General features: G+C 41.1%; 188 protein-coding genes, 8 tRNA genes, 1 other RNA gene and 2 pseudogenes. 81 read left to right on the forward strand and 118 right to left on the reverse strand.

Features of this window, described 5'->3' with window-relative positions:
* Nucleotides 1-631 precede the first annotated feature (631 nt).
* From VF675_RS00005 to VF675_RS00020, 4 genes are all read left to right on the forward strand, one after another.
* Complete coding sequence (locus VF675_RS00005; RefSeq protein WP_096902719.1) at nt 632-1,333, forward strand: VIT1/CCC1 transporter family protein; 702 nt, start codon at nt 632-634, stop codon at nt 1,331-1,333.
* A gap of 240 nt (nt 1,334-1,573) precedes the next feature.
* Complete coding sequence (locus tag VF675_RS00010) at nt 1,574-3,286, forward strand: phosphoethanolamine transferase (protein ID WP_440204579.1); 1,713 nt, start codon at nt 1,574-1,576, stop codon at nt 3,284-3,286.
* Nucleotide 3,287: 1 nt separating this feature from the next.
* Complete coding sequence (locus tag VF675_RS00015) at nt 3,288-3,965, forward strand: response regulator transcription factor (protein WP_104852307.1); 678 nt, start codon at nt 3,288-3,290, stop codon at nt 3,963-3,965.
* Nucleotides 3,965-5,275 (forward strand): ATP-binding protein, encoded by a 1,311-nt coding sequence (locus VF675_RS00020; RefSeq protein WP_104852308.1) that lies wholly within the window; start codon nt 3,965-3,967, stop codon nt 5,273-5,275. The genes VF675_RS00015 and VF675_RS00020 overlap by 1 nt, the downstream gene beginning before the upstream one ends.
* Before the next feature lie 9 nt (nt 5,276-5,284).
* On the opposite strand, the gene VF675_RS00025 is transcribed toward VF675_RS00020, so the two are convergent.
* From VF675_RS00025 to VF675_RS00040, 4 genes are all read right to left on the reverse strand, one after another.
* Complete coding sequence (locus VF675_RS00025) at nt 5,285-5,968, reverse strand: phosphatase PAP2 family protein (protein WP_004970540.1); 684 nt, start codon at nt 5,966-5,968, stop codon at nt 5,285-5,287.
* 56 nt (nt 5,969-6,024) lie between these two features.
* On the reverse strand, nt 6,025-6,402 hold the full coding sequence (locus VF675_RS00030) for a diacylglycerol kinase (RefSeq protein ID WP_440204580.1): 378 nt from the start codon (nt 6,400-6,402) through the stop codon (nt 6,025-6,027).
* 179 nt (nt 6,403-6,581) lie between these two features.
* On the reverse strand, nt 6,582-7,712 hold the full coding sequence (locus VF675_RS00035; protein ID WP_004970544.1) for a TIGR00341 family protein: 1,131 nt from the start codon (nt 7,710-7,712) through the stop codon (nt 6,582-6,584).
* A 42-nt stretch (nt 7,713-7,754) separates the two neighbouring features.
* Entirely contained in the window at nt 7,755-9,329 is a 1,575-nt protein-coding gene (locus VF675_RS00040; protein ID WP_180009250.1) for a sensor domain-containing diguanylate cyclase, read from the reverse strand.
* Between the two features lie 381 nt (nt 9,330-9,710).
* Between VF675_RS00040 and VF675_RS00045 the strand changes: the two genes are divergently transcribed.
* The gene (locus tag VF675_RS00045; RefSeq protein ID WP_019837853.1) at nt 9,711-10,262 is read left to right on the forward strand and encodes a ricin-type beta-trefoil lectin domain protein; all 552 of its coding nucleotides are present in this window, start codon (nt 9,711-9,713) and stop codon (nt 10,260-10,262) included.
* Nucleotides 10,263-10,367: 105 nt separating this feature from the next.
* Here VF675_RS00045 and VF675_RS00050 read toward each other — a convergent pair whose 3' ends face one another.
* The 7 genes from VF675_RS00050 to VF675_RS00080 form a co-directional block, all read right to left on the reverse strand.
* Entirely contained in the window at nt 10,368-11,267 is a 900-nt protein-coding gene (locus tag VF675_RS00050; protein WP_004970549.1) for a LysR family transcriptional regulator, read from the reverse strand.
* 48 nt (nt 11,268-11,315) lie between these two features.
* On the reverse strand, nt 11,316-13,031 hold the full coding sequence (gene dld / locus VF675_RS00055; RefSeq protein WP_035311162.1) for a D-lactate dehydrogenase: 1,716 nt from the start codon (nt 13,029-13,031) through the stop codon (nt 11,316-11,318).
* 90 nt (nt 13,032-13,121) lie between these two features.
* A complete protein-coding gene (gene lldD / locus VF675_RS00060) occupies nt 13,122-14,276 on the reverse strand; it encodes an FMN-dependent L-lactate dehydrogenase LldD (RefSeq protein ID WP_016659249.1) in 1,155 nt (384 codons plus the stop codon).
* Nucleotides 14,273-15,022, reverse strand: coding sequence for a transcriptional regulator LldR (gene lldR, locus VF675_RS00065; RefSeq protein WP_004970689.1), 750 nt, complete (start codon nt 15,020-15,022; stop codon nt 14,273-14,275). The genes lldD and lldR overlap by 4 nt, the downstream gene beginning before the upstream one ends.
* Before the next feature lie 24 nt (nt 15,023-15,046).
* Nucleotides 15,047-16,717: an L-lactate permease gene (gene lldP / locus VF675_RS00070; RefSeq protein WP_179989397.1), complete on the reverse strand. Its 1,671-nt coding sequence runs from the start codon at nt 16,715-16,717 to the stop codon at nt 15,047-15,049.
* A gap of 518 nt (nt 16,718-17,235) precedes the next feature.
* Nucleotides 17,236-17,733, reverse strand: a complete 498-nt coding sequence (locus VF675_RS00075) for a hypothetical protein (protein ID WP_004970693.1) — start codon at nt 17,731-17,733, stop codon at nt 17,236-17,238.
* 97 nt (nt 17,734-17,830) lie between these two features.
* Nucleotides 17,831-19,081, reverse strand: a complete 1,251-nt coding sequence (locus VF675_RS00080; RefSeq protein ID WP_096902747.1) for a YncE family protein — start codon at nt 19,079-19,081, stop codon at nt 17,831-17,833.
* A 351-nt stretch (nt 19,082-19,432) separates the two neighbouring features.
* Between VF675_RS00080 and VF675_RS00085 the strand changes: the two genes are divergently transcribed.
* Nucleotides 19,433-20,029: a 5-formyltetrahydrofolate cyclo-ligase gene (locus tag VF675_RS00085; protein WP_026438444.1), complete on the forward strand. Its 597-nt coding sequence runs from the start codon at nt 19,433-19,435 to the stop codon at nt 20,027-20,029.
* Between the two features lie 147 nt (nt 20,030-20,176).
* Nucleotides 20,177-22,603 carry an endopeptidase La gene (gene lon / locus VF675_RS00090; RefSeq protein WP_131260796.1) on the forward strand — a complete coding sequence of 809 codons (2,427 nt, stop codon included), beginning with the start codon at nt 20,177-20,179 and terminating at the stop codon, nt 22,601-22,603.
* A gap of 354 nt (nt 22,604-22,957) precedes the next feature.
* Here lon and VF675_RS00095 read toward each other — a convergent pair whose 3' ends face one another.
* Entirely contained in the window at nt 22,958-23,923 is a 966-nt protein-coding gene (locus VF675_RS00095; RefSeq protein WP_404798769.1) for a M28 family peptidase, read from the reverse strand.
* 157 nt (nt 23,924-24,080) lie between these two features.
* Between VF675_RS00095 and rlmH the strand changes: the two genes are divergently transcribed.
* From rlmH to VF675_RS00110, 3 genes are all read left to right on the forward strand, one after another.
* Entirely contained in the window at nt 24,081-24,563 is a 483-nt protein-coding gene (gene rlmH / locus VF675_RS00100) for a 23S rRNA (pseudouridine(1915)-N(3))-methyltransferase RlmH (RefSeq protein ID WP_096901486.1), read from the forward strand.
* Nucleotides 24,564-24,713: 150 nt separating this feature from the next.
* A complete protein-coding gene (locus VF675_RS00105; RefSeq protein WP_096901485.1) occupies nt 24,714-25,490 on the forward strand; it encodes a dioxygenase family protein in 777 nt (258 codons plus the stop codon).
* A gap of 139 nt (nt 25,491-25,629) precedes the next feature.
* Nucleotides 25,630-26,412 (forward strand): META and DUF4377 domain-containing protein, encoded by a 783-nt coding sequence (locus tag VF675_RS00110; protein ID WP_004970709.1) that lies wholly within the window; start codon nt 25,630-25,632, stop codon nt 26,410-26,412.
* A gap of 71 nt (nt 26,413-26,483) precedes the next feature.
* Here the strand turns inward: VF675_RS00110 and gdhA are convergent, their stop codons facing one another.
* A complete protein-coding gene (gene gdhA, locus VF675_RS00115; RefSeq protein WP_004970711.1) occupies nt 26,484-27,827 on the reverse strand; it encodes an NADP-specific glutamate dehydrogenase in 1,344 nt (447 codons plus the stop codon).
* A 358-nt stretch (nt 27,828-28,185) separates the two neighbouring features.
* Here gdhA and VF675_RS00120 point away from each other — a divergent pair, with 358 nt between their 5' ends.
* The gene (locus tag VF675_RS00120; protein WP_004970712.1) at nt 28,186-28,980 is read left to right on the forward strand and encodes an RnfABCDGE type electron transport complex subunit B; all 795 of its coding nucleotides are present in this window, start codon (nt 28,186-28,188) and stop codon (nt 28,978-28,980) included.
* A 92-nt stretch (nt 28,981-29,072) separates the two neighbouring features.
* Complete coding sequence (gene nth, locus VF675_RS00125) at nt 29,073-29,762, forward strand: endonuclease III (RefSeq protein WP_131260868.1); 690 nt, start codon at nt 29,073-29,075, stop codon at nt 29,760-29,762.
* A 328-nt stretch (nt 29,763-30,090) separates the two neighbouring features.
* Here nth and VF675_RS00130 read toward each other — a convergent pair whose 3' ends face one another.
* The 4 genes from VF675_RS00130 to VF675_RS00145 all read right to left on the reverse strand — a co-directional run bounded on the left by VF675_RS00130 (nt 30,091) and on the right by VF675_RS00145 (nt 33,062).
* Nucleotides 30,091-30,294: a hypothetical protein gene (locus VF675_RS00130; RefSeq protein WP_004970716.1), complete on the reverse strand. Its 204-nt coding sequence runs from the start codon at nt 30,292-30,294 to the stop codon at nt 30,091-30,093.
* Nucleotides 30,295-30,422: 128 nt separating this feature from the next.
* Entirely contained in the window at nt 30,423-31,082 is a 660-nt protein-coding gene (gene adk, locus VF675_RS00135) for an adenylate kinase (RefSeq protein ID WP_004970717.1), read from the reverse strand.
* An 81-nt stretch (nt 31,083-31,163) separates the two neighbouring features.
* On the reverse strand, nt 31,164-32,480 hold the full coding sequence (locus VF675_RS00140) for a hypothetical protein (RefSeq protein ID WP_004970719.1): 1,317 nt from the start codon (nt 32,478-32,480) through the stop codon (nt 31,164-31,166).
* Nucleotides 32,481-32,543: 63 nt separating this feature from the next.
* Nucleotides 32,544-33,062 (reverse strand): hypothetical protein, encoded by a 519-nt coding sequence (locus tag VF675_RS00145; protein ID WP_004970721.1) that lies wholly within the window; start codon nt 33,060-33,062, stop codon nt 32,544-32,546.
* 254 nt (nt 33,063-33,316) lie between these two features.
* Between VF675_RS00145 and mrdA the strand changes: the two genes are divergently transcribed.
* The 3 genes from mrdA to ykgO all read left to right on the forward strand — a co-directional run bounded on the left by mrdA (nt 33,317) and on the right by ykgO (nt 36,196).
* Nucleotides 33,317-35,407 (forward strand): penicillin-binding protein 2, encoded by a 2,091-nt coding sequence (mrdA, locus tag VF675_RS00150; RefSeq protein ID WP_096901482.1) that lies wholly within the window; start codon nt 33,317-33,319, stop codon nt 35,405-35,407.
* Nucleotides 35,408-35,410: 3 nt separating this feature from the next.
* Entirely contained in the window at nt 35,411-35,968 is a 558-nt protein-coding gene (rsmD, locus tag VF675_RS00155) for a 16S rRNA (guanine(966)-N(2))-methyltransferase RsmD (protein ID WP_004970724.1), read from the forward strand.
* Nucleotides 35,969-36,073: 105 nt separating this feature from the next.
* Nucleotides 36,074-36,196, forward strand: a complete 123-nt coding sequence (gene ykgO, locus VF675_RS00160) for a type B 50S ribosomal protein L36 (protein WP_026438469.1) — start codon at nt 36,074-36,076, stop codon at nt 36,194-36,196.
* A gap of 47 nt (nt 36,197-36,243) precedes the next feature.
* Here ykgO and VF675_RS00165 read toward each other — a convergent pair whose 3' ends face one another.
* Nucleotides 36,244-36,870, reverse strand: a complete 627-nt coding sequence (locus VF675_RS00165; protein ID WP_104852321.1) for a 1-acyl-sn-glycerol-3-phosphate acyltransferase — start codon at nt 36,868-36,870, stop codon at nt 36,244-36,246.
* 356 nt (nt 36,871-37,226) lie between these two features.
* Here VF675_RS00165 and VF675_RS00170 point away from each other — a divergent pair, with 356 nt between their 5' ends.
* The gene (locus tag VF675_RS00170; protein WP_440204581.1) at nt 37,227-38,057 is read left to right on the forward strand and encodes a copper resistance protein NlpE N-terminal domain-containing protein; all 831 of its coding nucleotides are present in this window, start codon (nt 37,227-37,229) and stop codon (nt 38,055-38,057) included.
* A gap of 129 nt (nt 38,058-38,186) precedes the next feature.
* On the opposite strand, the gene VF675_RS00175 is transcribed toward VF675_RS00170, so the two are convergent.
* Nucleotides 38,187-39,788 carry an isocitrate lyase gene (locus tag VF675_RS00175; protein WP_004977281.1) on the reverse strand — a complete coding sequence of 534 codons (1,602 nt, stop codon included), beginning with the start codon at nt 39,786-39,788 and terminating at the stop codon, nt 38,187-38,189.
* Nucleotides 39,789-40,433: 645 nt separating this feature from the next.
* Between VF675_RS00175 and VF675_RS00180 the strand changes: the two genes are divergently transcribed.
* Together VF675_RS00180 and VF675_RS00185 are read left to right on the forward strand one after the other, a co-directional pair.
* Nucleotides 40,434-41,423, forward strand: a complete 990-nt coding sequence (locus tag VF675_RS00180) for a LysR family transcriptional regulator (RefSeq protein ID WP_004977282.1) — start codon at nt 40,434-40,436, stop codon at nt 41,421-41,423.
* 137 nt (nt 41,424-41,560) lie between these two features.
* Nucleotides 41,561-42,889, forward strand: coding sequence for a hemolysin family protein (locus VF675_RS00185; protein ID WP_104852324.1), 1,329 nt, complete (start codon nt 41,561-41,563; stop codon nt 42,887-42,889).
* Between the two features lie 132 nt (nt 42,890-43,021).
* Here VF675_RS00185 and VF675_RS00190 read toward each other — a convergent pair whose 3' ends face one another.
* From VF675_RS00190 to VF675_RS00200, 3 genes are all read right to left on the reverse strand, one after another.
* Nucleotides 43,022-43,528: a hypothetical protein gene (locus VF675_RS00190; protein ID WP_004977287.1), complete on the reverse strand. Its 507-nt coding sequence runs from the start codon at nt 43,526-43,528 to the stop codon at nt 43,022-43,024.
* Nucleotides 43,529-43,841: 313 nt separating this feature from the next.
* Complete coding sequence (locus tag VF675_RS00195; protein WP_096901477.1) at nt 43,842-44,021, reverse strand: hypothetical protein; 180 nt, start codon at nt 44,019-44,021, stop codon at nt 43,842-43,844.
* A gap of 304 nt (nt 44,022-44,325) precedes the next feature.
* Entirely contained in the window at nt 44,326-45,318 is a 993-nt protein-coding gene (locus VF675_RS00200) for an NAD(P)H-quinone oxidoreductase (RefSeq protein ID WP_179994508.1), read from the reverse strand.
* 152 nt (nt 45,319-45,470) lie between these two features.
* Here VF675_RS00200 and VF675_RS00205 point away from each other — a divergent pair, with 152 nt between their 5' ends.
* Nucleotides 45,471-45,791: a thioredoxin family protein gene (locus VF675_RS00205; protein WP_004977299.1), complete on the forward strand. Its 321-nt coding sequence runs from the start codon at nt 45,471-45,473 to the stop codon at nt 45,789-45,791.
* 24 nt (nt 45,792-45,815) lie between these two features.
* Here VF675_RS00205 and VF675_RS00210 read toward each other — a convergent pair whose 3' ends face one another.
* The 4 genes from VF675_RS00210 to VF675_RS00225 all read right to left on the reverse strand — a co-directional run bounded on the left by VF675_RS00210 (nt 45,816) and on the right by VF675_RS00225 (nt 49,864).
* Complete coding sequence (locus VF675_RS00210) at nt 45,816-47,657, reverse strand: diguanylate cyclase domain-containing protein (protein ID WP_440204582.1); 1,842 nt, start codon at nt 47,655-47,657, stop codon at nt 45,816-45,818.
* Nucleotides 47,658-47,818: 161 nt separating this feature from the next.
* Entirely contained in the window at nt 47,819-48,160 is a 342-nt protein-coding gene (locus VF675_RS00215) for an FKBP-type peptidyl-prolyl cis-trans isomerase (protein WP_004977304.1), read from the reverse strand.
* A gap of 58 nt (nt 48,161-48,218) precedes the next feature.
* A complete protein-coding gene (locus tag VF675_RS00220) occupies nt 48,219-48,749 on the reverse strand; it encodes a YaeQ family protein (RefSeq protein ID WP_004977306.1) in 531 nt (176 codons plus the stop codon).
* A 92-nt stretch (nt 48,750-48,841) separates the two neighbouring features.
* Nucleotides 48,842-49,864 (reverse strand): CobW family GTP-binding protein, encoded by a 1,023-nt coding sequence (locus tag VF675_RS00225; RefSeq protein ID WP_096901474.1) that lies wholly within the window; start codon nt 49,862-49,864, stop codon nt 48,842-48,844.
* A gap of 521 nt (nt 49,865-50,385) precedes the next feature.
* On the opposite strand from VF675_RS00225, the gene VF675_RS00230 reads away from it, so the two are divergent.
* Nucleotides 50,386-50,598, forward strand: a complete 213-nt coding sequence (locus VF675_RS00230) for a hypothetical protein (RefSeq protein WP_004977309.1) — start codon at nt 50,386-50,388, stop codon at nt 50,596-50,598.
* Between the two features lie 184 nt (nt 50,599-50,782).
* Here VF675_RS00230 and VF675_RS00235 read toward each other — a convergent pair whose 3' ends face one another.
* The 3 genes from VF675_RS00235 to VF675_RS00245 form a co-directional block, all read right to left on the reverse strand.
* The gene (locus VF675_RS00235) at nt 50,783-51,304 is read right to left on the reverse strand and encodes an acyl-CoA thioesterase (RefSeq protein ID WP_004977311.1); all 522 of its coding nucleotides are present in this window, start codon (nt 51,302-51,304) and stop codon (nt 50,783-50,785) included.
* A gap of 358 nt (nt 51,305-51,662) precedes the next feature.
* Complete coding sequence (locus tag VF675_RS00240) at nt 51,663-51,833, reverse strand: hypothetical protein (RefSeq protein WP_004977313.1); 171 nt, start codon at nt 51,831-51,833, stop codon at nt 51,663-51,665.
* 355 nt (nt 51,834-52,188) lie between these two features.
* Complete coding sequence (locus VF675_RS00245) at nt 52,189-53,163, reverse strand: patatin-like phospholipase family protein (protein ID WP_162164697.1); 975 nt, start codon at nt 53,161-53,163, stop codon at nt 52,189-52,191.
* 268 nt (nt 53,164-53,431) lie between these two features.
* Here VF675_RS00245 and chrA point away from each other — a divergent pair, with 268 nt between their 5' ends.
* The gene (gene chrA / locus VF675_RS00250; RefSeq protein WP_440204583.1) at nt 53,432-54,658 is read left to right on the forward strand and encodes a chromate efflux transporter; all 1,227 of its coding nucleotides are present in this window, start codon (nt 53,432-53,434) and stop codon (nt 54,656-54,658) included.
* Between the two features lie 91 nt (nt 54,659-54,749).
* Here chrA and gltS read toward each other — a convergent pair whose 3' ends face one another.
* From gltS to VF675_RS00265, 3 genes are all read right to left on the reverse strand, one after another.
* Entirely contained in the window at nt 54,750-55,991 is a 1,242-nt protein-coding gene (gene gltS, locus VF675_RS00255; RefSeq protein ID WP_440204584.1) for a sodium/glutamate symporter, read from the reverse strand.
* Between the two features lie 614 nt (nt 55,992-56,605).
* On the reverse strand, nt 56,606-57,862 hold the full coding sequence (locus VF675_RS00260; RefSeq protein WP_440204585.1) for a DcaP family trimeric outer membrane transporter: 1,257 nt from the start codon (nt 57,860-57,862) through the stop codon (nt 56,606-56,608).
* Nucleotides 57,863-58,253: 391 nt separating this feature from the next.
* Nucleotides 58,254-59,438 (reverse strand): multidrug effflux MFS transporter, encoded by a 1,185-nt coding sequence (locus VF675_RS00265; RefSeq protein WP_440204616.1) that lies wholly within the window; start codon nt 59,436-59,438, stop codon nt 58,254-58,256.
* A gap of 251 nt (nt 59,439-59,689) precedes the next feature.
* Between VF675_RS00265 and yccS the strand changes: the two genes are divergently transcribed.
* The 4 genes from yccS (at nt 59,690) to VF675_RS00285 (ending at nt 66,333) form a co-directional block, all read left to right on the forward strand.
* Nucleotides 59,690-61,864 carry a YccS family putative transporter gene (gene yccS, locus VF675_RS00270; RefSeq protein ID WP_440204617.1) on the forward strand — a complete coding sequence of 725 codons (2,175 nt, stop codon included), beginning with the start codon at nt 59,690-59,692 and terminating at the stop codon, nt 61,862-61,864.
* Nucleotides 61,865-62,011: 147 nt separating this feature from the next.
* Entirely contained in the window at nt 62,012-62,572 is a 561-nt protein-coding gene (locus VF675_RS00275) for a YcxB family protein (protein ID WP_004977388.1), read from the forward strand.
* A gap of 156 nt (nt 62,573-62,728) precedes the next feature.
* Nucleotides 62,729-65,347, forward strand: coding sequence for a PepSY domain-containing protein (locus VF675_RS00280; protein ID WP_440204618.1), 2,619 nt, complete (start codon nt 62,729-62,731; stop codon nt 65,345-65,347).
* Between the two features lie 167 nt (nt 65,348-65,514).
* Nucleotides 65,515-66,333, forward strand: coding sequence for a YdcF family protein (locus VF675_RS00285; protein ID WP_131261500.1), 819 nt, complete (start codon nt 65,515-65,517; stop codon nt 66,331-66,333).
* 25 nt (nt 66,334-66,358) lie between these two features.
* Here the strand turns inward: VF675_RS00285 and VF675_RS00290 are convergent, their stop codons facing one another.
* The 11 genes from VF675_RS00290 to VF675_RS00340 form a co-directional block, all read right to left on the reverse strand.
* Nucleotides 66,359-66,820: a DUF2750 domain-containing protein gene (locus VF675_RS00290; RefSeq protein WP_004977378.1), complete on the reverse strand. Its 462-nt coding sequence runs from the start codon at nt 66,818-66,820 to the stop codon at nt 66,359-66,361.
* Nucleotides 66,821-66,914: 94 nt separating this feature from the next.
* A tRNA-Val gene (locus tag VF675_RS00295) sits at nt 66,915-66,990 on the reverse strand.
* A 101-nt stretch (nt 66,991-67,091) separates the two neighbouring features.
* Nucleotides 67,092-67,168: transfer RNA gene (locus VF675_RS00300), tRNA-Asp, on the reverse strand.
* 65 nt (nt 67,169-67,233) lie between these two features.
* Nucleotides 67,234-67,309: transfer RNA gene (locus VF675_RS00305), tRNA-Val, on the reverse strand.
* Between the two features lie 101 nt (nt 67,310-67,410).
* Nucleotides 67,411-67,487, reverse strand: a tRNA-Asp gene (locus VF675_RS00310).
* Nucleotides 67,488-67,501: 14 nt separating this feature from the next.
* A tRNA-Val gene (locus tag VF675_RS00315) sits at nt 67,502-67,577 on the reverse strand.
* Nucleotides 67,578-67,597: 20 nt separating this feature from the next.
* Nucleotides 67,598-67,674: transfer RNA gene (locus VF675_RS00320), tRNA-Asp, on the reverse strand.
* 51 nt (nt 67,675-67,725) lie between these two features.
* A tRNA-Asp gene (locus VF675_RS00325) sits at nt 67,726-67,802 on the reverse strand.
* A gap of 26 nt (nt 67,803-67,828) precedes the next feature.
* Nucleotides 67,829-67,904 (reverse strand) — tRNA-Val (locus tag VF675_RS00330).
* A gap of 262 nt (nt 67,905-68,166) precedes the next feature.
* Nucleotides 68,167-68,691 carry a cell wall-recycling L,D-carboxypeptidase ElsL gene (elsL, locus tag VF675_RS00335; protein WP_004968267.1) on the reverse strand — a complete coding sequence of 175 codons (525 nt, stop codon included), beginning with the start codon at nt 68,689-68,691 and terminating at the stop codon, nt 68,167-68,169.
* Between the two features lie 9 nt (nt 68,692-68,700).
* Nucleotides 68,701-69,081, reverse strand: a complete 381-nt coding sequence (locus VF675_RS00340) for a YbaN family protein (RefSeq protein ID WP_004968265.1) — start codon at nt 69,079-69,081, stop codon at nt 68,701-68,703.
* Nucleotides 69,082-69,168: 87 nt separating this feature from the next.
* Between VF675_RS00340 and VF675_RS00345 the strand changes: the two genes are divergently transcribed.
* The 3 genes from VF675_RS00345 (at nt 69,169) to dapE (ending at nt 71,595) form a co-directional block, all read left to right on the forward strand.
* Entirely contained in the window at nt 69,169-70,053 is an 885-nt protein-coding gene (locus tag VF675_RS00345) for a DUF1853 family protein (RefSeq protein ID WP_180005966.1), read from the forward strand.
* Between the two features lie 120 nt (nt 70,054-70,173).
* Entirely contained in the window at nt 70,174-70,320 is a 147-nt protein-coding gene (locus VF675_RS00350; RefSeq protein WP_096901466.1) for an entericidin A/B family lipoprotein, read from the forward strand.
* Nucleotides 70,321-70,461: 141 nt separating this feature from the next.
* Entirely contained in the window at nt 70,462-71,595 is a 1,134-nt protein-coding gene (gene dapE, locus VF675_RS00355) for a succinyl-diaminopimelate desuccinylase (protein WP_167846161.1), read from the forward strand.
* 81 nt (nt 71,596-71,676) lie between these two features.
* Here the strand turns inward: dapE and VF675_RS00360 are convergent, their stop codons facing one another.
* From VF675_RS00360 to pilG, 6 genes are all read right to left on the reverse strand, one after another.
* Nucleotides 71,677-72,135 carry a hypothetical protein gene (locus VF675_RS00360; protein ID WP_004975530.1) on the reverse strand — a complete coding sequence of 153 codons (459 nt, stop codon included), beginning with the start codon at nt 72,133-72,135 and terminating at the stop codon, nt 71,677-71,679.
* A 3-nt stretch (nt 72,136-72,138) separates the two neighbouring features.
* Nucleotides 72,139-76,710: a hybrid sensor histidine kinase/response regulator gene (locus VF675_RS00365; RefSeq protein ID WP_371970999.1), complete on the reverse strand. Its 4,572-nt coding sequence runs from the start codon at nt 76,708-76,710 to the stop codon at nt 72,139-72,141.
* Nucleotides 76,711-76,879: 169 nt separating this feature from the next.
* On the reverse strand, nt 76,880-78,955 hold the full coding sequence (locus VF675_RS00370) for a methyl-accepting chemotaxis protein (RefSeq protein WP_131261507.1): 2,076 nt from the start codon (nt 78,953-78,955) through the stop codon (nt 76,880-76,882).
* Nucleotides 78,956-79,001: 46 nt separating this feature from the next.
* Nucleotides 79,002-79,538, reverse strand: a complete 537-nt coding sequence (locus VF675_RS00375; protein ID WP_004975527.1) for a chemotaxis protein CheW — start codon at nt 79,536-79,538, stop codon at nt 79,002-79,004.
* A 3-nt stretch (nt 79,539-79,541) separates the two neighbouring features.
* Complete coding sequence (locus VF675_RS00380; protein ID WP_004975526.1) at nt 79,542-79,910, reverse strand: response regulator; 369 nt, start codon at nt 79,908-79,910, stop codon at nt 79,542-79,544.
* Nucleotides 79,911-79,942: 32 nt separating this feature from the next.
* Nucleotides 79,943-80,326 carry a twitching motility response regulator PilG gene (gene pilG, locus VF675_RS00385; protein ID WP_004975524.1) on the reverse strand — a complete coding sequence of 128 codons (384 nt, stop codon included), beginning with the start codon at nt 80,324-80,326 and terminating at the stop codon, nt 79,943-79,945.
* Between the two features lie 275 nt (nt 80,327-80,601).
* Between pilG and VF675_RS00390 the strand changes: the two genes are divergently transcribed.
* From VF675_RS00390 to VF675_RS00405, 4 genes are all read left to right on the forward strand, one after another.
* Nucleotides 80,602-81,246 (forward strand): hypothetical protein, encoded by a 645-nt coding sequence (locus VF675_RS00390; protein WP_154320463.1) that lies wholly within the window; start codon nt 80,602-80,604, stop codon nt 81,244-81,246.
* A gap of 49 nt (nt 81,247-81,295) precedes the next feature.
* Nucleotides 81,296-82,429 (forward strand): efflux RND transporter periplasmic adaptor subunit, encoded by a 1,134-nt coding sequence (locus tag VF675_RS00395; RefSeq protein WP_368782351.1) that lies wholly within the window; start codon nt 81,296-81,298, stop codon nt 82,427-82,429.
* Between the two features lie 63 nt (nt 82,430-82,492).
* A complete protein-coding gene (locus VF675_RS00400) occupies nt 82,493-85,597 on the forward strand; it encodes an efflux RND transporter permease subunit (RefSeq protein ID WP_440204586.1) in 3,105 nt (1,034 codons plus the stop codon).
* A gap of 123 nt (nt 85,598-85,720) precedes the next feature.
* Entirely contained in the window at nt 85,721-87,436 is a 1,716-nt protein-coding gene (locus VF675_RS00405) for a proline--tRNA ligase (protein ID WP_178867157.1), read from the forward strand.
* A 58-nt stretch (nt 87,437-87,494) separates the two neighbouring features.
* On the opposite strand, the gene VF675_RS00410 is transcribed toward VF675_RS00405, so the two are convergent.
* From VF675_RS00410 to apbC, 7 genes are all read right to left on the reverse strand, one after another.
* Nucleotides 87,495-88,901 (reverse strand): hypothetical protein, encoded by a 1,407-nt coding sequence (locus VF675_RS00410; RefSeq protein ID WP_440204587.1) that lies wholly within the window; start codon nt 88,899-88,901, stop codon nt 87,495-87,497.
* A 14-nt stretch (nt 88,902-88,915) separates the two neighbouring features.
* Complete coding sequence (locus tag VF675_RS00415) at nt 88,916-91,162, reverse strand: DUF6160 family protein (RefSeq protein ID WP_440204588.1); 2,247 nt, start codon at nt 91,160-91,162, stop codon at nt 88,916-88,918.
* A 33-nt stretch (nt 91,163-91,195) separates the two neighbouring features.
* A complete protein-coding gene (locus VF675_RS00420; protein WP_440204589.1) occupies nt 91,196-91,912 on the reverse strand; it encodes a hypothetical protein in 717 nt (238 codons plus the stop codon).
* A 13-nt stretch (nt 91,913-91,925) separates the two neighbouring features.
* Nucleotides 91,926-94,016, reverse strand: coding sequence for a hypothetical protein (locus VF675_RS00425; protein WP_440204590.1), 2,091 nt, complete (start codon nt 94,014-94,016; stop codon nt 91,926-91,928).
* 242 nt (nt 94,017-94,258) lie between these two features.
* Complete coding sequence (dcd, locus tag VF675_RS00430; protein WP_004975507.1) at nt 94,259-94,828, reverse strand: dCTP deaminase; 570 nt, start codon at nt 94,826-94,828, stop codon at nt 94,259-94,261.
* 134 nt (nt 94,829-94,962) lie between these two features.
* Nucleotides 94,963-95,556, reverse strand: a complete 594-nt coding sequence (locus tag VF675_RS00435) for a LysE family translocator (protein WP_368782346.1) — start codon at nt 95,554-95,556, stop codon at nt 94,963-94,965.
* Between the two features lie 374 nt (nt 95,557-95,930).
* Complete coding sequence (apbC, locus tag VF675_RS00440) at nt 95,931-97,184, reverse strand: iron-sulfur cluster carrier protein ApbC (RefSeq protein WP_004975505.1); 1,254 nt, start codon at nt 97,182-97,184, stop codon at nt 95,931-95,933.
* A 278-nt stretch (nt 97,185-97,462) separates the two neighbouring features.
* On the opposite strand from apbC, the gene metG reads away from it, so the two are divergent.
* Nucleotides 97,463-99,520: a methionine--tRNA ligase gene (gene metG, locus VF675_RS00445; protein ID WP_178318195.1), complete on the forward strand. Its 2,058-nt coding sequence runs from the start codon at nt 97,463-97,465 to the stop codon at nt 99,518-99,520.
* Nucleotides 99,521-99,699: 179 nt separating this feature from the next.
* Nucleotides 99,700-100,500, forward strand: a complete 801-nt coding sequence (locus tag VF675_RS00450) for a putative phage abortive infection protein (protein WP_440204591.1) — start codon at nt 99,700-99,702, stop codon at nt 100,498-100,500.
* A gap of 186 nt (nt 100,501-100,686) precedes the next feature.
* On the opposite strand, the gene VF675_RS00455 is transcribed toward VF675_RS00450, so the two are convergent.
* Nucleotides 100,687-101,310: a LysE family translocator gene (locus VF675_RS00455; RefSeq protein ID WP_096901823.1), complete on the reverse strand. Its 624-nt coding sequence runs from the start codon at nt 101,308-101,310 to the stop codon at nt 100,687-100,689.
* Between the two features lie 357 nt (nt 101,311-101,667).
* On the opposite strand from VF675_RS00455, the gene VF675_RS00460 reads away from it, so the two are divergent.
* The 5 genes and pseudogenes from VF675_RS00460 to VF675_RS00480 all read left to right on the forward strand — a co-directional run bounded on the left by VF675_RS00460 (nt 101,668) and on the right by VF675_RS00480 (nt 106,188).
* Complete coding sequence (locus VF675_RS00460) at nt 101,668-103,290, forward strand: oleate hydratase (RefSeq protein WP_440204592.1); 1,623 nt, start codon at nt 101,668-101,670, stop codon at nt 103,288-103,290.
* 135 nt (nt 103,291-103,425) lie between these two features.
* Nucleotides 103,426-103,812: pseudogene (locus tag VF675_RS00465) on the forward strand (IS4-like element ISAba33 family transposase); the annotation flags it as partial.
* A pseudogene (locus VF675_RS00470) lies at nt 103,807-103,998 on the forward strand (HlyD family secretion protein); the annotation flags it as partial. The pseudogenes VF675_RS00465 and VF675_RS00470, both read left to right, overlap by 6 nt.
* A 67-nt stretch (nt 103,999-104,065) precedes the next feature.
* Nucleotides 104,066-104,938 carry a 1-aminocyclopropane-1-carboxylate deaminase/D-cysteine desulfhydrase gene (locus VF675_RS00475; protein ID WP_131261522.1) on the forward strand — a complete coding sequence of 291 codons (873 nt, stop codon included), beginning with the start codon at nt 104,066-104,068 and terminating at the stop codon, nt 104,936-104,938.
* A 53-nt stretch (nt 104,939-104,991) separates the two neighbouring features.
* The gene (locus VF675_RS00480; protein ID WP_416709341.1) at nt 104,992-106,188 is read left to right on the forward strand and encodes an NAD(P)/FAD-dependent oxidoreductase; all 1,197 of its coding nucleotides are present in this window, start codon (nt 104,992-104,994) and stop codon (nt 106,186-106,188) included.
* 182 nt (nt 106,189-106,370) lie between these two features.
* On the opposite strand, the gene VF675_RS00485 is transcribed toward VF675_RS00480, so the two are convergent.
* The 4 genes from VF675_RS00485 to VF675_RS00500 form a co-directional block, all read right to left on the reverse strand.
* Nucleotides 106,371-106,538, reverse strand: coding sequence for a hypothetical protein (locus VF675_RS00485; protein WP_004975492.1), 168 nt, complete (start codon nt 106,536-106,538; stop codon nt 106,371-106,373).
* A 169-nt stretch (nt 106,539-106,707) separates the two neighbouring features.
* Nucleotides 106,708-106,878, reverse strand: a complete 171-nt coding sequence (locus tag VF675_RS00490; protein ID WP_004975491.1) for a hypothetical protein — start codon at nt 106,876-106,878, stop codon at nt 106,708-106,710.
* Nucleotides 106,879-106,973: 95 nt separating this feature from the next.
* Nucleotides 106,974-108,695, reverse strand: coding sequence for a mechanosensitive ion channel (locus VF675_RS00495; RefSeq protein ID WP_440204593.1), 1,722 nt, complete (start codon nt 108,693-108,695; stop codon nt 106,974-106,976).
* A gap of 254 nt (nt 108,696-108,949) precedes the next feature.
* Entirely contained in the window at nt 108,950-109,228 is a 279-nt protein-coding gene (locus VF675_RS00500) for a hypothetical protein (RefSeq protein ID WP_004975487.1), read from the reverse strand.
* A 201-nt stretch (nt 109,229-109,429) separates the two neighbouring features.
* On the opposite strand from VF675_RS00500, the gene VF675_RS00505 reads away from it, so the two are divergent.
* A complete protein-coding gene (locus tag VF675_RS00505; RefSeq protein WP_004975486.1) occupies nt 109,430-109,852 on the forward strand; it encodes a hypothetical protein in 423 nt (140 codons plus the stop codon).
* A gap of 238 nt (nt 109,853-110,090) precedes the next feature.
* On the opposite strand, the gene VF675_RS00510 is transcribed toward VF675_RS00505, so the two are convergent.
* Complete coding sequence (locus VF675_RS00510) at nt 110,091-110,678, reverse strand: hypothetical protein (protein ID WP_218952770.1); 588 nt, start codon at nt 110,676-110,678, stop codon at nt 110,091-110,093.
* Entirely contained in the window at nt 110,656-111,417 is a 762-nt protein-coding gene (locus tag VF675_RS00515) for a ferredoxin--NADP reductase (protein WP_346805221.1), read from the reverse strand. Before VF675_RS00515 ends, VF675_RS00510 begins: the two co-directional genes overlap by 23 nt.
* A gap of 84 nt (nt 111,418-111,501) precedes the next feature.
* Here VF675_RS00515 and gigC point away from each other — a divergent pair, with 84 nt between their 5' ends.
* Nucleotides 111,502-112,383: a LysR family transcriptional regulator GigC gene (gigC, locus tag VF675_RS00520; RefSeq protein ID WP_019837525.1), complete on the forward strand. Its 882-nt coding sequence runs from the start codon at nt 111,502-111,504 to the stop codon at nt 112,381-112,383.
* 39 nt (nt 112,384-112,422) lie between these two features.
* Here gigC and VF675_RS00525 read toward each other — a convergent pair whose 3' ends face one another.
* The 16 genes from VF675_RS00525 to ndhC all read right to left on the reverse strand — a co-directional run bounded on the left by VF675_RS00525 (nt 112,423) and on the right by ndhC (nt 129,291).
* Nucleotides 112,423-112,998, reverse strand: coding sequence for a cold shock domain-containing protein (locus VF675_RS00525; RefSeq protein ID WP_440204594.1), 576 nt, complete (start codon nt 112,996-112,998; stop codon nt 112,423-112,425).
* Nucleotides 112,999-113,083: 85 nt separating this feature from the next.
* Nucleotides 113,084-113,377, reverse strand: coding sequence for a cold-shock protein (locus VF675_RS00530; RefSeq protein WP_178318208.1), 294 nt, complete (start codon nt 113,375-113,377; stop codon nt 113,084-113,086).
* Between the two features lie 81 nt (nt 113,378-113,458).
* Nucleotides 113,459-114,094 (reverse strand): uracil phosphoribosyltransferase, encoded by a 636-nt coding sequence (upp, locus tag VF675_RS00535; protein WP_019836328.1) that lies wholly within the window; start codon nt 114,092-114,094, stop codon nt 113,459-113,461.
* A gap of 126 nt (nt 114,095-114,220) precedes the next feature.
* Nucleotides 114,221-115,714 (reverse strand): NADH-quinone oxidoreductase subunit NuoN, encoded by a 1,494-nt coding sequence (gene nuoN / locus VF675_RS00540; RefSeq protein WP_096901804.1) that lies wholly within the window; start codon nt 115,712-115,714, stop codon nt 114,221-114,223.
* Nucleotides 115,715-115,717: 3 nt separating this feature from the next.
* The gene (gene nuoM, locus VF675_RS00545) at nt 115,718-117,331 is read right to left on the reverse strand and encodes an NADH-quinone oxidoreductase subunit M (RefSeq protein ID WP_004975471.1); all 1,614 of its coding nucleotides are present in this window, start codon (nt 117,329-117,331) and stop codon (nt 115,718-115,720) included.
* 1 nt (nt 117,332) lies between these two features.
* A complete protein-coding gene (nuoL, locus tag VF675_RS00550) occupies nt 117,333-119,228 on the reverse strand; it encodes an NADH-quinone oxidoreductase subunit L (RefSeq protein WP_104852361.1) in 1,896 nt (631 codons plus the stop codon).
* On the reverse strand, nt 119,225-119,533 hold the full coding sequence (nuoK, locus tag VF675_RS00555) for an NADH-quinone oxidoreductase subunit NuoK (protein WP_004975463.1): 309 nt from the start codon (nt 119,531-119,533) through the stop codon (nt 119,225-119,227). The genes nuoL and nuoK overlap by 4 nt, the downstream gene beginning before the upstream one ends.
* Nucleotides 119,533-120,051, reverse strand: coding sequence for an NADH-quinone oxidoreductase subunit J (gene nuoJ, locus VF675_RS00560; protein ID WP_171062597.1), 519 nt, complete (start codon nt 120,049-120,051; stop codon nt 119,533-119,535). The genes nuoK and nuoJ overlap by 1 nt, the downstream gene beginning before the upstream one ends.
* Nucleotides 120,051-120,593 (reverse strand): NADH-quinone oxidoreductase subunit NuoI, encoded by a 543-nt coding sequence (gene nuoI, locus VF675_RS00565; protein ID WP_004975460.1) that lies wholly within the window; start codon nt 120,591-120,593, stop codon nt 120,051-120,053. The genes nuoJ and nuoI overlap by 1 nt, the downstream gene beginning before the upstream one ends.
* 18 nt (nt 120,594-120,611) lie before the next feature.
* Nucleotides 120,612-121,631: an NADH-quinone oxidoreductase subunit NuoH gene (gene nuoH / locus VF675_RS00570; protein ID WP_004975457.1), complete on the reverse strand. Its 1,020-nt coding sequence runs from the start codon at nt 121,629-121,631 to the stop codon at nt 120,612-120,614.
* A gap of 3 nt (nt 121,632-121,634) precedes the next feature.
* Complete coding sequence (nuoG, locus tag VF675_RS00575; RefSeq protein WP_440204595.1) at nt 121,635-124,319, reverse strand: NADH-quinone oxidoreductase subunit NuoG; 2,685 nt, start codon at nt 124,317-124,319, stop codon at nt 121,635-121,637.
* 11 nt (nt 124,320-124,330) lie between these two features.
* Nucleotides 124,331-125,668 (reverse strand): NADH-quinone oxidoreductase subunit NuoF, encoded by a 1,338-nt coding sequence (gene nuoF, locus VF675_RS00580; protein ID WP_004975453.1) that lies wholly within the window; start codon nt 125,666-125,668, stop codon nt 124,331-124,333.
* Nucleotides 125,665-126,174 carry an NADH-quinone oxidoreductase subunit NuoE gene (gene nuoE / locus VF675_RS00585; RefSeq protein WP_004975451.1) on the reverse strand — a complete coding sequence of 170 codons (510 nt, stop codon included), beginning with the start codon at nt 126,172-126,174 and terminating at the stop codon, nt 125,665-125,667. Before nuoE ends, nuoF begins: the two co-directional genes overlap by 4 nt.
* Before the next feature lie 14 nt (nt 126,175-126,188).
* Nucleotides 126,189-127,976 (reverse strand): NADH-quinone oxidoreductase subunit C/D, encoded by a 1,788-nt coding sequence (gene nuoC / locus VF675_RS00590; protein WP_070155070.1) that lies wholly within the window; start codon nt 127,974-127,976, stop codon nt 126,189-126,191.
* Nucleotides 127,977-128,061: 85 nt separating this feature from the next.
* Nucleotides 128,062-128,739, reverse strand: a complete 678-nt coding sequence (locus VF675_RS00595; RefSeq protein WP_004975447.1) for a NuoB/complex I 20 kDa subunit family protein — start codon at nt 128,737-128,739, stop codon at nt 128,062-128,064.
* A gap of 6 nt (nt 128,740-128,745) precedes the next feature.
* The gene (gene ndhC, locus VF675_RS00600) at nt 128,746-129,291 is read right to left on the reverse strand and encodes an NADH-quinone oxidoreductase subunit A (protein ID WP_004975445.1); all 546 of its coding nucleotides are present in this window, start codon (nt 129,289-129,291) and stop codon (nt 128,746-128,748) included.
* A gap of 440 nt (nt 129,292-129,731) precedes the next feature.
* Here ndhC and VF675_RS00605 point away from each other — a divergent pair, with 440 nt between their 5' ends.
* Complete coding sequence (locus VF675_RS00605; RefSeq protein ID WP_096901797.1) at nt 129,732-130,088, forward strand: hypothetical protein; 357 nt, start codon at nt 129,732-129,734, stop codon at nt 130,086-130,088.
* Between the two features lie 124 nt (nt 130,089-130,212).
* Here VF675_RS00605 and VF675_RS00610 read toward each other — a convergent pair whose 3' ends face one another.
* Complete coding sequence (locus tag VF675_RS00610; protein WP_440204596.1) at nt 130,213-131,148, reverse strand: polyprenyl synthetase family protein; 936 nt, start codon at nt 131,146-131,148, stop codon at nt 130,213-130,215.
* A 164-nt stretch (nt 131,149-131,312) separates the two neighbouring features.
* Nucleotides 131,313-132,503, reverse strand: a complete 1,191-nt coding sequence (gene prpF / locus VF675_RS00615; RefSeq protein ID WP_440204597.1) for a 2-methylaconitate cis-trans isomerase PrpF — start codon at nt 132,501-132,503, stop codon at nt 131,313-131,315.
* 321 nt (nt 132,504-132,824) lie between these two features.
* On the opposite strand from prpF, the gene VF675_RS00620 reads away from it, so the two are divergent.
* The 6 genes from VF675_RS00620 (at nt 132,825) to VF675_RS00645 (ending at nt 141,813) form a co-directional block, all read left to right on the forward strand.
* Entirely contained in the window at nt 132,825-134,180 is a 1,356-nt protein-coding gene (locus tag VF675_RS00620; RefSeq protein WP_440204619.1) for an amino acid permease, read from the forward strand.
* A 313-nt stretch (nt 134,181-134,493) separates the two neighbouring features.
* Nucleotides 134,494-135,627, forward strand: a complete 1,134-nt coding sequence (locus VF675_RS00625; protein ID WP_168418687.1) for an ABC transporter ATP-binding protein — start codon at nt 134,494-134,496, stop codon at nt 135,625-135,627.
* A 21-nt stretch (nt 135,628-135,648) separates the two neighbouring features.
* On the forward strand, nt 135,649-136,665 hold the full coding sequence (locus VF675_RS00630) for an extracellular solute-binding protein (RefSeq protein ID WP_180060375.1): 1,017 nt from the start codon (nt 135,649-135,651) through the stop codon (nt 136,663-136,665).
* An 87-nt stretch (nt 136,666-136,752) separates the two neighbouring features.
* Complete coding sequence (locus tag VF675_RS00635; protein WP_440204598.1) at nt 136,753-138,375, forward strand: ABC transporter permease; 1,623 nt, start codon at nt 136,753-136,755, stop codon at nt 138,373-138,375.
* A gap of 355 nt (nt 138,376-138,730) precedes the next feature.
* A complete protein-coding gene (locus tag VF675_RS00640) occupies nt 138,731-140,284 on the forward strand; it encodes a long-chain fatty acid transporter (RefSeq protein WP_440204599.1) in 1,554 nt (517 codons plus the stop codon).
* Between the two features lie 308 nt (nt 140,285-140,592).
* Complete coding sequence (locus VF675_RS00645; RefSeq protein ID WP_440204600.1) at nt 140,593-141,813, forward strand: OmpP1/FadL family transporter; 1,221 nt, start codon at nt 140,593-140,595, stop codon at nt 141,811-141,813.
* Between the two features lie 72 nt (nt 141,814-141,885).
* Here the strand turns inward: VF675_RS00645 and thrH are convergent, their stop codons facing one another.
* A complete protein-coding gene (thrH, locus tag VF675_RS00650) occupies nt 141,886-142,503 on the reverse strand; it encodes a bifunctional phosphoserine phosphatase/homoserine phosphotransferase ThrH (RefSeq protein ID WP_096901782.1) in 618 nt (205 codons plus the stop codon).
* A gap of 190 nt (nt 142,504-142,693) precedes the next feature.
* On the opposite strand from thrH, the gene VF675_RS00655 reads away from it, so the two are divergent.
* Both VF675_RS00655 and VF675_RS00660 read left to right on the forward strand, forming a co-directional pair.
* Complete coding sequence (locus tag VF675_RS00655; protein WP_440204601.1) at nt 142,694-143,425, forward strand: phosphoadenylyl-sulfate reductase; 732 nt, start codon at nt 142,694-142,696, stop codon at nt 143,423-143,425.
* A gap of 178 nt (nt 143,426-143,603) precedes the next feature.
* Nucleotides 143,604-144,983 carry a WS/DGAT/MGAT family O-acyltransferase gene (locus tag VF675_RS00660; RefSeq protein WP_096901778.1) on the forward strand — a complete coding sequence of 460 codons (1,380 nt, stop codon included), beginning with the start codon at nt 143,604-143,606 and terminating at the stop codon, nt 144,981-144,983.
* Between the two features lie 59 nt (nt 144,984-145,042).
* On the opposite strand, the gene VF675_RS00665 is transcribed toward VF675_RS00660, so the two are convergent.
* The 6 genes from VF675_RS00665 to VF675_RS00690 all read right to left on the reverse strand — a co-directional run bounded on the left by VF675_RS00665 (nt 145,043) and on the right by VF675_RS00690 (nt 149,804).
* On the reverse strand, nt 145,043-145,213 hold the full coding sequence (locus tag VF675_RS00665; protein WP_004975418.1) for a PA1571 family protein: 171 nt from the start codon (nt 145,211-145,213) through the stop codon (nt 145,043-145,045).
* Nucleotides 145,214-145,342: 129 nt separating this feature from the next.
* A complete protein-coding gene (rng, locus tag VF675_RS00670) occupies nt 145,343-146,797 on the reverse strand; it encodes a ribonuclease G (protein WP_104852376.1) in 1,455 nt (484 codons plus the stop codon).
* Between the two features lie 39 nt (nt 146,798-146,836).
* A complete protein-coding gene (locus VF675_RS00675) occupies nt 146,837-147,403 on the reverse strand; it encodes a Maf-like protein (RefSeq protein ID WP_440204602.1) in 567 nt (188 codons plus the stop codon).
* Nucleotides 147,391-147,897: a rod shape-determining protein MreD gene (mreD, locus tag VF675_RS00680; protein WP_178318225.1), complete on the reverse strand. Its 507-nt coding sequence runs from the start codon at nt 147,895-147,897 to the stop codon at nt 147,391-147,393. The genes VF675_RS00675 and mreD overlap by 13 nt, the downstream gene beginning before the upstream one ends.
* Nucleotides 147,884-148,741 carry a rod shape-determining protein MreC gene (gene mreC / locus VF675_RS00685; RefSeq protein ID WP_131261540.1) on the reverse strand — a complete coding sequence of 286 codons (858 nt, stop codon included), beginning with the start codon at nt 148,739-148,741 and terminating at the stop codon, nt 147,884-147,886. The genes mreD and mreC overlap by 14 nt, the downstream gene beginning before the upstream one ends.
* Before the next feature lie 16 nt (nt 148,742-148,757).
* Nucleotides 148,758-149,804, reverse strand: coding sequence for a rod shape-determining protein (locus VF675_RS00690; RefSeq protein WP_004975408.1), 1,047 nt, complete (start codon nt 149,802-149,804; stop codon nt 148,758-148,760).
* Nucleotides 149,805-149,941: 137 nt separating this feature from the next.
* Here VF675_RS00690 and gatC point away from each other — a divergent pair, with 137 nt between their 5' ends.
* The 4 genes from gatC (at nt 149,942) to VF675_RS00710 (ending at nt 153,734) form a co-directional block, all read left to right on the forward strand.
* Nucleotides 149,942-150,256, forward strand: a complete 315-nt coding sequence (gene gatC / locus VF675_RS00695; protein WP_004975405.1) for an Asp-tRNA(Asn)/Glu-tRNA(Gln) amidotransferase subunit GatC — start codon at nt 149,942-149,944, stop codon at nt 150,254-150,256.
* Nucleotides 150,257-150,308: 52 nt separating this feature from the next.
* Entirely contained in the window at nt 150,309-151,787 is a 1,479-nt protein-coding gene (gatA, locus tag VF675_RS00700; RefSeq protein WP_004975402.1) for an Asp-tRNA(Asn)/Glu-tRNA(Gln) amidotransferase subunit GatA, read from the forward strand.
* On the forward strand, nt 151,787-153,262 hold the full coding sequence (gatB, locus tag VF675_RS00705; RefSeq protein WP_440204603.1) for an Asp-tRNA(Asn)/Glu-tRNA(Gln) amidotransferase subunit GatB: 1,476 nt from the start codon (nt 151,787-151,789) through the stop codon (nt 153,260-153,262). The genes gatA and gatB overlap by 1 nt, the downstream gene beginning before the upstream one ends.
* 106 nt (nt 153,263-153,368) lie before the next feature.
* Nucleotides 153,369-153,734, forward strand: coding sequence for a hypothetical protein (locus tag VF675_RS00710; protein ID WP_154320432.1), 366 nt, complete (start codon nt 153,369-153,371; stop codon nt 153,732-153,734).
* 289 nt (nt 153,735-154,023) lie between these two features.
* On the opposite strand, the gene VF675_RS00715 is transcribed toward VF675_RS00710, so the two are convergent.
* The 4 genes from VF675_RS00715 to sbmA all read right to left on the reverse strand — a co-directional run bounded on the left by VF675_RS00715 (nt 154,024) and on the right by sbmA (nt 157,720).
* A complete protein-coding gene (locus VF675_RS00715; RefSeq protein WP_440204604.1) occupies nt 154,024-154,401 on the reverse strand; it encodes a hypothetical protein in 378 nt (125 codons plus the stop codon).
* Entirely contained in the window at nt 154,398-155,243 is an 846-nt protein-coding gene (locus VF675_RS00720; protein WP_440204605.1) for a hypothetical protein, read from the reverse strand. Before VF675_RS00720 ends, VF675_RS00715 begins: the two co-directional genes overlap by 4 nt.
* Nucleotides 155,244-155,304: 61 nt before the next feature.
* Nucleotides 155,305-156,270, reverse strand: coding sequence for a hypothetical protein (locus VF675_RS00725; protein ID WP_440204606.1), 966 nt, complete (start codon nt 156,268-156,270; stop codon nt 155,305-155,307).
* Nucleotides 156,271-156,523: 253 nt separating this feature from the next.
* Nucleotides 156,524-157,720 carry a peptide antibiotic transporter SbmA gene (gene sbmA / locus VF675_RS00730; RefSeq protein WP_440204607.1) on the reverse strand — a complete coding sequence of 399 codons (1,197 nt, stop codon included), beginning with the start codon at nt 157,718-157,720 and terminating at the stop codon, nt 156,524-156,526.
* Nucleotides 157,721-158,115: 395 nt separating this feature from the next.
* Here sbmA and VF675_RS00735 point away from each other — a divergent pair, with 395 nt between their 5' ends.
* Both VF675_RS00735 and VF675_RS00740 read left to right on the forward strand, forming a co-directional pair.
* Nucleotides 158,116-158,322: a hypothetical protein gene (locus VF675_RS00735; RefSeq protein ID WP_180168894.1), complete on the forward strand. Its 207-nt coding sequence runs from the start codon at nt 158,116-158,118 to the stop codon at nt 158,320-158,322.
* Nucleotides 158,323-158,986: 664 nt separating this feature from the next.
* Complete coding sequence (locus tag VF675_RS00740; protein WP_104852384.1) at nt 158,987-160,345, forward strand: NAD(P)-binding domain-containing protein; 1,359 nt, start codon at nt 158,987-158,989, stop codon at nt 160,343-160,345.
* A gap of 119 nt (nt 160,346-160,464) precedes the next feature.
* Here VF675_RS00740 and glpK read toward each other — a convergent pair whose 3' ends face one another.
* Nucleotides 160,465-161,949 (reverse strand): glycerol kinase GlpK, encoded by a 1,485-nt coding sequence (gene glpK, locus VF675_RS00745; RefSeq protein WP_179989628.1) that lies wholly within the window; start codon nt 161,947-161,949, stop codon nt 160,465-160,467.
* A gap of 130 nt (nt 161,950-162,079) precedes the next feature.
* Between glpK and ssrA the strand changes: the two genes are divergently transcribed.
* The 7 genes from ssrA to VF675_RS00780 all read left to right on the forward strand — a co-directional run bounded on the left by ssrA (nt 162,080) and on the right by VF675_RS00780 (nt 167,535).
* Nucleotides 162,080-162,439: a transfer-messenger RNA gene (gene ssrA / locus VF675_RS00750) on the forward strand.
* Between the two features lie 284 nt (nt 162,440-162,723).
* Nucleotides 162,724-162,966: a hypothetical protein gene (locus tag VF675_RS00755; RefSeq protein ID WP_004975383.1), complete on the forward strand. Its 243-nt coding sequence runs from the start codon at nt 162,724-162,726 to the stop codon at nt 162,964-162,966.
* A gap of 185 nt (nt 162,967-163,151) precedes the next feature.
* The gene (locus VF675_RS00760) at nt 163,152-164,303 is read left to right on the forward strand and encodes an efflux RND transporter periplasmic adaptor subunit (RefSeq protein WP_019383618.1); all 1,152 of its coding nucleotides are present in this window, start codon (nt 163,152-163,154) and stop codon (nt 164,301-164,303) included.
* Entirely contained in the window at nt 164,300-165,508 is a 1,209-nt protein-coding gene (locus VF675_RS00765) for an ABC transporter permease (RefSeq protein ID WP_179994111.1), read from the forward strand. Before VF675_RS00760 ends, VF675_RS00765 begins: the two co-directional genes overlap by 4 nt.
* Nucleotide 165,509: 1 nt before the next feature.
* Nucleotides 165,510-166,217 carry an ABC transporter ATP-binding protein gene (locus VF675_RS00770; protein ID WP_096902281.1) on the forward strand — a complete coding sequence of 236 codons (708 nt, stop codon included), beginning with the start codon at nt 165,510-165,512 and terminating at the stop codon, nt 166,215-166,217.
* A 274-nt stretch (nt 166,218-166,491) separates the two neighbouring features.
* Nucleotides 166,492-166,749: a hypothetical protein gene (locus tag VF675_RS00775; RefSeq protein ID WP_004975373.1), complete on the forward strand. Its 258-nt coding sequence runs from the start codon at nt 166,492-166,494 to the stop codon at nt 166,747-166,749.
* A 3-nt stretch (nt 166,750-166,752) separates the two neighbouring features.
* Nucleotides 166,753-167,535 (forward strand): hypothetical protein, encoded by a 783-nt coding sequence (locus VF675_RS00780; RefSeq protein WP_225543583.1) that lies wholly within the window; start codon nt 166,753-166,755, stop codon nt 167,533-167,535.
* 94 nt (nt 167,536-167,629) lie between these two features.
* Here the strand turns inward: VF675_RS00780 and VF675_RS00785 are convergent, their stop codons facing one another.
* The 3 genes from VF675_RS00785 to VF675_RS00795 form a co-directional block, all read right to left on the reverse strand.
* A complete protein-coding gene (locus VF675_RS00785; RefSeq protein ID WP_104852389.1) occupies nt 167,630-167,947 on the reverse strand; it encodes a hypothetical protein in 318 nt (105 codons plus the stop codon).
* A gap of 140 nt (nt 167,948-168,087) precedes the next feature.
* Entirely contained in the window at nt 168,088-168,870 is a 783-nt protein-coding gene (locus tag VF675_RS00790; RefSeq protein ID WP_154320426.1) for a sulfite exporter TauE/SafE family protein, read from the reverse strand.
* Between the two features lie 44 nt (nt 168,871-168,914).
* Entirely contained in the window at nt 168,915-169,598 is a 684-nt protein-coding gene (locus tag VF675_RS00795) for an MBL fold metallo-hydrolase (protein WP_004975362.1), read from the reverse strand.
* Nucleotides 169,599-169,791: 193 nt separating this feature from the next.
* On the opposite strand from VF675_RS00795, the gene VF675_RS00800 reads away from it, so the two are divergent.
* Nucleotides 169,792-171,129 (forward strand): sigma-54 interaction domain-containing protein, encoded by a 1,338-nt coding sequence (locus VF675_RS00800; protein WP_440204608.1) that lies wholly within the window; start codon nt 169,792-169,794, stop codon nt 171,127-171,129.
* On the opposite strand, the gene VF675_RS00805 is transcribed toward VF675_RS00800, so the two are convergent.
* The 5 genes from VF675_RS00805 to VF675_RS00825 form a co-directional block, all read right to left on the reverse strand.
* Complete coding sequence (locus VF675_RS00805) at nt 171,124-171,957, reverse strand: SDR family oxidoreductase (RefSeq protein WP_440204609.1); 834 nt, start codon at nt 171,955-171,957, stop codon at nt 171,124-171,126. The two genes, VF675_RS00800 and VF675_RS00805, sit on opposite strands and share 6 nt — an antisense overlap.
* A 40-nt stretch (nt 171,958-171,997) precedes the next feature.
* Nucleotides 171,998-172,852, reverse strand: a complete 855-nt coding sequence (locus tag VF675_RS00810; RefSeq protein WP_440204610.1) for a TauD/TfdA family dioxygenase — start codon at nt 172,850-172,852, stop codon at nt 171,998-172,000.
* The gene (locus VF675_RS00815) at nt 172,806-174,497 is read right to left on the reverse strand and encodes an AMP-binding protein (RefSeq protein WP_440204611.1); all 1,692 of its coding nucleotides are present in this window, start codon (nt 174,495-174,497) and stop codon (nt 172,806-172,808) included. Before VF675_RS00815 ends, VF675_RS00810 begins: the two co-directional genes overlap by 47 nt.
* Before the next feature lie 28 nt (nt 174,498-174,525).
* On the reverse strand, nt 174,526-175,320 hold the full coding sequence (locus VF675_RS00820; protein WP_167846200.1) for a thermostable hemolysin: 795 nt from the start codon (nt 175,318-175,320) through the stop codon (nt 174,526-174,528).
* A gap of 222 nt (nt 175,321-175,542) precedes the next feature.
* Nucleotides 175,543-176,040 carry a thioesterase family protein gene (locus VF675_RS00825; protein WP_180038158.1) on the reverse strand — a complete coding sequence of 166 codons (498 nt, stop codon included), beginning with the start codon at nt 176,038-176,040 and terminating at the stop codon, nt 175,543-175,545.
* A 120-nt stretch (nt 176,041-176,160) separates the two neighbouring features.
* Here VF675_RS00825 and hemB point away from each other — a divergent pair, with 120 nt between their 5' ends.
* Both hemB and thiO read left to right on the forward strand, forming a co-directional pair.
* The gene (hemB, locus tag VF675_RS00830; protein ID WP_004975342.1) at nt 176,161-177,174 is read left to right on the forward strand and encodes a porphobilinogen synthase; all 1,014 of its coding nucleotides are present in this window, start codon (nt 176,161-176,163) and stop codon (nt 177,172-177,174) included.
* A gap of 13 nt (nt 177,175-177,187) precedes the next feature.
* Nucleotides 177,188-178,306 (forward strand): glycine oxidase ThiO, encoded by a 1,119-nt coding sequence (thiO, locus tag VF675_RS00835; protein WP_440204612.1) that lies wholly within the window; start codon nt 177,188-177,190, stop codon nt 178,304-178,306.
* 20 nt (nt 178,307-178,326) lie between these two features.
* On the opposite strand, the gene VF675_RS00840 is transcribed toward thiO, so the two are convergent.
* A complete protein-coding gene (locus VF675_RS00840) occupies nt 178,327-179,244 on the reverse strand; it encodes a TIGR01777 family oxidoreductase (RefSeq protein ID WP_440204613.1) in 918 nt (305 codons plus the stop codon).
* A 136-nt stretch (nt 179,245-179,380) separates the two neighbouring features.
* A complete protein-coding gene (locus VF675_RS00845; RefSeq protein WP_004975337.1) occupies nt 179,381-179,827 on the reverse strand; it encodes an ABZJ_00895 family protein in 447 nt (148 codons plus the stop codon).
* A gap of 481 nt (nt 179,828-180,308) precedes the next feature.
* Between VF675_RS00845 and VF675_RS00850 the strand changes: the two genes are divergently transcribed.
* The 3 genes from VF675_RS00850 to VF675_RS00860 all read left to right on the forward strand — a co-directional run bounded on the left by VF675_RS00850 (nt 180,309) and on the right by VF675_RS00860 (nt 185,595).
* The gene (locus VF675_RS00850; RefSeq protein ID WP_154320420.1) at nt 180,309-181,559 is read left to right on the forward strand and encodes an exonuclease SbcCD subunit D; all 1,251 of its coding nucleotides are present in this window, start codon (nt 180,309-180,311) and stop codon (nt 181,557-181,559) included.
* A 9-nt stretch (nt 181,560-181,568) separates the two neighbouring features.
* Nucleotides 181,569-185,180 (forward strand): AAA family ATPase, encoded by a 3,612-nt coding sequence (locus VF675_RS00855; protein WP_179990289.1) that lies wholly within the window; start codon nt 181,569-181,571, stop codon nt 185,178-185,180.
* 139 nt (nt 185,181-185,319) lie between these two features.
* Entirely contained in the window at nt 185,320-185,595 is a 276-nt protein-coding gene (locus VF675_RS00860) for a hypothetical protein (RefSeq protein WP_004975329.1), read from the forward strand.
* A gap of 360 nt (nt 185,596-185,955) precedes the next feature.
* Here VF675_RS00860 and VF675_RS00865 read toward each other — a convergent pair whose 3' ends face one another.
* Nucleotides 185,956-186,645, reverse strand: a complete 690-nt coding sequence (locus VF675_RS00865; RefSeq protein WP_440204620.1) for a YggS family pyridoxal phosphate-dependent enzyme — start codon at nt 186,643-186,645, stop codon at nt 185,956-185,958.
* 124 nt (nt 186,646-186,769) lie between these two features.
* Here VF675_RS00865 and VF675_RS00870 point away from each other — a divergent pair, with 124 nt between their 5' ends.
* On the forward strand, nt 186,770-187,807 hold the full coding sequence (locus VF675_RS00870) for a type IV pilus twitching motility protein PilT (RefSeq protein WP_168418233.1): 1,038 nt from the start codon (nt 186,770-186,772) through the stop codon (nt 187,805-187,807).
* Nucleotides 187,808-187,828: 21 nt separating this feature from the next.
* The gene (locus VF675_RS00875; protein WP_168418234.1) at nt 187,829-188,947 is read left to right on the forward strand and encodes a PilT/PilU family type 4a pilus ATPase; all 1,119 of its coding nucleotides are present in this window, start codon (nt 187,829-187,831) and stop codon (nt 188,945-188,947) included.
* Between the two features lie 57 nt (nt 188,948-189,004).
* Here VF675_RS00875 and fur read toward each other — a convergent pair whose 3' ends face one another.
* Complete coding sequence (gene fur / locus VF675_RS00880; RefSeq protein ID WP_004975325.1) at nt 189,005-189,442, reverse strand: ferric iron uptake transcriptional regulator; 438 nt, start codon at nt 189,440-189,442, stop codon at nt 189,005-189,007.
* Between the two features lie 112 nt (nt 189,443-189,554).
* On the opposite strand from fur, the gene VF675_RS00885 reads away from it, so the two are divergent.
* Entirely contained in the window at nt 189,555-189,953 is a 399-nt protein-coding gene (locus tag VF675_RS00885) for an outer membrane protein assembly factor BamE (RefSeq protein WP_168418235.1), read from the forward strand.
* A 45-nt stretch (nt 189,954-189,998) separates the two neighbouring features.
* Here the strand turns inward: VF675_RS00885 and VF675_RS00890 are convergent, their stop codons facing one another.
* The 10 genes from VF675_RS00890 to VF675_RS00935 form a co-directional block, all read right to left on the reverse strand.
* Nucleotides 189,999-190,319, reverse strand: coding sequence for an RnfH family protein (locus VF675_RS00890; protein ID WP_440204614.1), 321 nt, complete (start codon nt 190,317-190,319; stop codon nt 189,999-190,001).
* On the reverse strand, nt 190,316-191,401 hold the full coding sequence (locus tag VF675_RS00895; protein WP_440204615.1) for a hypothetical protein: 1,086 nt from the start codon (nt 191,399-191,401) through the stop codon (nt 190,316-190,318). The genes VF675_RS00890 and VF675_RS00895 overlap by 4 nt, the downstream gene beginning before the upstream one ends.
* A 174-nt stretch (nt 191,402-191,575) precedes the next feature.
* A complete protein-coding gene (locus VF675_RS00900) occupies nt 191,576-192,031 on the reverse strand; it encodes a bacteriohemerythrin (RefSeq protein WP_004975314.1) in 456 nt (151 codons plus the stop codon).
* Nucleotides 192,032-192,294: 263 nt separating this feature from the next.
* Complete coding sequence (locus VF675_RS00905) at nt 192,295-193,143, reverse strand: class II glutamine amidotransferase (protein WP_004975313.1); 849 nt, start codon at nt 193,141-193,143, stop codon at nt 192,295-192,297.
* Nucleotides 193,144-193,291: 148 nt separating this feature from the next.
* Complete coding sequence (locus VF675_RS00910) at nt 193,292-194,092, reverse strand: GNAT family N-acetyltransferase (RefSeq protein WP_026438333.1); 801 nt, start codon at nt 194,090-194,092, stop codon at nt 193,292-193,294.
* Nucleotides 194,093-194,301: 209 nt separating this feature from the next.
* The gene (gene argB / locus VF675_RS00915; RefSeq protein WP_004975310.1) at nt 194,302-195,207 is read right to left on the reverse strand and encodes an acetylglutamate kinase; all 906 of its coding nucleotides are present in this window, start codon (nt 195,205-195,207) and stop codon (nt 194,302-194,304) included.
* Nucleotides 195,208-195,217: 10 nt separating this feature from the next.
* Complete coding sequence (locus tag VF675_RS00920) at nt 195,218-196,660, reverse strand: phosphomannomutase/phosphoglucomutase (protein WP_004975308.1); 1,443 nt, start codon at nt 196,658-196,660, stop codon at nt 195,218-195,220.
* A gap of 221 nt (nt 196,661-196,881) precedes the next feature.
* On the reverse strand, nt 196,882-197,334 hold the full coding sequence (gene dut, locus VF675_RS00925; protein ID WP_019838282.1) for a dUTP diphosphatase: 453 nt from the start codon (nt 197,332-197,334) through the stop codon (nt 196,882-196,884).
* A 91-nt stretch (nt 197,335-197,425) separates the two neighbouring features.
* Nucleotides 197,426-199,465 carry a UvrD-helicase domain-containing protein gene (locus tag VF675_RS00930; RefSeq protein WP_104852411.1) on the reverse strand — a complete coding sequence of 680 codons (2,040 nt, stop codon included), beginning with the start codon at nt 199,463-199,465 and terminating at the stop codon, nt 197,426-197,428.
* 169 nt (nt 199,466-199,634) lie between these two features.
* Nucleotides 199,635-200,288 carry an OmpA family protein gene (locus VF675_RS00935; RefSeq protein WP_104852412.1) on the reverse strand — a complete coding sequence of 218 codons (654 nt, stop codon included), beginning with the start codon at nt 200,286-200,288 and terminating at the stop codon, nt 199,635-199,637.
* Between the two features lie 256 nt (nt 200,289-200,544).
* On the opposite strand from VF675_RS00935, the gene VF675_RS00940 reads away from it, so the two are divergent.
* The 6 genes from VF675_RS00940 (at nt 200,545) to VF675_RS00965 (ending at nt 204,953) form a co-directional block, all read left to right on the forward strand.
* Nucleotides 200,545-201,471 carry an acyltransferase gene (locus tag VF675_RS00940; protein ID WP_154320414.1) on the forward strand — a complete coding sequence of 309 codons (927 nt, stop codon included), beginning with the start codon at nt 200,545-200,547 and terminating at the stop codon, nt 201,469-201,471.
* Nucleotides 201,472-201,486: 15 nt separating this feature from the next.
* A complete protein-coding gene (locus VF675_RS00945) occupies nt 201,487-202,545 on the forward strand; it encodes a hypothetical protein (protein ID WP_004975298.1) in 1,059 nt (352 codons plus the stop codon).
* A gap of 143 nt (nt 202,546-202,688) precedes the next feature.
* A complete protein-coding gene (gene minC / locus VF675_RS00950) occupies nt 202,689-203,414 on the forward strand; it encodes a septum site-determining protein MinC (protein ID WP_096902696.1) in 726 nt (241 codons plus the stop codon).
* A gap of 69 nt (nt 203,415-203,483) precedes the next feature.
* A complete protein-coding gene (gene minD, locus VF675_RS00955) occupies nt 203,484-204,296 on the forward strand; it encodes a septum site-determining protein MinD (protein WP_096902697.1) in 813 nt (270 codons plus the stop codon).
* A 2-nt stretch (nt 204,297-204,298) separates the two neighbouring features.
* Nucleotides 204,299-204,571: a cell division topological specificity factor MinE gene (minE, locus tag VF675_RS00960; RefSeq protein WP_096902698.1), complete on the forward strand. Its 273-nt coding sequence runs from the start codon at nt 204,299-204,301 to the stop codon at nt 204,569-204,571.
* Nucleotides 204,572-204,665: 94 nt separating this feature from the next.
* Nucleotides 204,666-204,953 (forward strand): PA4642 family protein, encoded by a 288-nt coding sequence (locus VF675_RS00965; protein WP_004975291.1) that lies wholly within the window; start codon nt 204,666-204,668, stop codon nt 204,951-204,953.
* Nucleotides 204,954-205,083: 130 nt separating this feature from the next.
* Here VF675_RS00965 and VF675_RS00970 read toward each other — a convergent pair whose 3' ends face one another.
* Nucleotides 205,084-208,272, reverse strand: a complete 3,189-nt coding sequence (locus tag VF675_RS00970; RefSeq protein WP_440204621.1) for a DNA translocase FtsK — start codon at nt 208,270-208,272, stop codon at nt 205,084-205,086.
* Nucleotides 208,273-208,613: 341 nt separating this feature from the next.
* On the opposite strand from VF675_RS00970, the gene trxB reads away from it, so the two are divergent.
* The 3 genes from trxB (at nt 208,614) to VF675_RS00985 (ending at nt 211,246) form a co-directional block, all read left to right on the forward strand.
* Nucleotides 208,614-209,567 (forward strand): thioredoxin-disulfide reductase, encoded by a 954-nt coding sequence (gene trxB, locus VF675_RS00975; protein ID WP_104852414.1) that lies wholly within the window; start codon nt 208,614-208,616, stop codon nt 209,565-209,567.
* A gap of 107 nt (nt 209,568-209,674) precedes the next feature.
* On the forward strand, nt 209,675-210,406 hold the full coding sequence (aat, locus tag VF675_RS00980; RefSeq protein WP_096902699.1) for a leucyl/phenylalanyl-tRNA--protein transferase: 732 nt from the start codon (nt 209,675-209,677) through the stop codon (nt 210,404-210,406).
* 24 nt (nt 210,407-210,430) lie between these two features.
* Nucleotides 210,431-211,246 (forward strand): arginyltransferase, encoded by an 816-nt coding sequence (locus VF675_RS00985; protein WP_178866996.1) that lies wholly within the window; start codon nt 210,431-210,433, stop codon nt 211,244-211,246.
* 39 nt (nt 211,247-211,285) lie between these two features.
* On the opposite strand, the gene rimI is transcribed toward VF675_RS00985, so the two are convergent.
* Complete coding sequence (gene rimI, locus VF675_RS00990) at nt 211,286-211,744, reverse strand: ribosomal protein S18-alanine N-acetyltransferase (RefSeq protein WP_004975283.1); 459 nt, start codon at nt 211,742-211,744, stop codon at nt 211,286-211,288.
* Nucleotides 211,745-211,850: 106 nt separating this feature from the next.
* On the reverse strand, nt 211,851-212,732 hold the full coding sequence (locus VF675_RS00995; protein WP_096902701.1) for a metal-dependent hydrolase: 882 nt from the start codon (nt 212,730-212,732) through the stop codon (nt 211,851-211,853).
* Nucleotides 212,733-213,261 lie beyond the last annotated feature (529 nt).

Below are 213,261 nucleotides of genomic sequence, written 5' to 3' on the forward strand. Positions count from 1 at the left end.
ATTCTAAACAATTTACGAGATAAATTTAACACTTTTTAAGAATCTCTCCGATAAACTGCACAACAATCAAGTTTTAGCACTATTCATTACGCATATTTTAGCGCGGTAATTCATACCCTTTTTCATTAATTAAACGAACCGCAGCATCACAGACTTCTGCATCATAAATTGTACCGTGTCCACGTATGACTTCTGCAAGTGCGACATCTACCCCTAATGCGAGGAGAAATAAATGACTTTAAGTCAAATACGTCTGGCGATACTAAGTCACGAGATAATTTAGGCATACTTTACCCTGCACCCAACCGATGAATGGTTTTTAGACTGACTTCGCTCACTACAGGTACGACAATATTCTGAAAAGACATCACGATATTTCCTATTTACTTGCAAGCCTGATTGAATCAATCTCTTTTATCATCTTACAAGCTATTGATCATTTTTTAAGGCATTTAAAGGTTGAAATTTAAGGAAATTTTATAAAAAACTCCAAGCTCAAACTCAAAAACCACATTACGACTTCATCTATTTTGTGAAATACCTCTCATTTTTAAACGATAAATTTTTTAGAATGATTTATGCTATATCACACATCAATAAACGAAAATTGAATAACAAGAGAGTTTGATCTATGCCACATTCTTACCACCTCGAAAAACACTATATTGAACGGTCTGGATGGTTACGTGCTGCAGTATTGGGTGCGAACGATGGGATCATTTCTGTGACCAGTTTGGTCGTGGGGATGGCAGCCAGTGGTGCATCTTCTCAAACATTGTTAATTACCTGTATTGCAGGCTTAATTTCGGGCGCTGCTTCTATGGCAGCAGGTGAATATATTTCGGTGAAATCTCAACAAGACATTGAACAAAATGACCTTGCGATGGAAGCACGCGAATTAAAACTCAATCCAGAGCATGAACTAAAAGAACTCACCAATATTTATATGATTCGTGGTTTAGATGCCGAGTTGGCAGAACAAGTTGCCATACAACTGACTGCTCACAATGCTCTAGATGCCCATGCCCGTGACGAAATTGGTATTTTAGAACACACCTCAGCGCAGCCATTTATGGCAGCTTTTTCATCGGCATTGGCATTTACTGTAGGTTCATTATTCCCGTTGGTGTCTATTTTACTCTTACCTGAACATCTGTTAGACAAAGGCGTGATGTTGGTCGGTGTAATCAGTCTAGGGGTTATGGGTGCGCTTGCCAGCTATGTCGGTGGCGCAAGTATGTGGAAAGGTGCATTGCGTGTCATGATCTGGGGTATTGTCGCCATGGTATTCAGTGCGTGGATTGGTTCAATGTTCCATGTCGCTGTGGCTTAAAATCTAGAAAACTCAGTATAAAAATCTGCCCTATCTTTGGATAAAAATATGTTCAGAGATAGGGCAAGCTTCAGAAATAACATGAATGAACAGCTTATCCATGCAAAGTTTATATCTCTAAAACTTCTATCTTCAAAGTTAATCAAATAAAACTACAACAGATTCAGCCCACAATTTTAAGTCAGTTTTAAGTTTCAAATTTTAAACTAAAGCATCTTAAAGTCTTTTGAATCATTGACAATGTCTAAGCAGCCCCAATCACCACTTGCTCCGTCTTTCTTAGCCCGACTGCGCGTATGGCAAAAACCGATTTCTTTATTCTATTTCAATCTAATGCTTGCCCTATGGTTAGGCTTAGTATTGAACTATGGATTTTATGAGAAAATTCAACAATTCACACCTTATCAGGGCATTAAAGCCATAGGCTTATTGATTGCAACTGTGATCGTCATCGTATCGGCGTATCATCTGTTGCTGCAATGGCTAAACTGGCGTTGGAATGCCAAAATATTAGCCAGTATTTTGATTGTAGTCGGTGGATTCAGCGCTTATTTTGTTAATAGCTTGGGCGTAGTGATTACCGCAGACCAAATTCAAAATATGCTGCAAACCGATGTACGTGAAGTACGTGATCTTTTGTCTGTACGCTTAGTGGTTTGGAGTGTGCTGTTTGTACTATTGCCATTGGTCTTGGTGTGGTCTGTTAAAATTCAGCCGACTCATTTTGCCCGTCAATTACTGCAAAAGACTTTAGGCAGTGTAGTTTCGATTGTGCTGATTTTGGGTTTATTGTTCTGTTTTTATGTGGATTATGCTGCAATCTTCCGCGAGCATCGTGATTTAAAAGGCATGCTTTCTCCACAAAATGCGATTGCCTCTAGTCTATCGTATTATAAAAAGAAAGCACCCAAACAGAATTTGCCGCTGCTGCGCTATGGTGAAGATGCACATTTAATTCAACGTGCGCAAACAGGCACAGCACCCAAAATTATGCTGTTGGTGGTTGGTGAAACTGCACGTGCTGAAAGCTTCTCGCTGAATGGCTACGCAAAAAATACCAACCCTGAACTCTCTAAGCTGCCTGTGATTAATTTCACTCAAGTCAGCTCTTGTGGTACAGCCACGGCTGTTTCTGTGCCGTGCATGTTCTCGGGGATGCCACGCCAAAATTATGATGAACAACTGGCAAGTCACCGTGAAGGATTACTGGATATTGCTCAGCGTGCAGGTTATCAAGTCACTTGGATTGATAACAATTCAGGCTGTAAAGGTGCCTGTGATCGGGTGCAGCAATATCAAATTCCTGCAGAACTAAAACAAAAATGGTGTGATGCCAGCGGTGAATGTTTAGACGAAATTTTAGTAGACAGTTTACAGGCTTATCTTGCTCAACTGGACCCGAAAGACACGCGCTCACATTTAATTGTATTGCACCAAATGGGCAGTCATGGACCTGCTTATTTCAAACGCTCAACCGCAGCTTATCAACCCTTCCAACCGACGTGTAACAGCAATGCGATTCAGGGGTGCAGTGCCGATGCCTTACGCAATACCTATGACAACTCGATTGTCTATACCGACCATGTTTTAAGTCAGTTGATTCAAACTTTAGAGCAACAAAAAAACTATCAAACAAGTTTTTGGTATTTGTCTGATCATGGAGAATCGACAGGCGAACATGGTTTATATTTACACGGCGCACCGTATTCTATGGCACCCACTCAACAAACTCATGTACCGATGCTGATGTGGTTTTCAGAAACTTGGCAACAACAAAATGCTGCGCAAGTGAATTGCTTAAAAGCACAACGCCAAACAGCATTGAGTCAGGACAATCTTTTCCCAAGTTTATTGAGCTTACTAGATGTAAAAAGCCAAGTGATTGATCCGAAAAATGATATGCTGAATCAATGTTCTGCCCCATCTACCACTCAACCGCAGCACGAGTCGTAACATGCCTAAAATATTAATCATTGAAGATGATTTTATGATTGCCGAATCGACCCAAACCTTGCTCAAGTTACAGCAATTTGATGTTACTTGGGTGAACAACGGGATTGATGGCTTAAAGCAATTAGAGCAGCAAGATATCCAGTTGGTGTTGCTGGACTTAGGCTTACCCATGATGGACGGCATGCAGGTATTAAAAAACATTCGCCAGTTACATCTACAATTGCCCGTGCTGATTATTTCTGCGCGTGATCAATTGCAACAACGGGTGGATGGTTTAAATCAGGGTGCAGATGATTATTTAATTAAACCCTATGAATTTGATGAATTACTGGCGCGAATTTATGCCCTGCTCAGACGTAGCGGCGCACAAAATCCTGTAAACGATACCGCACATATTTTAAGTTATGGCGATTTAGTCTTAGATACCGAACAACATTTGGCAAAATTCAAAGGTGAATATATCGAATTGTCGAATCGTGAATGGGCAATTTTAATGGCTTTAGTCAGCCACCCTAATAAAATTTTCTCTAAAAGTAATTTAGAAGATAAATTATATGATTTTGACAGTGAAGTCAGCAGCAACACCATTGAAGTCTATATTCACCATTTACGCGCCAAACTTGGCAAGGACTTTATTCGTACCATTCGTGGTTTGGGCTACCGTTTAGGGCAAATTTAATGCAATCCTACTCTTTGCAAAAACGTCTGATTGTTTATGTTTCTATCTTTAGTGTCATGTTGGGCTGCGTTTTGGTATTTGCAGCGTATCGAATTGCCCTAGAAGAAATGAATGAAATTTTAGATGCACAAATGCAAAGTTTGGCAGAACGCATTGCAGCGAACCATCCTGAACCTACACAGAGCCAAATCGATTTAAATCAGAGATATAGCGAAGAAGACTTATTTGTCGATATTTGGTCATATGACGATGCTACAACACAATTACACCCTCAAGATGTGTTGCTACAACCCGTAGAAAAACCAGGGTTTTATAATCATCAAACCGAAGTTGGACTGTGGCATACCTATATTTTGCCGCAAGAAACCCTACAGATTCAAATTAGCCAGCAAAACTCTGTGCGCCAATATTTAGCTTTAGAATTAGCGGCAAATATGTTTATTCCCTATGCAATATTTTTACCCTTTGCCCTTTTGGCTTTGGGTTGGCTGATTCGTCATAATTTTCAACCACTAAATAACTTTAAAAGCGAATTGGCACGTCGTAAAGCGCAGGATCTCAGCCCGATTCACATGTTGGATTATCCTGTCGAGCTTGCACCCACGATTCAGGAAATGAATCAGTTATTTACGCGAATTTCTGCCGCACAGCAGGAACAGCGCCAGTTCGTTGCCGATGCTGCACATGAATTACGTACCCCACTCACTGCACTCAATTTACAAGTACAAATTTTATTGCAGCAATTTCCACATAGTGATGCCCTCAATAATTTAAGCCAAGGGGTTTTGCGTTTACAGCATTTAGTCAATCAGTTATTAAGCTTAGCCAAGCAAGATGCCTCAGATAGTCTAATTGAAAACGATCAAACCCTATCTTTAAATCAAATGACCATTGCCTGTGTGGAACAACTTATTCAATTGGCATTGCAAAAAGATATTGATTTAGGTGTCGAACAACGCCAAGAGTTGAATATTCATGGGCAAAGTTCTGCTTTGCATTCCATTATTTATAATTTAATTGATAATGCGATTAAATATACCCCCAAACAAGGCGTGATTAATGTGACTATTTTTCAGCAAGAACAACATGCAATTTTGCAAATTGAAGACAGTGGTGCAGGCATTGACCCCGCACTATTCAATCAAATTCGACAGCGTTTTTACCGTATTCATAACCATGCGGAAATTGGTAGTGGTTTAGGTTTATCTATTGTAGATAAAGCCACCCAACGCTTAGGTGCAAGTTTAGAGTTTTCTAAAAGTGCCAGTTTAGGTGGTTTATGTGTGCAGGTTAAATTTCCGATGCGTTAAGATCGGGTTTTAAGTTAGATTTTGAGTGTGCAATTTATGCGCCAAGAATGCATAGGCAACCACATTTAAACACCAAGTAATCCAGCCTGTCCAAAGATTATGACTAAAAAAATGTGCCCCGCGCATCATTTGCGCCCAGCCCATCCCCATGCCTAAAATACATGCTGCAATTAAGAAAAAATAAGCACGTTTAGGTTGAGCAACCCGATAAACAAAATATCCTACCAATAAAGCAAAACCACTTGAGGCATGCCCACCAGGAAAACAATGCCCTGCCGTTGCACTTAAATCCCACCAAACGCCATGCGCTGTGGCAATGCTCATATCCCACGGGCAAGCATGTGCCGACTGCGATTTAAGTATTGCAATCACACTGGTTGAAATCACCGCCATCCAAAAGAAATAGCCAAACTCCCAACGACGAGCACGTAATTTTTGAAATCTGAAAGACAGCAACCAAGCCAGCAAATAGCTCAGATATACTGCAATCAGGATATATTTGACATAACGATGATTTAATTCAGCCAATGCCCAATTTTGTCGCAGTGGAAATTCTGCATGTGCATCTATAAAAGGTTGAATTAGGTGTAAATCTAGCGTGCCTGCAACGCTAAAAAAATTGAGCAATATCAGCAAACTCAGAAGGAGTAAAATTGCTTGAAGAAGTAAAAATTTTGAATGCTGATGCCGCATGAGGATTACTCAACTCACTATCTATTTTAAAGTCTGTCTTATGCTTTTTTGAAGGATTAAGCAGGAATCAGGCATGCGCCCCAAGTCAATGTGATAATTGCCAAAGCAACAAATTGCGCTGCACTGCCCATATCTTTGGCATTTTTAGACAAGGGGTGTTGCTCCATCGAAACACGATCGACCACGGCTTCAATAGCAGAGTTAATCAGTTCGACAATGATGGCAAGTAAACACACCACAATCATGAGCACTTGTTCAACACGACTGACAGGCATGAAAAAACTGAGCGGAATCAGCAGTGAATTAATCAGAATGATTTGCCGAAATGCCGCTTCATTTTGAAAGGCGGCTTTAAACCCTGCCAAAGAATAGCTTGTGGCATTCAAAATCCTTTGTAAACCAGAAGTGCCTTTGTAAGGAGAGCGTGGAAGCATAGTGAATCTGATTTGAAATAAATCCGATGTTAAGTCACTTAGCTTAAAATTGGCTTAAATATAACCTTTTGAGACTATTAAATTAAATCTGTGTAATATGTAACATTATGAATGCCTATTGAATAATAAGACTCCATCTAAAGTAAGCTGTAAATACCATCAATTTCTTATTGTTGAATCTAAGGTTGTATCAATTGCTCGGCTTCAACTTGCTTAATATCAAAATCAGGACTTTCTTTGGCTTGAATAATTTGCACAGGAATAAAGCGCACTTGAACCACACTTGGTTTTCCACGTGGGTCTTGTGCTAATTTTTGATTCAATGCAGAAATCTGTTGAGGTTTTGGCGCTATATCTCCACGCAAGACTACGCGAATTAAAGTCATCTCTTTACGCCGATCAAACTGCACCGTATCAATCAAATTATTATGTTGATTAAATTGACTTTCAATCAAGCTTTCTACCTGATGTTCATACATCTGTTTATTTAACATCATCATAAAGTTAAAGCTTAAATAGATACCCAGCGCAAAAAGTACTAAAAGACTCACGATATTTCTTTTAATAAATTCAATTACTGTGCTATTTACTTCTTCATCTGAACCGCGTCTAAAACCAGCTGCCCATAACACCAGTGAAGAACTAATTTGAATAGCAACAATATTGGTCAGTGCCAACAGCAGAGCATTTGCTGCATGTTTCCATTCCAGATGCGCAATTAATATGCCACTTGCAACCAGCGGCGGTACCAAAGCAGTCGCAACTGCAACGCCAACAACAGCCACAGACAGACGTGGTGAAACGGCTGCAAATGCCCCTGCTGCACCACCCGCAAGTGCAATCATTAAATCCATAATGGTAGGCTGAGTTCTAGACAGAATTTCATGGGTGATAGGTAAGTTAATATTGATAAGACCTAAAATGATGCCAATACTGACAATCATCGACACACCTAAAACTAAGGTTTTAAATGCTGTTTTAAAAAACAACCATCGATTATCAATAAATGCTAAAGCCATACCTGAAATAGGACCAAGCATCATCGCAACCAGCATTGCACCAATCACCACTGCAGCTGAATTAGACAATAAACCATAGCCTGCAATAATAGCTGCCAAAGCATTCATTATAAAAAAGGTTTTGCTTGGTAAGGCATCCGCTTGAATGTTCAACCGTACTTGTTTATGATCAATTTTTTTAGAATTTTCGCGCTCCGCCTGTTTGTATTTCAGCTTTTCTTTCAAAAGTTCATATTTTTCTTGTTCAGGACTGTCTTCAACCACTATCGTTGGATCTTGATCTTTTTCCAAAGCATACCTCCGTGTCAGCTAAAGAAGAATCTTTCCAAATCCTCATACGGCCGTAGACTTTGTGCAATTACGCCCATCATGTTTAGCTTCATACAATTTATTATCTGCAAGTTTCAGTACATCAGAAACATCTTCTGCATCTCGAGGCCAAAAAGCGATGCCAACAGAGATGGTGATTTGACCCATCTGATTAATCGTAGTTTCCTGCATGGTTTTTCTAAGCCGCTCTGCAGCTTTATACACCACATTTGCATCTGCAGTCGTCATTAAAACTAGAAATTCTTCACCGCCACTACGACAGCAAACATCCTGTTCCCTAAAATTAGTTAGCATTATTTGCGCGAGCGTTTTAAGTACCACATCACCTTGATCATGCCCATACTGATCATTAATTTGCTTAAAAAAATCTATATCAATGGCTAATACTGCAAATTCGGTACGAGTCTCTAGCAGTTCATTTAAAAATAATTGCATACCACGACGGTTATATAAACCTGTTAATGGGTCCGTATTGACACGATGTTTTAACTCCGCAATCCGATCACTAAAGGTTTCCGAACTCATTAATAATGAGGTTCTAAACTTTAAAACCTCGAAATACCACGGATCAACTTCTTTAATTTTATTTTCAATGTCCGCATGATTGAGCATACTTGCCATACGTGCCAAGCGGTTCAAAGGTGAAGAAATAAAGCTTGAGATATACCAAATCAATAAAAAAATAAAAAAGTAAAAAATGAAGATTCCAATCGATACTTTAAAAATCAGCGTATTAGCTTGTGCAAGTAAATCATCTGTGGGCTGCTGAGAAACTACAATCCAATTTACACTTGGAATATGTGCAAAACCCGCCAAATTATCTATACCTAAACTATTCTTTAAACGAATTGATCCCTTTGTATTCTTATTAATATAATCCAAACCTGTATTATTGATAATTTTTTCACCAATTCGCTTTTTATCTGGATGAAAAATAATACGATTATGTTGATCAATCACATACATATAACTTTTTTTATAATCATACTGAGTATTGAGCATGGTATTAATCAAGTTCTGCTCCTGTAAATAAATCGTACCACTGATTAAGCCTAAATATTGATGTGTTTTATTATAAATAGGTTGTGACATCATGACGATTAAATTATTACTTATAGACCAATAGGGAGATGAAATATAAGTTTTCTTTTTTTCAATAGATCCATCAATACCAATGGTACTATAAGCCTGATTAAAATTAAGTTTTAATGTATTAGGTGCATAAGCTAAAATATGTTTATTCTGCTCTACCAATAAAACACTATTAAAATTATTCGATTGATTTTTTAAGCGTTTTACTTCTTCTTTTCTAACTTGTGTATTATAAAATTTTTTTTCTAATAAACGTGCACTATAATCCAACTCTTGCAGCATATCTGAAAAATGTTGATTGGCACTGGTGGCAATTTTTTCTGCATATTTTTCATTGATCGAAAGTGAATTTTGAATTAATTGTTGTTTAATTACATAATTTAAAATAAAAATACTTACGACAAATAAGCCTGATACACTTAAAATTGTGGAAATTAAAATAAGTTTACGCAGATCCAATCCAAGTCGTAGTAAAAAATGTTTCAACAGTTCCTACCCCAAAAATTCAAAAACTGTGACAATTGCCAACTTTAACACATAATTTTACAACTCAATCACATAATTTTAAAGCAATATAGTTGAATTTTTGATGTTCAATTCAACAAATTGGATAATTCGCTTGTTGCTGACCACAAACTAAATCAGAAATATATCCTCTAAATACAATTTCTACCACACACTTCCTAAGAATGCACCGACTAATAACAAATAAAGACAACTTGAATTTTTTCGTTCTTATTTTTTGCTGAAAACCTTGTCTATTCGATAAATTTTTAGGGTCAATTACTCATAAAATTACAAAAAATAAATATTTATTCCATGCTTTAAATTTATCCTATCCACCTAATAAATAAATTGTTTTCTCTTATGTTTAAGACACTTTTCACTATAAGCAGTTGCTCACTTTTAACAGCATGTATTGTAGTTGACGGAACAGCATCGGGGCAGATTCCCAATATCGTCATTCAACCTCAAATTCCAGCAAGTACACCTGTAGAACGTCCTGCACAACAAACCATTTATATGCCAACACCTATGCCTTATCCTGCACAAACATGGCAACAAAAAGTCAAAATTAAAACCTATGATGGTCGCTGCGTAGATTTTAGTCGCAGTAATCAACGTTCCATTCAGACTTCACATTGTCATGATGGTACCAATCAGCATTTTATTTTCCATCCTGATCAAAGCATTACCGTGCAAGGTAAATGTCTAGATGTAGCAGGAAAACAGAAACATGATGGTGCTGAAGTAATTGCTTATACCTGTAATGGACAAAGTAACCAAAAATGGTATCTCGATGGTCAGCGTATTCGTAGTGCAGATACAGGCAAATGTTTAGATATTTATAATGGAAAAATGAAAATGTATAGCTGCAATCAAAATCGTGGGCAGAAATTTAGTTTTATTGCCTTATAAAAAAGAATCACTAATTCCCTCAGCCTAGCCTGCTCTTTTGAAGATGAGGGAATTAGCGAATGATAATTTAAAAAATTATAAAAATTTTACTTTAAATACGATTAATTAAGGATGCTGACTAAACAAATCAAAAATCACTTTTCTTAACCACTGATGACTGGTTTGGTGATGACAAGACGTATGCCAATATTGTCGTACAGGATAGGTTGGAAAATTCAAAGGCGCACTCACTACTTGTAAATTCCCGCGTGCCAATAACACCTCACTTAAATAATAAGGCACTGTCGCAATCATATCGGTTTCTTGCACAATTAAACCGACCCCTAAATAACTTGGGATACTCATTAGAATATTACGTCTTAAACCACGATTGCTTAATTCATTTTCAATATGGTAGTGACCTATACTGGTATCTACATCGACATGCGATTCACGAATATAAGCTTCAACATCTAAACTTTTTTCACAAATACGTGGATGATCTTTACGACTAATCACCACATAATATTGTAAAAATAATTGCTGCTGATAAAAACCCTGCTCTAACTCAGGTAAAAAACCAATCGCAAAATCAATTTCACCATTTGCCATTTGATAACTGGTTTCACGGGTAATAGGACGAATTTTAATCCGCACTGAAGGTGCATATTTTTTTAAAAACTTGGTCAGTTTTGGCAATAAAACCAAATGCGAAACATCGGTCATTGCCAAGGTAAATAATTGATCGGAATGTGTCGGATCAAAATCGACTTTAAAATTATTGACCGTTTCAATTTTATTAATAATTTCACTAATCGGTGAAAAAATCTGTTTCGCCAACTCTGTAGGCAACATTTCATTGCCAACCCTTAAAAATAATGGGTCATTAAAATGCTGACGAATTTTATTTAAACAGTTACTAACCGCAGGCTGACTCATGCCCAATGCATCTGCTGCTGCAGACACATTTTTTAATTTATATACATAGTAAAAAATCTGTAGCAGTTTGCTATCTAACTTAAACATATCCATCTTTCCTTAGAATCAGTTTCACTGCTCAGTTTTCATCCTTATTTAACGCCAAGCTTTTAATTTAGAGCTATGCCCAATGCCCACATTAAAACAATTGGTCGGATCCAATTTTTGATAATGCTGCTTTAAGGCAGGCTTCGCCACATATAAATGCCCAACATTATGCTCTGCAGGATACTCTGCCCCACGTGCATCAAGCAATGACCACATTTGATGTTCCATCGCCAACGGGTCTACGCCTTTTTTAATAATATAGTCCTGATGAAAGACATGACATAAAAAATGACCATAATACAACTTATGTATAATCGCCTGCTCCAACTCTTCGGGCAAGGTTTCAACCCATTGCTGATCATTACGTCTTAACGCAATATCTAAAGCAACAATGTCTTCCACTTCATTTCGATGTGTATCACGATAACGAATTGCAGCACCTGCCACTGCAAAGCGATGCAGAAAAGCCTTGCGGCCTTCATCTTCATTACATAGAAAAAAACTGCCGGAATTGCGCGTGATAAAATAATCCATTAAAAACTGCTGTACTGCCGCAACATCTTGCTGCTCAATGCGCAAAATTAAATGATGTTCATACAAATCACGAAATTGGTTCATGCGTTCTGGTAAATGATTTGGCAGTAGTTTCGTGAACATTTGCAAAACTTTATCCGACAATCCACGCATGCCCCAACGGGTTAGAAAACCATCAACTTTATCTTTCATGGCAAAAGCTGCAGGTACTTTACTGGTGCCAAACTTCTCGATAAACAAGAAGCTGTCTTTGCCATATTCTGCACCAATGTCATAGGCATCTCGATGAATATACTCGCCAGCAATCGGTACACGCGGCAAATCACGTAATAAAAAACGGCGAATCGCGGTTAAATCATCCTGCTGATTGCTGCCGATATAAAACACCTGACTCGGAATTTTCTCAAATGTATCCAAACGCACTGCAAACACACAGACTTTACCTGCCGAACCCGAAGCTTCAAACAAACGGCTCGGGTCGGCATTAAACCGTGCAGGCGTATCGGCATCGACTTGGGCAACATCATGCACGTAACGCTGATCTGAAGCACAACAATGTTCCGAATATTCAATATCTTCAGGGCGATATTGTTGTTGCTCAAGTTTGGTTAAAATTTCTTCTGGCGAGTTCCCTAAATTCACCCCCAAATGATTGATGAGTTGCAACTCGCCCAGTGCATCGACTTGTGCATATAAGGCCAACTCAGTATAGGCAGGACCACGTCTGACCAATGCACCACCTGAATTATTACATACCCCGCCCAACACTGAAGCGCCAATACAAGATGAACCAATGACTGAGTGTGGCTCACGCTGATGCGGCGCCAATTGCTGTTCCAAAGCATCCAATGTTGCACCAGGCAAGCAAATCACTTGCTTGGCATCGTTGATGAGCTGAATACCTTTTAAACGTTGGGTGTTGATCAAAATTACAGGACGATCATAGTCATCACCAAAAGGGGTAGAACCACCCGTGAGTCCAGTATTGGCGGCTTGCATAATAATAATGCAATCTGCTGCCACAGCCACTTGTAACACTTGCCACTGCTGCAATAAAGAACCTGGCGTGACCACCGCAAAAACCTGTCCTTCGCCAAAACGTCGCCCTTGACGATATAAACGAGTATCTGATTCATGGGTCAATACATGCGCTTTTCCCACAATATCGACCAAGTTTTTGAGGGTTGCTGCAGCATCAAATTGTGTTGCAGAAGAAATTGTCTGTGGCATAGTGTACAAGTCCTGAAACAAGGTGAAAAATACAATTAAGCGATTCAGCCAAATGCATCGGTTGATGGATTGATCGCTCCTGTTGGCAATTTAGCCTTTCAGTTCACGCTCAAGTTGTACCAAACAATCTGAGTTAATCGCTTGAATGTTTTTAGCACCCGTTAAGGTCATTGCGACTCGCATTTCTTTATCAATCAATTCGAGTAAATTACTCACACCCGCCCCACCTGCAGCGCCTAGTGCATAAATAAAGGCACGTCCGAGCATACAAGTATCCGCACCCATCGCCAACATGCGCACCACGTCTAGGCCATTACGAATACCTGAATCCACTAGAATTTTTAGATCTCCTTTTACTGCATCGGCTATTGGCGGTAAAGCACGTGCAGTCGAGAGCACACCATCTAACTGACGACCACCGTGATTGGACACCACAATTCCATCAGCCCCAAAACGAACAGCATCCTTAGCATCTTCTGGGTCTAAAATGCCTTTAATGACCATTGGGCCATCCCAGAATTCACGAATCCACTCCAAGTCTTTCCATGAAATAGATGGGTCAAAGTTATTGCCTAACCAGCCAATATAATCTTCAAGTCCTGTTGGTTTGCCTAAGTATTTAGAGATATTGCCCAAGTCATGCGGACGACCTAGTAAGCCAACATCCCATGCCCAGTTTGGATGCATCACTGCCTGCATATAGCGGCGCATAGCAGCATTTGGACCACTCATGCCCGAATGTGCATCCCGATAACGTGCGCCAGGCACAGGCATATCTACTGTAAAGACCAAAGTTGAACAGCCTGCTGCTTTAGCACGTTCCAAAGCATTACGCATAAAACCACGGTCACGCAATACATATAATTGAAACCACATTGGCCGTGAAATGGCAGGCACCACTTCTTCAATTGGGCATACCGACACGGTAGATAAAGTAAACGGAATGCCTTTTTTGTCAGCTGCAACTGCAGCCTGCACTTCACCACGGCGCGCATACATGCCCGTTAAACCCACAGGTGCCAAAGCCACAGGCATTGACAAGGTTTCATTAAATAAGGTGGTTTCTAAACTCAAAGCCGACATGTCATTCAAAACACGTTGGCGCAAGGCAATCTGTGAAAGGTCTTCCACATTTCTTTTCAGCGTTTGTTCCGCGTACGCACCTCCATCAATATAGTGAAATAAAAATGGCGGTAAACGGCGTTTCGCTGCTTCGCGGTAATCATTCGCAGAAGAAATAATCATGGCGCTATCCTGTTTAATCGACTCGCACGCTGACGACGCGCATCTTCCTCGTCTATCATGCGTACTTGTTGAACTACAAATTCAATATGTCCACACACTGCCGAACGGGCAGCTTCTGGATCCTGGCGTTCAATTGCATCCATCACTTGAAAGTGTTGATCGTGCAACTGATCGAAACGGTGGGCTTCGGTATAGACTTTGCGTCTGCCCAAAACTACGTTGTATTGCAACAAATCAAATAAGCCACGCATCATTTGAATGAGCACCAAATTGTGCGATGCTTCGGCAATTGCCAAATGAAACTTGGCATCGGCAATTGCTGCCTGATCGTCATCACCTAAAATTTGAAAATGGGCGATTTGCTCATAACAGGCACGGATGTTTTTCAAATCCTCAGCAGTTGCCCGCTGTGCGGCATACCATGCCGTACCACCTTCAAGCACCATTCGAGCTTCCTGCACATCAAAACGATAAGCAGGGTCTTCATCAATCAGGTTACTTAAAGGCTGCACAATTTGATATTGCGACCAATTGGTGGGTAGCTGTTGCAAAAAAGTACCCGCTCCAACTTTGCTGACCAGCATGCCCTGACTGGTCAATTGCTGAATGGCTTCACGCAAAGAGGAACGGGAAACCCCGAGTTGTTCACATAACTTTCTTTCGGCAGGCAATCGGTCTCCGACTTGCATCTGATTTTTTTCAACCAGTGTGCGCAGGTCTTGTACAACTTTGTCGGAAACTTTCATGCGGCTATCCTCTTGTGCATGTGGTTATGGAATCATCCATGGGAACACATAAGCTTGTAGAGTGATAATAATACCGATCATTACGGTGAACGTGATACTGTGTTTCACGGTAAAGCGGAATAAATCCGATTCTTTACCGACTAAACCAACAGCCGCACAGGCAATTGCAATAGATTGCGGTGAAATCATTTTGCCTGTTACTCCACCACTGGTATTGGCAGCAACCAACAAGACTTCTGGTACACCAATTTGCTGTGCAGTTGTGGCTTGCAAGGCAGCAAATAAGGCATTGGCTGATGTATCTGAACCTGTCAAGAACACTCCAATCCAACCTAAAAATGGCGAGAAGAATGTGAAAGCATTGCCTGTGTGTGACAAAGCCAATGCCAAAGTCGCAGACATGCCTGAATAATTGGCAATAAAAGCAAAAGCCAACACCATCCCAATCGAATAAATTGGTGTTTTTAACTCATTGATGGTTTCTGCAAAAGTTTTAACAGCTTCGCGCGGTTTCATTTTTAAGTAAATGATGGTGATGACAGCCGCAATCATAATTGCAGTCCCTGTTGCACTCAGCCAATCGAACTTAAAGATTGCATCGTAGTCTTTAACTTCAGCAACCACAGGCGGCATTTTTTGCACCAATTGATGTAAAAATGGCACTTTGATAGAAATTACCCAGTCATGCATTGCCCCATCTTTGGCAAATAAATCTTTAAACGGTTTAATACTCCAAATGGTGACCATCACCGTTAACACTGCAAAAGGTGACCATGCTTTGACAATCTGACCCATGCTGTATTTTTGCTGTTGTTCTGCAACTAAGTTGGCATCCACTTTGGTGTCTGCATCGCTAAAACGGAAAATGTGTTTTGGCTGCCAGAATTTAAACAACACCGTTAAACTGACCAAAGAGGCAATTGCAGCGGTAATATCGGGTAACTCAGGCCCTACAAAGTTAGAGGTCAAGTATTGTGCAATCGCAAAAGCACCACCACCCACCAACACTGCAGGCCAAGTTTCTTTCACACCGCGCCAGCCATCCATAATTGCCATAATCCAGAACAGCACAATAGGCACCATAAATGGCAACTGACGCCCAACCATCTGGCTAATTTCCATGGTTTCTACACCCGAAACCTGACCCGCCACAATAATTGGAATCCCCATTGCGCCAAACGCAACAGGTGCGGTGTTCACAATCAAACATAAACCCGCAGCGTATAAAGGTTTAAAACCCAAACCCACCAACAAAGCAGCAGTAATTGCCACTGGCGCCCCAAAGCCCGCTGCACCTTCTAAAAATGTGCCAAACGCGAAGCCCACTAGTAGCATCTGGAGACGCTGATCTTCTGTAATTGACAGAATAGATGAGCGAATAATGTTAAACTGCCCTGTTTTTACAGAGATTTTATATAAAAATAATGCGCCAATAATAATCCATGCGATTGGCCATAAACCGTAGAAAAAGCCATAGATCAATGAAGCAAAAGCCATTGGTGCAGGCATGCCATAGGCAAATAACGACACTAATAACGCCAAAATAACCGTAATTGTTCCCGCAACACTTCCTTTTAAGCGAAATACAGCCAATGCCAGAAAGAAAAAGATAATCGGGATTAATGCAATAAGACTCGAAATCCAAATATTTGCCATTGGATCGTAGATCTGTTGCCAATGTTGAAGCATTGTCATCTCCTTGAAATGCTCACTCAAACGTAAACATAGGTCTAAGCATATAGATAAAATTCTAATTTTGGTCTGACCAATATTAAGATAAAAATCAAAATACTCTTAATATTTGCAACAAATAATAGTTTTATACAAATAAATGTCAACATTGGTCTAGTTATTTATTTAAATGGTCATACCAATTTAAATAAAGATGATCTTTGTTCGCAGCATAAAAAATACGGTGAAGAAAAATTTAAACTTTGTTTTTTCTGTAGTTTTTAAAAGGAAGGAAAAACCAAATTTATTCGGCACAGCCTTATACAACTTTCGTCTAATACAGTAAAATACGTGTGCTTTCTTCTAAGATGAATTGAACGCTTGATCAAAGGAATCATGGATAAATTCAGCTCAAGTGGCCGCTATTCGGCTTAAAAACATGTGGATTAAAAGAATTTTTTAGACAAAAAAATAACGCCATTATTGACTGCAACAATGGCGTCATCGTGTATTTATAACAGCAACTCACACCTTACTGTGGCTTAACCTGTCACCACGTTCAGGCGCTTTAAACGCGAAATATGCAAATCAATTTGCCCTGCAATTTCAGGTAAAATTTGCTTTAAAAACTGGCTATAGTTCATTGCATCTTCTGCTCTTAATACGCCTGCTTGTACCAATTGTTCCTGCTGTAGCAACATACTTTGTACACGGTTTAAATCAGGCTTTTGCCCTTGGCTTAAACCTGTACTAATTTGCTTAAAGCCTAAATACAACTGATCACGTTGCTGGATTAATTGCTGCATTTCAACTGCAGATACCGCAGCACGCTCTAGCATAGCGTTTGTTTCCAGTACATTTTCAGATTCATCTGAATATAGACTTTGCGTTGTTTCTATCTCTGTGGAAGCCGTGTTCGGTTTCACCCACACTGTTTCAGAAACAGTCTTATTCGGTGGTTGAAACACATACACCACGGTAAACAACACCGCGACCGCCAAAACAAAAAAGCCAATACCGAGCCATCGAGTCCCATTCATGTGCATGCTCCATAAGCAAACCATCCTAAAATGCGCTCAATTCAAATATCGTCTTGAGCGCCTTAGCATGCTTTGCCTGTTATGATCGGCTTAAAAATTACGGCGTCGACCAATCGCTTGGTGCATAACCCAAACGCACTCGCTGTGGGTGATTCCCCACTGGCACACTGCGGACTTTTTCTCCCGTAGCAAAGTCAATCACCGTTACCACATCGGTTTCACTTTCTGAAATCACACAGCTTTTTCCATCTGGGCTACGGGTTGCCCAATATGGTTTACCTGCAGGAATCAGTTTGCCTGCTTTTAAACTCTGACGGTCTACAATGGTCGCGTAATCATCCATCGTGCCTGCCACACAGAGTTTTTCGCCATCTGCGCTGATGGATAAACCATGATGACGTGAATCATTTACCCATTTGCTGCGGTCTTTTGGAATTGTACTGCTGCCCGGTAATTGTCCAATACGCGTGACTTTATCGGTTTTTAAGTCGTATTCCACCAAACCATTAAAAAATGAAACCTGCGCATAAAGTTTGCTTTCATCTTTACTTAGCACCATAGGACGCACTGAGTTGGATAAATCTTTACGTCCAAAGGCATCTAACGCAGGTCGGAAATCAATTTTTTTCAGAACTTTATAATTGTTGGCATCGGCAATGGTAATAAAGCGCTTACCTTTGGTAAAATCTTGCCACTGTGCATCCATCGAAGTTTCTACGTTACCAATCGCAGAGTTTAAGATTTTCGTTCCACCTGCAAAGTAAATATTTTCGTGCGGCTTATCCCCTGTTGCAAAACGCCCCAATTCTTTACCTGTATGAATATCTAAAACATGCACCACATTACCTGACGATGCCGACACAGCAACACGTTGTCCATCTGGTGAAACCGCCATGTGGTCTGCGCGGAAACCTTCGACTGGAGTACGCCAATTAATTTTGCCCGTTTTAATGTTGATGGATACTACATCGGCAAAACTTGGACGTGAAGCCACAATCGACTGTCCATCTGGCGTGGAATACATATCATCCACCAACTGGTCATTGCCCTCACCTGCAGTTTGTTGAATGTAAGTGTAGGCAATCAATTTCACTGGATTTAAATGAATTTCTAATAAACGCTCTTTGCGGTCAGGAATCATATTGACCACACCCACTTTGCCAAAGTCTTGTGAAGGGTGAATCACCGTCACTGTGCCATCCCAGTTATTGCCGACAAAAAAGACTTGTTGGGTATTCGGTGGCTGCGGTAAATAGGTCGAATCTGCATAACTTTGTGCGCTGACACAACTTCCTAAAGCCAGCACGCCTTGAAGTAGATGTTTAAACACCTTGTTGGAATAATTCATGTTCTTGTTCTCCCTGAACAGCAAAATGAAAGTGTTGTTTTTGTTTTGGCTTGTGTTTTTACATATTTGTTGTTTTTAACTGAAGCCTGCCTAATCCATCTTGAAGCGATCTTGAAGATTGTTGGCGTGGCATTGATTGGGCAATAGCATAAGAGTTTTTGTAATTTTGCGTCTAGGGTTCGAGCTAGACTATCCGATAGCAGGTCAAGTTTCAGATAAACAGAAATACAGCATCACATCCTGTTAAAATGCCAAGTATGATAAAAGCTTGTTTTTGTCGATGAAATGACAGTAATCCCATACCCATTCAAGCATTTAAACTCAAGAATATAAGGATGTGCCGAGATGCAGTTGTTGGAACTTAAAACCTTGCGTAAACAGCTTCGACAACAGCGCAGAGCGGTCACGCGCACCCAACAGCAACACGCACAGCAAGCTGTTTTGCAGCGGCTAATACGACTGCCAAAATTTCAGTACGCAAAAAAAGTGGGTATGTATTTACATGCTTTTGGTGAAATTCATACACACCGCATCATTGAATATTGCTTCGCGCATAGCAAACAAGTGTATTTGCCCATGATTTGCAATATGAATCAACACTTGGTGTGGGTACAAATCACCCCACAACAATATCGTCAGCGTCGCTTTGCCCATCATCGTTTGGGGATGCAAGAACCAAGAACAAGTCGCGGAAAACACATCTCCCATTTAGATTTAGTCTTGATGCCCTTATTGGCTTGCGATACGCATGGCACCCGCATTGGAATGGGCGGTGGTTATTATGACCGCACTTTAGCCTCTGCCCCGCAGCATCCTTATCGCTTAGGGATTGCACATGATTTTCAGCTAATTCATACACGCTTGCCACGTGAAAATTGGGATCAACCTGTAGATGCCTTACTAACTCCACAACATTTTTTACAGTTTAAACGCACCTTGAAACGCTAAATTGATCATTTTGACTGAATAGATCAATTTAAAATCACATATTTAGCTACTTTTTAAACAATTTGTGTTGACCTGCCCTTGTATTTTAAAAAATACCCATCACTATTAAAAACATGGCAACACCGTTGTCACTCATTAGGAGTGCCCATGTCTGAAATTATTATGAATCAAGAAACCTTAGAGCCTCAGGTTCCAAGTGTATTACCGCTTTTAGCGCTACGTGATGTGGTGGTTTATCCACACATGCAAATCGCGCTATTTGTAGGTCGTGAAAAATCGATCAATGCAGTTGATGTGGCTCGTAACAGTGACAATCTAGTATTTGTAGTTGCGCAAAAAGATTCGCTTACAGAAGAAATTGATCACGACAATTTATATCAATACGGTACTGTCGCGAAGATTGTGCAAGTTGTGAATCACGAAAATGATGAAAACTGTATCAAAGTGCTGATTGAAGGCTTATACCGCGCCAAACTCGAAAAAATTATTGATGAAGACGCGTATTTGACTGCAGAACACAGCTTGAGCCCAATGACTGTTGCGATGGATGAAAATACCCAAGCAACACGTTTGCAAGAATTACGTGCCTTATTTGCGCAATATGCAGAAGCAAAATTACGCAATGCACGTGAACTGATTGCTGCTGCCAATAAAATTGAAGATTTATTGCAGTTGTTGTTCTTTGTTGCAACCCGTGTGCCATTGAATATTGATGTCAAACAAAAATTCCTTGAGCACGATGAGTTTGAAGCTCACTTGACCGAGTTAATGACTTATTTATTGCAACAGTCTGAAGAACAGCAGATTGAGCAAACCTTGCATGACTCTGTTAAACGCCAGATGGAAAAAAATCAGCGTGAATACTTCTTGAATGAGAAGATGAAAGTCATTCAACGCGAACTGTCCGATATGAACGGCGGTGCGGAAGATGATGTCGCTGAAATTGAAAAACGTCTGGCCGAAGCAGACTTGCCAGAACATGTCCGCAAAAAAGCAGAAGCTGAGTTCCGTAAGCTAAAAGCCATGCAACCTGCATCTAGCGAAGCGGCTGTGGTACGTAACTATCTGGAAGTAATTTTAGATACGCCATGGAACAAAGCCAGCAAAGTCAGCATTAACTTGGCGAAAGCACAAGAAATTTTAGATGCCGACCATTACGGTTTAGATGAAGTCAAAGACCGTATTGTGGAATACCTTGCTGTGCAGTCGCGCGTGAAAAAACTCAAAGGTCCAATTCTGTGCTTAGTCGGTCCTCCGGGTGTAGGTAAAACCTCACTGGGTGAATCGGTTGCAAAAGCCACTGGACGTGAGTTCGTGCGCATGGCGCTAGGCGGCGTACGTGATGAAGCGGAAATTCGCGGTCACCGCCGTACCTATATTGGTGCGATGCCGGGTAAAATTGTGCAGTCATTGACTAAAGTTGGTGTGAAGAACCCACTGTTCTTGCTCGATGAAATTGACAAAATGGCACAGGATTACCGTGGCGACCCTGCATCTGCTTTGTTAGAAGTACTTGATCCATCACAAAACAACAAGTTTAATGATCACTATTTAGATCTAGACTTAGACTTGTCTGAAGTGATGTTCATTTGTACTGCCAACAGCATGAATATTCCAGAAGCTCTGTTAGATCGTATGGAAGTAATTCGTCTACCGGGTTATACCGAAGATGAAAAAGTGAATATTGCAGAACGCTATCTTGTCCCTAAAGCCATCAAAAATAATGGCTTGCGTGCTAAAGAATTGACGGTTCATGAAGAAGCGATTCGTGACATTGTGCAGCGCTATACACGTGAAGCAGGTGTGCGTAGTCTGGAACGTGAAGTGTCAAAAATTGCCCGTAAGGTGGTGAAAGAAGCAGTCAGCAAAAAAGCCAAAAACCTACAGGTAGATGTGACTTCACAAAACTTGCCTGACTACCTTGGTCCACACAAATTTGACTATGGTATGGCAGAAGAAGAAGCCGAAGTGGGTCGTGTAAATGGCTTGGCTTGGACTTCAGTGGGTGGTGAATTACTCACCATTGAAGTGGCAACCATGAAAGGCAAAGGTAATTTCATCACCACAGGTTCATTGGGTGATGTGATGCAAGAGTCAATCAAAGCCGCGATGACCGTTGTGCGTACCCGTGCCGACAGTTTAGGCATTGAAGCCAATGTATTTGCCGAAACCGATGTACACGTACACTTGCCAGAAGGTGCAACACCTAAAGATGGTCCATCTGCAGGTTTGGCATTGACTACGGCATTGGTATCTGCATTTACAGATATTCCAATTCGTCCTGATATTGCCATGACAGGCGAAACCAGCTTACGTGGTCGTGCAATGCGCATTGGTGGCTTGAAAGAGAAACTTCTTGCGGCACATCGTGGTGGTATCAAACTGGTATTTATCCCACAGGAAAACGTGCGTGACTTGTCTGAAATTCCAGACAATGTCAAAGAAGGTTTGGAAATCAAGGCTGTGAAAAGCATTGATGAAATCTTGCCTTTGGCACTGACCAGTATGCCTAAGCCTTTAACCAAGGCACCGATTGTGAAGCCAGTAGCAGCAGGCAAAGCCGCACGTCATTAAGCAAGTTACTCTGCTTTAAGCATAGAACATCTCAAAAGAGCACTTCGGTGCTCTTTTGTTGTATTTAGATTCTGGATTTAAAATAATTGAATAATTTTTTAATTATTTTTAAAATGGATAGTCTGTTTTTAATTCAATTTCCTTGAAAAATAGGCAAACCATCCACATATATAAATTTAAGATACATCGCGCTGTATGTTTCTTGTTTGGTCTATTTAGACCGATAAATTGATCAGACGCTTTTGATTGAAGCGTGCTTCATGGTCTGGTCATCCATATCTCCAGGTGGATGACCTTTTAACCGCAGTCCTATTTCAATTCAGGGCTGCGTTTTTTATGCGCTGCGATCAATCATCAAGGTGATAAAATCTGTGCAACCAAGCCATTCACGACATGTGCCATTTTTTCAAAATTTACTGTTTTTAAAGTATCACCTGTGGTATGGCGAAGTGTGCTGCGATAACTGCCTGTATCGGTAATTAAAATGGCAGGAATATCATATTTCCAATAATTTAAATGATCTGAAAAATCCATGCCCTTGACGAAAGTCGGTGCGACCACACGCTCACATTGCAATTGATTCAAACGCTGCATCGCATTGCAATAGGTTGCACTCATTTCACGTGACTGCATATTGCTCAATGCCGCAATAAAATTGCCATGACTTGGGTAAATCCACTTTAAACCGATTGGATAATTTTGCACCAAGTTTTTGTCGTAATAACCAATCATATCCAGCACATACACCGCACGGATTTTTTCTTTTTCAGCCTGCACAGATTTGGCATGTACAAAACTGCCCATCGACTCAGTTTTAAAAAATGGTGGTTCTGCCAAGGTATAAAATACAAATTCTACATTTTGACTAAGTTTATTCTTTTCCTGCGCCAAAATTCGTGCTGTTTCGATTACACCTGCCACGCCAGAAGCGTTGTCATTTGCCCCCTGCTGCTGCCCATAAACATCGTAATGCGCACCAAAAATCGTTTTTTGCGCAGCACCGATATTCAATTTGCACACCACATTGCGGTAGCTTTGCTGATTGACCACATAATTTTGAAATTGACACGGAATTCCAAATACTCGCATTTGTTCCCGAATCCATGCCGAAACCCGATTCAGTTCAATCACATTTTTATAATGACGATACTGTTCGGAATTACCCAAACCCTGCTGCCCAATCACTTGCTGCATATAGACTTGCAAATTGTTTGGTTCTGCCCATTGAGCCTCAGGCACAGCAAATGTAGCAGTGGTCATCAATCCCATACCCGCGCCCAATATCCATGAATATAACTGCTGACTTTGAAACGCGCGCATGCTGATAATTCCAAGACAAAAAAGACCAATAAGATTGCTGAGTATTAAAGCAACAGCCTGTTGGCAAATTCAATTGCAAATTGTGTCGTTACACAGCGCTTGTGTTGAATCATGGTTATAATGCGAGATTCTGATTGATCGCTACATGAACTCGCCTATGAAAATTCGCATTCTGACCATTGGACAAAAAATGCCTGCTTGGGTGCTGACTGGTTTTGAAGATTATTTCAAACGGATTCAGCCTTTTGTGCAGACTCAAATTGTCGAACTGCCAATGGCGAAACGTGGCAAAAATGATTCTGAGGCCGATATTCTAAAATATCGCCAAATTGAAGGTGATAGCATTTTAAATGCCATGAAAAACAATGAGGTGTTAATTGCCTTGGAAGTGGGCGGCAAAGAGTTCAGTACCGAAAAACTTGCAGAAACCATGAAAGGCTGGATGCTAGAAGGCAATGATGTCGTGCTTGCGATTGGTGGACCAGATGGTCACTCTGAAGCAGTACGTAAAGCAGCAGCATGGCATTGGTCATTATCCAAACTAACTTTGCCACACCCTTTAGTTCGCGTGATGCTGATTGAGCAGCTATACCGTGCTATGAGCATCAACCACAACCATCCTTATCATCGTGCAGGTTAAATCAACTTATTCAATTTGTACGTTGAGTTATCAAAATATCTTCAACTCAAACGACGTTGCAAAGCTGCAACATAGCGTTGAACAAAAGTACATTTCGCTATACACACTTTTTTGCGATGCTGTAGAACAGCAGGCTTTAGGGATCTAGGCATGAACTTACAGACATTACCCGGTTTATTTATCTCACATGGTTCGCCCATGTTGGCACTCAATCCTGAACAGGTCGGGCCTGCACTCAGCCGTTTAAGTGAAAATTTGCCAACACCGCAAGCCATTGTGGTGATGTCGGCGCATTGGGAAAGTAATGCACTGGAGGTCAACACAGGTATTCGCCCTGAAACATGGCATGACTTCCGTGGTTTTCCTGAAGCCTTGTACGCCCTGCGCTACCCTGCACCTGGCTTACCTGAACTGGCAGAAGATATTTTGCAGCGTTTGGCTGATGCGGGCTTTGCTGCCCATGCCAACAGCACACGCCCGCATGATCATGGCGTATGGATGCCATTACTACACATGTATCCCGATGCCAATATTCCAGTGATTACCATTTCTTTGCCCATGAATATGAGCGCCGAACAGATTTATCACATTGGGCAAAGTTTAGCGCCATTACGTGAACAGCAAATTTTACTGATTGGCTCAGGCAGTATCACCCATAACTTACGTGAATTATCATGGAATACACCCAATGCGGCTGTGCCTGAATGGGCATCTAGTTTCCGTAATCGTGTGGTGCAGCATTTAAGTCATCGCAATTATGATGCAGTACTAGATTGGCAACAATTGCCACATGTAGCACGTAATCACCCAACCCTAGAACACTTTGCACCGCTGTTTTTTGCAATGGGTACGGGAGATCGATTTAACATTGTACATAGCAGCTTTAGCATGGGTTCACTCGGTATGGATATTTATCGTTTTGACTAACCGATAGCTCCGCTTATTTAAAATCTGACTTTTTAATTTGGATACATTTTGTTAGCAAAAGCTACGATTTGTATCCATATTTTTTGTTAATCTCTTGATTATAATCACGTTGAAACTTTAGCACATAGAATATAAACCAATGAAATTCAGTATTTTTGCGCTTGCCCTGCTCCCTTTGGCTTTAACTGCATGTCAATCTTCACATCTTCCTGCCACTTCAGGAGATCCGGCTATTTCTACTCTATCCACCACATTAAAAACGCCTACACAAATTTTGCCCGCTTATACCTGGGAACTTGATCGTGGGCTGCAACGCCCGATTGTTCTGAGCTTTGATCAACGAGGCAGACTAAGTGTAGCTTCTGGCTGTAATGGCCTTGGCACGAGCTGGACTGTTAAAGATAATACCCTGAGTACGGGTGACATGATGGGCACCATGATGGCATGTGATGCACCATTAATGGAACAGGAACGTTTTATCAGCCAGCTTCTGCAAAAGCGTAATATTCCGTTTAGTCTGGATCTAAATGATGCCAATCAGCCAAAACTGAGTATTACTGCAGCTGATGGTCAAAAATATGTCTTTACCGGAAAAATGACACCGGAAACCAAATACCAAGGTCAGGCAGAAACCATTTTCCTGGAAGTTTCGTCACAGACTAAAGCCTGTACGGGTGTAGCTCAGCAAACCTGCTTACAGGTGAAAGAAATCAAATATGATGAAAAAGGCTTAAAGACTCAGGTCGATAAAGACTGGACTTTATTTTACGATCAGATCGAAGGTTTTCAGCATTCATCGAATGAGCGTCAGATTATTCGGGTAAAACGTTATGAAATTAAAAATCCGGCAGCTGACCAGTCTAAATATGCCTATGTATTCGACATGACCGTAGAGCGTGAAGCAGTCAAAGGCACTCTATAACGATAAAATCGCAATATAAAAAAACCGAGGCATTCACCTCGGTTTTTTTTCAAGCTTAAACTCAGTCAGACTTAGAATACGCCTTGAGAAAGCATTGCATCAGCAACTTTTACGAAGCCAGCGATGTTTGCGCCGTCTACATAGTTCACGGTACCGTCTTCTTTCGTACCGAATTTTACGCAGTTGCGGTGAATTTCTTTCATGATTGCGTGTAAGCGCTCATCAACTTCTTCGAAAGTCCAGCCTAAACGCAATGCGTTTTGAGACATTTCCAGACCAGAAGTTGCTACACCACCGGCGTTAGATGCTTTACCTGGCGCATAAAGAATTTTCGCTTCAACGAATTTCTCAACCGCTTCAAGTGTAGAAGGCATGTTCGCACCTTCAGCAACACAGATTACGCCGTTTGCAAGAAGCGCTGCTGCATCATTCGCATCAAGTTCGTTTTGAGTCGCACATGGAAGCGCGATATCACATTTAATACCCCAAGGACGTTGACCTTCAAGGTATTCAAAACCGTGCTTAGACGCAAATTCAGAAATACGACCACGTTTTACGTTTTTAAGTTCCATCACTTCAGCAAGTAATTCTGGCGTGAAACCTTCTTTCACGTACACAGTACCATTCGAGTCAGAAAGTGAAACTACTTTCGCACCCAAGTACATTGCTTTGTCTGCAGCAAATTGTGCAACGTTGCCTGAACCAGAAATCGCAACGACTTTATCTTTAAAGCAATCGCCACGAGTCTTGAGCATTTCCTCAGCGAAATACACAGTACCGTAACCTGTAGCTTCTGGACGCGCCAAAGAACCACCGAAAGACAAGCCTTTACCTGTGAATACACATGAAGTGTCATTGCTGAGCTTCTTCATCATACCCGCCATGTAACCCACTTCACGACCGCCTACACCAATATCACCCGCAGGAATATCCGTGTTAGAGCCTAAATGACGATATAACTCGATCATTAAGGCTTGGCAGAAACGCATAATTTCGCCTTCAGACTTACCTTTAGGGTCAAAGTCTGAACCACCTTTACCACCGCCCATTGGCAATGTGGTCAAAGCATTTTTAAAGGTTTGTTCAAAACCTAAGAATTTTAAAATTGAAAGGTTCACTGATGGGTGGAAACGCATACCACCTTTAAATGGACCAATTGCTGAGTTGTACTGTACACGGAATGCACGGTTTACGTGGGTTTGACCTTGGTCATCTACCCAAGAAACGCGGAACTGAATTGCACGCTCAGGCTCAACCAAACGCTCAAGCAAACCATGTGCTGCATATTGAGGGTTCTTTTCAATGAACGGCCAAAGGCTGGTCATTACTTCTTCTACAGCTTGTAGAAACTCTGGTTGATGTGCATCACGTGTTTTAACGTAATCTAGGAATTCGTTAAGGCTGTTGTATTTCAACGCTTAATCCTCAGCAGAAAATGGATCAAAATTGGTCAAAATTTCAATCAATGATATATTTTGGCGCAAAATATTAAATATCTTTTGTTAACAATCTACAATAGTTTTTTTCAAAAAACTTTAAAACATTTGTATTTTCATAAATTTAACTTATTTTTTAGCGTGTTAAGCCCATAAGTTAATGTAACAAATTAATTCATAGTTTTGAGCATTTTTGCCCAAAAAGCTAGCAATTGTTGTTCTTAATTTGCGCACAAGCCTAAAAGCAAAAATCGTGCTAAAATCATCGACCTAGAATTTCCCCCCTAGCCTTATCTTCCGTTTTTCTGCTGCTGTTTAAAGTGGCATTGGTTTGTCCATGAATTCGCAAATTGCTCTGATTCAAAATATTGATGCGCTACTCCCTCAAACTCAATGTGGCTTATGTGGTCACCGTGATGGCTGTTTACCCTACGCCAAAGCGATTGCAGAAGGCGAAGCGGCCAATAAATGCGTACCCGGTGGACAACCTGTTGCAGATGCACTAGCAAACTTACTGCAACGCCCTGTATTGACCGCAGAAGCCAGTGTTTGGCCTGTGCAGGCAGATGGACGCCCACAGCGTATGAAAGCCCTAATTCGTGAAGATGAGTGCATTGGTTGTACCAAATGTATTAATGCCTGCCCTGTCGATGCCATTTTAGGCTCAGGCAAACTCATGCACAGCATTTTGACTGATTTATGTACTGGCTGTGAATTGTGTATCCCACCTTGCCCTGTCGATTGCATTGACTTGGTAGAAGATACACAACCCCTGCTTTCTGATAGCGCACGAGTGGCAGAACAGAATGATTTACGCCAACGCTACTACGCCCACATACAACGTGAAGAACAACGTCGTCTGCACCGTAAAGGCCCTGTGGTACGTGCAGAAATTGATACCGAACTGTTTGCTCAATTTTCTGCACAAGCCGATGCTGCTGTGCCTGTGATTGAATTGCCTGTGCAAAAAAATGAACAGATTTCCACTGCCGATGCACAAACCACCATCGAACTGGCAAAATTACGCACACAAATTAAAAAACTCGAAAAACAACTCAGTGTGCGTGACGATGAGAAAAAACGGCTATTACTAACCAATTTACAACAACAGTTACGTGAATTAGGAGCATAAACATGCCCGAAAGAAATACACGTCTGACCAATAAAGCGGTCAAAACAACGGCTGCCAAAAGCACCACGCTCAAAGAAAAGCCGTCTAAAAATATGACCAAAAAGCAAATTCAGACTTTTTTTGAGCGCTTACGTGACCAACGTCCAAATCCGACCACTGAACTGAATTTTTCCAATCCATTTGAATTGCTGATAGCGGTGACCTTATCTGCACAAGCGACCGATGTCAGCGTCAATAAAGCCACCGACAAACTGTTTCCTGTTGCCAATACTCCCGAAGCGATTTATGCCTTAGGTGTGGAAGGTTTAAAAGAATATATTAAAACCATCGGGCTGTATAATTCCAAAGCAGAAAATGTCATTAAAACCTGCAAAATTCTCATCGAAAAACACGGCAGCATCGTGCCTGATAATCGTGCCGATTTAGAAGCCTTGCCCGGCGTGGGACGCAAAACGGCCAATGTAGTGTTAAATACCGCATTTGGACAGCCTACTATGGCGGTCGATACGCATATTTTCCGCTTAGGTAACCGTACAGGTTTAGCTGTAGGTAAAAATGTTTTAGAAGTCGAACACCGTTTGATTAAAGTCATTCCTAAAGAATTTTTAATTGACTCACATCACTGGCTGATTTTACATGGCCGTTATTGTTGTATTGCGCGTAAGCCTAAATGTGGTGAATGTGTGGTGTCAGATGTGTGTAACTGGCCTGATCGCTTTGAATTTGGCGCGCATCGGCATATCACGCTGCATGAAATTCATCACGAGCCCGTATCTAAGTAAGTGCTTCGGTAGAGTTTTGCAAAGTGATCTAAACTTATTGAAGACAAGCTAGATCATCAAAGCAATGTGGATCATCCAAAATAGTGTGGATAACTGTGCAATCTATGCACAAGATTGTACAGAGATGAACTTGTTTCTTCATGGTTGGTATTTTCACCGTTACCTAATCTTTTTGTCTCTGTAACTGCTTGAGATTTTATAAAAATTACAATACCTAAAGTAATAATACCAACCACAAGAATTATTAATAGAATTTTATTCTTTTTCATAAGGTTTTATAAAAACTGCCCAAATTTAAAATTGCAATCTTTTGCAGATGTGTGATGGTTTATTTATCCTGAGAATCTTCAGACTGACGTTGTTGCTCTTGCTGTTGTTTAAGTTTCGGATGCAATTGATAGTGCTTGCCTGATTTTTTTTCAGCCGAATTCTGAGCTTGTGTGTTGCGCAACAACTTATAGCTCACAAAAACAAGAAAGCCTAAAACGGCAATACTTGCCAATAACATGATGATCACAGCAGCATGTTGCAAAGCACTCTCCCAAACTGAAACAAATAAAAAGAGCCCTAATATGAATCAGGACTCTTTTAAAGTCAAAACAAGCAGCCTGTTTAAACGATTTTATTTTCTTTTAAACAGACTTGGTCTAAGACCTAGACTTATTTTGCTTGGTCTAAAATAGCAAACAAATCTGCTTGAACTTCTTCAATTGGACGAAGACCATTCAATTTGTTATAGCTTGGTGCATTTTCACCAGAAGCAGCACGACCTTGATAGAAGCCAACCAATTGCTCAGTTTCTGAGTGATACGCTTTTAAACGCTTACGAATGGTTTCTTCTTGGTCATCTGGACGTTGAACCAAATCTTCGCCAGTTTCGTCATCTTTACCTTCCACTTTTGGTGGATTGTAAACAAGGTGATAAATACGACCAGATGCAGGGTGCTGACGACGACCAGACAAACGTTGTACGATTTCTTCGTCTGCAACATCAATTTCAATCACGTGGTCGATATTGATGCCTTCGCTTTCCAAGGCTTCAGCTTGTGGAATAGTGCGAGGGAAACCATCAAAAATACAACCATTCACGCAATCTGGCTGCGCAATACGCTCTTTCACTAAGCCAATGATCAGTTCATCAGATACCAAACCGCCACCGTCCATGACGCTTTTGGCTTGTAGACCTAATTCAGTACCTTCACGAATTGCAGCACGGAGCATATCACCGGTTGAAATTTGTGGGATATTGTAGCGCTTACAGATCAACTGAGCTTGTGTACCTTTACCTGCTCCAGGTGGTCCGAGTAAGATAATGCGCATAAAAAAACATCCTCATTTTAACAATGTATTTGACACTCGTTGCATATCAGAGCCATCGCCCTTTACGCAGCCAGCATCCTCTTATAAGAAAGCGACAAACAAATGTATTAAACCAGCAATAAAACCAGTTACACCACCCAAGACAATTAAAATCCACTCATCTTCCTGAAAGGCAGGACGCAAGAGATTCTGGAATTCTTTTGGCGTCAGTTCACGAATACGATCTCTGAACATTTGATAAATTTTCTGTGCACGGCTCGCATTAAAGGCAGGGTCGCATACAGGCACCATCGTAATTTCAATCGAACGATCAATCAAGTCAGTCTTGAGTTTGGCATACTCTTTTGGCCCCAAAGACAACTGTAAAGAGGTACGAACCAATGGTGTTTCCATAATTTCGTTGATGTGGCGTTTGACAATACGGCGGGTTTTGTCTTTTTTACTGCCATACATCATTTCAGTCATAATCGATTTTAACGTAATCAGATCTTCTGTGACTACCGTTGCAAACACATCCGAGACTTCTTCTTGGCGTTTCATGAACGCACCCTGAATATTATAAGTCCCAATGCGTGGAATCACTGGCTTAATCCATGGAAATTGACGATTTTCAGTCAATTTAAAGAACTGCGGATATTTCACGTAATGTGGTTCGACTGGGTTAAATACCATCCAAATCGCAATCCAGTTGGTCAAGAAGCCCCAAATTGCCGCCCAAAATGGAACCGTCCAGTGCCATGGTACAAGAAACCAAACAATCATTTGGAAAATACCAAAGAACATCCCAATCAATGCACTGATATGCCAAATAAAGTTAATTTCTTTTTGACCGACTTTTAGGAACATACGCACCATTAAGCGGCGATCACCTTCCATTTGGCTGACCACCATTTCACGCATATCCACCAAGGATTCAACATTCAAGGTCAGTTCAGTCACCAATTCACGCAGCACACCTGGCAATTGTTTATGCGCCTGTGCGTAAATACGGCGTTTAATCGAATACGGTAGGTTTTCCCAAAGCACAGCATTGCGGTCTAACATGACCTCATCAATTAAGTGCTCAAGTTCAAAACCCACTTGCTCACCAATAATACGCGCCATATCTTCAGGGTCCATAGCATTGAGAAACTCACGCAATGAACCTAATTTTGACAATGTGTTATCGGTAATGATGCCTGAAATACGCCCTGCTTTACGCGGTACAATCCCCTGCCATCCCACAGGAATAGGCCCAAGGTGAAAGCCCCAAAAGCTAATTGGATAGAACACCATTTTTAGTGCCATCCACACGTGCGCCCAAGTCACAAAAGCAGTCACAGGAATAATACTGAGCACGGCCCAAAAATCTGGACGATTCAAAAAGGTTTGCCACAACTGATTGACGTACTCAAGCATGCATTTTTTCCATATTTAGTTCTAATTACAAGATTCTAAAGTAGTTAAAAGTCACTATTCTGACTACAAACCCATACTGAGCGTATAGGAAAATTGTAGTCTAGGCTCAGTTTCCGCAATCACTCGCCCTTGTCGATCTTCCAATTTTTCACCTGCGCCAATGCCAACACTAAAGCTACTGATGCGTTCAGGGCTCAGTAATACATAAGCCAGATCAATGCCTGCACCTAAACGCGCTTTTTCTTCACCATCCACCCATTTAGATTCTAGGTGTCCTGCGTAAGCGCCAATATAATAACCATTTTTGTCTTTACCTGTGAGGTGGTATGGGTAACGAAAACCTGTTTGCCCACCGACTTCATGGTCACCATTTAAAAAAGCCCCCGCTTTTAGATAGGCAATGCCATAAGGATTGACCCATTCACCATTCAAATGCAGTAATTTTTGGGTAATACCCGCCCCTACATTCCAGGTTTTTGCGCTATCTGCGCTAATTTTTGCTTCAGGTAAAAAAGTAGTGTTCCCAGCAAAGCTAAAACTTGAAAAGGCAAGTAATGCCACGAAAGAATAGACTTTTGTCATTATTGTCACCAGTGTCCATTTGTTTTAATTTTAAAAACAGTCCTGTTTTCGTGTTTTGACTCTAGCAGAATTGTCAGGATTCTTATATACAGCAAATTACAATTTTGATGTCGCTAAAGTCAAAAATTAAGATTGCGCCCATCTTCTAGGTTAAATCGGGCAATTCAGTCAAACATGGTTACTCAAAATTGCCAATAGATGCGTTAGAATAGTCCAAATTCGTTCTCCCTCATTTTTGTTAAGCCAATTTTTGTATGAAACAACACTATCCGTTAAAAAATGCTCAGCAAGAGAAGCGTATTTTTCGCAATCGCATCTTTTTTTCGGTGGGTGTTGTGGTTTTTTTCTTGCTGCTGTTGGTGGCTCGTTATGCCTTTTTACAAATTAGCGGCTACGATGAATTTGCGACTGCATCAGATAAAAACCGAATTCGGCTACAACCACTCGCACCTGCACGTGGTTATATTTATGACCGCAATGGTGTGTTATTGGCAGATAACTACCCTGTGTTCTCAGCCACTTTAAGCCGTGCAGATGTTGAAGATATTGACGATACCATTGCGCGACTGACACCTGTTTTACAACTGACAGAAGAAGATATCGATCGCTTTAAAAGTCGGATTAAAACTTCACGTAAAACTGAACGTGTATCGATCAAGCTGAATTTAAATGAATCGGATATTGCCCGTTTTAGTGAAGTTAAATTTCAATTCCCTGGGGTCAATATTGAAACCCAGATGACACGTTACTATCCGCATGGTGACTTATTTGCGCACGTGATTGGTTATGTCGGGCGCATTAACGACAAAGAACTGAAAGAAATTGACAAAGATGCTTATGCAGGCACCAACTTGATTGGCAAAATTGGGGTGGAGAAATCGTATGAGCACTTGCTACATGGCGTACCCGGCAACGAATCTGTAGAAGCCGATGCACATGGTAATGTGCTGCGCAATTTAGGACGTAAAGACCCTGTACGTGGCAATGATTTGTTTTTGTCATTGGATTATGGCTTGCAAGTGGTCGCCTCTGAACAACTGGCAGAACGCCGTGGTGCAATTGTGGCACTTGACCCACGTACAGGTGAAATTTTAGCTTTAGTCTCCAGTCCGAGTTTTAACCCTAACTTATTTGTCACAGGTATTAGCCATACCGACTACTCTGCCTTACGCGATAATTTAGATCAACCACTCTATAACCGTGCAGTACAAGGTGTTTATCCACCGGGTTCTACCATTAAGCCGATGTTTGGTTTAGGCGGTATTCATTATGGCTATGTCGACTGGAAAACCGCCATTCAGGATTATGGTTATTTCACTTTACCAGGCGACAGCCACCGTTTCCGTGACCATAAAAAAACTGGGCATGGCATTGTCGATATGCACAAAGCTCAAGTCGTGTCGTGTGATACCTACTTCTATGTATTGTCGTATCGCATGGGCATTGAAAAAATGAACGACTGGATGCGTCAATTTGGCTTTAGTGAAAAAACTGGGGTCGATTTACCAAGTGAAAGCACAGGACTCTACCCAAACCCGGACTGGAAAATGCGTACGCGCAAAGCCAAATGGATGAAAGGTGAAACAATTTCCGTCAGTATTGGTCAGGGTGCATTTACCTCGACACCATTGCAATTAGCAATGGCCACCGCCATCACCGCCAACAAAGGATTTAAAGTCACACCGCACGTGTTACGTGAAAGTCGTGGCGCGAAACCATTTAAAGTTCACAATGGTACCAACGGAAAAATTGACTTTAACGGCACAGAAGAAGACTGGATTAAAATGCGTGATGCCATGGTTGATGTGATTCAATCAGGTACAGGTAAAGGGATTAAAGGCGGCTTGCAATATTCAGTTGCAGGTAAAACAGGTACAGCACAGGTTAAAAGTATTGCGCAAGGTAAACGCTATAACGAAGCCTTATTGACCGACCGTCAGCTTGACCACGGTTTATTTGTTGGCTTCGCTCCTGCCGAAAACCCTGAAATCGCAATTGCCATCATTCTAGAAAATGGTCGCGGTGGTTCTGCAGCAACGGCTTTGGCGCGTCCAATTTTAGACTATTGGTTACTGAATAAAAATAAAAAGCCAATTCGTCCATCTGCCGCACAAGTGAGTGGTGGCTTAATGACTGCAGGTTTAAAACCAAGTGAATTGCCAAGTGGTGAAGTCCCTTCATCTACTGCACCAAATACGAATAACGTGAATAATCCGAATACAGCAACCAATCACCCTGCGCTCAACCCAAATCCTTCGCAAACTACTCCGAGTTCAGCTCCAACCAATCCACCTGCAACTGCGCCAACAGCAGTTGTACCCACTAACCCAATTGAGAGCGACTAAGCCATGAAAAATCAACTACGCATTATTGGTGGAGAATGGAAACGTCGTCAGTTGGCTTTTGCTTCAATTGAGGGATTACGCCCTACGCCCGACCGAGTGCGCGAAACCTTATTCAACTGGTTAATGTGGGATGTGCAAAACGCCAAAGTGTTAGACCTCTGTTCAGGTTCGGGCGCTTTAGCTTTTGAAGCCCTGTCTCGCGGTGCGGCACACGTGGTCATGATTGAGCCAAACCGTACACAAGCACAGTTTTTACAGCAAAATTTAGAATTATTACGCGTCAATAAAAGCAAAGCACAATTAAAAGTTTCTACCGCACAACATGCTTTGGCGACACTAAAAGATCAGTTTGATTTGGTATTTTTAGACCCGCCTTATAGTTTAGATTTATGGGAAGAATTGGCAGGGTTGGCTGATCCACTCATTGCGGCACAAGGTCTGATTTATGTTGAAGCAGATCGTGATTTAAACCTGTTAAAATTACCGCAGACTTGGCAAAAAGTTAAAGAGAGCAAAGCGGGAACTGTACGTGCGGGCTTATACCAAAAGATTGTTGTTTAAATTTTCTCCTTAAAAGATACGCGGTAATTTTATGACTATCGACACTTTTCAAGAGTCATCTATTAATGTAATATTATAACATTACATATTGTAGTGTTTATCTTCATGAAAGTTCGTTCATCTTTAAAAAGTGCAAAATCGCGTGCCGATTGTCAAATTGTGAAACGTCGTGGCAAATTATTTGTGATTTGCAAATCCAACCCACGTTTTAAAGCAAGACAGGGATAATCCCCTGTCTTTTAGTTTTGATAGATTATTACACTGAAATAGTGTGCTTATTCTGAATAGTAACGTGTATCGACACTAAAACTTTCAGGAAATTTTGCTTGAACCTGCGCATAAAATGCCATGATTTCAGCCATATCTTTTTCAAAATCACCGGTTGGATGCACAATTTTTCCCACACCCGTTTTCTTTTTTGCGTAATCCATATACGCCAAAGCAATTGGCACACCTGCATTTAACGCAACATGATAAAAACCTGTTTTCCATTGTTCTTGACGCGCACGTGTGGCTTCAGGCGTCACCAACATCACCAATTTAGGATGGTTTTTAAATAAGTCCGTCATGAGCTGAACCATACTAGGTCGTGCTTCGCCTGGTGCTTTCGGACGACGGTCTATACCAATACCTCCCATTGCACGAACAAATGGCCCAAACGGCAATTTCATATAGCTGTCTTTAATGGTCAGGCGAACATTAACGCCCAAAGCTTTAAGCCCTAAACGTGCATATAACGCATCCCAATTACTGGTATGCGGTGCTGCAATCATCACATATTGGTCTAACTCCAACGGACAATGATTGTCGATTTCCCAACCCATTAAATTTAAGCTTCGCTCAGCTAACTTTTCAAACACAACCGCATACCCCAAATAAAGTGTGCGAATTTTAGCAAGCATCGACAAATACAAAAGTCTAAAACGACGAATAAATAAACAAATACTTTATAAATGTATAAAAATTTCCTGCACTCATCTTATTTTTGTTATTCCATGCAAAATCATACTGTTTTTGCGCTTATTCATTGCTAGATTCAAGCAAGTTTAAAATGGTAAATATATAAATTTACGCACAGTTTGCTGAGTTTTTTACGGTCTAATCCGATGTAATCCTTGAAGTGAAACTTAAAACTTTAAAACATCGGGCTTGTTATGATTTGCTACAAATCTTCATTAAAAATAAGGCAAATTGGCTTTTCAGATACAAGGTGAAAGTTTAAGGTGGCAGCAAGACAAGTTTGAAGTTTAGAACATTTATGCTGAATCGTTATCCGATTGCACTCAGTACACTTAGCTTATTTTTAGTAGCTTGCGGATCAACTGATCCAAGCAGGGAATATCAATCCGCTTTGCCTTCTGAGCCACAAATTACGCCTAAAACTGAAGTTCAAAATTCAGCAACTTCATGGACAGGACAAGCTACAGGTAACTTTAGAGCCTTATTGCCTTGTGACAACTGTGAACAGCATGTGATTCATTTACGCCTGAATGATGATCAAACCTTTCAACTCAGCGACATTAAACGCTCGAAACAGCGCCAGCGCGAAAACCAAGTGGCGGGAACGATTCAAGCTGCTCAGGGCAACAATCAGCAAGACAAACAGAACCAACACCCATCGCAAAACACGGCAAATGAATGGTTGCTCAATACAGAAAATGGGCAAGCATATGCACATATTCAACTCACAGCGCACGGTCTTAAATTCAGTTTATACAATCAGAAAAAGACACAAAATCAGCAGAAAAATGAAACTCAGGTTTTCTTACATCCTGTAGAAAATATGCAAGTCAGTAATGCCCTGAAGCATGTCGATATTCAGGCTGAACACGTACAAAATGTTGAGGTCAAAGAATTAAACGACCCTGTGATGGCACACGATTATTTTCTGGCAATTCACAATCAATCTGATCAAGCATTACAATTACATGCCAATGACTTGGTTTTGGTCGATCAGCAATATCAAGAATATGCAGCCGTAGTCGATCCGCATTTTTTAGAACCAATTCCTGCACAACAAAAACAATGGATTAAGGTGTCTTTCCATTACCCTGCTTCTGTAGAGGCAGATGTGATCAAAATTAAATAGGTTACAGCTGCTGCATTTCATAAATGAAGGAACATCAATTTAAGGATGTTTCAAAGTTCTTTGACTATTTTAAATAGCCATAAAAAAAAACCCTGCATCAGCAGGGTTTTCTTTTAAACCATCAAGCGATTACGCGTTGAATTGGTTCATTGTGTTTTTAGCTTCGTCCGCTGCTTTAAGCGCGTTGTCACCAGAGAAAATTTCTTTGTGATCGTCACCGATGTCAGAACCAGCCATTGCTTGGTGTTTCACACAAGCGATACCACCGCGGATTTCTTTACGTTGTACGCCAGCAACATAAGCCAACATACCTTCAGAACCGAAGTAACCTTGAGCAAGCTCGTGAGTAGAAAGAGCAGCTGTGTGGTAAGTAGGCAGAGTGATCAAGTGGTGGAACACGCCTGCTTCACGAGAAGCGTCTGCTTGGAATGTACGTACTTTTTCGTCAGCTTCAGCAGCCAATTCAGAATCGTCGTACTCAGCGCTCATTAATTTAGCGCGGTCGTATGCAGATACGTCTTTACCTTCAGCAACCCAACGGTCGTACGCTTGTTGACGGAAGTTCAGTGTCCAGTTGAATGATGGAGAGTTGTTGTAAACAAGTTTCGCATTTGGCACAACTTCACGTACACGGTTAACCATGTGAGCGATTTCTTCTACGTTTGGAGTCGCAGTTTCGATCCAAAGAAGGTCAGCACCGTTTTGTAAGCTAGTTACACAGTCAAGTACAACGCGGTCAATTTGAGTGCCTTCACGGAACTGGTACAAGCCAGAAGCTAAACGCTTAGGACGGTGTAATTTACCATCACGCTTGATTAGGATTTCGTCTTCTTTCGCTTCAGAGATGTCAATTTCTTGAGTGTCTAAGTAGCTGATGTATTGAGAAGCGATGTCGCCTGGCTCTTTAACTACTGGGATTTTTTGAGTTAAGTCAGCGCCTTCAGAGTCAGTACGTGCAACGATGATACCGTCGTCAAGACCCATTTCTAAGAACGCATAACGTAACGCGTGGATTTTAGCGATGAAGTCTTCGTGTGGAACAGTTACTTTACCAGCTTGGTGACCACATTGTTTCGCGTCAGAAACTTGGTTTTCGATTTGAAGTGCACATGCACCCGCTTCGATCATTTTCTTAGCTAATAAGTAAGTTGCTTCTTCGTTACCGAAACCAGCGTCGATGTCCGCAATGATTGGCACAACGTGAGTTTCAAAGTTGTCGATTTGAGCAGTGATTTCAGCAGCTTTAGCAGTATCACCAGCGTCTTGTGCTTTTTTAAGTGCGCGGAACAAATCGTTTAATTCTTTCGCGTCAGCTTGACGTAAGAATGTGTAGATTTCTTCGATCAATGCAGGAACAGAAGTTTTTTCGTGCATAGATTGGTCAGGAAGTGGACCGAATTCTGAACGAAGTGCAGCAACCATCCAACCAGAAAGGTAGATATAACGGCGTTCAGTAGTACCGAAGTATTTTTTGTTCGCAATCATTTTTTGTTGCGCAACAAAACCGTGCCAGCAACCTAAAGATTGAGTGTATTTGCTTGAATCAGCATCATAAGCAGCCATATCACGACGCATAATCGCAGCTGTATATTTAGCAATATCTAAACCAGTTTTGAAACGGTTTTGCATTTGCATACGCGCAGCATCTTCAGGACTGATGTCTGCCCAAGTGTTGCCGAATTTTGCTTTTAATTCGCGGATTGCATCAATCGCTGTTTGGTATGTAGTCATGATATTGTACCCTGTAATATTATTTAGGATTTATCAATCGAAGGCTAAATCGCGCTTATGCTTGATTGCTCAGATTTAGAGCACTTCGTTACGATGAATACAGAGTAGAGTGACTGAATGAATTAATCCAATATTCTCGTGTAATTCTCGGTATTTTTTAAAAAAATGTATAGATCAAAGTCTTAATTCACAAAAACAATAAAAACACAAAATATTGATTTTAAAAACCTTATTTAGAAAACCAATCAAATATCTTTGCTTACAAATTCATCTCTGTGCCGATATTTTCTGCATTAGACTTAAGTCTTGCATTTCATAAAAAATGCTTGCATTGGCGATTTCTGCCATTTTTTAGCAAAATTTTGCTGCTTTTCAGCGCAATGTAAGTACATAAGTTTCATACAAAATAGAATCTGCTATCAGTTCTGCCAATGCTTTTAAGTGTTTTTGCATTTAAGATTAAAAAGTATAGATGCAGTACTAGGCAACCTACATTTCTTTAGGAAATAATGATGGGGCTGGCTGTTTTTATTCAGATTTTTTGCTGTTTATCTCGTCGATTTTTTCATCATAATTTATACACAAGCCTTACGGCTTATGGCATAATTCCAATAATTTAGTGATTTTATTTTCGGTATTTATTTTATGAATCTGGAGCGGGTTGATCTTAATCTATTAATTTATCTTGACGTCTTACTTCGTGAAAAAAATGTAACCCGTGCTGCAGAACAATTGGGCGTTACCCAACCTGCGATGAGTAACATTTTACGTCGTTTGCGCAATTTATTTAATGATCCCCTGCTGATTCGTTCTTCTGAAGGCATGACGCCAACTGAACGTGCCTTAGAATTACAACCGCGTATCCGCGATGCCTTATCTGACCTTTCTATGATTTTGGAGCCGCGTACTGAGTTCCGCCCTTATACTTCAAATCGTGTATTTCGGATTATGACCTCCGATTACGCAGAAGCCACATTAGTCCCACGCTTGGTTAAAGCTTTACGCTCTGAAGCACCTAATGTGGTATTAGACTTTTTAACCCCGAGTGATGTGTCTTATCGCGACATGGAACAAGGTAAAGTCGATTTGGCGATTAACCGTTTTAATGAAATTCCACAAAGTTTCCATCAGGTTTTAGTTTGGCGTGATAGTTTTTCTTGCCTGCTCAATCACAAACACCCTGCTGCCAATAACCTGAATTTAAAAAGCTACTTAGATGCACAACATATTTGGGTTTCTAAAACAGGTATGGGCGTTGGTTTTGGTGTGAATCCAGAGAAACAAGCGGGACTGGGTTGGATTGATCAAGCTTTAGAGCGTATTGGACAAAAACGTAAAATTTCGGTGTTTACCCGTCATTATCAAATGCCTGCACTACTCGCGTCTAATGTAGATTTAGTCGCAACCTTACCTACACGTATTGCGCGCTTACAAGCCAAAAGCCAAAGCTTACTGATTAAAGACCCACCATTTTATATTCCAGAATTTGAATTAAAGATGGCATGGTGTCCGTTGTTACATCATCACCCTGCACACCGTTGGTTACGCCAATTGATTTTATATGTAGCGCGCCAAATGATTGAAGAAGAAAACCGTGAGTTTTTACTGAATAACTCTCAATTTTCAGCCTATTAATTAAAAATTCACTGAACTTATTGGCACAAACGCTTATACTCAGATGAGGAATATTTCGATATTCCTCATTGTTTAATCATGATTTAATAAAGATTCAAATTGTTATATTTAAAATAATATAATCCACAGGTGGATTCGTGAGCCTCTTCCAGAATATTGTTATTATCCTCATCCTCATTGTCGGAGCTGGTTTTTTATCGCTGACTGAAATTGCGTTGGCTGGTGCACGTAAAGTTAAACTGAAAATTCTAGCCGAATCAGGCGATGAACGTGCCCAAAAAGTTTTAGACCTACAAGAAAACTCAGCTGATTTTTTTGCTGCCTCACAAATTGGCTTAAACGCAGTTGCCATTTTAGGTGGTATTTTAGGTGAAGGCGCATTCCGTCCTTATTTTTACAACTTAGTTGTGCGCTTCTATCAAGGACCATGGGCTGAAACGCTTAGTTTTGCCTTGTCATTTACCTTAGTGACTTCGCTGTTTATTTTATTTGCCGACCTAATGCCTAAGCGTTTGGCAATGATCGCCCCTGAAAAAATTGCGGTATCGGTGATTAATCCGATTCAAATTTTTATTCGGATATGCAAGCCTTTGGCATGGATGATTAATGCGATTGCCAACGTGCTGTTCCGTTTATTTAAAGTAAATACCACGCGCGAAGACAATATTACATTTGATGATATTTCTGCAGTCATGGATGCAGGCGCTCAAGCAGGTGTTTTACAAAAGCAGGAACATCACTTTATTGAAAACGTGTTTGAACTTGAAGAACGTAACGTGCCTTCGAGTATGACTACACGTGAAAATGTGGTGTTTTTTACCCTAAAGGAATCTGAAGCCAGTATTCGTCAAAAACTTGCAGAATATCCTTATTCCAAATTTTTGGTCTGTAGCGAAAATATTGATGATGTTATTGGCTATGTTGATGCCAAAGATATTTTGGTCAGAATCCTCAATAATCAATCTTTACTACAACTAAATGAAAGCACCATCCGTAATGTATTAACCATTCCAGATACACTCACGCTGTCTGAAGTCTTAGACCGTTTCCGCTCGACCAAAGAAAAATTTGCCGTAGTCATTAATGAATATGCGTTGGTTGTGGGTGTAATTACCCTGTCTGATATTATGATTACTGTGATGGGCGATTGGGTAACACCTATTGAAGAAGATCAGCAAATCATTAAACGTGATAACAATTCTTGGCTGATTGATGGCAGTACACCAATTGAAGACATTAAACACGCGCTGCAAATTGATGAAATGCCAGATGATGAAAATTATGAAACCATTGCAGGTTTTATGATGTATAAGCTACGTAAAATCCCGCGTCCTGCCGACTCTGTACTTTTTGATGGTTATAAATTTGAAGTGGTCGACGTCGATCATTTTAAAATTGACCAACTTTTAGTGACACGAATTGTAGAAACGCAGGAAATACAAAACAACACTGAAGCAGATGGATAGTGAGATTCCTTGTATTCGTTCAGCCTGATTGCATCTACATTTTCTCGCATTCACAAAAAAGCACCACATCAAAATGAAGTGGTGCTTTTTTAAATCTGAACTGATACTTCTGAAATTTAGCTGAGTATTTACTTAATACTTACTGATCAACTCATCCAATACTGCTTGATAATGAATCGCAATATCTTCAGCTAAAATTTTATAGACATTGTCGAATTGCACCATCGGCCAGCCCTCTTTCCAGAAAGGAAAAATGTTGTGCAAATCATGCGTCACCACAGCATCTTCACGCACAATCGCTTGTGCAACCTGAGCCAATACTTGTGCAGTTTCTGTGCCATCAATGGCTAAATAATCAATGCCACGTGCTTTTAAAATACGTACACGGTCTTTTTTATAACGGATTTTTTTCATTTGCGCTTCGTTTAACTGCAAAGCCAAACTTACTGCTTCTACAAATTTGCTTTCGAATGACTGATTCAGTGCCACCAACGCTGCTTTATGCGCTTCCTGACGACCTGCTTTCCCACCATTACGGATAATTTCTTTTGCCTCTGTGTCTAGCTCATCACTTTTCATAGACTGCAAAATGTCGAGTATTTCGATATCACTTAATGATTCAGGAGATTGGTCAATCATGTACTGCCCTTGGACAAAAATAGCAAAACGCTATTTTCGCACAATTTAGCTAAAAGCTCGACACATTCCGAAGCAATTGTTCACACAAGGCAGTGCTGCACCTATTACAGTGCAGCAGTTTAAAATTGATCTTTCAGCTTTGATCATCCTTGTTTATTTTAAATTTCTTATTGTTCCCTTAGTTTTTCTCCTGAATTTTACCGTCTATTTAAAACCCGTTATTTCAAATGAATAATCCAATAAATAACAGGTTTAACTTTTCAACTCACTTGTACTTTTTAGTAAAAAATAATTAACAGGTTGCTCTTTACACTTAATACAAGTTTTCGCGTTTATCATGATCTAGGCGGTCAATATAGCGTTCTAAATGTAGCATCGCATGATACATTTTATTTAAGTTCCGAACATTGATTTGCTGACGAACAATATTTTTGTGTAACCGTTTTAATGCACGTAGACTGTGTTTTGGCGTATATGCAGATAAAATTTTCATAAGCCTGCTCTCTCTATCAAATTATTTTACATGAACCGTTTTGTTATCTTGAGAATGAATTCAATGAATATAAAGATAAGCTCTATTATTGACAGGGTGTGTCCTACACCTCCTTAATATTTGACTATTTGGAAAAATTTTATTGTGTTAAATTGTAGTTTAAAGGAATATTTATGTAATTATGATTAAAATAATTGCTAAAAAAGATTCAAAAAATCTTTGTTAAAATCTTCTATAAAAATATGCATAAAAAAACTGACACTCGGTCAGTTTTTTATGCGGGCTGATTTTAAATTTTGAGTCTTTAAATCACTTCCACCACTACTTTGCCCACATGCTCACCTGTATCCATTTCGGCATGTGCTTGTTGAATTTGATCAAACTGGAAAGTTTTATAAATCATTGGCAAACATTCGCCTTTTGCTAACAATGGCCAAACAATCTCTTGCAAGCCTTTGGTAATTTCAGCTTTTTCTGCAGTATTGCGGGCGCGCATAGTCGAACCAGTAATGGTAAGACGCTTCATCATAATTTGACCAAGTTTTACTTCTTTGGCTTTTGCACCACCTAAGAATGCGATATACACCAAGCGACCATCACGACGTAATAAATTTAAATTACGTTCCAAATACGGCGCACCAACAATATCTAAAATGACATCAACCCCAGCATTGTCTGTCACTTCGTTAATCACTTGTTCAAAATCTTGTGTCTTGTAATTAATTGCTGTGGTGAGGTGTGAAATTGCCTGTACTTTTTCATCTGAACCTACAGTTGCAAAGGTTTTTAAACCTAAGGCATTGCACAGCATTAAAGCAGTTGTACCAATACCACTGGTTCCACCATGAATCAGCGCCGTTTCACCTGCTTTGGCTTTACCCATTTGGAATACATTGGCCCACACAGTAAAAAATGTTTCAGGTATCGCAGCGGCTTGTACAAAACTGACACCTGTTGGAATTGTCAAAGTCTGGCTTTCTGGTACAACACAATATTCTGCATAACCACCACCATTGGTTAAGCCACACACTGCATCACCAACTTTAAATTGGCTAACATCTGCACCCACAGCAACTACTTCACCTGCTACTTCTAAACCTGGCACTGGCGTCACGCCTTTAGGCATAGGATACAGACCCTGACGCTGTAAAATATCAGGACGATTCAAACCAAAAGCATGTACTTTGACCAAAACCTCATTGGCTTGTGGCTCAGGTATTGCAACCGTTTCATAGGCTAATTTTTCTGGGCCACCTGGTTCTGTAATAATAATCTGCTGCATTGTGTTTTGTGTCATGGCAAATCCCTGATTGTTTGATGCTGATATGAATTCTGACTATTTGAACATAAAACAGCAAAGCATTAAAACCCAGATTAACTTAGGTATAATTCTCATGCCGTGGTGTTTCATGCGTGATTAAATTTTTATTTATGATTAAAGAGTATGTGATGTCAGAAATTGTGGAATACAACGAAAATAATTACCGTGAGTTTGAATATGAAACAGGCGTTGCGGTGATTCGTTTTTATGCGACGTGGTGTACGCCTTGTGTTCAAAATGCACCATTTTTTGAGCAGCTTGCCCAACTTTTTGATGCTTCGGTAAAGTTTGGCAAAGTGAATGTCGATCAATCTCCAATTTTAACTTTGCGTTATCAAGTCTTTGGTTTACCGACCACTCTGATTTTTAAAGATGGGCAAATTGTTGAACGACTGTCGGGCAATGTTTCTGTCGTACAACTTCAACAAAAAATTCAGAGCTATCTTTAAGCCATGTAGAGTAGCGTCAACATATTAAGTTTGAATTACTACCTGATCGCGTCCTGCATGTTTGGCTTGATACAAATGCGCATCTGCAGCTTTCATAAAATCATCCACGTGCGTATACGCTTGTGCGCGAGTCATCCACGCTACACCGATACTTAAAGTCACATATTGTTTATGGTCTTCTCGTGCTACATGCTCAAAAGCTGCATCACGCACAGCCTGCAAGACCTTTTGCATGAGTGGTGCAATCGCAGGTTGCGGAATATCGTGCAGTAAAATGGCAAATTCTTCACCCCCATAACGTGCCACAAACGCATTTTTAGGCAAAGTATCTTGTAAAACTTTAACTAGGTTTTGCAGAATTTGATCGCCTTTTAAGTGCCCATAATGATCATTGTATTTTTTAAAATAATCGACATCGAGCATCGCAAAGACCAAAATATGTCGCTTATTTTGCAAGGTTTCAAAATACAAACGCTGAATTTCTTCATTTAATGCACGGCGATTATATGCCCCTGTTAATGCATCGGTTTTAATCTGTATTTCCAGTTTTTCATTCAAAAGACTGAGTTGTTCAGTGCGTTCCTGCACTTTTAAATCTAACGAGCTGTTTAAATGAATCAGTTTTTGGTTCAAGCGTTCAATGCGTAAGTTATGGTAGGCATAATTTCGTGCCTGCTGAAACATGATGAGCAATGCATAAACACTGGTCGAAATAAAAGATAAATGAATGGAATTGACCAAATTCAGCATTAATAAAAAATCATGAATAAATGTGCCACACAGAATAATTACTGCCCAAAAATTAATTTTGGAATAATCCTCTCCTGAATGCAGGGTTTGATAAAATCCATAAGCAAAATTTGCCAAAATCAGCACAAAGAAAAAAGAACTATAAAATGCCAACTGCTGAAAAATAGTGGGTTCTGCCCACAGCGTCACCCCAATATTAAAGCTCAATAACAGCATTGCCGCGCTATATACCCAACGATGCAAATAGCGCGAACTGAGCAAAAACATATAACTCAGGAAAAATAAAATCGCTAAAAAACTAAATAAATATTCGAGTCTTATTCCCCAAGACCAACTTAAATTCAGGAAAGTGGTATAGGCATAGGGTGCAGAAAATAAATTGTGTAATGCCAGAAAAACAATAAAAATGCCGAAAATAAAAATACGCTTGGTCTTTCCACCATTTGCAAGACTAAATGCCGAAAACATCAAGGTAAACAAACCAATACCAAGTACTGCCCCACAAATCATGGCAATACTCATCATCAAACGCTGATACTGTTGATTGATGGTGCGACTTAAACCAATTTTCATTGGATTTTTTAAACCACCTTGCAAGCTCTGAAAGCTAGACGCTTGAATGGTCAGGGTAAAATATTCACTTTCAGGAACAAAATATGCAATTCGTGGGGCATTTTCGGTTTGGTGACTACTCGCATCTGCACCGACTGTGCCAACACGCACCAGTGGATCGCCATTTAAAAATACCCGATAGGCGCCATATTGGTTGGGAATCCAAATCGCAATACGTCTGCCTAGAAATTCTTTTGGAATTTGAAAGTGCCCAATAAAAGTGCCGTAAGTATTGGCATTGCCCATTAAATCTTCAAATGAAGCAGGCAATTCAACGGTATTCGATGCCAGTACCGCACTGGGTTCTTGAATCAATTGTTGCGGATAAAACAACCATCGCCCAGTCAAAATACTCGATTGATCTTCAGTAAATTGAACAGAATTGAGCAGTTGTTGATGTAGATAGTAAGATTCAGGTGCAGACTCATACTGCGCCAACACACGCGGTGGTGTGAGTACACTGCACAGTAAAATTAAGAAGAGTAATGCACACTTGTGCCACATCCGAGTGAAATTCAAAAATGCAAAAGTCCTATTGTGCTTGTTTTTTAATCTAATCGTTCTTGCACTAAATTTGAAGTAAAAAATTAAGTCATTTATGCTAGACCTTACTGGCATCGGATGAATGACTTAAATTCTAGCGGTTTGGCTAAGTTGAAAGGTGTTTATTGATCGCGTGTTTTCACATCATACAATTCAATTTCAAAAATCAAATTAGAATTAGCAGGAATGATATTGCCCATTTTGCGCTCACCATAAGCCAAATGCGCAGGTACGATCAGTTTGCGTTTACCACCCACTTTCATCCCCATGATGCCTTGATCCCAGCCTTTAATGACACGACCTGTACCAATCACGGTTTCAAAATAGTTACCACGGTCTAAGGATGAATCAAATTTGGTGCCATCTTCCAACCAGCCTGTGTAATGCGTAGTAATTAAAGCGCCTTTAACCGCTTCTTTCCCCTCACCCACCACCAAATCAATAATTTCTAATTCTGCACTCATGTTCATCTCCAAATATTTACACTTCGATGTTTAAGATAATTTCCAGCTCGTGCAAGCGTTATTGCAACTGTGTCCACTCAATCTGAGCCTGTGCCTGATCGCCAATCAATGTCCATTCGCCATCCATTACATTCAACTGCAATTGCATGGTACGTTCGCATAAAGCTTGAACGGCTTCGGTACTCGCTGGCGATAGTTGCCACACTTCAACATTATTTAAAGTTTTGATTTTACTGTTACGTTTGTACCATTCATCTACCGATGAACCATAAGCAATAATCGCAACTTGCTTACAACGCGAACTGGCTTTTTTGACTTTGTCTTCATCTGGGCAACCGACTTCAATCCACTTAATTAACTGCCCTGTTAAGTCTTTTTCCCACAAAGCAGGCTCATCGGTTTCAAATAAATCTTTGGTAAATTCCAAAGCTTCATCTGCATAACGTGCGAATGCCAAAATACGCACCATCAATCGCTCAATAGTTTCAGAAGGATGCAATGCCATGGTGAGCTGATAGTCACCGTATTGATGCACATCCATATTGGCAATGTTCAAATCTGCCTTATAAATTGTCGCTTTCAGCGCCATTGTCTATTCCTAAAACTATGTTTAAATTTGCCACTAAGCATAATGGATTTTCTGTGATTTTGCTGTATCGTTTGCCCGATAACGTATAGATTTCAGTCTAGAACCGCAGCAGCATCGACCCGATACGCCAATAGTTCAGCCTCAAATTTTTCCCAATCACGCTCGCTTTGATAAATAATTTCCAACCGATTGTCTATGCCTTCATCGGTAGATTGATAATTAAATTGCTGCGGATTGAAGTTGAAACTTTTCCAACCCTGATTGGTATAAAAAATTCCTTTAATACGCAGCCAATCTTGCTGTTCACAGAGTAAGTCTAATAAGGGATAAAAGTCGAATTGCCAACGTTTAGGCAATTTCCAACCTGCGACTGCATATCCTTGTGCAGTTTCGACATAGTGATATGGCAATTGTTTGATTTCTGCAGACTCTTGCAGATTTGTAGAGCTGACCTTCTGTTGCAATTTTAGCAACGGCTGAATTTTACGCTGTGTACCGACATACGGTATATCCATTTCGGTCAAAGCCAGATGACCCTGTTCTGCTTTCAACCATTTTTGCGCGTAGGCTTGATATTCCTGTTGTAGTTGTATGAGGGCTTGCTCATCTGCCGCCTGCATTTGGTCTGCATGTGACACCACAATAATTTGTGCAGCTTTGAGCTGATCGGCATACAGGTTTTGCTGCGTCCACGCCTGATCATGCAAACGCGAACCATCTACTACCGTCACCAAGGCGCGCATCGATAAATGCGTATGCCAATGTGGTTCGGTCAGTTGTTCCAAGAGTTGCGCAGGATGCCCCAAACCTGTCGGCTCGATGAATAAACGGTCAGGCTTCGCTTCGGACAATAAACGCGACAAAGCAATTTGCATAGGCAATTGGCTGCTACAACATAAGCAACCGCCCAATAATTCTTTGACTTGATAACCCTGTTGCTGAGGTAAGAGTTGTTGATCGACCCCGATTTGTCCAAATTCATTCATCAGCACCGCCCAAACTTCATGTTCTGGTTTTTGGCTGAGTAACTGTTTCAATAAGGTGGTTTTTCCTGCACCGAGAAAACCAGAAATAATATGCGTCGGGACTGCTTTTTGTGGTGCAATTAATTTCAAAATAAGCTCACTTTATTGAATTTCAAACAACTCAAGCATGCTAAGCAAGTTTAGCGATTAGTTCAATCTGAATCTAAACACACTGAAATTTATTCATTTCAGCACATCTATCACCATCATGATTTGAAAAATTCGCTTACATTTATTACGTGATGATCTGCAACTTATTTGGGGAAATACACGAGTTTTAGCCGCTTGATGTTATGTTTTATTGCCAACCACGCAATTTTATTGCGGAAAACACAGCCATTTTGATTGGATTTGACTGCATATTTAAAACAAAAATTACCAAACTACGACCTATTCATCATCATTGTGCGGTTCAAGTAACCGTCATTGTTTTGCTTTGTTGCAAGCATTGATCCCATAGCTTTGGCTCTTTAGCATGAGTTCCTGTTCAGCCCGTTCAAATCAGGTGATGACTGACTTGGACACTTTAGCCGCAATAAGTTTTTTTACTTAATGCTTGTGCTGAGCACTCCCTACTACTCATGAAAAACTTTAAATAAGGGTGCCAAACCATGAAATTGACACAAATTTTACTCGCTTCAACTTTTGCTTTTGCCACTGCAACTACTTTTGCTGCAAAGGCTGAATCGACAGCAACAGAACAGGAAAAAGTGGTTGTTTCAACGCAGGAAACTGTGGCTGAACCAGCTTCAGAACAAGCTGCTGCACAACCTGCATCTGAAGCAAGCACTGAAACCCCTGCTGCATCGACGCAACAGCCTTAAAACTTAGATACATTTAAAAATGTAAATCGAATACAAAAACTGAGTTTTCCGCCACTCTCTCGGTTTACTCAGTTTTTGTTTATCTGCATAACTAATCAATATTGCCTTGGACAAAATTAAAAAATAGGCACAAAAAAACCTGTCTACAATTGCAAACAGGTTTTCAGCTAAATTTGATGAAAACTTAGTTTTGTTCAGTTTTCTTATAAATGCTGCAAGATGGATGATGATTTTCTTGCAAACGTGCTACTTTACGCTGCTCTGCTGCTTCAAAACGGCAACGCTTCCAGTCATTGTCTAATTTCAACGCAGGGATTTGTTTTGGTTTACCATTTTCATCGACAGCAACCATAGTGAAGTAACAGCTGTTGGTATGGCGCACTGTACGCTTTTGAATATTTTGTGCTTCTACACGAATCCCAATTTCCATTGAAGTACGACCGACATGGTTCACACTAGCAAGGAAAGTCACCAATTCACCCACATGAATCGGCTCTTTAAAGTTCACTTTATCAACCGAAAGGGTCACCACATAACTACCCGAATAGCGGCTTGCACATGCATACGCCACTTGGTCTAATAGTTTTAAAATTGTTCCACCATGTACATTCCCTGAGAAATTTGCCATGTCGGGTGTCATTAACACGGTCATGGTTAATTCTGACTGGTCATCTAACACTGGGGCAATTTGATCTAATGGTGACATCGCGTTCTCTAGACTCTTTTAAAGACAGTAAGATATGAGCCTATTATTATATCGCGTTTATAAAAGTTTGAATGTTCATTTCGGCAACAACTGCATCATTATTATTTATATTGTTTATGATAACATTTATTTAAAATTATAAGACTAAAGACTAAGACTCCCAAGCTGTTATTTTTTAATCCATTTCTGATTTTTTAGAATATTTGTTCAAATTGAATATTACGTGAATCCCCCTGATTCAAGTGTTCAAAAAACAAGCTAAAATCTTTTATGCAATGGATTATTCAAGCAAATTTCGGCGAATTTACACAAAAAAAAGTTCAATTTCCCCGTAAATTTTCAAACTTCGCTGCGACATTTAAACCAAGCGCAGCATTTCCTGCGACACATTGCTATAAGTCAAAGTTTGTTCGGTACTCAGTGCAGCTTCAATCACATAAGAACCATCTGGATTAATCATCGTCACTGTAAAAATAACTTGCTCCATAGTAGCAAGTTTCACCTGCTGTCCAATTTCAAAGCCGTGCATGAAGTATCCCCTCGATTTTTTATAAAGTTTTAAAGTCCTGAAGCACAAAAGTTAGGCCGTCTTGGAAGCATGTTCAATTGGTAAACTGCTTAAAAAACTAATTCAGTAAATGCTGCATAGAATAAATGGAAACAGTGCGAAAGAACACGCTAAAAAATTGATTTTAAGTCTAAATACCTCATCTCAGTATTTAGATATCTTTAGGGTATCTTTATTTTTAAACTATAATATCAAATACTTACAAAGAATAAATCTAAGCAATCTAACATTAAAGTTATTTTTATCAAGCACCTAATTAGACTTAAGTTAAATCTGTTGATTTCATTGAATTGACCTAAATGAAGGATCTGGACAGCTATTTAAACTGTCCATAAAGCCCAAAAGTATTACTCACTTTATAGTCTACAATTCTATGCCCATGCGCATAATGATGCTGTTGATAGACCTGATCAATTTTATTTAATTGCGCTGCGGTTGCTTCTGCACCTGCCAGCATAGTCGCTTCGCGCCCTTTTACATCAAAAATATGGGCTTTTTCACGTAAATCGGGTTGAATGACCACATCTGCCAGTTTCAATTCTTCATTGGCCAAATGCTTTTGCATAATATTAATATTTTGGTTAAACAATCCCCACACATTACTGGTTTCAGTATGAATAGGCTGCGCCAAAATATTCACGGCAATCACAATATCTGCCCCTAAATCACGTGCAACTTTGACAGGTACAGGGCTCACTAAACCACCATCAACATATTCATGTTCTGCAATTTTGGTGGGTACAAACATACTTGGGATAGACACTGACGCACGCACTGCTTGCCCCGTATTACCATAATTAAATACGACTTTTTTGCCTTCTTTTAATTCAGTCGCCACCACGTACATCGGGATTTTAAATTGCTCCAAACGGAGTTGATCGACTTGTGCATTGACATAATTTTCAACTTTTTTACCATCAAAAAAGCCTTTTAAATCTAAAGTCACATCCCGCACATCATTGGCTTTCATATTCATGGCAATTTCACGTAATTGCTGTGCATTTTTACCACTGGCATAAATTGAACCGACAATGCTGCCTGCGCTGCTGCCCACAATAAAATCAGGATGAATACCGTACTGCTCAAGTACTTCAATCACCCCAATATGTGCATAACCACGTGCGCCACCACTGCCCAAAACCAAGGCGACAACTGGACGTTTTTTTTGTTGTTTTAACTGACGAAAATCAATTTGATTCAGGCGCGACTCTGCTTCAACCACGGGCTGCGACTCACGCAAAGTTTGAGTCGAAAATTGCTGCTGCGATGGCACCACCTGACATCCCACCATCAGTAATGCTGTAAGAGATACATACCCAATTTTCATAATGACCTTCTTGAATCCATAGGTTTCAGTCGATATTTCACCATCAATCGTGTCAAGGTTGATCAGCCTACTTGATACAGCAACCCTCTTAACGTCAACAGTTATGCTCTTTTTTTACCTTGCATGAGCGCCCATAGTCTATCTATTATTTTAACCGATCCTTGTAGTAATTCGTTAAACTGTCACGTCTAGCCACTACAGTGGCGCACAAGTCGAATCTGTCTAAAATTATATGCCAACACCTTCTTATTCCTTATTATTCTGGATTTTTCTGCAATTAGGCTGTCTGTCTTTTGGCGGGCCTGCAGCGCATTTGGTATTTTTCCATCAGCGTTTTGTGCATCAACTCAAATGGCTAGATGAATCCCAGTATTCACAAATTGTCGCACTTGCACAACTCTTACCTGGCCCAACTAGTAGTCAGGTGGGTTTAGCGATTGGTTATTTGCAAAAAGGCTATTGGGGTGCAGTCCTAGCGTGGTTGGGTTTTACCATGCCTTCCGCATTGTTTATGGCATTGGTTGCAGTTTTGGGACATCAATATTTAGATGTACTGTCGTCAAATAGCTTTCACAGTATTCAACTGATCGTATTGGCCGTGGTGGCTTGGGCATTTAGGCAAATGTTGCGTAGTTTTTGTAAAATGGTTTGGCAATATGCCTTAATGTTTGCTTCTGCCCTATTTATTTATCTGATGCCCTTGAGCTTCAATCAAGTTTTAGTGATTCTGATTGCCGCTTGTTTTGGCATTTGGATGGCGAAACGCGCAGCACCGACTGCTGCACCAGCATCCACCAATACAACGGCGACAGATACTCATTTTACTGCGGCACATTTACTCAAACATCGTCGTTATGCTGTATTTTGGGCAGTACTTTTTGTTGCACCCTTTATTGTGCTGTCAGGTCTAAACTGGCTACAACCTCATTTACTCTATGCAGCCAATTTAAGTTTCTATCAAGCCGCATCTTTGGTCTTTGGCGGTGGGCATGTCATTTTGCCTTTATTGCATCAAGATTTTGTTAGCACAGGCTTAGTCAGCAAAGAACAGTTCGATTTAGGTTATGCCATGGCGCAATTGGTGCCTGGCCCACTGTTCAGCTTTGCAACGTATTTGGGCAGTTTGATTCCAATGACAGAATCAACGCTGCTGAATGCGACTTTAGCCACGTTGGCGATTTTTCTGCCATCTTTCTTTTTGGTATTTTCGACTTTGCCTTATTGGTCTTGGTTAATGCAGCAAGCCTATATTCGTCATGCGGTTACAGGGATTAATGCAGCGGTAGTCGGTTTGCTGCTGTATATGGTGCTCGAAATGGCACAGCGTCATATTTTGAGTATTGCTGATCTGCTGTTTATTTTTTTGGTGATTGGATTATTAAAATCCAAACTACCTGTTTGGCTCAGTTTAATTGGTAGTTTCCTGGTCTATACAGCATTCTTGCATTTCATGGCTTAAATTAAAAATGCTACAGATCAAATAAAAATGCCAGTTCAATTGAACTGGCATTTTTTGTGGATGACTGAATCAAGCCTGAATGCTTTGGAGCTTAGCCACCAAAGAATTTTAGAATGGATTGAATCACCGCAACGTTAATTAAATCGACAAAGAATGCACCACACAACGGCACAATCAAGAACGCTTTATAAGATGGACCATACATATTGGTAATGGCCTGCATATTGGCGACTGCTGTTGGCGTCGCCCCCATCCCAAAACCACAGTGTCCTGCTGCCAGCACGGCTGCATCGTAGTTTTTCCCCATAATACGGAAGGTCACAAAAGCAGCATACAACGCCATTGTGAGCGTTTGCGCCCCTAAAATCACCATTAAAGGACCTGCTAAATCGGCCAATTGCCATAATTTGAGTGACAACAATGCCATCGCCAAATATAACGATAAAGATGCATTTCCAAACACATCAATCGCACGGTCAAAAATATTAACTTTAAAAATACTTTCTAAGACATTACGCAGAATCACACCGCCCGCCAATGCCCAAACGAAAGTTGGCAATTCAAACATAGTGCCTTTGGCAACGCCTGTCATAAATTCGGCAAATGCCAAACACGCTGCAAATAAACCCAACGTGGTAATGGCATTATCTGCTGTGATTAGACGCACCTGATGCGGATATTCAAATGGAATAAACTCATTGGAATTTTGATCTACAGGCGTATTATCGCGTTTTTCATTTTGTTCGTCGGTACGTGGTATAGCCAATTGATGACGGTTGATTAAAGTTTTAGCCAGTGGACCACCAATTAAGCCCCCAATAACCAAACCGAAGGTTGCGCTTGCCATTCCTAGCGCTAAAGCACCTTGAATACCATATTGGGTTTCTAAAATTTCACCCCATGCTCCTGCCGTACCATGACCGCCAGTTAAAGTAATTGATCCTGCAATTAAACCAATTAGTGGATCAATACCTAACAATGTTGCAAGACTAATGCCGACAAAGTTTTGCACCACAATAAATGTGGAAATTGCAATCAAGAAAATAATTAAACCGATTCCGCCCTGACGCAATTTTGTGAAGTTCGCGCTTAAACCAATAGAGGCGAAGAAAATCAGCATAAAGCTAGTTTGCAATGCGCTACTGGTGGTAATGCTATAACCCCAAAATTGATTCACCAACAATGAAACAATAGCGGCAACCAAACCACCTGCAACAGGTTCAGGAATGTTATAGCGTTTTAAAAAATCAATTTTATTGACCAAGAACCGCCCCAAGAGCAGGACGATGACCGCAGCAATCAGCGTATAAAACGCGTTAAAAGTAAATTCCATGGCAATATCCATATAGTGATTGCAGATTATTTTTAATATGATGAAGAGCTGTCAATGCAAACCAAAGCATTTGCATCATTATGACTCTAAATCAACTAAAAAATGCCGCAATACAAAGTATGTAAACAGTATCGTATTTGACCGAAGTTTAAGAGGTATGCATTTCGCTCAGCCAACCCATCCTTTGGTTTCACTCAAGCGTTATCATCTGCGTTTGCCTAGAACAGAAGAAAAGAAAGACAAAAGACAGCAATTTCACTTTCGGGGTGACTTCGAGTGCAAACAACTGAATCGGCTTAACACTGAGAGGTAATCTCATATAAGCTCCAAAATATCTGAGGTGGATAAATACCTTCCGTTAAAGATAATCAACCACTTGATAAAAAACAGCAAGATTAAAGGTCGATCATTATGCATTTTTTTTGACAAAAAGCTGCTATTTTCTGCGTTTTTTCTATAATTTTTAATGATTGTTTTTAACTATAAGTGAAAGTTACAGCATTTTATATAAATGAATAAAAACTAAATTACTGAATTAAGGAGATTAATTTTCTCCATAAAAAAACAGAGCTTAAAATTAAGCTCTGTTTTGGATTTTGCTCAAAAGGAGTGACTTAGAAGCTATAACGCGCCATAAAGCCTACGCGGTCATCACTGAATTTTTCTCCAGCAAATGTTTCGCGCTCACCATTAATATATTCAATACCTAAATCTACTGGTTTTACAGGTGAATAGATAAAGTTAATCCACACTTGTTGTACTTTCTCGTTAGCACCATCATTTAAACGCGCATAGTCTGTACCATCATCGGCAAATAAAGCACCATACGCTAAAGTTGAACGTAGTTGTGGAGAGAACTTATAGGTTGCACCCACTTGTACACCAATCGTTTCATTTTGCTCAATGCTATTACCATCCAGTTTATATGCTGGGTCAGCATTATTACCGTATAAGTAGTTGTTGTTACCCTTAACATAAGAGACATCAGCAGACACTTTTAAAGGTTCTGTAACTTGATAGTTCGTACCTAGAGCTGCTCCCCAACCTGTCTTATCATCATTTGCTGTATCTGATTTATAGTGTTCAACCAATGCCCGCGCAGAAGCTGTACCTTTACCCTCTGCATAAGTTTGTGTCACTTTAGCTGTTAAATTAGGTACACGATAAGTAAGACCATCACCTGAACTATTACCTTCTTCGGCAGAAACAAATAATTGTGTTGCAGGGGCTAATTTATAGTTGTAACGAACTTGCGGTACACGTGCTGTACCACCACCAATATTTGTATTAAAGTCGATCATTTCTGGTGCATGATTAGACAAGAAGTTCGATGTAGTTTGACCGAATAACCAATTATTTAAAGTTAAATAAGCATGGCGAATACGTAAATTCTCTGCGGCACTCGCAAAGTCAACCTCAACTTTACCACCTACTTTGTTGTCACCAACAGGTGTATTAAAGTCTAAACCTAAACGAGTTACTTTGGCAGTAGCACGTAATTTGTCACTTGCTTCTTCTTTACTCGTACTTGCCGAGTTAAAGTCATTATCAGCACCTTTAATAATATAGTTTGCATCACCACGTACAAAACCATAAATAGAAACATCTGCGCCTGATTTAGACTTTAAGCTGCTTAATGCACTTGCAGGTGCAGCAGGCTTCGCCTGTTGTACTTGGGCAATTTGAGTTTGCTGCTGTTGTTGTACTTGCTGTTGTTGCTGAATTAATGATTTTAATGCTTCAACTTCTTGACGAAGTTCTTGAATTTGTTGTTGCTCAGTTTTTGCTGCGTGTGCAGTACCTACCATTAAAGTTGTAACAGCAATAGCTAAACCTTTGATCATAAATTGACCGTTGAGTAATTGACTCATTTATCTCTCCAAAATAAAACAACGCTGCATCCGTGCATGATGATTTTGTTCGTCATCTATCGATTTCACATCGAATTATAAAAATGGCTTAAAAATCAAAACACTTTTGCCAAATAGTCCAAGACACTCAAATATTTCAAATTGTGTCATTTATTACAGACTTCAATCTATCAAGTTATGACGTTTATTAAAATCAGTTTTCCCGAATAAGAAATCACAATTAATCATAATTACAGATTTAAACAATTAAACCATATAAAATTCAATACTTTAAATAGGTTGATTATTCAAGTATTTACACCACCATTAGACTATTGTATATATTTCAGTTCTGTCTAAAAGCCCGATTTTTGCGAAAAAAATCACCATTTGAAAAAGTATTGACCTCAACTCAGTCTGGTTGCGGTTGTAAAATATGAAAAACGGCGAACATTCCAGACCCAATAAATAGCAGCATTAATACAGCCATATTCAGCAAAGCACTACCTGTTAAAAAATTGAGTAACACCCCACCAATCAAGCCACAAAAGAATTGCACACTACCCATGACCGCACTGGCTGTTCCTGCACGTGCGCCTTGTTTTGCCATTGCCAGTGCCATGGCATTCGGGCCTGTAAAACCAATCCCAGACACGGCAAGAAATAAACCGATCATCACCAATGCCAAAGGTGCATACCCCAAACTACCTGCAAGCAGTAGAATGACCGCACCACTCAGTTGAATCATGCTGCCCAATTTTAAGCGTTGTAACACACCCAATTTGCCACTGATTTTTTTATTCAGGGTCGAAAACAGCATAATACCAATCGCATTGGCACCAAACACATAAGCAAAAGCTGTTTCACTCAAGCCATATTGATCCATCATGACTGCACTTGAACCGCTGATATAGCAAAACAATGCCCCACCAGTCAGACAGCCTGCCAACATTGGAAAACGAAAATCACGATCTTTTAAAATGGCAAAATATAAGGTCAGTACTTGCTGAAAGTTCAAATTTAAACGACGTTCTTTCGCCAAAGTTTCTTTAAAAAAGAAGTGCACACATAAACAGCAAATAATTCCAACGCAGGTCAGCACTACAAAAATAGCTTGCCAATTCATCCATCTAAGTACCCATGCGCCCAGCGTAGGTGCAATAATGGGCGCAATGGTCATCACAATCATCATGCTCGAAAAAGCTTGAGCGGATGTTTGCAAATCCAAGCGATCACGAATAGCTGCTCGTGCAATTACCACACCCACACAGCCACCCAAAGCCTGCAAAATACGTGCAGCAATCAGTCCCCATTCATTTTGAGCAAACACGCACAACATACTGGCGAGTGAAAATAGTGCCAAGCCAAAATATAAAGGCGGCTTACGTCCAATCCGATCACTCAGCGGCCCGTAAATCAGTTGACCCAATGCCAAACCTAAAAAGTAGGCAGGCAAACTGTTTGCGACCATTTGGGTCGATACGCCAAACTCGCTTGCCATAACGGGCAAGGCAGGCAAATATATATCAATCGATAAAGGTCCAAGCGAAGTCAATAACGCCAACAATAAAATCCACGCAGTCGAATATTGCCGCATGTTGGGTTGTTGCCTAGATGGTGGCGTACTGCTTGAACTTGGCAGCGTTTTCGATATGCTCATATTTTATGATGAAATGACAGATGTACAGACAAGCTTACACGCTCCATAGTATGATTTGTTGTGATCAAAGATGAATTTTCACATATTAGGTACTCTAAACATCTCATCTACAGTTACAATGTACGCAAACCTTCATCTTGCAGCATAAATCTCTGTTTAGACAGAAAAGTTTACTTAAAGGAATGATGTTGAAACCTTGGCTGATAAAGCTCAAACAAGCGACCTATAACACCACATTTATGTATAACATCCGCATGCTCATTGCATTTGCGGGAACGGCATTTGTACCCTATTTTATGGGCATGCAACTGGCCACAATTCCACTCACGCTAGGTGTTGTGGCAGCAGGTTTAAGTGATATTGATGACCGCTTTTCAGTGCGGATTGTCAATCAGCTATATACCTATATCGGCTTTTTTATTACCGCCACCTCTATTCAGTTTTTATTTCCACATCCGGTTTTATTTGCCACAGGTTTAATTCTTTCCTGCATTGTTTTAATTCTGCTGGGTTCACTCGGGCGACGCTACGCCACCATTTCTTATGGCTGTTTAGTGGTGTCGGTCTATTCCATGCTTGGGGTAGATTTATTTGAAGAATGGTATATGCAACCACTGCTCTTGGTTGCTGGTGCTATTTGGTATGGTTTAATTTCAACCATTAGCTTTTTGCTGTTCCCCGTGCGTGCAGTACAAGACAAACTGTCGCATAGCTATGCATCTTTAGGCGACTTTTTATTTGCCAAATCCAATTTATTTGATGTCGATATGACAGCAGCGAGTTATCAGCAAAGCATCATCGACCTATCGCTCGAAAATGGTAAATTAATTGGAATTTTTAACGATCTAAAAACCGCATTGCTAACCCGCTTAAAGGGAGACCGCGGGCAAAAAGACACCCGTCGCAGTTTGCAATATTATTTTGTTGCACAGGATATTCACGAACGTGCCGACTCTGCGCATATTGACTATCAAAAACTGGCTAAAATCTTTCAGCACAGCGACATTCTGTTCCGTTTTCAGCGCATTTTGTCTATTCAAGGCAAAGCCTGTAAAGATTTAAGCGAAAGCATTTTGCATCGTAAACCTTATGTGCATAACAAGCGTTTTAAACATGCTTTTGAAAATCTTAAACAGTCTTTAGAAAAACTGCGCAGTGAACAGCAATATGACCAAGTCTGGATTAATGCACTGTTTGCCTTATACCAAAACCTGAAATCAATTGATGCTCAACTGCGTAACCTTGAAACCGAACGTAATATTAAACTGGATAAATCCAAACATATTGAACAGCAACTGAAAGATGATGACTTAAAAAGTTGGGATGATATTGTCATTCGGATTAAGCAGCATTTAACCCCCGAATCGGTTTTGTTCCGCCACGCCATTCGTTTGTCGATTGTGCTGTTGATTGGCTATATTTTTGTGCAAGTCACCAACATTCAATATGGCTACTGGATTTTACTGACCGCCCTGTTTGTGATGCAGCCTAACTTTAACACCACCAAACGGCGTTTACGTTTGCGTATTATTGGGACGTTAGCAGGGATTGTAGTCGGCTACACCATTTTATATTTTGTACCGTCCGTTGAAGGGCAATTACTGGTTTTAGTGATTAGTGGCATGTTGTTCTTTGAATTGCGCAGTAAACAATATGCACAAGCCACTGCCTTTATGACCATTTTGGCGCTGATGAATTTTAACCTAGAAGGTTTGGGCTATGCCGCAGCTGTGCCACGTATGGTCGATACCTTAATTGGTTGTGCGCTAGCATGGTTTGGCGTGAGTTTTATCTTCCCCGATTGGAAATTCCGTCGTTTATCACGCACGATTCGCCGCTCACTCACCGCGCAATGTGGCTATTTGGCAGAAGTGATTGAACAATATAAAAATGGACGCAACAACGGTTTGAATTATCGTGTCGTGCGCCGTGCTGCTCATAATACCGATGCAGAAGTTGCTTCACTGATTTCAACACTCGCCACCGAACCTGATTTTGACCCCAATCAAAAAGCTCAAGCCTTTGAGTTCTTGTGTCTAAATCACACCTTTATTAGCTATATTGCTGCACTTGGTGCGCATCGTGACAAAATTGACGATCAGGAAGTCTTGCAACTGCTCGATCAAGCAATGGACGATATTCAAGGTGCTTTACTGAAAGATGAAACGCCAGATTTAAGTGCACACAACATGTTGCAAACCATTCGTCAGCGTTTAAGCCAAAACAAAGAAGAAGATCAAAAATCATTAATTATTTTGCAGCAATTATCTTTGATGATGAGTATCTTGCAACAATTAAGTCGCTTAAAACAAAGTTTAAGCCACGAACATGATCAAGATGCAACTGAACTGGCGTCTTTATAATCAATCCTGCAAACGGTCAGTGCCTACTTATTCGCCCTAAGCTGCACAAGTATTCACCGACCTTAGCATGATTTTGCGACAATATACTCACTGCATGACAGCAATTAATGCTAAACTTTTTATAGTTTTAAATTTGTTAGTTTCACTATGACCGCGAAAAGTTTATACGCCTATACCCTACAGCCTGTGATCTACGAAGTTTCTGAAGAAGAACAACGTCACGCACAACTGGTAATTTGGCGCAGTACCAATAAAATTGGCATGAAAGCATGGATTATTATGGGTGTGATTGTTGCCCTTTCCATTTTAGGCATTCTGCTATTAAAAAATTATTCGACAATTTTCTGCTGGGTTGCCATTGTCTGTGTGGTGCTCTACCTGCTCGTGCGTAAATACGGCTTGGAATGGTACGTTAAGCGAAAAATGAATGAATTTCCTGTTCAAGAAATTAAAGGGATTCGTTTAGGCGTACAGCCGCACGGTATCGTGATGCGTCAGCAAATGGGCGCTCAAGAAGGCGTGGGTGCAATTGGCTGGAAAGATGTGTATGAATGGTACAATACCCCTGAGTTTATCTTGATGAACTTCAAAGTAAAAGGTCAGCAAGGTGCTTATATTCTGCCTAAGCGTATGGACAGCAAGAACTTTTCGTTCAACACCATTCGCAAGCATTTGACTGAAGCTGCAGGCGAAGCCAAGCAAATCTAAATATCCCTATTTAAAAATAAACCTCTATCCCCTGTGATGGAGGTTTTTTTTTGCTTAAAATTAAAACAATGAACGATAATGAGAATAAATAGCATTTGCATTAACTTCATCTCTGCATTATTCTGCATCACAATTCATACTCAACAACCAACGCTTATGCTGAAGAAAGCCTTTTTCCAAATTCACTGGTTCCTTGGTATTACTGCAGGACTGATCTTGTCACTCATGGGCGTGACAGGTGCGATTTATTCCTACGAACAAGAAATTCTAAAATGGATGAATCCGAACAGTTATCAGGTACAAGTTGAGCAGAAAACCAAACTGAGCCCTGCAGAAATTTATCAACATTTTCAGCGTACCCAACCTGACTATAAAATTAATAGCATCACCGTTGCAAAAGACCCTGCTGCATCTTCAACCATCAATATTGCGAAAGAAGGCGCAAAACGTGGGCAAAATATCCTGATTAATCCTTACTCGGCAGCAGTGTTGCCTGAAATTCGGGGACGTGAATTTTTCCAGTTTATTCAGCAATTACACCGTAATTTAACCGTAGGACCTATTGGTAAGCAAATTACAGCGGCATGTACCCTCATGTTGTTGTTCTTTGTGCTAAGTGGCATTTACCTGCGCTGGCCGAAGCGTCATTCTTTCAAACAATGGTTTGCACTCAAACCCCAATTAAAAGGACGTAATTTTATTTGGGATTTACATGCGGTAGTCGGCACGTGGGTGGTGATTTTCTATCTAGTTTTGGCATGCACAGGACTATATTGGTCGTATGAATGGTGGCGCAATGGCATGTTTAAAGTCATGGGTGTGGAAAGACCACAAGCGCAATTGCAAGCAGATGGACGCAACAAACCTGTAAATTCAAATGCTCAAGCACTTCATCAGGCTGCGCAAACACAAACTGCAGGACGCCGCGCAAACACTACAAAACCAGCCAAGCAGAATACGCTGGATCAGGCACAAATCAATCTGGCATTGACGAAGGCATGGCAACATTTCCCGCAGCAATTGGGGCAGGATTATTCCAGTATCACTTTTAATGTGCCTAAACACGCCAATAGTGAAATTGAAATTAACTTTGTCGATGTCATTCCACAACATGAACGTGCCCGCAATAACGCAACTTTTGATTATCAACAAGCACGTATTACTCAACTTGAATTATATGTAGACAAACGGCTTAATGAAAAAATCATGAGCAGTATGCTGCCTGTGCATCGCGGTAGTTTCTTTGGGCCTGTTTATCAATTTTTAGCCATGCTTTCTGCATTGATGATGCCGCTGTTTTTCGTCACAGGTTGGATGCTGTATTTAAAACGTCGTAAACAAAAGCGTTTGACTCTTGCTGCACGTCAAAACCACACTCAATTTCAGATCGACCCAAATGCTGCACACTGGCTCATTGTCTATGCCAGCCAAACAGGTACTGCCGAACAATTGGCATGGCGCACCGCTACTAGTCTGCAAGAAGCACATCAGCCTGTCACAGTCAAAGCCCTGCAACATCTCAGCCTTGAAGATCTTAAAAACACCACCCAACTGTTATGTATTGCCAGCACCTATGGCACAGGTGATGCACCCGATTTGACCTCAAGTTTTGTGAAAAAAATCCTACCGCAAACCTGTGACCTGAGTCATTTGCGTTATGCAGTACTGGCTTTAGGTTCACGTGAATATGCAGATCATTACTGCCGTTTTGGACATACGATTGCTGCATGGCTGCAACGTAATCAAGCACATGCCTTGTTCAATACCATTGAAGTAAATAATGCCAATCCTGCAGACATACAGCGTTGGAATCAGGCTTTGGTACAGGTCACACAACTTGACTTACCAAGTATGCATATCGAAAAAACTTTTGATACATGGACCTTACAGCAACGTGACTTGCTAAATCCCAACAGTTTAGGCGCACCCGCCTTCAATATTGAACTGTTAGCACAACATGATGTGCATTGGTCTGCAGGTGATATTGCAGAAATTCAGCCTGAAAACAGCACTGCACGGATTCACGCCTTTTTAAAACAGCATCAACTCGATGCCAATACAATTCTTGCTGATGGTCAGCAAACCTTAGTACAGGCTTTGGCAGATAAAGACCTCACCGCGCCAATTCAGACATTTAAAACTGCGGATGAATTATTGGCACAACTTTCACCCTTGCCTAGTCGTGAATATTCAATTGCCAGTATTCCTTCACAACAGGTTTTAAGACTTGTGGTGCGTCAAAAATTCGATGCTCAAGGCGAGCTTGGCTTAGGTTCAGGTTGGTTAACTGCACATGCTGCACTTGGGCAAAATATCGCATTACGCATTCGCAATAATCCATCTTTCCATTTAATTGATGATGACCGCCCAATTATTTGTATTGGCAACGGTACAGGGCTTGCAGGATTAATGAGCTTATTGCATGCACGTACCCGCCTGAATTACACCCAAAACTGGTTGTTTTTTGGTGAACGTCAGCAAGCGCACGATTACTTTTATCAGCACACCATCGAGGCTTGGCAAAGCACAGGTATGCTACAACGCCTTGATTTGGCCTTTTCCCGTGATCAAGCCGAAAAAGTCTATGTACACCATAAGTTACGCGAACAGGCTGAAGAATTAAAACGCTGGATTGAACAAAATGCCGTGATTTATGTCTGCGGTAGCATTCAAGGCATGGCCAGTGATGTCGACCAAGCCTTAAAAGATATTTTGGGTGAGACTCAACTGGAACAATTACGTCAGCAAGGACGTTATCGCCGAGATGTGTATTAGGATTTGTTGACACTTTTTAAATGGCTTGCGCTGTAGCTCTATAGCTAAAACTTGGCAATTCACCCAAGTTTTATCCATAGCCTCAGCCGAAACATAATTCAGTTGAGGCAAAATTTTTCAGCAGCTTCGGCTATACTGTTTGTACAGCATCACAGTACAATAAAATTATGCAAGGCATGCAAGCAAGTCACGTACAAACACAATTTAGTCTATTTAAAAGAATATTGAGTAGCCTAATTGGATTAATTTTAGTATTGGATGGTGCCTATCTCATCAGCTTAAAGAAAATTCATTTCGGCACCGTTTTACCTGTTTTAATAGGCATGATGCTGCTGTGTTATGCCATTTTCTATACTTGGATTCAAAGCTACTTAAAACAACATACACGCTTAGATTGGCTGTGGAAATTCGGTTGGGGCGTATTTTGGCTGTGGTGCATCAGCCTGCTGATCTTTTTTACTTATATTCATTTCAGTACACAGCAGCAAAATACTGTAACCAACAATGCTAAAGTGGTGATTGTACTCGGCAGTGGCATTGAAAATGGACAACCATCGCCCACGCTCGCCAAACGACTGGATACTGCAGCCGCGTATGCCTTGGAGCATCCTCAAAGTTATTTCATTGTTAGTGGTGGCCCTGCATTTGCGGAACAACTCACTGAAGCACAGGTGATGTCTAATTATTTGCAACAACGTTATGCAATTGCAGCATCACACATTATCTTGGAAACCCAAAGCACCAGTACGGCACTTAATTTGAAAAACAGTCAGCCCTTGCTGCATACATTAGGCACAGATAAAACCCAACCGATTATAATTGTCACCAGCGACTTTCACACACCACGTGCAGCAGCCATTGCCAAACGACAAGGATACACACAGTTCAGCATGCTCAGTGCAACGACACCACTCTATACCCGCTATAACGCATGGTTACGCGAGTATTTTGCTTATATCAGTGGTTGGCTGCTGAATGAGTATTAAAAATAAAATCTAGCAAGCAGATCGCTTAATTCAAACGTATCGAGCGTGGTAAAGGAATTTGCATATCTTTAAAAAATTCAGGTTTTTGCATATATACCTGATACAAATAATTTTTTAGATCAAGCAATAACTTTTCAGGGGCAACCAATACATTCTGCCCTTCTGGGCTTAGATTCATCGAAATATTGGTGGCTTCCTGACGTAAAAATGGAATCACTTTTTCAATAAAATCTTTCAGTGAAATTTCTTCGACTTGATAATTGGCCCAATTGTCTTTAATTAACAGTTTTGCCAGACTTTTATTTTGCCACATTGCAAAAGCACGTTGCCCTGTAGGCGTGGCACAGAGCGCCCAGCCATCTTCATACAATGCAAAAACATGCCCCTGAGACACAATGGTTTCAATAAATTGCTTGTAAATATCTTGTGCATTATAAGTTTGCGTTGCTTGCTTAGATGCAGCTTTACGTTGATAAGGATTTCGCATAAGTCACGGATATTAGTATTATTATTAAATAAAAATTCTAGGCGAATTTAGTGCAATACGCAAGAAATATAAGATAAAGGAGGATGAAAGGATATGGTGGGCGCTGACGGGATCGAACCGCCGACATTCTGCTTGTAAGGCAGACGCTCTACCAACTGAGCTAAGCGCCCTGAATATTAAAAAATAACATCGTTATTTTTTATGATGCAAGACAAGCGAAGCACGTCGTCTTGAACTTTGAAATACATTTTTCACATCAGGGAATGAAAAATGGCGCAGCGGACGGGGCTCGAACCCGCGACCCCCGGCGTGACAGGCCGGTATTCTAACCAACTGAACTACCGCTGCAACGGTAATTGCGTTAAGCAATTAAGGTCTTTTTTGTATATATGACAAGCATAGATACTAAAATATGGTGGGCGCTGACGGGATCGAACCGCCGACATTCTGCTTGTAAGGCAGACGCTCTACCAACTGAGCTAAGCGCCCTGATAAGATCAAAACAATATTTTGTTCTGATTTTGCAAAACTGTCAAACTTTGCATTATTTCAGTTTAAGTCTATCAGGCAACCTAAACTTTTCTTTTGAATGGCGCAGCGGACGGGGCTCGAACCCGCGACCCCCGGCGTGACAGGCCGGTATTCTAACCAACTGAACTACCGCTGCATCGCAAAAGAATCTGGTGGGCGCTGACGGGATCGAACCGCCGACATTCTGCTTGTAAGGCAGACGCTCTACCAACTGAGCTAAGCGCCCTCAAAAGCAATTTATGTAAATGGCGCAGCGGACGGGGCTCGAACCCGCGACCCCCGGCGTGACAGGCCGGTATTCTAACCAACTGAACTACCGCTGCACTTACACAAAGTCACTATTGTGGTACAAACAATGGTTAAAGAATCTTAAGTGGCGCAGCGGACGGGGCTCGAACCCGCGACCCCCGGCGTGACAGGCCGGTATTCTAACCAACTGAACTACCGCTGCACGTAAGAATCTATAACGTAAAGGCTTGGTGGGCGCTGACGGGATCGAACCGCCGACATTCTGCTTGTAAGGCAGACGCTCTACCAACTGAGCTAAGCGCCCTTAACGTCTTTATCGTTTGTGAGGTGCATTATAGAGAATCTTTACCGCCTGTCAAACGCTTTTCGGCTTGTTTTCAGTTTTTTGTGACTGAGTGATTAAAAAATAGGTGATCCGCTATAAAAACAAACAAATTCTGCAAGTTATTTTAGTTTTCAAGCAAAATTAATGTGCTTTTCAACTTGTTAGCGTTGCACTCTACCTGCTCAATGTATTGGTTTTTTATGTTGTGATAGATACAACTTTATTCAATTGACTCGCACCATCAACCAAGCAAACCTAAGCTATTTAAATCTAGCTTGTGTTCAGAAATATAAACCAAGGCTTTTTCTGGAATCAGTTCATACAATTCTAAAATATCGTGGTTACGCATCCGAATACAGCCATGCGATGCAGGAATTCCCATCGGCTCTGTATCTGGTGTGCCATGTATATAAATATAACGCTGAAAAGTATCGCAGCCGATGCCTTGATTAAAACCTTCTTGCAAACCACTGAGCCATAAAATGCGGCTTAAAATCCAGTCTCGTTCAGGAAATTGTTCAGCTAAATCTAAATTGTAAATTTCACCTGTCGGTTGACGCGCAATAAATACTGCATTTTCAGGTTCATTTTCACCAAATTTTAAAGCGACTTCATGCCAGCCACGTGGTGTTTTACCACTATTTTCAGTTTCACCAATGCCATTCACACCACTCGAGATGACGTAGAGTTTCTGATGCTTCGGCAAATATAAAGTTTGCTCGGCTAAATCAATCAAAATATCTGCTTGTGTGTATAAAAAAGACATTGCGCTACCCTATTCTTCTTCTTTCGTGGGCGGCTGTGGTTCAGGACGTAACCACAACCAAATACACACCACCAACATGGTGGTATTGGTAAAAATTTTGACCGCAACGGGCGCAGTTGTGAACAGCATGATCACGGCACTAATACTCATCATGATCGTTGCAAACCATTTGGCTTTACGCGGTACAGTACCATTGGCGCGCCAATCTCTGAGTGTACTGCCATATTTAGGATGATTCAGTAACCAGTTGTCCATTTGCGGCCAACCGCGTGACGATGCCCAAGCTGCTAAAATCAAAAAAACTGTAGTAGGCATACCCGGCAACAATGCACCAATAAAGCCAAGGATGACAAAGATCACCACTAAACTTCGCCATAACAAGCTTTGCATACCACTGTCCTAAACTACGAATTGCGGTAGTATAAAGCGTTTTTTAATTTTCCGTTGTAATTCTGCATTTTTCAGCATGGATTCATAATGATTGAGTTGCATCAACCCGAGCTTCTGCCCGAAGTATGGCTGACCTACAAAACCCCGCTTATCCGTCAGTTGGCTTTTAGTGTGGCAAGTCCGAATATTTTATGTGCTGTGCCTGAGCAATTGCCCATTCAACATACTTTTGAATTCCATTCAGATACTTTTTGGCAACACCATTATCACGCTTATCAATCACGTTTAGCCTATTTAGATTCACATCCCGAAGCGGTGTACGATTTTTTAAATCAACTGAAAAGTACCCGTTTAGGCTTACGCTTTGAAATGTTGATGTGGTTTTGGCTGCGTGATCGTGACTATCATCCCTTCGAATTATTGGGGCACAGTATTCAAATTATTGATGGTGCTAAAACTGTGGGTGAACTGGATTTTTTACTGCACAACCATGACACGCAGCAGGTTGAACACTGGGAAGTCGCATTAAAATACTACTTAGCCGAAGCGGATTGCTCTTTGGCACACTGGTATGGTTTAAACCGCTCCGATACTTTAGCGCGTAAACTGAATCATTTTAGTCAAAAGCAATTTCAATTTAAACAAGCCTTGGATGTGCCGATTCAACGCCGTTTTGCTGTACTCAAAGGACAATTGTATTTCGCCATACATCACTTGGCACAATCATCTACAACACTTGTGCCATACTGGGTTAATCGCGCTCGTCGTTTAGGTCTTTGGGGGAGTGATATTCCTGCACAAACAGAACAGTTTTATCGCCTGCAACGTCATGAATGGATTTGTCAAAATGCTCAAGCCAGTAGCCATCCTAATCAATGGTGGGGAGATGGCTTGTATTATCGGGCGGCACATTCACAATTTTATATGTATCGTGCTGCACCGCTGATTAGCTATCCACCATTAACACGCTGAATACCAGTTTCAACACTTTATTACGTAAGCACCATAAAAGTTGCCTATTTATTATTCTGTTTATTTCCTAAGCTAAAAAACACATCAAAATAATCTATCTAGAACATATTGGAGATGATCATGAAAAAAATTCTAGCGACTTCACTACTATTAGCCTTTGTTTTAACGGGTTGTAATACAATTAAAGGCGTGGGCGAAGACGTATCTTCTGCAGGTCATGCGGTGAGTAATACTGCTGAAAAAACCCAACAAGAAATTCGCAAATAATTCTGAGTATTTCAGGAATATCTTCACAAAAACCACAAAAAACCTTGTTCTCGGACAAGGTTTTTTCACGCTAAAATTTCACTTTTGTTGCATTATTCCCCTATTATTAGCACTTACTCTTGATAAACGTCTGAAACTCTCATGACCTCTTCTGCTACTCTGGATTTAAGCCTTCAGCTTTTACGCCAACCGTCTGTCACTCCTGTCGATCACAACTGTCAAAACCTCATGGCAGAACGCTTAGAAAAAATTGGATTTAAGATTGAATCTATGCGTTTTGACGATGTAGATAACCTCTGGGCGCGTAAAGGTACGGAAGCACCAGTCTTTTGCTTTGCAGGTCATACCGATGTTGTACCAACTGGCAATTTAAACGCATGGAATACCGATCCATTCGTACCTGAAATTCGTGATGGCAAACTTTATGGTCGTGGCAGTGCCGACATGAAAACCGCATTGGCAGCCATGGTGGTTGCCTCTGAACGCTTTGTCGCCAAACATCCTGATCACAAAGGCTCAATTGCCTTTTTGATCACTTCTGATGAAGAAGGCCCCTCTATTAACGGCACCGTCAAAGTCGTTGAAACTTTAGAAGCACGTCAGGAAAAAATGACTTGGTGTTTGGTAGGTGAACCTTCAAGTACCCATAAATTAGGCGATATTATTAAAAATGGGCGTCGCGGTTCGCTCAATGGTGTCTTGACTGTAAAAGGCAAACAAGGTCATGTGGCTTATCCACACTTGGCAATTAACCCGATTCATACCGCGTCTAAAGCGATTTCGGAACTGTGTGAAACGGTGTGGGATCATGGCAATGAATACTTCCCTGCCACCTCATTTCAAATTTCAAATATTCAAGCAGGAACAGGTGCGACCAATGTTGTCCCAGGTAACATGACGGTGACCTTTAACTTCCGTTATTCGACTGAAGTGACTGCAGATGAGCTAAAAGCACGTGTCTTGGAAATTTTAGATCGCCATCAAGTGGATTATGAAATCGAGTGGACGCTTTCAGGTTTGCCATTTTTAACCCCTGTGGGCGAATTGGTTAATGCTGCACGTCAAGCCATTCGCAATGTCACAGGTGTTGAAACAGAATTATCGACCAGTGGCGGTACATCTGATGGTCGCTTTATTGCGCCGACAGGTGCACAAGTGTTGGAGTTAGGCGTACTCAATGCCACCATTCACCAAATTAACGAGCATGTTGATGTGGCTGATTTAGAGCCATTGGCAGAAATTTATGAACAGATTTTGGAAGGATTACTAACTTAAATCCAATAAGATTAGTTGCATGAAGCAGAAAAGGAACTCTATTTGAGTTCCTTTTCTATTTTACAACGGAGAAAATTGCGTTTAGATCGTCAAATTTTCTTGAATGTATTGCAAATTAGGCACATGAAAGACCTGCTCACCCATACGGACATATTGGAATACCGCAGGATCAGTCGTGGTTTGCTGGTCATCATCTACCACTTCAGAAATACGCAAGCGCAGGGTTTTAGGCATTTCATTGCACATCAAAGCAAAACGCTGCTCCATTTCATCGCCTTCAATAACCAGTGCCACGCCCATTTTTTTCTCTGGGTCATTGACCGCATAAACAGGCAATTGCGATTCGTGCCATTCCACAGTTTTAACTTGAGTGGCGTTATCCAGCGCTGACAACACAATATTTTGAGGTATCAGCATTGGTTGTTTACCATGACATTCAACAATATAAGCATCAATAAAACCGGTAGATACGGTAATTAAATGTTGCAGCTCTTGCTGACTGATTTGCCCGAGTAAATTTGGACTATTCGTCTGACTCATCGTTTACCCCTGACTAACTGCTAATAATTGTTCAATATTGGCAAGCAATTCTGCCTCTTGGAACGGTTTACCCATGTAGTGCGTCACACCCAAGCTAAACGCTCGTTCGCGGTGTTTTTCACCTGTACGTGACGTAATCATGATGATCGGCAGATTGCTATGCATGTCGTGGTGGCGTACAAGGTTAGTCACCTCAAAACCATCCATACGTGGCATTTCAATATCCAGTAACATCAAGTCAGGTTTGACGTTTTCAAGCTGCTCCATGGCATCGACACCATCTTTGGCAGTCACGATGTCATAACCTTGACGCTCAAGCATACGTGAAGTTACTTTACGTACGGTGACTGAGTCATCCACAATCATAATTAAGCGGCGTGTATCACGACGTTGGCTATCACGTTGATCGCTGGCTTGTTTAGTACGTTGCGTTGCAAGAATTTGACGGGCAATGTTCTGACCATCCAAAATCAAACAAACTTGACCATCACCCAAAATAGTTGCGCCTGCAATTGCACCAATGCTTGAGAACTGTTGTCCAATTGGTTTCACAACAATTTGACCACGCGAACCAATCAACTGATCGACTAGTAAAGCAATGGTTTGACCTGTGCTGCCTTTAATTAACAGAACAGGTAGTGAATGACCCACATGGCTTAAACGCGGTAATGGCTGATTGCCAACGAACTCAGATAAGTAACGTAACTTGTAGTTCTGGTTGTCAATTTGGAAGAAATCTTCATTGCTGTTGAAGTAAGATTCCAAAGTGGTTGGTGCAATACGTACAATACGGTCAATTTGCGCCAACGGTACAGCAAATTGTTGATCACCAACTTTAACCATTAAGGCATCGGATACCGCAACCGTCGTTGGTACACGAATACTAAAGGTTGTGCCTTGACCTAATGTTGAATCTACAGAAACGTGACCGCCGAGCGCCTTAATCTCACTTTGCACCACGTCTAAACCAACGCCACGACCTGAAATTTGTGTAACCGATTGTGCTGTTGTAAAGCCTGGGTGGAAAATGTATTGCAGAATTTCATTTTTATCTAAATTCTGATCGGCTTTGATTAAACCTAAGCTCAATGCTTTTTCTTTAATCTTAGCATCATCAATACCCTTACCATCATCCACAAAAGTCACCATAACATCTGTGCCTTGGCGAGTAATGTTCAGTTCAATTTTACCAACTTCAGGTTTATTGGCTGCAGCACGTTGTGCAGGGTCTTCAATACCATGGTCAACCGCGTTGCGCAGCATGTGTTCAAACGGTGTCACCAAACGCTCTAGAATGGTACGGTCTAATTCACCTTCAGTGTTATAAACCACCAATTCTGTTGGACGGTTTAAGGTCGATGAAGTCTGACGCACAATACGTTGTAAACGTGGCAATAAACGTGAGAATGGTACAAGGCGTGTGCGCATCAAGCTTTCTTGAATTTCGGCCTGAATACGTGATTGTTGTAATAACAAACCTTCAGCATCACGAATTTTTTCAGCCAAGGTGCTCTTAAAGTCCACCAAGTCCGATGCAGATTCCGCCAGAGATTTAGACAACTGATTCAACGATGAATATTGATCCATCTCTAATGGGTCAAAGTCTGCATAACGTGAGTTTTCAGAACCGTGCTTGGCAATAATTTGCGATTCCAGCTCGCCTTCCATTCGACGTAACTGATCGGCAAGACGTTTAATCGCCAATTCCATCTCATTCAACGTACCGCCCAGTTGCCCAAGCTCCATTTCAATACGTGAACGGTTAATCGAGTTCTCGCCTGACAAGTCAATCATCTTCTCGACTAAATCGGCCGAGATACGAATCATCTCATTGCTATTATCCAGCTGTGTGGTTTCGCCCCACTCACCCGACATTGCAGGCGGCTCTGTACCATCACCCTGAACAAACTCATAACTACGGCTTGGCGATAACAAGTCGGTATGCGTTAAACGCTCAGGCAATTGTGCAGATACATCCACAAACTGCATTGCCGACAAGCTAGATTTTAAGCTGTCATAATTGCTGTAATCTGCTTTGAAAATTGCATCACGTAACCACGCTAACGTGGTTTGCAACAAGGCATCATAAACATTTGAGTTAAATTGATGCACCGCAAACTGTTCAAAGGCACTTTCAAGTTGATAGGCAATTTGCGCAACAGGCTCAATTTCAGCCATACGTGCACCGCCTTTTAAGCTGTGCGCCGCACGTTGTAATTGAAGCAAGATACTACGGTCACTACGCTGTTCAAACCATTGTTTCAAACGCTGATCTGCAGCATCCAAAATTTCTTCCGCTTCTTCTCGGAAAGTTTCAACCACAATTGAATGTAATTGCTCATCTTCAGATTCAGCACTTGCTTCAAGACTTGCAGTTTCTGTGATCGGTTCAAATGCCGCAGCAGCGGTGTCTTCAAGATGTGCATCATCAGCAATAACTGCGTCATTTTCAGCTAAATTTGCAGTCGTGTCTTGCAACGCTTCTGCCGCGAACTCAGGCTGTGCATCAACTTCTTCTGCTTCAACAGCCTGTTCAGGCTGCGCAGCGGTTGCTGCACCTGCGACTGACGCATCTGCATCGCCTTGTGCCAAGCTAACAATGTTGCCTAAAATCGCAATTGACTCTGGTGCTGCATAGTCTACACGCTCATCACGAATGGTCTGAATACGGTCTGCAATATCATCTTGCACCAAACGAATAATTTGAATTAACGCAGGTGAAACAACAATTTGGTTGTTAATGATACGCTCGTAAATCGACTCGAGGTTGTGTGCAATTAAACCAATATGCGTCGCAGAAATCATATTTGCGCCACCTTTCAAAGTGTGCAAATAACGCATTAAGTTATTTAATGCCGAAGTATCGCTGGCGTCTTTTGACCAAGTATTAACATCTTCATCCATACCCACCAAAAGCTCTTCTGCTTCTTCCAAGAAGATATCCAGCAAGTCAGGATCGAAGTCTTTATTGGCATCATAGGCATGCATGTTTTGTTGATCTGATGCAATACGTTGTGACAATTGTGCCAAATTCACAGTGCCCGAACTTTCGCCAGTAACTGCAACTGGTGCCGCTTCAGGTTCTGCAACAACTGTTGTTTCCACAGCATTGTTGCTCTCTGATGTTTCAACATCTTCCAATACATTTGCATCAATGTCTTGCTGCACAAATGCAGTTAAGTCATTTAAGGTTTTCTGAATGTCTTCTGTAACCGTAACACGCTGTCCCGCAGCCAAAGTATCGAATAAATGAATAAACTCTTGGTGCGCCTGTGCAAACAACTCATAACCATATTCAGAGTTAAGCAAGATTGGCTTGGCTAAAACACTGTCGTAAGCGGCTTTAAGTTCTTCAGTAAATTGATGGATACCCACAGACGCACGGTTATCGGTATGCTCTACCAATAATTGTGCTTGTGCGCTGAGTTCTTCTAAATAGCTTGGGAATTGCGCTTGCGCCAATTTATCAAACTCAAATTCGGCATCAAGTAAACGATCAATATTCAGTTCAATAAGTTTCGACACCAAACCTTGAGGGTTGGAGTCTTCCGTATCGCTGGTGCTAAACCCATAGCTATCCCATGCTTTATTAAAAGTTGCGTAGATAACATCTAAACCATCACAGTGACCTTGACGAAGCACATGCAGATAATCACGGACAAATTCTGCATATTGCACCAACAGCGCAGTTTCTTTAGAGGTGGATTCAATTTCATCTTGCACAAATGTTTTAAACAAGTTTTCAACTTTAGAACTGGCTTGAAAAACTTGATCAATTTGCGCCATAGACGAACTGCCGCGCAGTGTATGTAAAGCACGAATTAAGCCATTATAGTCTTGTGAGTGAATCTGATCTTGCGCCAAGAACTGATCAATTGTTGCTAAATGCTCTTCAGCTTCTTCCACAAAAATAGCCAGAGTTTCAGCCAATAGGCTCGCATCAGCAGCCTCTTCTTGTGCAACTTCTGTCTGCGGCATTTCTTCAGCAGTTATAACATCTTCAGATGATTCAACTGCTGTGACTACTGCTGTTTCAACTGCAGCATCCGCCAATTCTAGTCCTGTCGGCATATCAGTTGCAGTCAGTTGATCCGCTAAAATCAGCAACTCTTCCAATGCAGGTTCAGGACTTTGGTTTTGCTGTAATTGTTGTCCTAAAAGCACTAATGGGCGTAAATCAAGATCAATTAAACCGACTTGTTTAAAAATTGGATAAAGCTTGTATTGATAAATATTTAAAACAGTTTTTGCGTATTTTTGAATATCAGTATTGAGTGTTACCGCACCCGAAAGCACACGGTTTAAAGTATCTTCAACCGTCCATGCCAATTCGCCCGCAGACTTCGCACCCACCATGCGACCCGAGCCTTTTAAAGTGTGAAAGTGACGACGAATAGTCACTAAAGTTTCTTGATCTGTTGGGTTCGCAAACCAAGTTGTAAATAATGGATTTAATTCTTCGAAGATTTCTTCAATTTCTTCGACAAAAATTTCAAGAATTTCCGCATCTTGCTCAAGATAACTATCTTCAGGAAGCGTCATTGTTCCGACTAAATTTTTTAATATTTCTTTCATAGCTAAGGCTTCTTACGTTTTCAGCACCAAAAGGCACTTCAACTTAATTGTAACCATCCTGAATGCCCCTAACCCAAAAGTTAAGTTCATCTTTGCGATGCTTTATCTCTGAATGATGGTGTACCCATAACAGTGTATAGGTACACCTTTCCCCAAGCTGGAATCCCGCTTATTCAGGTAGTTTAAAGTCAGTTACAGATTCACGTAATGATTCTGCCATGTTGGCCAACTCAGATACCGAACGTGCAGTATCGAAAGTTGCACTGGTCGTTTGCGAGGTAATTTCCTGTACAACGTTCATCGTGGTTGCAATGTGACCTGCAGAAGCAGACTGAAGTTTTGCAGCGTCCGAAATGTTAGAAATCAATTTCGCAAGGTTGGTTGATACCGTTTGAATTTCATCCAGTGCAACACCCGCATCCTTAGATAAGTTCGCACCACGTACAACTTCCGATGTGGTTTGTTCCATCGAAATTACGGCTTCGTTGGTATCAGTCTGAATGGTTTTAACCAGTGTTTCAATCTGTTTAGTTGCAGATGCTGAACGTTCCGCTAGACGCTGTACCTCGTCGGCTACGACTGCGAAACCACGACCTGCTTCACCCGCCATAGACGCCTGAATTGCTGCGTTTAATGCCAAAATGTTAGTTTGGTCGGCAATATCGTTAATCAAGGCAACGATGTTACCAATCTCTTGTGAAGATTCACCCAAACGCTTAATACGCTTAGAGGTTTCTTGAATCTGCTCACGAATGATATCCATACCTTCAATTGAACGGTTTACAACGTCTGCACCATTCGATGCAATATGTACTGAACGTTCTGCTACCGCTGCTGATTCTTCAGCGTTGGCAGATACTTGGTCAATTGACATTGCCATTTCGTTAATTGCGGCAGATGCACCTGCAATTTCTTGCGCCTGATGCTCAGATGCTTCAGCAAGCTGGTTGGTAATGTTCTGTGTGGTTGCCGTATATTGTGCAACTTCGTGCGATGTTTCGTGAATACGCGATACAAGGTCACGTAATTGGTCAATTGCGAAGTTAATCGAGTCGGCAATGGCACCCGTGAAGTCTTCCGATACTGTTGCGTATGAACGTAAGTCACCATCCGCAAGGTCGGCAATCTCATCAAGTAAACGTAAAATCGCGTTCTGGTTACGGTCATATTCATCTTGTAGACGAACCACGCGAGTTTTATCGGCTTCACCACGTAAGTTCAAGAGTTTGAATACACAGAATAAGAACGCAAGTAATGCTGCAATTAAGCCAATTGCAGGAATTGCAATAGACCAACCTGAACCGCTAGACAATTTATTTAAATTGGTTAAAAGCTTATCTGACTGATCAAAAATAGAAGATGATGCCTGACGTACTTTTACAATTTGTGTTGAGTTATTTAAAACTGTTGCAGCAGCAGATTTCAATACATCTTCATATTCTGCTTGAATACCTTCTAATGAACTACGTAAATCTTCTTGAGTAATACGTTGTACACCAAGTTCCACACTACCATTTAACTGTGCTGCCAAGTAAGCACCAAACGTTTCGGTATCGGCACTAAAGTCATCTGCAGATTCACGTGAACTGTCTGTACCTGTTAATACAGAACTGATTGAACGTAAAATACGTTCTGCAATGAATACTTGGTTCTTTGCAATAACCACCTGGCTACTTGGCATGTCTTGACGTGCCATTTGGTCAACCATCAAGTTATATTCAGCCTGAATACCCGGAATGGTTTCACCAATTGCAATGTTGGTGTCATAGAGTTGGTTAATGATTTTTTGTTGCGAAGCAATCAAATCAATATTTTCAGAAACCGATTTCCACTGTGTTTCCACTTCACGCAGTGTATCTGTGCTAGCATGAATATCTTTCACTGTTTCTAAGTTTGCAGCAAAGGCTTTTTGTGAATCTGTTAAGTTTTTAATAGATTCAGGCGTACCTGATGCAGTCGCTTCAGTTGCTTGACGTGAAATGGTTTGTGACAACAGACGTAAATCACCCAAACTACGGGTAAAATCGTTATTACGCGGCACGCTATAAAAAAGGTATAACAACAGGAAAAGCGATAAGATGATACAAAAAGCTGCGCCTAAAATAAGTGGCTTAGATTTTTCTGTTTCGCCAAATACACTCGCAAACTCTTCTGTTCGCGCCTGTAATTTTGCAAAAAAACCTGGACCACTTGCTTTACGGACGGTTTCTTCGCCTGAATTTTTCTTTTTAAGTTTAAAGCCCATGCAGCTTCTCCCCGATTGACGCCTTCATTTTTTAGGTGCGCGACAGTTAATTTATAAATTTTATAGATGCGTTCATGTATTTTGGGTTTTGCAATAAACGACTAAATAAGAAAACATGCCATTGTTGGTTATGTTGGTGAAAATACCCCTGACAATATTCTTGTAAATTACTATCTAAATCATTGTGTTTAGAAAAGAAACTTTTCTTATTAAAGTGCTGTATACCCAAAACTTGATCTACAACTAAACCGACATAATGGTCATTATGACTAATACACATTACTTTTTGAGTAGGTGAATATTGGCTGCTTTGCCCAGAAACATAATGTGCCAAATCTGAAACTGAAAGTAATCTTCCGCGAATATTCGCTAAACCTACTACCCAAGGTTGGGTATTTGGCACTGGCGTATATTTCGGTGGATAAATAACCTCAGAAACTTCTCCTAATGGAGCAACGAAATATTGCCCCATCATCTCAAAAGCAATGCCTGACCAGCGGTTTACCTCATTTTCGGTACTAACGTAGTTTTTGTTTCCACGTTTAGATAACCGAAGCAATTCAATAAAACCATTTGCAGCCATAGCTTATCCTGCATTAAGGTGTTGATTAATCACATCAATTAATTGTTTTTCGTCAACAGGCTTAGTTAAGTAATCGCTCGCACCTTGGCGTTTCCCCCAAACACGATCAGTTGCCTGATCTTTGGTACTCACAATTACAATTGGAATGTGTTTGGTGGTGTCACCACGCGAAATTTGACGTGTTGCCTGAAAGCCATTCACGCCTGGCATAACCACATCCATTAATACTAAATCTGGTAATTCAGCTTGCGCCATGGTCACGCCATCTGCACCATTCGCTGCTTCAATGACTTCAAAACCATGCTTGGTCAAGATTTCTCTAAAGCGGAATGTTTCTGTAGGTGAATCATCTACAATAAGAATACGAGCCATTATTTTCCCCAATAAATCTAACTAACTAATAATTATGCGGTCACGTGGTTACGAATGGCGTTTAATAATTCATCTTTACTAAATGGTTTAGTCAGATACTCATCAGAACCCACGACACGTCCTTTAGCTTGGTCAAATAAACCATCTTTACTTGATAGCATAATGACAGGAATGTTTTGGTAGTTTTGCGAGTTTTTAATTAAGGCACACGTTTGGTAACCATCTAGGCGTGGCATCATAATATCTACGAATACGATATCTGGATTTGATTCTGCAATTTTGGATAAAGCTTCAAATCCATCAACTGCGGTAACCACTTCACAACCTTCACGCTGCAGAAGTGTTTCAGCTGTACGGCGAATGGTTTTTGAATCATCAATCACCATGACTTTTAGATTTTGGAATTTATCGTCCATTCAATGACCCTTCCCATTTTTGTTTGTACAAGCAACTGAGTAGAAAAATCTTACACATTGATCGTATTTTTAACATATCTTTACTTGTAGTTTCAATGAACATATTTAGTGTAAATCTACACTTTTACACCATTATCACCAAACCGCTCACACTTTCTTGTGACCATTGATATTTTTTATCGGTTGTATTTTTTTAATTCCTAATTTTGATCTAATATAACACTATTATTACGTGTAATTTAAGTAATTTAGTCAACTTTATTGTGGGGGACAACGTGAGCACTTTTTTTGCAAAATCACTCGCTGTCAAATTAAAACAAAATAAGCAGTCACTTAAATTGGGCATGCTTGCTTTACTGCTCTTGTCCTCTGCCCCACTCATGGCTGACAGCCAGAACAAAGCGGTGTGGTATCGCTATTATGATCAACATGGCGTTGCAAATATTAGTAGTAATGTGACACCTAATCATATTCGTCATGGCTATGAAGCATTAGACCGTAACATGCAAGTGATTCAGCGCGCACGTCCATACAACACTGAAATGGATATTAAAAAAGCCCCACAACGTGCTGCTCAAGCGTATCAAATGGAATCTGATCAGCGTTTAAAAAAAGCCTATACCAATAGTCAAACCGCAATCACTAAACGTAATAACGCTTTAGCACATATTAAAAAGCAAATTATTTTCCAACAAGAACAACTCAAACAGCTGCAAAATGACCGTATTACTTTTAAACGTCAAGAAATGGAGTATTTACGCAAGGTCAAACCTGTGCCTGCACAACTAAAAACCAATTTGGACAATAACTTAAAAAACATCGAGCTTAAAAAAGATATGATTCAATCTTTACAAACAAGCTATCGAAATACACAAGCAGAATACGACAGAATTATTACTCGCTTAAAAGCACTTGAATAGTTGATTTGAATTACCTTGTCATTTTGGCAATCAATAAGGACAAATATGCATGCACATTGCACAGCGTATCGCAGTTAGGTTTAATCGGCAGCATTTACCCATTTTTCGTATTGGTGCAATCGGCTTATGTATTTTGCTGAGTGCCTGCCAAAAAACAGAAACTGAAAATAAAACAACAGTATCAGAAAAAATTGAACTCATTCAGCAAGATTTAGTGACACCACAACAAGGCAGCGCAATCAGTAAAACTGCCTTTACAGGCACAGTGCGTGCAGTCAATCAAAGTAGTATTCAAGCACAGGTGACTGCCACAGCAACTTCAGTCTATGTCAAAGTGGGCGATAGCGTACAACGTGGTCAAACCTTGCTACGCTTAAATAATCAGGATAATGCTGCGCGTTTAGCACAAGCTCGCGCCAATTTAGCTGCAACGCAAGCGCAAGCCAACCAAGCCCACAACATGATGCAACGAAAAAAACGTTTGCTCGATCAGGGTTTTATTTCACAAGTGGAATATGAGCAAAGTCAGTTAGATTATCGTGCGCAAATGGAAAATGTACGCGCCCAACAAGCCAATGTCGATATTGCACTAAAAGCCGATCAGGATGGCACGATTACCAGTCCAATTCACGGTGTCATTACCCAACGTCAGGTTGAGCCTGGGCAAACTGTGGCTGCAGGACAAACCTTATTTGAAGTCGTCGATCCGAACCAATTAGAAATTCAAGCCAAATTACCAAGCGACTTACAAGCCGCACTCAAAATTGGTCAAAAAATTGAATATCAACTCCAAGGGCAAGCAAACACATTTAATGCACAAATTAGCCGCGTTTCCCCAGTGGCAGATTTAGCCAGTCGTCAAATTGAGTTTTTTGCCACTCCATTAGAAGCCCTCCCCTCACTCAGTATTGGTGCTTTTGTAGATGGTCATATTTTGGCAAGCAATCAAATTTCAGGGCAAATCATCCCACTCAATACCATTCACGATATCCAAAACAAACCTTATGTTTGGGTGATTCGAGATCAAAAAATTGCCCGCGTGGATATCACAGTTTTAGAACAGCGCTATAGTGACAATACTGCTGTGATTCAAGGCTTACAGAGCAGTGATCTAGTCAGTCGAGTGGTGTTCAACCCCGATCAAATTCAGCAGCAGGTGATCATTCAAAATAACCCTCAATAAATTGAATTTCATCTCAATGCAGTAGTGCAGATGTCCAATAAATAAAAAATCAGGATCGTTGTTATGTGGTTTACCCGAGTTAGCGTCAAGTATCCCGTTTTTACCATCATGATGATGTTTTGTCTAATGGTGCTTGGCTTGGCTTCATGGCAACGTATGGGCGTGGAAGAATTTCCTGACGTCGATTTTCCGTTTGTAGTGGTTTATACCAGTTATCCGGGTGCATCACCTGAAACAGTTGAATCTGAAATCACTAAGAAAATGGAAGATCAGATCAACACCATTTCTGGACTCAAACAACTGGTTTCACAATCCAGTGAAGGGTTATCTACTATTATTGCCGAGTTTAATTTAGATGTTCCTTCGGCAGTGGCGGCACAAGATGTACGCGATAAAATTTCGTCTGTCAGTGCAGGCTTTCGAGATGAAATTCAAGACCCTGTGGTGGAGCGCTACGACCCAACTGCGAATGCAGTCATGTCGATTGTGTTTGAATCCTCACAAATGTCTTTGCGTGATTTAAGTTCCTATTTAGATCAACAAGTTGTACCGCAACTGCGCACTGTGTCTGGTGTCGGAACTGTTAATTTATTGGGTGATGCACAGCGACAAATTCGTATTGAGGTAGATCCACAAAAGTTAATGAGTTTTGGACTGGGTGTGGATCAGGTCATCAACACGCTCAAAGATGAAAATATTGAAGTACCTGGCGGCACACTCAAACAAGCCAATAGTGAATTGGTGGTCGAAATCCAATCCAAAGTCATTCATCCTCTGGCTTTTGGCGATTTAATTATTGCCAATAAAAATGGTGCGCCAATCTTTTTAAAACAAGTCGCCACAATTCAAGACAGTCAGGCAGAGCTGGAAACCAGTGCATTTTTAAATGGGCAAACTGCGGTTGCTGTCGATATCTTGCGTAGTTCAGACTCTAATGTTATTGAAGTGGTTGATAACACCTACAAAACCTTAGAACGTATTCAGACCCAACTACCTGTAGGCATGACTGCAAAGGTCGTGGTGGATTCTTCTAAAGGGATTCGTGGCAGTATCCGTGATGTAGCGCGCACCATTATTGAGGGTGCGATTCTGGCAGTCCTGATTGTACTGTTGTTTCTTGGTTCATTCCGTTCTACCGCCATTACAGGATTGACCCTGCCAATCGCCCTACTCGGCACACTCACCTTTATTTGGGCATTTGGCTTTACCATCAACATGATGACCTTACTGGCACTCTCGCTCAGTATTGGCTTATTGATTGATGATGCAATTGTGGTTCGTGAAAATATTGTGCGTCATGCCGATATGGGCAAAGACCATGTCAGGGCTGCTTTGGATGGTACTAAAGAAATTGGCTTGGCAGTTTTAGCAACCACCCTAACCATTGTGGCGGTATTTTTACCTGTGGCATTTATGGGCGGAATTATCGGACGCTTTTTCTATCAATTTGGTGTCACCGTCAGTACTGCCGTACTGATTTCCATGTTTGTCAGTTTTACGCTGGATCCAATGCTTTCTGCACACTGGGCAGAAAAACCAAATCCCAATAAAAAACCTGGACGAGTAAAACGCTTCTTAAACTGGATTTCCAACAAACTCGACAATTTAAGTCATCATTATGAAAAACTTTTAAAATTAGCACTACGATTTCGCGTTATCACCTTATTGATTGCCGTGGGTTCATTATTTGCAGCACTCGGATTATCCAAACTGATTGGCACAGAGTTTGTACCTGTACCCGACAAAGGTGAAATTCGGATTAAATTTGAAACACCTGTAGATGCCTCGCTTGAATATTCACAAGCAAAATTAAAACAAGTAGATCAAATCATCCGTCAACACCCTGAAGTACGTGCGACTTACGGAGCCATTAACAGCGTAACAGATCGCGGGAAAAATCATGTTAATTTGCGTGTAACTGTCAGCCCACGTAATGAACGTCAACAAACGCTAACCGAACTCAATAACGAATTCCGCCAGCGTCTACAAAGTGTTGCAGGCATCACCATCACCTCTGTCGCCTCTGCCGATGAAACGGTTTCTGGTGGGCAAAAACCTGTGATGGTGTCTATTAAAGGCCCCGATTTAGCAGAATTACAAAAAATTTCTGACCGCTTTATGACAGAAATTGCTCAGGTGGATGGTATTGTCGATTTAGAAAGCTCGCTAAAAGCCCCTAAACCTACATTAGGTGTTCATATTAACCGTGTCCTTGCAAGTGATTTAGGACTATCGGTGAATCAAATTGCCAATATTATCCGCCCACTCATTGCGGGGGATGATGTCACCACTTGGCAAGATGAACGTGGTGAAACCTACGATGTCAATGTTCGACTTACAGAAAACCATCGTAGCTTGCCGAGCGATGTGCAAAATATGTATTTAACTTCAAAAAAAACTGATGCCAATGGACAAAATATTTTAGTGCCTTTGGCAAGTGTGGCGAAGTTTGAGGAAAGTTTAGGTGCGGCACAAATCAACCGTCGTGATTTAGCCCGTGAAGTTTTGGTCGAAGCCAACACCGCAGGACGTCCTGCAGGTGACATTGGTGCCGACATTCAAAAAATTCAGGATAACTTTAAATTACCCGCAGGTTATAGCTTCGATACACAAGGCGCCAATGCTGACATGGCTGAATCTGCAGGTTATGCACTGACTGCAATTACCCTGTCTATTGTGTTTATTTATATTGTTTTAGGTTCGCAATTCAACAGTTTCATTCACCCCGCAGCAATTATGGCTTCCCTACCTTTATCGTTGATTGGAGTATTCTTGGCACTGTTTATTTTTAACTCGACCATGAACCTGTTTTCTATTATCGGTATTATTATGCTGATGGGATTGGTCACCAAAAATGCGATTTTACTAATTGATTTTATTAAAAAAGCCATGGATCAGGGCGATTCACGTTATGATGCAATTATAGCTGCAGGGAAAACCCGTTTACGCCCTATTTTAATGACCACCAGTGCAATGGTGATGGGGATGGTGCCACTCGCACTTGGCTTGGGTGAAGGCGGCGAACAAAGTGCGCCTATGGCACACGCAGTCATTGGCGGTGTAATTACATCCACCCTACTCACCTTGGTGGTCGTACCTGTCATTTTCACTTATTTAGACGATTTTAAGAATTTTATGTTACGCCAAACGCGTAAACTGATTTCTTAAAATCTCACGCAAAGTCACACAATCGTTCGGGCTAAATTTTAACGCAAGTTTAGCCCGATTTTTATTGTATAATCTGGCTTTGAAAAAACTCCATTTAACGCTTCACTTTTTAGGACAGTTTCCATGCGCGCGAGTCGCTTTTTATTTGCTACGTTAAGAGAAACCCCAAACGATGCCGAGGTGATTTCTCACCAGCTGATGTTACGTGCGGGTATGATTCGTAAATTGGCTTCAGGTTTATATACTTGGCTGCCAATGGGTGTACGTGTGCTAAATAAAGTTGAAGCCATTGTTCGTGAAGAAATGAATCGCGCAGGTGCTTTAGAAACATTTATGCCTGTCACTCAGCCTGCCTCACTTTGGGAAGAATCAGGTCGTTATGTGCAATACGGTCCTGAATTACTGCGCTTTAAAGACCGCCACGACAATCCTTTTGTACTTGGCCCAACACATGAAGAAGTCATTACCGATTTGGCGCGTAATGAATTAAAAAGCTATAAGCAATTACCAATCAACTTCTATCAAATTCAAACCAAATTCCGTGACGAAATTCGCCCACGTTTTGGGGTAATGCGTTCACGCGAATTTATTATGAAAGATGCTTATTCTTTCCATACCGATCAAGCCTCCCTACAAGAAACCTATGATGTCATGTACGACACCTACTGCCGTATTTTCTCGCGCTTAGGTTTAGACTTCCGCCCAGTACAAGCAGATACAGGTTCTATTGGTGGTTCTGGTTCACATGAATTCCACGTTCTGGCTTCAAGCGGTGAAGATGATATCGCCTTCTCTACCGAATCTGATTATGCAGCCAATATTGAAATGGCTGAAGCTATTTTGGTGGGTGAACGTGCTGCTGCAACCCAAGAACTCAACATTGTGGATACACCAAACCAAAAAACCATTGCGGAAGTTTCTGCATTTTTAGGCACAAATAGTAACCAATCAGTCAAAGCGCTCTTGGTTCAAGGTGTTGCAGATGAAACAGGTCAAGTGCCTGTGATTGCATTATTCCTGCGCGGTGACCATGAACTCAACGAAATTAAAGCAGAAAAGCATCCACAGATTGCTGCACCACTTACTTTTGCAACCGATGCACAAATTGCAGCTTTAGGTTTAACTGCTGGCTTTGTTGGTCCACAAGGTTTGGTTGAAAAAGGCATAACTGTGATTGTAGACCGTGCTGCATCAGTACTGTCTGACTTCGTTGCAGGTGCAAACCAAGTTGATCAACACGCAACAGGTGTGAACTGGGAACGCGATGCACAATATACTGAAGTTTACGATTTACGTAACGTCGTTGAGGGCGATCCATCTCCAGATGGCAAAGGAACTCTACAAATTAAACGCGGTATTGAAGTCGGTCATATCTTCCAGCTTGGTACTAAATACTCAGAAGCGTTGGGCTGCAAAGTATTAGGTGAAGATGGCAAACCGTTTACTGTTACCATGGGATGCTATGGGATTGGAGTAACACGTGTCGTTGCCTCTGCCATTGAACAAAATTTTGATGATAAAGGGATTATTTGGCCTGCAGCCATCGCACCATTTGAAATTGCGATTGTACCAATGAACGCACATAAATCACCTCGCACATTAGAAGCAGCAGAAGCACTTTATGCTGAACTTCAAGCTGCGGGTTATGATGTATTACTGGATGATCGTAATGAACGTCCTGGGGTGAAATTCTCTGACCTTGAGCTTACAGGTATTCCGCACCGTATTGTGATTGGTGAGAAAGGTTTAGATGCAGGTACTTTTGAATATAAAGGTCGTCGTGATGCTGAATCTAGCAACCTAACGAAAGAAGAATTACTCATCAAAATTGCCAAATAAGATTGAACACTGAGTATAAAAAATCCCGCACAAGTTGCGGGATTTTTTTCATTTGGGATTAACAGAATTTCATACCGCCATAACAGTTAGGGGTAACATTTTGGTTTTGTAAAACCTGATTATTAAGTGTTAATCTGGCCGGTTGACCCGTGTAATATCCTGTGTAACTACCAACATCGATATTCATTTTACGCTCGATTGGTGTACCAGCCAATGAACCTAATGCTTCTAACAAACTTACATCTACATTATGCTTATCTTGCATTAACTCAGAAGTTAATGCTTTTGCGACCTGTGGTAGTACTGCAGAAACATCTACCAAATCCGCAGTTGCCAAATAACCTAATTGCACTGGTTCCTTAAACGACATCCACCAACCTTGTTGTGCAATATCTTTTTCATCTGCACCCATCCACTGCACTGGCTTGCTTTGTAAAGATAAATATCCACCTGTTCCTGTCAGAGGAATATTGTGAATCATATTTAGGGCTTGGACAAAAGTAATATCCATATTCAAATTTTCTAATGTAGAACCCTTACTCATTTTAAAGAATGAGTGATCACCAACAGAACCAAACAATAAAGGAGGAAATGTGACATATAACTGGTCTTTTGAAAAGTCAGGTGTTCCATTTACATCACCAGTATATGTCCCAGACTCTGTTGCCGCTAGCGGAATAGAAGCTAATGTTGAACGGATACCCGTAACTATAGCGGACTCCATACGCTGACCAGTCACTACTGTTTCAGGCATCGTAAAATCAGCTCGCATCGATGGAACGGTAATCCCAGTATGTCCTGCTGCGCCAGGTTTACTTGTATAGACACGATCCTGCCCCAACGCAGTCAGTATCCCACTAATTTTTTGGTCAGAGGCATTACCAAATTTAGCTTCTTTAGTAAATGAATGCCCTTGCGTTTGTGCCATTTTCATATAACCACTGAAACTTTTAATCCCGTCATTTGGGTTTTGCACGTTATCTGTACCCAAAGTCAGTAGACCTAAAATTTCTTCAGCACCTAAGCGAAAACCAACCACTTCACGTGTTGACGCACTATTTCCACTAATCGCAAATTCAATAAATGGATTGGTAATTTGCGCACTAGTACCCGCACGTTCACCATTAAACTTTGGGCTACCTGTTGAATCATAGGATTCATTCAAGCCACTTAACGAAATATTAGAAATATCAATATCACATCCCGCTTTACTACCAATCGCATTATTTACACCACCACAACCCAATTGTAGCGTTTTAATGTTGGCATTGAGCTCCATGAGTGCATCAACACTCAGCTTATAAAAGTTGAGCCCTTGCGATTGATCTGTCGCAGTCATCAGATTCAAAAGTGCCTGACCTTGTACATGAGATAACTGATCATCATTTAAAGCCTGCATCGCTTGAGCAGAACTGAATGAAAAGGCTGTACTTAAAATAGATGCAACTAAAAATTTTTTTTTCATTTTATTTCTATCCTTTAGCGTGGCGTAATGCCCAATGTGCTGCGCATGGTTCCACCTGTAAGTGCGACAGATGCGATTTTCTGCATATTGCCATTGGTAGACATTGCAAAGTCTGTTTTAAAGGGTTGAGCAATATCATTTTTATAATTAAATTTAACTTGATTGTCTAAAGTGACCGTATCTGCACTGACAACAACTTTTCCTTTAACACCTAAATGACCTTCCATTCGATTCAAGTTTATTGAAGAAGTTTGAACAGTTTCATTATTCACTTGATCTTCATTAATTAAACTAAAATAACTACCTAAGTTCTTCGGATTCGACTTTTCTGTGCTATCTAAACTTCTAAACTTAAAGTTCGCATCAAAAGACAAAAAATTTGAGTTCGGATTAGTATCGGTAGGATCCACTCCAGGAATTACCAACAATTCACCATTGCCATCTAATTTAAAAGCAATTGTGGTCAACACATCATCTTTCTTAGAGAAATTATCGTAAGGTACAAAGCCACCGCATTTAGTTGATCCTGTGACGCAGTTGTATTTCGAACCTGGTAATTGTCCAATCGCTAACTCTGCTTTTGCTGCAACTAATAAATGATCTGCACGAATATAAATCCCTTCATCTTCATAACCAATCACACCGTCGGACTGAATTAATGCATCAATATTTCTTAAACCAGCATAATAGTTGACAGCTTCACCAGCATGCAGGCTGTCTTGCCCGTCAATTAAGATAATAGAAGTGGTACTTGGTAAGCCTGTTTTTGAATCAATGCCATAACCTTCGGTAGAAACAATAGCGTTATAACCAATTCCAGTTTTGTTCGTTCCATCATAAGGTGACAGATATTGTTTACCCGACAAGGCCACATTGGCATTTAAATTATAAATTGGAATCCCAATACCCCAAGAACCACCATCTCCTGTCAATTCATTTAAAGAGTTGTCAGAAATAATTCTAGCTTTGGCTGCAATAGACTGAAAGTCCATACCACGAACAGCGATCAGTGAGAACTGGTCACCTTCAAGCCTACTCGATAGCAACTGGTTTAAAATAGGACTGGTTGCACCAATGGTATTTTTAATATTTTCATTGACTAAAAAATTGAGGTTTTTCGCTTGTACGGTATTAATATAAATATCGCCAAAATCGATAGAGGCATTTTTATTGTGTAAATTACCTTGTGCATCACGTGTGGTTAGCGGTCTTAAATTCGAAAACTCAACCGCATAACTGCCTTTTCCTGTGTGCCCAATTTCTAAGGTTGTTGGTAATTGCCCTGCAGCCAAGCCTGCCGTATTTTGATTGGTAAAATCAGCAGATAAGCCCAAATGCAAACCACCTTGCCCCACCACAGTATCGTAGCCTGTAACTGCGGTATTTTTAGTTTCAATTACACCATTGACCTTATTCGAAACGTCAAAATTGGCAACATTTTTTTGATGCCCATTAAAAAACAATTTCGCATTGCTTACCGCACCTGATGCACCAAAGCGAATTAAATTTTTATCATCATAACGCAAGTCAATATTGACCCCAGGGTTAGTTGCATTTTGTCGGCTACTAGCAACATCACTCAGGTCTTTCACTCGTCCAAGATTCACAAAATGGTCGGTGGTGCCATTTTTAGTGGTAAAGACCAATCCCTCATCGGCATCAATGTACATATAGCCGTCAGTCGCAAAATTAAAGTTAAAATCATGCATAGATAATTCATGCTTACCTAAACCATGACTAATTTTGGCATTCTGTAACTGGAAGTTTAAATGTGCCGTTTCATTTTGATTGAATAAACCTGCTTTGGTTTCTAATAAAACTTTTAAAGGTGATTTAGTTTCTAAGCCGAACTGACCCAAGCTTTGTGTTTCTTTAGTACAACTATTTCCGACACAGTTTTTTTTGACCAAGTTTAAATCTGCAGTCGATTGAAAAGCATCAATACTCGCATCGATACGCACACCTGCGCCAACATCAGTTTTCCCCACATCTAAAGCAAGCTTACTGATAATAGGCTGGTTATTCTGTCCTTTAATTTCTACATTATGTAAGCCTAAACCCTGTTGAGTTCCAGCCACTAAATCAGGATCATACCAATTGACTTGATTAATCGTGGCTTTAGACATTTCATGGGTGATTACAATACCATCTTGCCCACTTACATCAGACAAATGCTGGTCTGCAATCAGCTCTAAAGCATACACTTGTTGCGCACAAAGTACGCTCAATGTTAATAAATTCAACTGCATTATTTTTTTCATTGTTATTTCCCTATACTGTACTTAATCCTATATTCAACAACGACTTGCTGCTGAACCTGTACAGTTGTAGCTAAATATTTTCACATTGCCAGACATGTGCATATTGCCGTGAATATTTAAGCCCATAAATCCTTTTTCAGCGCCCTGATCAAACAAAGGTACATCTTGCTGAACTAAGTTATAACTACCATCTTGTTGATAATTTCTTCCTTGAAATTTGGTATATACCTCTGAATTTGCATAACCTTCATTTGCTCCCTGCCCTGTACCTGTTTCGATCACCATGGTTGCAAAACCCAAATTTCTTATTTTTAATGGCTTATCATCATAAAACTTAAGCTGCATTGCCGTTTGTGGGTCATTTTTATGATTAATAATAGTCGTGCCATCTAAAGAAAATTTATCTATTTGTATGGTGCCCTGAATTTGTTTAAATACCAGCCATTTTTTATTGCCGTTATTATCTTCATGGTTATTGGGTGCAATGGCTAAACGACAAAGCACATTATTGTCAGCACAATTTTTACTATAGCGATAATAAACTTCTGTAGGTTTAGTCCCACCATTAAATTTAGAAATATTGCTGAGTTCTAAATTTTCGGCATATTCATGGTTTAACGATAACGTCCAACTGAGGTCTGCTCCACCTTGACCAGTAGCCTGCGTTAATTCATGATTTTCCAGTGCAATTAAATTGGCATGGGTCAAAGGACTACACATCAATGCAATACAAGACAGTTTTTTCAACATGATGATTCTCCTTTTATAGACCTGTTGTTTTAAATTTAAGGTGCTGAATCAGCACACCATCTATTGCAACTGAACCTAGATTCTTAGCAGTACCATCTACACCCTTAAATACAACACCTGTGGCATCCGTATGATCTTTGGCACGCAACATATTATTTGGCAAGCGTTCTACAGTACCAATTGCAATACTACTATGCGTCGCATTACGTCCTTGATACATCGCAGCACTGTCATTGACATTGGCTTTTAGCGGTGTGCCACAACTCACCACATTACAGGTAGAACCTGTAAATGCTGTAGAACCTAAATACCCACCCTTTCCATCTACATAATTTTGATAAATTTTATTGTAAATTTCAGGAACATTCGGAATACGTGTTACTTCTAGCACAATATTATTGCCCTCAGAACCAACCACAAAAGGCTGATACATATTCCCTAAAACTAAATTGATATTCGGACTGTATAAATACAAACCCTCTGTATCATGAAAAACTGGTGCCAATGAACCATCTATTGCTGGTGTGACCGCCGTTCCATCCAAAGTATCTGATTTCGCTGCTGTACTAATGCGGATCCCTTTACTGTCTAAGTTTGAATCTGTGAAACTTAAATTCGCAGGATTATCATTGGTATTTAAACGCAATACACTTGCCATACCCAAGGTTTGATGATGATTTGGGTTATCCGAGTCTAAAGTCTGAAATACTCGGGTCTGTGAACCATTTAGACTTAAACCATTAGCAACAAACTGAGTACGTAAACGGTGCTCTTTATCTAAACCCGATTTTGGTGCTCCAGTGCTCGGATCAACCTCTGCGCTTGAGTTCAACTGACGTGAAAAAATATCAGTCCAAAAGCCCAGTTTAATATTATTATCACTTTCAGTTGGCGTAGTAGTTGCGAGTGGTGCCTCTAGTGCTAAATAACCAACATCTTTTTCTACATTTTTAAATTGTTTAACTTTTTCTGTGCCTGCACGGAATAACCATGGGTTATCTGCTGAACCCCAGTTAAAGCCTTGATTGCTATAACGACTGCTTAATGAGTTATCACTTTTAGATAAGGCTAAACCATAAATAAAGACATCTGCTTTGGTTCTTAATGATTGCACAGGAGAACCTAATGCAGCAATTGCCGCTGCCTGTTCAGCCGATTGTATAATTTGAGCATAAATTTCTGCCACAGCAGACTTGGCTGTATCTTCTGCAAGTTGACTCGCATTATATTTAGCCCGAATATCAGCCGATGCTGTTTCTTTAGTTATTTCAGCCTGTATTAATGTGGCTACTTGTGAACCAACTTGGTCTGCTCGAGTGAAGTTGCTAAGCCCTTTATAAAAATCAGAATTCAATAAATCATTATTAGCTTCTGCCGACCGACTCCCATATAAAAGATCAAGCATTTCATAAGTGTTTGTAATAGCATATTCTTTTGCTTTCTTTTCATACTCTAAAACGCCAGTTGGATCCTCGCTAACTGGTCGTGTGGTATATGCAGTAGTTCCATCTTTTTTTAAACTCTTTCCAATCCCCCAAGTCCCATCCCTATAGTCTGCAAGACGTTGATTGTAATAATACTTGAGTGTCTCATTATTAAAAAAACCTTCACGAACATCAAATGTAAATGTTTCTGTTTTCGCTTCAACATCTTTTTCAATATTTTTAGTATATTCTTGATACAGAGTTGAATATTGACTTGTATAGGTTTGTTCATAAGTTGAACGGTAAGTTTCGTTATATTTATGTGCTGCCTTACCTTCTAAAACACTTTGATTATAAGTATTGTTATAAACCGTATGGTATGCACTTTCTGCCAACTGCGCATAATTCTCCCCCGTCGGGATAATACGAATAAAGCCCGTATCATATTGACTTGGGTTTTCTAGCCCACGTGTATAGCTCGACCCTGTTGATAGGTCATTCGGTTGCTGAAACACCATTTTGAAATCATCAAGGACTAAAGCAACCCCTTCGCCTGTGGTATTTGACAAAGAGTCATCGGAGAGTGCTTGTAAAGCATAACTCGGGTTCGTCAAAAATAAGCCTATCGCAGTGGCTAAGCAACGCTTACGAAAAGGGAAAGTAATTGCGTGTTCAGTCATCTCGACCTTCCTTTTATCTGATGCTCCGCATCTTTCTTTTATTTATCTATAGCTTGGCTATTTATTTGAGTGTTTTTATCCTTAAAAACGTGATTATGCCAAAGCATTCTCATATTTAATTATGCTGAATATTTATGCAAATGCAAAACAAACTGGCTAAACAGCACAGCTTTCCGATGAATGAAAAAAAGCGAGCACATTGGCTCGCTTGTTCAACAGAAAAATTGTGATGGGTTAATCACTTATGCTTTAGGCAAGGTCACGCCTGTCTGCCCTTGATATTTACCACCACGGTCTTTGTACGAGGTTTCACAAACTTCATCTGATTCAAAGAACAACATTTGTGCCACACCTTCGCCTGCATAAATACGTGCAGGTAAGTTCGTGGTATTGGAAAACTCTAAAGTTACATGACCTTCCCACTCGGGTTCGAGTGGCGTGACATTCACAATAATACCGCAACGCGCATAGGTAGATTTACCTAAGCATACTGTCAATACATTGCGTGGAATACGGAAATATTCAACGGTACGCGCCAAGGCAAACGAGTTTGGCGGAATGATGCACACATCTGATTCAATATCGATAAAACTTTTTTCATCAAAGTTTTTTGGATCGACAATTGCTGAGTGAACATTGGTAAAGACTTTAAATTCACGTGCACAACGTACGTCATAACCATAGCTAGAAACACCATAAGAAATGAGTTTCTCGCCATTTTCGTCAAAGCGAACTTGGTTTTCTGCATACGGTTCAATCATGCCGTGTTTTTCGCTCATTTCGCGAATCCAACGATCAGACTTAATTGCCATTTATTTTCTATCCAAAATATGAATGTTTAACTGTGCTGTACTTTAACTGAAATCTAAGTTAATGAAAACCAGCCGTTTCCCTCACATCGCTTTTTTAAGTGCAATGATCATTTTCAGTAGATACAACTTTGGTTTTATAGACTCAACAAAGCCGAATAACTTAAAGGAATTGAAAAGCTCAGCAACACAATAGAAGCTGTTTTTTGTAGATTGCACTGATTGAGCCAGCTAATTTTATTTTTAGCAAGCACGGAACCAATAAATGTCCAGAAAAAGGCAATCGGCACGATTAAACATAAAAATGCCAGCATGTGTGCCACATAATAGTCTACTTTTACCCATGCAATTGTTGGGAAAATCGCAGAGGCAAACAACAATGCCTTAGGGTTCAGTAAAGTCGCTAAAAATAGCTCACTGGCACGGATCGTGGGTTGATTAAAGCTTTGCTCGACGTTGGCCGTACGCCACAATTTAATCGCCAAGAAAATAATATAGCTTGCACTGAATAATTTTAGAATGATGGGCAATAATGGAAGATGGGTAGACACCGTACCAATTAAGGCACCCCAAAGTGTAATAGAGATCAAATAACCCAATGCTTCTGCAGGAATTAATCGGAAAGATTTGCGGATACCAACCTGAATACCAGATGATGCAAGCAAAGTATTCGTTGGCCCTGGTGTCAATAAAATTGTGATCACCAAACCGATAAAAAACCATGAAATCATGCATTGACCTCACTACTGAATGAGCGCAGATTAAAATAGTTTATTGCAATTGGCAAAAAATATTTTGTAAGACAAATTCTTAATCAGTCTTACATTTTAGATTTATTATTTTTATTCAACCACTTATTTAAGAAATATTTTTTAATCGAATGGTAACTTATAAGTCATTTTTTCTTAACATTTTTAAGGTATTTGAAGATTAAACACCTTTAAATCAGATGTTTGCGTGTTTTTTAATCAGTAAAATATAGCTCACCGAAGTGAGCTAAATTTTCAAAATATTGTGACTTAGCTTTTAAAGGTGAATCAGTCAAAATTTAAAGGATGATAACTTAATGACTGCAACTGCAATCATTCCAAGCTGAGATCCCTCACTAGAAAATACGATTCTGATCTTTTTCAGCTTTAGGCAGTTTTTTTGCAATTTGCTTGGCAATCGCAATGTAACTATCGGCAGCATCATCGCCTGCAATCACTGACGGCGTGCCTGCATCCACATTTTCACGAATACTGACATTCAATGGTAAACGTCCAAGCAACGGAATGTCATATTGTTCTGCCAGTTTATCGCCACCACCTTGACCAAAAATTTGTTCTTCGTAGCCGCAGTTTGAGCAGATATGGGTCGACATATTCTCAATTACGCCCATCACAGGAATTTGCACACGATTAAACAGCTCGATGCCTTTCACAGCATCCATTAAGGCAACATTTTGTGGTGTAGTCACAATCACCGCTCCCGTTACAGGAATACGCTGTGCAAGGGTCAGTTGAATATCCCCCGTTCCTGGTGGCATATCAATCATCAACACATCTAAATCTGGCCATAAGGTTTGATTAAAGAGCTGCATTAATGCTCCTGTGGCTTTTGGTCCACGCCACGCTACAGGTGTATTGTGGTCACCTGTTAAATGTCCGATGGATAACACAGGCATCCCAAAAGCATCCAACGGTACAAACTGCTCGGCTTCAATCATTGGGGTTCTGCCTGCATTGCCGAGCATGGTCGGAATACTTGGACCATAAATATCGGCATCCAATACGCCAACTTTTAAGCCGAGCTTTTGCAAAGCTAAAGCCAAATTTACTGTAGTGGTAGATTTTCCAACCCCGCCTTTGCCTGAAGATACCAAAATTACGTTTTGAATACGCGGATGTTTCGGCACATCACGTTGGTGTGGCGCAGCTTTTTGAATCGGTGGATTATTCGGATCGGCTTCTTGCATTGAACTTTGGCCCGCAGCATCGACCACCGGTGGTAAATGAGATGTTGCAGTCTGTGTGGTCGATGTTGCGCAGCTTTCATCTTCAGCATGTTGATGCCCACAACTTTCTTTTTTCTGTCCAGATTTCTGCTGAATCACATGCATATTCAGTTCTTTAATGCCGCATTTTTCTAAAGCATCTGCCAGTTCATCATGAATTTGTTGTAAATGTTGTTTTTCTTCAGGATAAGTATTGATGGTGATTTGCAGAATATCACCTTGCACATTCACTTGAGAAATACGATCTTTTAAAGCATGTTCAGATTCAGGCAATATATAACTTTGTAGCACGTGCTGAATAGCTTCCTCATTCACCGTATGCGAAGGTGAAAAAACTGATTTAAGTGAAGAAAGCCAAGACATAGATTTACTCCAAAGTTTGGAAATACCGCGATTTTGATAGTGTAACGATAATTCAGTATAAGGTTAAGTCGTGCTATCACTGAAATACTTAATTCTGAGTATATTGCTTGGTTTTTGACATGATTTATCTTCAAATGCAGACCAAGAGCTTGTTTCGATATTGTATTTAGCCTTCTAAGCGGATTTGAAAAGAATTCCTGGAATCCCTTGTGCATCTATGTGCTATCTAAGGTAAAATTGCCCGAATTGCATCGTCCCTATTTGAGAGAGTTATATCCGTGCGTCAAATTTTAGTCACTAACGCCCTACCATACGCCAATGGTCCGATCCATATGGGTCACTTACTCGGTTATATCCAGGCAGATATCTGGGTTCGCGCCATGCGTGCAATGGGACATGACGTGACTTATGTCTGTGCGGATGATGCGCATGGTACAGCAATCATGCTGCGTGCCGAAGCCAATGGAATTAGCCCTGAACAGCAAATTGCCAATGTGCAACAAGAACACATTCGTGATTTTGACGGTTTTGGCGTGCATTTTGATCATTATGATTCAACGCATAGCGACACCAACCGCGCACGTGCCAGTGAAATTTATGTCAAAAATCGAGATGCAGGCAATATTGCCGTGCGTCCTGTTACGCAATTATTTGACCCTGAAAAAGGCATGTTCTTATCAGATCGTTTTATTAAAGGCACTTGCCCAAAATGTAAAGCGGAAGATCAATATGGCGATTCTTGCGAAGTTTGCGGCACAACCTATAATGCGACTGAGCTGATTAATCCAAAATCGACTTTGAGCGGCGCAACACCTGTAGAAAAATCATCAGATCATTACTTCTTTAAATTGCCTAATTTTGGTGAATATTTACAAAAATGGACGCGCGATGAAGGTCGTTTGCCAGTTTCAATTGCCAACAAATTGGATGAATGGTTTGAAAACGGTTTAAATGACTGGGATATTTCACGTGATGCACCATATTTTGGTTTTGAAATTCCAGATGCACCAAATAAATATTTTTATGTCTGGGTTGATGCGCCAATTGGTTATATGTCGAGTTTTGAAAACTACGTAAAAAACAAACGCCCCGACCTGAATTTTGACGATTATTGGAAAAAAGATTCAGACAAAGAAGTCTATCACTTCATTGGTAAAGACATCGTCTATTTCCACGCTTTATTCTGGCCTGCGATGTTAGATGGTGCGGGTTATCGCACACCTACAGGTTTATTTGTAAATGGCTTCTTGACTGTAAATGGTCAAAAAATGTCAAAATCTCGCGGCACATTCATTAAGGCAGAAACGTATTTACAGCATTTAAACCCTGAATATTTACGCTATTACTTTGCCTCAAAACTGTCTGACAAAGTTGAAGACTCTGACTTAAATCTGGATGATTTTGTGCAGAAAGTAAACTCTGACCTTGTAGGTAAAGTGGTGAATATTGCCAGCCGTTGTGCCAAATTCATCAACACCAAATTTGATAACAAATTAAGTGCGAGCTGTGTAGAACCTGAGTTGGTACAAAGCTTTATTGCTGCAGGCGACTCAATTGCCCAAGCATACGAAGCGCGTGAATTTTCTACTGCTATTCGTGAAATTATGGCATTGGCCGATAAAGCGAACCAATATATTGATGAGAAAAAGCCTTGGGCTTTAGCCAAAATTGAAGGTGAAGAACAGCAAGTTCATGACGTATGTTCTGTGGGGATTAACCTGTTCCGTCAATTGGCGATTTATCTTGCGCCTGTACTACCAACCTTGGCTGAACAAGTTCAAGCCTTCTTACAGTTAGATAGCTTTAACTTTGAATCACGTAAAACTGTTTTAGTCGGTCATGAAATTGCGTTGTTCCAACCACTCATGCAACGTGTTGATCCGAAAGCGGTAGCTGCAATGGTAGATGCATCTAAAGATTCTTTAGCCGCACCTGCTGAAGCACCAAAAACGGAAAAGAAAAAAGAAAAAGCCAAAGAGAAAAAAGCAGAACCTAAAGTCGGTGAAGCGGAAATTATCACCATTGATGACTTTGTCAAAATTGATTTACGTGTTGCAGAAGTTCTTGAAGTGGCTACGGTTGAAGGTTCTGACAAGCTCCTTCAATTGACTTTAAATGTTGGTGAAGCCGAGCCACGTAACGTGTTTAGCGGTATTCGTGAGTTCTACCAACCTGAAGACTTAAAAGGCAAATTGGTGGTAATGGTGGCGAACCTTGCACCACGTAAAATGCGTTTTGGTATTTCTAATGGGATGGTACTCGCTGCGGGTAATGGTGACGGCGTTTGGGTGGTTTCACCTGAAAGTGGTGCGAAACCGGGTGATAAAGTGTCTTAATTTTTAGACACTGATAAAAAGCCCTGCTATATTTTAGTGGGGTTTTTTTATAGTTATAAATAATGAATAGATGGATAAAGTTTTTTTGCTTAGTTCTACCAATAGTCTTGATAATTATTAGTTTGCTAGCTACCTATTTTATTTTTACCAACAAAGCTTTTCAAATTGGAGTAACCTCCTTGATTGATCCAAATTTAGGAGCTTCTTTAGGTAATTTGTATGGAGGAGTTATAGGTACTCTCTTAAGTGCATCAAGCATATTCCTCTTGATTTATACAATTATTAATCAAAAAGATGAAGCGCAGAAAAATAATTTAAAGTCTAATTTTTTTAAAATGATTGATTATCACAACCAACATTTGATAAATATTTCTTTACCCAATACCGATCCGCAACACCCACCAAAAGAAGGAAAAAAGGCTTTTGTAACCTTCAAAATTCAGTTCAAAGGAATTTTAGAAACGATTCAAGAAATTTCTGCACAAGAAAATCTCCAACTCAATAAATCACAAATATTAGATATCTCATACGTTATTTTTTACTTTGGTATAGAGGGAAGTTGGACGACATTTATAGTAAATAAACTATCAAGGTATAACGGATTTAATGAAGAATTAGTTATTAAAATTCAGAAAAGGTTAATGGAAAAGGATTCTAGAGGCTGCTTATTGAAAACCAATCAAACTCATTTAAGCTCTTATTTTAGAAATATGTATAATGCTATAAAAATAGTAGATGAATCAAAAATCCTAAGTGATTTTGAAAAATACGAGTTAATAAAAATTTACCGTGCTCAACTTTCAAATCCTGAGCTTTATATCCTTTTTTTCAATGTTTTATCGCGTTTTGGAAAAAAATGGCTCCAAAATAATTTTATAAATAAATATGATTTTATTAAAAATATTCCATTTGAATATTGTGACGGATATGACCCTAAACATTACTTTCCATCTATCAAATTCGAAGAGGATGAATATTGATTTAAGTACTAACGCACAGAAAGGTGACATGGATGTAGCCTGTTCGTTAGGCACACGGACGTGCCCTCTAACGAACAAAGGATTTTTGTTACTTTTGATCCTTTAAAAGTAAGGCAAACATTTTAATTATTAGAATACCCTCATCCCAATCTTCTCCCAAAAGGCATAGGTATCTACACAAATAAATCACTTCATCCCAAAAATTAACTTTAATCCCAATACTGTCATGACCGCCCCTGCTGCACGGTCAAAAATAGCCTTAAACTTAATATAAGCCTGACGCGGTTTTTCTGCAGACAAAGCCACTGCAACCAATGAACACCAACCTGCATCAATAAAAAAACACAGAATTGGCAGCACCACATAAAAATAGTTCGGAATTTCTTTAGGCAACAAAGCCGTAAAAATACTCGCCAAGACAATTGCAATTTTAGGGTTAGATAACTGCGTAATTAAACCTGTAGTAAACGCACGGCGCAGTGACATTTGCTGTCCATGTGCAAGATTGGTTTGAATAGGCGCTTTGGCATGCTTCACAATTTTATAAGCCAAAAACAACAAATATAAACCACCACAAATTTTAAGCAGAAAATATGCTGAAGGCACTGCCAATAAAATAGCCTGCAACCCCATCACCGCCAATAAACCAAAAATTGCGGCACCCGTACCCGTGCCTAAAGCCGTAAATAAACCATGCTTACGTGAAATGGCTATCGAATTTTTTGCCACATAAATAAAGGTAGGCCCAGGACTAATTGCCCCCAACATTAATGCCAAAGCAATAGAGCCTAAAATCAATAATGATTCCAAGATAGACCTCAAGATTAGAATAATTTTCAATTATTTATTTTACTTAAAAAACCATAATAGAAGATATAATTTTTTTGATTTATGTTTATAAATTTAAGGATTTTTCAAGCAATTTGATATTTATTAAAAAAACCAAAAATAGAGTAAAAACTCAATTTAATTTCAATATCAAACAGTTAAAACATAGCATATGAACAGTAAAATTTTATTGTGCATCCATTTTTTCTATTAAAGTTTTTTTCTGATAATAATTTATCATCGATTTTTAGCAGAACTTTCATATATTTTTAAAACATATAATCCCATAATAAAATTATGGCTTTAATTTTCTTTAGAACTACAACCGAGGCACATCAGATGCAAAATAAAAGACTGAAAACATTAGACCGCTCTAAATCACATCTTTGGATTGTAGGTGGAGGCATAGCTGGTATGGCTGCTGCTGCTTTTGCGATTCGTGACGCTAAAGTGCCAGCCGAACATATCCATATTTTAGAAGAATTGAATGTTTCTGGTGGTTCGATGGATGGTGGACATAATCCGCTTAATCCGAACCAAGCATGGGTCACACGTGGTGGACGTATGCTAACTGATGAGACTTATTTGTGTACTTGGGATTTATTTTCAAGCATCCCATCTTTAGAAAATCCAAACATTTCTGTTCGTGAAGAATGTCGTGAATTTAACGAACAAGTTAAAACCAATGCTCAAGCACGTTTGATCGACTCAAATCATATTATTGCAGAAGCTCAAAAATTGGGATTATCAACGCTCAACCGTGCTCAAATGTTACGGCTACTGGCATTAAAAGAAGATCGTATCGGTAGTCGCCGTATTGATGAATTTTTTGATGATGCATTTTTCCAAAGTAATTTTTGGCGGATGTGGCGAACCACGTTTGCCTTTCAAAAATGGCATAGCGCAGCGGAATTACGCTGTTATTTTCTACGTTTCATTCAAGAATTACCACGCATCCATACCTTAGCAGGTGTGAAACGAACTAAATACAATCAATATGATTCAATGATTCATCCTCTACAACGCTGGTTGGTGGAACAAGGCGTTGATGTTCGTTTCGGTAGTTATGTCACAGATGCAGACTTTGTCGAAGATGACCAAACGAAGGAACGTAAGGCAACCCAACTTTATGTCAACATTCCAGAAGGCACTGAACAAATTCAACTGGGTGAGCATGATCTTGCGCTCTTTACTTTAGGTTCGATTACGGCTGATTCACGTTATGGCGATAAATTCGATGTTCCTGAGCTGATTCGTGATCGACAAGATCATGGCTGGCGTTTGTGGGAAACATTGGCTCAAAAAGCTCCTGATTTTGGTCGTCCAATGACCTTCTATGGCAACATTGATGAGCATAAATGGAAATCCTTTACGCTCACCATGCATGATGATGTGCTGCTAAAACGGATTATTGATTACACAGGAAATGAACCGGGTACTGGTGCACTCATGACTTGGTTTGAATCTGGTTGGCATCTATCTGTGGTCGTTCCAGCTCAACCGCATTTTGCTGACTTACCAGAAGGTAAATTCACCTTATGGGGTTATGGTTTTGAAATTGACCATATCGGCGATTACATTAAAAAACCGATGAGTGAAGCGACGGGTCAAGAGATTTTAATTGAGTTGATTCATCAACTTGGTTTCGATGACATTTTGGATCATGTGTTGGCACATACCGACATTACCACAGTAATGATGCCTTATGCTTCTGCCCTATTTGCATGTCGTAAAGCAGGTGATCGTCCATTGGTCATTCCAGAAAATGCGGTCAACTTTGCTTTCTTAGGTCAATTCGTAGAGCTTGAAGATGATGTGGTTTTCACTGTGGAATATTCCGTACGTTGTGCCATGATTGCCATTTATCAGCTCTTAGGTGTCGAACGTGAAATTCCAGAGATTTACAATGGTTTACTCGATCCTAAAGTTGGCTTAAATGCTTTGGAAGCAGTTTTTCATTAAATTTTAAAAAGCCATAGGGTAAATTGCTGCCCTATGGTTATTCAACTTACTTTGATAAAACGATCTTTGTACACGACAAAAAAAGATAACTCATTGAAATAATGGCATAATACTTGTTTTCTAACGACGAATATGATGACACATTTCAATGAGTTACATCTCATCTTAAACACGTATCTAAAGTGAAACAAGTCACATGTAAAATGTTTTACACTGATTATGCTTGCATTAATTGTAAAACAGAAATGTAATCTTTCTTCTGCATCTAAAGCCTTACCCATCACGTGCTTACCACAATCATTTTATCGACGTATACAACGCTTCTTTGCAGATCAGTATTTCGATTATCGTCAAATTTCTCAATTAATTTTCAATATATTTTTATTCGATAAAGTCCAATTAACTTTGGATAGAACCAACTGGAAATGGGGAAAACGAGATATCAATATCTTGATGTTAGCCATCGTCTATCGTGGAATAGCGATACCTATTGTTTGGACATTGCTCAATGAACCAGGCCATGTGGAACAGATTTCCCCCGCTTCGGGTTCAGAGTTCAGTGTACTTAAACCTGACAATCCCACAGGAAATTTTACCAAAGTCGATCAACGTATAGCGGTACGTATCACCATTGATCCGAATCAAAAAGGGATCGAAAATCTACGCCCTGGTATGTCGGTGATCACGTCGGTGGATACCGACTCATAAACCTACACTGACATTCTCAATCAAATACATTTACAATGTGGTCAAATTCATTTCTCGTTCGCAAAAAATGTTTGATCACATTGCTTTTCCTACCCCTTATCAAACATTAGAACTTCCCCAGCCTGTTCAACTAACCATCAAACGCCTTGATCAGATTCATCCCCAGATTTCGGGCAACAAGTTTTTTAAACTTAAATACAACCTCTTGGCAGCACAACAGCAAGGTTTTTCTCAAGTCCTCACTTTTGGCGGTGCATTTTCCAATCATATTGCAGCAACGGCTTATGCAGCTCAACGCTTTGGCTTTCAAAGTATTGGCATCATTCGTGGTCAAGAACTTGCGACCCAAGACTTAAATCCTACCCTACAAACAGCGCAAGATTTTGGCATGCAACTGCATTTTGTTAGCCGAGCCGAATATCGTCTGCGCCATGAAGTGGAATATTTACAACAACTTCAACAGCAATATCCTCAAGCCTTTATTATTCCAGAGGGTGGAAGCAATTCCCTTGCCATTCAAGGGACACAGGAAATCCTCTCCCCTGATGATTTAGAAAATTATGACGTAATTTGTTGTGCTGTGGGTACTGGTGGAACAATTGTGGGCATCATTGAAAGTAGCTCGGAACAACAGCAAGTTTTAGGATTTTCAGCCTTGAAAGGTGATTTTCTCAAACAGGACATTCAACAATGGACCGATAAAAGCAATTGGTCTTTAACCGATGCCTATTGTGGTGGCGGCTATGCCAAAACTACACCTGAATTATTGAAATTTATTCAAAATTTTGAGCAAAAATATCAAATTCCACTCGAACACATTTATACAGGTAAAATGATGATGGGACTTCTTGATTTAATCCAGCACAATCATTTCCCTGCCCACACTCGAATCCTGGCCATTCATACAGGTGGGTTGCAAGGAAAGCTTAAAGCATATTAAAACCCCCACAAATCTTTTATAATTGCTCGCTTTTCGTCTACCGAGTAATACTCATGGTTCATCAGGTTGATGTTGTTGTTTTAGGTGCAGGTGCATCAGGCTTGATGTTGGCTGCAGAGGCTGGTAAACGTGGGCGTTCGGTTGTGGTACTGGAAAAAGCCAATAAAGTGGGCAAAAAAATTCTGATGTCGGGTGGTGGTAAATGTAACTTTACCAACTTAGAAGTCGAGCCAAACCATTATATTTCACATAATCCACACTTTGTCATTTCTGCACTCACCCGTTATACCAATTGGGATTTTATTGGTTTAGTCTGCGAATACGGCATTGAATATGAAGAACGCAAACACGGACAATTATTCACTTTAAACGGCGCTAAAGAAATTTTAGCCATGCTCTTAGCCGAATGTGAAAAAACCAAATTGGTCGATATTCAAACCAATTGTGAAGTCAAAGCCGTGAATGCGGTAGATGATCAAGGTTTTCAAATTGCAACGACTTTGGGTTATTTCCAAGCAAGCGCTGTCGTCGTAGCAACTGGCGGTTTATCTATTCCAACTTTAGGTGGCTCTGGAATTGGCTATGAAATTGCCAAACAATTTGGTCATCGTGTTTACCCGACCCGTGCAGGTTTAGTGCCTTTTACCTTCTCAGACAGCTTTAAAGAAGTCACTACACGTTTAAGCGGTAATGCGGTGGATGCGACTTTATCAAATTCATTGACTAGTTTTACCGAAGCATTGCTATTCACCCATCGCGGTTTGAGTGGGCCGAGTGCCTTACAGCTTTCTAATTATTGGGATGTCGGACAAAGTTTTAAAATTAACTTTTTACCTTACTTAGAACTCTATGACTTTTTTAAAAATAAAAAGCAAAGCAGTCCTAAAGTTTTACTGCGCACCTTACTCAGCGAGCATCTGCCAAAAAGTGTAGTGGCTGAATTACAGCAACTGATTTGGCCTGCACTCTCTGAAACGGCAATTGGCAATATCAGTGATGAAAAGCTAGAACAAATTGCCGCGCGTTTAAATGCCTTTGAAGTCAAACCATCGGGTACAGAAGGTTATCGTACTGCCGAAGTTACTTTAGGTGGTATAGATACGCAAGAAGTGTCTTCAAAAACCATGGAAAGTAAAAAACAAAAAGGCCTGTATTTTGTTGGTGAGGTTTTAGATGTGACAGGACATTTAGGTGGCTATAACTTTCAATGGGCATGGTCATCTGCACATGCAGCATCGGAGTATGTTTAAGTTCGCTTTTAGATGAAACACTTAAATAAAAGTATGTGATAGCAATGCTTCGAGTCTAAATGAATCAATATTGATCTTGCAAATCAAATTATAAATAACAAAAGCCAGTTTTTTCTAAACTGGCTTTTTCTTTAACACCGTCACGTACTATAAAGACTCAGCAATACGTGAATCCTGTTATTTTATTCTAAATAATCGGTACGAAATAATACCAATTTTGGCGTATTTGCCAAACGTGATTCAGTTTGCTGCATTTTAAGCACAGCATTTTGTTGATGCATAGGTAACGAATTTGCCACTTGAACTTTTAAACTGATACGTAATTTGTTTAGCATATTGATTTCTCTCATTATTGTCATCCTTGCGCGAATTTTAAGACTCAAATATTTCAGCTTGGTTAAAACCCAAGTTTTTTATTTTTCCCTTAAACCCTCATCAAGCTTTCCAAGCGATTAATCTGATTTATCCAAATCAGTCTTTGGCTCATTCCTGCCAAAGTTGATTAATTTTTAACATAATTTAAGAGCTTGGTCTATCCTCTTTTGGATGATTTTTCTCAACATTTTCAGTTGGTTTTGCGGTGGCTTCTGGCTTGGCAAAAACAAATTTATAGGCTGCAACAAAAAAGCCGATGGTGATGCCAGCAATCACGATTGGGGCAAAAAACTTATCGGGTGCTGATTTGGACATTATCGTTTCCTCTTTTTTAATGAATACCGAAAAGAAATCGACCAATACGGTGATTGGTCGATCATCTTAGCGATTCAAATCAAAATTTGAACAGGTTATTTCGGGTCATTTTTTGGATGTTCATCGACATCTGGTTCAGCCTCACCTGTCGAACCAAATGGGTTGTTGACTGGTGGATGTTCAGGATCAACCTTTAACGTATCTGGCACTGCATGATCAGTTGCCGCTTCAGGTGTTGTAGTCACATCACTTACAGACGCTTGCGGCTGCTCAGATACAATAGGTGTCATCACACTTGATGCTGACGTTGCCGTTTCTGTCTTGTGCAAAGGATTCGGTTGATTTGCCTCACGTTTAGCTTTATCAATCAAATCAGTTAACACACGCTCTGCAGGTTGACGACCACCTAAACCAAAGGCAAGTGCGAAAGCCACTGCAACAGAACCGAGGGTTAAACCAAAAGCCAAGTTCACAATCGAGTCTGCAATACCCATCGCGCGTAAGCCCATGGCAACCACCAAGCCCATAATTAAAATACGGACTAAGTTTGCCAACCAACGCGAGCTGTTATATTCACCGCGCTGTACCACTTTGGCAACCAAATTCGCAAGCCAGAAACCCACCACCAAAATGACAGCACCCAACAGGATATCTGCACCAAATTGGATAAACATGGCAATCAAGCCGCTGACTTGATCAAAGCCCAAACGGTTCGCCGCTTCAGATACCGCAAATAGCATGGTAAAGAATACGATCAGATAACCAACCACACATGAAATTTTAGTCGTACCTAAAAAGCGCTGTAAGTCGAGTTTGGCAGGAATATCATCGACTCCTGTGCCTGCAACCACTTCCACCACAATATTGGCTACAAAACGCGACACCATATAAGCCAAAATAAGAATCAGACCTGCCGCAATAATATGCGGGATCGCATTCATAATTTCATACAACATGGCAGTCGCAGGCTGAGAAATAGCTTCAATGCCAAGTGCCTCAAAACCAATAATCAAGGCGGTGATGATCACCAAGGCGAAAACAAACGAACCGAGTAATTTAGGTAAATTTGAATTTTTGAAGATGCCAACTTTTTCAGCATGCTGTTGAATATTCAAGCTACCCAATAAACCTTCGACAATGCCACGAACAATTTTTGCCAGAATGTATCCTACAAAAACAATCACGCCTGCAATGAAGATGTTCGGTAAATACAGCACAACTTCATTCACCATGTTTTGCACAGGGAACAACAGACCGTTTAAGCCTAAAATTGACAGCACAATTGGCAAGAACAGCAATAAAATCAGCCAATAAACAATTTCACTGATATTTTGACTTAAACCACTCACACCGACATCGGCGCTGAGTTTTTCATCCAACTGAGTACGTGCCAACAGTTTTTGCATCCCCACTTTGACCAGATTTGCCAAAATCCACCCAATAAAAGCAACGGCTACAGCAGCCAGTAAAGAAGGAATAAACAGTAAGAACTGCTGAATCATATTACTGAATGGCCCACTGACACTGGTCAGATTCAACACATTCAGCGCACCAATGACCGCAATAATTAAAATCACCCAAAACACGACCCGCGACACAATCACTTCAATATTTGAACGATGCCCCGTTGCATTTGATAATTTTTGATCGGTACCTAATTTTTGTAGAACCTTTTTAATTCCACCCGCAACCAATAATGCAATCACCCACCCGACAAGTAAAATTGCGACTGCAGCTAAAATGGGTTGAAATTGCTCCCAATAATACATGGCATCAAAACCTCTGCCATGTAGGTTCCCATTAAAATAATCATTCATCTTGTTTAATCCTCATGGTGATTAGCTTCATTTTTAGGTTTGCACTACAGCGCAAAACTGCTTTTTATCGATTCAAATTATTGAGTAAAGCTCTACCCACCATAGAATTTGCATATTTTTTATTCAACCTTGGGATGCAGAATCGCAACAATTCTACAAAGGAGGGATAATAAACCTTGCGAAAATCCACAAAAAAGCCCTGCATCTAGGCAAGGCTGAATTTGTAAATACGATTTTTTGACGCTTAGGCTAAACTACCGATCTGTTGCTGTTGCAGTATTGCTGTCCTCTGCACGTGCTTCATCTCCAGCTGTGCCCGTTGTCGTGCTATTTGGCGTTGCTTGTTGTACGGTTGGATTAGGATGTCCAGGAGGTGCTTCGCTCGGACTCGGATTGCGATCCGCCATCATGTAAATCAGCAATGCCAATAAAAAGATTCCCACCAGTAGAAGCATATAGACTGGAATACGTTTTTTTCGCTTAATGTCTTCAGCTGAGTTTACATGAGGTGGTTTATTGAAATCATGCGGCATGTTCCCCTCACTTATGTATTTATCTGATGAATTTTCATACTAACAAGCTCCTCACGCTTATTGTGTGACAATACATAGCAAGATGGTGAAAAGATGTAATATACCTCAAGTACCACCTATGTTGCCCAATATCGACAAAGCTGCCTCTCACGGGGAAATGCGCTATAATCACGTACCGTTTTTTTGTGTACTTTGAACTTTATGGCGTATCGTCAACAAAGTGTATCGCTTGATCTTGACACTGACGTCACTCATCAATGTGCCTTGCACTATACCCGTGATGGGCATCTCATTGGTATTATTGAATTTAGCAAGCCCAGCTATCTGCTCAAATGGGGCGATTTGGAATATTTCCGTCGTCGTACCGAAGAATTTTCGGTCATGCCATTTCCAGATTGTGTGAATGCCATGATCATTGATATTCGCAACATTGCTGCATTTCTGGATAATGAAGTGCCAATTTTACCGTGGCGCTTACTTGAAGAAGAATGTCCTGTGCGTTTGGTGGTTCCTCAAGAGCGCTTAGAGCATTATGCAGGTTTTTTTGAACCGACTTGGCTAAGTAGCGATGTCGATAGCGCGATTCAGGAAATCCGCGAATATATGGATATGTTTGTGCACTAATTTCTTTGAAGAGTCACTTTCAAGCATTGCGTTCAAAAGTTGCTTTCAAAATTGAATCGCACCAAGCAAAAACCTCATCTGCAGCGTTGTAGATGAGGTTTTTATATGAATGGTGAAGATCACCTCAACAACCAATTTTTAGCGAATTGTGAAAATACATTTATTTTCAAAACTCGATTTAGGCAGCCACAAAACCTGCTTAAAACGCACCTGATCTATGCCAAAACTTCGCATTTTCTTAGATGTATAGCGCTTGATATTTTTCATATTCAGGAGTCTGCCCTGCAATGGTTGAGCTTTGCTGAACTTTAATTTTCTGAAAAAAAGCGGTTTCCTTTGCACGGATTGGGCCAATATATTCATTATACATTTGTTCCATTTCGGCACTTTCAAATTGCATTTTTTGCAAACTGCCACCATGCCAACCCAACTGACTACGCAAGTTTAAATATTTTACTTTGCCCGCAGGAAACACATAATTGGCACAAGAAGAAAAGCAATACTGCGCAACTTCTACATTAAGTTGATGGTCAAAGACTAAATTGCCCAAATCAATACCTAAGCCGATCTCGCCACCCCGACTGTTGATTTTTAAGGTATCAATTTTATCTGACTGTTTAAGTAATTCCGCTGCACGTGCGTTGGCTTCAGGGCTAAGTGGCCCATCATAAATGAGTACGTGATCTTGCACAGCAACCTGAGTTTCCACCGTTTCAGCCTGTACGGTTTGTGCGACTATAAACATCAGCCCTGCGCTGGCTATATATTTGAACAGTTGATATTTGAATAGTTGTATCACATCCTCACCAATAATTTTCAACTGCAATATTACCTTCCCCGCGGCGGTTCATGCTTAAACCACGCGCTTTTAAGGCTTCTTTGGTGTCATCCACCATGGCAGGGTTACCGCATAACATCACATGGCTGGTTTCAGGGTTGAGTACACTGCCTGCAGCCTGTTCCAATTCGCCATTAGCAATTAATACAGGTAAACGATCATGCAAAGCAGCTTGAGGGTCGCGGGTAATAATTGGGATAAATTTAAAGCCCGAATGCCCTTCGCCAAAAGTTTCGGCAATCTCGTGAATTTTATCGACATAAGCCAATTCAGCTTCGGTACGCACGCTATAAACCAAATAAATACGTTGGTATTTTGTCCAAGTTTCAAAATCTTGCAGCATGGATAAAAACGGTGCAAGACCTGTGCCTGTAGCCAGTAACCATAAATCATGTGGCGCAGGCAATTGATAACGCGCCAAGGTCAAAAAACCATACGGAATTTTTTCCAAGTACAGCCCATCGCCCACTTGAAGGTGCTGCAAGTTAGAAGTAAACGCACCATCTGGCACGACAATTGAGAAAAACTCTAAAGTTTCATCAAAGGGTGATGACACCACCGAATAAGCACGTACCACCAATTCATCGCCCACTTTTAACCCGATACGTGCAAACTGTCCTGCGGTAAATTTAAAATGCGCAGGTCGGGTCATGGTGAAGCTAAACAAGGTGTTGGTCCAACGATGAACCGAAAGCACTTTTTCTAAAGTAAATTTTTCAATTGACATGATTTGAGCGTGGCATGAAAGACTGTGCTCATGTTAGCATGTTGGGGTAATTTATGAATATTTTTAAATGTTAAGGCTTGATTCATGCGCATGACTTTACGCCAGTTGGCGGTTTTTGTAGCAGTTGCCCAAGAAGGGACAGTAACCAAAGCCAGTGATGCCGTTAAGCTCACCCAAAGTGCTGCAAGTATGGCCTTAGCAGATTTGGAGGATGGCTTAGGCGCTCCACTGTTTGACCGTTTGGGTAAGCGCCTACAGCTGAACGATTTAGGTCGTTTTTTATTGCCACAAGCCTTAGAAATTTTGGGTCGTTGTGAAGCTTTTGAGCAAGCTGCTAAAGGCGAGCTACAAAGTATTGATTTGCGTTTAGGTGCAACCCTCACTATCAGTGACTATTTGATGCCTGATTTAATGGCAGACTTTTTGCAAATTCAACCACAGGCGCATTTACAATTACAAGTGGGCAATACCCGCCAAATGATTGAAGCTGTGAATCAGTTTCAGCTAGATTTAGCCTTGATAGAAGGCTCTTGTCACTTACCACAACTCCAATGTATTCATTGGCGTGATGATGAGCTCGCAGTGTGCTGTGCGCCAAGTCATCCTCTAGCGCAGTTAAACCGTGCCTTAAGCATTGCAGATTTTGAAGATGCCGAGTGGATTTTACGTGAAGAAGGTTCAGGTACCCGTGAAGTATTTGACAATGCAATTTTAAAAGACCTGCCTGATGCCAATATTCGTTTAACTTTGGGTCATAACGAAGCGATTTTAAAAATTGTCGCAGGTGGAATTGGTATGTCGTGTATTTCACGATTGGCGATTGAACCTTTACTAGAAAAAGGTCAATTGGTAATTTTGGATACGCCTTTCTGGCAACTGACGCGCCCGTTATTCATGTTGGTGCATCGTCAGAAATACCAAGGGCCTGGTTTAAGGGCATTTATGAAGTTTTGCGACGCGAAATAATTCACAGGAGTACCAATCAAGGTACTCTTTTTTTTACCATTAAAACTGACTCTCACATGGTATGCCGTCACCATCACCGTCCATTTTAGTATTTGGACAATTTCGTATAAAGAATAACGCTTCTTCGTAAGACGTCATTTGACTACAGTACTCACGCCCATCACAAGTAAAGTTCTGTTCAACAACTGGAACTTCTACTACTTTTTGTACTGATAAAGCTTCAGGCTGGCTATTTTTCCAAGCTTGGTACTTATTAAATACTGCATAAGCCAAGCCGAATATAATCAATATACCCATAAAAGTCACAAAATTGGATGAGTTATTTTCAGACTTCTGCTGTCTTTTATGATTCTGCTTTGTCGTATGAATTGCCCTTGATTGAGGTGTATGCCTTTCGACTGCAACCTTAATATCTAGACGGACGATATTATCTGCTTTGAACTTGCCATTTTCTTCTACTTTACGAAATTTTAGATTTTCTCCCACTTTTGGTGGCAGATTTTTATTGGGAAAATCTTTAATATGAAAAAACAAATCTTTTGGCTCTCCTTCTATTTGAATAAAACCAAAGCCTCGTTCTTCGTTATAAGTTTTTATTTTCCCTTCTAAAAACATAAATTACTCTTTACACGTTAGTTTTTGATTATTGTATAAAAAAAGAGACTGAAATGCCCCTTTCTATTCATGAAAATATTTAAAATTAACCCTTTAAGTTCGATAACAATGCAGACGTAATCGAGGTATTTGCAGCAACCGCTTTGGCCTTTTTCGCTTTTTTGGATTTATCTTCTACAGGTTCAATATTAATGGCTTTATAACGATCACCATTTTGAACCACATTAAATTTAACCCGATCATTGCGCTTTGGATCGCCTTCAGCCGCAGAAAAATCCGAGATATGGAAAAACACTTCACCTTCAGGTGCGGCAATAAATCCATAGCCTTTTTCGGCATTGTATTGTTTGATTTTCCCTTGATATTGTTCAGATTTCATGGCTTAACCTTTTACGAGCTGCACTATATGTGAGTATATAAAAAAGAGACAGTTAATGCCTCTTTTTTACCAACATTCAGCTTAATCTTTTTGGACTGAACCAAAAATTTTATCGCCTGCATCACCCAGGCCAGGCACAATATAACCATCTTGGTTTAAACCTTCATCAACCGATGCAGTAAAGATCACCACATCTGGGTGCGCGGCTTCTACACGTTGAATGCCTTCTGGCGCTGCAACCAAAACCATCACACGGATGTCTTTACAACCACTGGCTTTGAGCAAATCAATTGCTGCCACTAAAGATGAACCTGTGGCAAGCATAGGGTCAATAATCATCGCGATACGATTTTGTACATCTGGTACTAATTTTTTGTAGTAAGTACGCGCTTCTAAAGTTTCTTCATCGCGTTCCAAGCCAAGTACAGACACTTTAGCACTTGGAATCAGGTTCAAGAAACCATCTAACATGCCAATACCTGCACGTAAAATTGGCACAACCGTAATTTTTTTACCCGCAATACGGTCTACAGTGACTGCACCATTCCAACCCGCAATTTCGTGCTCGACCACTGGCAAATCTTTAGTCGCCTCATAAGTCAGCAACATGGTTACTTCTTGTGCTAATTCACGGAAGTTTTTGGTGCTGATGTCTGCACGACGTAATAGCCCTAATTTATGACGAATAAGTGGATGACGGATTTCATGAATAGCCACGGGAGAACACCTAAAAGGAAAGAAAAGCAAATATCGTTTTATTATATGCTGTTTTTATTGTGTATATAAACCAAAAAGCCTTCAATTTATGAAGGCTTTTTGACTGAAAGTTAAACTTCTTTCAAATTATTGCTGTGACAGCATGAAATGGATGGGTGACAAAATTTCAGCTTCAAGTGCCATTTTGATAATTGGGTCTGGATAAACACCAATCACCAATACCGCTAAAGCTGCAACCAATACCATAATACCGCCCACTTTTTGGCCCCAATGATCAACAGCGTCCATTTTTGGTTCATCTGGCGGTGTCATATACATCACCACCATAACGCGCAAGTAGTAGTACAAACCAATACCTGAACCCACGATGATCATCGCAGCTAAGAACCAGTGCTGAGTCGTTACCGCAGCCATCACCACCAAGAACTTACCAATGAAGCCTGCAGTTAATGGAATACCTGCAAGAGAAAGCATCATCACGGTTAATACAGCAGTCAATACTGGACGACGCCAGAACAAACCACGGTAGTCAGCCAAACTTTCAGCTTCTGCTACGTTGTTGTATGGGCTAGACATTAATGCCACTGCACCAAACGCGCCAATAGTCGTCAAGACATAGGTAATCACATAAACGCTGACATTACCCAAGCTTGCATAAGTCATGCTGATCAAACCAATCAACAAATAACCAAAGTGTGCAATTGATGAGTAAGCCAAAATACGTTTCAAGTTCACTTGACGTACAGCAAGGAAGTTACCCACCAAAATTGAAAGCACGGCAATAATGGTCATGATAGTTACAATCGAGTCGATCAGGATTGCCCCTGAACCCAAAATGTAACGCACGAACAAACCAATGGTTGCTACTTTCGCTGCAGTCGCAAGGAAGGTTGCGATTGGTGCAGGCGCACCGTCATAAACGTCTGGTGTCCATTTGTGGAATGGCGCCAAAGACAGTTTAAATGCCACAGCAAAGACAATTAAGCCTAAACCTAAAATTACCAAAGGTTGCTGGATGTTTTGCATTAATGCTTGAACAGAGTCATAGAACGACAATGAACCTGTGTACGCATAAATGTACGCCATACCCATAAGCAACATTGCTGATGCAGTTGCAGACAATACTAAGTACTTCACACCCGCTTCTAAAGATTTAGAACGCTGGTGGGTATATGCCAATAAGCCATAAACAGGAATTGACATTAACTCAAGGCTAATGAAGAACGATGCATAGTGCGAACTTGATACCATCAACATAGCACCCGCTACAGAACATAACATCAAGATGTAAAGTTCTTCGCGGTTGTCTTTATAGGTCTCAATATAAGCATGAGACAAAGTAGAACATGCCAATGCTGCGATCAGAATCACCAGTTGATATAACAAGGTGAACGGATCAATCATAAACATGCCCATCACGCTGGCAGGAGCAAAGTTCCCACCAAACATCATGAGTAAAAGGTAAGCCGCAGCGAGGTTCAAGCCCACCACTGATGCTGTAGCAATTAAGTTATGGTTACGCTTAATTGCAGTAAGGATCATCACGACAATCGCAGTTAAAGCCACGATCATCACAGGAGCTAAAGGCATAAGCTCAGAAAATGACATTGTGAAGTTCATGGCTTATTGGATCTCCACATTTTCGAGTTGAGCTGTTACTTCTTGCGTAACTTCAACTACTTCTTGAACTGGGATGTAGCTATTTGCTAACCACGCCATACTTGAATTTGAAATATCAAGGAAGGTTTGTGGATACAGACCAAGCCATACTAGACCCAGCGCACAAATTGAAAGAATCACAACTTCACGTGCATTTAAATCTTTTAACGGATTTGCATAGTGCTGTTTTTGCTCTTCATTTGGTACACCAAACAAAGCTTTGTGAATCAGGATTAAACCGTAAACACCTGCAAAAACTAAGCTGATTGCCGCAATAATTGTGAAGGCTGGGAACTGTTCAAATGAACCCATCAAAATCAGGAATTCACCAATAAAGTTACCTAAACCAGGAATACCGACTAACGCAGCCACAAAGAACATGAGGAAGAATGAAAGGTATTGGAATTGACCACGAATACCGCCCATTAAACGCATGTCACGTGTATGTACGCGCTCGTAAATTTGACCACACATAATGAACAATGCAGCAGATGACAAGCCATGTGCCAACATCATGATCATTAAGCCTTGGTAAGTCAGGATATTACCTGCATAAATTGCAAGTAATACGAAGCCCATGTGCGAAATTGAGGTATAGGCAAGTAAACGCTTCATATCGGTTTGCTGGAAAGCACACCACGCGCCGTAGAACACACCAATTAAACCCAAAATAATGGCGATGTCTGCAAACTGAGCAGAAGCCGCTGGGAAGAATGGAATCACGAAACGTAATAAACCGTATGCCGCAGTTTTAATCAAAATACCTGCAAGGTCGACAGAACCCGCTGTAGGCGCTTGTGCGTGTGCATCTGGTAACCAACCGTGTAATGGGAAAACTGGAAGTTTTACCGCAAAACCGATGAATAAACAGATCATGAAGGCATAAGCGACTGCTGGTAATTGTGCGTCAAGTGTATTCGCTACAGCCAATAAATAGTTGTAGTTGAATGAAATTGTACCTGACATCATGTATCCGTAGATCACTAGACCTAAGATACCAATCAACATGATTAAACCAGCAACTTGCGTATAGATAAAGAATTTGGTTGCAGCGTAAACACGTGAACGACCATTTGAACCTTTATGACCCCATAACGCAATCAGGAAGTAGATTGGTACAAGCATCATCTCCCAGAAGAAGAAGAACAGGAACAAGTCAATCGCAAGGAATACACCAATTACCCCACCCAAAGACCATAAAAGGTTAAGGTGGAAGAAACCGACGTTCTTTTGAATCTCACCAAATGAACAGCCTACCGCTAAAATACCCAGTAATGCGGTTAAACCCACCATGAGTAAAGATAAGCCATCCACCGCTAAGTGAATGTTGATGCCTAGGGTTTGAATCCAAGGCAACATAAATTCAGCCGACCAAGTTGGAACTTGAGCGCCTAATTCATAGTTATAGCTAGCACCTTGCCACAATGCGACAGTTAAGCCCAAAGTAACGAGCATGCCCACTAAAGCAATGTAACGCGGTAATTTATCGTCGAGTTTATCGACCAACCAGCAAATAAAACCTGCAATGAACGGAACAAGGATCAGCGCGGGTAGAATTAAATTGTTTGGAGTATCCATCTTATTTCCCCACGACCTGAATCACGATCAAGATCATTAGTAAGACCACCACACCAAGTGCCATACTCGATGCGTACTCACGTAATGAACCAGTTTGACGTGAACTTGTGAAGCTATGACCACCTTTCACCAGTGCAGGCAGTACTAACCACATACCATCCACTGGATCACGACCTAATAGTTTGGCAATCAGCAAGTATGGTTTTACAAATACGATGTCATACAACGCATCGAAACCAAGTGCATTACGGCAAATATTGGCAAGACCCGCACCCAATGAAGTTTGCGCGAAACCTTTTACAGCGTTGTAAGCAAAGGCAAATAACACCACGCCTACAGCTAAACCAGCCAAAGCCACGCCAATTGCAACATACTCTGCACCATGTGCACCTGCTTCTAATGCTTCAGGAATCACAAATGCTGGGATTTTTGCAGCATCAAGAATGCTCATCACTGGCGCTTTTAATACAATCGCTAAACCAGTTGAAAGTGCTGCAAGCACTGCCAATGGGAACCAGTAAGTTGCGCCTTTGATCTCGTGATACGGTGTGTTTTCTTTACCAAAGAATACAACCCAAATTAAGCGGAATGTATAAATTGACGTTAAGAATGCACCTGCTACACCCACCCAATATAAGGTGTTATATAGCGGAATACCTGCGATATGACTTTGCGTCCAAACTGCTGCCAAAATAGCGTCTTTTGAGAAGAAACCAATGGTCAAGAATGGAATCGCTGCCAATGCACCGCCACCAATCGCGAAACATGCAAACAGGAATTTGTTCTTGTAGAACAAGCCACCCATTTTGAAAATGTTTTGTTCGTGATGGTAAGCCAAAATCACCGCACCAGAAGACAAGAATAATAATGCCTTGAAGAATGCGTGAGTTAACATGTGGAATAGACCCGCTTGGTATGCTTCTGCACCAACTGCCATAAACATATAACCCAGCTGACTCATAGTTGAGTAAGCCAAAATACGTTTGATGTCGGTTTGAACCAATGCTGCAAAACCAGCAACTAGCAAGGTCACAGCACCTGTAATTGAAATGAATAACATCACTTCAGGTGCAAGTTCAAATACGCTGAACATACGGCAGCATAAGTAAACACCCGCAGTTACCATGGTTGCAGCGTGGATTAATGCAGATACAGGTGTAGGACCTGCCATCGCATCGGCTAACCAAGTTTGCAACGGAATTTGTGCAGATTTACCCGCAGCACCCAAGAACAACATTAACGCTGTCCAAATGGTGATCGACGAGCTTTGAGTCATTACATTGGCTGCATTTTCTACGATGTATTGTGTGTTCAACGTACCAAATTGTTGATACAACAAGAACAACGCGATCAGTAGGAAAACGTCACCCACACGTGTTACGGTAAATGCTTTGATTGCTGCAAAACCGTTTGCAGGGTTTTGGTAGTAATAACCAATCAGCAAGTAAGAGCACAAACCTACACCTTCCCAACCTAGGAACAATAACGCCAAGTTATCGCCAAGTACCAACAACAACATGCTCGCAACGAACAAGTTGAAGTAAGAGAAGAAACGTGCAAAGTCTTCTTCACCACGCATATACCATGATGCAAAGATGTGAATTAAGAAACCCACGCCTGTAATCATGCCCAGCATGAGCAAAGATAAACCGTCTAAGTGCAAGCTAAACGCAGGTGCAAAACCACCCACATTGAACCAAGTCCATAAATGTTGAGTCGTTGCAACCGAACCGTTGTTCACAAAGTCCATGCCTGCAATTAGCGCAAATAATGCAGACAGACCCACTGAACCTACGCCAATAATCGCAGCAACTTTTTCAGGTAAGTTGTTACGCCCTGCCGCTAAAAGGATAAAACCAATGAGCGGAAACAATACTGTTAGATATAAATAACTCATCCGCGCATCTCACTAGCAGCATCCACATCCAAATGATGGAAGCGATGATAGAACTGAAGGACGATCGCAAGACCGATACACGCCTCTGCCGCAGCAAGTGTCAAGATCAAGATAAACATGATCTGACCATCTGGTTGTACCCATGCACTACCAGCCAAGACAAACGCCAATGCCGCAGCGTTCATCATGATTTCAAGGCCCATTAAAATAAATAGTAGGTTGCGTCGCACCATCACACCGTAAAAACCGAGTGCAAAAAGAATGGTCGCGACAATCAAACCATGTTCTAAAGGGATGTTGCCCATTATTCTTTTTCCTCTTCTGCACTTGGTTCACGTTTACCGATGTGGAAGCCTGCAACCAAAGCTGCAAGTAATAACATTGCGGCAACTTCAACCAACAATAAGTACTGAGTAAAGAGTGCTTGACCCACTGCTTTTGGACCCACCATTTCGGTGCCCATAAGCGCGCTTGGTGCAGTGTAGTCTGAGCTTAATGACCACACTAAAACCAAACCAATTAGGAAGCTCATCAAAGCTGGGTATGCCCAAGTTGATGAAGTCAACCATTTACGCTCTTGCTCAACAGTTTGCTGACCAAGGTTGAGCATCATCACCACGAATACGAACAAGACCATGATCGCACCCGCATAAACAATGATTTCCAAGGCACCAGCAAATGGTGCACCCACGATCATGAACATGCCTGCAACCGCAAGTAATGACACGATCAAGCTTAATAAAGCATGTACTGGGTTCGCGTTAGTCACTACACGAACCGTAGAAACAATGGCCACGAGTGCCATCAAGTAAAACGGCCACATCATGGTAATAGACTCCGTACATCAATAGGTGCGCTTTCACGTTGCGCTTGACCTTTGTCTTTACCTGTAACAGCCATACCCGTTACACGGTAGAAGTTGTAGTCAGGATATTTACCAGGACCTGAAATGAGTAAGTGTTCTTTCTCATACACCAAGTCTTGACGCACATATTCACCTAACTCGAAGTCAGGTGTTAACTGAATTGCAGTCGTTGGGCATGCTTCTTCACACATACCGCAGAAAATACAGCGTGAGAAGTTGATACGGAAAAACTCTGGGTACCAACGACCATCTTCCTGTTCTGCTTTTTGCAGTGAAATACAACCTACTGGACAAGCAACTGCACAGAGGTTACATGCTACACAACGCTCTTCGCCATCTGGATCGCGTGTTAACACAATACGACCACGGAAGCGTGGAGGTACAATTTCTTCGGCTGGTACTTCCGGATACAAAATGGTGTCACGTTTACGTGTCACGTGCGAGAAAACCATCCACAGTGAACGTACAATTGACCCAAACCCAGCTAGAAACTTAAACATATTGTTCTCCCTGCTGTCTTAGGCCGAATGATTCATAAGAATCACAGCACCAGTTACCAAAAGGTTAACAAGCGCCAATGGCAAGCAAATTTTCCAACCAAAGTTCATCACTTGGTCATAACGCGGACGCATTAAAGAACCACGAGCCAAGACAAACATCATCACAAAGAATGCTGTTTTGATAATGAACCAGAAAGCTGCTGGAATGAATGGAATTTCAAGGTTAAACGGCGCTAGCCATCCACCGAAGAATAGAGTCACGATAAGCGCAGAGATCAATACCACGTTGACATATTCTGCAACGAAGAACATCCCCCATTTCATACCGCCATATTCTACGTGATAACCTTCAGCCAATTCTTGTTCTGCTTCTGGTTGGTCAAATGGGTGACGGTGAGTTACCGCAACGCCTGCAACCACGAAAATCAAGAAACCTAAGAATTGTGGAATCACAAACCAAACATCACGTTGCGCTTCAACAATTTCACGCATGTTGAATGAGCCTGCAATAGCAACCACACCCATGAGTGAAATACCCAAGAACACTTCATAAGAAATGGTTTGAGCGGCTGAACGTAAACCACCAAGCAATGCGTATTTGTTGTTTGATGACCAACCACCAAATAACACCGCATACACTGCGATACCTGCCATTGCCATAAAGAACAACAGGCCAATGCTCATGTCTGCCACACCTAAATAAGGTGATACAGGAATAACCATGAACGACAGTACCGCAGTTGCCATTGCAACCGCTGGTGCCATACGGAACGTAAGTTTGTCGGCAAATTTTGGTGTCCAGTCTTCTTTGAACATGATTTTCAGCATGTCGGCAACAATCTGGAACATACCGCCTGGACCTACACGGTTCGGACCATAACGGTCTTGCCATAAGCCCAGTAAACGACGCTCAATAAAAGACATGAGTGCAGCAATCAATACCACAACCAGTAAGATGACAATCGCTTGAATGACTGAATAGGCAATTGGCCAGTTCTCAGCCCACAGCGGCGTCTGACGGATTAATTCTTGTTGCATGAATTACACTCCTACCGCGACTGAAACAGGCTCTGCAAGAGATACCGTTGGTGCAAGACCAATTGGGTAGCCAATATAACCTGTAGGTAAATATTCAATCACTTGTACTGGCAACACGATAGATGTTTCGCCTGCTTGTACAGTAATTGTTTGACCATCTTGTAGATTCAAACGCTGCGCATCCTGCGTACCTACAGCAAATACTGCTTCAGGAATACGTGATTCCATTGCAGGAGTTTTCACCGTAAATTCCCCCGATGCAAAAATGTGATGCATTGGAATTAAACGGAAGCTGTCTGGATTTGCAAGTACTGGTGCAGGTGCAACATAGCTACGTGCAGGACGTTTCGCCAAACGGTCGAATAAACGAATACCTGCGTCACCACCTTTTAAGTGACCACCCACGTTTTCTTGGAATTTGTTCCAAGCTTGTGGCGAGTTCCAACCTGCAGACCAAGCAAATGGTACAAGTGCCGCTGGCGTTTGATTACCCACATAACCTTCCATAGAGAATGTTAATGCTGAATCTACATCGACAGGTTGTTTTGGTTCGTGAATGGATAACGGTGCACGCATAGCGGTACGACCTGAGTAACGACGTGGTTCACGCGCAACTTTTAAACCATGTACACGGAAACCTGCATCTGGTGCAACATCTTGAATTGCTTCAAGTGCTGGAACATTCTTCACTACAGATTCAATCACGTCATCTAAAACAGTCCAAGCAATTGCTTTGCCTTTTAAGCCTGTTTCAAGTGCGTGTAACCAGCGCCAAGATTCCTTAATCGCCAATTCAGGTTTGTAGTAGCTTGGGTCATAAACCTGGAAGAAGCGTTGTGCACGACCTTCCTGACTCACCACCGTACCATCACCTTCCGCGAAGCTTGCTGCAGAAAGTACGATGTTGGCTTTTTGCACAGTTGCAGTTTCAGCATGATCTAACACAATGACATCTTGTGCTTTCGCTAAAGCTGCATCGACTTGTACTGCAGGTAAACGACGGTATAAGTCATTTTCAACCACAATCACAGCATCGTAATCTTGCGCAAATGCTTGCTCTAAGCTTTGACCACCAAAAATAGCCAAGCCCATTGAGTTCACTTCTGGCACAGTTAAGCTTAAACCTGCGTTTTCACCCAAGTTTTGTGCCACTTGTGCAGCCGCTTCCATAATGGCAGCGTCTTGTAAGCTTGTACCTGAAATCACCAATGGTTTTTTCGCAGCTTTTAACGTGTCGGCAATAGTTTGTGCAAATGCTTTCGCATCGTCATCTAAACCTGTGATCACTTCACCAGCAACCGCAGCAGCAATAGCAAAACCTAAACGTGCGATATCATTTGGAGAAGCAACCACTTCACCTGTTGCGACATCGGCTAAACGAGTTTGCGTTGCAGCCAAAATGTAAATTGGTGATTTTGCATCTTGCGCAATACGTTGCACAGGCTCAGCCAACCAGTCTGGCGTACGACGCTCTGCTGCCATTTCTTTGGCTTTGTTTTTCGCCGCTTGACGAACAGACAACGCCATACGTGGTGCAGTTTGAGTTAAATCTTCACCCAAAATTAACACAGCATCGTAGTCTTCAATTTCACGCATACCTGGGTTATAAATTCCTTCGGTTTGCATGATTGAAGCAGCAAGTTCAACCAAGTTTTGCTCTTTTTGCGATAAACCTGTTGAGTAGTTGTCTTGACCCACCAACTCACGCAAAGCAAAGTTTGATTCAAGCGATGCACGCGGTGAACCAATACCCAAAACTTTTTTGCCTTGAACTTTGGCAATAATCGTATCAAGTGCAGCATCTACAGAAACGGTTTCTACGCTCGCACCGTTACGGAACTGTGGCTGACGTGGACGATCTTCACGGTTCACATAACCTGTACCGAATCGACCTTTATCGCATAGGAAGTATTGGTTGACTTCACCGTTAAAGCGGTTTTCTACACGACGCAATTCGCCATAACGCTCACCCGGAGAGATGTTACAACCTGAAGAACAGCCTTGGCATACGCTAGGCGCATACTGCATGTCCCACTTACGGTTATAACGCGCAGAGTGAGTTTTGTCGGTGAATACACCTGTTGGACAGACTTCAGTCAAGTTACCCGAGAATTCAGATTCCAAAGTACCCGATTCAGGACGACCAAAGTAAACACGTGATGCGTTGGCATAGACACCAAAGTCTGTACCGCCTGCATAGTCTTTGTAGTAACGCACGCAACGATAACACGCGATACAACGGTTCATTTCATGCGCGATGAACGAACCAAGCTCTTGGTTATAGTGAGTACGTTTAGTAAAGCGGTAACGACGACGATCGTGCTGTGTCATTACAGTCATATCTTGTAAATGACAGTGACCACCTTCTTCACAGACTGGACAGTCGTGTGGGTGGTTGGTCATCAAGAACTCTACAATTGAAGCACGGAACTCAGTTGCTTCCTTGTCTTCAATCGAGATATAGGTATTGTCAGCAGCAGGTGTCATACATGACATCACCAAGCGACCACGAGTATCTTCAGGGTTCGCATATTGGGTCACGGCACATTGACGGCAAGAACCGACAGAACCTAAGGATGGATGCCAACAAAAGTACGGAATGTCGATCCCAAGGCTCAAACATGCTTGCAGCAAGTTTTCCGAGCCATTGACTTCGTACGATTTTCCATCGACATGAATTGTAGCCATAGTCGAATTCCTTAAGCTTGTTCTACGTTGCTAGCTTGAGCAGCAGGACGGCTATTTGCCACTTTTGCTTCAAACTCGCCACGGAAATATTTGAGTGCGCCCATTAATGGCTCCATCGCACCTGGTGCGTGAGCACAGAAGGTCTTACCAATCCACAATTTTTTGGTGAGTTCTTGAAGATGTTGAATGTCTTCTTCTTTCCCTTCGCCATTTTCAATTGCTTTGAGTGCTTTTACAGCCCACGGTAAGCCATCACGACATGGGGTACAGAAACCACATGATTCGCGCGCAAAGAATTCTTCTAAGTTACGGGTTGCAGAAACCATACATTGGGTTTCATCGACCACCATAAGCAAACACGTACCTAAACGTGAACCTGCCTTCATGATGCTTTCTGCATCCATTGGCAAGTCAATGTGTTCTGCTGCCAAGAAGTCGGTAGACGCACCACCCGGTAACCATGCTTTTAGCTTCAAGCCATCACGCATGCCACCCGCATAGTCTTCAATTACTTCACGTGCAGTCGTACCAAATGGAAGCTCCCATAGACCTGGGAATTTCACCTTACCAGAAGCACCGTAAATTTTTGTACCTGGATCTTTCGATTTGCCTGCAGATAAACCGATATACCACTCTGCACCACGTAACATGATTGCAGGTAAGTTATTATAGGTTTCTACGTTGTTGACAATCGTTGGACGACCCCATGCCCCTGCAACTTGCGGGAATGGTGGTTTAGTACGTGGGTTAGCACGACGACCTTCAAGCGAGTTAATCAATGCGGTTTCTTCACCACAGATATAACGACCTGCGCCTGTATGCACGTATAGCTCAAAGCCCCAGTTGGTACCTAAAATGTTTTCGCCCAAATAACCTTTGGCACGAATTTGCTCAATCGCTTCATTTAAGTACTGTGCAGCTTCGATGTATTCGCCACGAATAAAGATATAGCCGTGGGTAGCTTCAAGCGTGTACGCAGCAATCAGCATACCTTCAATCAGTTGGTGTGGAAGTTTTTCCATCAACAAACGGTCTTTGAAAGTACCTGGTTCCATCTCATCGGCATTACAAATCAGATAACGTGGACCTGAATTGTCGTTTGGTGCCATCAGTGACCATTTGATCCCTGCTGGGAAGCCTGCACCACCACGACCTTTCACTGTCGCAGCTTTAATGACTTCAAGCACATCTTTAGGCGGCATAGAAATCGCTTTCTTAAAGCCCGCATAACCTTCTAGCGCTTCGTAATCATCTGCATTACGCACGTGCTCTTGCTTGCTTAAACGCCAAGTTAATGGATGCGTTTCTGGGTTACCGTCACCATAAATTGGTCTTGGTTCGGTATTCATACATACTTCTCCAATAACTGTTGCACCGATGTCACCTCAACTAAACCGTGAGTATCTTCATCAATCATCAAGGTTGGTCCCTTGTCGCAATTTCCTAAACAGCAAATTGGCAATAACGTGAAACGACCATCTGCAGTCGTTTGACCAAACTGAATGCCTAATTCACGCTGGAATGCTTCTGCCAGTGTTTCTGCACCCATCAAGAAGCATGCAATTGAGTCACACAATAAAATCACGTGACGACCTACAGGCTGGCGATAAATACGGTTATAGAATGTTGCAACACCTTCTAAATCAGCAACGCTGATGGTGAGAAGTTGTGCAATTGCATTTAACTGCGCGTCATCTACCCAGCCATTACGGCGCTGTACACACTTCAAGGCATCTAAAGATGCTGCACGTGGGTACGGATAATGACCAATGTGATGTTCAATTTCATGGATTTCTTCCGCAGTTAAAATCCCTTCAACATTCACACGTGGCTTTTTATCAGTCAAAATCATCATAATGCGTTTACCCCTTAGCGATCCACGTCTGCCATTACGACGTCAATGGTCGCTAAATAAATGATTAAGTCAGATACCAGACTGCCGTTAATCACAGAAGGCATTTGCTGTAAATGCGTGAAAGTTGGTGTACGAATACGGGTACGGTAACTCATCGTCGACTTATCTGAAGTCAAGTAATAGTTAGATGCACCTTTCACCACTTCTGCCATTACAGATGCTTCACCAGCAGGCATTACAGGACCCCAAGACACGCTTAAGAAGTGCGTAATCAAGGTTTCAATATCTTGTAATGTCTTGTCTTTTGGTGGTGGAACAGCCAATGGATGATCAGCTTTATATGGACCAGAAGGCATGTTATCTAGACATTGTTTGATGATTTTCAATGACTCTTCGATTTCACGGAAGTGTACCAATACACGTGCGTAAGCATCGCCTTCGTACTCTACTGGCACGTCAAAGTCATAGTTTTCATAACCACTGTATGGACGGTATTTACGCACGTCAAAGTCGATACCTGTTGCACGTAGACCAGTACCTGTTACACCCCACGCCAAAGCAGATTTCGCATCATACTGTGCAACGCCTTGCGTACGACCCATGAATACAGAGTTGCGTAATGCCGCAGTGTAGTATTCATTCATACGCTTTGGCATCCACTCCAAGATTTCACGAATCAGGTGCTGCCAGTTGTTTGGTAGGTCGTGTGCGGTACCACCAATACGGAACCATGCTGGGTGCATACGGTAACCAGTAATGGCTTCAATCGCATCGTAGATTTTTTGACGGTCTGCGAACATATAGAATACAGGGGTCATACCGCCCGCATCCTGAATTGCAGTACCAATGAACAATAAGTGGTTATTGATACGGAATAATTCCGACATCATGACACGAATACATTGTGCACGGTCTGGCACAGTAATACCTGCCAGTTGCTCCACACCCATCACATACGGCATGTTTTGAGCACAACCACCTAGGTAGTCCACACGGTCTGTATAAGGAATGAATGAATGCCAAGTTTGACGCTCAGCCATCTTTTCCACACCACGGTGGTGATAGCCGATATCTGGCACACAGTCTTTCACTTCTTCACCATCCAACTGCAAAATTACACGGAACGCACCGTGCGCAGATGGGTGGTTAGGACCCAAGTTCAGGAACATGAAGTCTTCGTCTTTATTGCCGCGCTTTAAGCCCCAATCTTCAGGCACAAAGCGAAGGTGTTCTTGCTCGAAGTCTTGTTTGGCTTGGTTCTGCATATACGGTGTATATTCCGTTGCACGTGCAGAATACTCTTTGCGTAACGGATGACCTTCCCAATATGTTGGCAACAAGATACGACGAAGCATTGGATGCCCTTCGAAGTTAATACCAAACATATCGTAAGCTTCACGCTCGTACCAGTTGGCATTTGGCCAAATGTTGGTTGCTGTTGGAATGTTGAGATCACTCTCATTCAACGCAACTTTAATACGAATGTCCGTGTTACGCTCAAGCGATAACAAGTGATAGAACACAGTAAAGTCAGACGCAGGTAGACCATCGCGGTGAGTACGCAAACGCTCATCTACCGCAGACAAGTCGAACAACATCACGTATGGACGTGACACTGTACGCAAGAACATTAAAACTTCTTGTACACGTGCGCGCTCAACCCAGACTGTTGGAAAATCTTCAAAAGTCGTTTGCACGTAGAAGTTCTCACCAAATTTGGTTTTGAGCTCTTCTACAATTGCAAATGCTGGGCGTGAATCAACTGCAGTTGATTCTGGCATAGCAATGTCAGTTTCAGCCATTGGCTTGGCTTCCTATTTAATACAAATTCAGTCAACCTAAACGACAACTACACCCGTCGGGTGCATCAATATTTGTACGTTTAAATTATTTAATTTCATCCATAGAGCGTAAGTTTTTCACCGCAATACGCTGCGCATTCTTACGGTCACGTTCTGGCATCATCTTCGGCTTATATACTGGCTTAAGATCATCACCAATCACCGCAGACAACGGACGACGCTCTAATTGAATTTGGTCTTGTAATAACATCAATGCTTGGATTAATGCTTCAGGACGTGGTGGGCAACCCGGAATGTACACATCCACAGGAATGATTTTATCCACACCTTGCACAACTGAATAAATGTCGTACATACCACCTGAGTTTGCACATGCGCCCATTGAGATTACCCATTTAGGCTCAAGCATTTGCTCATACAAACGCTGAATTACAGGTGCCATTTTCACAAAACACGTACCTGCAACAATCATCAAGTCTGCCTGACGCGGTGAAGCACGAATAACCTCTGCACCAAAACGTGACAAGTCATGCACACCTGTTAAGGTAGTTGCATACTCTACGTAGCAGCACGATGTACCAAAGTTAAATGGCCAAACTGAGTTCTTACGTCCCCAGTTTACTGCTGTATGTGCCAAGTCTTCTAAACGAGTCATGAACACATTTTTATTCACTTCTTCTTCAAGCGGATCGGTTACGATTTGACGCTCTTGAAGTGGATATTGATCAGCATCGGGATTCGCACGGGTTAAGGTATATTTCATCCCGAGTTACTCCTTATCAGATGAGGTAGTCGCAGATTTTTTTACACGACCAGAGGATTGAGCTGGAATTTGACCGGTAGGGTCCGTTACCAATTCTTCAATTGAGTTAAAGCGTGTGATTTCTGCAAGATCCATATTTGGCGAACCAATTTTAGGTTTAATCCCTGCTGCTTTACGCTTATCAGATGGAGCCCAGTTCAGCGCACCAGTTGATAATTCATAAATTAAGCCAACGAGTAAAACTAAAATAAATACAGCAGCCGTTGCAAAGCCCACCCAACCTACTTCACGAACAGAAGCTGCCCATGCGTATAGATAAAGTGCTTCTAAGTCGAAAACAACGAAGAAAATTGCAACCAAATAGAACTTTGCAGATAAGCGGATACGTGCTCCACCAGCACCTACAACACCCGACTCAAACTGCTCTTGCTTCGCACGCCCCCATGATTTACCCCCAAGGAGTAAAGGAACGGTCAGCATAAAGACGCATAAAAATGTAACGCCGATCACGAAGGCAATAATTGCCCATTCGTATGGAGTAATGGCACTCATGCGGGGATAACTCCTGGCAGGCCTATTTATTAACAAAGAATGTATGTATTGGCCTTCAAATACACCAAACACAAAATTAATCACGCCAATTGTACCTGATTTATGATTTCACTTGCTAGTTCATAAGTCTTAGTCTTTCGGATGATTTTTTATTCAAATACTTGATATTTTAGAATTCCACTACTCCGTAGGGCTCTTAATCGCTTTAACAAATAGATAAGTCAGTTGTGATTATTTTTTCCAAAACACCAATTGAGCGGTTCGTTGCAAAGTTTTTAAATTTATAGAGAGATCATCGCAACTTCAGGTTTCAGCTTAGTTTAAGCCGCACAAAATTTTGTGTAGTTTTTGCAACTTAGACCCTGAGTTTCTTTAATTTTTCACCCAGAGTGTGCTATTCCTAGTAAGCATTAAAAATTTGAATAATAAGGAGTAAACACATGAGCTTAGACTATACCCACAAACCAAATTACTTTATGTTTGCGCAATTATTTATTCGTCATTTGCAAAATTATTTTGAAAAACATCCTGACGCACAAAATGCAATTTTTGACCTGCGTGATATTTACGAGTTATTTCGCCAAGACAAAGCATCTGCCACCATTAATTTAGACGGCATTATGAATATTGCAGATGAATACCGCCTTGAAACCTTACAAGGCGATCAAAAATTAATTAGCCGTTATGCGATTGATCCACAAAATAATTCTTTGTTGGTAGATTTTAACCGCGAGGCTTTAGACAGCTTAAAACAAGGCAAAGCAATTTTACCACCTGATGCAACGCTACAAGAATAAAGCCGTATAGAATCTGCATTAAAGTGTGTTGCTTAAAACAGCCAACACTTTCATAAAGCACAAAAAAGCGAGCATCTGCTCGCTTTTGAGTATTGAGAGCCACAAGCCCTCCATCTAGAATAATTTAGCTTTTACGTGACAATAAAAACTCGGAAATTTGCTGTAACTCTAAGACGGTATCAGTTTTAAAATATGCCAACGCAGCAAAGGCTTGATCGTGCAATTCTTGTGCATAAGCTTGTGCTTTTTCCAAGCCCATGAGTGCAGGATAGGTCGATTTTTCAACTTGTTCATCTTTCCCTGCAGTTTTACCTAGTACTTCAGTATCCGAAATAATATCTAAAATATCGTCTTGTACCTGAAAGGCTAAACCAATCGCCTGCGCATATTCACGCAATTGTGGAATCGCTTTATCTCGCCCATCAAACACGGTCACAGCAGCCATCATCACTGCAGCAGAAATCAAGGCACCTGTTTTATTACGATGGATACTTTCCAAAGTCGCCTGATCAACCTGTTTACCTTCAGACTGCAAATCTAAAACCTGTCCACAGACCATTTTTGAAGAAGCAGTGGCTAAAATTTGCATCTGTTTGAGGACAATGCCTTGATCTACCGCAGCAGCCTGATCAAACAAACGACTGCCTAAAATTTCAAATGCCATCGACTGTAAAATATCGCCTGCCAACAATGCTGTATCTTCACCATACGCGGCATGGCAAGTTGGTTGCCCACGACGCAATAAGTCATTGTCCATACACGGCAAATCGTCATGCGCCAGTGAATAACAATGAATCAGCTCAATTGCAACTGCAGCACGGCGTACTGCTGCATAATTCTGAATAGGTCTTAACGCAGCTGTGGCATAACACAAAGCAGGACGCACACGCTTACCACCCAACATGACGGCATGATGCACAGCAGACTTTAACGGTTCTGGCAATGCAAAGGCCTCTAAAGCGGTAAGCAAGTCTTGCTGAATACGTTGTTGGGCTGCGGTTAATGCATGCGCCTGTAAATCGTGAAGTGATGACACATTCGCCTCGAATTGTTGGTTCATGTCTGATAAGCAGTAAGCTGCTTTGTCTGTTGCAGCATTGTACCCATAATTCAATTTTTTTTAAGCCTTAACTGCACCGATATAGTATTTCAGCTACAAAAAAGCCCCTATCGAAATAGAGGCTGAATTTTGTTTAAATTTAAAATGTCAGGTTCGTGACCAATTTATTCAAGCGTTTCAGCAGGCACACGCACCCAGCCTTCCATCAAGACACGTGCACTACGGCTCATTACCGCTTTTTTTACTTGCCACTGTCCATTTTCCTGCACGGCTTGCGCACCAACGCGAAGCGTACCCGAAGGATGTCCAAAACGTACCGCTTCACGCTCACCACCACCTGCAGCTAAGTTCACCAAAGTTCCTGGAATAGCTGCAGCAGTACCAATTGCAACAGCTGCTGTGCCCATCATGGCATGGTGTAATTTACCCATCGATAATGCACGTACCAATAAATCGGTATCTTCTACCTGAATTTGCTTTCCACTTGAAGAGACATAACTTTTTGGCGCAGAAACAAAAGCAATTTTGGGGGTATGCTGACGCTTTTCAGCTTCGGCAATTTCCTGAATTAGTCCCATTTGTTTAGCGCCATAAGCACGAATGGTTTCAAAACGTGCCAATGCCTGTGCATCACCATTGATCGCATCTTGCAGTTCTGTGCCGGTATAACCAATATCTTCTGCATTCAGAAAAATTGTTGGAATACCCGCATTAATAAATGTAGCCTGAAATGTTCCAATATTTGGCACATCTAAAATATCCACGACATTGCTCGTCGGGAACATTGCCCCACCCTCGTCACCATCATCGGCAGGGTCTAAAAATTCAATTTGCACTTCTGCTGCTGGGAATGTCACGCCATCCAGCTCAAAATCACCTGTTTCCTGCACCTGACCGTTGGTCATCGGTACATGCGCAATAATGGTTTTTTCAATATTTTTTTGCCAAATGCGTACTGTGCACACACCATTTTCTGGAATTTTGCTGGCATCGACCAAACCATTACTAATGGCAAATGCACCTACCGCAGCCGTCAGGTTGCCACAGTTACCACTCCAATCCACAAAAGGCTGATCAATCGAAACCTGTCCAAACAGATAATCGACATCATGATCAGGCTGCGTACTTTTCGCCAAAATTACCGTTTTGCTGGTGCTTGAAGTTGCACCGCCCATTCCATCAATTTGCTTGGCATAAGGGTCTGGACTGCCAATGACGCGTAATAAAATTTGATCTCTAATTTTGCCTGGCTGCTGTGCTGCTACAGGTAAATCATCAAGTTTAAAAAATACGCCTTTACTGGTACCGCCGCGCATATAAGTCGCTGGAATTTTAACTTGTGGTGCAAAACGCATGAATTTTATTCCCTTGTTTTTGATTGTTATGGTCAATATAAAAAGACCCTTTTGCATGATAACGGTTTTTATTCAAAAGGTATCGCGGTCTTGACTTAAGTATAAAAAAACAACATTTGGTAAAATTCACCCTAACCAGTCACCTTGATTTATAAGACAAAAATAAAATTAATATATTGATTACGCTAATTTTTAAAATAAAAAACCAATAAACTTATTTTTATAATTTGCATAAATTTAATTCATAAATGTATAGCTACTAGGCTAATGAAATTTGATCTATTACAATCTTGTCACTTTTTCATTGTCGGGCTGAATACTTTGAACAACGAGTCTTCACAACTTCAGCGTGGCTTAAAGAACCGCCATATTCAATTGATTGCCATGGGTGGTGCAATTGGTACTGGTTTATTCTTAGGTTCCGCGCAGGTCATCCAATCTGCTGGCCCATCTATTATTTTGGGTTATGCCATTGGTGGTCTTATTGCATTTTTAATTATGCGCCAATTGGGGGAAATGATTGTTCATGAGCCCGTTGCAGGGTCATTCAGTCACTTTGCCTATAAATATGCAGGTAAGTTCCCTGGCTTTTTAGCTGGCTGGAATTACTGGATTCTGTATATTTTGGTGGCCATGGCAGAACTCACCGCAGTCGCAAAATATATTAACTACTGGTGGCCGCATATTCCTGCATGGACATCGGCACTGTTCTTTTTCATTGTGATTACCATTATTAACTTGGGCAACGTGAAGTTCTACGGTGAGTCGGAATTCTGGTTGGCGATTATTAAAGTCGCTGCCGTAGTCTCGATGATTGTATTTGGTTTATACCTATTACTTTCTGCAGATGCGACTTCTACTGCTTCTTTCAGTAACCTTTGGGCACATGGCGGTTTCTTCCCGCATGGCTTTGAAGGGCTATTCTTTATGTTGGCCTTCCTGATGTTTGCCTTTGGCGGCATTGAATTGATTGGTATGGCAGCAGCCGAAGCGCAAGACCCAGAAAAAACAATTCCTAAAGCCATTAACCAAGTGGTGTTCCGTATCCTGATTTTCTATGTCGGTTCGCTCACTATTCTGTTGTCTTTAGTGCCTTGGAATCAGCTCGATTTAGGTGGTTTAGATAAAAGTCCATTCGTGATGATTTTTAGCCAGATGGGGATTGAATGGGCTGCACACTTACTGAATTTCGTGATTTTGACTGCGGCACTTTCTGTGTATAACAGTGGGATGTATGCCAACAGCCGTATGTTGTTCGGCTTAGCCAAACAAGGCAATGCACCAAAAATTTTCCTAAAAGTGAATAAACAAGGTGTGCCAATCCCAGCCGTCCTATTCTCTGCGGTATTAATTTTCGGCTGTGTATTGTTGAACTACTTTGTACCTGAAGAAGCTTTAAGCCACCTCATGTATATTGTTGTGGGTGCATTGGTTTTAAACTGGGCGATGATCAGTTTAACCCACTTAAAATTCAGCAGTACTTTGAAAAAATTAGCTATTCCAACCAAGTTCCCTGCTCTTTGGTCGCCATTTAGTAACTATCTGGTGTTGGCCTTCATTGCTGTGGTGCTATACATTATGTGGACTCAAGGCTTCAAAGAATCAGTCATTATGATTCCAGTCTGGATTGTTTTAATGTTCATTCTGTTTAAGGTGCTTAATTCCAAAAAACCTTAATTTGGATTGCATTTATATCGCCCCATTTAAAAAGTTACTGCTTCGGCAGTAACTTTTTTTTATAGCTCGATTTTGTCTTTCCGCATGTAAGTTCAACGCTCAATAGAGTGAAATTATAAAACCTTCAAATTTTTAATCCTGCTGTAGGATTCTCTTTCAGAATATAAACCAATAAAACACTGCTGTTTTTATTGATATTTCAACCAATTTATACTCTCCCCAAGGTCATTTACATTCTAAATGATAAAAAGACTCTACTTGAGAAGAATTCTTAGTTATTATTTGAGCACAAAATTTGTCGTGTGAAATATCCATGAATGCGTTTGCTGCACAACCTGCCAATGTATTGACCATCCAACAGCTGAGTAAAAAGTTTGGTTCACGTTTTGCCGTGCAAAATGCGACATGGTCTGCCATGAGTGGGCAGATTGTCTGTTTGTTGGGGCACTCAGGATGCGGTAAAACCACCATGCTGCGCTTAATTGCAGGTTTGGAAAATCCAAGCAGTGGTTCTATTCAACTCGAACAGCATATTTTATGGGATGCACAACAACAGATACCTGCAGAATCACGCAACATTGGTTTAGTTTTTCAAGATTACGCCCTTTTTCCACATTTAAGTGTGCTGGAAAATGTCATGTTTGGCTTAAAAAAATTCCCTAAATCGCAACGTACTGAAATTGCCAAACAAGCCTTAGAACACGTGTCGATGCTGCATCATCAAGACAGCTACCCCTACACGCTTTCAGGCGGTGAACAACAACGAGTAGCTTTGGCACGTGCATTAGCCCCTAAACCGCAAGTTTTACTTATGGATGAACCTTTTTCCAATTTGGATCATCGCCTGCGTGATCAAATTCGTCAAAGCACCATTCAAATTTTAAAACAAACGGCAACTACTACGGTCATTGTCACGCATGATCCTGAAGAAGCGCTGCAAATTGCTGATCAAATTATCTTAATGCATCAAGGGCAAATCATTCAAATTGGCTCGCCTAAGCAACTCTACCTACAACCTAAAACGTTATTTGCAGCGCGCTATTTTTCTGCGTTGAATGAAATTCCTGCACAAGTCAATAATCAAACAATCTCCACCATTTTTGGTCAAGTTGATCGTGGTCAGCAGGATTTAGCACAAGACTTATCTACGCAAAAACAAGTGCAATGCTGCTTCCGCCCTCATCAAGTTCGTGTCAGCAAAACCCCTAGTGAAGGTGCATTACCAGCAAGCGTGTTGTCTTCAAGCTTTATGGGACACGCGCAGCAACTACGTCTAAAACTACAAGATCATGCGCTCACACTTTTGGCACAAGTTAATCATCTTCAAGATTTCCAGCATACCGAACAAGTCTATGTTTCTGTAGATTTAAACAGCTGTTTTTTCTTGGCATCTGATGAGCAATCATCAACCACACCAGATTCTGCTTTAGCTGCTATTCACATTTAAATTTTCGATTAGGAATACCGTATGAAACCAATGTCTAAATTATCGCTGGTTGTTACAGGTCTACTTGCGTTTGGTGCAAGTGTGGCGCAAGCAACTGAAGTTAACCTATACACCACACGTGAACCTGTTTTAATTCAAACGTTATTGACTGAATTCACGCAAAAAACAGGTGTAAAAGTAAATACTGTTTTTATTAAAGATGGTTTATTGGAACGTGTAAAAGCAGAAGGTCGTCGCTCACCTGCCGATGTCATGCTAACCGTAGATTTTGGTAATTTAGTGGACTTGGTAGAAGGTGGCTTAACCCAGCGAGTTAGCTCTAAAACATTAAATAGTGCGATTCCTGCTAACTTACGTGCAGCCAATGGACATTGGTATGCCTTGTCGATGCGTGCACGTGCAGTCTATGCCTCTAAAGACCGTACATCTTTAAAAGCCATCACTTATGAAGATTTGGCTAATCCAACATGGAAAAATAAAATCTGCATCCGTTCTGGCAACCATCCTTATAACACCGCTTTAATTGCTGCCTATATTGCGCATCACGGTGAAAAACAAGCTGAGACTTGGTTGCGTGGCGTTAAAGCCAATTTAGCTCGTCCTGCCAGTGGTGGTGACCGTGACGTTGCCCGCGATATTTTAGGTAAAATTTGTGATATTGGCGTGGCCAACACCTATTACGTTGGCACCATGCGTACAGGTGATGCTGAACAACAGCGTTGGGGCAATGCCATTAATGTCGTGCTGCCACGTTTTAAAAATGGTGGTACGCATGTGAATGTATCGGGTGCAGTGATCTCTAAGCATGCACCAAACCGCAAAGAAGCGGTACAACTGCTTGAGTTTTTAGCTTCAGATCATGCCCAAGCCATCTACGCCCAAAATGGGTTTGAATATCCAGTAAAACCAGGGGTAAAAATTGACCCGATTATCGCTAGTTTTGGCAAACTGAATATTGATTCAATTCGTTTAAGCGATATTGCACGTCACCGTAAAGCCGCCAACTTATTGGTCGATAAAGTCCAGTTTAACCGCTAAAATTTTCTGCTTTTGTCTTACAGTGCATCGCTTTGCACTGTAAGATGCTTAGCTGATCCCTCTCCCTTATTTAGTACCTCTATTGCAATGCTTAAAAATAAATTTAATTTTTTATTTTCGCTCAGTGGGTTATTGACGCTACTCGCCTGTTTACCTGTGCTCGCTTTAATTTGGACAGCATTACAAGGTGATAGCGAAATTTGGGGGCATCTGCTGCGTTATGTAATTCCACACACGTTGGCAGAAACAGGGATTTTATTGTTGGGTGTGGGGATTCTCACCATCCTGATTGGTACAGGCAGCGCATGGATTGTAACGGCGTATCAATTCCGAGGTCGTGCATTTTTAGATTGGGCCTTACTGCTGCCTTTAGCCGTACCAACTTATATTATTGCGTATAGTTATATCGACATTTTACATCCTATTGGTCCTGTGCAAAGTATCCTGCGGGATGGGTTTAATTTAGAATTACAACAGTTTTGGTTTCCCAATATTCGTACCGTTTGGGGCGGCATCTTCTTGCTTAGCTTTGTGCTGTATCCGTATGTGTATTTAAGTACACGTGCAATGTTTCTGATGCAATCGGCCAGTTTAATTGAGGTTGCACGTACATTAGGATTAAAACCCGATCAAGTGTTTTTACGTGTTGCGATTCCATTAGCACGTCCTGCAATTGCTGTGGGTACTAGTCTAGTTTTAATGGAAACCATTAATGATATTGGTGCAACAGAATTTTTAGGCATTAAAACCTTAACTTTGTCGATTTATTCAACCTGGACCAATCAGTCCGATTTAGCCAGCGCCGCACAAATTGCCATTTTCATGTTGATGATTATTACCTTATTGGTGTTAGTAGAGCGTTTAGGTCGACGTAAACAGCGCTATATGAACTCGGCTCAACGCAGCCGTTTAATGCCTGCACAATCGGTCAAAGGTACTAAAGCACTTGTATTATTGGGTTTAGGTTTAATTCCTGTCTGTATTGGCTTTTTAATTCCAACCAGTCATTTATTGGTCGAATCCTATAAACGTATTCAATATGCAGGGTTCTCAGATTATCTGATCCAAGCATCCATCAACACACTGATGCTTGCCAGTATTGCCACCATCGTCACCATTTTGATTGGCTTCTTTATTGTCAGTGCTGCACGTTTTAGCAAACACAACTGGTTTAGCCGCATTTCTAGCTTAGGTTATGCCATTCCAGGAACTGTTTTAGCCATTGGTCTCATGTTGGCTTTGGGCAAAATTGATCATGCCATTGCCGACTTTTTAGAATTTAAATTAGGGATACACACAGGTTTATTATTTCTCGGTACTAGTTTTACCCTTATTTATGCTTATGCTGTGCGTTTTTTAGCTATTTCGGTGGGCGGCATTGAGTCAGGCTATAACCGTATTCATGGTGTTTTTGATGATGCTGCACGCAATTTAGGGCAAAACAACTTTGCACTGTTGTGGCGTGTACACCTGCCATTATTACGCCCTGCTATTATTTCTGCAGCTTTATTAATTTTTGTAGATTGCATGAAAGAGCTACCTGCCACTTTGTTGCTCCGTCCCTTAAATATGGAAACACTCGCTACTCAGCTATATGCAGAAGCCTCTAGGGGCACTTATGAAGATGGTGCCGTAGCAGCTTTATTAATTGTATTGGTTGGGCTGATTCCTGTCATTCTTTTGGCAAAGCTTGGAAAAACCACACGTTAATGCACCCCATTTTGTTGCAAAATATGCCTTACAACAAAATGAAATTCGATAAAAAGTATTTTTTTTAACCAATTAAAAACATTTAAACAAGAGATTGATTTTTAAATTTTATTATTTAATTTCAATCACTAACAAGCCAAAATCCCAAACCAATTAGAACAAATACTCTATTCAGCGTGTTTTTTATACTGATGAGTTTTTTCTAGAGCATTTACTCTTATTTTAATTGTGATATTTTTGTCACATGGAGTAACAAATGGTCTCGGTTTGCACAAGTCGAAATCATCCTAAATGAAAGCTTAAAGCATCAACAAAAACTGTCATAAAAGACTTTATAGCCCAAGGGAAATGTATAATGAAATTAAAAGCACTAAGCACAGCAATGATTTTAGCAACTGTACCAATGACAGGTGCTTTTGCTGCAGCTCTAGATCGTTCTGGTCAATCTATGGCTGCGTTCTTACAACCGGGTAACTACTTTGAAGCAGGTATTTCTGTATTAGACCCAGATGTATCTGGACAGGAAGCTGGCTCAAGCACAACAAATCGTCAAATTGGTGATATGGCGGGCGATTATTATTTCCCTAGCGCAGCCCTAAAACTTCAACCAACAAAAAACTTCTCATTTGGTATTTTATACGATCAACCATACGGTGCTGATGCTGCATATACTGGTAGCAATGTTTTCGTTTCAGATGCGACCAATACAATTCTAGCGCCTGAAGCTTTGGCTGGGATTCGTCAAACCACCATTGATACACAAGTTGCTGCCAATCTTCCTGGAGCATTAGCTCAAAATCTACAAGCAGGCATAGATAGTACTGTTTCTGCCCAAGCTGCTGGACTTGTTGCAAGTGGTGCTGCCCCTACTCAAGCAATTGCAGAGTCTGTAATTCGTAGTAATACTGCTGCGATGACAACGATTGAAAATGGCGTTACAGCTGCAATCACTCAAAATGTTCAAAATGCGGTGACTCAAGCAGTTGATGCTGGTTTGGCTAACGTAAATGGCCTATTAGGAACAGGAAATACTAGCGTAGAAGTTGATACACAAAACCTTTCTTTTATTGCTGGTTTCCAACCTACTGAAAATTGGAATATTTATGGTGGTGCCGTTTACCAAACCATTAAAGGTAATGTAGCACTTCGTGGACAAGCATATAGCCTATTCAATGGTTATGATGCATCAATCCCTGAAGATAGTGCAATGGGCTGGTTAGCTGGTGTTTCATACCAAATTCCTGAAATTGCCTTAAAAGCATCTTTGACATATCGTTCAGAAATTGATCACGATGTTAATGTGCGAGAAACACTACCAACGCTTGGGGCATTAGCATTACTGCCCAATGGTGCAGCAGCAGCAGGTGTTATCGCAACTTCAGAAGGTAAAACCACAATTACCACACCACAGTCTGTAAATTTAGATTTCCAAACTGGAATTATGGCAAATACTGTGGCATTTGCAAACTTACGTTGGGTAGAGTGGTCTAAGTTCTCTATCCGCCCACATAAATTTGGTCTCGTAAGTGAGGCTGTTGGTCCATTGCCAGCTGTTAATCGTCCTAATGGCTTTAACTTGGTTGAGTATGAGGATGACCAAATCTCTGCAACTGTAGGTGTTGGTCGCAAACTAAATGACCAATGGGCTGGTAACGTATCTGTAGGATGGGACTCTGGCGCAGGTAACCCTGTATCAACTCTTGGTCCTACTGAAGGTTATTGGAACGTTGGTCTAGGGGTTCAATACTCACCTGCTCCAAACTACTTTATTGCAGGTGGTGTAAAATACTTCATGTTAGGTGATGCAAAAGCCCAAACTGGTGCTCAAGCAGGCGGTTCTGATTATGTTGCAGAGTTTGAAGATAACGATGCATGGGCATACGGTTTAAAAATCGGTTACCGCTTCTAATTCAATATTTTCTAAAACAGCCACCCTTCGGGGGTGGTTTTTTACACTTAAAACTCTTCGTTTTTATACAAGTGCCAACCTAATGTTTAAATTTAAAACAATTAAACACATATTTCCCCAAATATTAACCTAAAAAATTATTTAATAAAATTCATTTACTTAAGACATAAAAATAGTACTTTTACTCTAATCAACTGCTATTTATAACTTATTCAGTTCATTTATTCTGCCAAGTTGAGCATTTACTCTTTTTTCAAATATGTTACTTTTCCTGCACTTTTTGTTACATAAAGCATCAGGGAACGACTATGAAGCTCAATAATATTTATTCGGCTATTTTACTTAGCACTCTCCCACTTACACCTACGCTTGCTGCTGGTTTAGACCGTTCTGGTCAATCTATTGCTGCATTTTTACAACCGGGTAATTATGCAGAAGCAGGTATTTCTATTTTAGATCCAAATGTATCTGGTCAAGACAAAGATAAACACCAAGCAGATGACATGGCAGGTGATTATTACTTCCCACACGCTGCATTAAAAGTTCAAGCAACTAACAAAGTGTCGATTGGCTTAATTTACGATCAACCTTTTGGCGCCGATGCTGAATATTTTGGGAACAATAATTTTGTTGAAAGTAGGCCTGTACCATTTCAAGGCAGTACTTCTGTTGTGGTTGATACCCAAAATTTAAATCTGTTAGTTGGTTATCAACCTAATGAAAATTGGAATCTATATGCTGGTGCTGTATATCAGACAGTAGATGGTACTGTTATTTTACGTGGTACTGCATATTCAGCCTTTAATGGTTATGATTTTAAAACAGGTGAAGATGAGTCTGTGGGTTGGTTAGCGGGTGTTGCGTATCAAATCCCTGAAATCGCACTTAAAGCTTCTGTTACTTACCGCTCTGAAATTGAGCATGAAATGACTGCTTATGAAAACTTTGGTGCAATAGGATTTACCCAAATCCCTACACTAGATGCAACTATGACGCAAATTAGTTCTACTACAGGTAAAACACAACTAACAACACCACAATCTGTCAATCTAGATTTCCAAACGGGAATTATGGCGAACACCGTTGCATTTGCAAACCTTCGCTGGGTGGACTGGTCAAATTTTAAAGTACAACCATACAAATTTGGCAAGCTTACTCAAATATTAGGCCAAGCTGGTTATGTACCCACCAAACCCAATGGATTTAACCTTATTGACTATAAAGATGACCAAATTTCTGCAACTGTTGGTGTAGGACGTAAGTTCAATGATCGTTGGGGTGGTAATGTATCTGTAGGCTGGGATTCTGGTGCCGGCAACCCTGTTACGACCTTAGGTCCAACTGAAGGCTACTGGAGTGTGGGTACAGGTGTTCGCTACTCACCTACCGAAAATTATTTCATTGGTGCAGGATTTAAATACTTCTGGTTAGGTGATGCTGATGCCGTCACAGGTGCACACACGGAAGCAGGCAAGTTTGAAAATAATTACGCTGTTGCATATGGATTAAATATTGGCTACCGCTTCTAAATCAATGCACTGTTAATATCGCATAAAAACAAAGGGCATCAAATGATGCCCTTTATTGTATTCAGCTTCAGATTAAGCAGGAATATCTCGTACCGAAGCACCACGAATTGCTTCTTTTAATGCTGCATAACCATGAATTGCAGGGAATTGTGGGAATTCTGCAATCACATTATCAGGTGCATCAAATAAGAAGCCTTTGTCCGCTTCACCTAGCATCGTTGTATCATTATATGAATCGCCTGCAGCAATTACGCGGAAATTTAAACCGTGTAAGGCTTTAACCGCCTGGCGCTTTTGGTCGGGTTGACGCAATTTATATGCTGTAATCATGCCATTTTCATCTGTTTCTAATTTATGACAGAAAATTGTTGGCCAACCCAATTGCTTCATCAACGGATGTGCAAATTCATAGAACGTATCTGAAAGAATAATCAATTGGAAGTGTGTGCTCACCCACTCGACAAACTCTTTCGCGCCAGGGAATGGCCCCATATCCGCAATCACCGCTTGAATATCATTCAAACCCAAGCCATGCTGTTTTAGAATATTTAAACGCTGAGTCATCAACACATCGTAGTCAGGAATATCACGTGTAGTTGCTTCAAGTTCTTTAATGCCAGTTTTTTTAGCAAAGTTAATCCAAATTTCTGGAACTAACACACCTTCAAGATCAAGACATACGATTTCCATGGGTTCTCCCAAAATACCTGTAAAAGTTTTTCCCTATCATAGCCGAAGATTTGCTATTTGCCTTGTTCTTTTTTAAATCTATTTCATTCATAAGCATTTATTTTTTAGTGATAAGACCTTTTTAGGAATTCCATTAAAATAATCCGCTCAAGAACAAAGATTAGCCCTCAAGCCGACTGCAGGAAGACTTATGCACACCATTCCCACCATAGATATTGTTGATGCACTCGCGACTGAATATGCCGATAAATCACCGAGCGACATTTTAAAACTTGCCTTAAGTCAGCAAGGCGAAGTCGCGATTTCATTTTCAGGTGCAGAGGATGTGGTGCTGATTGATATGGCATCCAATTTAGGTTTGCCATTTCGTGTATTTAGTTTAGATACAGGACGTTTGCATCCTGAAACCTATCAATTTTTAGAAACTGTACGCAAATATTATAATATTGAGATCGAAATTTGCTTTCCTGAAACCGAAACAGTCCAACAATTGGTACAAGAAAAAGGCTTATTTAGCTTTTTTGAAGATGGACATCAGGAATGTTGCGGAATTCGTAAAGTTCAGCCTTTACGCAAAAAGCTGGCAACACTAGATGGCTGGATTACAGGACAACGTAAAGACCAAAGTCCGGGTACACGCCAAGATATTCCTGTCGTACAAGCAGATGCAGGATTTTCAGGTCCTAACAAGCAATTAATCAAATACAATCCACTGGCAAACTGGTCAAGCAGTGACGTGTGGAATTATATTCGCATGATGGAAATTCCATACAATCGTTTGCATGAAAAAGGTTTTATTTCAATTGGCTGTGAACCTTGCACCCGCCCTGTGTTGCCAAATCAACATGAACGTGAAGGTCGTTGGTGGTGGGAAGAAGCAACGCACAAAGAATGCGGTCTACATGCTGGAAATTTAAAATAATACATCTATTACTACAATAAAAATCACAGTTTTACTGTGATTTTTATTGACTTGCGATGGCGCAAAAATCACTATATTTGTTTGATAAAAAAGATATACTGAATTAAATCTTATATAACTCTAAAAACCTTGTTCAGATAAGAACAAGCGTAGAAATTGCAGTGAGGCAATCCACAATATGCGTCCATTACACCCTATTGATTTTATTTTCCTATCACTCGAAAAACGTCAACAGCCCATGCATGTGGGCGGATTATTCTTATTCCAAATTCCAGAACATGCACCAGCCACTTTTATTCAAGACTTGGTTGCCGATATTCGCAATTCAAAGTCGATGCCTATTGCACCATTTAACAATAAGCTCAATGGTCTGTTTTGGGATGAAGATGAAGAGTTCGATCTCGATCATCACTTCCGTCATATTGCCTTGCCAAAACCAGGCCGTATTCGTGAATTATTAACTTATATTTCACAAGAACACAGTTCACTGATTGATCGTGCCAAACCTTTATGGACTTGCCATATTATTGAAGGCATTGAAGATAATCGTTTTGCAATGTTCTTTAAAATTCATCATGCCATGGTAGATGGCATTGCAGGCATGCGTTTGGTGGAAAAATCCCTTTCGCATGACGAAAATGCAAAAAGAATTGTACCGCCTTGGTGTGTGGAAGGTCCGCGTGCTAAACGCCTGAAAGAACCGAAAGTCAGCCGTTTAAAGAAAATTTTTGGTGGAGTTAAAGGTCAGTTTGAAGCAACCCCTCGCGCAGTTTATGAAGTATCACAAACTGTTGCCAAAGATATGGGACGTAATCCTGATTATGTCTCCAGCTTCCAAGCACCAAGCACCATCTTAAACCAACGTGTGAGCGCCTCACGTCGTTTTGCCGCTCAATCTTTTGAGTTTGCACGTTTGCACCGTATTGCCAAAGCTTTAGGCGTAACCATTAATGATGTGGTGCTGGCAATTTGCTCAGGCGCATTGCGTGAGTACTTACTCAGCCAATATGCATTACCTAAAAAACCTCTTATTGCAATGGTGCCTGCCTCTATTCGTGATGACGATTCTGAAGTATCCAATCGAATCACCATGATTTTAGCCAACTTAGGTACGCACAAAGAAGATCCGCTTGAACGTTTAAAAATTGTGCGCCGCAGTGTACAAAATGCCAAGCAGCGTTTTAAGCGCATGAATGCCAATCAAATTATGAACTATAGTGCTTTTGTTTACGGCGCTGCTGGTTTAAATATTTTGTCAGGCATTATGCCAAAGCGTCAGGCCTTTAACTTGGTGATTTCCAATGTACCTGGCCCACGTGAACCTTTGTATTGGAATGGTGCAAAGCTAGATGCACTATACCCTGCTTCAATCGTGTTAGATGGACAAGCTTTAAACATTACCATGACCAGCTATTTAGACAAATTAGAAGTTGGTTTAACTGCTTGTCGTCATGCCTTACCGAAAATGCAAAACTTATTGCAACACTTAGAAGATGAAATTCAGCGCTTTGAACAGATTATTGATGCGCCTGAAGGGGTCAATAAAATCGTGGATTGATACGTCAATCCATCAGAAAAATAATTCAATAGAATCAATTAAGGGGCAATTGCTGCCCCTTATTTTTGAATAGTACGACACTGTTTTAATAATTGCTGACAAACTGCGCTAACCATTGCAGTGGTAATTTGAGTTTCTTTACCTTGCTCATCGACAATATAACCGTTATGTGTCACTTTACGATCTAATACTTTTAAACTCTTTTGAATCACAACTTTACTCATACCCATGACATACCTCATTTGCTAAACCGAGGGAGATGTTCGGCTTTGGCTACTCTGTATGCTTAGTATTGAGAATTCACTCAAAAAAGTAAAATTTCAGATGTAACAACTGTTTAGCGATATCCTGTTACAATTTCAGCTCAAAATGATATCGTATTGCTCTTGCGTATATAAATTTTCCACCTGAAATTTAATCACACGGCTGACAAAGTGCTCTAAATCCGCCACTGCTGGCGCTTCGGCAGTTAACAATCGGTCAATCACCGATGGGTGCGCAACGACAGTAAAGCCACGTTGTGATTCAAATGCGCGTGCGTATCTTAAAATTTCTCGAAAAATTTCGTAACATACTGACTCTGCTGTTTTGACATATCCCCGTCCCTGACAAGTTGGACAGGCTTCACAAAGTAAATGTTCTAAAGATTCACGGGTACGTTTACGGGTCATCTCGACCAAGCCCAGTTCAGACACTTGGGTAATTTTGGTCTTGGCATGATCTCGTTCAAGCATACGCTCAAACTGACTCAAGACTTCATCACGATGCTGTACTTCTTGCATATCAATGAAGTCGATAATGATGATGCCACCCAAATTACGCAAACGTAACTGGCGGGCAATGACCTGTGTCGCTTCCATATTGGTTTTAAATACGGTGTCTTCTAAAGTCCGCCCACCGACATAAGAGCCTGTATTCACATCAATGGTAGTCATGGCTTCAGTCTGATCAATCATCAGATAACCGCCCGACTTTAATGCCACACGGGTTTGCAATGCCTTTTGAATATCTTCTTCGACATTGTATAAATCGAACAGTGGCCGCTCACCAGGGTAATGAATCAGGCGATTGTGCATATTGGGCACAAACTCATCCACAAATTCTTTTAATTTGGCGTGAATTTCACGTGAATCGACATAAATTTTGGCGGTGTTATCATTCGCCAAATCACGAATTACGCGTTGCGGTAACGGCAACTCTTCAAAAATCAAAGAAGGCACAGCAATGCTTTTTTGTTTACGCTGAATGTATTCCCACAATTTTGCCAAGTAACACATATCTTGCACTAAGGCCGCTTCATCGACGCCTTCGGCTGCTGTGCGTACAATCACTGAGCCTGGTAATTTATGCTCAGCCTGAATGGTTTCAATGATCCCGCGTAGACGCTCACGTTCTTCACTCGATTCAATGCGTTGTGATACGCCAATATGACTGCCATACGGCATTAGAACCAAATAACGCGAAGGAATGGAAAGATCAGTGCTCAGTCGTGCGCCTTTAGTACCGAGCATATCTTTCATCACTTGCACGGTTAGAATTTGCCCAGGCTGCAATAATTCAAAGACATTCGGTGTAGGTTGGCTGCGCGGCCAAATCATGTCATTGATATGCAAAAAAGCAGTACGCGATAAACCAATATCGACAAAAGCGGCTTGCATGCCTGGCAGCACGCGCACCACTTTGCCTTTATAAATATTGCCCACCAAACCACGCTTGGCTGTACGCTCAACGAATAGTTCATTGACCGTGCCGTTTTGAATTAACGCCACCCGACACTCCATCGGTGTGACGTTAATCAACAACTCGTCAGACATAATAAAACTCAAAACATTATAAAAATTTTTGTGCAGCAGTTAATTTAGTGCCTTAACTGTCTGTAATAACTGTACGGTTTCATAGAGTGGCAGGCCGACAACATTGCTATAACTGCCCTCAATACGCGGAATATAACGTGCTGCGATGCCCTGAATCGCATAAGCACCCGCTTTTCCAATCGGCTCACCTGTTGCCCAGTAGCTTTCCATATCATCTAGGCTAAGCGATTGAAATTCAACCTGTGTACGTACCACTATACTGGATTTTTTCTGTTTTGTACGCACACAAACCCCTGAAAAAACATCATGTTTTCGACCAGAAAGTTGTGACCAAATGGCAAAGGCATTTGCTTTGGATTCTGGCTTGCCCAAAATCTGCCCATCTACGCCTAGACTGGTATCGGCAGCGATTACCATAGCATCAGGAAATAGCTGCAAAACGGCATCTGCTTTGGCACACGCCAAACGTTCAACATACGTAGCAACGTCTTCGCCCGCTAAAATAGATTCATCGATATTTGGACTGTAAATTTCAAATTCCAGTCCAAGCTGTTGTAGGAGTTCCCGACGACGCGGTGAACTTGAAGCAAGAATTAAATGCGCCATTTTCGCAAGAAATAATACAGCACAGGCCAGAGTAAAATACTACTCAGCAAAGGTTGCCAATGACGCGCAAATGGGAACTGAATCCCACCCATGACTTGCATCACCCAAATCAGGGCGAGGTGTGCCAAAATTGCGATTGCACTGATGACCCATAAATTTGCAAACGTCATAATACGGCGTTCACGAGTCAGGAAACGTGCCACAAAAGTAATCACCACAAAACTCAAGGCATTCATGCCCAAAGGTGCATCGAGGAGCAAGTCTGCAAACAAGCCTGTACCAAAGGCAAACCAGATGCCACACCATGTTGGTTGCCCAAGCACCCAAAACAAGGTCACCATCAACATAAACAATGGTCGCCAACCCGAGCCTGTATAAGACAGCGGATACACCATGAGTACGGATGCAGCGATTACTGAAAAAATAATCGGAAATAGTGGATCTTTATTCTTGTTTTGTCCAAGTCGGGTTTGTCCAATTTTAGCGATTGGCATTTGGCTGCTCCTTCGCTAAAGATTCTGAGAACAGCACCACCACATGATGACCACCCGCCAATTGTGCTGCAGGCATCACATCAATTTGCGCAAACTCACCAGAATTATGTCGGCTGATTTTGGCAATGCTTCCAACCAAATACCCTGCAGGGAAATGCTCGCCCAAGCCAGAGCTATAGACTTTTTCTCCAACCTGAATATTGGCACTGGTCGGTACATATTCCATTTTCAAACGTCCCAAATCGCCCGTACCTGACACAATTGCGCGCATGCCTGTATGTTCCAAACGCACTGAAAGCGAGTGTTCTTTGTCAGAAAGCAACATGACACGGCTACTGTGTGGATACACCGCAATGATCTGCCCCATAATGCCTTTATCATCCAAAACGGTTTGCCCGACTTTGAGCTGATTTTGTGAACCACGGTTAATCACAATAATATGACGCAAAGGATCGGCATCGGTACCAATCACTTCGGCAATTTCCATGCGTCCATCAATAATTAAAGGCGTATCGAGTAGACCGCGCAGGCGAGTATTTTCTGCAGAGAGTTCAGATAATTTTTGCAAACGGACTTGAGCCTGTAATAGCTCTGCCTGCATCGCGGTATTTTCACGACGCAATTGAGCTTCAGACTTACTTTGTTGACTTAGCCATTCTCGCGACAATACAGGATAGCTTGCAAAGGCATAAATTGGATTATATGCCGCATACAAAACATCACGTGCAGGTTGAATTACATGCGGGACACGCCAGTTAAAGAACAGGATGACCAAGCAAGTAATGACCGCAATTATAAAAGAGCGAAAAGATGGCGGTTGTCTGGAAAACAGATTTGTTTGCACCGCCGAATCCTATGTATTAGCCAACAAATAACATATCGTGGTTTGGATTATCAAAGAATTCCAAGACCTTGCCGCCACCGCGGGTAACGCAAGTTAATGGTTCTTCTGCAACTACCACAGGCAAGCCTGTTTCTTGTGCCAAAAGCTTGTCTAGGTTACGCAATAACGCACCTCCACCGGTGAGCACAATTCCACGCTCTGCAATATCGGAAGAAAGTTCTGGTGGAGTTTGTTCCAGTGCAGATTTTACTGCCGATACAATGCTTTGTAACGGATCAGAAATAGCTTGGGTAATTTCATCAGAAGTTACAGTAATGGCACGTGGCACACCTTCTGCCAAGTTACGACCACGTACTTCAATTTCCAGTGGTTTAGCACCTTCATCTGGCAATGCCATGCCAACTTCTTTCTTAATAGTTTCTGCTGTGGTTTCACCAATCACACAACCATGTGCCTTACGCACGTAGTTAATGATTTGCTCATCAAATACATCACCACCAATACGCAATGAATCTGAATAAACACAACCTTGTAATGAAATAATCGCGATTTCTGTCGTGCCACCGCCAACATCTACCACCATTGAACCACAGGCTTGCTCGACTGGCATACCTGCGCCAATTGCTGCTGCCATTGGCTCTTCAATTAAACGTACATCACGTGCGCCTGCGTTAAACACGGCTTCACGAATCGCACGGCGCTCTACCAAAGTAGATTTGCATGGTACACACACCACTACACGCGGTGCAGGTGGGAATAAACGTTTTTCATGCACTTTGCCAATAAATTGGTTCAGCATGGTTTCAGTCACTTCAAAATCAGCGATGACACCATCTTTCATTGGGCGAATTGCAGAAATGTTTGCAGGGGTACGACCCAACATTTGTTTGGCATCAAGACCGACTGCGGCAACAATTTTCTGTGAACCGCTGTGACGAATTGCCACAACTGTCGGTTCATTTAATATAATGCCTCGTCCTGGCGCATAAATAAGTGTATTTGCTGTACCTAAATCAATGGCTAGGTCTGGCGAAAACAAGCCAATTAGTCGTTTTAGAATCACGGAGTCGTTCTCGATTAAACTTTATGTGGACGCAAGTTGGCAACTTTAACTAAATGTGGTGCGTTGAACAAGTCAATCGCTTATTATAACGCACGATATTTTGAAATTTTTTATTAATACTGATTTTAGGTGATGTTATGTCTACCTCGGATGCTCAGCATTCTGCAGATTTAAATGCACAAACAGTTTCAGCAATTGCCCATCTTGCTCGTCTTAAACTCAATGATACGCAATCTGCTGAGTATGCTCAAAGTCTAAATAAAATTTTAGGCATGATGGAAAGCTTAAAAGGCATAAATACCGATGACGTTGAGCCTTTAAAAAGCCCATTTGACCACCCTCAACCATTACGTGAAGACGTCGTAACCGAACAGAATCATCGTGAGCAATATCAAGCTGTTGCCCCTGCAGTTCAGGATGGCTTGTACCTTGTTCCACGTGTGATTGAATAATTTATTCGGCTGTTACATTTTGACTTCATAAAAAGGTAAAAGAATTTTTCTCATGACAGATTTACATCGCTTATCGATTCGTGAAATCTCTGAGGGTTTAGCGGCAGCCAAATTCTCCTCTCGCGAACTAACAGAACATTATTTAAAACGTATTGCCAAAATTGATCCGCAAGTGCGCTCTTATGTCACCGTGACCAATGAAGTAGCACTGGCACAGGCGGATGCAGCCGATGCATTACGTCAGGCGGGTCAAGCGACAGCACTGACAGGTATTCCTGTTGCACATAAAGATATTTTTTGTACCCAAGGCATTAAAACCTCTGCGGGTTCAAAAATGCTGGACAATTTTATCTCGCCTTATGACGCAACTGTGGTGGCACAAGGTAAAAATGCAGGTTTGGTCACTTTGGGTAAAGTGAACATGGACGAATTCGCAATGGGTTCAACCTCTGAAAGTTCGTTCTATGGCGCGACCAAAAACCCATGGGCACTTGACCATGTACCGGGTGGTTCGTCAGGTGGTTCTGCTGCTGTCGTGGCGGCTGACCTTGCACCATTTGCTACAGGTACAGATACAGGTGGTTCAATCCGTCAGCCTGCGTCTTTCTGTGGTTTGACTGGTCTCAAACCAACTTACGGACGTGTTTCACGTTACGGCATCATCGCTTATGCATCATCTTTAGATCAGGCAGGCCCAATGGCACGCTCTGCAGAAGACTGCGCATATTTAATGAATGTAATGGCAGGTCATGACGCCAAAGACTCAACCTCTATGGATAAAGCGGTTGAAGATTATGTGGCGAACCTGAATGCAACAACGCTCAAAGGCTTACGCATTGGTATTCCGAAACAATACTTCAATGTGGCTGGTTTAGATGCTGCGGTGAAAGCACGTGTTGAAGAATCACTAAAAAAATTAGAAGAATTGGGCGCAGTATTGGTTGAGATTGATCTCAACATGACTGAAAGCTACGTGCCAACTTACTATCTGATTGCCCCTGCAGAAGCATCATCTAACCTTTCTCGTTACGATGGTGTGCGTTATGGCTACCGTGCAGAAAATCCTCAAGATATTTTAGACCTCTACAAACGCTCGCGTTCTGAAGGTTTTGGTGCAGAAGTGCAACGTCGTATCTTGATTGGTACGTATGCTCTTTCTGCGGGTTATTACGATGCTTACTACGTGAAAGCACAAAAAGTCCGTCGTTTAATTCAGCAAGACTTCTTAAAAGCCTTTGAACAGGTCGATGTGATTGCAGCACCAACTGCACCAACAACTGCCTACAAAATTGGCGCGTCTTTAGACCCTGTTGAAATGTATTTGGGTGATATTTACACCATCGCGGTGAACTTAGCGGGCTTACCTGCAATTAGTGCGCCTGTTGGTTTTGACCAAGATCACTTGCCTGTAGGTTTACAATTGATTGGCAATTACTGGTCTGAATCACAACTGTTATCTGTGGTACATCAGTATCAACAAGCGACCGATTGGCATACTCAACGCGCTGCAATTGCTGAGGAGAACGCATAATGGCGAAGAATACTGCTAAACCCAAATCAAACCTGATTGATGGCTGGGAAGTCGTAATTGGTATTGAGATTCACACTCAGCTTGCAACCAATTCTAAAATTTTCTCGGGCTCATCAACCGAATTTGGTCAAGACCCAAATACGCAAGCCAGCCTTGTTGATTTAGCTATGCCGGGCGTCTTGCCTGTGTTGAATAAAGAAGTGGTGGATTTGGCAATCCGTTTTGGCTTGGGTATTGATGCCTACATCGACCAAGCCTCTGTATTTGCACGTAAAAACTACTTCTACCCGGATTCTCCAAAAGGCTACCAGATCAGCCAGATGGATAACCCGATTGTAGGCTTGGGTCATATCGACATCCAACTTGAAGATGGCACAACCAAACGCATTGGCGTAACCCGTGCACACCTTGAGGAAGATGCAGGTAAATCGATTCACGACCAATTTGAAGGCATGTCAGGTATTGACTTAAACCGTGCAGGCACACCTTTATTGGAAATCGTATCTGAACCAGATATGCGTTCGGTTGAAGAAGCCGTAGCTTATATTAAAGCGATTCATACACTGGTACGTTGGTTAGGTATTTCTGACGGTAACATGGCTGAAGGTTCATTCCGTGCCGACTGTAACGTGTCATTACGCCGTCCGGGACAACCTTTCGGTACACGTTGTGAATTGAAAAACCTGAACTCATTCCGTTTCATTGAACAGGCAATCAATGTTGAAATTGAACGTCAAATGGAAATCTTGGAATGGGATGGCACCATTGATCAGGAAACACGTTTGTTTGACCCTGTGAAGATGGAAACGCGTTCAATGCGTTCGAAGGAAGAAGCGAACGATTACCGCTACTTCCCTGATCCAGATTTGTTGCCTGTGGTTATTCCAGATGCGCAAATTGAAGCAATTAAAGCCACTATGCCTGAATTGCCTGCGGCACGTCGTGCACGTTTTGTAGCAGACTTTGCTGTGACTGAATACGATGCTCACGTTTTAACGCTTACTCGTGAAATGTCTGAATTTTACGAAGCTGTGGTTGCTGCAGCAGGTGGTGCGGCACACGGTAAAATTGCAGCAAACTGGGTGATGGGTGAATTCTCAGGTGCACTCAATAAAGCAGGTTTAGATTTGGCAGACTCACCTGTATCTGCGGAAAAACTTGGCGGTATGATCGCACGTATTGTAGACAACACCATTAGCGGTAAGATTGCAAAACAAGTGTTCGGCTTTATGTGGGATGAAGGCAAAACTGCAGACGAAATTATTGCGGAAAAAGGCTTGAAACAGGAAACTGATACAGGTGCGATTGAAGCAATTATTAAGGAAGTGCTTGCTGCCAACGAAAAAATGGTTGAAGAATATAAGTCTGGTAAAGACAAAGCCTTCAACGGTTTAGTCGGTCAAGTGATGAAAGCATCTAAGGGTAAAGCCAACCCTGCTCAAGTGAATGAATTAATGAAGAAATTGATTGGATAATTTATTCGATAATTAATTGATTTTATGTTATAAAAACCTCGCTTAATGCGGGGTTTTTTATATTTAAATCTTGTGCTATCACAGATAAAATGAGGGGGATAACAAAATGAAAAGAGCAATAAGCCTGATATTGAGTTGCGTTGTATTCACAGGATGTGCTACTTCATCCAAGAACCTTACAGCATCATACGTATCACCATTACAGTATCAGCAATATAGCTGTGATCAGCTAGGACAAGAGGCTAGCAACATTCAAAACAGAGTAGCTGAAATTGGCGGTTCAGTAGATTCTCGTGCAACACGTGACAAATGGGTAACAGGTGCAGGATTAGTACTTTTTTGGCCAGCACTCTTCTTTATTGGAGGAAATAAAGCTCAGGAAGCAGAGTTCTCAAGATTGAAAGGAGAATACGAAGCTGTGCAAAAGATGGCTGTACAGAAGAATTGTTTAACATCTCCAGCATCGAAGTAACTCTATTTAATAGAAGCTTATTTACATTAATAAGCTTCTATCAATTATAACTATAACCATCTGCAATTTTTCCCAAAACTATGTGCTTTCAATATTGGTTGGCATGAACAACCTACTCGGGAAATTTATAGCTATATCCAACCTAAAGGCTATTTATTACGTGGCGAAGCAGTGAATAAAGAATTTGAGAAGTTATATCCAAATCTTATTTAATTTTATCTCCCATTCCCACAGCGAGAGGAAATATCACACCCTCAATCGAATATTAAAATTACCAACAAACCTTCTATTAAAAACCGAGGTCTTTACAAACATTTTCCTTATCTAAACCCTTGAGTAGTACACGATATTCTTTGGTTTCAGCATCAATTTTCTTTGGATTAAAATGTCGATTGGCTTGGTTTAAAGCAATAACATCTTGATAGTACTTACGAACATCTACACACAAAATACGGATTTGTTCGCGCTCATCGCCCCTGAGTCTGGCTCGAGTCATCTTTTCCTCTATAGCACGATTAGAATCTAGCCCCAAATAATAACGCTCTGTCACATAATCATGCGCAGTGGCTTGTTTCTGGCTTTTGGCAGAAACATTAAAACTAAATAAAGCCAATGCGCTGAATCCTGAAATTTTAATTGTGCTATGCAGCAAATGTTTTAACTTCATAACTGTGGATGCTCCGTCGATAGTCGATTCCAAAACCAATGAATACGGCCTTGTGTATCAAGCAAAGTATGTGTCTTAATCTGCTCATGCATGACATTGCTGCCCCAACAGGCATTTGCACTATTTCGGTTGTTATGCAGATATATTTTTTCAGTCGTATCATCAATTTTTTGTGGCGGAATATAGACCGCATAGCCTGCTGGAATCCATAAATCTGCCACAACTAAAGTTTGTTGTTTGCTGTCATATATCCCAACAGAAATCACCAAGTCCAAATAAGGGTCGCAAGAGACAAACAAATGCGGAAAATTATGCCCTTCTAAATCTGTGCAAATTGTAGGAAATAAAGTCCGATCTTGCCCTGAAGGTGCTGTGTCTAAATATGGATTGGCATAGGCTGCAAATTTTCCGTATTTGTATTCACAATAACTGACGATGTCGTACTGATTTTCAATCTTGATACTTTTGCCTTGTCCAATCAAATGCATACCAAAAGCTGCTGCCAATTCTGGTGTGATTTTGAAAGGTTGATAAACAATTGATTGTGTAACCTCAGGAAAATCAAGTTCTGTGATCACCCCCCATTTGGTTTTTTTCTGATTTTTTGCTCGAACCCGAATGGGTGCTAAACAACTTAAATCAGCTGCTGTCACAGCTTCTCTCTTAAGCAAAGTTCTCTGAATTCTTTTATTCAGTGCGGTGAAATGTGGCTTGCCCCGTTCATTAAAAAAATACGGTGTCGCGCTTAAATCCACCGTAATTTCATCGACCATCTCATTCAACAGCATGCGTGAAAAATAAGTCCCCGTATCTACACGCTGATCTGTGTTTTCTTTTTTCATTTTGCTTTCTTTTAAATGACTCAATTCATTTGAAAACCCAGCTTATAAAGCTAGGAGTTGGTTATTTCATTTGATTTAACATATTTTTTGCGCCTGCATGATTATAATTTTTGGCTAAATTCTGCAAAATGCGCTTGGCTTGCACTTCTGCGTTTGGAAAACGACTGCGATAACTCGACACACTGGTTAAACAACGTGCCACCAACATGCCAGATTCTGTATAAATACGCGTACCCTCTGCGCCCTGTAACTTGCCATAGTTATAAGCACGTTGCGCATTATTACAGGCATTAATTTGATTACGCCCACTGTTTAAATCACGACGTGCCGCCACATATAAACGTGTCTGTTGCTGTTGTGGTGTCTCAACCACGCGTGGTGGAGCTGTTTTTACTGGCGCAACTACAGGCTCTTTTTTCTCTTCAGGTTTTTCTTTCATTTCAGCAACTTTGGTTGCATTTGTTGTTTTTGGATTACTTTGAGCTGCTTTAGGTGCAGCCTTTGCAGGTGTAGAAACCGCGCGGTAAAAACGTCGTGCTTCATCTTCAGACATTATTTTAGTGACCAAACTCACTACTCGCGCTTCACCACGCTGTTCCAACTGGCGCTCTGCCACAGGTTCAATAGATACAATCCAACTTTCGCCCTGATTACCTACACAGCGGTATGCCCCAATCCCCTGTTTTACATCTCGATAAGTATTGAGTAATTTTTTAGACCACGCATTTTTGACTAAACTCATTGAGCTTTTATAGGCCAGCGTTAAGCGTCCATTTTGTGACTGACAATAGCTGCCCATATATTTACGTGGAATCATAGATTCAGCAGGCTGATCTTTGCGCTGTGGTCCCCAATAGTAGACATATTCTTTGGCAGCACCACTGGGCTGATTTAAATTTTTCTGAACAATCAGTTCTTGGGGAGATGCAAAATGCTTAACCGAATTTGGGCTAAATTGATCAACTGTTGTGCAACCAAATAAGAGGCTGCCAATCCCACCCATCAAAAGTATTTTTTTGCAGGTCACGTCTCAATTCTCAATTGTTTTTATATGAATGAAAATATATGAATTGGCTGAAAATAACAAATCCAACACATTGTTTTTATGGTCGATTAATCTTGAATTAAATTGAGCCAAGTTGAATATTTTGAGCAAAAAATATAGTCCATCACAATTTTTTATAATTTTGTGCAGCAACACCTGTATTATTTTTATACATTTGTTCAGATAAGTTCGCAGCATTTCTGCGGCTTATCTGAACATGTCTAGAGCTACATCATTATTGATCTAAGGTCGACTCAAAAGCCTTTAAACGCTTATAGATAGATAAAAGCTCAATAATTGTTGGCCAAGATGCAATCAGATACTGAAATGATTCACGTACTTTGCCAAATACGTTGGAAATTTGCATCATCAAACCTAAAGTAATTGCACCTGCGGCAATACTTGGGAATAACACAAATAAACCGTAAATATTGTCCAATTGCATGTACCAAATGCGTACCATGTTAAAATAGGCATAGTGGAAATATAAACGGAAATAGTTAAAACGTACTTTGCTAAACAATTCTTTTAAACTGAGTGGGTCAGCACGTTCGGCATGATCTTCACCATAAACCAATTCTTTACGATAAGCCGCCTCAACTTTCTGGTTATTAAATTCCAGACCTGGTAACTTCGCACCCACCACAATTAACACCAATGTACCAAATACCGCCCACCCCACTGCAGCCCAAACCAGCGCATAAGGAATTTCCCCCACTATAGGCAATGCTTTGACATGCACAGACAAGCTGAATAAAACAGGTAAAAAGGCCAATAAAGTCATAAAGGCTTCTACCAGATTGACTCCTAAAGTTTCCATGGTTCTAGCAAAACGCATGGTGTCTTCTTGAATACGTTGTGATGCCCCTTCAATATGACGTAATTTTTCCCAGTGTGCCGTGTAAAAATTATTCATGGCTGTACGCCAACGGAATACATAGTGACTGACAAAAAATAGATTAAAGACCATTAAGGTCACAGCCACCATCGCCACATACAAAAAGGTCAAAACACCTGCATAGAGTTCATTGACATCGCCCCCGCCACTGCTCAGCATTTTTTGAATCAGATCATAGAATGGGTTGTACCAAGCATTCACCACCACATTGACTTGAACGCCAAACCAAATATTGAACAAAATAAAGGCTGAACCCCATACAGACCAGCGCTGCCATGGATGATTTGCTTTAATTTTCCAGAAAATAGCAAACAGCGTCGTTGCCACAAAAAACCACAGATAAAACCATAAAAAAGCAGGTGACCAAAAACGGCTAACACCGATGGGTAATTCGGCCTCTGCATATCCTTCAGGAAAGCCGATCCAACTTCCCCATGCACTACCGCCCGAATACCATAAGGCGAGGTTGATGCTAAACCAGAGCAACAGTGAAATAAAAAACCATTTTGGATTTGGAAAAAATGACTTAAACATGCAGACAAAATGCCTTTATTTTTTAATTTGGAATGTAAAACCCAGTGCCTTCACCACTTAAAAAAGCGTGAATGGATACTTTAACTTTTATACTTTATACGCTGTTTTTTCAGCAATAATTTTATTTTTATACTGAAAACTGTAAATTTCATCAATCGGCTATATTTTACTGCGCTGTTCATTTGCCATTCATCTAAGAAATTACATCAAATTTCAATTTCTTATATTTTTAAAATGTCAAATTATGAAGTATTGGGCAAATTTATTGCGATTTTTTGACCAACAATTCAAGTACAAAATATTTAAACCCGACACAAATTTACGATTTTGTGTAGATTATTCATCAATTTACTATATAATACAGTTGATTAAAAATAACTCATTTAGGGTGCGGTATGGAATCTCCAACAGAAAACATTGCTATTGAGCTACTTGAACCTATTGTTCTACGTAAAGAAAACTGCGCACCAATTGAATTCGAGCAAGGTACAATTTTAAAAGTTTTATTGGTTAATCCTAACTCCTACTTGGTTACCGTAGACAACGAATTTAACTTTACTGTCTCTTTAGAAGATGAAAATAAGGTGTGGCGTAAACTTTAATTACTGAGTCGCCACAAACTTTAATGATTGAATGTACGCAAAGCACATTCAATCATTAGATAAAGCTTGATAAATACGCTACTGCTTTCATGGCTTATAAAAACTAAACTTTCATTACACCTATCAATCACAGCATCCTTTTAATTTTTCAGAAGTCCACTTCGGGTATGGCTCTCTGAAAATGTTGCCTAAGATTCAGTTTTCAATCCTCTGTATATCATTGTAGATTTTGCAACAATCTCATCAAAATCACCTTTATATTGGGCAAAATGAGATAAAAATTAGCTTTAAATTTTCATCTTATTTTCTCTATAAAAATCAATAAAATATACCAATTGATCAAACCAAAACAACAACAGCAATGACTTTAAATTCACTTTTACAACTAAGCAAAACCAAAATTAATCAAAAATTATGATAAGATCATGCTTCTTGTAAAACACATTTTTTTATAAAGATGAGTTGCTTAAGCAATTTTTACTGTCTTTAGTGTGTTTTATTTTTTCTATTTTTTTAATTCACATCCTATTTTGACAAGATCTACTTGATCTCTAAATTTAGGATTGTATTTGCTTATTTTTATAATGCGGATATTTAAAATCCTGAATTGTGTCACTCAAAATTGGAGAAGTAATTAAGAACTCAAAAACTAATGGAGATAGCAATGGATCGAATTGCAATTATTGGCGCTGGCCCAAGCGGCATGGCCCAATTAAGAGCGTTTCAGTCAGCAAAGGCCAAAGGTCTACAAGTTCCTGAAATTGTATGTTTCGAAAAACAAAATGATTGGGGTGGACTCTGGAACTATACTTGGCGCACAGGTATAGATGAACATGGCGAACCTGTCCACGGCAGTATGTACCGTTATTTATGGTCAAATGGCCCTAAAGAAGCGCTAGAATTTGCCGATTATACTTTTGATGAACACTTCAAAAAACCAATCGCGTCTTATCCGCCACGCGCAGTGTTGTGGGATTATATTCAAGGTCGTGCAGAAAAAGCACAGGTGAAAGACTTAGTCCGCTTTAATACCGCCGTTCAGCATATTCATTATGATGATGCGACGCAAAAATTTACGGTTGATGTCGAAGATTACGCACAGCAACGTCATTATTCAGAACAGTTTGATTATGTTGTGGTGGCCTCTGGGCACTTTTCTACCCCGCGTGTCCCTGTTTATGAAGGCTTTGATCAATTCCATGGTCGTATTTTACACGCGCATGATTTCCGTGATGCACTGGAATTTAAAGGTAAATCAGTGCTGTTGGTGGGCAGCAGCTACTCTGCCGAAGACATTGGTTCGCAATGTTATAAATACGGCGCCAAACAAATTTACAGTTGCTATCGCAGTAAAGCCATGGGCTTTAAGTGGCCCAAAAACTGGTCTGAAAAACCACAATTACTGCGTGTAGATGAAAATACTGCTTATTTTGGTGATGGAACATCGGCCAAAATTGATGCCATTATTTTATGTACGGGCTATTTACACCACTTCCCGTTTATTGAAGATGGCTTGCGCCTCAGAACGCATAACTGCCTTTATCCACTAGGTTTATATCAAGGTGTGGTTTGGGAAAAGAATCCTCGTTTGTTCTATTTAGGCATGCAAGATCAATGGTACACCTTCAATATGTTCGATGCGCAGGCATGGTTTGTCCGTGATGTGATTTTGGGCAAAATTGCGTTGCCAAGCATAGACGAAATGCAAAGCCATACCCAAACCTTGCATGAAAAAGAACAACGCTTAATGAGCGATGAACAATCTGCACGTTTTCAAGGGGATTACATCAAACGCCTGATTGCGCAGACCGACTATCCATCTTTCAATATTGATGCAGTACACGATATTTTCATGCAATGGAAAAAGCATAAAAAAGAAAATATTATGGGCTTTAGAGATAAAGTTTATCGCTCAGTGATGACAGGAAAAATGGCTAAACCGCATCACACACCATGGCTTTATGCACTAGATGATTCTTTGGAAAGTTATCTAGAAGATGAAGCTCAACGTGAGGCAATGTAAGGCGTAATCTAAAAGATCAAAGTAACGAAAAAACAGCTACAAGCCTCAAAAGTTTTGCTGATGAGGCTTGTGGTTTAAAGATTTATTTCAACTTAGCGTTATTTTAGAAATAGCGCTGATTATAAGTCTGACTTAGCACGTTTTAAGGCTTGTTGCCAACGCGCTAAATGTTCTGCACGCTCTGCTTCATTCATTTGGGGTTCAAATACCCGATCTAACTGCCAAGATGCTGAAATTTCAGATAAGTCAGAAAATACACCCGCCTTTAAACCTGCCATAGCTGCTGCTCCCCAAGCGGTTGATTCCAACATTTTAGGACGTAACACAGGCACATTTAAAATATCGGCTTGGAATTGCATCAACATATCATTTTGACTAGCACCACCATCGACTCGAAGCTCTTTCAGTGGATGATCTAAATCGGATTGCATCGCAGTGAGTACATCCGACACCTGAAATGCAATGGATTCCAAGGCAGCACGGGCAATATGTGCCTTGTTGGTGCCACGTGACATTCCACATAAAAGCGCTCGCGCTTCACTGTCCCAATGTGGCGCACCAAGCCCTGTAAATGCAGGAACTAGCACTACACCATCGCTAGAAGTTACACTATTGGCAAGTTGTTCCACATCGCTGCTTTTTTGGATAATACCCAAACCATCGCGCAGCCATTGCACTACAGCACCTGCCATAAAAACACTGCCTTCAAGGGCAAAATGGGTTTGATTTTGACATTGCCACGCCAAAGTAGTGAGTAACTTATTTTGGCTAAATTGCACCTGATTGCCTGTATTAAACAACATAAAACAGCCTGTGCCGTAGGTATTTTTTGCTGTACCAACTTCAAAGCACGATTGCCCAAACAACGCCGCCTGCTGATCGCCTAAAATACCTGTAATTGGGATATTCGCCCCCAATAAACCCGTTGCGGTATCTGCAATATAGCTGTCGGATGCAATAATTTTAGGTAAAACTGATGCGGGAATTTGAAATAATTCCAGCAATTCTTCATCCCAAGTTTGGTGATGTAAATTCATCAACATCGTTCTTGAAGCATTACTCGCTTCAATGACATGCTCTGCGCCTTGGGTCAAATTCCAGATTAACCAACTGTCGATGGTGCCAAAAGCCACATGCCCCTGCTGTGCCAATGCTTTTAATCCATCGACATGCTCAAGCAGCCACACCAGTTTGCCTGCACTAAAATACGGATCTATACGCAGACCTGTTTTTTCCTGAATCAATTGCATCTGATTATTTTGAATCAAGTGATGACACCAATCAGCCGCACGACGATCTTGCCAAATTATTGCAGGCGCTAATGGTTTGCCTGTGCATTTATCCCACACCACTGTGGTTTCACGTTGATTGGTCACACCAATTGCGCGAATGTCTTTAGCCAAAATACCTGCAGTCGCCAGAGCCTGTTGCACCACAGCAATTTGATTTGACCAGATTTCTTGAGCATCTTGCTCCACCCAACCTGAATGTGGGGTCTGAATATGGGTTTCTCGTTGTGCCGTTGCCTGAACTTGTCCGTGTTCATTGAAGATGATAGCGCGACTAGAGGTTGTGCCTTGATCGAGTGCTAGTAAATAACTCATATTTTTTATTGTGTTTGACTTGAAAAATAAAATATTAGCGCAATTATGTAACTAAGCGCATCGAAATGTGTAATTGTGCAGAAAATACATCGTAATTTTTGCCAGCTATGCTATGATTGCGCTGTGATATGGGGGTGTTATTGGCTTCGACGCTGATGATGAAGCTCATAGATGCATGCCGAGAGCGCATTTTCTCTCGTAAATCAAATTTGCATTAAAATAGTCGCAAACGACGAATCTTACGCTCTAGCTGCCTAAGGGCCGCTTGTCCGCTTCACTGAATACTTGTGGTCAGTGAACCCGACTGAAGCGCACGCACACAAGTCCGTATAGAGTTGAGCCTCGGGACTTTATACCAAACTTAGAGGATCGCACTTTAAACCCTGTTCGTCGGGTCTTAGAGTGTTAAAACAATAGACGATATCTAAGCATGTAGTATTCTCGAGTGTAGTGTTGGCGGACGCGGGTTCAACTCCCGCCACCTCCACCAAATTCTTAAATTCATATGAAGTTACATAACTAAATATGACTAAAAAAGCCTTAAACATCAGTGTTTAAGGCTTTTTCTATGGGTTTTGCGTCCAATGCTATCCAGAACAAATTGACCCAAATTTGAATAAATTGGGTCAAAATTGCGTCAATTTGACCCACAACTTTTAGATCTATAATGACCTGAAGCGAAGTACATCTCTCAAACAACCCTTGTCATAAATTTGTAATGTTTGTTGCTTATAAATTCTTAGAAATTTCAACTTTATATTTTAAGGTTCAGGAATGTCAGCAAACATCAGCTTAAAGTATCTAAATTCATTGATCAGTGATGCTCAGACTAAAGGCAATAAAATTGAGAAAATATTATTGGGCTATAAGGCTTATTATTTTTTCATGTCAGATAGTGATTTCCATAAGGCAGTGACTAGCTCTGCACTCTCGCCAAGCAAACGTAAATATAAAGACCATAAAATTAAAGTGACCCAAGACGACTATCAAATTGAGGTAAAACTTCACGAAAAATGATCAGGATTGCTCACTTTTGCACAATACAGGTTCAAATCCACTTTTAGGATTTAAGCCTTTTTATTGGACGGTTTATTCATCTCCAAACATTTTTCGCTTTCATCCCCCAAACCGAATAACTCTCCCGCACAATAACAAAATAGATTATATTCTCCTTAATTGATAAAAAATTATGCGGAGTACACATGCAGGTATTTCCCTTAGGCAAGCGAACGATTTCCGTGATTGTGGTCATTGTAGCTTTGGTTTTATTGTTAATTTACGTAGTCTTACGCACAGGCCCATTTGCCCCTGTCAACGTCACCCTCACGCAAGCCAAATATCAATCCATTCAACCTAGCCTGTTTGGCATAGCTACCGTTGAAGCGCGTTATAACTATAAAATTGGCCCAACTGCAGCAGGTCGCTTAAAAAACTTAAAAGTAGATATTGGCGATAACGTACAAGCAGGACAACTGTTAGGCGAAATGGATCCTGTCGATTTGGAAGATCGTTTATTGGCTCAACGTGCGATAATCCAAAAAATTACCGCTCAGCAACAAGACACTCAAATCCGTCAAAATTTTGCGCAGCAACAAGTCAAGCGTTATCAACAACTGGCCAAAATCAATGCCACCAGCCAAGAATCTTTAGCCATTAAACAACAAGAGCTCGATTTGGCAACGGCGGCACTCAGCGCGATGCAACAAGAACTCAATAAAGCACGCGCAGACTTAAACACCTTACAAGCACAGCGCGATAATTTAAATTTAGTGGCCACAGCCGCAGGTGTCGTCACTGCACGTTATGCAGAACCGGGTTCAACAGTCGTGGCAGGTCAAACAGTACTAGAAATTGTCGATCCTAACTCCATTTGGATGAATGCCCGTTTCGATCAATCCAGTGCGATTGGTTTAGCTGCAGGTTTACCTGCTCAAATTCATTTACGTTCACGGCAAAATAATGCTTTGGCAGGTCATGTGTTATGGGTAGAACCCCGTGCCGATGCCATTACCGAAGAAATTTTAGCCAAGGTGGTTTTTAATCAACCACCAACGCCTCTTCCGCCTTTGGGTGAGTTAGCAGAAGTCACCATCAGCCTCGCACCATTGGCACGCAGTTTAACCATTCCCAATGCGGCAGTTCACCGTATCGATAACCAAGTGGGGGTGTGGAAAGTTGCAGCAGAAAAACCACAATTTGTTGAAGTTCAATTGGGACGTTCAAATTTAGCGGGCGATGTGCAAGTGCTCGCAGGCTTATCTGAAAATGATCAAGTGGTACTGTATAGCGAAAAACCACTGCATGCCAAAAACCGTTTACGGGTTGTGAAGCAACTTGCAGGAGCAGCTAAATGATTAGTCTAGCAGGTCGTGATATTTTCCATTCATGGGGTAAATTTGTATTTACTGGCTTTGGACTCGGCTTGCTGATTGGTGTGACCTTAATTATGGCTGGTGTGTATCGCGGCATGGTAGATGATGCCAAAGCCCTGCTGAATAACAGTGGTGCTGACCTATGGGTTGTACAGCAAGATACGCTTGGTCCTTATGCAGAACCTTCAAGTGTACGTGATGATTTATATCGTAGTGTGATGAATATGCCTGGGGTGGCGCATGCTTCAAATATTACTTATTTGACCATGCAAGTGCATCATCAAGACAAAGATATTCGCTCGATGGTGGTCGGGATTCAAACAGGTGAACATGCGTGGAATAACTTGGGTTGGCCACCACACTTGTTGGCAGGACGTCAATTGACTCGTGGACACTATGAAGCTGTAGCCGACATTAGTACGGGATTAAAGTTGGGTGATCGTATTAAAATCCGTCGTAACACCTTTACCGTGGTGGGTTTAACCCGACGTATGGTGTCTTCGGGTGGTGATCCGATGATTTTTATTCCGCTGAAAGATGCACAACAAGCGCAATTCCAAAAGGACAATGCTGCCATTTTACAAGACCGTAGACGAACTGCAGAAAACCCGATTTATAATCGCCCTGCTTATCCTGACTTGCTTGAAAGCGTACTCAATGCACAAAGCAGCAACCGTTATGTGAATGCTATTTTAGTCCGTTTAAATGCAGGTGCTTCAGCTGAAGAAACAGCAGCACATATTCAGCGTTGGCAACAACTAACAGTCTATACCCGCCCGCAGATGGAACACATTTTAATCAGCAAAATGATTGCCACATCCGCCAAACAAATTGCCATGTTTTTGGTGATTTTGGCCTTGGTCAGCGCCGCGATTGTGGCATTTATTATTTATACCCTGACTATGGACAAAATTCGTGAAATTGCGGTCTTAAAATTAATTGGCACACGCAATCGCACAATCGCTTGGATGATCTTGCAACAAGCACTCGCGCTTGGATTAATTGGGTTTGCTGTTGGTAAAATCAGTTCAACCTTTGCCGCACCATATTTCCCGAAATATGTCTTATTGGTTCCGCAAGATTCTATTTTTGGATTTATTGCGGTGATGCTGATTTGCATGTTAGCCAGTTTGGTTGCAATTCGGATGGCACTGCGCATTGACCCTGCCGAAGCAATTGGGGGATAGCATGACACACGGCATTTTAATTGAAGGTTTAAAAAAGCGTTTTGGACAAGGTGACAATGCCTTTTATGCCTTAAAAGATGTCAAAATGCAGGTTGCACCCGGTGAAGTGGTTGGGCTGATTGGCCCCTCAGGTTCGGGTAAAAGCACCTTGCTCAAATGTTTAGGTGCCGTGATTGATCCTACCGAAGGACGCATGACTTTGGGCGATGAGGTGATTTTTGATCAACGTTGGTTAGTCAAAGACTTAAGTGCCTTACGCCGCGATAAAATTGGTTTTATGTTCCAAACCCCGTACTTAATTCCTTTTTTAAATGTTTTGGATAATGTAGCGCTGCTGCCGATGTTAGCAGGCGTAGCCAATGACATTGCCCGCGCCCGCGCATTGGAAATTTTAACGGCGCTCGATGTGCAGCATCGGGTACATGCCATGCCTGGGCAATTGTCTGGTGGTGAACAACAGCGTGTCGCCATTGCACGTGGTTTGATTAATCAACCGCCTGTGATTTTAGCCGATGAACCCACTGCACCATTGGATAGTGTACGCGCGATGACCGTGATTCGCTTATTACACGAAATGGCAGAAAAATTTCAAACTGCAATTATTGTAGTCACACATGACGATAAAATCATCCCTACCTTTAAACGCTTGTACCACATTCGAGATGGTGTGACTTATGAAGAACAAGGCGAAGGACGTCCTTTTAAGTAGGCTCTAAAGTTTTCAGCGCTGGAAACTGATGTTTTAGCTCAATATCAAAAGCAATAAAATATCTGCATTTCAAGTTACATGCGACACAATGCTAAAAAACGGTTGATGTGGTATTCTGATAGCATCAGAAATGCAAAAATATAATACTTACTAGCTTCATACTGTTCTTGGAATTTAATCAAAATACGCATATATTGATTAAATAGAGCAATTTATTCTTAATCCAAGAATTGACGCGCTAACCATGAAACTTAATCACCTAGAGGTTTTAGATATGTCAACTAGAAACCGAACCAATGAAAGTGAAATCGCTACAGCTGCAGCTGACGTTTTGCGTGAACGCTTCATTGCAGTAGCTCACAGTGATCGAGTACTTTATGTGGAAAATGATGCCTTAGTCAGCAAAACCCCGAATGGCAAACCAGTTTTAATCAAACAGTTATCTGGTCGGAACCCTGATCTAGCCCGCCAGTTTAATGGTCGCAGAACCTTTAAAATTAGAAAACGTAACATAGAGGCTACTGCAGAATAATTTATGTTGCCAAAAACACCTCGAATCAGAATGTTTGCGGGTCCAAATGGATCGGGCAAAAGTACGATGATTAATGGTTTAGATAGCCGTTTATCTAAATTGTTTTTGAATGCTGACAACCTTGAGCGCGATCTTAAAGCCACACCCATTCTTGATCTAAGTCAATTTGATATACGCATTAATGCAAACATATTGGTTGATTATCTTACTCAAGCAAGTCGACCACTAAAAAATGCAGATGGTACTCTAAGCAAAAGTCCTCTCCTCTCAGTAGATCCTGTGATTGATGGAAGCTTAATCGACTTAAGCGGGAACACGATTGATTCCTACCTCGCAGCCCGAATTCTTGATGTCATCCGTAAAGAGTTACTTACGCTTAAGGTTGGATTTACATTTGAAACCGTAATGTCTCATGAGAGTAAAATCGAGTTTTTGCGAGATGCTAAAACGCAAGGCTATCGTACCTATTTATACTTTGTGACGACTGAGGACCCTGATATTAATGTGGACCGAGTTAAACAACGTGTGAAAAATGGTGGTCATCCAGTCGAAGAAATTAAAATCCGTGAACGCTATTTCCGCACTATGCACATGTTGATTGATGCGATTGAAGTATCTGACCGAGCGTATTTATTTGATAACTCAAGTAATGCGACCAAGAATATGGCTTCTTATATCTGTGAAGTGACTAACGGAGATACATTGATCATTAATCCAGATTTTAAAGGAGAGTTTCCGATCTGGTTTGAAAAATATGTACTTGTTCATTTGGTTGATGAAGAATAAAAAAACCGCGCTTGAATCATTCAAACGCGGTTTTTTAAATATTCACAGGTCAGTAAACTGAACCCATCGGCATCTTACTCAGCCAACATTTTACTCAGTATTCATAGCCATTGTTGATTGACCATTGCTGCAATTTGCCATAATAGATTTCATCACTGAACAGCAGGTCTGCTTTAGAGGCAGCATTACTTTCTTCGGTTGGGCAGAAACCATCATCACAATCGGCATCGACAACCCAGCAACCACGCACAAATAATACTTTATTGCCTTCTTGCTCCAGTTGTTTCTGAACGCGATCAATCGCTTCATGTAAGTCATCTGCGCCTAAATATGCGGTCAAATACGCATAAGAGCCTGTTTCATCGGATGCTTTACGGAACTCGACACCCACACAAAATAAATGTTTTTTCATTCTTGGCTCCTTGTCATCTTATACAGCTAAACTAATCTTTAATTTGGTCTAGGTCTAGTGCTTTTTCTTACACTTAACAATACGTTACCTATTCACAATACTGCAGTTCAAAGTAAAAACATAGTATCCAAATATTAGACTTAAGCCATAATCGCTGTATAAATGAGGTAGAACGCAACACCAATGACTGTTGTAGCAAATACCTTTTGTACAGTATTGCTATTCATGCGATGTACCAAAGTACGTCCAAGTAACATCCCGACAATACACGCCAGAACAAAGGTGATGGTGACTGCCATTGGGTACTGAAAGCCATCTAAAACGTGTGCTGAAATACTCACGCCACCAATCAGGAAAATAATCATCAAAGAGGTTGCGACGATACTGCGCATATCCAAATCGGTAAATTTACGCAATAACGGCACAATAATAAAACCACCGCCCACACCCAACAAACCCGTCAGCAAGCCTGCAATTACACCAACACCACCAAGCAAAGACGCCGTTTTAACATTCCAAATTAAGCGTCCTGTGTTTTGGTTTACCTTACACGGTGGATTAATTTGGTCGTTGACTTTATTAAAGAAAATACGATACGCCACAATAAACATGACCAGACTGAACGCCAGTGTTAACCAAATGGGCGGGACAATACCTGCCAAATGCACCCCATAACGTGCAGATGGAATACTGATTAAGGCAATCCACAATGCAGCACGATAACGCACAATACGTTTGAACAAGCCTTCAACTGTGCCAACCAAAGCCGCCAAAGTGACTGCCAATAAACCGACAGGTGCAGCCTGCGCCACAGTCCAGCCCTGACTTGCCATAAGTGCAGGAACGGCAAGAATACCGCCCCCTGCCCCAGTTAAACCCAGCAAAGTACCAATCGCCAAGCCTTCTAGGATTAACATCCACATGCGTATTTCCCCCTATTCCATCACTATGTTGTGCTGTGCAAACATCACTTGCCACAAACTTTGTTGGCAGGCAAAGCCACATCAATATGTTTTGGATAAGGCAGGTTTAAATTCTGCATGAGGGTAATAAATTCCGCTTTGGTACGTCCTTGTCCTAAACGCGAGTTATTGCGTTTTTCCTGCCCAACGGTAGAAGATAAACGCCCTTTATAGTCATGCCCTGGATACACCAAAGTGTCATCAGGCAAGCTAAAAATTTGTAGATGAATGCTGTCATATAAAGTCGCTGGGTTGCCTTCCTGAAAGTCAGTACGACCACAACCATCAATTAACAACGCATCGCCAGTGAATACCATGCCATTGACCACATAGCTGGTACAGGCGTTGGTATGACCCGGGGTATAACGTGCTTCAATCAATAATTCACCCACACGAATGGCGCTGCCATCGGTAATGAAAATATCGCCACACACCACACCTGAATTACGATGTAATACAGTTTTACAACCAAAACGTGTTCTGAGTTCGTTGGCAGCAGTAATATGGTCAGCGTGTACGTGCGTATCTAAGCTATACACCAATTGCAAATCATGCTGTTCTAGAAAAGCAGCATATTGCTCAACCTCTGAAATTACAGGGTCAATCAGCACCGCTTCACGGGTTTGTTCAGATGCCAATAAGTAAGTATAGGTCGAGCTGTCAGCTTCAAAAAATTGATGAAAGATCATGAGATATACACCAAGTTTTATATTTTGTTATTCTTAATTTTGCAAATATAATGCCAACTTAATCTCTTTTAAATATATTAATAAAATACAATATATTAAGAAATATTATTTAATTTAGGTCATCTTCCATGTTTCACATCTGTTGCATTTTATGTTTCAATTGAATCAATAATGAAACAAAAGATGAAACATCATGAATGCGATACATGACTTTGAACAACAAGCCAGTCTTGAAAGCTTTTTGTTTCATTTACAACAACTTTGTCCAGACAGTTTGCTCTATGTTTATGACGACATTGCTCAAACATGGATTTATGAATATGCACAAGATGCTTCTGTTTCTGCAGCTACGGGTAAAACATTAAAAAATCAATTATTGAAATTAAAACTACAATCACAATCAGCATCACAACCACAGACAGGTCTGCTGCAACTCCCGAATAGTGCTAAGGCATGGCACTACCACAGCTTAAATATTCGTGTCCATACAGCCGATTTCACAGGATGTTTATTCTTTCTGCAGCCTAGCGTTGCAACAGTGTCATCACAAACACTCACCCCATCTGCCCAAGCACAAAATAGTTTGGCGGAGTTTTTCCATAGTGATTCGCCACAAATGCAGCATATGTATTCCATTATTGAACGGGTAGCGATTACTGAGTTTCCTGTTTTGGTGCGTGGTGAATCTGGTAGTGGTAAAGAGTTGGTGGCGCAAGCAGTACATGCACGCAGCCAACGGCATGCACAAGTCTTTATTGCGATTAACTGCGCGGCTTTAAATGCCAATATTTTAGAAAGTGAATTGTTTGGGCATGTGAAAGGTGCATTTACAGGGGCAATTCGTGAGCATAAAGGTGTGTTTGAACGTGCTGCAGGTGGTACTTTATTTTTAGATGAAATTGCAGAAATTCCACTGGAACTGCAAGCCAAATTATTGCGAGTATTAGAAACGGGCGAATTCACCCCTTTGGGCGGTGAAAAAGCGATTAAATCGAATGTCAGAATTATTACCGCAACCCATCGCGCTTTACGTGAAGAAGCGCGTTTAGGCAGATTTCGCCAAGATTTACTTTATCGTTTACGGGTGATTCCAATTTTTGTGCCACCACTACGTGAACGTAAACAAGATATCCCTAAAATTGCAGCATTTATTTTGCAACAACAAGCCCAGTTTCAGGTCACGCCACATTTGACCGAGCAAGCACTGAAGGTATTAATCAATTACGACTGGCCGGGCAACGTGCGTGAATTAAAGAATACCTTGCTGTATGCATTGACCATGTCAGCAGGTAAAACGGAAATTGATCAACACGATTTACCCGATGAAATTGTGCATGCTAGTTTGAAACTCGCCACAGATCCCCCAACGCCACAACCTATTGAGCTGCCCATCAAAACCAACAATAAAGTAGATAAAGACACACTGCAGGATTTACTGGAAAAATATCAGGGGCAAACTGAATTGGTGGCACAAGCCTTGGGCATTAGCCGAACCACCTTATGGCGTTATCGAAAAAAATATCATTTATGAGGCGGAAGTTTGCTGAATAAAGGACGCTTTGCTTTGATCTGCATATTCATAAATGGTGTCTAAATCTTTTTGAATGGCAGCTGCGACTCGGCTAGGCATCAACTGATTAAGTTTTACAAAGACTTTTTCAGGATAACCGACCTGATAGGATTGACAGTCTGTTTGTAAAAATTGATACAGTTCTTGTGCCACAAATTCAGGTGCATCCACTTTTGTACCCATTTTGATATTCATTTCAATCACATCGGGATTATTCATACTGGTATTGGTCGCGCGTGGGGAGAAATATCTAAAACGAATGGCAGTCTGACAATACTCTCGCGCCAACGCTTCAGTTGCACCACGCAAGGCAAACTTACTGGCGCAATAACTCACATAGCCAGGATAGCCGATGCTGCCAAAAGTCGAGCCAATATTGATGATCTGACTCGGCTGACTGTCCGACATATATGGAATCACATCCTGAATCAGTTGCAGCGGATAAGCCACATTGACCAACATCATTTGCTCAATGGTATCCTGTGATTGCTGCGCAAACAGACGAAAATCATTCATGCCTGCATTGTTAATATAGTAATGAATCGGCTGTTTTAATGCGGCAAGTGCCTGAATAAAATCATGACGACTGCTGGCATCAATTAAATCACAACACAGACTGTGTAATTGCAACTGAGGATACTGCTGCGCCAGACTTTGCTCTAGTTGTTGCAAGGTGTCTTGCTTACGCCCAACCAAAATTAAGTTTAAGCCTTTTTCAGCAAAATGATGCGCAATCGCATGACCAATCCCGCCTGTTGCCCCGAAAATCACCGCAGTTAAATTTGACATAAAAGATACTCTCAATTTTAAGATATTCGATACAACTCAATTATAAAAATGCAAGATTCAGTCCCAAGCCCATACAAATATAGAGTTTACGATCTTCTAATGGCACCAATATTTCACGTCTGCCATGCATAAAGCGCTTGTTATCAATGAGCACCACATCACCATCTTGCCAGTCAATTTCTGAGGTTTCACGCTCGCATCGCTCTGCCAACTCTTCCAATAATTCCGCTTGGATTTCGCTGCCATCGGCAAAGTAAAAACGCGGCTTTTCGTAATTATAAGAAGGCCCCAACAAGGTATTGGCAAAGGCAGGCACAGCTTTTAAATTGTCATGGCGAATCATCGGCATGTTCAAGTCATACTGCACACCTTCATCATGCGCAGGGCGAATCCGTTGTCTAGGAATCATCTCAATAAAATGAGCGAGTTCCTGCTGCCCGACCTGTACGGCATCGGCAATATTGAGTGCTGTCGCCACATACTTTTGCCACATCGCTTTGGGTAAGTAACGGCTGATGGTCATCGGTTCAGCAAATTTCTGCTTCAGTGTGTCAGGCAGTTTTTGCCATACCTCATGTCCATCACATAAAGTAGTCTGCGAACCACGCGAAGCACTTTTTTCACTAAAAAAAGCAATAATATCAGGCGGCATTGGGGTTGAACCATTTTCTATATGCAGTCCCATTGCCTGCGTACCTGCATCTACTTTTTGCGATTGTCGGGTCACATTTTCACGTGCAGGGTCATAGGTCAGCTTTTGGCAAATATTGCTCATCAGCCCACTAAACGCATTCACATCATAATGTTCATTTCTAAGTAAAACCCAACCGTGCTCCACCAAACGATGTTTAATTTGTTGTGGGGAATGTTTGAATTGCTGTTGTGCAATATTCATGTGATTTCTCTCTATCTCTATTGATGACTGACAGGTTGATGTCTATCTGTGAAACATCTCCAAGATCAGCCATTAAATACGTTGTAGGATGTGCCAAAGCTGTCTGATACTGTTGCTGAATGACTGCTCTACGCAATTTTCCGTTATCGGTTAACATCTGATTATTTAAAGAAAAAGGTTGTTCAGCACGGCACCAGTGTTTAATTTGGGCATAATCAGGCATACGGGTATTGGCACGATAAATCGCGGCTGCCAATTGCGCATCTGAACGATGTTCCTCGGCATAAATCACTGCAGATAATGACGGCTGCGCTTCACCAAACACGGCAATCTGTTGAATTTCAGGCTCACTCAAACTGTTCGATTCAACCCATTCTGGTGAAATATTGCGCCCAAAACTGCTGACAATAATTTGCTTGATACGCACTGTGATATATAAATAGCCATCTTCATCAAAATAACCTGCATCACCTGTGTGAATATCGGCGGATACCGCATCCTGCTCACGCCCAAGTTCATGCATATATCCCAACATGGCATTGCCCTTGACCACCACTTCTTGATTGGCAGCAATTTCGACTTGAACATGCGGTAATACGCGGCCAACACTGCCAATTCTGCGAGCTTCAGGCAGGTTTAAACTCACGACCGATGCACATTCAGACAGACCATAACCTTCATAAACAGGTAAATTGAATTGCTGACACTGCTTGAGTAAATCTGCAGACACCTTGCCACCACCCACGGCAATAAACTTCAAAGTGCGCAAGCCCAAATCGCCGTGTTGATGGATATATTCCACAATCGCTTTGAGCATTTGTGGCAATAAAATCACGCTTTCAATATGATATTGCTGCACGGCATCGACAAAGCGTGAAACATCAAACTCATGGTTGGACAGCAAACCAAACTGACTGACTTCAGCCACCACCACTGCACGCCCCATGTGAAAAGGCACATACACGCCTGCGATATTTTCAAGCAATGTTGCAAATGGAATTAGACACAAATGCCGCCCAAGCTGGCTGCTTTGCAATGCCTGACTTAAAGAGTACGTAATTGAATTAATGGTGGCTTCTGCCAAACACACACCTTTGGGAGTACCCGTACTGCCCGAGGTATAAGTAATTTTTGTAGGCTGCTCAGCAGAATTTGGGGATAAATGCGGTTGTGCTGTTTCAACGCTTAGACGAAACAACTGCCCTTGACATAAATCTGATGGTGGCAAAACCTGTGTCTGAACTGCATCAATCATCTCCAACAAAGCTTCTGGAATAGCAGTATTTCCTATAGCCGAGTTAACATTGGACGGAGTATCGCTTTGTGCAGTATCCGTCAAAATACACAGCAACTCCGCTTGGCTGTCTTGCAGTAAATGTTGCACTTGTGCAGCAGTAAAAAATAAAGGCACAGGAATGACTGTCATTGCAGCTTTACGTGCGGCTAAATCGACCACAATCCAATCGGCCTGATTCACACCCCACAACGCCAAACGCTGTACTTGATAAGTTGCCAATTCTGCACTGAGCAACTCAACCCGTTGCTGTAATGTGGCATAACTCAGTGTGGTTTGTGCCGTCACAATTGCTTCACGCTCAGGGTCTGTTTGGGCATAGTGATTCAGGTTTTCAAATAACTCATTCATCTTTCAATTTCCGCCTTTCTGCATGACCTTAGGCATAAAAACAATATTGCTGTTGCGTGACCGCCAACGCTGCTGCAACGTCAATCGCCAGTACATAAGGCTTCTGTTGGTAATAACTGCCCCATTGATGCTGTGCATCGCCCAAGGCTTCGGGGTTGGCTTTTTCTAGTACCTGAAAATGCAAACCCATTTGCTGTAACACATAGCGCACTGCTGCTGTTCCTGTGCAAACTGCCCACGACACATTGTTCTGCGATAAGTGAAAGACCAAAAAAGCCACCATCAATTTGGCTTTGCTCATGTCTTGCGCTGCCAAGTTGCCAATTTCAACAATCTGCGCGCGCGTTACAGGCACTTGGCTCAATTGGGTTAAAATGGTTTCAATGGGTGCACCTAAATACTGTTCCAAAAAGGCTTGGTTTGCGCCCAATGGTTGCATGCCAATCACCACTTGCATGTCGTGGTTTACATAGCCTGCAAACAAGGTATCTGAAAAAGTATTTATGGATGCCTGATGGACTTTTTGGTATTTATCTCGAATAAAATGCTCTAATGCCAAGCGTTGTTTGCTAGCATCTTGGGTCACAGTTGTCACATTTAAATGTTGTGCTGTTGTGTGTGCTTGAATCACCGAGGCATAGCTGTGTAATACATCTAAATGTGGCTGTTCTAGGTTCAACTGTTTTGGGTTCGTTTGTGGTTTATACGGCTGCGCTACAGATGCATACCCGTTGAATTGTTTTTTATTTTTTTGCTGATGAAAATTCGCATCCAGAAAATGCGTTTGACTGGATGATTGAGCATCAAAATTAAATTTGATCATGTGCATCACATTGGATAGAAAATAACTCAATGCTCAAGATAGAAATCTAAACTTAAAGAAAACTTAAGTCGCTACAAACTGTCACAATTCAAAAAACTCTTCATGCACACAAAAAAAGGAGATGATCACTCAACTCCTTATATGTTTAAAACAATAAACTAATCAAAAATAAACAGTCATCCAATTATGCAAAACACAATTGTTCGCGCCCTACCTTAGATTTTAATAGGCATAAGACGCAATTGCCGTTGCAATTGGTTTATCTTCATCATTGACCATCGTCATACGCATGGTGCAGCCTTTACGCCCTAAACGCAAAGTTTCCGCACGGGCAATAAAATACTTGCCGCGTCCCGGTGCTAAATAATCCACTCGCATATCTATGGTAGCCAACCGAGTGACTTTTTTAATGGTATCGGGCAAATCGTCAGGTTCTGTCCGTTTATATAACTCCCCCATTGCCACAATACCGCCCACACTGTCCAAAATGGTTGCAGCAACACCACCATGTAAAATTTGGAAAGCCACGTTGCCCACCATATACGGTTGCATCTCAATATAAGCTTCAATTTGACCATCTACCACACGCATGCTCATGCCATTGTGTTGAAAAAATGGCGATCCATTAAATGCATTGACCAATTGTCTTAGCACGACATCAATATCGACTTTCGCGCCTAAATGTATATTCCCAGTCCAATTTTTCTCTGCATTACTCATAACGTGCCCAAAAGTCCAAACAACTCAATTTACCAACAATAAAAACAGCCAATGTATGCCCAAATGAAATTTAAGGGGCTACAATAGTCGTCTAGTTTAATACTGATCAGTGAGATTTTTATGACCTATACGTTCAATCGCCCTGCATTTCCTGCCACTCGTATGCGTCGTATCCGTAAAAATGATCAATTACGCGCCATGGTTCGCGAAACTCACTTAACCACAGATCACTTGATTTATCCTGTATTTGTTTTACCGGGACAAAATCAAACCCAAGATATTCCAAGCATGCCGAATATTCAGCGTTTATCGGCAGACTTATTACTCAAAAAAGCCGAGCGTTTAATGCAGCTGGGCGTGTCTAAACTGGCATTGTTTCCAGTCACGCCACAAGAAGATAAAAGCCTGACCGCAGAAGCAGCATGGCGTGAAGATGGCTTGGTGCAAAACACACTACGCCTGCTGAAAAAAGAATTGCCAGAGATGGTACTTATTACCGATGGCGCACTCGACCCGTACACCACTCATGGTCAAGATGGCATTATTGATGACACAGGCTATGTCCTGAATGATGAAACGGTTGAATGTCTAATTAAACAGGCTTTAAGCCATGCCGAAGCGGGTGCAGATGTGGTTGCGCCAAGTGACATGATGGATGGCCGTATTGGTGCGATTCGTCAGGCGTTGGAAAGCAACGGGCATATCTATACCTCTATCATGGCTTATTCAGCCAAATATGCCTCTAGCTTTTACGGTCCTTTCCGTGATGCAGTCGGTTCTGCCAGCAACCTAAAAGGCGGCAACAAATACAATTATCAAATGGATATTGGCAACCGTGCCGAAGCCTTGCATGAAATTGCACTGGATATTCAAGAAGGTGCAGACATGGTGATTGTAAAACCAGGCATGCCTTATTTAGACATTGTACGTGAAGTGAAAGATAACTTTGGTGTGCCAACCTTTGTCTATCAAGTGAGTGGTGAATACGCCATGCTTGCTGCCGCGATTCAAAATGGCTGGTTGTCGGACAGTGTGATTATTGAATCGCTCATGAGTTGCCGCCGTGCAGGTGCAGATGGTATTTGGACATATTTTGCCGAAGAAGCAGCACTCAAACTTAAAGATATGGCATAAACAGGCGACTTTCATGCACATCGCAATCATTGGTGCAGGCATCAGCGGTTTGTTGTCTGCACTCGAACTGGTAGAGCAGGGCTGCTCTATCAGTATTTTTGATCAACAACAAGCAGCACAAGCGGCATCATGGGCAGGTGGTGGAATTCTTTCTCCCATGTATCCGTGGCGTTATCCTCAAGCGGTCAATGACTTAGCCCAATTTGCCAAACCGCAGTACCAAGCATGGAATGAAAAACTCAAACCTATTACAGGCATTGATTTTGAAATCCATGAAACAGGCATGTTGATTTTTGATGAAGATGATTTTGAGATTGGTTTAAATTATGCCGAACGTCATCATGAACCGATGCAGCAAGCTGAATGTCTGAATCGGGAACAGCTCGAACAAATTAACCCGCATATCCACCCCAAATTTAAACAAGCCCTGTATTTCTCACAACTTGCCAATGTGCGCAATCCGCGTTTATTACAATCGCTCACGCAATATTTGAAACAACATCCGCGCGTGCGATTTTTTGAACACTGCCCAATTCAGCAATTTCAGATCACTGAAGATCGTATTCAAGCCATTCAATCTGCCGATGGTCGCTTGCATCGTGCAGATCATATCGTGCTTGCGACAGGTGCATGGTCACAGCACTGGGCGGCACAACTGGGTTTAGAGATTCCTGTACAGCCTGTACAAGGGCAAATTGTGTTATTTAAAACCCCTGCACAATGGTTGCCAAGCATGTGCATGAACAAGGTGATGTACTTGATTCCACGTCAAGATGGCCATGTGCTATGCGGTTCCAGTATGCGTCACGTTGGTTTTGACACCACACCAAACCCGCAAACCCAACAAGATATTTTAACAGCTTGTTTTGAAATGGTGCCTGAATTGGCACAGTTCCCCATTGTGAAACAATGGGCTGGTTTACGTCCAGGCTCGCCTACAGGTGTGCCGTATATCGGCAAAGTGCCAAGCCTAAATAATGTATGGATGAATTTCGGACACTTCCGTAATGGCTTATGTCTGGGCACTGCTTCAGCGCAGTTATTAAGACAGCTCATGCTTGGGCAAGAAACGATTGTTGATCCTGCCGCTTATGATCCAAAGCAGTTACAGCCCACCTCAATCTGTGCATAACACTCAGCAGCATCCTCTGTTTAAGTAGAGGATGATGCACCCAGACAAGCCGCTAGCGCCTGTTCAAGTTTTGGATATTGAAAGCAATAGCCTGCTTGTTCTAACGCTTGTGGTTTAACATATTGCCCATTCAGCACCAATTGCGATTGCTCGCCCAATAACCAACGCAAGACAAAAGCAGGTAACACCAAAAATGGACGACGTTTTAAAAGCCGAGCTGCGGTTTCGGCAAAGTCTTGCTGACTGGTTTTTTCAGGTGCAACCACATTCAAAATTTTGGCGTCTACAGGTTGCGTCATTAACCAGTGAATGGCCTGTAAAACATCTTGTATATGCACCCATGCAACAGGCTGCCGTCCATGCCCAATCCGCCCGACGGCATTTAAACGAATTGGTAATAACATTTGCGGTAAAATGCCACCACCGCGCCCAAACACCACGCCCAAGCGCATAATTTTAGTATTTTGCTGGCTGAAGCTTAACGCAGCCTGTTCCCATTGCTGGCACAACTGCGACATAAAAATATCTTGTGCTGCACTGTGTTCGGTACATACTGCTGACCATTGTTCCTGCGGGTCAATTCCGTAATACCCCACTGCCGAGCCTGAAATAATACACTTGGGGAAAATACGGCGCTTTTCAAGATATTGATATAAGTGCAGTGTGGTCTGAACTCGACTATCAAGCAATTTTTGTTTGCGTGCTGCTGTCCATCTGCCCTGCCCAATACTTTCTCCCGCCAAATTAATCACATAATCAATTTGGTCGGTGTCGAATTCATCTAACTGCTGAATCCAGCGTAATTGTGGATGTTTGGATACTCGATTGGGCTGTCGGGTTAGCCCCACCACCCGATAATCCTGTTGCAATAAAAACGGCAACAATTGTGAACCAATAAAACCACTTGCCCCTGTTACCAGTACCAAAGGTTTATGCATCTTCCAATCTCAGCATGATGAAAAATATAGTTTTAGCTATACGTGATTTAGACTGAATGTTCAAGTCTAAGCAAATCATCATCACATAACTGATCATGTATATTTGAAGAAAATCAGATATTAACAACTTCTTTTATCAGCCAAACATTTTAACTGCCATACGCTGTGCCTGTTTACCATAAAACCAATAGGTCAGCAGATACAATGGAATTGCGATCAACAAGAACATGATCACCACCACACTCATAAATTGCGGCTGTTGCAAATACTGTAAAAAATCTTGCCAAATGCTTGGGTTTTGGCGAGAAAATATCGCCAAACCTAATAATAAAAACGCCAAGTTATAGCCCCAAAAAATCAGGCTAAATCCTAAAGTAAATGTCTTGCGTTCCTTGTCATTCGGCGCACGGCGTTGTTGTTTTAAAAACTTATACAGCACTAAAATCATGGCAACCAAATAAGGCACCGCAGTTAAAATCCCGCCTACACCCGCAGGTAATAATGCAGCCAATACGCCACAAATACAGGTCATCACAAAGCAATACAAGAAAAACCAGATAAAATAACGGCTTAGCGATACCATAAAGATGACTCAGACAAAAGATTCAGCCTAGTATAAAAAAAATTGATTTTTTTTTCATGAAATTGTCAACCGAATACAAAAGCCTGACGTTATATAGGCTACAAGGTCACAACAACCGTTAATGTGTATGGCATCCACAATATTTTCGGTGACCTGACTAAAGCAATAAATCGCATACAGTCATGCTTTGAACAGCAGCCAAAGCTTTACTGTATCGCAAGTTTTTCTTTGACCGACGATTTCATCATCACTCGAATCGTCGGTCTTTATTTTTTAAGGTCTTTTTTTAGCCTTTCTAACATCAGTATTTTAACTCTCTATATTTTTCTATACAGATCACGACAGATTTTACTTTCCCTTCTCTTTAAAATCTCTGCGACCTAAATTGTCGCTTTAAAAGCAGAAAACTGGTTTTTTGCCGCAGTGTTGCGCTCAGTTATGTTAAGTTATCCCATAATTCAACATCAAGATTGGAACACGCATGGCTGTTCATTTTTTACATACGTCTGATTGGCATTTGGGGCAATTTTTCCATCACCATGAACGTGAATATGAACATACTGAATTTTTAAATTGGCTCTTAACTCAAATTAAAAGCAAACAGCCGAATGCCCTGCTCATAGCAGGCGATATTTTTGATGTGGTCAATCCTGCTTCGAGCGCTCAGAAACAACTCTATCAATTCCTTACCGATGCGCATGTGCTTGCTCCACACATGCAAACCTTAATGATTGCAGGCAATCATGACTCTGGGTATCGCATTGAGCAAGTTGAACCCTTTTTAGACCGCTTCAACGCCAAAGCTGTGGGCGTGATTGGTAAAACAGCCGAGCAAAAATTAGATTTAGATAAACTCCTAGTGCCTATTTATGACGCTGCGCAAAATATTGTGGCATGGTGTCTGACCCTGCCCTATTTACGCAGTGCAGAAATTACAGGTTTAAATGAACATAGCAGTGACAATCAATCTGCGGTTGCTTACTTACATCAACAACTGATTGCAGAAGCCAAAGCCCGTAAACAACCCGATCAAGCCCTGATTTTAATGTCACATGCACACATGCAAGGTGGCGAAACTTCCGACTCAGAACGCCCAATTGTAGTGGGGAATGAAGAAGCCTTATCGACTGCGCTGTTTGATGAGGTGATTGACTATGTCGCACTCGGACACTTACACAAACCGCAACAGGTCGGACAGCCACACATTCGCTATAGCGGCTCACCCATCCCTTTATCATTTAGCGAGCTGAATTATAAACACCAAGTCCTTGAAGTTAGGATTGATCCATTACAGGCAGATGCACAGCGTTTCCAATATGAAAGCTTGCTTATTCCACGTACGGTAGAGCTGCTTCGGATTCGCTGTGAACTTTCTGAATTAATCACCGAACTGAATAAATTGCCAAAAGATGAAATTGCAGAAGTTTGCGCACGGCATTTTTTAGAAATTGAATATATCAGCGATGCCCCGCCACCCATTGATTTACGCCAACAAATTGAACAAGCACTGCCTGCCAACCGCTATCGTTTACTGCGCATTGCACGACGCTTTCAAAACTGTGAAAACTCGAACGTGCAACAATCAAAAATTGATTTAGAGCCGCCTACGCCTGAAAAATTATTTTTAGATTTATGGGAAAAAATGGGCTATCAACCTGACCCAGAAGTGAGCCAAGATTTTTTACAGCTTTTGGCCGAAGCCCAACAAGAACTTGATCAGAATAAAGCTTAAGGATTTGCCATGAAAATTTTACGTTTAAGTTTAAATAATTTGGCATCTTTGGCAGGCACGCATGTCATCAATTTTGAAGATGAGCCACTGGCACAGGCAGGTTTAATTGCAATTACGGGCAAAACTGGTGCAGGCAAATCGACTTTGCTGGATGCCATGTGTTTGGCACTTTATGACGAAATTCCACGTTTGAGAGGTGCTACAGGCAGTCTGACCGATACCGCAGGCAAAGAAATTTCCTTAAAAGACTCTAAACATATTTTACGTCGTGGTACGACTTCTGGCTTTGCAGAACTTGAATTTATCGCGCTCGATCAAAAACGCTATTCGGCACGTTGGCAAATTCGCCGTGCGCACAATAAAGTGGATGGGAACTTAAAAGTTGAACGTGCCATCACCTGCTTAGATGAACAACGGGTTTTAAATCAAAAAATTTCTGAAGCTACGCCGATTGTAGAACAACTGATTGGTCTTAGTTTTGAGCAATTCACACGCGCAGTATTATTGGCACAATCGGAAGTTGGGGCATTTTTAAAAGCCAAAGACCATGAACGGGCAGATTTACTTGAATATTTAACCAATTCGCAAATTTTTACCGAAGTCAGTAAACGTGCAGCCGTTAAATTTAGTGAAATTAAACAAAAGCGAACAGATCTTGAAAATGTCATGGGGCATGTGGTGCTCCTCAGCGATGAAACACTAAAAGACTTAGAAACCCAACAACATGACCTAAGTCAACAATTAGCTTTGCTGACCCAAACCGAAAAACTGTATGAAAATGATGTGAAATGGCACAAAGATTGCCATGAACTCTATGCCAGCACCCAAGCTAAAAAAGAAATATATGATGTTCAAGTCGATGCCGATCTTAAACTCGCCTCTCAAAAACAATTGCTCAAACATTTAGATGAATTTCAAACCATCCGCGAGCAATTTGTCTTGCGTCAGCAAGCAGATACCGAGCTAAAAAATCTGAATCAGCAGCTTTTGAAATTTGAACCAAACTTGCAACAAGCGGAATACGCACAACAGCAAGCGATTAGTCAGCAACAGCAAGCGGAAAAAGACCTTCAGGCATGGCAGCAGCATGTTGAACAATTGAAACCACAACTTGAAATTGCGGCACAGTTACAACATGAAATTTCTAGCAAACTTCAACAATATACCGCTTTGGATGCTGCACAAAAATTATTTGCAGAGCAGCAAATTCAGCCTGTGCAAAATAATTTGAAGCAACTGACGACTCAACTTGCAACCGAGCAACAACAACAGCAACATTTACAACAGCAATTCAAACAGACTGCGGCATGGGCAAATTTTGATGATAATTTAGCCCTTACGTTGCAACGTCTGCAAGATTATTTGCAGCTTGAACAGCAGCTACGTCAGCAAAACCCTACGCTGTTCCAATCTGCATTAGATACTTTAATTGAGCAACAACAACATACACAGCAACAACTGTTGGTTTGGGAAAAACAATATCAACATCCTGAACAACTTGAGCAGCAACTCACGGCAGAGCAACAGCAATTACAACATGCTTTAAAGAGTGTGCATGTTTTAGAGCGCTTGCAACAGGCACTTGAACAATGGCAACAACAGACCACCCTATTTGAGCAGTTACAACAGCGTCAGCAAGAAACTTTAAGTCTGCAACAGCAGACACAGACTCAAATTCAAACCCAACAGCAGCAAGTGCAAATTACTGAACAAGCCTTGCAACAATTACAGCAGATTTTTGAACAGCAGCGTTTATTGCAGCATCAAAGTGTGCAGGATTTACGTGCCCAATTAAAACCGAATGAAGCCTGTATGGTCTGCGGCAGCCATGAACATCCGTTTATTCAGCATGAAAATTTACTCAGTGACGCTTTAAACCAATTGCAGGATCAGCAATTGCAGCAGGCCAAAACTGAATTTGAGCATGCGCAAAAACAGCTACAACAATTGGAGCGTGCTCGCAGTCAATACGATGCAACTTATCATCAACAACAACAACGCAGTCTTGAACTGCAACAGCAACTTGAACAACAACAGACATTGGTGCAACAGCTTGCAACATCCTTATCTTTAGATTTGGATGCAGCGCTGCCTGTTGCAAAGCAAATTGAACACGTACAGCAACATTGGGCAACAACACATCAATCCACTCAACACTTGCAGCAGAGTATTCAACAAGCAAACGATACCCTGAAACAATGGCGCAATGCTGCACAGCAGGCAGAACAACTCAAATATGCTATTCAACAACGCCAAGACCTCGCTCAGCGTTTACAGCCTATTTTGTCGCTTTTAGATGCAGAACAAAGACACGCTTGGCTCAATCAACCGATTGAATACTATCAAAATGCCTTACAACAGTTAGAGCAACGTCATCACTTGCAGCAGCAGCAAGTTCAACTGAGCAAAACGATTGAACAACTGACTCAACAACAGCAGCAAGTGCAAGAAAAGTTGCTATTTTTACAACAGCAACATGCAGAGAAAACCCTACAACTGCAGCAGATTAAAACTGCAGGAAGTGAGCTGCGTGATCAAATTAAGCAGCTTACAAGAACTCATGCGGGATGTGAATATCAGACCTATCAAGAATGGCAGCAGGCTTTAGATCAGCAACAACAGCAACTCAATCTTGCACTTAGCACACAACGAACTGTACTTAATCAAGCAGAACAGGTGTTAAAAGACTTACAACTGCAAAAACATGGTTTGGATAGTAGAATTCAACAGCGCATGCAGCAACACACTGAATGTCAGCAACACATTGCAACGTGGCAAGCGACACACACGCATTTTCAAGCCAGCATCATTGATAAATGTTTACAGATTTCTTATGCCGAACATCAGCAAATACGCAACATGCTGCAGCAACAACAAAACAGTTTGGAGAGTGCTAAAACGGCTTGGCAAACATTGGAAGAGCAATATCAAAAACACTTAAAGCAACAGCCACAACTGAGTTTTGACGAGGTCACCACGCAACTGGCAGCGCTGCAAACAGACAAAGCCAAACAACAGCAAAACTATAATGAGATTGAGGCACAGCTACGCCTGAATAGCACCAATCAAGGGATTTTTGCTACCTATCAAACTCAAATTGAAAATATCAAAGCTGAAGAATATCGCTGGGGACGTATTTACGATTTAATTGGGCATAAAGAAGGTACGAAATTTAAGAAAATTGCTCAAGAACATCACTTGGATATTTTGGTGGAATACGCCAATCAGCAATTGCTGCCACTGAGTTCGCGTTATCAGTTGCATCGTATTCCTGACAGTTTGGGGTTGGCGATTATTGATTTAGATATGAACAGTGAAATTCGCCCTGTTCTGTCTTTATCGGGTGGCGAAACCTTTTTGGTTTCTTTAGCTTTGGCACTAGCAATTGCCAATATGGCATCTGGCTCAATGAAACTGGAATCGCTATTTATTGATGAAGGCTTTGGCACTCTCGACCCGACTTCCTTGCACATGGTGATGAATGCCTTAGACCATCTGCAAAGTCAGGGACGTAAAGTGGTGCTGATTTCGCATATTCAGGAAATGCACGAACGAATTCCTGTGCAAATTCAAGTCAAACCAGTGGGTGCAGGGGCAAGTGAAGTCAATGTGGTGGGTTAAAGCCAATACTGCCTAAAATCTGAAGATTATTTGTCGATTGAAGAATTATTGAAATGACTGTGAGATTTCAGATTTTAGGCTTCCATGAAGTTGTATTGAATTTATTTTAAAATCACCCACACTTTAAGTACTTAATTTTATGGATATAAAAACGATTATTCTCTTTGCTGTATTGCCCAGTTTAAGTATTATTTTTCTCACATGGTTAATACGTTTCCCTAAACCTTGGGTTTTTAAAGCGGTTTTAATTTTTGAAATCATTCTCACCGTCTGCACTTTAGTCATTGAGTTGGATGCAAGAAAAACACCTGGAAATAGCGGTTGGACCATCATTTTCACAGGCTTCTTTCAGTTCTGTTTTTTGCTATTTTTACTGATTGCCCGTATTCGAATCTGGATAGAAAATAAATCTTGAATGTCTACTTCACCTATTTACTGGACGGGAGTGGCGCTTTCTAAAAATAGTGAAGGTTATTAAAAATAATCTACACAAGCCAAAACTTTGACAGCTTTACAGCATACATAACTAAAAAAGCCTCGACATCCTGTCGAGGCTTTCTAGATTCAGTTTTTGGTATAACTCCTGTCGTACCAAGCACTTCCGTGTTGTTCTATTTCTTATTCTTCTTATTTAGGAAACTCCCTGTTTCCCGATAAGTTCATATTAAGAAAATCCAACCTTCAGCACTAGCCGCAAAATTCCGCATTTCATGTCAGCCAAAACGTACAAGATAATGTTTGCAAAATCTTGGCAGATTCTTTGTTCATCTAGCAATTAAGCCTTGGAATAGTCACGTGCGCCAAACAATGCTGTACCAATCCGTACCATAGTTGAACCTGCTGCAATTGCGGCATTTAAATCGCCCGACATCCCCATACTCAAAGTATCCCAATCTTCAGGTTGTGCATGTTGTGCTTTCACTGCATCAAACAATTGTTTGGCATCTTGAAAAGCTTGAGGATGATCAGGTGCAGGAATCACCATCAAACCGCGTAGTTTTAAATGCGGTAATTGGCTGATCTGTCGGACTAATTCTGCAACTTCGCTCGGCTGACAACCATCCTTCGTGTCTTGCGCATCAATATTTACTTGTAAACAAATATTCAGGGGCACTTGTTGAGCATCGCGCTGATTCGATAAACGCTCGGCAATAATCAAACGATCTACCCCATGCACCCATGCAAATTTTTCTGCCAAATGTTTGGTTTTATTGCGCTGCACATGCCCAATAAAGTGCCATTCAATTTCTAAATCACTCAGGGCCTGCATTTTATCCAAAGCTTCTTGCAAATAATTTTCGCCAAAAGCGCGCTGCCCTGTCACATACATTTCACGCAAGGCTTCACTCGGATGAGTCTTAGACACTGCCAACAATTGCACCGTATTTGGCTCGCGCTGTGCCAACTGGCATGCCTGTTGAATTTGTTGCAAAACCTGAGTGCGTGATTGCTGCAAATTATTCATTGATGGATTTCTCATTTCATTCATCTTTTTTTACCTTGCCCAGCAACTAACAGTTGGTTAAGCTGATGGAAAGCCGTATTATTCTATCAAAATAATTAAGATTTAATTGATCTCGGGGACTTTCATGGACATTACAGAATTATTGGCGTTCTCCGCTAAAAACGGCGCTTCGGATTTACACTTATCTGCTGGTATGCCACCACTGATTCGTGTGGATGGTGAAGTACGTCGTATTAACTTACCTGCATTAGAACATAAAGAAGTACACAAATTAGTGTACGACATTATGAATGATAAACAACGCCGTGATTTTGAAGAAAACCTAGAAACTGACTTTTCTTTTGAAGTGCCTGGCGTGGCACGTTTCCGTGTGAACGCATTTAACCAAAACCGTGGTGCAGGTGCGGTATTCCGTACCATTCCATCAAAAGTATTAACACTTGAAGATTTAGGCATGGGGCAAATCTTCAAGGATATTTGTGAATATCCACGCGGTTTGGTTTTGGTGACAGGGCCAACGGGTTCAGGTAAATCGACCACCCTTGCGGCGATGATCGATTATATTAATGACAATCGTTATGACCACATTTTAACAGTCGAAGACCCAATCGAATTTGTACACCAATCTAAAAAATGCTTGGTTAACCAACGTGAAGTACACCGTGATACACATGGCTTTAATGAAGCACTGCGTTCAGCGCTTCGTGAAGACCCTGACATCATCTTGGTGGGTGAGATGCGTGACCTAGAAACCATTCGTTTGGCACTGACCGCTGCGGAAACAGGTCACTTGGTATTTGGTACGCTACACACCACCTCGGCGGCAAAAACCATTGACCGTGTCATTGACGTATTCCCTGCAGAAGAAAAAGACATGGTTCGTGCCATGTTATCTGAATCTCTACAAGCCGTAATTTCACAGTCTCTGCTGAAGAAAAATGGCGGCGGTCGTGTTGCAGCCCATGAAATCATGATTGGTATTCCTGCAGTACGTAACTTGATTCGTGAGAACAAAGTAGCGCAAATGTATTCGGCTATTCAGACTGGTGCAAACTACGGTATGACTACACTCGACCAAAGCCTGAAAAACTTGGTATCGCGTGGTGTAATTAGTCCACAGACTGCACGAACTGTTGCGAAGCAGCCTGAATCATTCTTATAAGTTTAAAATTCGAGATACGCGATGGACTTTAATGATTTACTGAATTTGATGATTCAGCAAAAAGCGTCTGACTTGTTTATTACTGCCGATGTTGAACCGTCCATGAAAATTCATGGACAAATTGTGCCTGTTGCCAAAAGCAAACTGACAGGTGAAATTGTCGGGCAGTTACTGAACTCAATTATGAGTGAAAAGCAGCGCAAGGAATTTGCCGAAACCCGTGAATGTAACTTTGCCATCACCAACCGTGAAAAATCGGCACGTTTCCGTGTCAGTGCATTTCAGCAACGTGATGAACCTGGCATGGTACTGCGCCGAATTGAAACCAAAATTCCAACCATGGATGAGTTAAAACTGCCGCCAATTTTAAAAGATTTGGCAATGACCAAACGCGGTATTATCATCTTTGTAGGTGCAACTGGTACTGGTAAATCGACCTCTTTGGCATCAATTATTGGTTACCGTAACCAAAATTCCAAAGGTCATATCATCACTATTGAAGACCCGATTGAATTTGTACACGAACATGCAGGCTGTATTATTACCCAACGTGAAGTGGGTATTGATACCGACTCATTTGAAGTGGCATTAAAAAATACCCTGCGTCAAGCGCCAGATGTGATTCTAATTGGTGAGATTCGTTCCCGCGAAACCATGGATTATGCGATTGCCTTTGCCGAAACCGGTCACTTGGTTTTTGCAACCCTGCACGCCAACAACGCCAACCAAGCCATTGACCGTATTATTCACTTCTTTGAAGCAGACCGTCATGGCCAGTTGTTTATGGATTTATCGCTGAACCTCAAAGCAATTGTGGCGCAGCAACTCCTTCCAACTATTGACGGTAACTCACGTCGTGCTGCAATTGAAATTTTAATTAACTCACCGCTCATTGCAGATTTAATCCGTAAAGGTGATGTACACGAAATTAAAGATTTGATGAAGCGTTCACGTGAATTGGGCATGCAAACCTTTGACCAAGCCTTATACGATCTGTATAAAGCCAAGCAAATTAGCTACAAAGATGCACTCAAGCACGCTGACTCACCAAACGACTTGCGTCTACAAATCAAGTTATCAGAAGAAGGTGGCGACCGTTTATTGCATGCTACATCGAATATCACCTTTGATGGGCAATAAACTCAAAACAGATAAGAAAAAGGCTTCCGTAATGGAAGCCTTTTTTGTATTTCTAACTTATTTTTTACGCAATGCTTCACGACATTCAGGCGCATCGCAATAACCATATAAATTTAGTGAGTGACCTGTTAATTCAAAACCGAATTTTTCTGCCACATCGTGCTGTTCTTTTTCAATAGTATCATTAATAAATTCAACTACTTTACTACAGTTCAAGCACACCAAATGGTCGTGGTGATCTTCCTGCATAATTTCAAATACAGAGTGGTTGTTCTCAAAATTATGACGCTCAATAATCCCAGCAGCTTCAAACTGTGTTAACACACGATACACAGTTGCTAAACCCACATCTTCGCCCTGATCGAGTAAAGTTTTGTAGATGTCTTCTGCACTTAAATGATGTTGTTTTGAATTTTCTAATAATTCTAGGATTTTAATTCGTGGAAGGGTAACTTTAAGTCCAGCTTTGCGTAATTCTTGATTTGAAATAGGCATGTAAAAAGGTCTCTCAACAAAATTAAAGTTGGAATATGCAACAAAGTTAAGATGCAGTATGATCTAACACTGGATCAAATGCATCATAATTAATTTGGGATAGTGTAGCAAAATGCAAAAAATCATGTTGACGTTATTGGTCACTTCACTGCTCGCAGGCTGTTCGACCTTGGGCGTTTATAAAGTAGATATTCCACAGGGTACGCCTTTAACCCAAGCGCAAGCTTCAAAAGTCCAAGTCGGTATGAGTCACCAACAAGTTCGCTTTTTACTGGGCAGTCCAACCATTTCCGATCCAATGAACCCGTTACGTTGGGACTACATTTACAATTATATCCCAGGAACTTATGCTAAAAAAGCCAAGATCCCTGCCGCGCATGGTCAGCATTTGAAAATCTATTTCGATCAAACTGGTATCGTGCAAAAAATTGAAGGCTTAGAAACCATCCCAGAATCTCAACCTGGTCTACCAGGATCGAAAGAAGCGATTCTCAACGCGCCACCACTATAGCCCCTTTAAAATAAAAAGAAACCCCTCGCTGAGGGGTTTTTCAAATCATTTCAATTGTCTGAGGCGATTGCTTTTGGCATAGCGCCCTACAGGGTTCTTTGCGGCACGTTTACGACGAATATCTTTCGGGTTAATGGTCAAAGCACGATAAATCTCAACCCTATCACCTGCTTGTAATACATGCTGCGGCTCAACCCGTACACCAAAAATACCCAGCATCAACGGTTCAGGTAAAGTCGTTGCTGTCACAAGTCCACTCTGCTGAATTGCATCCAGTACAGTCATGCCCTGCTGAAATGCGACAGCCACATGCCATTGTTGTTCGGGTGTGGCATACGCCACCCAAACCTGCGCCATTTGACTCATGCGATCCACTGTCCAATTAACGCCACCATCGCCACTACGATAGATACAGGTAACACCACACGTACCGCAATACGCCAAATGTTATAAAAGGCTTCACTGCTAAAGTTCATGGCTTTACGCAAATGGCTGATTTTCATAATCCAGCCTGCAAAAATTGCGTAAATCAAACAAATAACTAAGCCCCAAAGCAATAAGGCAAAATTAAATACAGGACCAATGGCAGGAATTGCCCAAACCAAAGTTGCTGCAATCAATACAATCCACTGAATCGCAACCGCCATTTGACGTTGTGCCAATTGTTCACGTGCCAATTGCAATAGAACCGCTGCTGCTGCAACAGTTGCCACCACCAAAGCCAACGCTGGAATTTGTGCTTGCACGGCAAAGAATGCAAAAGCAACGACTGCCAATAGCTGTGCAATCCAAATTGGCAATACCGTTGAGGTTGCTGCAGATTGTTGCTGTACTTGCGGCAAACTGGTTTGCCAGTACAAGCCCATGCCTAAACCACTGGCCACCAAAGCCAAAACGGTTGCACTGCCCCATTCGCTAAACTCAATTGAGGTGACTTGCCATGCAGGGAGTTCTGAACCCATCACCATCGATAAAACCAAAGCCGCCACAACAGCAACAGCGGTACACAACAATAAAATTTGACGCGGAACTAATGACAATGCCAGTGCTAAAACAGCCACAATCACAAATAAGACATGACTAGCCAAGTCTGCAGCGGCATATTGATTTAAAATTTGCGCAGCATTAGACAACAAACCGCCTGCTAAAAATGGAATGAACACCACTGCAAGCCAGCCCACCAAACGCCATTTTTGAGAAGCATCGGCATCACGGGTTAAACTTGAAAGTGCTTGTAATGCTGTCGTTTTTGAGCGTTTGGCTAAGGCAATTTCCAAATAAGTAATCGGTAATGCCAAAATCAGCATGGTTGCTAACCACAACAACCAAAAGTCGAGCTGACGCTCAACCTGAATACCGGTCATAGGTGCCAAAGTGGCAATAATAATAAAAGATAAACCAAATGCCATCAGCGGCGATAACCATCGTGACATAGCATTGTCCTGCATGATGCTGTCCTAATAAAAATCTACGGCTATTTTGCCTTTGTCATCAAGGAAAAGCAAAACCTCAAAAAAGAAAAAAGCAAACTATCTAAGACAGTTTGCTGCGCAAATTTATAATTTTTGTTGTAGCACTTGTTATCACATCAATTCAATGTTGTGCATAAACTGTATTTGTTATTACGAAAAGAAACGAGCAAACCAACCTTTACCTTTCTTCTTCTCATTTTCCTTAATAATGCCCATCATATTCTCTTTCACAGCACCAACATAATCGGCGTCATCGTGTTGAATATGATTAATTAACCATTTTGATAAGACTTCATGCAATTCGCCTTCAATGGATTGTCCCATTTCATAACGATCGCGATAAGACTCAATTTTTTTAATGAATAAATCATGCACACGTTTATGTGGTACGCGGTATTTATAACCCGCTTCTTCTTGTAATGATTCTTCAAACGTAAAATGCGACTGGGTGTAATCAATAATATTATCTAAAATCTGCTTTACACGTGCTCGATCTGTACCATCGCTAATTTCAACAATTTCATTAATATAATCGAGGATACGTTTATGCTGATCGTCAATCACATCGATACCAGTATTGTATTCTGGAACCCATTTCATCTTCATACGACCACCTTACAGAAATAAATGATTAATCACATTGCGGAATGGTAGCCGTATTTCCCATAAATAAAAATGAAGCGAATTGGTAGGGATTGGTTTAAATCGCACAAAAACAACACAAGACATTGATTTAAATAAATTTTAACAAAAATACCCGACTAAAAGAATCAATTATTAATTAACCAATTTATACATTTTCATTCTTGATTTAATTGAATTATACAATAATAAAATGAATATTTTTCAACCACACATACCCGTATAAATTAGTATTGATCCGCTTTGGTGATCCGTCTTAATTCAGGATTTAAACGCTCACGTTCCAAACGCGCAATATGTGTCATTTGGGTTTTAATTGGGCGTCCATGTTGAAATAAAATCATTTCACCTGGCTGAAATGCTGTCCATGTTTCATTTTGAGTCAAGGGTTCAGTGGTAATCACTGCCACACAATCCTCTGCTGTGGTGACTTGGCTAAAATCAACCTCAACATCTAAATCAATTAATTGTGCAGGCTGAAATGGATAAGCACGCACCAACCAATGTAATTTGGTCACCGCATAACTAAATAATGCCTGACCATTGGACAAACAAAAATTAAAAGTGCCATGTTCTGCAATTTTAGGAGAAATTTCGGCTAACAAGTCAAAAATTTGCGTCAGGCTCGGTTCATCATAACCAAAATGATTTACCAATTGATCTAACAAATAACAAAATGCACGTTCACTGTCGGTATTGCCCACAGGGGTAAAACGACCTGATAAACGTGGATGAAAGTCATGTAAATCACCATTATGGGCAAAAATCCACTGGCGTCCCCACAACTCACGACTAAACGGATGCGAATTTTCTAAATTAATTTTGCCTTGTGTCGCTTTACGAATATGGGCAATCACATTGCGCGATTTGATGGGATAGTTGCGGATCAATTCTGCAATAGGTGATTCTACTGCAGATTGGTTATCAACAAATAAACGACAAGCTTTATCTTCAAAAAAAGCAATTCCGAAGCCATCAGAATGGTCGGAGGTGATTCCTGCGCGCTGCGAAAATCCCCGAAATGAAAAGGTAATATCGGTAGGTGTCGCACAATTCATTCCAAGCAACTGACACATAAGGCCTTATCTTTATACAAATAATGAAATTATCTGATTATTGTGCATCAGCCATGTACATAATTCAAATCTGAAAAATATAAATAGATTTTCACATCACCATTCTTTAAATATGCAGTGCTGTAGAAATCTCTATTTCATCACGATGTTATGATGCTTTTACTTTCTTTTGGCGAATAAAATGTTTCGCCATTTGTTTCACATCTAACAAAACAAAATAATCTAGACAGTTAAACTCACGGTCATAAAATGCTTGCTCAGACAGCTTAGCATTCATTTTCAGATAAACATCAAACAGTTTAGGTATTCGTTCATCTTGGCTAAAGCTATGACTTGGACAACTTGGCTCAAACGGCTGCTGTGACTGAATATCGCAGCGTTGATTTTCTGCCAATTGTTGAATCGCTTGATGGGTATGATACGCGCGTGCTTCATTACCTTCCAAACGAATACTGACACAGCCAATCATGTGTTTGGCACGCATTTCCCATAACACTTTAGGCACTAAATTCAGCCATAAAATAGAGAGTGTTTTGCCTGAACGATAACGTGGATGCACACAAGTACGCCCCATTTCGACAATATTCGAGAGATGCCCTAACTCATCTATAATTTTAAACTCGTGCGCACTATAACTGTTGGCTAGCTCATGCCCTTGCCAAAGTTTTAAACGAGTATAAGCAACAATTTCACCCGTAGATTTATCTCTGAGTACGGCGTGTTCACAGCCAAAATCGTACAAGTCCTGATCTAAACCCGATTCAAATTCAATGCCAAATTGCTTGGAAAATTGCTGTGCACGAAAGCGCTGTACTTCTTGTAGTTGCTTTAAATTTTCAACCCATTCAAACGCATATTGCGTAGCTTTGCTGTTTTTTTTCTGTGCTTTACCCACTTTAACCATAGGAAAGCTAAACTGCTGACGATACTGATTTAATTTTTGTAGCATCATAGATACCTCATGTTTTCTCCTACACTAGGACAGCAGCATGACACTATGATGACCGCGATTTTAGCGACTACAATTTTAAGATTGCAGGATAGGTGCAAAGCAATTTCAAGGATGCTGAATCAACAAAATTTCAGTTTCTTGCCGTAAATTTGACATAAAAAAGAGCTTCAATTGTGAAGCTCTTTTAGGGATCATCTTATAGAGTTTTATTTACGCGTTTGGACACGGTTGGTAATTAATGTTCCCACACCATGATCAGTAAAGATTTCCAATAAAGTAGCATGTGGCACACGACCATCTACAATATGTGCACTGATTACACCGCCTTTAACTGCATCCAATGCACAACCCACTTTTGGAATCATGCCACCGTAAATCACGCCTGTATCAATTAAACGATCTACTTCCTGCGTAGTCAAACCAGTTAACAGGTTTTTATTTTCGTCTAATACACCCGTAATATTGGTCAGCAAAATTAACTTTTCCGCACCCAATGCTTCGGCAACTTTACCTGCGACTAAATCGGCATTAATGTTATAGGTATTGCCTGCATCATCGACACCTAAAGGTGCAATCACTGGAATAAAGTCGCTGCTGGTAAACATTTCCAACACGTCGGTTTTGACACCCACCACTTCACCCACCAAACCAAGGTCAATTTGTTGTACTTCGCCTGTTTCAGTAGTTTTTTGCATCAATAATTTTTGTGCGCGAATCAAGTTACCATCTTTACCCGTCAAACCAATGGCACGACCGCCATGTTGGTTAATCAGATTGACGATAGATTTGTTGACGCTACCACCCAAGACCATTTCTACGACTTCCATAGTCGTAGGATCGGTGACACGCATGCCATCAATACGGTCAGACTCACGTCCCAATTGCTTGAGCATAGAATCCACTTGTGGGCCACCGCCATGCACCACAATCGGGTTTAAGCCTACAGTCTTTAACAACACGATATCACGAGCAAAAGAACTTTCCAGCTCAGGATCGGTCATGGCATTGCCGCCATATTTCACAACAAGGGTCTTGCCCGCAAAACGTTGAATATACGGCAAAGCTTCAGTCAAAATTTGCGCTTTGTCGATACCAGTCTGTTGATGTGGCATTCGCCTCTCCTTATTGAGCATCTAAAATGTCTTGGGCGATTTCAGGGTATCGCTCACTTAACATGGAAACAAATGTATCGCGAATATCATTCAGTCGTGATGGATTATCGGCATCAAAACGCACCGTAAAATATTCGCCTGTATTGGATGCTCGAATAATGCCAAATCCATCTTCAAAATCAAGTCTTACACCATCTATTTTACTTAATTCTGCACCACTGCGATGGCTAGAACTTTCAACATCATTTAAAACCGCACTCGGTTCAATATTCCGTGTGCTGATATACGTGTCTTCAGTGCAGCAACGCTCAGGGTATTTCTGCATCAATGCCGAAAGGCTGCTGTAATTACTGTGGCTTAAATATTCCAACACGCGCAGCGCTGCGTAAATACCATCGTCATAGCCAAAACCACGTCCATCATTGAATACATAATGTCCTGCGTATTCGCCACCGAACACAGCCTTGCCTTGCGACTGCGCCAAATAACGCCGCAAGAAGGTACTGCCCGTGCGAATCATCACCGCTTCGCCACCCAAATCACGCACGGTATTGCGCACCATAGTGGAGCATTTTACATCAAACACCACTTGATGCTGAGGATGAGTTTTTAAACACATTTCTGCAAATAAAGACAGCAAACGATCTGCTGAAAGCACATTGGCATGTTCATCCAAGAGGACGACACGATCACCATCGCCATCTAAAGCAATGCCAATGTCCGCCTGATGTTCACGCACCGCAGCTTTTAAATGTTGTAAGTGTTTTTCTTGTGATGGATCGGGTGCATGTTCTGGAAAATGACCATTGGCTTCGCAGCGTAAAGCAATCACCTCACAGCCCATTTTTTGCAAAACCAAAGCAGCGCAATGACCTGCCGAACCATACATCCCATCTAAAACCACTTTAAAAGTGCCCGCCAGTTGAATATCGTTCAACATTGCCTGCTGATATTGCTGACACGCATCTTCAATAAATTCATGTGAAATATTGGTGGCGTGTTGTGAGGCGATGGATGGTGCTGCATCGGTATTTAAATAATATGGCGCTGCATCGTGTGCCACGTGTTGAATCATTTCAGGGGTTGGCGGTTCGCCCTGCACAATCCATTTAATGCCGTTGTCTGATTTTGGATTATGACTGGCCGTAAGCATAATGCCATTGCCTGCCGTGTGTCGTGCCATAAAATACAACATCGGGCTAGAACAACAACCCACCATCGTCACTTGAAATTGATGGGCAAGAAAGACTTGGCGCATAATTTCAGCATAAGCGGGGCTATTTAAACGCGCATCATAACCAATACTAATTTGAGTTTGCTTTTCTTGTTGATATTGTTGCACCAATCCTTGTGCAATGGCGTGTACCAATTTCGCGGTCAGCACAGTTTCTTTGCCACGAATGTCGTAAGCGCGAAAAATATGCTGAGGAAAAAGTGTTTGTGGATTGTTCATAGGCTTACAACTACAAAGATGAGCCAACATAAAGTGAATAAATCTTGGCTCTATAAATTTTGAAAAATTCTAATCAGACTTTTTAAAGTAGGAATTATCGTCTCAAATCATCAAGCAATATGCTTGTCATTATTAGTGCATCTTTCGTTACTTTTCAAGAATTGTTGGTAAAGTTTCAAGTAAAACCTTACCAAACGATTTAGGCTAAAACCTCAGTAAACTCAGTTTTTACCCGTATGCCCAAAACCACCTGCACCACGTTCAGTGGCGACAAATTCATCTACCTGTTCAAACTCAGCCTGCACCACAGGTACCAAAACGTATTGCGCTAAACGCTCACCAGGTTCTAAGCTAAATGCTGTTTGGCTACGGTTCCACACCGAAACCATCAATTCACCCTGATAATCTGAATCAATCAAACCCACCAAGTTCCCCAACACGATGCCATGTTTGTGACCTAAGCCTGAACGCGGCAAAATCATGCCTGCAAAACCTGTATCTTGAATATAAATCGCTAAACCTGTTTTGACCAAGACTGTTTGACCCGGCTCAATCACGGTGCTGCTGTCTACACAAGCACGTAAGTCCAAACCTGCCGAACCTGCGGTTGCATAAGTTGGCATTGGCCATTCTGTGCCTAAACGTGAATCTAAGACTTTAACTTGAACTTTCATGAAGTTTATCCTGTTTTTAAATTTTCAATGTAATTTCGATATAAATTATGCCCTTTGATGCTGTACTTGCATCAACACCGCTGAATGTTTTTCAGCGCTTAATCAGAGCACGTAAATTTTCCAAATAATGCTGTGCCTGTAATTTCGGATCGACATCACCGGCTAACTTTTTTTTACGTCCGAGCCATTCCAATTCATCTTGTGGTAATTCATCCAAAAAACGACTTGGGGTCATTTGTTTCATTTGCCCGCCCGCTTTGCGCTGCTCTGCCAAAGTAATGGTTAAGCCCTGACGTGCACGAGTAATCCCCACGTACATCAAACGGCGTTCTTCCTCGACAGTATCTGCCACAATTGAGTTTTTATGCGGTAAAAGCTCTTCTTCCAAACCAATCAAATACACGTACGGAAATTCCAAGCCTTTGGACGCATGCAGGGTGAGTAAATTGACTTTATCAGTGTCTTCTTCTTCCTGTTGCTGTTCGAGCATATCGAGCAGCACCATTTTACGAATCACGCTTTCAATATTCTTTTCATCGACATCTTCAGCACGGTTAATCAAACTTTGGATGCTGCTATATAGAACTTCGATATTATCTAGCTTGGTTTTTTCCTGCGCAGGGGTAGCTGCTTGCTCTTTAATGTAGTCGATATAACCTGCTTCGAGCATCATTTGACGGATGATTGGCACAGGCTCATCATCTTCCAATAAATTACGAGTAAAATTACCAATAAAATCTGCAAACTCTGCCAACTGTGTCGTGGCTTTTTTCGGAATTGCCATCGTCAGACGCTGATCACCTGCGGCAGCCAATAATGACAAATGGTTTTCTTGTGCAAACAGCCCTAGTTTTTCCAAAGTCACAGGACCAATCGCACGTTTAGGCGTATTAATAATGCGCAAGAATGCGCTGTCATCTTCAGGATTAATAATCAAACGCAAATAGCTCATGATGTCTTTGATTTCAGCGCGCGCAAAGAACGATTGACCACCGGAAAGCTTGTACGGAATTTGCATTTGGCGTAATTGGGTTTCCAAAATGCGCGCCTGAAAGTTACCACGATACAAAATCGCATAATCTTTCCAGCTTTTGCCATTCATCAGTTTATGCGTGAGTAAGTCTTTAACCACACGTTCTGATTCATCATCATCGTTACGGCAAGTGATCACCCGAATCACTTCGCCATGACCTTTGTCTGACCACAGTTTTTTGTCAAAAATATGTGGATTATTGCCAATCACGGTATTGGCCGCTTTTAAAATGCGACTGGTCGAGCGATAGTTTTGCTCAAGTTTAATCACTTTTAAATTCGGGAAATCATCTTTCAGCAAGGCCATATTTTCAGGCTTGGCACCGCGCCATGCGTAAATCGATTGGTCGTCATCACCTACCGCAGTGAACTGCCCCATCACACCCACCAATAATTTCACCAAGATATACTGTGCGGTGTTGGTATCTTGATACTCATCGACCAATAAATAACGGACACGGTTCTGCCATTTGTCACGCACTTCGGCATTTTCTTGCAAAAGTCGTGTTGGCATTACAATTAAATCGTCAAAATCTACCGCGTTATAGGCACGTAAATTACGTTCGTAAAGTTGATATAAATGTGCAAATTGGATGTCTTCTGGCGTTTCGCACGTGGTATGTGCCTGTTCTGGTGCGATCAGATCGTTTTTCCAGTCCGAAATCATCTTCATGGCTTTGGCAATCAATTCTTTGCTTTCTGCACCCGACAAATTATCGCGGTGCATTAAATCCATCAGAATACGTTTACAGTCATCGGCATCCAAAATAGAGAAGTTGGCTTTTAACGGCGTGTGTTTTAATTCAAAACGTAATAAATTCAGACCAAAGGTGTGGAAAGTCGAAACCGATAATCCTTTAGCTTCTTCACGTGACAACAATTTGGTCACACGCTCTTTCATTTCTCGTGCTGCTTTGTTGGTAAAAGTCATCGCTGTAATACGATGCGCAGGAATCCCGCAATGCTTAACCAAATAGGCAATTTTTCGGGTAATCACCGAAGTTTTGCCTGAACCTGCACCTGCAAGCACTAACAAGGGTCCTTGAGTGTATTTCATCGCTTCAAGTTGCTTGTCGTTTAACTGACTTGCCAGTGTCATAGTATTTCCTCTATTTCGGTTCGAGCTCGATTATAGTCATCTCCGCCAAAGATGACTAATCTAAAATGCTACTTTAGACGTCATTGTCTATTTGCTGAGTAGACCCTAGAAATTGCTTGCATAAAAAAACCGCCCGAAGGCGGTTCTTTACAATCTATACAATGCCAGATTATTGGATTGCATAAATGCTGATTTCTACACGACGGTTTTGCTCACGACCTTCTGCAGTAGCATTCGATGCGATTGGGTTTGCAGCACCGTGACCTTGTGCATTAATACGTGAAGTTGATACACCACGGCTAGCCAAGTAGTTTGCAACCGATTGTGCACGTGCTTGTGACAATGGAATGTTGATTGCGTCGTTACCAGTGCTGTCAGTATAACCTGTTACCAAAATACCGCTCTTGTTATCTTGGGTTAGCGTTTGCGCTACTTTGTCCAAGGTAGAATAGAAGTTTGGTTTGATGTTTGATTTGTTAGTATCAAACGTGATGTTACCCGGCATGATCAAGCCAACAGAACCATCGGCATTACGGTTTACTTCTACGCCTGTACCAGCCATTTGTTGACGAAGTTGTTTTTCTTTATTGTCAAGATAAACACCCGCAGCAGCACCCACTACAGCACCAATCGCTGCAGCACGGTTGTTTTGTGCGCTTGTATTTGCGTTACCTTTAGAGATGCCATAACCCGCAGCAGCACCAATTACTGTGCCTAACGCAGTTTTGTCATATTCCATACCACCAAGGTTGTTACCAGTCGTTTGACAACCAGTTAAAACCATTGCCCCTACGACTGCTGCCGAAATTGCTAATGCACGCATGGCATGCCTCCTTACTTGTGTTTTGTTGTATATGCTGAATATTGAATGAAAAAATATACTTAGACCATTGATTTTTTGTTAATAAAAAAACTTTTACTTACAAATATACATGATCATGTACAAATCTTGGTATAACTTCATCACAATTTCTACACACTTTCACTCCAACACTTTTTTATTTTAAAAACAACATTTATATTGGAGTCATCTACAAACACGTGACGCATTGGACGATTTATCTTCAGGATTGATTTATATGTCATCGCAAGCAAAGAAACACCCTTTATTAAAAAAAATCACAAAAGGTCTCACCGTGGGTACAGTCATCACTGGCAGTACATTTTTTCACGGCCCTCCTGTGTTGGCTTTGGGCTTAACCAAACTGTTAAAGCAGTCACGTAAGGTCGATGAAACCAATATTCAAATTACCAACAGTTGGCTCAGTGTAAACAACTGGCTGATTGATCATGTATTACCCAATACCCAATGGGATATCAGCATTGATGAAGATTTGCAACTGAGCATGCAAGGTCGTTATCTCATGACCTGTAACCATCAAAGTTGGGTCGATACCACTGTAAATCAGTATTTTGGCTTAACCCGTATGCCATTGACCCGCTTTTTTACCAAGTGGGAACTGATCTTTATTCCCTTTGTAGGACAAGCCTTTAAAATTTTAGGCTTCCCAATGATGAAGCGTCACAGCAAAGCACAAATTGCCAAAAAACCTGAGCTGAAAGACCACGATATGGAAGAAGCGCGTAAAGCCTGCCAACAGTTATTAAGTCAGCCCTTTACCCTGCTGAATTATTTAGAAGGCACACGCTTTACCCAAGAAAAACATGATCAACAACAATCGCCTTATCAACATTTATTAAAGCCAAAAGCTGGTGGTTTAGCTTTGGCATTGAATATTTTGGGTGATCAAATTGATGCCTTGGTAGATATGACCATTGTGTACCCAGATGGCGTGCCGGGCTATAGCGAGTTTTGGTTAGGTGAGGTGCCGCGCATTGCGGTGAATTTACGCAAAATTAATATTCCAGATTGGGTGTTGGGCGGCAATTACGAAGATGATGCTGAATATCGTGAGCGTTTTCAGCAATGGGTGCATGAACTGTGGCTGGAAAAAGATCAATTGATTGAAAGCATGCAACAAAAACTTGCAGCTCCGACTGCATAACCATTCAGGTACGCCATGAAAAAGTCTGAAGAACCTGTCATCAAATCCTCTTTTCATCCCCTGCGTAAAGATTCATGGGGATGGAAAATTGCCTTGGCTTATGACTTGTTTTTGATGGGTTTAATCATCTTTAACTTGTTCTGTTTAAGTGCCAATGCCATTTTAATGAGTGATTTTGGCGAATGGTTGTTCGATTTTATTCGTCTACCTGAAATTTTACAGTTTTATCGAACAGAATTGCGCCCTTGGGTGGTGATTACCGAAGGCTGGTTTACCACGTTTTTAATTGTAGAGTTGGGCGTGCGTTGGGGTATTGCAATTATTTTCAAACATCATCAGCGTTGGTGGTTTTTCCCGTTTATTCACTGGTATGAAATTCTTGCAATTATTCCGCAATTGCGTTTTTTACGTTTATTACGTGCCATCGCGATTGGTTACAACCTGCATAGCCATGGCTATAAAGTCATTCCAGACAGTTGGTATAAACGCGGCAACTTTTACTACAACTTGCTAATGGAAGAACTGAGTAGCCGTGTGGTGCTCACGGTACTTAATGGTGTGCAACGTGAATTGACCACCAGTACCACTCACAAACAATTTATTGATGATTTGGTCGAGCATCATCGTCAATTACTCGCGATTGCCCTAGCCGATATTTTGCAGGAATCCTTAGGCAAAGAATTACAAATGCAGCGTCACATGATTGCGAAAAATGTCGGGTTGGTGGTGAATCAAGCCATTGAAGATACGCCTGAACTGACGCAATTGCTGCGCCTGATTCCATTGGTCGGTGGACGTATTGAACAGCAAATTCAAAGTATCGGACAGCGATTGGGTGAAAATATCACCCAAGGTTTAATTGAACCTTTTGCACAGCAGCATCAACAAGTACAAAATCCAACTTATCAAATGATTGCTGAAAAAATTAGTCAGATTGAGATTGAACATAATCAGCATATTGATAAATTAGTAGAATCAGCGATATTTGAAAGTTTAGAAGCAATTCGCAAACAAGTAAAAGTTAAACAATGGCAACAAATTTTAAATGAAGGACAACAACACGATATTTCATAAAGGTCTTTCGATAATTTTAGCTAAAACAATGTGAAATATTTTTAGTAACTGAACTAGAGAATTCACCCAATTTGTTCTAGGATTTGCTCTATTTATAAGATGACTTCAACAACCAGCAAAGTTAGAAGTGTTAAGGAATTATTATGGCTGACATACGGATAAAAGGCAGATTGGTCAATGCGATTCGCATTAGCTTAGACACCAATGATCATGATGCGATCCGCCAGCAACTAAGCCCAATGTTGCAAAAATCATTTCCACCAGGGGTTTTGGTGGTCATTGAAAGTTCAGTCGAACAAGAATTGATTGCGCTAATTCAATTGCTAATTAGCCTAGAAGCACAGCCAATTGCTGTGACTGAAGGCATTATGGCAGATCAGGCACGTGCTATTCAGTTCCCTGTCATCCCGCAAGACCGTCCATTGCAGGAAGTGAAAGCCACCAAAGAACAAGTGGTTGAAGTAAAACCTGAACCTGCGGCAGAACAGCAACAGACGGAAAATCAAGTTGCTGAAACTGCACCTGCTGTAGCGCATATTACGTCTTATCACGATGAAATTTTGCGTACAGGTCAATGCTTGGTACAACATCAGGGCGACATTATTTTAACCGCAGGCATCAACAGCGGTTCTGAAGTGATTGCTTCAGGAAATATACATATTTATGGTAGTGTACGTGGTAGAGTCATTGCCGGCGCGGGCGGGAATATTGCGGCACGAATTTTCTGTCATTCCCTAGAAGCAGAATTGGTATCTATTGCAGGCACGTATTGCGTGGCGGACGATATTCCTCAGCATGTGACTAAAAAACCTGTGCATATTTACTTAAATGATAACCAAGAGCTTGTATTTGAAGCTCTACAATTTTAATGTATAAATAATCACCAAAAATCCCCGAAAAAATATAGGGGAATTTAAACCATAACAGGAGTGGATTCGGTGGCGAAAATTGTTGTCGTAACATCAGGCAAAGGTGGCGTAGGTAAAACCACTACAAGTGCATCTTTTGCAACAGGTTTAGCCCTACGTGGTCACAAAACTGTTGTTATCGATTTTGACGTGGGTTTACGTAACCTTGACTTAATTATGGGTTGTGAACGTCGCGTTGTTTATGATTTTGTGAATGTATTAAATAATGAAGCGCGTTTACAACAAGCATTAATTCGCGATAAAGATATCGAAAACCTTTATATTCTTCCAGCTTCACAAACCCGTGATAAAGATGCCCTCACCGATGAAGGTGTGGCACGTATTATGGATGAGTTGGCACAAGAGTTTGATTACATTATTTGCGACTCACCTGCAGGGATTGAGCGCGGTGCCATTCTTGCAATGTACCATGCCGATGAAGCGATTATTGTGACTAACCCTGAAATTTCTTCAGTACGTGACTCTGACCGTATTATTGGTATGCTTGACAGCAAAACCAAAAAAGTAGAACAAAATGAAGGTCGTGTGCGTAAGCACTTGTGTATTACACGTTACAACCCAGAACGTGCCGATAAACAAGAAATGCTGACCATTGACGACATTTCTAAAGATATTTTACGTGTACCAACTTTAGGCGTGATTCCTGAATGTAAGAGCGTACTTCAAGCATCTAACGAAGGTAAACCTGTCATTCTGTATAGCGATGCTGCTGCAGGTCAGGCGTATGATGACTTAGTTGCACGTTTCTTGGGTGAAGAACGTCCGTTTCGTCATATTGAAACAAAACCGAAAGGTTGGTTAGCACGATTATTTGGAGCGTAGACATGGCAGGATTTTGGAGCAAATTATTTAGCGGTGAAGACAAGCCATCTAGCGCACAAACAGCAAAAGATCGCTTAAAAGTGATTGTTGCTTCTGAACAAGGTCTAGGTAAACGCTTAAGCCAAGACAAAATTGATCAGATGAAAAAAGAAATCATGCAAGTGGTAAATCGCTACGTGCGTGGTGTCGATGAACAACATATTCAAATGTCTGTGCGTTCAGAAGCCAATATTGAAATGTTGGAAATGAATATCAATTTGCCTGAAGAGCGATAATCTGAATACTGATTAGTCAAGCAAATTGAATCAGGGCAAAATAACACTAGTTATTTTGCCCTATTTTTTTCAAAAGAATATAAAGGAGATTGCTATGGCATTATCTCAACCTGCAACCTTTAACGAAGCATGGTCGGATGAACGTGTGTTTGCTTACTTAAATCAGTTACCACCTGCAGGTGTGAATGCAGATTTTCACGTACTCTATCACGCATTTAAACACATGCGTCCAAGCGACTATGAACGTCTATTGACACAATTTGTTGCCGATGGTCGTGATGTCAATGCCACTAATCCTGAAGGTCAGCGTATTCACGATGTGATTGCTGAATTTCCACGTCAAAAAGATGGTTTTTTAGCAGTTTTAGCCAAGTTTGCTTAAACTGTTTAAACACAATCTCTGGCTAAATTCAGCCAAAAAGATTGAGTGTAAAAAGAAAAAATCCCGCAATTGAATTGCGGGATTTTTTTATAGCACTACTTGATTCAAAATCAAACAGAAAGTGAAAGCTTTACACTAAAATTTCACGTTTCCCATTTGCTCCTTGCTCGCTCACAATGCCTTGCTCTTGCATCTGATCAACAATACGCGCTGCACGGTTATAGCCCAAGCTAAATTTGCGCTGTAAAGATGAGGTCGATACTTTACGTGTTTCTAGCACAAACGCCACACACTGATCATATAGCACATCACGGTCTGGACTGCCCTCACCATCTTCAAAACCACGTGAAGATGGTTCTTCATCAAATGGTGTCAAGATTTCATCAACATAGTCAGGATCACCACGCTCACGCCACGCATCACAAATACGATTGACTTCATCATCCGAAATAAATGCCCCATGCACACGTTCTGGCTCAATTTTACCTGGCCCTAAAAACAGCATATCACCATGACCGAGCAGATCTTCTGCGCCACCTGCATCCAAAATAGTACGTGAGTCAATTTTTGAGTTTACACGTAAAGCCACACGAGTTGGAATGTTGGCTTTAATTAGACCAGTGATCACATCTACCGATGGACGCTGAGTTGCTAAGAGTAAGTGAATTCCTGCTGCACGTGATTTTTGTGCTAAACGGGTAATCATTTCTTCCGCTTTCTTTCCTACTTGCATGATCATGTCGGCAAACTCATCTGCCACAATGACAATAGATGGCAATGGCGTTAAGCGCGGTGCACGTTCCTGCGTTGCAGAATCGCTAGGTTTCCAAGTTGGATCAATTAAATCTTCACCATTGGCAATAGATTCTTCAACCTTACGGTTATAGTCGCTTAATTTACGAATTTTTAGGAAAGACATCAGCTTATAGCGACGCTCCATTTCATTGACACACCAATTTAAAGCACTGACCGCATCTTTCATGTCAGTCACTACAGGCGTCAACAAATGTGGAATGTCGTTATAGTTAGCGAGCTCCAATTGTTTCGGATCAATCAAAATTAAACGCAATTGATCAGGCTTATATTTCAGCAACATCGACAAAATCATCGAGTTCACTGCCACTGATTTACCTGAACCCGTTGTCCCTGCTACGAGCATGTGCGGTGCTTTGCCCAATTCAGTGATCACAGGGTTGCCTGAAATATCTTTCCCCATCGCCATAGATAAAATGCCGTTTGGATCTTCAAAAGCAGGCGTTAGTAATAACTCAATTAAACGTACCATTTCACGTGAACTGTTCGGTACCTCAATACCAATATACGGCTTGCCCGGAATCACTTCGACCACACGTACCGATGCCATTGACATTGAACGCGCTAAGTCACGGGAAATATTGGTCACTTTCGACGCTTTGACCCCGGGTGCCAAATCCAGCTCAAAACGGGTCACAACAGGGCCAGGCTGTGCTTCAACCACTTTGGCTTTGACATTAAATTCCTGTAATTTAATTTCCAGCAATTCCGACAAGCGCGATAATTGTTCTGCAGTGAAGTTCACTTTTTTGTTTGGATCGACTTTATCGAGCAAATCCAAACCTGGAAGCGGAGAAAGATCACGACGTTTTTCTGCAACCTGCATGGCGCGTGACATCGGGCGACCATGTGCATCGGTTAGCGGCGCATCAAAGTCAAAGTCATCTTCATCTTGCGGCTTGCCTGCGGTTTCCTGCCATGCTTCGATAAATGCTTCTTTGGATAATGCTGCTTTTTCTGCATGTTCAGCCTGTGTAGCTGTCCCTGCACTTGCCATCACTGCGGCAGCGGCTGCCGTCTGAATAGGTGCCTGAACAAAAGCAGAACTTTGTGCATAGCTACTGGTACTACGCGCTACAGGCGCTTGATCTTGAAATGCATCTTGCTGTAACTCATCACCCAAAAGATCATCCACCAACAAGTCATCTAAACTGTCTAAATCATGCTGCAAATGGCGCTCTTGGCGTACAGCATGATTTTGCGTATTCGAAGCACTTGACGATGGCGGGTTAAAATCTGACTCAAATCTGCTGAGATCATCGTTAAAATTGTGAGCCGTAGGATTCGAGTGCGGATGCACTGTTTCTTGCTGGGTCACAGACTCATCTAAAGTATCCATTGCCCCGCTGTTTTGGAATGGGCTGTGTAAATCACTTGCAGCTTTGCCTTGCGGAACTGCTGCGAGCAATTCATCAAAAATTTGATCATCATCCCAATCTAACGAAGATTTTGCAGTGGCTTGAGATGCCGTAGATGCAGGACGCACTTCATCAAAAGGATTCGATTGTAGATGTGGCTCTGGTTCTTCAGAAGCACGTAATAATGCATGAATGTCTTGGTTATGCTGACTGTCGGTATTTTCCTGTAAAGCACGCCACACTTCGCCTGTCGCAACAATACGCTGGCTGTCTTGTTCTAAGCGATGCGCCTTTTCGATGGTTTTTTCTAACTCAACATCATCAATTTCATCTTGCACCAATAGCTGTTGCTGCGCCTGTTGCTCTTCTTCTTCACGTTGCTGCATGTGATTAAACATACGCTCTGCCGCAGGATGTGGCGCAGTTGTTTCAGCTTCTTTCGCCTGTGCAACCACGGGTTCACTTGCTGCTTCTAAATCAGTTGATGCCACTTCAACAGCAACCACAGGTGCAGCAGCGACAACGGTCTTTTTCACCTGTGGTGTAGAACGGTCAAAGTCAGATTCTGCTTCAGGTACATTGCGATAGAACAAATCTTGCAGATAAGCAGGTGTAGCTTTTAAAGTTGCCCACGTTCTGTTCCACTTCACCCCAAATGCGAGGGTAAATAAGAAAATCCAAAAGACGACTAAAAAAAGTGTTGCTCCATAAATGGTTAAAATTTGCGATAAACTTTTCCCAAGTTCAAAACCAATGATGCCGCCTGAGGCATTGTCTAACGTATCGGCAGGTACTTGCCAAAATAAATACAGCAAACTTGCTGTTGCCAATAAAATGAAGAATTGTGCAGCATAACGAAATGGACGGTTTAAAAAACTACGTGGCCACCAGACTTGTAAGGCTTCAATAAAAAAATAAGCAGGAAGAAGCAGACTCGCCCAACCTAAAAAGCCAAACAGTAAATCGGCAATCCACGCACCTGCGATTCCACTCGCATTTGAAACCTGTTGGGTGTCACTGGAAATGTGCATCCAACCTGGGTCAAATGGAGTATAGGTCACCGTTGCAAGGAACAGATATATTCCAAAAGAGACCAAAAATAATGTCGCTATTAAGCGATGTGCATAAGCACCCGACACCGCAGTCATATATTGTCCTGTCGCCAATTCTTCATCAATGTTTTTTGTTTGTTCGATGGTCTTAAAAAGCCACCTGATTCGGAGCGTCTGTATTTCATTTAGCTGTGTCATTTAAGTTGCATTTCACGTTGCAAGCTTCACCACACAGCAAGCTATAAATTATAACAGACCTTCTATTATGCATGTGTTGCCTAGAAAAAGATGCAAGATTATTGAAGTGTGTTGTTAACTTTTTCTATATAGCTCAAATCGATTTACATGATCAGTAATATCAACTTTAATCACACAGCAAACTCATCCTGTTTCACGTATAATTCCATAAATTTCTAAATAAAAAAAGGATGCTGTGCATGAGCGCTCGTCACTCACGTTTAATTATTTTAGGTTCAGGCCCTGCAGGTTATAGTGCTGCAGTATATGCTGCACGTGCCAACTTAAAACCGACTTTAATTGCAGGCTTACAATTGGGTGGTCAACTCACCACAACTACGGAAGTTGATAACTGGCCAGGTGATCCTGAAGGTTTAACAGGCCCAGCGTTAATGGAACGTATGCAAGCTCATGCGGAACGCTTTGGCACAGAAATCGTGTATGACCATATCAATGAAGTAAACCTGAATGTGCGCCCATTTGTACTGAAAGGTGATATGGAAGAATTTACCTGTGATGCTTTAATCATTTGCACAGGTGCGACTGCACAATATTTAGGTTTAGAATCTGAAGCAGCATTTATGGGTCAAGGCGTAAGTGCCTGTGCCACCTGTGATGGTTTCTTCTATAAAAACCAAAAAGTGATGGTCGTTGGCGGTGGTAACACGGCTGTTGAAGAAGCATTATACCTGTCTAACATTGCATCACACGTGACATTGGTGCATCGTCGTGATTCACTTCGCTCTGAAAAAATCTTGCAAGATCATTTATTTGCCAAAGAGAAAGAAGGCAAAATCAGCATTCTTTGGAACAACCAAGTTGACGAAGTCTTGGGCGACAACACAGGCGTAACTTCAGTACGTTTAAAATCAACTACCGATGGTTCTACTCAAATTGTTGATGTGTCTGGCTTATTCATTGCGATTGGTCACAAACCGAATACAGGCATGTTCGAAGGTCAATTGAACTTGCGTGATGGTTATATCCAAGTACAAAGCGGCACTGCAGGCAATGCGACACAAACTTCTGTGGCTGGCGTATTTGCTGCGGGTGATGTGGCCGATTCAATTTATCGCCAAGCGATTACTTCTGCAGGTTCAGGTTGTATGGCAGCTTTGGATGCAGAAAAATATTTAGATGCACTTGGTGAATAATTTAGTGACCAAGTTTAAAGACCGCTCTCCTTGAGCGGTTTTTTTATCACGGCATTTTTAGGTATGATGAAATCAAGTTCATCGTAAAACTTCATACGGCAATTGATATGCACACGCTCCCGGCTTCACAATTCATTTTCCCCGATCCCATTGAAGTTGATCCTGAGGGTGAAGGCTTGATTTGTGTAGGTGCAGACCTTTCCCCTTCAACCTTATATGAAGCCTATACACATGGCTTATTTCCATGGTTTTCAGAAGGTGATCCTATTTGTTGGTGGAGTCCTGAGCCACGTTGCGTGATTATTCCACAACATTATCAGCCGAGTAAGTCTTTAATCCGCAACATGAAAAAAATGGATTATCGCATTACTGTCAATCATGCCTTTGAACAGGTAATTCGCAATTGTGCCTTGCCCCGTAGCTATGCCAATGAAACTTGGATTTCTGAAGAGATCATTCAAGGTTACAGTCAGCTTTTTGCAGCAGGTTATGGCTACAGTGTCGAAGTTTGGGAGCAAGATCTTTTGGTCGGTGGTTTATATGGGGTCAGCATTGGCAAGGGCTGTTTTGGTGAGTCCATGTTTAGCCATCGCACTGATGTATCTAAAATGGCATTTTATAGTTTGATGCTGCTCGGACAAGAACAACAATTGCCTTGGATTGACTGTCAATTGGTCAATGATCATTTAATTAGTCTGGGCGCATGTACACTTTCTCGCCAAGACTATCTTAAATCGTTACAAGATGTTGTAAAACAGCCTGCAATCAATTGGAAAAAATATCAGGACAGTGTATTTTCAAGTAAAACAATAGCGCAGTATGCGCGCCTATTTGAATGACAATAACAGAGAGGGATCTTGAAAATGAATTCATATCACCCAAAATCCCTGCTAAATGATTTGCAGTATTACATTACTCCGCCGCATGATTGCAGCTATTTACCCGAAAAATCTGCGCGGATGGTTTTTTTAGACCCTGCACATAAAATTGATGTGCTGACTTTGTCTGAACTCTCTCGGGTCGGTTTTCGTCGCAGTGGCGATTTTGTCTATCGTCCTGAATGCCATTTGTGCCGCCAATGCCTTTCTTCGCGTATTCCTGTCGCTGAATTTAAAATGAACAGCACCCAAAAAAAAGCTTGGAAACGCAATCACGATTTACAAATCAAAATCACCAAGCCACAAGATGCAGGTGATTTGCATTATGCGCTGTATGAACGCTATATCAATGAACGACATGCCGATGGCGATATGTTCCCTGCCAGCCGTGACCAATTTGAAAAATTTTTAATCCACAGTTGTACCAGCAGCTTCTTTTTAGAAGTTTGGCAAGCAGATCGCCTAATTGCGGTATCGACCTGTGATTATTTAGATGATGGTATTTCTGCGGTCTATACCTTTTTTGACCCAGACGAAAGTCGTCGCTCACTCGGAACATTTGCGGTATTAAAACAAATTGAACAGGCACAGCATTTGGGACTGCAATATGTTTACTTAGGCTATTGGGTACCACATTCCAATAAAATGAATTATAAATCGCAATATGGGCCCCTTGAGCTACTACTCGATGGTCAATGGCGACGCATTAACCGCAGCCTAAATACCGATGAGGTGCAGCAATTGGGAAACTCCTTAATGACCACGCTGCCCTTAGGCTGGAATAACTCCATCATCAAATAAAAATGTAATGATGCAATACTATTTTTGCATCGATCAGATTTACTTAAACAAACTGGCAAAATCATCGCTACAAGATTTCACCATAATAATGGCATGCTCACGTGTGCCATCCGTTTTAGGATAATAATTTTTACGTAAATCAATTTGATGAAAACCTGACTTTTCATACAGGGCTATCGCAGCTAAATTACTTTCGCGTACTTCTAAAAAAATCTGCACAGGTTGGTTCTTCAATCCTGCAATAGAATGTTCTAGCAGTTGATAACCTAAACCTTTGCCTTGCTGACTTGGATGTACCGCCATCAACAACAAATTCGCTTCATCCAACACAGGTTGTAAAATACAAAAACCCACCACTCTCCCTGCATGTTCAATCACGGTACTGTGATAACTCTCTACCGCTTCGGCAAATTGTTTGGCACTCCACGGATGACTTTGTACCAAATTTTCAATCGCAACCACATCGGCGACATCATGGGCTTGCATTAAACGAATCATAAGAAATGATCTTGTGCTGTTCTAAGATGTAGGCATTATAGATTTCACGACAAAAAAATCGAGCAAAAAAAAAGGCAACTTACGTTGCCTGACCAAAGGGAAAAGTTTAAAAGCCTAATTTAGCTTTCCAAGTATTTAATAATGTTGTGGTATCAAAATCGTTAGGATGAAAATTCGGTTTGAAATAGAACAACATTTCTTTGCCCATGCCTGTAATAATCCCTTTAGATGGACTATAGGCATAACGATAAATCATGCGTAAATTTTCCAAATTCAACTGCTCGTCTTGTTTTAGTAAACGCAACAAAAAATAGTTTTGTACAAAAAATAAAGTCAGCATCGAAATAACCAAAGAACTTGTACGTAGTGCATAGGCTTTCAGACCTTTGCCAAACACACCTTCAAATACATCATACGCAACAGCTTTATGTTCGTTTTCTTCAATCGCATGCCACAACCACATAGTTTTCATGGTGTCATCGGTCATCAATTCTTGAATATGTGAATTGGTCAATAATTGTGAGGCAATCGTAGCTGTGAAATGTTCTAGCGCAGTGGTCGCAGTTAAATCTACCATTTTCTGTGTAATGCCAATCGGTTTAGCCAACTTTGCCATAAATTTGCGTGTAGTTTGAATCACAGTATCTGTATAACAATCCAAAGTATCAACATCATGCCCAAATTTCTGTGCAGAGGCATTAAAACCGACATGCTCATGCGTGTGCATGGCTTCTTGTCCAATAAATGCACTGATTTCTTTCTGTAAATCTGCATTGTCTTTCAGCATTGGGTGATAACGCACAGCACGCACACTGTCTATAAAGAACTTCTCACCTGCGGGAAATAACGCAGATAATGCAGTCATAAAATGCGTTAGACCTGCATTACCATTCATCCAATATTCAGGTACAGCATCAAAGTTGAAATTCATTCGACGGACAGGAAAACTCGCCCCTGCACGTTCACTAATACTCACTTTAGCATTCATGTTGCTCACTCCTGAGGTTACAACAATGAAGTCATTCATTTCCTGTAACCCGCTATATTTTTTATTTTTCGGTATGAGTTCATATTACGGTTTTCTGTGCGGTATTTAAGTGCAGTTAAGGACAGTGAGTTGTCAGTTCAGGACATGAGGAATAAAAAATAATGATAAGTGAAATTATTTTTTGTGACGCAAGAGTAAAAAACAGACAATGAAATTATTTTTACGACGCAAGAGTAAAAAATAGACGATGATTTTTTATGACGTAAGAGCAAGAATAATTAGACAGCAAAATTATTTTTATGATGTAAGAGAAAAAAAGGCAACTAAACTGCAGCAAAAGAATGTTCATAAAATGGTTTTAGATTGATTCAAGGTTTAAAGAACAGCTATTTCATCCATCAATACAGTAGGACAAGCTTTCATCCATCTGGAAACTAGCACACAAAATACAGCCATAAAAAAAGCGCCCCAAATGGAGCGCTTTTTCACACTATAAAGTGATTATGCTGTTACTTTAGCAACAACACCA

The organism is Acinetobacter sp. Lyrl_1 (genome assembly GCF_051948795.1).
Taxonomy (GTDB): Bacteria; Pseudomonadota; Gammaproteobacteria; order Pseudomonadales; family Moraxellaceae; genus Acinetobacter; species Acinetobacter towneri.

Coding starts and splice junctions, on each gene's coding strand:
- VF675_RS00005 (WP_096902719.1), top strand. CDS start 632: ATGCCACATTCTTACCACCTCGAAAAACACTATATTGAACGGTCTGGA.
- VF675_RS00010 (WP_440204579.1), top strand. CDS start 1,574: ATGTCTAAGCAGCCCCAATCACCACTTGCTCCGTCTTTCTTAGCCCGA.
- VF675_RS00015 (WP_104852307.1), top strand. CDS start 3,288: ATGCCTAAAATATTAATCATTGAAGATGATTTTATGATTGCCGAATCG.
- VF675_RS00020 (WP_104852308.1), top strand. CDS start 3,965: ATGCAATCCTACTCTTTGCAAAAACGTCTGATTGTTTATGTTTCTATC.
- VF675_RS00025 (WP_004970540.1), bottom strand. CDS start 5,968: ATGCGGCATCAGCATTCAAAATTTTTACTTCTTCAAGCAATTTTACTC.
- VF675_RS00030 (WP_440204580.1), bottom strand. CDS start 6,402: ATGCTTCCACGCTCTCCTTACAAAGGCACTTCTGGTTTACAAAGGATT.
- VF675_RS00045 (WP_019837853.1), top strand. CDS start 9,711: ATGTTTAAGACACTTTTCACTATAAGCAGTTGCTCACTTTTAACAGCA.
- VF675_RS00050 (WP_004970549.1), bottom strand. CDS start 11,267: ATGTTTAAGTTAGATAGCAAACTGCTACAGATTTTTTACTATGTATAT.
- dld (WP_035311162.1), bottom strand. CDS start 13,031: ATGCCACAGACAATTTCTTCTGCAACACAATTTGATGCTGCAGCAACC.
- lldD (WP_016659249.1), bottom strand. CDS start 14,276: ATGATTATTTCTTCTGCGAATGATTACCGCGAAGCAGCGAAACGCCGT.
- lldR (WP_004970689.1), bottom strand. CDS start 15,022: ATGAAAGTTTCCGACAAAGTTGTACAAGACCTGCGCACACTGGTTGAA.
- lldP (WP_179989397.1), bottom strand. CDS start 16,717: ATGACAATGCTTCAACATTGGCAACAGATCTACGATCCAATGGCAAAT.
- VF675_RS00075 (WP_004970693.1), bottom strand. CDS start 17,733: ATGAATGGGACTCGATGGCTCGGTATTGGCTTTTTTGTTTTGGCGGTC.
- VF675_RS00080 (WP_096902747.1), bottom strand. CDS start 19,081: ATGAATTATTCCAACAAGGTGTTTAAACATCTACTTCAAGGCGTGCTG.
- lon (WP_131260796.1), top strand. CDS start 20,177: ATGTCTGAAATTATTATGAATCAAGAAACCTTAGAGCCTCAGGTTCCA.
- VF675_RS00095 (WP_404798769.1), bottom strand. CDS start 23,923: ATGCGCGCGTTTCAAAGTCAGCAGTTATATTCATGGATATTGGGCGCG.
- rlmH (WP_096901486.1), top strand. CDS start 24,081: ATGAAAATTCGCATTCTGACCATTGGACAAAAAATGCCTGCTTGGGTG.
- VF675_RS00105 (WP_096901485.1), top strand. CDS start 24,714: ATGAACTTACAGACATTACCCGGTTTATTTATCTCACATGGTTCGCCC.
- VF675_RS00110 (WP_004970709.1), top strand. CDS start 25,630: ATGAAATTCAGTATTTTTGCGCTTGCCCTGCTCCCTTTGGCTTTAACT.
- VF675_RS00120 (WP_004970712.1), top strand. CDS start 28,186: ATGAATTCGCAAATTGCTCTGATTCAAAATATTGATGCGCTACTCCCT.
- nth (WP_131260868.1), top strand. CDS start 29,073: ATGACCAAAAAGCAAATTCAGACTTTTTTTGAGCGCTTACGTGACCAA.
- adk (WP_004970717.1), bottom strand. CDS start 31,082: ATGCGCATTATCTTACTCGGACCACCTGGAGCAGGTAAAGGTACACAA.
- VF675_RS00140 (WP_004970719.1), bottom strand. CDS start 32,480: ATGCTTGAGTACGTCAATCAGTTGTGGCAAACCTTTTTGAATCGTCCA.
- VF675_RS00145 (WP_004970721.1), bottom strand. CDS start 33,062: ATGACAAAAGTCTATTCTTTCGTGGCATTACTTGCCTTTTCAAGTTTT.
- mrdA (WP_096901482.1), top strand. CDS start 33,317: ATGAAACAACACTATCCGTTAAAAAATGCTCAGCAAGAGAAGCGTATT.
- rsmD (WP_004970724.1), top strand. CDS start 35,411: ATGAAAAATCAACTACGCATTATTGGTGGAGAATGGAAACGTCGTCAG.
- ykgO (WP_026438469.1), top strand. CDS start 36,074: ATGAAAGTTCGTTCATCTTTAAAAAGTGCAAAATCGCGTGCCGATTGT.
- VF675_RS00165 (WP_104852321.1), bottom strand. CDS start 36,870: ATGCTTGCTAAAATTCGCACACTTTATTTGGGGTATGCGGTTGTGTTT.
- VF675_RS00170 (WP_440204581.1), top strand. CDS start 37,227: ATGCTGAATCGTTATCCGATTGCACTCAGTACACTTAGCTTATTTTTA.
- VF675_RS00175 (WP_004977281.1), bottom strand. CDS start 39,788: ATGACTACATACCAAACAGCGATTGATGCAATCCGCGAATTAAAAGCA.
- VF675_RS00180 (WP_004977282.1), top strand. CDS start 40,434: ATGAATCTGGAGCGGGTTGATCTTAATCTATTAATTTATCTTGACGTC.
- VF675_RS00190 (WP_004977287.1), bottom strand. CDS start 43,528: ATGATTGACCAATCTCCTGAATCATTAAGTGATATCGAAATACTCGAC.
- VF675_RS00195 (WP_096901477.1), bottom strand. CDS start 44,021: ATGAAAATTTTATCTGCATATACGCCAAAACACAGTCTACGTGCATTA.
- VF675_RS00200 (WP_179994508.1), bottom strand. CDS start 45,318: ATGACACAAAACACAATGCAGCAGATTATTATTACAGAACCAGGTGGC.
- VF675_RS00205 (WP_004977299.1), top strand. CDS start 45,471: ATGTCAGAAATTGTGGAATACAACGAAAATAATTACCGTGAGTTTGAA.
- VF675_RS00210 (WP_440204582.1), bottom strand. CDS start 47,657: ATGTGGCACAAGTGTGCATTACTCTTCTTAATTTTACTGTGCAGTGTA.
- VF675_RS00215 (WP_004977304.1), bottom strand. CDS start 48,160: ATGAGTGCAGAATTAGAAATTATTGATTTGGTGGTGGGTGAGGGGAAA.
- VF675_RS00220 (WP_004977306.1), bottom strand. CDS start 48,749: ATGGCGCTGAAAGCGACAATTTATAAGGCAGATTTGAACATTGCCAAT.
- VF675_RS00230 (WP_004977309.1), top strand. CDS start 50,386: ATGAAATTGACACAAATTTTACTCGCTTCAACTTTTGCTTTTGCCACT.
- VF675_RS00235 (WP_004977311.1), bottom strand. CDS start 51,304: ATGTCACCATTAGATCAAATTGCCCCAGTGTTAGATGACCAGTCAGAA.
- VF675_RS00240 (WP_004977313.1), bottom strand. CDS start 51,833: ATGCACGGCTTTGAAATTGGACAGCAGGTGAAACTTGCTACTATGGAG.
- VF675_RS00245 (WP_162164697.1), bottom strand. CDS start 53,163: ATGGTGGGATGTCAGGTGGTGCCATCGCAGCAGCAATTTTCGACTCAA.
- chrA (WP_440204583.1), top strand. CDS start 53,432: ATGCCAACACCTTCTTATTCCTTATTATTCTGGATTTTTCTGCAATTA.
- gltS (WP_440204584.1), bottom strand. CDS start 55,991: ATGGAATTTACTTTTAACGCGTTTTATACGCTGATTGCTGCGGTCATC.
- VF675_RS00260 (WP_440204585.1), bottom strand. CDS start 57,862: ATGAGTCAATTACTCAACGGTCAATTTATGATCAAAGGTTTAGCTATT.
- VF675_RS00265 (WP_440204616.1), bottom strand. CDS start 59,438: ATGCGGCAATATTCGACTGCGTGGATTTTATTGTTGGCGTTATTGACT.
- VF675_RS00275 (WP_004977388.1), top strand. CDS start 62,012: ATGACCGCGAAAAGTTTATACGCCTATACCCTACAGCCTGTGATCTAC.
- VF675_RS00280 (WP_440204618.1), top strand. CDS start 62,729: ATGCTGAAGAAAGCCTTTTTCCAAATTCACTGGTTCCTTGGTATTACT.
- VF675_RS00285 (WP_131261500.1), top strand. CDS start 65,515: ATGCAAGGCATGCAAGCAAGTCACGTACAAACACAATTTAGTCTATTT.
- VF675_RS00290 (WP_004977378.1), bottom strand. CDS start 66,820: ATGCGAAATCCTTATCAACGTAAAGCTGCATCTAAGCAAGCAACGCAA.
- elsL (WP_004968267.1), bottom strand. CDS start 68,691: ATGTCTTTTTTATACACACAAGCAGATATTTTGATTGATTTAGCCGAG.
- VF675_RS00340 (WP_004968265.1), bottom strand. CDS start 69,081: ATGCAAAGCTTGTTATGGCGAAGTTTAGTGGTGATCTTTGTCATCCTT.
- VF675_RS00345 (WP_180005966.1), top strand. CDS start 69,169: ATGATTGAGTTGCATCAACCCGAGCTTCTGCCCGAAGTATGGCTGACC.
- VF675_RS00350 (WP_096901466.1), top strand. CDS start 70,174: ATGAAAAAAATTCTAGCGACTTCACTACTATTAGCCTTTGTTTTAACG.
- dapE (WP_167846161.1), top strand. CDS start 70,462: ATGACCTCTTCTGCTACTCTGGATTTAAGCCTTCAGCTTTTACGCCAA.
- VF675_RS00360 (WP_004975530.1), bottom strand. CDS start 72,135: ATGAGTCAGACGAATAGTCCAAATTTACTCGGGCAAATCAGTCAGCAA.
- VF675_RS00365 (WP_371970999.1), bottom strand. CDS start 76,710: ATGAAAGAAATATTAAAAAATTTAGTCGGAACAATGACGCTTCCTGAA.
- VF675_RS00370 (WP_131261507.1), bottom strand. CDS start 78,955: ATGGGCTTTAAACTTAAAAAGAAAAATTCAGGCGAAGAAACCGTCCGT.
- VF675_RS00375 (WP_004975527.1), bottom strand. CDS start 79,538: ATGGCTGCAAATGGTTTTATTGAATTGCTTCGGTTATCTAAACGTGGA.
- VF675_RS00380 (WP_004975526.1), bottom strand. CDS start 79,910: ATGGCTCGTATTCTTATTGTAGATGATTCACCTACAGAAACATTCCGC.
- pilG (WP_004975524.1), bottom strand. CDS start 80,326: ATGGACGATAAATTCCAAAATCTAAAAGTCATGGTGATTGATGATTCA.
- VF675_RS00395 (WP_368782351.1), top strand. CDS start 81,296: ATGCACATTGCACAGCGTATCGCAGTTAGGTTTAATCGGCAGCATTTA.
- VF675_RS00400 (WP_440204586.1), top strand. CDS start 82,493: ATGTGGTTTACCCGAGTTAGCGTCAAGTATCCCGTTTTTACCATCATG.
- VF675_RS00405 (WP_178867157.1), top strand. CDS start 85,721: ATGCGCGCGAGTCGCTTTTTATTTGCTACGTTAAGAGAAACCCCAAAC.
- VF675_RS00410 (WP_440204587.1), bottom strand. CDS start 88,901: ATGAAAAAAAAATTTTTAGTTGCATCTATTTTAAGTACAGCCTTTTCA.
- VF675_RS00415 (WP_440204588.1), bottom strand. CDS start 91,162: ATGAAAAAAATAATGCAGTTGAATTTATTAACATTGAGCGTACTTTGT.
- VF675_RS00420 (WP_440204589.1), bottom strand. CDS start 91,912: ATGTTGAAAAAACTGTCTTGTATTGCATTGATGTGTAGTCCTTTGACC.
- VF675_RS00425 (WP_440204590.1), bottom strand. CDS start 94,016: ATGACTGAACACGCAATTACTTTCCCTTTTCGTAAGCGTTGCTTAGCC.
- dcd (WP_004975507.1), bottom strand. CDS start 94,828: ATGGCAATTAAGTCTGATCGTTGGATTCGCGAAATGAGCGAAAAACAC.
- VF675_RS00435 (WP_368782346.1), bottom strand. CDS start 95,556: ATGATTTCATGGTTTTTTATCGGTTTGGTGATCACAATTTTATTGACA.
- apbC (WP_004975505.1), bottom strand. CDS start 97,184: ATGTCTTGGCTTTCTTCACTTAAATCAGTTTTTTCACCTTCGCATACG.
- VF675_RS00460 (WP_440204592.1), top strand. CDS start 101,668: ATGCAAAATAAAAGACTGAAAACATTAGACCGCTCTAAATCACATCTT.
- VF675_RS00475 (WP_131261522.1), top strand. CDS start 104,066: ATGTTTGATCACATTGCTTTTCCTACCCCTTATCAAACATTAGAACTT.
- VF675_RS00480 (WP_416709341.1), top strand. CDS start 104,992: ATGGTTCATCAGGTTGATGTTGTTGTTTTAGGTGCAGGTGCATCAGGC.
- VF675_RS00485 (WP_004975492.1), bottom strand. CDS start 106,538: ATGAGAGAAATCAATATGCTAAACAAATTACGTATCAGTTTAAAAGTT.
- VF675_RS00490 (WP_004975491.1), bottom strand. CDS start 106,878: ATGTCCAAATCAGCACCCGATAAGTTTTTTGCCCCAATCGTGATTGCT.
- VF675_RS00495 (WP_440204593.1), bottom strand. CDS start 108,695: ATGAATGATTATTTTAATGGGAACCTACATGGCAGAGGTTTTGATGCC.
- VF675_RS00500 (WP_004975487.1), bottom strand. CDS start 109,228: ATGCCGCATGATTTCAATAAACCACCTCATGTAAACTCAGCTGAAGAC.
- VF675_RS00505 (WP_004975486.1), top strand. CDS start 109,430: ATGGCGTATCGTCAACAAAGTGTATCGCTTGATCTTGACACTGACGTC.
- VF675_RS00515 (WP_346805221.1), bottom strand. CDS start 111,417: ATGTCAATTGAAAAATTTACTTTAGAAAAAGTGCTTTCGGTTCATCGT.
- gigC (WP_019837525.1), top strand. CDS start 111,502: ATGCGCATGACTTTACGCCAGTTGGCGGTTTTTGTAGCAGTTGCCCAA.
- VF675_RS00525 (WP_440204594.1), bottom strand. CDS start 112,998: ATGTTTTTAGAAGGGAAAATAAAAACTTATAACGAAGAACGAGGCTTT.
- VF675_RS00530 (WP_178318208.1), bottom strand. CDS start 113,377: ATGAAATCTGAACAATATCAAGGGAAAATCAAACAATACAATGCCGAA.
- nuoN (WP_096901804.1), bottom strand. CDS start 115,714: ATGAACTTCACAATGTCATTTTCTGAGCTTATGCCTTTAGCTCCTGTG.
- nuoM (WP_004975471.1), bottom strand. CDS start 117,331: ATGGATACTCCAAACAATTTAATTCTACCCGCGCTGATCCTTGTTCCG.
- nuoL (WP_104852361.1), bottom strand. CDS start 119,228: ATGAGTTATTTATATCTAACAGTATTGTTTCCGCTCATTGGTTTTATC.
- nuoK (WP_004975463.1), bottom strand. CDS start 119,533: ATGGGCAACATCCCTTTAGAACATGGTTTGATTGTCGCGACCATTCTT.
- nuoJ (WP_171062597.1), bottom strand. CDS start 120,051: ATGTGGCCGTTTTACTTGATGGCACTCGTGGCCATTGTTTCTACGGTT.
- nuoI (WP_004975460.1), bottom strand. CDS start 120,593: ATGTTTAAGTTTCTAGCTGGGTTTGGGTCAATTGTACGTTCACTGTGG.
- nuoH (WP_004975457.1), bottom strand. CDS start 121,631: ATGCAACAAGAATTAATCCGTCAGACGCCGCTGTGGGCTGAGAACTGG.
- nuoG (WP_440204595.1), bottom strand. CDS start 124,319: ATGGCTACAATTCATGTCGATGGAAAATCGTACGAAGTCAATGGCTCG.
- nuoF (WP_004975453.1), bottom strand. CDS start 125,668: ATGAATACCGAACCAAGACCAATTTATGGTGACGGTAACCCAGAAACG.
- nuoE (WP_004975451.1), bottom strand. CDS start 126,174: ATGATGATTTTGACTGATAAAAAGCCACGTGTGAATGTTGAAGGGATT.
- nuoC (WP_070155070.1), bottom strand. CDS start 127,976: ATGGCTGAAACTGACATTGCTATGCCAGAATCAACTGCAGTTGATTCA.
- VF675_RS00595 (WP_004975447.1), bottom strand. CDS start 128,739: ATGAAATATACCTTAACCCGTGCGAATCCCGATGCTGATCAATATCCA.
- ndhC (WP_004975445.1), bottom strand. CDS start 129,291: ATGAGTGCCATTACTCCATACGAATGGGCAATTATTGCCTTCGTGATC.
- VF675_RS00605 (WP_096901797.1), top strand. CDS start 129,732: ATGAGCTTAGACTATACCCACAAACCAAATTACTTTATGTTTGCGCAA.
- VF675_RS00610 (WP_440204596.1), bottom strand. CDS start 131,148: ATGAACCAACAATTCGAGGCGAATGTGTCATCACTTCACGATTTACAG.
- prpF (WP_440204597.1), bottom strand. CDS start 132,503: ATGCGTTTTGCACCACAAGTTAAAATTCCAGCGACTTATATGCGCGGC.
- VF675_RS00625 (WP_168418687.1), top strand. CDS start 134,494: ATGAATGCGTTTGCTGCACAACCTGCCAATGTATTGACCATCCAACAG.
- VF675_RS00630 (WP_180060375.1), top strand. CDS start 135,649: ATGAAACCAATGTCTAAATTATCGCTGGTTGTTACAGGTCTACTTGCG.
- VF675_RS00635 (WP_440204598.1), top strand. CDS start 136,753: ATGCTTAAAAATAAATTTAATTTTTTATTTTCGCTCAGTGGGTTATTG.
- VF675_RS00640 (WP_440204599.1), top strand. CDS start 138,731: ATGAAATTAAAAGCACTAAGCACAGCAATGATTTTAGCAACTGTACCA.
- VF675_RS00645 (WP_440204600.1), top strand. CDS start 140,593: ATGAAGCTCAATAATATTTATTCGGCTATTTTACTTAGCACTCTCCCA.
- thrH (WP_096901782.1), bottom strand. CDS start 142,503: ATGGAAATCGTATGTCTTGATCTTGAAGGTGTGTTAGTTCCAGAAATT.
- VF675_RS00655 (WP_440204601.1), top strand. CDS start 142,694: ATGCACACCATTCCCACCATAGATATTGTTGATGCACTCGCGACTGAA.
- VF675_RS00660 (WP_096901778.1), top strand. CDS start 143,604: ATGCGTCCATTACACCCTATTGATTTTATTTTCCTATCACTCGAAAAA.
- VF675_RS00665 (WP_004975418.1), bottom strand. CDS start 145,213: ATGGGTATGAGTAAAGTTGTGATTCAAAAGAGTTTAAAAGTATTAGAT.
- rng (WP_104852376.1), bottom strand. CDS start 146,797: ATGTCTGACGAGTTGTTGATTAACGTCACACCGATGGAGTGTCGGGTG.
- VF675_RS00675 (WP_440204602.1), bottom strand. CDS start 147,403: ATGGCGCATTTAATTCTTGCTTCAAGTTCACCGCGTCGTCGGGAACTC.
- mreD (WP_178318225.1), bottom strand. CDS start 147,897: ATGCCAATCGCTAAAATTGGACAAACCCGACTTGGACAAAACAAGAAT.
- gatC (WP_004975405.1), top strand. CDS start 149,942: ATGTCTACCTCGGATGCTCAGCATTCTGCAGATTTAAATGCACAAACA.
- gatA (WP_004975402.1), top strand. CDS start 150,309: ATGACAGATTTACATCGCTTATCGATTCGTGAAATCTCTGAGGGTTTA.
- gatB (WP_440204603.1), top strand. CDS start 151,787: ATGGCGAAGAATACTGCTAAACCCAAATCAAACCTGATTGATGGCTGG.
- VF675_RS00710 (WP_154320432.1), top strand. CDS start 153,369: ATGAAAAGAGCAATAAGCCTGATATTGAGTTGCGTTGTATTCACAGGA.
- VF675_RS00715 (WP_440204604.1), bottom strand. CDS start 154,401: ATGAAGTTAAAACATTTGCTGCATAGCACAATTAAAATTTCAGGATTC.
- VF675_RS00720 (WP_440204605.1), bottom strand. CDS start 155,243: ATGAAAAAAGAAAACACAGATCAGCGTGTAGATACGGGGACTTATTTT.
- sbmA (WP_440204607.1), bottom strand. CDS start 157,720: ATGTTTAAGTCATTTTTTCCAAATCCAAAATGGTTTTTTATTTCACTG.
- VF675_RS00735 (WP_180168894.1), top strand. CDS start 158,116: ATGGAATCTCCAACAGAAAACATTGCTATTGAGCTACTTGAACCTATT.
- VF675_RS00740 (WP_104852384.1), top strand. CDS start 158,987: ATGGATCGAATTGCAATTATTGGCGCTGGCCCAAGCGGCATGGCCCAA.
- glpK (WP_179989628.1), bottom strand. CDS start 161,949: ATGAGTTATTTACTAGCACTCGATCAAGGCACAACCTCTAGTCGCGCT.
- VF675_RS00755 (WP_004975383.1), top strand. CDS start 162,724: ATGTCAGCAAACATCAGCTTAAAGTATCTAAATTCATTGATCAGTGAT.
- VF675_RS00760 (WP_019383618.1), top strand. CDS start 163,152: ATGCAGGTATTTCCCTTAGGCAAGCGAACGATTTCCGTGATTGTGGTC.
- VF675_RS00765 (WP_179994111.1), top strand. CDS start 164,300: ATGATTAGTCTAGCAGGTCGTGATATTTTCCATTCATGGGGTAAATTT.
- VF675_RS00770 (WP_096902281.1), top strand. CDS start 165,510: ATGACACACGGCATTTTAATTGAAGGTTTAAAAAAGCGTTTTGGACAA.
- VF675_RS00775 (WP_004975373.1), top strand. CDS start 166,492: ATGTCAACTAGAAACCGAACCAATGAAAGTGAAATCGCTACAGCTGCA.
- VF675_RS00780 (WP_225543583.1), top strand. CDS start 166,753: ATGTTGCCAAAAACACCTCGAATCAGAATGTTTGCGGGTCCAAATGGA.
- VF675_RS00785 (WP_104852389.1), bottom strand. CDS start 167,947: ATGAAAAAACATTTATTTTGTGTGGGTGTCGAGTTCCGTAAAGCATCC.
- VF675_RS00790 (WP_154320426.1), bottom strand. CDS start 168,870: ATGTGGATGTTAATCCTAGAAGGCTTGGCGATTGGTACTTTGCTGGGT.
- VF675_RS00795 (WP_004975362.1), bottom strand. CDS start 169,598: ATGATCTTTCATCAATTTTTTGAAGCTGACAGCTCGACCTATACTTAC.
- VF675_RS00800 (WP_440204608.1), top strand. CDS start 169,792: ATGAATGCGATACATGACTTTGAACAACAAGCCAGTCTTGAAAGCTTT.
- VF675_RS00805 (WP_440204609.1), bottom strand. CDS start 171,957: ATGTCAAATTTAACTGCGGTGATTTTCGGGGCAACAGGCGGGATTGGT.
- VF675_RS00810 (WP_440204610.1), bottom strand. CDS start 172,852: ATGAATATTGCACAACAGCAATTCAAACATTCCCCACAACAAATTAAA.
- VF675_RS00815 (WP_440204611.1), bottom strand. CDS start 174,497: ATGAATGAGTTATTTGAAAACCTGAATCACTATGCCCAAACAGACCCT.
- VF675_RS00820 (WP_167846200.1), bottom strand. CDS start 175,320: ATGATCAAATTTAATTTTGATGCTCAATCATCCAGTCAAACGCATTTT.
- VF675_RS00825 (WP_180038158.1), bottom strand. CDS start 176,040: ATGAGTAATGCAGAGAAAAATTGGACTGGGAATATACATTTAGGCGCG.
- hemB (WP_004975342.1), top strand. CDS start 176,161: ATGACCTATACGTTCAATCGCCCTGCATTTCCTGCCACTCGTATGCGT.
- thiO (WP_440204612.1), top strand. CDS start 177,188: ATGCACATCGCAATCATTGGTGCAGGCATCAGCGGTTTGTTGTCTGCA.
- VF675_RS00840 (WP_440204613.1), bottom strand. CDS start 179,244: ATGCATAAACCTTTGGTACTGGTAACAGGGGCAAGTGGTTTTATTGGT.
- VF675_RS00845 (WP_004975337.1), bottom strand. CDS start 179,827: ATGGTATCGCTAAGCCGTTATTTTATCTGGTTTTTCTTGTATTGCTTT.
- VF675_RS00850 (WP_154320420.1), top strand. CDS start 180,309: ATGGCTGTTCATTTTTTACATACGTCTGATTGGCATTTGGGGCAATTT.
- VF675_RS00855 (WP_179990289.1), top strand. CDS start 181,569: ATGAAAATTTTACGTTTAAGTTTAAATAATTTGGCATCTTTGGCAGGC.
- VF675_RS00860 (WP_004975329.1), top strand. CDS start 185,320: ATGGATATAAAAACGATTATTCTCTTTGCTGTATTGCCCAGTTTAAGT.
- VF675_RS00865 (WP_440204620.1), bottom strand. CDS start 186,645: ATGAATAATTTGCAGCAATCACGCACTCAGGTTTTGCAACAAATTCAA.
- VF675_RS00870 (WP_168418233.1), top strand. CDS start 186,770: ATGGACATTACAGAATTATTGGCGTTCTCCGCTAAAAACGGCGCTTCG.
- VF675_RS00875 (WP_168418234.1), top strand. CDS start 187,829: ATGGACTTTAATGATTTACTGAATTTGATGATTCAGCAAAAAGCGTCT.
- fur (WP_004975325.1), bottom strand. CDS start 189,442: ATGCCTATTTCAAATCAAGAATTACGCAAAGCTGGACTTAAAGTTACC.
- VF675_RS00885 (WP_168418235.1), top strand. CDS start 189,555: ATGCAAAAAATCATGTTGACGTTATTGGTCACTTCACTGCTCGCAGGC.
- VF675_RS00890 (WP_440204614.1), bottom strand. CDS start 190,319: ATGAGTCAAATGGCGCAGGTTTGGGTGGCGTATGCCACACCCGAACAA.
- VF675_RS00895 (WP_440204615.1), bottom strand. CDS start 191,401: ATGCAGGACAATGCTATGTCACGATGGTTATCGCCGCTGATGGCATTT.
- VF675_RS00900 (WP_004975314.1), bottom strand. CDS start 192,031: ATGAAGATGAAATGGGTTCCAGAATACAATACTGGTATCGATGTGATT.
- VF675_RS00905 (WP_004975313.1), bottom strand. CDS start 193,143: ATGTGTCAGTTGCTTGGAATGAATTGTGCGACACCTACCGATATTACC.
- VF675_RS00910 (WP_026438333.1), bottom strand. CDS start 194,092: ATGCTACAAAAATTAAATCAGTATCGTCAGCAGTTTAGCTTTCCTATG.
- argB (WP_004975310.1), bottom strand. CDS start 195,207: ATGCCACATCAACAGACTGGTATCGACAAAGCGCAAATTTTGACTGAA.
- VF675_RS00920 (WP_004975308.1), bottom strand. CDS start 196,660: ATGAACAATCCACAAACACTTTTTCCTCAGCATATTTTTCGCGCTTAC.
- dut (WP_019838282.1), bottom strand. CDS start 197,334: ATGAAAGTTCAAGTTAAAGTCTTAGATTCACGTTTAGGCACAGAATGG.
- VF675_RS00930 (WP_104852411.1), bottom strand. CDS start 199,465: ATGACACTGGCAAGTCAGTTAAACGACAAGCAACTTGAAGCGATGAAA.
- VF675_RS00935 (WP_104852412.1), bottom strand. CDS start 200,288: ATGCGTGCATTAGCAATTTCGGCAGCAGTCGTAGGGGCAATGGTTTTA.
- VF675_RS00940 (WP_154320414.1), top strand. CDS start 200,545: ATGTCATCGCAAGCAAAGAAACACCCTTTATTAAAAAAAATCACAAAA.
- VF675_RS00945 (WP_004975298.1), top strand. CDS start 201,487: ATGAAAAAGTCTGAAGAACCTGTCATCAAATCCTCTTTTCATCCCCTG.
- minC (WP_096902696.1), top strand. CDS start 202,689: ATGGCTGACATACGGATAAAAGGCAGATTGGTCAATGCGATTCGCATT.
- minE (WP_096902698.1), top strand. CDS start 204,299: ATGGCAGGATTTTGGAGCAAATTATTTAGCGGTGAAGACAAGCCATCT.
- VF675_RS00965 (WP_004975291.1), top strand. CDS start 204,666: ATGGCATTATCTCAACCTGCAACCTTTAACGAAGCATGGTCGGATGAA.
- VF675_RS00970 (WP_440204621.1), bottom strand. CDS start 208,272: ATGACTGCGGTGTCGGGTGCTTATGCACATCGCTTAATAGCGACATTA.
- trxB (WP_104852414.1), top strand. CDS start 208,614: ATGAGCGCTCGTCACTCACGTTTAATTATTTTAGGTTCAGGCCCTGCA.
- aat (WP_096902699.1), top strand. CDS start 209,675: ATGCACACGCTCCCGGCTTCACAATTCATTTTCCCCGATCCCATTGAA.
- VF675_RS00985 (WP_178866996.1), top strand. CDS start 210,431: ATGAATTCATATCACCCAAAATCCCTGCTAAATGATTTGCAGTATTAC.
- rimI (WP_004975283.1), bottom strand. CDS start 211,744: ATGATTCGTTTAATGCAAGCCCATGATGTCGCCGATGTGGTTGCGATT.
- VF675_RS00995 (WP_096902701.1), bottom strand. CDS start 212,732: ATGAATGCTAAAGTGAGTATTAGTGAACGTGCAGGGGCGAGTTTTCCT.